This is a genomic window from Eubacterium multiforme (genome assembly GCF_030813415.1).
Taxonomy (GTDB): Bacteria; Bacillota; Clostridia; order Clostridiales; family Clostridiaceae; genus Clostridium; species Clostridium multiforme.
This window is the reverse complement of sequence record NZ_JAUSUF010000001.1, coordinates 115,343-346,028: the sequence shown is the minus strand read 5'-3', so window position 1 is coordinate 346,028 and position 230,686 is coordinate 115,343. Positions and strand designations below refer to the sequence as shown.

General features: G+C 26.4%; 204 protein-coding genes, 1 pseudogene, 2 CRISPR repeat arrays, 1 riboswitch and 1 other annotated feature (1 of these 209 only partly in view). Of the genes and pseudogenes, 162 read left to right on the top strand and 43 right to left on the bottom strand.

Annotated elements, in window-relative coordinates; translation table 11 throughout:
- Nucleotides 1-433: the 5' portion of a 3'-5' exonuclease gene (locus tag J2S18_RS01595; RefSeq protein WP_307482373.1), read on the bottom strand. Its footprint begins 179 nt before the window's first position; 433 of the gene's 612 nt are visible here — the first part of the coding sequence; the start codon lies at nt 431-433; its stop codon lies off the left edge, out of view.
- A 200-nt stretch (nt 434-633) separates the two neighbouring features.
- Here J2S18_RS01595 and J2S18_RS01590 point away from each other — a divergent pair, with 200 nt between their 5' ends.
- Complete coding sequence (locus J2S18_RS01590) at nt 634-1,584, top strand: L-lactate dehydrogenase (protein WP_307482370.1); 951 nt, start codon at nt 634-636, stop codon at nt 1,582-1,584.
- 94 nt (nt 1,585-1,678) lie between these two features.
- Nucleotides 1,679-2,692 (top strand): aspartate--ammonia ligase, encoded by a 1,014-nt coding sequence (asnA, locus tag J2S18_RS01585; protein WP_307482368.1) that lies wholly within the window; start codon nt 1,679-1,681, stop codon nt 2,690-2,692.
- A gap of 51 nt (nt 2,693-2,743) precedes the next feature.
- Here the strand turns inward: asnA and J2S18_RS01580 are convergent, their stop codons facing one another.
- A complete protein-coding gene (locus J2S18_RS01580; protein WP_307482365.1) occupies nt 2,744-3,706 on the bottom strand; it encodes a biotin--[acetyl-CoA-carboxylase] ligase in 963 nt (320 codons plus the stop codon).
- 256 nt (nt 3,707-3,962) lie between these two features.
- Between J2S18_RS01580 and J2S18_RS01575 the strand changes: the two genes are divergently transcribed.
- Together J2S18_RS01575 and J2S18_RS01570 are read left to right on the top strand one after the other, a co-directional pair.
- Nucleotides 3,963-5,312 carry an LCP family protein gene (locus tag J2S18_RS01575; RefSeq protein ID WP_307482362.1) on the top strand — a complete coding sequence of 450 codons (1,350 nt, stop codon included), beginning with the start codon at nt 3,963-3,965 and terminating at the stop codon, nt 5,310-5,312.
- Between the two features lie 79 nt (nt 5,313-5,391).
- Entirely contained in the window at nt 5,392-6,036 is a 645-nt protein-coding gene (locus tag J2S18_RS01570) for a site-2 protease family protein (protein ID WP_307482361.1), read from the top strand.
- Between the two features lie 43 nt (nt 6,037-6,079).
- Here the strand turns inward: J2S18_RS01570 and J2S18_RS01565 are convergent, their stop codons facing one another.
- On the bottom strand, nt 6,080-7,591 hold the full coding sequence (locus tag J2S18_RS01565; RefSeq protein WP_307482359.1) for a Ppx/GppA phosphatase family protein: 1,512 nt from the start codon (nt 7,589-7,591) through the stop codon (nt 6,080-6,082).
- A gap of 149 nt (nt 7,592-7,740) precedes the next feature.
- Nucleotides 7,741-7,967 (top strand) — a binding site (T-box leader).
- Nucleotides 7,968-8,025: 58 nt separating this feature from the next.
- Here J2S18_RS01565 and argS point away from each other — a divergent pair.
- Nucleotides 8,026-9,720, top strand: coding sequence for an arginine--tRNA ligase (gene argS / locus J2S18_RS01560; protein ID WP_307482357.1), 1,695 nt, complete (start codon nt 8,026-8,028; stop codon nt 9,718-9,720).
- 110 nt (nt 9,721-9,830) lie between these two features.
- A complete protein-coding gene (locus J2S18_RS01555; protein WP_370873733.1) occupies nt 9,831-10,952 on the top strand; it encodes an AI-2E family transporter in 1,122 nt (373 codons plus the stop codon).
- A gap of 44 nt (nt 10,953-10,996) precedes the next feature.
- On the opposite strand, the gene J2S18_RS01550 is transcribed toward J2S18_RS01555, so the two are convergent.
- The 3 genes from J2S18_RS01550 to J2S18_RS01540 are packed head-to-tail and all read right to left on the bottom strand — an operon-like array spanning nt 10,997 to nt 13,148.
- Nucleotides 10,997-11,140: a FeoB-associated Cys-rich membrane protein gene (locus J2S18_RS01550; RefSeq protein WP_307482352.1), complete on the bottom strand. Its 144-nt coding sequence runs from the start codon at nt 11,138-11,140 to the stop codon at nt 10,997-10,999.
- A gap of 16 nt (nt 11,141-11,156) precedes the next feature.
- Nucleotides 11,157-12,917, bottom strand: coding sequence for a ferrous iron transport protein B (gene feoB / locus J2S18_RS01545; RefSeq protein WP_307482350.1), 1,761 nt, complete (start codon nt 12,915-12,917; stop codon nt 11,157-11,159).
- Between the two features lie 12 nt (nt 12,918-12,929).
- Nucleotides 12,930-13,148 (bottom strand): FeoA family protein, encoded by a 219-nt coding sequence (locus tag J2S18_RS01540; protein WP_307482347.1) that lies wholly within the window; start codon nt 13,146-13,148, stop codon nt 12,930-12,932.
- Between the two features lie 232 nt (nt 13,149-13,380).
- Between J2S18_RS01540 and J2S18_RS01535 the strand changes: the two genes are divergently transcribed.
- Entirely contained in the window at nt 13,381-14,112 is a 732-nt protein-coding gene (locus J2S18_RS01535) for an HAD-IB family hydrolase (RefSeq protein WP_307482344.1), read from the top strand.
- A 14-nt stretch (nt 14,113-14,126) separates the two neighbouring features.
- Complete coding sequence (locus J2S18_RS01530; protein ID WP_307482342.1) at nt 14,127-14,861, top strand: ribonuclease H-like domain-containing protein; 735 nt, start codon at nt 14,127-14,129, stop codon at nt 14,859-14,861.
- Between the two features lie 21 nt (nt 14,862-14,882).
- On the opposite strand, the gene J2S18_RS01525 is transcribed toward J2S18_RS01530, so the two are convergent.
- Entirely contained in the window at nt 14,883-15,797 is a 915-nt protein-coding gene (locus J2S18_RS01525) for a ComEC/Rec2 family competence protein (protein WP_442345767.1), read from the bottom strand.
- A gap of 76 nt (nt 15,798-15,873) precedes the next feature.
- Here J2S18_RS01525 and J2S18_RS01520 point away from each other — a divergent pair, with 76 nt between their 5' ends.
- The 6 genes from J2S18_RS01520 (at nt 15,874) to feoB (J2S18_RS01495) (ending at nt 21,541) form a co-directional block, all read left to right on the top strand.
- A complete protein-coding gene (locus J2S18_RS01520; protein ID WP_307482339.1) occupies nt 15,874-16,587 on the top strand; it encodes a lysophospholipid acyltransferase family protein in 714 nt (237 codons plus the stop codon).
- A gap of 204 nt (nt 16,588-16,791) precedes the next feature.
- Nucleotides 16,792-18,543 (top strand): phosphoenolpyruvate carboxykinase, encoded by a 1,752-nt coding sequence (locus J2S18_RS01515; RefSeq protein WP_307482336.1) that lies wholly within the window; start codon nt 16,792-16,794, stop codon nt 18,541-18,543.
- 227 nt (nt 18,544-18,770) lie between these two features.
- Complete coding sequence (locus tag J2S18_RS01510) at nt 18,771-19,028, top strand: FeoC-like transcriptional regulator (protein ID WP_307482333.1); 258 nt, start codon at nt 18,771-18,773, stop codon at nt 19,026-19,028.
- A gap of 34 nt (nt 19,029-19,062) precedes the next feature.
- Nucleotides 19,063-19,281, top strand: coding sequence for a FeoA family protein (locus J2S18_RS01505; RefSeq protein WP_307482330.1), 219 nt, complete (start codon nt 19,063-19,065; stop codon nt 19,279-19,281).
- 12 nt (nt 19,282-19,293) lie between these two features.
- Nucleotides 19,294-19,509: a FeoA family protein gene (locus tag J2S18_RS01500; protein ID WP_307482327.1), complete on the top strand. Its 216-nt coding sequence runs from the start codon at nt 19,294-19,296 to the stop codon at nt 19,507-19,509.
- A gap of 28 nt (nt 19,510-19,537) precedes the next feature.
- Entirely contained in the window at nt 19,538-21,541 is a 2,004-nt protein-coding gene (gene feoB / locus J2S18_RS01495) for a ferrous iron transport protein B (RefSeq protein ID WP_307482324.1), read from the top strand.
- A gap of 134 nt (nt 21,542-21,675) precedes the next feature.
- Here the strand turns inward: feoB (J2S18_RS01495) and J2S18_RS01490 are convergent, their stop codons facing one another.
- Both J2S18_RS01490 and J2S18_RS01485 read right to left on the bottom strand, forming a co-directional pair.
- Nucleotides 21,676-21,879 (bottom strand): DUF378 domain-containing protein, encoded by a 204-nt coding sequence (locus J2S18_RS01490; RefSeq protein ID WP_307482321.1) that lies wholly within the window; start codon nt 21,877-21,879, stop codon nt 21,676-21,678.
- A 73-nt stretch (nt 21,880-21,952) separates the two neighbouring features.
- Entirely contained in the window at nt 21,953-22,420 is a 468-nt protein-coding gene (locus J2S18_RS01485) for an Lrp/AsnC ligand binding domain-containing protein (protein WP_307482318.1), read from the bottom strand.
- Nucleotides 22,421-22,672: 252 nt separating this feature from the next.
- Here J2S18_RS01485 and J2S18_RS01480 point away from each other — a divergent pair, with 252 nt between their 5' ends.
- Complete coding sequence (locus J2S18_RS01480; protein WP_307482315.1) at nt 22,673-23,008, top strand: hypothetical protein; 336 nt, start codon at nt 22,673-22,675, stop codon at nt 23,006-23,008.
- 15 nt (nt 23,009-23,023) lie between these two features.
- On the opposite strand, the gene J2S18_RS01475 is transcribed toward J2S18_RS01480, so the two are convergent.
- Entirely contained in the window at nt 23,024-24,031 is a 1,008-nt protein-coding gene (locus J2S18_RS01475; RefSeq protein WP_307482313.1) for a CehA/McbA family metallohydrolase domain-containing protein, read from the bottom strand.
- A gap of 117 nt (nt 24,032-24,148) precedes the next feature.
- Between J2S18_RS01475 and J2S18_RS01470 the strand changes: the two genes are divergently transcribed.
- Both J2S18_RS01470 and J2S18_RS01465 read left to right on the top strand, forming a co-directional pair.
- Nucleotides 24,149-24,649 (top strand): gamma carbonic anhydrase family protein, encoded by a 501-nt coding sequence (locus J2S18_RS01470; RefSeq protein ID WP_307482310.1) that lies wholly within the window; start codon nt 24,149-24,151, stop codon nt 24,647-24,649.
- A gap of 13 nt (nt 24,650-24,662) precedes the next feature.
- Nucleotides 24,663-25,493 carry a CvfB family protein gene (locus J2S18_RS01465; RefSeq protein ID WP_307482308.1) on the top strand — a complete coding sequence of 277 codons (831 nt, stop codon included), beginning with the start codon at nt 24,663-24,665 and terminating at the stop codon, nt 25,491-25,493.
- A gap of 98 nt (nt 25,494-25,591) precedes the next feature.
- Here the strand turns inward: J2S18_RS01465 and J2S18_RS01460 are convergent, their stop codons facing one another.
- A complete protein-coding gene (locus J2S18_RS01460; RefSeq protein ID WP_307482306.1) occupies nt 25,592-28,213 on the bottom strand; it encodes a cation-translocating P-type ATPase in 2,622 nt (873 codons plus the stop codon).
- 223 nt (nt 28,214-28,436) lie between these two features.
- Between J2S18_RS01460 and J2S18_RS01455 the strand changes: the two genes are divergently transcribed.
- The 9 genes from J2S18_RS01455 to J2S18_RS01415 all read left to right on the top strand — a co-directional run bounded on the left by J2S18_RS01455 (nt 28,437) and on the right by J2S18_RS01415 (nt 38,400).
- Nucleotides 28,437-29,429 carry an ABC transporter substrate-binding protein gene (locus tag J2S18_RS01455; RefSeq protein ID WP_307482304.1) on the top strand — a complete coding sequence of 331 codons (993 nt, stop codon included), beginning with the start codon at nt 28,437-28,439 and terminating at the stop codon, nt 29,427-29,429.
- The gene (locus J2S18_RS01450; protein ID WP_307482301.1) at nt 29,404-30,165 is read left to right on the top strand and encodes an ABC transporter permease; all 762 of its coding nucleotides are present in this window, start codon (nt 29,404-29,406) and stop codon (nt 30,163-30,165) included. Before J2S18_RS01455 ends, J2S18_RS01450 begins: the two co-directional genes overlap by 26 nt.
- Nucleotides 30,158-30,829, top strand: coding sequence for an ABC transporter ATP-binding protein (locus J2S18_RS01445; RefSeq protein ID WP_307482299.1), 672 nt, complete (start codon nt 30,158-30,160; stop codon nt 30,827-30,829). The genes J2S18_RS01450 and J2S18_RS01445 overlap by 8 nt, the downstream gene beginning before the upstream one ends.
- 9 nt (nt 30,830-30,838) lie before the next feature.
- Nucleotides 30,839-32,551, top strand: coding sequence for an ABC transporter ATP-binding protein (locus tag J2S18_RS01440; RefSeq protein ID WP_307482296.1), 1,713 nt, complete (start codon nt 30,839-30,841; stop codon nt 32,549-32,551).
- A gap of 455 nt (nt 32,552-33,006) precedes the next feature.
- Nucleotides 33,007-35,496 carry a sialidase domain-containing protein gene (locus J2S18_RS01435; RefSeq protein ID WP_307482293.1) on the top strand — a complete coding sequence of 830 codons (2,490 nt, stop codon included), beginning with the start codon at nt 33,007-33,009 and terminating at the stop codon, nt 35,494-35,496.
- 20 nt (nt 35,497-35,516) lie between these two features.
- Nucleotides 35,517-36,677, top strand: a complete 1,161-nt coding sequence (locus J2S18_RS01430; RefSeq protein ID WP_307482290.1) for a cyclically-permuted mutarotase family protein — start codon at nt 35,517-35,519, stop codon at nt 36,675-36,677.
- Nucleotides 36,678-36,974: 297 nt separating this feature from the next.
- Entirely contained in the window at nt 36,975-37,289 is a 315-nt protein-coding gene (gene trxA, locus J2S18_RS01425) for a thioredoxin (protein ID WP_307482287.1), read from the top strand.
- A 12-nt stretch (nt 37,290-37,301) separates the two neighbouring features.
- Entirely contained in the window at nt 37,302-38,156 is an 855-nt protein-coding gene (locus J2S18_RS01420; RefSeq protein ID WP_307482284.1) for an NAD(P)/FAD-dependent oxidoreductase, read from the top strand.
- A 112-nt stretch (nt 38,157-38,268) separates the two neighbouring features.
- The gene (locus J2S18_RS01415; RefSeq protein ID WP_307482282.1) at nt 38,269-38,400 is read left to right on the top strand and encodes a hypothetical protein; all 132 of its coding nucleotides are present in this window, start codon (nt 38,269-38,271) and stop codon (nt 38,398-38,400) included.
- Nucleotides 38,401-38,576: 176 nt separating this feature from the next.
- On the opposite strand, the gene J2S18_RS01410 is transcribed toward J2S18_RS01415, so the two are convergent.
- Nucleotides 38,577-40,148, bottom strand: a complete 1,572-nt coding sequence (locus tag J2S18_RS01410; protein WP_307482279.1) for a DEAD/DEAH box helicase — start codon at nt 40,146-40,148, stop codon at nt 38,577-38,579.
- A gap of 302 nt (nt 40,149-40,450) precedes the next feature.
- On the opposite strand from J2S18_RS01410, the gene J2S18_RS01405 reads away from it, so the two are divergent.
- Nucleotides 40,451-41,104: a deoxynucleoside kinase gene (locus J2S18_RS01405; protein WP_307482277.1), complete on the top strand. Its 654-nt coding sequence runs from the start codon at nt 40,451-40,453 to the stop codon at nt 41,102-41,104.
- A gap of 64 nt (nt 41,105-41,168) precedes the next feature.
- Here the strand turns inward: J2S18_RS01405 and J2S18_RS01400 are convergent, their stop codons facing one another.
- Nucleotides 41,169-43,076, bottom strand: a complete 1,908-nt coding sequence (locus tag J2S18_RS01400) for an NAD(+) synthase (protein ID WP_307482274.1) — start codon at nt 43,074-43,076, stop codon at nt 41,169-41,171.
- 285 nt (nt 43,077-43,361) lie between these two features.
- Here J2S18_RS01400 and J2S18_RS01395 point away from each other — a divergent pair, with 285 nt between their 5' ends.
- From J2S18_RS01395 to J2S18_RS01330, 14 genes are all read left to right on the top strand, one after another.
- Nucleotides 43,362-43,790 (top strand): NfeD family protein, encoded by a 429-nt coding sequence (locus J2S18_RS01395; RefSeq protein ID WP_307482271.1) that lies wholly within the window; start codon nt 43,362-43,364, stop codon nt 43,788-43,790.
- An 11-nt stretch (nt 43,791-43,801) separates the two neighbouring features.
- Nucleotides 43,802-44,743 carry an SPFH domain-containing protein gene (locus tag J2S18_RS01390; RefSeq protein ID WP_307482269.1) on the top strand — a complete coding sequence of 314 codons (942 nt, stop codon included), beginning with the start codon at nt 43,802-43,804 and terminating at the stop codon, nt 44,741-44,743.
- 143 nt (nt 44,744-44,886) lie between these two features.
- Nucleotides 44,887-45,228, top strand: a complete 342-nt coding sequence (locus J2S18_RS01385; protein ID WP_307482266.1) for a hypothetical protein — start codon at nt 44,887-44,889, stop codon at nt 45,226-45,228.
- Between the two features lie 94 nt (nt 45,229-45,322).
- A complete protein-coding gene (locus J2S18_RS01380) occupies nt 45,323-46,135 on the top strand; it encodes an amino acid ABC transporter substrate-binding protein (RefSeq protein WP_307482263.1) in 813 nt (270 codons plus the stop codon).
- On the top strand, nt 46,135-46,773 hold the full coding sequence (locus tag J2S18_RS01375) for an amino acid ABC transporter permease (protein WP_307483507.1): 639 nt from the start codon (nt 46,135-46,137) through the stop codon (nt 46,771-46,773). The genes J2S18_RS01380 and J2S18_RS01375 overlap by 1 nt, the downstream gene beginning before the upstream one ends.
- A gap of 11 nt (nt 46,774-46,784) precedes the next feature.
- Nucleotides 46,785-47,447: an amino acid ABC transporter ATP-binding protein gene (locus J2S18_RS01370; RefSeq protein ID WP_307482259.1), complete on the top strand. Its 663-nt coding sequence runs from the start codon at nt 46,785-46,787 to the stop codon at nt 47,445-47,447.
- A gap of 138 nt (nt 47,448-47,585) precedes the next feature.
- A complete protein-coding gene (locus J2S18_RS01365) occupies nt 47,586-48,011 on the top strand; it encodes a flavodoxin (protein ID WP_307483505.1) in 426 nt (141 codons plus the stop codon).
- Nucleotides 48,012-48,197: 186 nt separating this feature from the next.
- Nucleotides 48,198-48,623 (top strand): flavodoxin, encoded by a 426-nt coding sequence (locus J2S18_RS01360; protein WP_307482256.1) that lies wholly within the window; start codon nt 48,198-48,200, stop codon nt 48,621-48,623.
- Between the two features lie 22 nt (nt 48,624-48,645).
- Nucleotides 48,646-49,287: a DUF3793 family protein gene (locus J2S18_RS01355; RefSeq protein ID WP_307482253.1), complete on the top strand. Its 642-nt coding sequence runs from the start codon at nt 48,646-48,648 to the stop codon at nt 49,285-49,287.
- Between the two features lie 255 nt (nt 49,288-49,542).
- Nucleotides 49,543-51,147, top strand: coding sequence for a ClC family H(+)/Cl(-) exchange transporter (locus tag J2S18_RS01350; protein ID WP_307482249.1), 1,605 nt, complete (start codon nt 49,543-49,545; stop codon nt 51,145-51,147).
- Between the two features lie 82 nt (nt 51,148-51,229).
- Entirely contained in the window at nt 51,230-52,003 is a 774-nt protein-coding gene (locus J2S18_RS01345) for a nuclease-related domain-containing protein (RefSeq protein WP_307482246.1), read from the top strand.
- Between the two features lie 417 nt (nt 52,004-52,420).
- On the top strand, nt 52,421-53,818 hold the full coding sequence (locus J2S18_RS01340) for a peptide MFS transporter (RefSeq protein ID WP_370873748.1): 1,398 nt from the start codon (nt 52,421-52,423) through the stop codon (nt 53,816-53,818).
- 217 nt (nt 53,819-54,035) lie between these two features.
- Nucleotides 54,036-54,563, top strand: a complete 528-nt coding sequence (locus J2S18_RS01335; protein ID WP_307482241.1) for an ECF transporter S component — start codon at nt 54,036-54,038, stop codon at nt 54,561-54,563.
- A 16-nt stretch (nt 54,564-54,579) separates the two neighbouring features.
- Complete coding sequence (locus J2S18_RS01330) at nt 54,580-55,413, top strand: pyridoxamine kinase (protein WP_307482238.1); 834 nt, start codon at nt 54,580-54,582, stop codon at nt 55,411-55,413.
- A 28-nt stretch (nt 55,414-55,441) separates the two neighbouring features.
- Here the strand turns inward: J2S18_RS01330 and J2S18_RS01325 are convergent, their stop codons facing one another.
- From J2S18_RS01325 to J2S18_RS01315, 3 genes are read right to left on the bottom strand one after another with little or no spacing between them, the layout of a single operon-like run.
- Complete coding sequence (locus J2S18_RS01325; RefSeq protein WP_307482234.1) at nt 55,442-55,942, bottom strand: hypothetical protein; 501 nt, start codon at nt 55,940-55,942, stop codon at nt 55,442-55,444.
- Nucleotides 55,943-55,968: 26 nt separating this feature from the next.
- Nucleotides 55,969-56,589, bottom strand: a complete 621-nt coding sequence (locus J2S18_RS01320; RefSeq protein ID WP_307482231.1) for a J domain-containing protein — start codon at nt 56,587-56,589, stop codon at nt 55,969-55,971.
- A complete protein-coding gene (locus J2S18_RS01315; protein WP_307482229.1) occupies nt 56,590-57,492 on the bottom strand; it encodes a DUF5685 family protein in 903 nt (300 codons plus the stop codon). It abuts the gene before it with no gap.
- A 204-nt stretch (nt 57,493-57,696) separates the two neighbouring features.
- Between J2S18_RS01315 and J2S18_RS01310 the strand changes: the two genes are divergently transcribed.
- From J2S18_RS01310 to purD, 10 genes are all read left to right on the top strand, one after another.
- Nucleotides 57,697-59,787 carry an efflux RND transporter permease subunit gene (locus J2S18_RS01310; RefSeq protein WP_307482226.1) on the top strand — a complete coding sequence of 697 codons (2,091 nt, stop codon included), beginning with the start codon at nt 57,697-57,699 and terminating at the stop codon, nt 59,785-59,787.
- A 17-nt stretch (nt 59,788-59,804) separates the two neighbouring features.
- Nucleotides 59,805-62,435 (top strand): hypothetical protein, encoded by a 2,631-nt coding sequence (locus J2S18_RS01305; protein ID WP_307482224.1) that lies wholly within the window; start codon nt 59,805-59,807, stop codon nt 62,433-62,435.
- 392 nt (nt 62,436-62,827) lie between these two features.
- Complete coding sequence (locus tag J2S18_RS01300; RefSeq protein ID WP_307482221.1) at nt 62,828-66,580, top strand: phosphoribosylformylglycinamidine synthase; 3,753 nt, start codon at nt 62,828-62,830, stop codon at nt 66,578-66,580.
- Between the two features lie 16 nt (nt 66,581-66,596).
- The gene (purE, locus tag J2S18_RS01295; RefSeq protein ID WP_307482217.1) at nt 66,597-67,076 is read left to right on the top strand and encodes a 5-(carboxyamino)imidazole ribonucleotide mutase; all 480 of its coding nucleotides are present in this window, start codon (nt 66,597-66,599) and stop codon (nt 67,074-67,076) included.
- On the top strand, nt 67,076-67,786 hold the full coding sequence (purC, locus tag J2S18_RS01290; protein ID WP_209795533.1) for a phosphoribosylaminoimidazolesuccinocarboxamide synthase: 711 nt from the start codon (nt 67,076-67,078) through the stop codon (nt 67,784-67,786). Before purE ends, purC begins: the two co-directional genes overlap by 1 nt.
- Nucleotides 67,787-67,813: 27 nt before the next feature.
- Nucleotides 67,814-69,250: an amidophosphoribosyltransferase gene (purF, locus tag J2S18_RS01285; RefSeq protein WP_307482211.1), complete on the top strand. Its 1,437-nt coding sequence runs from the start codon at nt 67,814-67,816 to the stop codon at nt 69,248-69,250.
- Nucleotides 69,251-69,260: 10 nt separating this feature from the next.
- The gene (gene purM / locus J2S18_RS01280; protein ID WP_307482209.1) at nt 69,261-70,262 is read left to right on the top strand and encodes a phosphoribosylformylglycinamidine cyclo-ligase; all 1,002 of its coding nucleotides are present in this window, start codon (nt 69,261-69,263) and stop codon (nt 70,260-70,262) included.
- Nucleotides 70,250-70,864 (top strand): phosphoribosylglycinamide formyltransferase, encoded by a 615-nt coding sequence (gene purN / locus J2S18_RS01275; RefSeq protein ID WP_307482206.1) that lies wholly within the window; start codon nt 70,250-70,252, stop codon nt 70,862-70,864. The genes purM and purN overlap by 13 nt, the downstream gene beginning before the upstream one ends.
- 12 nt (nt 70,865-70,876) lie before the next feature.
- Entirely contained in the window at nt 70,877-72,376 is a 1,500-nt protein-coding gene (gene purH, locus J2S18_RS01270) for a bifunctional phosphoribosylaminoimidazolecarboxamide formyltransferase/IMP cyclohydrolase (protein ID WP_307482204.1), read from the top strand.
- A gap of 88 nt (nt 72,377-72,464) precedes the next feature.
- Complete coding sequence (purD, locus tag J2S18_RS01265) at nt 72,465-73,715, top strand: phosphoribosylamine--glycine ligase (RefSeq protein WP_307482200.1); 1,251 nt, start codon at nt 72,465-72,467, stop codon at nt 73,713-73,715.
- Nucleotides 73,716-73,776: 61 nt separating this feature from the next.
- Here purD and J2S18_RS01260 read toward each other — a convergent pair whose 3' ends face one another.
- Complete coding sequence (locus J2S18_RS01260; protein WP_307482197.1) at nt 73,777-74,340, bottom strand: TetR/AcrR family transcriptional regulator C-terminal domain-containing protein; 564 nt, start codon at nt 74,338-74,340, stop codon at nt 73,777-73,779.
- 158 nt (nt 74,341-74,498) lie between these two features.
- Here J2S18_RS01260 and J2S18_RS01255 point away from each other — a divergent pair, with 158 nt between their 5' ends.
- The 4 genes from J2S18_RS01255 (at nt 74,499) to J2S18_RS01240 (ending at nt 80,918) form a co-directional block, all read left to right on the top strand.
- Entirely contained in the window at nt 74,499-76,196 is a 1,698-nt protein-coding gene (locus J2S18_RS01255; protein WP_307482194.1) for an oleate hydratase, read from the top strand.
- 590 nt (nt 76,197-76,786) lie between these two features.
- Entirely contained in the window at nt 76,787-77,272 is a 486-nt protein-coding gene (locus J2S18_RS01250) for an NADH-quinone oxidoreductase subunit NuoE family protein (protein WP_370873747.1), read from the top strand.
- Nucleotides 77,273-77,281: 9 nt separating this feature from the next.
- Nucleotides 77,282-79,171, top strand: a complete 1,890-nt coding sequence (locus J2S18_RS01245; RefSeq protein ID WP_307482188.1) for an NADH-ubiquinone oxidoreductase-F iron-sulfur binding region domain-containing protein — start codon at nt 77,282-77,284, stop codon at nt 79,169-79,171.
- A 13-nt stretch (nt 79,172-79,184) separates the two neighbouring features.
- Nucleotides 79,185-80,918, top strand: coding sequence for an NADH-dependent [FeFe] hydrogenase, group A6 (locus J2S18_RS01240; protein ID WP_307482186.1), 1,734 nt, complete (start codon nt 79,185-79,187; stop codon nt 80,916-80,918).
- Nucleotides 80,919-81,248: 330 nt separating this feature from the next.
- Here J2S18_RS01240 and J2S18_RS01235 read toward each other — a convergent pair whose 3' ends face one another.
- Nucleotides 81,249-82,385, bottom strand: a complete 1,137-nt coding sequence (locus J2S18_RS01235) for an NAD/NADP octopine/nopaline dehydrogenase family protein (protein ID WP_307482182.1) — start codon at nt 82,383-82,385, stop codon at nt 81,249-81,251.
- 387 nt (nt 82,386-82,772) lie between these two features.
- Between J2S18_RS01235 and J2S18_RS01230 the strand changes: the two genes are divergently transcribed.
- The 12 genes and pseudogenes from J2S18_RS01230 to tlp all read left to right on the top strand — a co-directional run bounded on the left by J2S18_RS01230 (nt 82,773) and on the right by tlp (nt 100,203).
- Complete coding sequence (locus tag J2S18_RS01230; protein ID WP_307482180.1) at nt 82,773-83,396, top strand: Rv1352/Rv1906c domain-containing protein; 624 nt, start codon at nt 82,773-82,775, stop codon at nt 83,394-83,396.
- A gap of 273 nt (nt 83,397-83,669) precedes the next feature.
- Nucleotides 83,670-85,673: a CRISPR direct-repeat array (repeat unit 30 nt; unit sequence GATTAACTTCAACAAGAGTTGTATTTAAAT).
- A gap of 320 nt (nt 85,674-85,993) precedes the next feature.
- The gene (locus J2S18_RS01225; RefSeq protein WP_307482177.1) at nt 85,994-86,206 is read left to right on the top strand and encodes a hypothetical protein; all 213 of its coding nucleotides are present in this window, start codon (nt 85,994-85,996) and stop codon (nt 86,204-86,206) included.
- A 33-nt stretch (nt 86,207-86,239) separates the two neighbouring features.
- The gene (gene cas6 / locus J2S18_RS01220) at nt 86,240-86,932 is read left to right on the top strand and encodes a CRISPR-associated endoribonuclease Cas6 (protein WP_307482175.1); all 693 of its coding nucleotides are present in this window, start codon (nt 86,240-86,242) and stop codon (nt 86,930-86,932) included.
- Between the two features lie 15 nt (nt 86,933-86,947).
- On the top strand, nt 86,948-88,708 hold the full coding sequence (locus J2S18_RS01215; protein ID WP_307482173.1) for a type I-B CRISPR-associated protein Cas8b/Csh1: 1,761 nt from the start codon (nt 86,948-86,950) through the stop codon (nt 88,706-88,708).
- Between the two features lie 6 nt (nt 88,709-88,714).
- Nucleotides 88,715-89,677, top strand: coding sequence for a type I CRISPR-associated protein Cas7 (locus J2S18_RS01210; protein WP_307482171.1), 963 nt, complete (start codon nt 88,715-88,717; stop codon nt 89,675-89,677).
- 4 nt (nt 89,678-89,681) lie between these two features.
- Entirely contained in the window at nt 89,682-90,470 is a 789-nt protein-coding gene (gene cas5b, locus J2S18_RS01205; RefSeq protein WP_307482169.1) for a type I-B CRISPR-associated protein Cas5b, read from the top strand.
- A 64-nt stretch (nt 90,471-90,534) separates the two neighbouring features.
- Nucleotides 90,535-93,168: a CRISPR-associated helicase Cas3' gene (gene cas3 / locus J2S18_RS01200; RefSeq protein WP_307482164.1), complete on the top strand. Its 2,634-nt coding sequence runs from the start codon at nt 90,535-90,537 to the stop codon at nt 93,166-93,168.
- A gap of 24 nt (nt 93,169-93,192) precedes the next feature.
- A pseudogene (locus J2S18_RS01195) lies at nt 93,193-93,564 on the top strand (CRISPR-associated protein Cas4); the annotation flags it as partial.
- Between the two features lie 14 nt (nt 93,565-93,578).
- On the top strand, nt 93,579-94,550 hold the full coding sequence (gene cas1b / locus J2S18_RS01190) for a type I-B CRISPR-associated endonuclease Cas1b (protein ID WP_307482161.1): 972 nt from the start codon (nt 93,579-93,581) through the stop codon (nt 94,548-94,550).
- Entirely contained in the window at nt 94,550-94,843 is a 294-nt protein-coding gene (gene cas2, locus J2S18_RS01185; RefSeq protein ID WP_307482157.1) for a CRISPR-associated endonuclease Cas2, read from the top strand. Before cas1b ends, cas2 begins: the two co-directional genes overlap by 1 nt.
- A 193-nt stretch (nt 94,844-95,036) precedes the next feature.
- A CRISPR array of direct repeats spans nt 95,037-97,831; the repeat unit is 30 nt; unit sequence GATTAACTTTAACAAGAGTTGTATTTAAAT.
- A 543-nt stretch (nt 97,832-98,374) separates the two neighbouring features.
- Complete coding sequence (locus tag J2S18_RS01180) at nt 98,375-99,712, top strand: MFS transporter (protein ID WP_307482154.1); 1,338 nt, start codon at nt 98,375-98,377, stop codon at nt 99,710-99,712.
- 263 nt (nt 99,713-99,975) lie between these two features.
- Complete coding sequence (gene tlp, locus J2S18_RS01175; RefSeq protein ID WP_307482153.1) at nt 99,976-100,203, top strand: small acid-soluble spore protein Tlp; 228 nt, start codon at nt 99,976-99,978, stop codon at nt 100,201-100,203.
- Nucleotides 100,204-100,296: 93 nt separating this feature from the next.
- On the opposite strand, the gene J2S18_RS01170 is transcribed toward tlp, so the two are convergent.
- Nucleotides 100,297-101,628, bottom strand: a complete 1,332-nt coding sequence (locus tag J2S18_RS01170) for an MATE family efflux transporter (protein ID WP_307482150.1) — start codon at nt 101,626-101,628, stop codon at nt 100,297-100,299.
- Nucleotides 101,629-101,760: 132 nt separating this feature from the next.
- Between J2S18_RS01170 and J2S18_RS01165 the strand changes: the two genes are divergently transcribed.
- The 5 genes from J2S18_RS01165 (at nt 101,761) to J2S18_RS01145 (ending at nt 107,503) form a co-directional block, all read left to right on the top strand.
- Nucleotides 101,761-102,570, top strand: coding sequence for a MerR family transcriptional regulator (locus J2S18_RS01165; RefSeq protein WP_307482147.1), 810 nt, complete (start codon nt 101,761-101,763; stop codon nt 102,568-102,570).
- 139 nt (nt 102,571-102,709) lie between these two features.
- Entirely contained in the window at nt 102,710-103,873 is a 1,164-nt protein-coding gene (locus tag J2S18_RS01160) for a class I SAM-dependent methyltransferase (RefSeq protein ID WP_307482144.1), read from the top strand.
- 116 nt (nt 103,874-103,989) lie between these two features.
- On the top strand, nt 103,990-104,562 hold the full coding sequence (locus J2S18_RS01155; protein ID WP_307482142.1) for a hypothetical protein: 573 nt from the start codon (nt 103,990-103,992) through the stop codon (nt 104,560-104,562).
- Between the two features lie 158 nt (nt 104,563-104,720).
- Nucleotides 104,721-105,251 carry a DUF5662 family protein gene (locus tag J2S18_RS01150; protein WP_307482139.1) on the top strand — a complete coding sequence of 177 codons (531 nt, stop codon included), beginning with the start codon at nt 104,721-104,723 and terminating at the stop codon, nt 105,249-105,251.
- A gap of 83 nt (nt 105,252-105,334) precedes the next feature.
- The gene (locus tag J2S18_RS01145; RefSeq protein WP_307482136.1) at nt 105,335-107,503 is read left to right on the top strand and encodes a HelD family protein; all 2,169 of its coding nucleotides are present in this window, start codon (nt 105,335-105,337) and stop codon (nt 107,501-107,503) included.
- A gap of 137 nt (nt 107,504-107,640) precedes the next feature.
- Here J2S18_RS01145 and J2S18_RS01140 read toward each other — a convergent pair whose 3' ends face one another.
- Both J2S18_RS01140 and J2S18_RS01135 read right to left on the bottom strand, forming a co-directional pair.
- Complete coding sequence (locus J2S18_RS01140; protein WP_307482132.1) at nt 107,641-108,756, bottom strand: amidase domain-containing protein; 1,116 nt, start codon at nt 108,754-108,756, stop codon at nt 107,641-107,643.
- Nucleotides 108,757-108,786: 30 nt separating this feature from the next.
- Nucleotides 108,787-109,689 carry a M15 family metallopeptidase gene (locus J2S18_RS01135; protein WP_307482129.1) on the bottom strand — a complete coding sequence of 301 codons (903 nt, stop codon included), beginning with the start codon at nt 109,687-109,689 and terminating at the stop codon, nt 108,787-108,789.
- 186 nt (nt 109,690-109,875) lie between these two features.
- Here J2S18_RS01135 and J2S18_RS01130 point away from each other — a divergent pair, with 186 nt between their 5' ends.
- Nucleotides 109,876-110,220, top strand: coding sequence for a hypothetical protein (locus J2S18_RS01130; RefSeq protein ID WP_307482126.1), 345 nt, complete (start codon nt 109,876-109,878; stop codon nt 110,218-110,220).
- A 106-nt stretch (nt 110,221-110,326) separates the two neighbouring features.
- Here the strand turns inward: J2S18_RS01130 and J2S18_RS01125 are convergent, their stop codons facing one another.
- Nucleotides 110,327-111,778, bottom strand: a complete 1,452-nt coding sequence (locus J2S18_RS01125) for a cation:proton antiporter (RefSeq protein ID WP_307482123.1) — start codon at nt 111,776-111,778, stop codon at nt 110,327-110,329.
- A 300-nt stretch (nt 111,779-112,078) separates the two neighbouring features.
- Between J2S18_RS01125 and J2S18_RS01120 the strand changes: the two genes are divergently transcribed.
- From J2S18_RS01120 to J2S18_RS01105, 4 genes are all read left to right on the top strand, one after another.
- On the top strand, nt 112,079-113,827 hold the full coding sequence (locus tag J2S18_RS01120; RefSeq protein ID WP_380081352.1) for an oleate hydratase: 1,749 nt from the start codon (nt 112,079-112,081) through the stop codon (nt 113,825-113,827).
- A gap of 115 nt (nt 113,828-113,942) precedes the next feature.
- Nucleotides 113,943-114,092 carry a hypothetical protein gene (locus J2S18_RS01115; RefSeq protein ID WP_307482119.1) on the top strand — a complete coding sequence of 50 codons (150 nt, stop codon included), beginning with the start codon at nt 113,943-113,945 and terminating at the stop codon, nt 114,090-114,092.
- A 111-nt stretch (nt 114,093-114,203) separates the two neighbouring features.
- Nucleotides 114,204-115,265, top strand: a complete 1,062-nt coding sequence (locus J2S18_RS01110) for an endonuclease/exonuclease/phosphatase family protein (RefSeq protein ID WP_307482116.1) — start codon at nt 114,204-114,206, stop codon at nt 115,263-115,265.
- Between the two features lie 149 nt (nt 115,266-115,414).
- Complete coding sequence (locus J2S18_RS01105) at nt 115,415-115,873, top strand: peroxiredoxin (RefSeq protein WP_307482113.1); 459 nt, start codon at nt 115,415-115,417, stop codon at nt 115,871-115,873.
- 64 nt (nt 115,874-115,937) lie between these two features.
- On the opposite strand, the gene J2S18_RS01100 is transcribed toward J2S18_RS01105, so the two are convergent.
- The gene (locus tag J2S18_RS01100; protein ID WP_307482110.1) at nt 115,938-116,360 is read right to left on the bottom strand and encodes a zinc ribbon domain-containing protein; all 423 of its coding nucleotides are present in this window, start codon (nt 116,358-116,360) and stop codon (nt 115,938-115,940) included.
- 169 nt (nt 116,361-116,529) lie between these two features.
- Here J2S18_RS01100 and J2S18_RS01095 point away from each other — a divergent pair, with 169 nt between their 5' ends.
- Nucleotides 116,530-117,081: a 2'-5' RNA ligase family protein gene (locus tag J2S18_RS01095; protein ID WP_307482106.1), complete on the top strand. Its 552-nt coding sequence runs from the start codon at nt 116,530-116,532 to the stop codon at nt 117,079-117,081.
- Nucleotides 117,082-117,176: 95 nt separating this feature from the next.
- On the opposite strand, the gene J2S18_RS01090 is transcribed toward J2S18_RS01095, so the two are convergent.
- Nucleotides 117,177-117,383 carry a heavy-metal-associated domain-containing protein gene (locus J2S18_RS01090; protein WP_307482103.1) on the bottom strand — a complete coding sequence of 69 codons (207 nt, stop codon included), beginning with the start codon at nt 117,381-117,383 and terminating at the stop codon, nt 117,177-117,179.
- 320 nt (nt 117,384-117,703) lie between these two features.
- Between J2S18_RS01090 and J2S18_RS01085 the strand changes: the two genes are divergently transcribed.
- The 10 genes from J2S18_RS01085 (at nt 117,704) to J2S18_RS01040 (ending at nt 127,784) form a co-directional block, all read left to right on the top strand.
- Nucleotides 117,704-118,483, top strand: coding sequence for a histidinol-phosphatase (locus J2S18_RS01085; RefSeq protein WP_307482101.1), 780 nt, complete (start codon nt 117,704-117,706; stop codon nt 118,481-118,483).
- 136 nt (nt 118,484-118,619) lie between these two features.
- A complete protein-coding gene (locus J2S18_RS01080) occupies nt 118,620-119,153 on the top strand; it encodes a 2'-5' RNA ligase family protein (protein ID WP_307482098.1) in 534 nt (177 codons plus the stop codon).
- Nucleotides 119,154-119,435: 282 nt separating this feature from the next.
- On the top strand, nt 119,436-120,752 hold the full coding sequence (locus J2S18_RS01075; RefSeq protein WP_307482096.1) for an ABC transporter substrate-binding protein: 1,317 nt from the start codon (nt 119,436-119,438) through the stop codon (nt 120,750-120,752).
- Nucleotides 120,753-120,833: 81 nt separating this feature from the next.
- Entirely contained in the window at nt 120,834-121,751 is a 918-nt protein-coding gene (locus tag J2S18_RS01070; protein ID WP_307482093.1) for a carbohydrate ABC transporter permease, read from the top strand.
- An 18-nt stretch (nt 121,752-121,769) separates the two neighbouring features.
- Nucleotides 121,770-122,636, top strand: coding sequence for a carbohydrate ABC transporter permease (locus J2S18_RS01065; protein WP_307482091.1), 867 nt, complete (start codon nt 121,770-121,772; stop codon nt 122,634-122,636).
- Between the two features lie 19 nt (nt 122,637-122,655).
- On the top strand, nt 122,656-123,765 hold the full coding sequence (locus tag J2S18_RS01060; protein WP_307482088.1) for an ABC transporter ATP-binding protein: 1,110 nt from the start codon (nt 122,656-122,658) through the stop codon (nt 123,763-123,765).
- A gap of 121 nt (nt 123,766-123,886) precedes the next feature.
- Nucleotides 123,887-125,326 carry an FAD-dependent oxidoreductase gene (locus J2S18_RS01055; protein ID WP_307482085.1) on the top strand — a complete coding sequence of 480 codons (1,440 nt, stop codon included), beginning with the start codon at nt 123,887-123,889 and terminating at the stop codon, nt 125,324-125,326.
- Nucleotides 125,319-126,212: a tocopherol cyclase family protein gene (locus tag J2S18_RS01050; RefSeq protein WP_307482082.1), complete on the top strand. Its 894-nt coding sequence runs from the start codon at nt 125,319-125,321 to the stop codon at nt 126,210-126,212. Before J2S18_RS01055 ends, J2S18_RS01050 begins: the two co-directional genes overlap by 8 nt.
- 153 nt (nt 126,213-126,365) lie before the next feature.
- Entirely contained in the window at nt 126,366-126,758 is a 393-nt protein-coding gene (locus J2S18_RS01045; RefSeq protein ID WP_307482079.1) for a hypothetical protein, read from the top strand.
- A 150-nt stretch (nt 126,759-126,908) separates the two neighbouring features.
- Nucleotides 126,909-127,784 carry a radical SAM/SPASM domain-containing protein gene (locus J2S18_RS01040; RefSeq protein WP_307482076.1) on the top strand — a complete coding sequence of 292 codons (876 nt, stop codon included), beginning with the start codon at nt 126,909-126,911 and terminating at the stop codon, nt 127,782-127,784.
- Between the two features lie 158 nt (nt 127,785-127,942).
- Here the strand turns inward: J2S18_RS01040 and J2S18_RS01035 are convergent, their stop codons facing one another.
- A complete protein-coding gene (locus J2S18_RS01035; RefSeq protein WP_307482073.1) occupies nt 127,943-128,098 on the bottom strand; it encodes a hypothetical protein in 156 nt (51 codons plus the stop codon).
- 216 nt (nt 128,099-128,314) lie between these two features.
- Between J2S18_RS01035 and J2S18_RS01030 the strand changes: the two genes are divergently transcribed.
- From J2S18_RS01030 to pepT, 29 genes are all read left to right on the top strand, one after another.
- Nucleotides 128,315-128,461, top strand: coding sequence for a hypothetical protein (locus J2S18_RS01030; RefSeq protein ID WP_307482070.1), 147 nt, complete (start codon nt 128,315-128,317; stop codon nt 128,459-128,461).
- A 308-nt stretch (nt 128,462-128,769) separates the two neighbouring features.
- Entirely contained in the window at nt 128,770-129,639 is an 870-nt protein-coding gene (locus J2S18_RS01025; RefSeq protein WP_307482068.1) for a methionyl aminopeptidase, read from the top strand.
- Between the two features lie 168 nt (nt 129,640-129,807).
- On the top strand, nt 129,808-131,484 hold the full coding sequence (locus J2S18_RS01020) for a GspE/PulE family protein (RefSeq protein ID WP_307482065.1): 1,677 nt from the start codon (nt 129,808-129,810) through the stop codon (nt 131,482-131,484).
- Nucleotides 131,485-131,501: 17 nt separating this feature from the next.
- Nucleotides 131,502-132,707, top strand: coding sequence for a type II secretion system F family protein (locus J2S18_RS01015; RefSeq protein ID WP_307482062.1), 1,206 nt, complete (start codon nt 131,502-131,504; stop codon nt 132,705-132,707).
- Between the two features lie 44 nt (nt 132,708-132,751).
- Nucleotides 132,752-133,183 (top strand): prepilin-type N-terminal cleavage/methylation domain-containing protein, encoded by a 432-nt coding sequence (locus tag J2S18_RS01010; protein ID WP_307482059.1) that lies wholly within the window; start codon nt 132,752-132,754, stop codon nt 133,181-133,183.
- An 80-nt stretch (nt 133,184-133,263) separates the two neighbouring features.
- Complete coding sequence (locus J2S18_RS01005; RefSeq protein ID WP_307482056.1) at nt 133,264-133,731, top strand: prepilin-type N-terminal cleavage/methylation domain-containing protein; 468 nt, start codon at nt 133,264-133,266, stop codon at nt 133,729-133,731.
- A 65-nt stretch (nt 133,732-133,796) separates the two neighbouring features.
- Nucleotides 133,797-134,549: a prepilin peptidase gene (locus tag J2S18_RS01000; protein ID WP_307482053.1), complete on the top strand. Its 753-nt coding sequence runs from the start codon at nt 133,797-133,799 to the stop codon at nt 134,547-134,549.
- An 11-nt stretch (nt 134,550-134,560) separates the two neighbouring features.
- A complete protein-coding gene (gene pilM / locus J2S18_RS00995) occupies nt 134,561-135,601 on the top strand; it encodes a pilus assembly protein PilM (protein WP_307482050.1) in 1,041 nt (346 codons plus the stop codon).
- A 1-nt stretch (nt 135,602) separates the two neighbouring features.
- Complete coding sequence (locus J2S18_RS00990; protein ID WP_307482047.1) at nt 135,603-136,238, top strand: PilN domain-containing protein; 636 nt, start codon at nt 135,603-135,605, stop codon at nt 136,236-136,238.
- Nucleotides 136,231-136,974, top strand: coding sequence for a hypothetical protein (locus J2S18_RS00985; protein ID WP_307482044.1), 744 nt, complete (start codon nt 136,231-136,233; stop codon nt 136,972-136,974). The genes J2S18_RS00990 and J2S18_RS00985 overlap by 8 nt, the downstream gene beginning before the upstream one ends.
- A complete protein-coding gene (locus tag J2S18_RS00980) occupies nt 136,928-137,527 on the top strand; it encodes a type IV pilus modification PilV family protein (RefSeq protein WP_307482040.1) in 600 nt (199 codons plus the stop codon). Before J2S18_RS00985 ends, J2S18_RS00980 begins: the two co-directional genes overlap by 47 nt.
- A gap of 92 nt (nt 137,528-137,619) precedes the next feature.
- A complete protein-coding gene (locus tag J2S18_RS00975; RefSeq protein WP_307482039.1) occupies nt 137,620-139,026 on the top strand; it encodes a type II secretion system protein in 1,407 nt (468 codons plus the stop codon).
- A 24-nt stretch (nt 139,027-139,050) separates the two neighbouring features.
- Complete coding sequence (locus J2S18_RS00970; RefSeq protein ID WP_307482037.1) at nt 139,051-140,181, top strand: hypothetical protein; 1,131 nt, start codon at nt 139,051-139,053, stop codon at nt 140,179-140,181.
- Nucleotides 140,182-140,372: 191 nt separating this feature from the next.
- On the top strand, nt 140,373-141,218 hold the full coding sequence (locus tag J2S18_RS00965; RefSeq protein WP_307482034.1) for a DegV family protein: 846 nt from the start codon (nt 140,373-140,375) through the stop codon (nt 141,216-141,218).
- 276 nt (nt 141,219-141,494) lie between these two features.
- Nucleotides 141,495-142,292 (top strand): putative ABC transporter permease, encoded by a 798-nt coding sequence (locus J2S18_RS00960; protein WP_307482033.1) that lies wholly within the window; start codon nt 141,495-141,497, stop codon nt 142,290-142,292.
- A gap of 108 nt (nt 142,293-142,400) precedes the next feature.
- Complete coding sequence (locus J2S18_RS00955) at nt 142,401-143,174, top strand: putative ABC transporter permease (RefSeq protein ID WP_307482030.1); 774 nt, start codon at nt 142,401-142,403, stop codon at nt 143,172-143,174.
- 77 nt (nt 143,175-143,251) lie between these two features.
- A complete protein-coding gene (gene trmB / locus J2S18_RS00950; protein WP_307482028.1) occupies nt 143,252-143,905 on the top strand; it encodes a tRNA (guanosine(46)-N7)-methyltransferase TrmB in 654 nt (217 codons plus the stop codon).
- 195 nt (nt 143,906-144,100) lie between these two features.
- The gene (locus tag J2S18_RS00945; protein WP_307483502.1) at nt 144,101-145,822 is read left to right on the top strand and encodes a sensor domain-containing diguanylate cyclase/phosphohydrolase; all 1,722 of its coding nucleotides are present in this window, start codon (nt 144,101-144,103) and stop codon (nt 145,820-145,822) included.
- Nucleotides 145,823-145,918: 96 nt separating this feature from the next.
- Nucleotides 145,919-146,091, top strand: a riboswitch (Lysine riboswitch).
- Nucleotides 146,092-146,200: 109 nt separating this feature from the next.
- Nucleotides 146,201-147,685, top strand: a complete 1,485-nt coding sequence (locus tag J2S18_RS00940; protein ID WP_307482025.1) for an amino acid permease — start codon at nt 146,201-146,203, stop codon at nt 147,683-147,685.
- Between the two features lie 167 nt (nt 147,686-147,852).
- Nucleotides 147,853-148,569 carry a purine-nucleoside phosphorylase gene (deoD, locus tag J2S18_RS00935; protein WP_307482022.1) on the top strand — a complete coding sequence of 239 codons (717 nt, stop codon included), beginning with the start codon at nt 147,853-147,855 and terminating at the stop codon, nt 148,567-148,569.
- Between the two features lie 153 nt (nt 148,570-148,722).
- Nucleotides 148,723-149,202, top strand: a complete 480-nt coding sequence (locus J2S18_RS00930; RefSeq protein WP_307482019.1) for a thioredoxin family protein — start codon at nt 148,723-148,725, stop codon at nt 149,200-149,202.
- Between the two features lie 78 nt (nt 149,203-149,280).
- Entirely contained in the window at nt 149,281-149,709 is a 429-nt protein-coding gene (locus J2S18_RS00925; RefSeq protein ID WP_307482018.1) for an RNA-binding protein, read from the top strand.
- A gap of 284 nt (nt 149,710-149,993) precedes the next feature.
- Nucleotides 149,994-151,109 (top strand): BMP family lipoprotein, encoded by a 1,116-nt coding sequence (locus J2S18_RS00920; RefSeq protein ID WP_307482016.1) that lies wholly within the window; start codon nt 149,994-149,996, stop codon nt 151,107-151,109.
- A 62-nt stretch (nt 151,110-151,171) separates the two neighbouring features.
- Entirely contained in the window at nt 151,172-152,701 is a 1,530-nt protein-coding gene (locus J2S18_RS00915; RefSeq protein WP_307482013.1) for an ABC transporter ATP-binding protein, read from the top strand.
- Nucleotides 152,691-153,782: an ABC transporter permease gene (locus J2S18_RS00910; protein WP_307482011.1), complete on the top strand. Its 1,092-nt coding sequence runs from the start codon at nt 152,691-152,693 to the stop codon at nt 153,780-153,782. Before J2S18_RS00915 ends, J2S18_RS00910 begins: the two co-directional genes overlap by 11 nt.
- A 1-nt stretch (nt 153,783) precedes the next feature.
- Complete coding sequence (locus J2S18_RS00905; RefSeq protein WP_307482008.1) at nt 153,784-154,734, top strand: ABC transporter permease; 951 nt, start codon at nt 153,784-153,786, stop codon at nt 154,732-154,734.
- Nucleotides 154,731-154,898 (top strand): LPXTG cell wall anchor domain-containing protein, encoded by a 168-nt coding sequence (locus J2S18_RS16390; RefSeq protein ID WP_370873746.1) that lies wholly within the window; start codon nt 154,731-154,733, stop codon nt 154,896-154,898. The genes J2S18_RS00905 and J2S18_RS16390 overlap by 4 nt, the downstream gene beginning before the upstream one ends.
- Before the next feature lie 141 nt (nt 154,899-155,039).
- Nucleotides 155,040-156,986, top strand: a complete 1,947-nt coding sequence (locus J2S18_RS00900; protein WP_307482005.1) for a GTP-binding protein — start codon at nt 155,040-155,042, stop codon at nt 156,984-156,986.
- A gap of 116 nt (nt 156,987-157,102) precedes the next feature.
- A complete protein-coding gene (pepT, locus tag J2S18_RS00895) occupies nt 157,103-158,332 on the top strand; it encodes a peptidase T (RefSeq protein ID WP_307482003.1) in 1,230 nt (409 codons plus the stop codon).
- Nucleotides 158,333-158,390: 58 nt separating this feature from the next.
- Here the strand turns inward: pepT and J2S18_RS00890 are convergent, their stop codons facing one another.
- Nucleotides 158,391-158,588, bottom strand: a complete 198-nt coding sequence (locus J2S18_RS00890) for a hypothetical protein (RefSeq protein WP_307482002.1) — start codon at nt 158,586-158,588, stop codon at nt 158,391-158,393.
- A gap of 186 nt (nt 158,589-158,774) precedes the next feature.
- Here J2S18_RS00890 and J2S18_RS00885 point away from each other — a divergent pair, with 186 nt between their 5' ends.
- On the top strand, nt 158,775-158,939 hold the full coding sequence (locus J2S18_RS00885) for a hypothetical protein (RefSeq protein ID WP_307482000.1): 165 nt from the start codon (nt 158,775-158,777) through the stop codon (nt 158,937-158,939).
- Nucleotides 158,940-159,037: 98 nt separating this feature from the next.
- Here the strand turns inward: J2S18_RS00885 and J2S18_RS00880 are convergent, their stop codons facing one another.
- Together J2S18_RS00880 and J2S18_RS00875 are read right to left on the bottom strand one after the other, a co-directional pair.
- Nucleotides 159,038-159,805, bottom strand: a complete 768-nt coding sequence (locus J2S18_RS00880; RefSeq protein ID WP_307481998.1) for a DUF7852 domain-containing protein — start codon at nt 159,803-159,805, stop codon at nt 159,038-159,040.
- Between the two features lie 108 nt (nt 159,806-159,913).
- The gene (locus J2S18_RS00875; RefSeq protein WP_307481996.1) at nt 159,914-160,846 is read right to left on the bottom strand and encodes a hypothetical protein; all 933 of its coding nucleotides are present in this window, start codon (nt 160,844-160,846) and stop codon (nt 159,914-159,916) included.
- A 105-nt stretch (nt 160,847-160,951) separates the two neighbouring features.
- Here J2S18_RS00875 and J2S18_RS00870 point away from each other — a divergent pair, with 105 nt between their 5' ends.
- The 4 genes from J2S18_RS00870 to J2S18_RS00855 all read left to right on the top strand — a co-directional run bounded on the left by J2S18_RS00870 (nt 160,952) and on the right by J2S18_RS00855 (nt 169,014).
- Nucleotides 160,952-161,764, top strand: coding sequence for a RelA/SpoT domain-containing protein (locus tag J2S18_RS00870; protein WP_307481993.1), 813 nt, complete (start codon nt 160,952-160,954; stop codon nt 161,762-161,764).
- Between the two features lie 195 nt (nt 161,765-161,959).
- Nucleotides 161,960-163,972 carry a penicillin-binding transpeptidase domain-containing protein gene (locus tag J2S18_RS00865; RefSeq protein ID WP_307481990.1) on the top strand — a complete coding sequence of 671 codons (2,013 nt, stop codon included), beginning with the start codon at nt 161,960-161,962 and terminating at the stop codon, nt 163,970-163,972.
- A 228-nt stretch (nt 163,973-164,200) separates the two neighbouring features.
- Nucleotides 164,201-168,268 (top strand): tandem-95 repeat protein, encoded by a 4,068-nt coding sequence (locus J2S18_RS00860; protein ID WP_307481986.1) that lies wholly within the window; start codon nt 164,201-164,203, stop codon nt 168,266-168,268.
- Between the two features lie 203 nt (nt 168,269-168,471).
- Complete coding sequence (locus J2S18_RS00855) at nt 168,472-169,014, top strand: ECF transporter S component (protein WP_307481985.1); 543 nt, start codon at nt 168,472-168,474, stop codon at nt 169,012-169,014.
- Between the two features lie 92 nt (nt 169,015-169,106).
- Here J2S18_RS00855 and nagZ read toward each other — a convergent pair whose 3' ends face one another.
- Nucleotides 169,107-170,318 (bottom strand): beta-N-acetylhexosaminidase, encoded by a 1,212-nt coding sequence (gene nagZ / locus J2S18_RS00850; RefSeq protein ID WP_307481983.1) that lies wholly within the window; start codon nt 170,316-170,318, stop codon nt 169,107-169,109.
- Between the two features lie 235 nt (nt 170,319-170,553).
- Between nagZ and J2S18_RS00845 the strand changes: the two genes are divergently transcribed.
- The 3 genes from J2S18_RS00845 to asrC are packed head-to-tail and all read left to right on the top strand — an operon-like array spanning nt 170,554 to nt 174,364.
- Nucleotides 170,554-172,278 (top strand): ferredoxin hydrogenase, encoded by a 1,725-nt coding sequence (locus J2S18_RS00845; RefSeq protein WP_307481979.1) that lies wholly within the window; start codon nt 170,554-170,556, stop codon nt 172,276-172,278.
- 20 nt (nt 172,279-172,298) lie between these two features.
- Entirely contained in the window at nt 172,299-173,336 is a 1,038-nt protein-coding gene (locus tag J2S18_RS00840; protein WP_307481976.1) for a 4Fe-4S dicluster domain-containing protein, read from the top strand.
- A gap of 17 nt (nt 173,337-173,353) precedes the next feature.
- Nucleotides 173,354-174,364, top strand: a complete 1,011-nt coding sequence (asrC, locus tag J2S18_RS00835; RefSeq protein ID WP_307481973.1) for a sulfite reductase subunit C — start codon at nt 173,354-173,356, stop codon at nt 174,362-174,364.
- Nucleotides 174,365-174,495: 131 nt separating this feature from the next.
- On the opposite strand, the gene J2S18_RS00830 is transcribed toward asrC, so the two are convergent.
- Nucleotides 174,496-174,705, bottom strand: a complete 210-nt coding sequence (locus J2S18_RS00830) for a cold-shock protein (protein ID WP_307481970.1) — start codon at nt 174,703-174,705, stop codon at nt 174,496-174,498.
- 291 nt (nt 174,706-174,996) lie between these two features.
- Here J2S18_RS00830 and J2S18_RS00825 point away from each other — a divergent pair, with 291 nt between their 5' ends.
- Complete coding sequence (locus J2S18_RS00825; RefSeq protein WP_307481967.1) at nt 174,997-176,883, top strand: sensor histidine kinase; 1,887 nt, start codon at nt 174,997-174,999, stop codon at nt 176,881-176,883.
- Nucleotides 176,884-177,023: 140 nt separating this feature from the next.
- Nucleotides 177,024-177,470 carry a peptide-methionine (R)-S-oxide reductase MsrB gene (msrB, locus tag J2S18_RS00820; RefSeq protein ID WP_307481965.1) on the top strand — a complete coding sequence of 149 codons (447 nt, stop codon included), beginning with the start codon at nt 177,024-177,026 and terminating at the stop codon, nt 177,468-177,470.
- A gap of 145 nt (nt 177,471-177,615) precedes the next feature.
- Here msrB and J2S18_RS00815 read toward each other — a convergent pair whose 3' ends face one another.
- Nucleotides 177,616-178,458, bottom strand: a complete 843-nt coding sequence (locus tag J2S18_RS00815; RefSeq protein WP_307481963.1) for a patatin-like phospholipase family protein — start codon at nt 178,456-178,458, stop codon at nt 177,616-177,618.
- A gap of 468 nt (nt 178,459-178,926) precedes the next feature.
- Between J2S18_RS00815 and J2S18_RS00810 the strand changes: the two genes are divergently transcribed.
- The 6 genes from J2S18_RS00810 (at nt 178,927) to nifJ (ending at nt 187,708) form a co-directional block, all read left to right on the top strand.
- Nucleotides 178,927-180,354 (top strand): NAD(P)/FAD-dependent oxidoreductase, encoded by a 1,428-nt coding sequence (locus J2S18_RS00810; RefSeq protein ID WP_307481962.1) that lies wholly within the window; start codon nt 178,927-178,929, stop codon nt 180,352-180,354.
- 4 nt (nt 180,355-180,358) lie between these two features.
- Nucleotides 180,359-181,261: an FAD-dependent oxidoreductase gene (locus J2S18_RS00805; RefSeq protein WP_307481959.1), complete on the top strand. Its 903-nt coding sequence runs from the start codon at nt 180,359-180,361 to the stop codon at nt 181,259-181,261.
- 131 nt (nt 181,262-181,392) lie between these two features.
- Complete coding sequence (locus J2S18_RS00800) at nt 181,393-181,827, top strand: GNAT family N-acetyltransferase (RefSeq protein WP_307481957.1); 435 nt, start codon at nt 181,393-181,395, stop codon at nt 181,825-181,827.
- A gap of 282 nt (nt 181,828-182,109) precedes the next feature.
- Nucleotides 182,110-182,730, top strand: coding sequence for a DUF975 family protein (locus J2S18_RS00795; RefSeq protein ID WP_307481954.1), 621 nt, complete (start codon nt 182,110-182,112; stop codon nt 182,728-182,730).
- Between the two features lie 89 nt (nt 182,731-182,819).
- Complete coding sequence (locus tag J2S18_RS00790; protein WP_307481953.1) at nt 182,820-183,800, top strand: GH25 family lysozyme; 981 nt, start codon at nt 182,820-182,822, stop codon at nt 183,798-183,800.
- A gap of 395 nt (nt 183,801-184,195) precedes the next feature.
- Nucleotides 184,196-187,708 carry a pyruvate:ferredoxin (flavodoxin) oxidoreductase gene (gene nifJ, locus J2S18_RS00785; protein ID WP_307481950.1) on the top strand — a complete coding sequence of 1,171 codons (3,513 nt, stop codon included), beginning with the start codon at nt 184,196-184,198 and terminating at the stop codon, nt 187,706-187,708.
- A gap of 91 nt (nt 187,709-187,799) precedes the next feature.
- On the opposite strand, the gene J2S18_RS00780 is transcribed toward nifJ, so the two are convergent.
- Nucleotides 187,800-188,810 carry a PLP-dependent cysteine synthase family protein gene (locus J2S18_RS00780; protein ID WP_307481947.1) on the bottom strand — a complete coding sequence of 337 codons (1,011 nt, stop codon included), beginning with the start codon at nt 188,808-188,810 and terminating at the stop codon, nt 187,800-187,802.
- A 319-nt stretch (nt 188,811-189,129) separates the two neighbouring features.
- On the opposite strand from J2S18_RS00780, the gene J2S18_RS00775 reads away from it, so the two are divergent.
- The 10 genes from J2S18_RS00775 to J2S18_RS00730 all read left to right on the top strand — a co-directional run bounded on the left by J2S18_RS00775 (nt 189,130) and on the right by J2S18_RS00730 (nt 199,890).
- Entirely contained in the window at nt 189,130-190,161 is a 1,032-nt protein-coding gene (locus J2S18_RS00775; RefSeq protein WP_307481945.1) for an aldose epimerase family protein, read from the top strand.
- Between the two features lie 134 nt (nt 190,162-190,295).
- Nucleotides 190,296-191,459 carry a galactokinase gene (locus tag J2S18_RS00770; protein ID WP_307481943.1) on the top strand — a complete coding sequence of 388 codons (1,164 nt, stop codon included), beginning with the start codon at nt 190,296-190,298 and terminating at the stop codon, nt 191,457-191,459.
- Nucleotides 191,460-191,468: 9 nt separating this feature from the next.
- Complete coding sequence (gene galT, locus J2S18_RS00765; protein WP_307481941.1) at nt 191,469-192,986, top strand: UDP-glucose--hexose-1-phosphate uridylyltransferase; 1,518 nt, start codon at nt 191,469-191,471, stop codon at nt 192,984-192,986.
- 140 nt (nt 192,987-193,126) lie between these two features.
- On the top strand, nt 193,127-194,140 hold the full coding sequence (locus tag J2S18_RS00760; RefSeq protein ID WP_307481938.1) for a LacI family DNA-binding transcriptional regulator: 1,014 nt from the start codon (nt 193,127-193,129) through the stop codon (nt 194,138-194,140).
- A gap of 220 nt (nt 194,141-194,360) precedes the next feature.
- Nucleotides 194,361-194,915, top strand: a complete 555-nt coding sequence (locus J2S18_RS00755) for a DUF5317 family protein (RefSeq protein ID WP_307481935.1) — start codon at nt 194,361-194,363, stop codon at nt 194,913-194,915.
- Between the two features lie 31 nt (nt 194,916-194,946).
- Nucleotides 194,947-195,384 (top strand): hypothetical protein, encoded by a 438-nt coding sequence (locus J2S18_RS00750; RefSeq protein ID WP_307481934.1) that lies wholly within the window; start codon nt 194,947-194,949, stop codon nt 195,382-195,384.
- Nucleotides 195,385-195,386: 2 nt separating this feature from the next.
- Nucleotides 195,387-196,031 carry an accessory gene regulator ArgB-like protein gene (locus J2S18_RS00745; protein ID WP_307481931.1) on the top strand — a complete coding sequence of 215 codons (645 nt, stop codon included), beginning with the start codon at nt 195,387-195,389 and terminating at the stop codon, nt 196,029-196,031.
- Nucleotides 196,032-196,044: 13 nt separating this feature from the next.
- Complete coding sequence (locus J2S18_RS00740) at nt 196,045-196,179, top strand: cyclic lactone autoinducer peptide (protein ID WP_307481929.1); 135 nt, start codon at nt 196,045-196,047, stop codon at nt 196,177-196,179.
- Between the two features lie 58 nt (nt 196,180-196,237).
- Nucleotides 196,238-197,935: a bifunctional diguanylate cyclase/phosphohydrolase gene (locus J2S18_RS00735; protein ID WP_307481926.1), complete on the top strand. Its 1,698-nt coding sequence runs from the start codon at nt 196,238-196,240 to the stop codon at nt 197,933-197,935.
- A gap of 143 nt (nt 197,936-198,078) precedes the next feature.
- The gene (locus J2S18_RS00730; RefSeq protein WP_307481924.1) at nt 198,079-199,890 is read left to right on the top strand and encodes an AAA family ATPase; all 1,812 of its coding nucleotides are present in this window, start codon (nt 198,079-198,081) and stop codon (nt 199,888-199,890) included.
- Between the two features lie 40 nt (nt 199,891-199,930).
- On the opposite strand, the gene J2S18_RS00725 is transcribed toward J2S18_RS00730, so the two are convergent.
- Nucleotides 199,931-200,470, bottom strand: coding sequence for a 50S ribosomal protein L25 (locus J2S18_RS00725; RefSeq protein WP_307481922.1), 540 nt, complete (start codon nt 200,468-200,470; stop codon nt 199,931-199,933).
- A gap of 325 nt (nt 200,471-200,795) precedes the next feature.
- Here J2S18_RS00725 and J2S18_RS00720 point away from each other — a divergent pair, with 325 nt between their 5' ends.
- Nucleotides 200,796-201,083 (top strand): hypothetical protein, encoded by a 288-nt coding sequence (locus tag J2S18_RS00720; RefSeq protein ID WP_307481919.1) that lies wholly within the window; start codon nt 200,796-200,798, stop codon nt 201,081-201,083.
- A gap of 59 nt (nt 201,084-201,142) precedes the next feature.
- Here J2S18_RS00720 and J2S18_RS00715 read toward each other — a convergent pair whose 3' ends face one another.
- Nucleotides 201,143-201,820, bottom strand: a complete 678-nt coding sequence (locus J2S18_RS00715; protein ID WP_307481917.1) for a YczE/YyaS/YitT family protein — start codon at nt 201,818-201,820, stop codon at nt 201,143-201,145.
- A gap of 389 nt (nt 201,821-202,209) precedes the next feature.
- Here J2S18_RS00715 and J2S18_RS00710 point away from each other — a divergent pair, with 389 nt between their 5' ends.
- The 3 genes from J2S18_RS00710 to J2S18_RS00700 all read left to right on the top strand — a co-directional run bounded on the left by J2S18_RS00710 (nt 202,210) and on the right by J2S18_RS00700 (nt 204,491).
- Nucleotides 202,210-202,854: a TIGR01906 family membrane protein gene (locus J2S18_RS00710; protein WP_307481914.1), complete on the top strand. Its 645-nt coding sequence runs from the start codon at nt 202,210-202,212 to the stop codon at nt 202,852-202,854.
- Between the two features lie 90 nt (nt 202,855-202,944).
- On the top strand, nt 202,945-203,595 hold the full coding sequence (locus J2S18_RS00705; RefSeq protein ID WP_307481911.1) for a hypothetical protein: 651 nt from the start codon (nt 202,945-202,947) through the stop codon (nt 203,593-203,595).
- A gap of 80 nt (nt 203,596-203,675) precedes the next feature.
- A complete protein-coding gene (locus J2S18_RS00700; protein ID WP_307481909.1) occupies nt 203,676-204,491 on the top strand; it encodes a hypothetical protein in 816 nt (271 codons plus the stop codon).
- Here the strand turns inward: J2S18_RS00700 and J2S18_RS00695 are convergent.
- The 3 genes from J2S18_RS00695 to J2S18_RS00685 all read right to left on the bottom strand — a co-directional run bounded on the left by J2S18_RS00695 (nt 204,472) and on the right by J2S18_RS00685 (nt 208,638).
- Nucleotides 204,472-205,347, bottom strand: coding sequence for a LysR family transcriptional regulator (locus tag J2S18_RS00695; protein WP_307481907.1), 876 nt, complete (start codon nt 205,345-205,347; stop codon nt 204,472-204,474). The genes J2S18_RS00700 and J2S18_RS00695 overlap by 20 nt on opposite strands.
- A gap of 209 nt (nt 205,348-205,556) precedes the next feature.
- Nucleotides 205,557-207,185 (bottom strand): NAD-dependent malic enzyme, encoded by a 1,629-nt coding sequence (locus J2S18_RS00690; protein WP_307481904.1) that lies wholly within the window; start codon nt 207,183-207,185, stop codon nt 205,557-205,559.
- Between the two features lie 22 nt (nt 207,186-207,207).
- Nucleotides 207,208-208,638, bottom strand: a complete 1,431-nt coding sequence (locus J2S18_RS00685; protein ID WP_307481902.1) for an anion permease — start codon at nt 208,636-208,638, stop codon at nt 207,208-207,210.
- Between the two features lie 247 nt (nt 208,639-208,885).
- Here J2S18_RS00685 and J2S18_RS00680 point away from each other — a divergent pair, with 247 nt between their 5' ends.
- From J2S18_RS00680 to J2S18_RS00650, 7 genes are all read left to right on the top strand, one after another.
- Nucleotides 208,886-210,163 carry a 2-hydroxyacyl-CoA dehydratase subunit D gene (locus tag J2S18_RS00680; RefSeq protein ID WP_307481899.1) on the top strand — a complete coding sequence of 426 codons (1,278 nt, stop codon included), beginning with the start codon at nt 208,886-208,888 and terminating at the stop codon, nt 210,161-210,163.
- A gap of 1 nt (nt 210,164) precedes the next feature.
- On the top strand, nt 210,165-211,826 hold the full coding sequence (locus J2S18_RS00675; RefSeq protein WP_307481897.1) for an acyl-CoA dehydratase activase: 1,662 nt from the start codon (nt 210,165-210,167) through the stop codon (nt 211,824-211,826).
- 135 nt (nt 211,827-211,961) lie between these two features.
- Entirely contained in the window at nt 211,962-212,384 is a 423-nt protein-coding gene (locus J2S18_RS00670) for a MarR family winged helix-turn-helix transcriptional regulator (protein WP_307481894.1), read from the top strand.
- A gap of 126 nt (nt 212,385-212,510) precedes the next feature.
- Entirely contained in the window at nt 212,511-212,864 is a 354-nt protein-coding gene (locus J2S18_RS00665) for a carboxymuconolactone decarboxylase family protein (RefSeq protein ID WP_307481892.1), read from the top strand.
- Nucleotides 212,865-213,037: 173 nt separating this feature from the next.
- Nucleotides 213,038-214,732: a dihydrolipoyl dehydrogenase gene (lpdA, locus tag J2S18_RS00660; protein ID WP_307481889.1), complete on the top strand. Its 1,695-nt coding sequence runs from the start codon at nt 213,038-213,040 to the stop codon at nt 214,730-214,732.
- Complete coding sequence (lplA, locus tag J2S18_RS00655) at nt 214,725-215,645, top strand: lipoate--protein ligase (protein WP_307481887.1); 921 nt, start codon at nt 214,725-214,727, stop codon at nt 215,643-215,645. The genes lpdA and lplA overlap by 8 nt, the downstream gene beginning before the upstream one ends.
- Nucleotides 215,646-215,936: 291 nt before the next feature.
- The gene (locus J2S18_RS00650) at nt 215,937-217,973 is read left to right on the top strand and encodes a YgiQ family radical SAM protein (protein WP_307481884.1); all 2,037 of its coding nucleotides are present in this window, start codon (nt 215,937-215,939) and stop codon (nt 217,971-217,973) included.
- A 62-nt stretch (nt 217,974-218,035) separates the two neighbouring features.
- Here J2S18_RS00650 and J2S18_RS00645 read toward each other — a convergent pair whose 3' ends face one another.
- Complete coding sequence (locus J2S18_RS00645; protein WP_307481883.1) at nt 218,036-218,338, bottom strand: hypothetical protein; 303 nt, start codon at nt 218,336-218,338, stop codon at nt 218,036-218,038.
- Between the two features lie 198 nt (nt 218,339-218,536).
- On the opposite strand from J2S18_RS00645, the gene J2S18_RS00640 reads away from it, so the two are divergent.
- The 6 genes from J2S18_RS00640 (at nt 218,537) to bioD (J2S18_RS00615) (ending at nt 223,910) form a co-directional block, all read left to right on the top strand.
- On the top strand, nt 218,537-218,989 hold the full coding sequence (locus J2S18_RS00640) for a hypothetical protein (protein ID WP_307481880.1): 453 nt from the start codon (nt 218,537-218,539) through the stop codon (nt 218,987-218,989).
- Between the two features lie 254 nt (nt 218,990-219,243).
- The gene (locus J2S18_RS00635; RefSeq protein ID WP_307481878.1) at nt 219,244-219,801 is read left to right on the top strand and encodes a biotin transporter BioY; all 558 of its coding nucleotides are present in this window, start codon (nt 219,244-219,246) and stop codon (nt 219,799-219,801) included.
- A gap of 86 nt (nt 219,802-219,887) precedes the next feature.
- Nucleotides 219,888-221,237, top strand: a complete 1,350-nt coding sequence (gene bioA, locus J2S18_RS00630; RefSeq protein ID WP_307481876.1) for an adenosylmethionine--8-amino-7-oxononanoate transaminase — start codon at nt 219,888-219,890, stop codon at nt 221,235-221,237.
- Between the two features lie 48 nt (nt 221,238-221,285).
- Nucleotides 221,286-221,984, top strand: a complete 699-nt coding sequence (gene bioD / locus J2S18_RS00625; protein ID WP_307481873.1) for a dethiobiotin synthase — start codon at nt 221,286-221,288, stop codon at nt 221,982-221,984.
- A gap of 5 nt (nt 221,985-221,989) precedes the next feature.
- The gene (gene bioB / locus J2S18_RS00620) at nt 221,990-222,952 is read left to right on the top strand and encodes a biotin synthase BioB (protein WP_307481871.1); all 963 of its coding nucleotides are present in this window, start codon (nt 221,990-221,992) and stop codon (nt 222,950-222,952) included.
- Nucleotides 222,953-223,205: 253 nt separating this feature from the next.
- Nucleotides 223,206-223,910 (top strand): dethiobiotin synthase, encoded by a 705-nt coding sequence (bioD, locus tag J2S18_RS00615; protein WP_307481869.1) that lies wholly within the window; start codon nt 223,206-223,208, stop codon nt 223,908-223,910.
- Nucleotides 223,911-223,989: 79 nt separating this feature from the next.
- On the opposite strand, the gene J2S18_RS00610 is transcribed toward bioD (J2S18_RS00615), so the two are convergent.
- The 3 genes from J2S18_RS00610 to J2S18_RS00600 form a co-directional block, all read right to left on the bottom strand.
- Nucleotides 223,990-224,253 (bottom strand): hypothetical protein, encoded by a 264-nt coding sequence (locus J2S18_RS00610; protein WP_307481867.1) that lies wholly within the window; start codon nt 224,251-224,253, stop codon nt 223,990-223,992.
- Nucleotides 224,254-224,388: 135 nt separating this feature from the next.
- On the bottom strand, nt 224,389-224,559 hold the full coding sequence (locus tag J2S18_RS00605) for a hypothetical protein (RefSeq protein ID WP_307481864.1): 171 nt from the start codon (nt 224,557-224,559) through the stop codon (nt 224,389-224,391).
- Between the two features lie 166 nt (nt 224,560-224,725).
- Nucleotides 224,726-225,910 carry a class I SAM-dependent methyltransferase gene (locus tag J2S18_RS00600; protein ID WP_307481862.1) on the bottom strand — a complete coding sequence of 395 codons (1,185 nt, stop codon included), beginning with the start codon at nt 225,908-225,910 and terminating at the stop codon, nt 224,726-224,728.
- 622 nt (nt 225,911-226,532) lie between these two features.
- Here J2S18_RS00600 and alr point away from each other — a divergent pair.
- Complete coding sequence (gene alr / locus J2S18_RS00595; protein WP_307481859.1) at nt 226,533-227,693, top strand: alanine racemase; 1,161 nt, start codon at nt 226,533-226,535, stop codon at nt 227,691-227,693.
- Between the two features lie 73 nt (nt 227,694-227,766).
- Nucleotides 227,767-229,212 carry a MocR-like pyridoxine biosynthesis transcription factor PdxR gene (pdxR, locus tag J2S18_RS00590; RefSeq protein ID WP_307481857.1) on the top strand — a complete coding sequence of 482 codons (1,446 nt, stop codon included), beginning with the start codon at nt 227,767-227,769 and terminating at the stop codon, nt 229,210-229,212.
- A gap of 123 nt (nt 229,213-229,335) precedes the next feature.
- Here the strand turns inward: pdxR and J2S18_RS00585 are convergent, their stop codons facing one another.
- Both J2S18_RS00585 and J2S18_RS00580 read right to left on the bottom strand, forming a co-directional pair.
- Complete coding sequence (locus J2S18_RS00585; protein ID WP_307481855.1) at nt 229,336-229,983, bottom strand: PspA/IM30 family protein; 648 nt, start codon at nt 229,981-229,983, stop codon at nt 229,336-229,338.
- An 83-nt stretch (nt 229,984-230,066) separates the two neighbouring features.
- Nucleotides 230,067-230,588, bottom strand: coding sequence for a hypothetical protein (locus J2S18_RS00580; RefSeq protein WP_307481853.1), 522 nt, complete (start codon nt 230,586-230,588; stop codon nt 230,067-230,069).
- Between the last annotated feature and the right edge of the window lie 98 nt (nt 230,589-230,686).

Here is a 230,686-nt window from a genome sequence, read left to right as displayed (position 1 = left end):
CAACTTCCTCAAGCTTAGGGTTTTTATAAGTACCATTAGGTTTTAGTATCTTGCATACGTCTCTATAATAATCCATAGTGCAGAAAGTTCTCTTAGGTTCATAATTAGCACCTAAAAATAAAAGTTCACTATGCATAAACTTAACATCAAAGTTAACATTATGTCCTATTACAAAGTCTGCATCTAAAAAGTCATCAACAAATTCAGAAACAGAATCTTCAAAATACATTCCATTTGATAATTCATATAATTTTTCTAATGAAAATCCATGAACTGCTTCAGCATTAGGATCCATTTCATCAACGGCAAAAAAGAAGTTTTTCCCAGTAGTTCTTTGAGGTTTAGTAGATGTATCAACAGTTATATAACTTAACTGGCATATGTGGCCAGGTCTTATACTTGTTGTTTCTGTATCGAAAAATAATAGTTTCATTAAGACATCCTCCTAAGTAATTTAAGTATACTAATAATTATATACTAAATTTATTCATAATAAAATAACAAAATATCCGATTATTTTACTAGGAATTAATTGAAATCAATTATCGATTATAGTATAATAATTTCCATAATAAAATTTTAAAAATATGGGTAAACTTAAATTAAATATTTAAGTGGGGAGGCACAGTATATATGTTAGTTGAAGGAAAAAGAAAAGTATCAATAATTGGAGCAGGGTTTGTAGGAGCAACAACAGCTTATGCTTTAATGAATAGTGGAATAGCAACAGAGATTTGTGTATATGATATAAATATGGATAAGGCTATGGGAGAAGTTATGGATTTAGTTCATGGAACATCCTTTGTAAAACCTGTAAATATATATGCAGGATCATTAGAAGAAACTAAAAATTCTGATATAGTAATAATTACAGCTGGAGTTGGACCTAAAGAAGGGGAAACTAGATTAGATGTAATAGGTAAAAATTATGAAATATTTAAAGGGTTTATTCCTGAAATAGCTAAATTAAGTCCAAAGGCAATACTATTGGTTGTTTCAAACCCAGTTGATGTATTAACTTATATAACTTATAAGTTATCTGGATTTCCTAAGGAAAAGGTTATTGGTTCAGGTACAGTTTTAGATACTTCAAGATTAAAATATGTTCTTGGAAAGTATTTTAATGTAAATAACAATAATATTCATTCATATGTTATTGGAGAACATGGAGATAGTGAAGTTGTTACTTGGAGTAATGGAAGAATAGGTGGAGAAAGTTTTGATCTTTATGCAGAGCAAACAGACCTTGCCTGGGATGGAGAAATAAAAAAGGTAATTGAAGAAGATGTAAAAAATGCTGCATATGAAATAATAAACAGAAAAAAAGCAACATATTTTGCAGTGGCACTTGCAGTTAATAGAATTGTAGAGGCTATATTTAGAGATGAAAATAGTATATTAACAGTAGGTTCTTTATTTGAAGGACAATATGGTATAGATGATATGTATTTAGCAATACCAACTATAGTTAATAGAACAGGTGCAAAAGAAATAATAGAAATACCATTATCAGAAGATGAAGAAACTAGATTGAAAAAATCAGCTGAAATATTGAAATTACATTTAAATCAGTGTCACATTTAAAAAATGACAAAAAAGTATTCTTTATTTTAAAAGAATACTTTATTTTTTTTGATTTTTTGTATATAATAATAATTAAATTTAAGGAGGGCTATTTATGAAATTAGACGGTATTATTATTCCAGAAGGATATAAAAGCAAATCAACATTAATTGAAACAGAAATTTATATTAAAGCTATAAAGGATTATTTTGAAAAGAATTTAGCTGAAAAATTAAATTTAGTAAGAGTATCAGCACCACTTTTTGTAGATTCTAAGTCAGGATTAAATGATAATTTAAATGGTGTTGAAAGACCAGTTAAGTTTGATGTTTTAGCATCTAAAGAAAATGTAGAGATTGTTCATTCTCTTGCAAAATGGAAAAGAATGAGTTTACATAGATATAAATTTCCAGTAGGAAAGGGTTTATATGCAGATATGAATGCAATTAGAAGGGATGAAGAACTTGATAATTTACATTCTATTTATGTTGACCAATGGGATTGGGAACTTATAATAAATAAAGCAGATAGAAACTTAGAATTCTTAAAAGGTATAGTTTCAAAAATATATAGTGTATTTAAAGATACAGAAAAATATGTTAAAGAAAATCTAATAAATATAGAAGAAGAATTACCAGAGGAAATATTCTTTATAACATCTCAAGAACTTGAGGATATGTATAAGGATTTAACTCCAAAGGAAAGAGAAAATGCAATATGTAAAGACAAAGGGGCAGTTTTCATAATGCAAATAGGAAAGACTTTAGCTTCTGGAGAAAAGCATGATGGAAGAGCACCAGATTATGATGATTGGGAATTAAATGGAGATATTTTATTCTGGAATCCAGTTTTAGATAGCGCAATAGAATTATCATCAATGGGTATAAGAGTTGATGAAGAATCTTTAGCAAAACAATTAGAAGAAGCTAATTGTGTAGAAAGAAAAGAATTAAAATTCCATAGTGAATTATTAAATGGAAAACTTCCATATACAGTTGGAGGAGGAATTGGACAATCAAGAATATGTATGTATTTCTTAAGAAAAGCTCATGTTGGAGAAGTTCAAGCATCTGTTTGGGATGAAAAGAATGAAAAAATCTGTGAAGAATATGGAATAGAATTATTATAAAAAAATACCCAGTAGCCTATAGGCTATTGGGTATTTTGTATTATTTATATATTAATTTTTAAAGGTTAATTCTCCACTTAAAACCTTTTTTATTTCTCCATTGGTATCTTCAATTATAAGTTCACCTTCATCATCTATACCAAGGCATATTACATCTTCTTCTCCCATTGGTGTTATTAGTTTTGCTTTTGTGTTTTTTAATAGAGAATTATCTCTACATATATTTATAACTTCTAATAAATTATTAGTTTGTAAAAAGTCATCATAAAGTTTTTCAAAGTGGTTTAAAAATAAAGCTAAGATTTCTCCACGATTATAGTTTTTCCCACTTTCTATTAATAGGGAAGTAGCATTATTTAAATCACTTGCAAATTCTTCTTTAGGAATATTTATATTCATACCAATTCCAACTATAATATAATTTATAGTATCCATATCACAATTCATAAGTGTTAGTATTCCACAAAGTTTTTTGTTATTAACGTAAATGTCATTTGGCCACTTGATTTTACTTTCTATGTTTAAATCCTTTAAAGTTTTAAATACTGAAGCTGCTGCAATTAATGTAATTTTATTTGCATAGTTTGGAGAAAGATTTGGCTTTAGTATTAAGGAAGTCCATATACCTCCCTTTGGAGAGTGCCAGATACGTTTAAATCTTCCAGTACCATTAGTTTGAACTTCTGCTGTTATAATGGCGCCATTTGAATTTTCTTCTTTAGCTATTTCTTTAGCTAATGTATTTGTTGAATTAATTTCTTTAAAGTAATAAAATTTTCTACCTAAAACTTTTGTTTTTAAAAATTCATTTACAGAAGGATAGTCTAGAAGGTCAGGACTTTTTATTAATTTATATCCTTTATTTCTAACTGCATCAATAATGTAGCCTTCCTCTTTTAACTTATTAATATGTTTCCAAATAGAATTTCTAGAAACTCCTAAATATTCACTTATGTCTTCTCCGGAGATATAACCAGTATTATTTTTTAATAGGGTTAATATCTTATTTTTCATGATTTTCCTCCAAAAAATAATATTTTATATAATTATATCATATACATAAAAAGATAAAAAATAACACAAAATAAAGAAATTTATTGAATAATATTAATAAAGTTTAATTAAAATGTAAGAATTTTAAGGCTAAATATACTGGTATAACTTTAAATTATTTATTATAATAGAATTGTTATACTAAAATTTACGTTAATTTATTTTGGAAGAGGGTGTTATTAGGGTTAGTTTCTTAATAACATTAGGGAGGTAAAAAATGCAAAATAAGGGAAATGATAAAAAGGGAAGAGAAATTAAAAAAAGAAAAATGTCAAAAAAGAAAAAAGCTTTAATTTCTGTGTTAACTTTACTCCTTCTTATTATAGTAGGAGCTGGGGGCACTTATATGTATATAAGAGGAAAAGTTTATAAGGATAGTCCAAGTACACAGAATGTAGATTATAAAGAACAACCGGGTATTACGAATATATTATTAATAGGAACAGATGCACGTAAAGTTGATGAAGCAGCTAGAGCAGATGCTATAATTATTGCTACAATAGATAGTAATCATAAAAAGCTAAAATTAACTTCAATAATGAGAGATACTTTAGTTAACATACCAGGTCATGGAGAGCAAAAGATTAATGCAGCTCTTGCTTTTGGTGGACCAGATTTATTAATGCAAACTATTAAAGATAATTTTGATTTAACATTAAATAAATATGTAATGGTTAATTTTAAGGGATTCCAGTCAATAATAGACCAAGTTGGTGGTATTGATGTTGATATTCATCAATATGAAATAAAAGAACTAAATAAATTTATTGGAGAGTATGAAAAAGATAAATCTCCAAAGATAACTAAACCAGGAATGCAACATTTAGATGGTCAACAAGCTTTAGCTTATGCAAGAATAAGAAAAACTGGTGATGGAGACTACGAAAGAACTGAAAGACAAAGAAGAGTTATAGATTTAGTTACACAAAAATTTAAAGATTTAAGTGTTCTTAAATATCCATCTGTTATGTCAGATTTATTACCATATGTAAAAACTAATATAGAACCAGCTATGATTTTAAATTATGCTTATACTGTTTCTAAATTTCCAAGTTTAAAATTTGAACAATTAAGAATTCCAGTAAGTGAGGATATTTCTTGGGGAGGTCTTTATAAGACTAAAGGATGGGTTCTTATTGTAGATAAAGAACAAAATTCTAAAATGATGAAAGATTTTATATTTGATGATATAAAACCTACAGCAAAGAGTTATAGCATTGCTAAGTGGAAAGATAAACTTGCAGGCTATATGAATCAAAATGAAGAGCATATTAAGGATAATGGTCCATTAAAGGCTGATAAAGATGATGAAGGTTATATTCCACCAGTTAGAAAGAAGAAAACTAATACTGGTGCAGGTGTAAATAAAACTGAATCAAATAGTTCAAATGGAGGAAATACCTCACATAGTTCAGGTAAAGAAAATACTAGTACAGGTTCAAATGATGATAAAGTAAATAAACCAAAACCTGTTAAACCAAAACCAGAAGTAAAACCTGAAAATCCAAAACCAGAGAATCCAAAGGAAGAAACTTCAAAAGAAGAAAATAATAAAGAAAATAAATAATATAATAAAACACAGTTTGTTTTTTCAAACTGTGTTTTGTGTTATAATACTTTAAAATAAATAAAAGGAGAATTTATAGATGAATTTTATACTTGGGAAATTACTTATGCTTCCTGCCATATTAATTGGATTTACTTTCCATGAATTTGCTCATGCAAAAATGGCAGACAAGTTAGGGGATAAAACACCAAGGTTTCAAGGTAGATTAAATTTAAATCCTATTAATCACTTAGACCCAATTGGAACCTTATTAATATTATTTTGTGGAATAGGATGGGCAAAGCCAGTACAGGTAAATCCAAGAGCTTTTAAAAACTATTATAAAGATGATTTAAAGGTAAGTCTTGCAGGACCATTAGCAAACTTAATTGTTGCCTTTGTAGGGATGATATTATATGTTGCTGTATATTTGTTAGGTGGATATGAAATTTTAAATGGAGCATTATTTTCAGTACTTTTAGTAATATCAAAATGGATAGTAATATTAAATATAAATTTATTTGTATTTAATTTATTACCACTTCCAGGATTAGATGGGTTTAGTATACTTAAAGATTTAAGTCCTAAACATTTTTATAAAATATCTGATTCAATTTATAAGTATCAATTTTTAATTTTTATTTTAATAATAGTAGTTGGTGGACCAATAATACAAATACCATCAAACTTTATATTTAGATTTTTCTTTAAAATAGTAGGATCATTTTTTGGAATGATATTTTAAAAAAAGCAGTTAGTTTTTTATTTAAACTAACTGCTTTAATATATCAATCTATTTTTTCTATAATTAAATTTTTATTAAAGGTTTCTTTAAAGGAGCAAGCACTTCTCATTGCTTGGCGTATTTCAAGTTCTAAAGTTAATGGAGATTTAAGATATATTCTAACATTATCTTCATCTATAACAGTCTCTATCTCTTTAACTGCACCTTCTAAACTTCTATCAAGTCCTTCTGCTATTTTTAGAATAGATCCAAGGTATTCTATTGACTTAGCATCAATTCTATTTAATATTGAACTATATTGAGGAAGAGGTATGTGATATCTATTATTTCTATGACAAGCTGCTACAGCTGCACTCAATATTAATTCTTTATGAGTTAATCCATTTATACATGAATTTAATATTACATAAAAACTATGTTTATGATGATTATAATAATCTATACTTATACCACAATCATGAAGTAGTGATGATGTTCTTATAATTCTTTTATAAGAATCATTTAACTTATGGAGAGGCTTTAAGTCTTCAAAAAGTATTTTTGAAATTTCATAAACATGTTTAGCATGTCCTTTATTAATGTTAAGTTTATTCATTATACCTTTAATACTAAAAATTAGCATATCTTTTTCATAATCATAATTTTCCTTAATATATTCATACATAATTCCATCTCTTAAACCACTTGAAGATGTAATTATATTTCTTATATTTGTAGTTTTAAGTAAGTTTTGAAAAATACAAAGGCCAGCTACAATTATATCTGCACGTTCATAAGGAAGTCCCCTAATTTGATGACGTTGCTTTAAGCTTTTACATTTTAATAAATTATATATCTCATGAACATCCATATCATTTAATGTATAATTATGTTCTATATCGAAGGGATAACGTTTTTTGATTCTATCAATTCTTCCAAGAGCTTTTATTGTTCCACCTACTCCTATAATTGAATCAAAATCTCCCTCTAAAAGCCAACTACATTCTGCTATTGCATTATTTATTTCAATGTTAGCATTTTCAATATCTTCTCTTAATATTCTATCTTGTAGATTAAATTCAGAAGTTAAATTTAATGTTCCTACAGGAAGAGAGTGAAGGGCTTTTATTTCTCCATCTTTAATCCAGGCTAAATTAGTTACAGTTCCTTCTATATCAACCATTAAAGAATTATCAAAATATAGTGTGTTTGATATACCTAGAAAATTATAATATATTTCCTTATCTACAGTTAATATATTAACATCTATACCTAATTCTTCTTTTATTAAATTTAAAAGGTATTGACTATTTGAAGCCCTCCTAAAAGTTTCTGTAGCAATTGCTATAATTTTTTTAGCACCAGATACTTGACACATTGATTTAAAAACTCTTAAAGTTGATAGTGCTATATTAAGTTTTTCACTTGATATTTCAGTTCCATCCACTAAATCTTGGCAAAGTCTTATAGATGTATTTAGTTCATCAATTGGCCTAAAATATCCATCTTCCTCTACTTCATTTAAGGTTAGAGTAACTGAGTTAGCACCTATTTCAATAACACCAATTCTTTTCATAACAAACTCCTTAAATAATAAATTAAATTTATATATGTATTGTTATTATTATACAACATTTTTAAGGCTTGTGTTAGAAATAAGAATATTTAACTATTTGTTGACATTCATGCAAAAAACTATGTATAATGTATGAAAGAAAGTAAAATATAAATTCTATGAAAAGGAGAGTAGAATAATTGATTCTTAGAGAGAGCAGGGGATTTTGGTGGAAGCCTTGTAGATAGATTATTTGAAGAGAACCTTGGAGAAGCACCTGAAATGAGTAGGGATCGCCGCAAATTTTAATCATTTGCGTTACCAAAAAAGAGTGGCATTTCTTTATGCAAGTAGAGTGGTACCGCGGAAAACTAATTGATAGTATTCCGTCTCTTATTTTTAAATAAGAGGCGGTTTTTTTATATTTTACGGAGAAAATTAAGGAGGAATAATTAATGGATTATAAACAAATCATTGCAGAATTAATAAAACAAAATGTTGATTTAAATGTAGAAGATATTAAAAAACTTATAGAAATACCACCAAAATCAGAAATGGGTGATTACGCTTTTCCTTGCTTTCAATTAGCAAAAGTTTTAAGAAAAGCTCCAAATATGATAGCTGAAGAGTTAGCATCAAAATTAAACAAAGATGGATTTGAAAAGATAACAAACTTAGGACCATATGTAAATTTCTTTGTAGATAAGACTACTTTTACAAAAAACACTATAGAAGATGTTCTTAAAGAAGGAGATAAATATGGTTCATCAAATATTGGTGAAGGTAAAACTGTATGTGTTGAGTATTCATCACCAAATATAGCTAAGCCTTTCCACGTTGGTCACCTTTGTACAACAGCTATAGGTAATTCTCTTTATAAACTATTCAAAGAGGAAGGATATAATGTAGTTGGTATAAATCACTTAGGAGACTGGGGTACTCAATTTGGTAAGCTTATAGCAGCTTATGATAGATGGGTAGATGAAGAAGCTTTAGAAAAGGATCCAATAGGAGAATTATTAAGAATATACGTTAAATTCCATGAGGAAGCTGAAAAAGATCCATCATTAATAGATGAAGGAAGATTACACTTTAAGAGACTTGAAGATGGTGAACCAGAAGAAACAGCATTATGGAAGAGATTTAGAGATTTAAGCTTAAAGGAATTTAATAGAGTTTATGATCTTTTAGGAATTAAATTTGATTCACTAGCTGGAGAAGCATTCTATAATGATAAAATGCAAGTTATTATTGATGAATTAAGAGATAAAAACTTACTTACAGAAAGTAATGGAGCTCAAGTTGTTATGCTTGATGAATATAATATGCCACCTTGTATTATATTAAAAGGTGATGGAGCTACTATATATGCAACAAGAGATTTAGCAGCTGCAAATTACAGAAAGAACACATATGATTTTGATAAGTCAATATATGTAGTTGGAACACCTCAAGCTCTACACTTTAAACAATTCTTTAAAGTATTAGAACTTGCAGGAAAAGATTGGGCAAAGAACTGTGTTCATGTAGGCTTTGGATTAGTTAAGTTCCCAGATGGTGGAATGTCAACAAGAAAAGGTAAAGTTATATTATTAGATGATTTATTACATGAAGCTATTGCTAAAACATTAGAAATTATAAATGAGAAGAATCCAGATTTAGAAAACAAAGAAGAAGTAGCTAAGAAGATTGGTATTGGTGCAGTAGTATTTACTTACCTTAAGAATTCAAGGGAAAAAGATATTATCTTTGATTGGAAGGAAATACTTTCATTTGAAGGAGAAACTGGACCATATGTTCAATATTCATATGCAAGAGGAAATAGTATATTAGAAAAAGCTAAGGATATTGAACTTACAAATATAGATTACAGTAAGTTAGATTCAAAGGAAGAATTTGAATTAATTAAAGCTATAGAAGGTTTTAGAAAGAGTATTCATTTAGCAACTGAAAAATATGAGCCATCAGTTGTAACTAGATATGTTGTAGAAGTTGCTAAGTTATTTAATAAGTTCTATAATGCACATTCAGTATTAAACTTAGAGGATGAAGAACTTAAGAAAGCAAGACTTAGCTTAGTTAAATCAAGCTTACAAGTAATTAAAAATGGCTTAGGCTTATTAGGAATAGATGTTGTAGAAAAAATGTAAAAATAATTATGAAAAATACTAGAAAGTTAACTTTCTAGTATTTTTTTGTGTCATCATAGAATATTGAAAAAATTAATGTATAATATAACTAAAAGTAAAATTTGAGGGTGGTGAAAAAATTGAAATTTGATAAGAATATAAAATATAAAGATATTTTAATTTGGGCTTTAATAGTTTTTATTGTTTATAAAGTTGTTGATAATTATCCAGTATATTTATCCATAATAAAGAAGTTTATGAATGTTCTTACACCATTTATATATGCTTTTGTTTTTGCTTACGTTTTAAATCCTATAATGAAATTATTTGAAAAAAGACTTAAATTAAAGCGTGGATTAGCAGTTGCTGCAACATATATAATTTTTCTTGGAATATTAGTTGTTATAGGTATATATGTGATTCCAAGTGTAATAGATAGTATAATATCAATTGCAAAGGAAATTCCAAATTATATTAGTACAGCACAAGGTTGGATTAACTCTGCACTACAAAATGATAAATTCTATGAAATAATGAAAGAAGCTGGTGTACTGCATACATTAACATCAGTATCAACAAAAGTAGGTGCTATTGCTGTAACATTATTAGAAGGGGCAGCAGGCTCTTTATTAACAATAACAACAGATATAATAATGACTGGTTTTGGTTTTTTAATATCAATATATATATTAGCTGATAAAGAAAGATTTATAAAACAAGTAAAGTTATTAATAGCTATGATAATAGGTGAGAAAAAAGGAAAATGGTTATTAAATTTAGGTAGAACATATAACCATATGATAGGAGCTTATATAGGTATTAAAGCCTTAGATTCATTGATAATTGGGCTTATAGCATTAGTTGGACTAATAATACTAAAGGTTCCTTATGCAGTATTACTTGCAATAGTAGTAGGCTTTACAAATATGATACCTTATTTTGGACCATTTGTTGGAGATGTTGTTTGTTGTACCGTTGCAATATTTGTATCTCCATGGAAAGCACTTGGAGTATTTATTTTCTTACTATTACTTCAACAATTTGATGCTTGGTACTTAGAACCTAAACTTGTAAGTGGAAAGGTTGGTATAGGACCATTTTGGGTTGTACTTGGAGTAACAATTGGAGGAGGATTCTTTGGAGCAATAGGAATGCTTCTTGCATCACCAACAATGGCAACAATAAAGATCTATTATGATAAGATTGTAGATAGATTTAAAGAAAACCATGAAGATATAGTAGATAAATTATAAAGCAAAATAAAAAATACCAGTAGATTTTAATCTACTGGTATTTTTTATTTTTTTATATTTAATTTTCTAGAAGGACAATTCTTGTTACAAGAACCACAATTGCATTGTCCACTAGAGGATTTCTTAACATTTTTATATATTATAAATGCAGCTAATACTACAATACCTGCTGTTATTATAATTTCCATATTATCACCTTCGTCTTTAAAATAATGAAGCCAAGTTATAGAATATAAAAGCAACAACCCAAGCAAGTACAAGTTGATAACAAACTGAAAAAACTGTTAATTTAGTTCCATATTCTTTCTTCATAGTACCTACAGCTGAAATACAAGGAACATAAAGTAAAGTAAATATTAAAAATGAATATGCTGAAATTGATGTAAAGAAGTGAGGTAAAATAACTTTTAAATCACCGCTAAATATTACTTCCATTGTAGAAACAACAGTTTCCTTTGCAAGTAAGCCACTTAATAAAGATACTGATGATTGCCAGTTACCAAAACCAAGTGGAGCAAAAATTGGAGCAATAAATGAACCAATTGAAGCTAATAAACTTTCATCAATATTTTCAACCATTCCTTGTAAATTAAAGTTTGATAAAAACCAAATTAGAACGCTCATAGCAAAAATAATTGTACCAGCTTTCTTTAAAAAGCCTTTACCTTTATCAAAAGTTTGTTTTAAAAGTGATTTTACTTGAGGTAATTTATAATTTGGAAGTTCTATTATAAAAGGTTCTTCATCCTTTTTGAAAATAGTATTCTTAAATAAAATACCAAGTAAAAATGCTACTACAACACCTAATAAATAAAGTGAAGCAACAACTAACCCTCTATGCTTAGTAAAAAATACTGAAGCAAATAATGCATAAACAGGAAGCCTAGCATTACAAGACATTAAAGGAACAAGTAGAGCCGTTAGCTTTCTGTCCTTTTCACTTTCAAGTGTTCTTGCAGACATAATTGCAGGAACTGTACATCCAAATCCTACAATCATTGGAATAAATGCTTTTCCTGAAAGTCCCATTTTTCTCATAAGTTTGTCCATTAAAAATGCAACTCTTGCCATATATCCACTATCTTCTAAGAAAGTTATGCAAATAAACAATGCAAGTATTACAGGTAAAAGAACTAATATACCACCTACACCACTTATGATACCGTCAATTAATAATGACTGGAACCAAGGTGAAGCACTACTTAAAACTGTGTGCATCCAAGGAATAAAATTATCATTTAATAAGCCATCTAGCAAATCTGATATAGGTTGTCCAACCCATGAAAATGTAAACTGAAACATAAATGCCATTATTAAAATAAATAATGGATAAGCTAAAAATGGATTTAAGAAAATTTTATCTAATTTTTCCGTTAAATTCTTCTTATTTGCATCTTTTATTTGCATACATTCATGAACTACTTTTTCAATATAAGTATAAGCTTCTTTTTCATCTTTAAAATCAAATTCTGAATTATCTTTAGTATTAGTAAAGTTTTTATTTTCTAATACATCTTTTATTAAATCAATACCCTTGCCCTTTGAAGCCATAATAGGAATAACAGTAACTCCAAATTCTTCTGAAAGCTTTTTATAATCAATTTCATAGCCTTTGCTATGAACAACATCAATCATATTAATAGCAAGAATTATTGGTTTATTAAAGTGTTTAAGTTGAGTAGTTAAATATAAATTTCTATCTAAATTAGAACCATCAACAATATTAAGTATAATGTCCACATCGCCATTTTCTAAGAAATTTTTTGCAACTTTTTCTTCATGAGAAAAAGTATCCATTGCATAAATTCCAGGTAAATCTACTATTTTTATATCTTTGTAGTAACCTTCTTTTTTTTCAACAGTAACACCAGGCCAATTACCAACATATTGTTTTGAACCAGTTAATGCATTAAAAAGAGTTGTTTTACCAACGTTTGGATTACCAAGTAAAGCAATTGTTGTCATTTATATTTCCTCCTAAGTTAGTAAAATATTTTTCGCATCTTTTTTTCTTATTGCTAAATCAAAGCCTCTAAAATTTACTATTAAGGGATCCCCTAGAGGAGCTACTCTTTTTAGTGTTATTTCAGTACCTTCAATGCAACCTAAAGCTAATAATCTTTTAGCTAATTTAGCATCACCGCAAATGGTATTTATAACACCATGTTCGCCAGGTTTTAATTTTACTAATTCCATTTATTTAACACCTCACAATGAAAATCATTATCATATTTATACAATTATAATAGCACTATATGAATTTAGAAGTCAATGTTTAATGTGAAAATAATATATATAAAATTTTTTAGAGTATATAAAGGAAGAATTAAATTTGAAGTAGAGAATTGTAGAATTGTTTTGCAAAAAAAATTTTTATGGTTATAATATAAAGAAAAGTTAATTACAAAAGAAGGTAGGGTGAATTTTTATGGAGAAAAATATTGCAGCATTTTTTGATATTGATGGAACTTTATATAGAGAAGGGTTAATTACTGAAGTTTTCAAAAAAATGATTAAATATGAAATAATTGAACCAGAAAAATGGTACAATGATGTTAGAAAAGATTTTGAAAAATGGGATAGACGACAAGGTGATTATGATACATATTTATTAAAAATGATTGATATATATATGGAGGCTATAAAAGGATTAAAGAACGATCAAATAGAATTTATAGCTAAGAGAGTCATAGAGCAAAAAGGTGATAGAGTATATACCTTTACAAGAGACAGAATAAAATGGCACAAAGAACAAGGTCATATTTTAATTACAGTTTCAGGTTCTCCAATAGAATTAGTAAAAGAGATGTCATCAAAATATGGATTTAATGATTTTAGAGGTGCAAAATATACTTTAGATGAAAATAATAAATATACTGGTGATGTAATACCTATGTGGGATAGTGAAAGCAAGGAAAAGGCAATTAAAGAATTACAAGAAAAGTATAATTTAGATTTAGAAGAAAGTTATGCATATGGAGATACTGCAGGAGATTATACAATGCTTAGTAAAGTAGGGAATCCATATTGTATGAATCCAACAAAGGAGCTTTTAAAACAAATAATAGCTGATAAAGAGTTGTCAGAAAGAATAAATGTTATTGTAGAAAGAAAAGATGTAACGTATAATCTTAATGTAGGTGATATACAATTTGAGTAAGAAAGAGTGATACTGTGATTATAAAAGAAAACATTATACCTGTAGATAGTTTAGAAGAAGAAGAATTTTTAGAAAATGAATATAAAGTTTTACCAGAAGATATAATATTTTTTGATTTAGAACATTATGTGTACAAAAAACCTAAGTGCATAGGTGTATTTGGGGCATGTATATATAATAAGGAAAGAAAAATACTTCATGTAACTCAATATATGATAGAAAACAAAAAAGAAAGTAAAGATATTTTAACTTTAGCTCTAAATTATTTTATAGATATGAAAAAACAAGGTAAAAAAGCTATATCAACATTTTCAGGTAATAATGATTTTACAGTAATAAACTACTTATTCAATAAAAATAATATAGTATATGACTTTAAAGAGGAATTTTTTTCAATAGATATTCAAAAGTCATATGAAAAGGAAATGAAAACTTCTATAGGTCTTAAAAAATTAGAAAAGATTTTTGATATTGATAGGCAAGGGGAGGTTATTAGCGGATCTAATTTGGCTAAAACTTTTCATAAGGTTATGAAGGATAATGATTATATAAAAAGAATGCCAAAGGAAAAGATAGAGAAAATCCTTCTTTATAATGAGCAAGATGTTGTTAACCTATATTATATATATACTAATTGGAAGAAATATATTAAATTAGAAGAAAAAGAAGAAGAGATAGATTCTAAAAATAATATAGAAGAAAATAATATAAATGATATATTAGAAGAAAAACACTTAGAAATGAAATAATCTTTCTAAGTGTTTTAATTTTTATTTTTTAGTAATATCAGTACCGTTACTTGAAAGAACTATAGTACCATCTTTATCTGTTCTATATATTTTAATGTTATATTTTTTTAGTTTCTTTAATGTTTCTTTATGAGGATGACCATATTTGTTATCTATTCCGCAGGAAATAATTCCAATGGAAGGATTCACTTCCTTTAAGAATTTATCAGTTGTAGAAGTAGAAGAACCATGGTGACCTAATTTTAAAACATCTGCTTTAAGGTTATAATTTTTACCTAATACATAACTTTCCTCAAGTTTTTCTGCATCTCCTGTAAATAAGAAAGAATTTTTACCATAAGTTATTTTCATTATTGGAGAGTAATTATTTAAATCACCTTTATCACCATAACCATTAGCTTTAGGAGAATATACTGTAACTTTAGTATTTTTACCTAAGTCAATAGAATCAGTTCCTTCCTTAATAACATTGATTTTTAAATTCTTCTTTTTAAGAGCTTTAATCATATTTTCAAAAGTTCTTGTATTATGTTCTATTTTAGGAGCATAAAATTTTCCTATTTCATATTTGTTAATTATTTCAGCCATATTACCTATATGATCCTCATGAGGATGAGTAGCAATAACATAATCTAATTTTTTAATTTTAAGTTTATTTAAATATGAGATTATATCTTTTTCATTTGATCTAGGTCCAGCATCAATAAGCATATTTTCCCCATTTACTTGTATTAGTTCTGCATCTCCTTGTCCAACATTTATATAATGAACTAGCATGTTAGATGAAGATGAAGAATTTAAGTTAGTTTTATCAGATGAATTAGTACATCCAAATAAAACAGTTGACAATAATAGCATTAAAATACATAATAAATTTCTAAACTTTTTATTCAAAGAATCCCTCCTTATATAATATATACTGTAATAGTTTATCATCATATTGTATAATAATAAAGATAAAGAAAAGTTTATTATATTAAGGACTTAAGAAAAATGCTAGGAGGCTAATAAAATGCAAATATTTAAGATGATTAAATATGGAATATATATGATTTTTGTAAGATTAAAAGGAATTAAATTTAATTATATATATAAAACTAAAGGACAAAAGGAAGCATTTAAGTATGGACAAGATGTTTTTGGTAAATGGAGTGAAGTTACAATAAAAACAGTTGGAATGGATATTGAAATAAAGGGCTATGAAAATATACCTAATGAAACATGTACATTTATAGGAAACCATATGAGTATATTAGATATTCCAGTATTAAGATATGCTTCAAAAAGAGGAATAGGATTTATAGCAAAAAAGGAAGTGCTTAAAGTTCCAGTATTAGGATTTTGGGTTAAACATATGAACTGTGTAGCTTTAGATAGAGATAATGTAAGAGAAGCAATTAAAGTTATTGCAAAGGGTGTAGAATTTTTAAAAAGTGGATATGATATGGCAATATTTCCAGAAGGAACTAGAGCTAAAGATGGAAAGGTTCATGAATTTAAAAAAGGTAGTATTAAACTTGCAACAAAAGCTAAAGTACCAATAGTTCCATTTTCAATAGATGGAACATCAAAATGTTTTGAAGACAATAGAAAATTTTCTAAAGGAAAAGTTACAATAGTTTTTGGAAAACCTATTTATACTGATAATTTAACTAAAGAGGAAGAAAAAACATTAACTGAAAGAGTACAAAAAGAGGTTATAAATAATATGATTTGGGTAAAATAAAAGTTGCTACATAGCAACTTTTTTTTAATACAAAAGTTTTCAAAAAAATTTAAGGAATAATTTGTATGTAAACGAATATATTCTAAAAATGAAAAATTTTTGTTCACAAAATTTCAAAAAGTGTGATATAATTGGTTTAAATTAATAAAATAATGATAAAAATGCAATTTTCGAAGTGTAAAAAATTCATGAGGGGGCAAAATTATGCAAAAAGAATTTTCAATGAGCAATGATAAAGTAATAATTAACTTCACAGCAAAGTACTGTGCAACATTTGAATCTTTACTAGAAAGTGATGGTCTTAGAAGAGTATTAGATTCATTTTTAAAAAATGCAAAGAAAAAGAATTCATTAAATTATAGATATTTACAAGAATCATTAAATTGTGATGATGTTATAAAATTAAGAAAAGAATTAATAAGAATTTTTAAGTTTTTAACAGTAATGAATGTAGAAGAAATAATTGAATTTAATGAACATTATAGAGGGCTATTAGAAAATAAAGAAGATTTTATAAGATTAATAGAAGGACTTTATTTATTCTGGAGAAGACTTGAAAGATATACATTAGTACATGGAGGTAAAGTTGATGGTGGATTAGCTCAAATGAGTTTTACAGAAGCTAATGATGGATTATCAAAATTAATTTTACGTCTTTATAGAAAAATTGAAAAAAATGTATTGGGAGTTCAACCAAAGGTATTTAGACAAATACCTGCTGGAGGAAATTCATGTCTTATGTTAAATAAAATAATATGGCCTGTTCCAGATGGATATGAAATATTAGAAAAGATACCGTTTATAGATAGTATACTTTTAGAAACTCCATTTATTACTTACCCAAAGAGAAATACAAGAACAGGAATGTTTAGTGAAATAAAGGAAAATCCATTAAAATATGCAAGTATGAATAAGGATCATTGGTTCTGTTATCCTGCAAAAGTTGGTGAACTTTTAGCATATATTTATTTCCATAGAGATTTTATGGAACATGGAATAACTTTATGTAACCTTTTTGAAATGGCTAGAAAAGAAGAGTGTAGAGGAAGAAAGCCAGATATGATTTTCATGTTTGGTGTTAGAGATGAAGAAAAGGATAGTGAATTAAAAACAGTATTCTATGAAGATAAGAAAAACGACATAATGGTTGGATATATAAATCATTCTGAAGAAATAGATTATTTTGGTTATATGAAAAAGATGACACTAACACTTCATAACTTAATAATGATAAAAAGAGGAAATCTTCCAATACATGGAGCTATGGTAAATATAGTTCTTAAGGACGGTAAAACTGCAAATGTAGCAATTATGGGAGATAGTGGAGCTGGAAAGTCAGAAAGCTTAGAAGCATTTAGAACATTAAGTGAAGAATATATTTCAGATATGACAATAATATTTGACGATATGGGTACATTTAAATTAAAGGATGGAAAAATATTTGGTTATGGTACAGAGATAGGTGCCTTTGTAAGATTAGATGATTTAGATCAAGGATATGCTTTTAAAGAAATGGATAGAAGTATATTTATGAATCCAGACAAAATTAATGCAAGACTTGTTATGCCAGTTGCACCATATAATGCAATTGTAAAAGGATATGAAGTAGATTTATTCTATTATGCAAACAATTATGATGAAGTTTTAGAAGGACAAAATTCAATAAGTTATTTTGATAATGCAAAGGATGCTATTAAAGTATTTAGATCAGGTGCTAGAATGGCAAAGGGAACTACATCAGAAACAGGACTTGTTGAATCATATTTTGCAAATCCATTTGGACCTGCACAAAAACAAGAGGAAACTGATATATTATTAGATAAATATTTTAATGCAATGTTTAAGGGTAGTGTTAAAGTTGGTCAGTTAAGAACTTGTCTTGGTGTTAAGGGAGAAGAAAAGAAAGGTCCAAGAGATGCTGCACTAGAATTATTTGAAGAAATTAAAAAGTTATAAAATATAAAAAATTAAGGAGCTAAGTTAACATTTTTGTTATCTTAGCTCCTTTTATTCAATGGAATAAATGAAAAATAATATCAATTGACAACGATAATTAAAGCTAGACTTATTAATAAAAAGAATCAATGAGTTAATTAATTTATACAAACATTGAAAAAGTTGACAAATAAGTGGAAAATGAATAGTATAGCAGTAGTGATAATCAATATCAATGAGGTGATTAGATGTTAAAACAAATTATAAGTTATATGTATAAAAGTCATGACTTTTCTGTAAAGGGAATAGCAAAGGCATTAGATATAAGTGAAGATATAGTAGCTCAATATAAAGAAAAATTAGAGCTTAGTGGATACATAAAAAGGGAGAGTTGCAGTACAACAAAATGTGAAAAATGCAGTTGTGGATGTAGTAGTAAATCATTAAATCCCATAGTTAAATGGGAATTTACAGATAAAGGCTTAGCTTTAGCTAAAAGAGATTAAAGTTAGCTAGAAAAATATTAAAAGAGGTGTTTTTATGAAAAAGATAGGTAATTATAATGTTGGAGACAAGCTGGTAGTTAAAGGTCTTAACAAGGAAAGTTTAGTAAAGAGGAAACTTATGGATATGGGAATAACTCCAGGAGTTTCAATAGAAATAACAGGTAAAGCTCCTTTAGGAGATCCAATTGAAGTTTTTGTTAGAGGGTACAAATTAACATTAAGAAAAGAAGAGGCTGATGCAATTTTAATATAAGGAGTGTTTTTTATGATACCAATATCATTTGTTTCAGAAGGAAAATCAGTAATGATTAAAGATATTCAAATGAATGAGAGAATGGGCAAAAAAATTAAAGAAATGGGCGTTAATAGAGGGACAAAAATTGAAATAATAAAAAATGATGGTTCTTCATTAATAATAGGGATAAGCGGTTCAAGGCTTGCAATTAGCAAAGGAATGGCACAGAAAATTTTAGCAGAATAAAAATGAAGTTTAAGGGGGAATCAAGAAGATGAAAATAGCTTTAGCAGGGAATCCAAACTGTGGAAAAAGTAGTATTTTTAATATTTTAACAAAATCAAGACAACATATAGGAAACTGGCCTGGAGTTACAGTAGAAAAAAAAGAAGGTATATTAAAGCATAAGAATAAGGAATACAGCATAATTGATTTACCAGGAACATATAGTTTAGGTGCATATTCAGAAGATGAAATTGTTGCAAGAGATTATATAATCAAAGACAAGCCTGATGTAGTTATAAATGTTATTGATGCAGCTAACTTAGAAAGAAATTTATATTTAACTGCTCAATTACTTGAACTTGGTGTAAATGTAGTTTTAGCTCTTAATATGATGGATAATGCAAAAAGTAAGGGAATAAATATAAATTCTGATGAGTTATCTAAAAGATTAGGAATTCCAGTTGTTGAAACTGTAGCAACAAAAAAAGATGGAATAGAGGATCTTATAGAAAAAGCAATTAATATTAGTGGTAAAAGTAATAAAAACTTTAATATTAATGATAAGCTAATGAAAAAAGTAGATATATTAAAAAGAGAACTTGAACTTAATAGTCAAAATTTAGATTATTCATCAGAATGGATAGCCTTAAAATTATTAGAAAATGATAGTTACATAAGAGGTTACATAAAGGAAAAAGGTTACGATAATATTATAAAAAATACAGATGAACTTATAGATGAATACATAGAGTCAGAAGGATTAGATCCAGAAATGGCAATAGTAGATGATAGATATAATTATATTAGTAATATAACTAAAGGAATACTTAAAAAACCTAAAAATTCTGTTAAAACAGTATCAGATAAAATAGATGCAGTTGTTACAAATAAATTTTTTGGAATACCAATATTTGCAATTATAATGTACGTATTATATGATATAACTTTTAAAATTGGTGGATCTGTACAAGAATGGGTTGGAGATTTAATAGGAGATGCTGGAGGATTTGTAGTTGATAAATTACAAGGAATGGGAGCGCCAGATTTCTTAACTGGATTTGTAGGAGATGGAATTTTTGCAGGTGTTGGAGCTGTACTTAGCTTCTTACCTTTAATTATGGTTATGTATTTCTTAATGGGATTATTAGAAGATAGTGGATACATGGCAAGAGCTGCTTATATTATGGATAGAATTATGAGAGCTTTAGGATTACATGGTAAAACATTTGTGTCAATGATAATCGGATTTGGTTGTAATGTTCCAGGTATTATGGCAACTAGAACTTTGGAAAGTAAAAAGGATAGAATGATAGCTATACTTATAAATCCTTTTGTATCTTGTGGAGCAAGACTTCCAATATACTTAGTATTTATTGATGCATTCTTCCAAACACATGCTTCACTTATTTTAGTAAGCCTTTATGCATTAGGAATTATAATAGCATTACTTTGTGGAAAACTTTTAAGTAAGACATTATTTAAAGGAGATACATCATATTTTGTAATGGAGCTTCCAAGTTATAGAGTTCCATCAATTAAAAATGTGTTAACTTTAACTTGGGAAAAGGGTGGAGCTTTCGTTAAAAAGGCTGGAGTTATAATCTTCCCAGCTGTTATAGTAATATGGCTATTATCAGTTTTACCATTTGGAGTAGAACAATATGGAGAAAACTCAATTCTTGGAATGGTTGGAAACTTTATAGCACCATTATATGCTTTAGCTGGATTTGCTACATGGCAAGCTTCGGTAGCACTATTCTCAGGAATAATTGCTAAAGAAACTGTTGTAGCTACTTTAGGTATGTTATATGCTGGAGTATCAGAAGGAGCTCAGCTTACTAGTGCAATAGCTGCTCATTTCACTCCTTTATCAGCTATGTCATATATGGTTATGACACTTTTATTCACTCCATGTCTTGCGGCACTTGGAGCAATTAAGAGAGAAACAAACTCAACTAAGTGGACAATATTTACAGCTGTTGGAACATTTGTTGTTGCGTTAATAGTTTCAACGATAGTATATCAAGTAGGATTACTTTTAGGTTTTAAATAGAATACAAATATTAAGTAAAAAAGGTTGAATTAAAAAATTCAACCTTTTTTTTATAATTTTAAATTATATTTATATAAAATATTTTATATAAATTCATTGGGATGAAAGTATATTCACCCCAAATTTAAAATTAATTAATCATTTACATATTTGCTTTTAGCAAAAAATGAAATTGAATAAAGACCCGCTATGCCAATAATTGAATATATAATTCTGCTTAAAGTTGACATATCGCCAAATAGGTTTTTAACTAAATCAAATTGGAAAAATCCAATAAGTCCCCAGTTTATTGCACCTATTATTACTAATAAAAGTGCTAAAGTATCAAGAAATTTCATAAAAAAACACTTCCTTAAAATATTTTTTTCATACTATAGTATTAACATTTTAAGAAAGTATTATTCATTTAGTTTATAAAGTTATATTTCTGTCTATTGATTGAGAAAGAGATATAAATGTATCTGTTCTTTGAATTCCAGAAATATTGTTTATTTTATTCATTAGTACATCTTGTAAGTCAGCAATATTTCTGCATATCAATTTTGCAAACATTGAGTAATCTCCTGTAGTTAAATGTAACTCTACAACTTCAGTAATGTTTTGTATTTCTTTAATTACATAATCAAATGAAGAAGTCTTATCTACGTAGATACCAACAAAGCAACAAACATCATAGCCTAATTTTGGAAGGTTAAGAATGATACGTGTTCCTTTGATTATACCCATATCTTCCATTTTTTTCATTCTAACATGAATAGTACCGCCACTTACATGACATATTCTAGCTATTTCTAAATATGGTGTTCTACAATCCTTTATTAATAAATCTAATATTTGAAGATCTAATTCATCTAATTGTAAATGTGTATTTATAGCCATTAAATCACCTCTTGGAATTAATAAATTTATAAATCAACATATATTTTATCAAAAAATCATCATTTCAGGAAGGTAAAATTGAAAAATGTTTAAAAAATTTAAGAAATATTATTATTTTAATAAAAACAACATAAAGTTTACTAAATGGTAATAAAATTTAAATAAAGTTAATTTTATAATTATTATACTTGAAAAGATTAGAAAATTAACTTATATTAATTATATAAAATAATTAGGAGGTAGGGTTAATTTATGGTTGGAATATTATTTACAATTTTACAATTTGTAGTAATGCTAGCAATTATATTTGGATTATATATGCTTTGTAAAAAATATGTATTTCCTAAAATACGTATAAATAAGTTTATACCACTTGCAATAGCTATCATATTACTTGTTATGCAAATGGTAGGACTAGTTAAAATACAATGGGTTTCTTTAGTTATGACACCTATTATTGTTGTTCTTTTCTTATGGTTTATGGATATACAACAAACTGGTGGACCAAAGGCAGAAAAGAAAATTGTTATAAAGTCAAAGGCTAAACCAAATAGAGCTAAACATATGAAAGATAAAAATCCAAAGTAAGAACTTTGGATTTTTTTATTGGACAAATATTGGAGAACTTATGGCAATTCTATCTTCCTTTTGATAGACTTTTATTAAAAACCAGCTTTCATCAGGTTCTAATGTATGTTCGTATAAATATTTTATTTTGTATAGGTTTATATTTTTTACAGTATGAATTATTTTTCCACCATTTTTTATTAGTTCTATTTTTTCTATTGGATAATTTTTATCTTCTAAAAGGATAGAAAATTTTATTTTTTCACAAGGAGAAGGTAGAATTCCTCCCATAAAAGTATCATTACCTAAAAAATAAAAGATTAGACTTTTTGATTCAGAAGAGAAGGTTCTACGTTTTCTAAAGGCTTCTATTAGATTGTATTTTGTAAGTTTTGGAAGGACTACCCCTGTAAGATTGTCGTAATCACCAAAATCTAATTTTTTATTATTTTGACTATTTACTGCTCCAAGTTTCCAACCTGCATCTAAAAGATTAAAATAATATTTTTCCCTTCTGCTGTAACGCATTCCAAATGCGCCATAGCATACCTCTATTGATGTAATCATACTATTTAGTATTTTACTATAAGGAAGGGATAAAGTTGCTTTAAGAGGCCTTTTTATGATTATAAAGGCATTTGGATTATTAAGCATCCAAAAAATTAATAAATTAATATCTGTAATTTCTCCAGTAAAAAATGTATTTGAATTTATTATATCAATATTGCCATAAGAAGCAGTTTTTCCTTCAAAACCTAGTAAGTAAATAAAATTATCTCTCTTTTTTAAAAATTTTTTTCCTATACTTTGAGATGATATCCACTTGGATTTATTATTTTTATCATGAGATGAATTTTGAGCTAAAAGATTATTTTGGTCTGTAGTTATTAAAAAATCTAAATTATTATGATATCCATAATTTAGAGCTTCATAAGGATTAGCTAACCCTAAAGAATAGGAGGTATAGCAGTTTGGTATACCATAAAATACATTAAATTCTTTTGAATTAAAAATGCTCATATCAGTTTTAGAATGTTTACTCATAAATAATATCCTTAAAATTGTTTATAATTATATATAGTTATATAACATATAAAATAATGACAATGATTTGTTTAGATGATAAAATAGTATAAGAATTTTACATGGAGATGAATTAAGATGATTAAAGATTTTAGAGGTAGAAAACCACAGATTAGTGAAAGTGCATATATATCAGAAAGTGTAGATATAATTGGAGATGTTGTAGTAGAAGAAAATTGCAGCATTTGGTTTGGAAGTAGATTAAGAGGAGATGTCAATAGAATATATATTGGACGAGGAACTAACATTCAGGAAAATTCAATTGTCCATGTAGAGGATAATTTTGAAGTAAATCTTGGAGAAAATGTAACGGTAGGGCATGGAGCTATTGTTCATGGATGTATTATTGGAGAAAATACATTAATAGGAATGGGTTCAATAATATTAAATGGTGTAAGGATAGGTAAAAATTCAATTGTGGGAGCTGGTTCATTAGTTCCTCAAAATAAAGAATTTGGGGAAGGCCTTTTAATACTTGGAAATCCTGCAAGAGTAGTTAGAAGATTAACAGAAGAAGAGATAGAAGGAATAAGAAATTCTGCAAAACATTATATTGAATTAAGCAGAGAATATGCTTAAATTAGGAGGAAAAATGATAAAAATAGGTGAATATAATAAACTAGAAGTTGTTAAAGAAAGAGATTTTGGGTTCTTTTTAGGTGATGATAAAAATAATGAAATATTATTACCTAAATCATTATTAGATGGACATAAATTAGAAGTTGGAGATGAAGTGGAAGTATTTGCATATACAGATTCTCAAGGAAGACCAGTTGCAACTATGAAAAAGTCATTAATTGAAGTTGGAAAGGTTGCATATTTAGAAGTTGTTGACGAAAACAAATTTGGAGCTTTTTGTAATATAGGATTAGAAAAAGATTTATTTGTACCATTTAAAGAGCAAAGATTTAAGCTTTTAGTAGGCAAAAAATATCTGTTTTATGCTTATTTAGATAAAACAGGAAGACTTGCAGCAACTACAGATGTTGATGATTATTTAGATCAAGGAGAAGACTTTAAAGTTGATGATATAGTTAAGGCGATATCTTATGGAAAAGGAACTTCAACAACAATTAAAGTTGCAATAGATGGTAAATATAGAGGTATAATACTTGGAAATGAGCATATTGAAACTATATATCCAGGAGAAGAAGTAGAAGCTAGAGTTAAAAGGATATATGAAGATGGAACTATTGGTTTATCAACAAGAAAGAAAAGATTAGATGCTAGATCAGAAGTTAAAGAAAGAATACTTAAGTATTTAAGAGAAAATGGCGGAGCAATGGCATATAATGATAAATCTAATCCAGAAGAAATCAGAGAAGTTTTTGAAACAAGTAAAAATTATTTTAAGATGGCTTTAGGTGGCTTAATGAAAGAAGGCCTAATTGAACAAAGTGAAGAAGGAACAAAATTAAAATAGTAATATATTAAAACTCTTTAACTAAAAACTAAACCTATATATAGTAGAAAATCTGAAAAGATAGTCTAACATATATAGGTTCTTTTTATATAATAAATTTAATATTTAATTTTCTTTGTAAATAGTTTACTTATCTCATTAAGGATAAGAGGAACTAATGATATTAAAAATACAAATCCAAAGTCTCCAAAGGAAAGTGGATATACTTTAAATATTGATGCTAAAAAAGGAACTGATATTATTATTAATTGAAGTGCTATTCCTCCTAAAATTGAAAAGATTAAATATTTATTTTTAAATAATCCAATTTTAAAAATAGATTTTTTAGCATTTCTTATAGAAAGGGATAGGAAAAGTTGAGAAACACTAAGAACTACAAAAGCCATAGTTTGAGCATGAGTAATTGAATTTGGATAGTATTTTAATCCAGTTAAAAATGCAATTAGCGTAACTATTCCAATTGTCAGTCCATTTAGTATTAAAGTAATAAGTGTTCCTTTAGTAAATAATCCCTCTGCATTAGTCCTTGGAGGTTCATTCATAACATCATCATCTAAAGGGTCAACACCTAAAGATAGGGCTGGAAAGCTATCTGTTATAAGATTTACCCACAAAATATGAATTGGCTTAAGAGGAGCTGCCCAGTTTAAAATTATAGCAATAAATAAGGCAATTATTTCTCCAAAATTACAGGAGAGTAAGAAGGTTATTGATTTTTTTATATTTGAATATATATTTCTGCCTTCCTCAACTGCATCAACAATAGTAGTAAAGTTATCATCAGTAAGTATCATATCAGCAGCACCCTTTGCAACATCAGTGCCTGTTATTCCCATGGCAACACCAATATCAGCAGATTTTAAAGAAGGTGCATCATTAACACCATCACCAGTCATAGAAACAATATTTCCGTGAGATTTAAAGGCTTTAACTATTTTTACTTTATGCTCTGGAGAAACACGAGCAAAAATTCTATATTTATTTATATTATTTTTAAGTTCATCCATAGAAAGTCTATCTAATTCATTTCCTTCTATACATTCACTAAAGTCATTACATATTCCAAGTTCTTTTCCAATTGCATAAGCAGTATTTTTATGATCACCAGTTATCATTATTGTTTTAATACCTGCTCTATCACAAAGTTTAATTGAATCTTTCACTTCCTTTCTTGGAGGGTCAATCATACCCATTAAACCAACAAATATTAAATCTTTTTCTATATCTGAAATTTTAATATCTTTAGAATCCAAATCTTTATAGGCTGCCCCAAGTACTCTTAAGGCTTCATCTGACATTGAGTTTGATTTTGATAGTAAATCTTTTTTTATATCATCAGTTAATGGTTTAATCTCACCATTAATTAAAATTTTAGTACAAATTTTAAAAAGAGAATCTATTGCACCTTTAGTGTGAATCCTAAATTTATTATCATATTTATTTAATGTACTCATAAGTTTTCTATCAGAATCAAAGGGGATTTCATCTAATCTTTCATATTTTTGATCTAAATCTTCTTTAAAATAATTAAAGGAAGTTCCAATATCTAATAGAGCAACTTCAGTTGGATCACCTGTACCACCTTTATCAGAAGAGGTTGCATCATTACAGAGAATCATTGTTTCTAATAATATATTTGTATTTTCATTAATATCTTTAATAGATGAAGTATCCATTAAATTAGTATTATCATAAATTTTTCTAACAGTCATTTTATTTAAAGTTAATGTACCAGTTTTATCTGAACATATTATATTTACAGAGCCTAAAGTTTCAACAGCAGGAAGTTTTTTTATAATTGCATTTTTGCTAATCATTCTTTGAACTCCAAGGGCTAAAACTATAGCAACTATAGCAGGAAGACCTTCAGGAATTGCAGCAACTGCTAAGCTTATAGAAGTTAATGCCATTTCAAATAAATCTCTTCCTTGAAACATTCCAATAATAAATATAAGAATACATATACAAAGGGCAGCTATACCTAAAATTTTTCCAAGGGAGGATAACTTTTTTTGAAGAGGAGTCATATCTTCCTTTTCTTCTTGAAGCATTTTTGCAATCTTTCCAATTTCAGTATCCATTCCTGTAGATATACATACTCCAATTCCACGACCATAGGTTGAAAGAGTAGACATATATGCCATATTAATTCTATCTCCAATTGGAGGTGCTTTTTCTTCTGATTTAAAAATTTTATTTGCATCTTTAGTTACAGGAAGGGATTCACCTGTAAAGGCAGATTCTTCTATTTGTAAATTAGCTGTTTCAATTAAACGAAGATCACAGGGGATATATCTTCCAGCATCAATAACAACAATATCTCCAAGGACAACTTCCTCTGAAGGAATTTCAATAATTTCTGAATCTCTTTTAACTAATGCTTTAGGAGTGGATAATTGTTTTAATGCAGCTAAAGCTTTTTCAGCCTTAGATTCTTGAACTACACCTATTACTGCATTTATTAAAATAACTATAAGTATTATTATTGCATCACTATATTCACCCATAATACTTGATATTATAGCGGCAGCAATTAATATATAAATCATTGCATCCTTTAATTGATCAAAAAATATACTAATAATAGTTTTTGGCTTTTTAGATTCTAATTTATTTAAGCCATTTTTTTCTAACCTTAATTTTGCTTCTTCCTTTGTTAAACCTGTTATCTTATCTGAAGAAAATTCCGTTAATACCTCATTTATACTTTTATTGTACATAGTAATTATCACCTCTTTATAAAATATGATGAAGGTTAAAAATATTTACTAAATATAGGGTAATCATATTGGGTAAAATAAATACATGGTAATTTTATAGAGAATTTTGCATTTTTTTGGTATAATTTAAGTTAAAGCAAAAATTACTTTATGAAATATGCTATAAAGGCATACTGATTATAGCTTAAAAATACAACTTAATAATATAAGGGGGATATAAGTTATGAAAAAAAAGATAGCAAGTATTTTGTTGATGATGGTAGCAGTCTTTACGTTAGTAGGCTGTGGTGAAGGTAATAAAAGTACTTCAGATGCTTCAAAACAAGCAAAGGAAATAAAGGTAATGGTACCAGATGGACTGCCAGCTATAAGTGCAGCTAAATTAATAAAAGACAATCCAAAGATTGAAGATGGATTTAATGTTAAATATACAATAGAAAAGACTCCAGATGCATTAGTAACTTCTGTAATGAAGGGCGAAGCTGACATTGCAATAGTTCCATCAAATGTAGCTGCAATACAATATAACAAAAAGATAGGTTATAAAATAGCAGCAACAACAGGCTGGGGATCATTTTATTTAGTATCAACAGAAAAAATAAAAAATATAAAAGATTTAAAAGGAAAAGAAATTTATAATATAGGTAAAGGTCTTACTCCAGATATAGTTACAAAAGATGTTTTAAGTAACTTAGGCTTAAATGTAAATAAGGATATTAAGTTTAGTTATTTAAATGGAATTACAGAACTTGCACCAACAATAATTTCAGGAAAAGCAAAATTTGCAGTTGTTCCAGAACCAGCTTTAAGTCAAGTATTAGCTAAGAAGCCAAATTTAAATGTAATAATGAATTTAAATGATGAGTGGAAAAAAGAAAATAATTCAAAATACGGTTTCCCTCAAGCTACTGTAATAGTTAAGGAAGACTTAATTAAAAATGATAATAAATTTGTTGAAAAGTTCTTAGATAAATTAGATGACAGTGTAAAATATGCAGTAGAAGATAAAAAGGACCTTGGAGATATTTGTGAAAGCATAGGCGTTTCAGCAAATAAAAACATAATAGGAAAAGCTATTAAAAAATCAAATCTTAAATATGTTCCAATAAAGGATTCAAAGACAGAATATAATACTTACTTTAAAAAATTAGATAAATTTGATAGTAAGTCAATAGGCGGAAAGGTTCCAAATGAAGGAATCTACATGGAAAAGTAAATTTGAAATATTAATAGGAGGATTTATATTATTATTACTTTGGCAGGTAATTGCATTAAAAATTAATAATGATATATATCTTCCAAAGCTTCAAGAGGTGTTAGCTTCAATAGCTCAAATAGTAAAAGAAAAGGATTTTTTGCTAATTGTATTTTCAAGCTTTTATAGAACAATAATCAGCTTTGTAGTGGCACTTGTATTTGCAATAATAATGGGGGTACTATCAAGTTTGTACCCTCTTATAAATAATCTATTAAAACCTTTGAATTCTATAGGAAAAACAATCCCAACTCTTGTATTAGTAGTTCTTGCCCTTATATGGGTTGATAAAGATAATGCTCCATTTATAGTGGGAATAGCAATTGTATTTCCAATTCTTTATGATGGCATTTTAAATACTTTAACTAAAAATGATAAAAAATTAGAAGAAATGATGAAAATATATGAAGTACCAACTTTAGAAAAAGTTAAAAAGGTATATGTGCCAAATATAATCTTTTATATACTAAAAATATTAGTTCCTACTATATCATTAGCCTTTAAGGTAGTAATTGCTGGAGAAGTCCACGGACAGCCTAAATATGGTATAGGGGCATCAGTACAGCTTGCAAAGATGAACTTTGATACTCCAACTATTTTTGCTTGGATAGTAATTATTGCTATAATATCTTTGCTTTTTGAATTAGTAAATAAAATTTTAACTAAAAAATATTATAGGTGGCAAAAAGATGAGTAAATTAATACTTAAAAATGTATGTAAAAGTTTTGGAGAAAAGAAAGTATTAGATAATTTTAATTTAGTGTTAGATAATAGCAAAATTAATTGTTTAATAGGAGAATCGGGAAAAGGGAAAAGTACAATATTAAATTTAATTTCAGGGCTACTTAAATTAGATTCTGGAACAATAGAAGGATGTAATTTAAATAATGTTAGTTACATTTTTCAAGAAGATAGATTAATACCATGGCTTACAGTGTCACAAAACCTAAAATTAGCTTTAAAAAATTATTATAAAGGGATAGACCTTGACAATAAGGTTTTAGAGGTATTAAAAAAGGTTTCAGGAGAAGACTGGGTAAATACTTATCCAGATAAGCTAAGTGGTGGAATGAAGCAAAGAATTAATATTGCAAGGGCTTTAGGTAAACCTTCAAAGGTAATACTTATGGATGAGCCATTTAAGTCTTTAGATTATAAAACAAAATATTCTATTATGGATGAATTTAAGAAGATTTTTAATGAAGATAAGAGAATAGTTATTTTTGTTACACATGATGTGGATGAATGTATATATTTCCAAGGGAAGGTAATTGTTGTTGGAGAATCACCTTTAAAGGTTAAAGGAGTTTTCATAGAAGAACTTCAAAAACACAAAGGAGATATTATAAATTTACTATAAGGAGAGAAAATGTTAAAAAAATTTATTACTTATTATAAACCATATAAAAAGTTGTTTTTATTAGATTTACTTGCCGCATTAATTGCAGCAGGTTGTGATTTAGTATATCCATATATGACAAAAGAACTTATAAACATATCTATACCAGATAAAGATTTAAGAATGATAAGTTACTTTGGAATAACACTTATTTTAATATTTATTGTTAAAGCTATTTGTGGTTACTTTATGCAGTATTGGGGACATGTGGTTGGAGTTAGAATGCAAGGAGATATGAGAAGAGATTTATATACTCACCTTCAAAGACTTCCTAATACATACTTTGATAATAATAAAACTGGAGATATAATGTCTAGAATAGTAAATGATTTAAATGATATTTCAGAACTTGCCCATCATGGACCGGAAGATTTATTCATTTCAATTATAATGCTATTTGGTTCATTTATTATACTTGTAAATATAAACTTAATATTAACTCTTATTATATTTGCTTTTATTCCTATAATAGTTATTTTCACTTTAATTCAAAGAAAGAGAATGCATAGAGCCTTTCTTAAAACAAGGGAAGAAACAGGTTTTGTAAATGCTACACTTCAAAATAGTATTTCTGGAATTAAAGTTTCAAAGGCTTTTGTAAGTGAAAAGTATGAAATAGAAAAGTTTGAAGTTGGTAATACAAGATTTAAAAGAGCAAGAGAAAGGGCATATAAAGTTATGGCCCAGTATTTTGCAGGAGCTAATTTTTATGTTGATTTATTAAATTATGTAGTATTAATTTTAGGTGGAATTTTTACTTTATATGATAAGATTAATATTGGTGATTTTATGGCTTATGTTCTTTATATAAAGTTATTTACAGATCCAATTAAAAAATTAATAAACTTTATGGAACAATATCAAAATGGAATGAGCGGATTTAATAGATTTACTGATATTTTAAAGTTACCTAAAGAAAAGGATAAAGAAAATGCTAAGGATTTAAAGAATATTAAAGGGGATATAAAGTTTGACAATGTTCACTTTAGTTATGAAGATAAAAAAATATTAGAAGGAATTTCACTAAATATTGAGGCTGGGAAGATGGTAGCATTAGTTGGACCTTCAGGTGGAGGAAAGACAACTTTTTGTAATTTGATTCCTAGATTTTATGAAATAGATAGTGGAGATATTTTAATTGATGGAGAAAGTATTTATAATATTAAAGCTGATTCTTTAAGGAAAAATATTGGTATGGTTCAACAAGAAGTATTTTTATTTACAGGTACAATAAAAGAAAATATTCTCTATGGTAATATGGAAGCTACCGATGAAGAGATAATAAAAGCTTGTAAAATGGCAAATATTCATGACTTTATAATGGAACAAAAGGATGGATATGAAACTTATATTGGAGAGCGTGGAGTAAAGCTATCTGGTGGTCAAAAACAAAGAATATCAATAGCTAGAGTATTTTTAAAGAATCCTAAAATTTTAATATTAGATGAAGCAACATCAGCACTTGATAATACAACTGAGGCTATGATACAAAAATCATTAGATAAACTTTGTTTTGGAAGAACAACAATAGTTGTTGCCCATAGATTATCAACTATAAGAAATGCAGATGAAATAGTTGTTTTAACTGATGATGGCATTGAAGAAAAGGGTAGTCATAAGGAACTTATGGATAAAAAGGGAATTTATTATGATCTTTATACTTCAGCAATGAGAATGGATTAAAAATAATTAAATTATAGGAAAATAGACTAATTAAACTTAGTCTATTTTTTTTTTGTAAAAGAAATTTATATTATGGATAATAGATTTTATAAAATAATTATTATATTTATTTAATAATATTAGATTAATATGAAAATAATTTTCTAAATTTAAAAAATATTAAGAAAATTTAAAAAAATATGTTGAAAAATGGAAAGAAAATGTTTACAATAAAACATATAAGAAAAAGATTTTCATGAAAAATGTTAATGTACAATTTATTTTCATAAATTCTTTAGCTAGATGTATTGTATTTCATTAACTATATAATTCAAAAATGTTCTATAAATAAATCAAAAGATAATATGATTTTTAACTTAATTAAATATGTTAAAAATTATAGTTAAAAAATTCTATAAATAAAAAGTTAAATAAAAAAATATTAAATAATTTATATTTTATAGGAGGAGATAAAAATGATTTATAAAGGTGCAACATTATTAATAGCCACGTCTATGGCTATTAATGGAGGTAATTATTTTTTAACCCAAGGAAATTCTTTAAATTTAAATGACAAGGCTAGTTATAAGGAAAGTGTAGGTAGGACTGAAAAATTAAATTCTTTAGGAAATTATAAAAATGTAAATTTAGATGGTGTTAATCCTCTAAATATTACAAATGATCTAGGTAAATATAAGGATTTAGAGGAAGGTACAATTGTCGTAAGATTTAATTTAAAGGACTCGAAAATTCAAACTTTACTTGGAATAAGTAATAGTAAAACAAGAAATGGATATTTTAATTTTTACGTTACAAATTCAAAAGTTGGATTTGAAGTTAGAAATCAAAAAAATGAAGGAAATACACAAGTTGGTACAGAAAATTTAGCTCATATTTATAAAGATGCTATTTTAAATCCAGAAGAAAATACAGTTGCTTTAAAGGTTGAAAAAAATAAAGGATATAAACTTTACCTTAACGGAAAAATTATAAATGATGTTAAAGATAATAATACTAAGTTTATAAAAAATATAGCAAACTTAGATAGTGCATTTATTGGAAAAACTAAAAGGTATGGACAAGCTAATGAATATAATTTAAAAGGTAATATAGAGTTTTTAAATATTTATAAAGAGCCATTAAGTGATGAATATTTAATAAATAAAACAGGAGAAACAAAAGAAAAGGAAGAGGAACTTGTAGATGGGGCAGTTAAAACAAAGGCTGTAGATTTATTTTATAAAGGATATTTAAATTCAAATAATTATAGAATACCAGCATTATTTACTACAAAAAAAGGTACACTATTAGCTTCAATTGATGCAAGAATATCTAATGGAGCAGACTCACCTAACAATATAGATACGGCAATAAGAAGAAGTGAAGATGGAGGTAAAACTTGGAATACAGGAAAAATAATTATAGATTATCCTGATAAAGCATCTACTATAGATACAAGCTTAATTCAAGATGATGAAACAGGAAGAATATTTTTATTAGTAACTCATTTTCCTTCAGGATATGGTTTTGGAAATTCTAAAAAAGGAAATGGATTTAAAGATATTAATGGAAAGAAATATTTATGTCTTTATAATAGTTTAGGTAATGAATTTACTGTAAGGGATAATGTAGTATATGACAAAGATGGAAAGAAAACAGAGTATACAATAGATTCTAATAGTAATTTATATAAAAATAATAAAAAAATAAGTAATATAACAGCAAGTAATTCACCTTTAAAAATTTATGGAACAAGTTATATAGATATTATATATAGTGATGATGACGGAAAGACTTGGAGCTCACCTAAAAATATAAATTATGAAGTTAAGGAAAACTGGATGAAGTTTATGGGAGTAGCCCCTGGTAGAGGAATACAAATGAAGAAGGGAAAACATAAAGGAAGAATTGTATATCCTATTTACTATACTAATGAAAATAACAAACAATCTAGTGCTGTAATATATAGTGATGACCATGGAAAGACTTGGACTAGAGGAGAATCTCCAAATGATAATAGAAAAGTTAGTGGTGGAAGAGTTATAAATTCTAAAACATTAAATGATAATTCATACCAATTAACTGAGTGTCAAGCTGTTGAAATGCCAGATGGACAATTAAAATTATTTATGAGAAATTTAACTGGATATTTAAATGTTGCAACAAGTTTTGATGGAGGTGCAACTTGGGATGAAAATGTAGAAAAGGATACGGATGTTTTAGAACCATATTGTCAATTAACAGCTATAAATTATAGTGAAAAAATTGATGGAAAAGATGCTATAATTTTTGCCAATCCTGATGCCAGAGATAGATCAAATGGTACTGTTAGAATAGGGTTAATTGATAAAGTAGGAACTTATAATAATGGAGAACCTAAATATAAAATTAATTGGAAATATAAAAAACTAGTAAAGAGAGGTTATTATGCTTATTCTTGTTTATCAGAATTAAATAATGGTAATATAGGATTATTTTATGAAGGTACCCCTAATGAAGAAATGTCTTATATAGAAATGAATTTAAAATATTTAGATAGTAATTTAAATAATGTAAATAAAGAAACATTATCTAAATTATTAAGTGAAAATAAAGATACAACTGGAATGACACCAGAAAGTGTAACAAAATATAGAGAAGCAATTAATCATGGAGAAGAAATATTAAATAATGGAAGTGTTAGCAAAGAAACAATAACTAATGTAATTAAGGAAATTGAAAAGGCTAAGAATGGGTTAGAATACAGCAAATCTATATTATCAGCCAGTCCTCGAAATAATATTAAAAAAAAACTAGAAAATAAAAAAGAAATCCAGCCATTAAATTCAAAAGAATCAATAGATAAAAATGATAATGGAGATAAATTACCTAAAACAGGTATGGGAGGTAATTTATCATATTTAGGAGGTGTTTTAATTTCATTAGGTGCTTTTTTTAATATCAAAAGAAAATATACTAAGAAATAAACTTTGGAGGAATAGATAATATGAAAAAAATATTAAAATATAGTATTTTCTTAGCATTACCCCTTATTTTAGTTGGATGTGGGAATAAAGAAAAGAAAGATCAAGTTGAAAATAACAATAGTAAAATAGAGAAAATTCTTTGGACAAGTGATGGGCAGCTTTCACCTCAGAAAGGATCTGACAAAAATATAGGTACAGCTGGAATGCTTTTTGGTAAAACAAAAGATTTTATTGTTGTAGGTGGAGGAGCAAACTTCCCAGAAAAACCAGCATCAAAGGGTGGAAAGAAAAAATATTATCCTGATATATATGTATTAAAAGATGAAAATGGAAGTTTGAAGGAAGTAAACCATTCAACATTAGATTATGAAATTGGATATGGAAGTTCTATAACTGCTGACGAAGGTATATATTACATAGGAGGAAGTCCAAATAAAAAAGAAGGAGATAATGTATCTTTAATTACAACAGATAAAAATGGGAAGGTTAATTTAAAACATATTGGAGATTTACCATTTACTTTTAGTGATGGATTTGCAGTTAAAAAAGATAAGGATATTTATTTAGGACTTGGAAAGCAAAATGGAAAGGCAAGTAATAAAGTATATAAATTTAACATAGATACAAAGAAAACAGAGGAAGTAAAATCAATTCCAGGAGAAACTACTAGGAATCAACCAGTAGCTCAAATTTTAGGAGATAATATATACATATTTAGTGGTGGAGATAAAGTTGCATATACTGATGGGTATAAATATAGTATTAAGGATAATTTATGGAGTAAGGTAGCTGATGTTAAAGTTTCTAATGAAAAAATTTCTCTTTTAGGAGCAAATTCAGTAAAACTTAATAATGATGAAATTCTTGTAATTGGAGGTTTTAACAAAGAAGTATACGATAATGCAGTAAAAAATTTAACTTCATTAAAAGGCAAAAAATTATCAGATTTTAAAGAAAGTTATTTTGGAAAGGATCCTTACGAATTTAAATGGAACAATAAAATACTAATTTATAATTCAAAGGATAATACATGGAAATCAATAGGTGAAGTACCATTTAATGCTCCATGTGGAGAGGCTTTAATTTTAAATGGAAAGCATTTATATTCAATAAATGGTGAAATAAAACCTGGAACTAGAACAAATAAAATTTATTCTGGAACATTAATATACGATAAATAGATATTTAGATTAATATAATCTAAAGCTCAAATTTAAAAATGAGTATATGTTAAAAATAGTAGGAATGAAGATCTTATGAATAAAAAGAAAAATTATTATGACCTATATATATAAATAACTATAATTAATTATTAATACTATACTTAAATCCTTATTTTAACTAGAGTTTATAGAAGTTTTTTTATAAGAATAATTAAAAAATAATAGTTTAAAATAGTATTGACTAATAATATAAAAAGGTATATTATAAATAAAAAAGACATACCCCTTAGGGGTATAAAACAGGAGGAAGAAATTATGCCAAGACATATAGGAGATAATAGTTTTAATAAAGAAGTTATAGATGAAAAGGGAGTAGTTCTTGTTGACTTTTTTGCGACTTGGTGTGGACCATGTAAGATGATAGCTCCAGTTTTAGAACAATTAGAAACAGAAATGGAAGATATTAAGTTTGTAAAAATAGATGTTGATGAAAGCCCAAATGTAGCAAATAAGTATCAAATACAAAGTATACCAACATTAAAGATATTTAAAGATGGAAAAGAAGTTGATACTGTTGTAGGATTTTTACCAAAGGATCAAATAAAAGCATTAATTGAAAAGAATAAGTAAGAGGTTACTTTTATGGAAAAAAGATATGATATTGCAATAGTTGGAAGTGGACCTGCAGGTTTATCAGCAGCACTAAATGCAAAAATCAGAAATAAATCTTTTATAATTTTTGGAAGCAAAAATCTTAGTGATAAGTTAGAAAAAGCTCCAAAAGTTAATAATTACCTTGGTTTTACTTCAGGTACAGGTAAAGATCTTTTAAATGATTTTCAAAGCCATTTAGATAAAATGGGAATTGAAATTGTAAGTGAAAGAATAAATAACATATATTCTATGGGAGATTATTTCGCTTTAATGGTTAACCAAAAGATGTATGAAGCTAAATCAGTTATACTGGCAACAGGTACAGAGTACACTAAACCATTAAAGGGAGAGGAAGAATTCCTTGGAAGAGGGGTTGGATATTGTGCAACCTGTGATGCTCCACTTTATAAGGGCAAGAAAGTAACAATAATAAGTTATACAGAAGAAGGGGAAGAAGAAGCAAATTTTGTTAATGAATTAGCAGAAGAAGTTTTCTTTGTTCCAATGTATAAAGGTAATTATAAATTAGACAAAGGAATAAATATTATAGATGATAGACCTTTAGAGATTTTAGGGGATTCAAAAGTTTCTAAAATAATATTTAAAGGTGGAAAAGAGTTAGAAACAGATGGAGTATTTTTATTAAAAAATGCTGTTCCACCAACTCAATTAGTTCCAGGTCTTGAAATAGAAGATGGACACATTAAAGTAGATAGATTAATGCGTACAAATATTAAGGGATGTTTTGCAGCAGGAGATTGTGTAGGTAAGCCTTATCAATATATAAAATCTGCTGGAGAAGGCAATATTGCTGCACTTAGTGCAGTTTCATATTTGGGATAACAAGAGTGCCAGTGTATATATGTATATATCTGGCATTTTTGTAATTTATATTTGACAACTATAATATAAATAATTATAATAATAGATAAAATTAAAAAAAGGGGGGAGTTAAATGAATTATAGAGAAGTATTTATATCAAGAATAAGAAACAACTCATCTAAAAATAAATATACTAGAAAAAGTCTTTCATCATTAAATCTTAAAGATTTAAAAAGATTATCAGAAAAATTATCTTCAAAATAGAAAGGATATAAATTTTTATGTTTATAGAGGATAGGTAGGAAAGAGTAGTAATTAATTAAAAACTACTCTTTCCTTTTTTATTTTTAAATAAAATATTTATTTTAATTAAAAATAAAGAGCTGTTTTAAAGTAAATAAAATAAAAAAAGCAAGGTTTTGGTAAACCCTGCTTAAAATTTATCTTCTTTTTGTTGCTACTTCAACATTAACTCTTCTTCCGTTAAGTTTTAATCCTGAACATTTTTCAATAATTTTCTTTTGTATATCTGGTTCTACAGAAACAAAAGAGAAGTTTTCAAGTATGTCAATTTTATTTATTTTAGAACCATTTACTCTAGCTCTATCTACAATAAATTTAACAAAAGTCTTAGGTGAAAGTTTATCTCTCTTACCTATTGAGAAGAATAGTCTAACTTCTTCTGACTTTGGAGCTGTTAATGCATTTTCTTTGTAATCAAAAGACATTTCATTGTCAAATTGCATTTTTAATAATGCAGCAATGGCATCAACAGGATCAAAGTTTTCAGCTATGCTTTCAGCAAGTGGTAAATACTTTTTGTAAGCTTTCTTTTCAAGAGCACCTTCTATACTTGAATACTTATTTTGAAGTTTCTTTTCAAGTATTTCATCAACTGTAGGTATAGTTCCTTTTTCTATAATACCTTTAGTTACTTTTTTAATTTCTCTCATCATTCCATTTTCTCTTGGAGTAATGAATGAATAAGCAGTACCTTCTTTATTAGCTCTTCCTGTTCTTCCAATTCTATGAACATAACTTTCTACATCTTGAGTTAAGTCGTAGTTTATAACGTGTGTAACGCCTTCAACGTCTATTCCTCTTGCAGCAACATCAGTTGCAACTAAGAAGTTTAAAGAACCTTCTTTAAATCTTTTTAAAGTTTTCATTCTATGAACTTGAGACATATCTCCGTGCATTCCCTCAACAACATAGTTTTTGCTTTGCATTTCTTGAACTAATTCATCAACGCCTTTTTTAGTCTTACAGAATATTATAGCAATTTCTGGAGCATCAAAATCTAAAACTCTACATAATGCTTCAAATTTATTTTTATGATTAACTTCAAAATACTTTTGTTCTATCTTAGATACTGTCATAGCAACTCTTTTAATTTCTATATGCTTAGCATCTTTCTTCATGTATTTGTTAGCTAATTTCTTTATTTGAGGTGGCATTGTAGCAGAGAATAAAAGTGTTTGACGATCATCTGGAAGTTCTTCTATAACACTTTCAATATCATCTATAAATCCCATATTAAGCATTTCGTCAGCTTCATCTAATATTAGGTATTTAGCTTTGTTTAAAATAAGTTTCTTTCTTCTTATTAAATCAAGAACTCTACCAGGTGTTCCAACAACTATATCAACATGTTGGTTTAATGCCTTTATTTGCTTAGTTATTGAATCTCCACCATATACAGGTAGTACTTGTAACTTTTCATATTTAGTAAGTTTCTTAAACTCTTCATAAACTTGGATTGCAAGTTCTCTTGTAGGCGTAAGAATTAGTGCACCAACATTATTTGTTTTCTCAAAAGTATTAAGTATTGAGCAACCAAAAGCAGCAGTTTTTCCAGTTCCTGTTTGAGCTTGCCCGATTAGATCGTATCCTTCTGTAGCTAGAGGTATACTTTGAGCTTGTATTGGTGATGGTGCCTCATATCCTAAGTCAGTTATTGCCTTTAAGATACTTGGTCTTAAGTTTAAATCTTCAAATTTTATATTATTCATTAAAATTTCCCTTCATTTATATATATTTGTACCGTACATTCTATAATTAATTATTATCAACTTACTAAGTATATCTTATAGAATGGGTAATTGTAAAGGAGGATTGACATATTTAATTAAGTAATCTATTACATAATAAGTATATTTATAAATTTGAAAGAAATTTTTTCAAATAAAGAAAAATTTAATAAAAACTAAAAGTCTATTGACTAAAAAACATAAAATTTGTATTCTTATAAATAGGAAATTTTATAGAAATAGGTAAATAATCTGGAAATTTAATTTTTAAGGACAGGTGAGATATGTTGATAGTTGTTGGTGGAATGATAGGACTTGGAAAAAGTTCTGTAGCTAAAATTCTAGGAGAACATTTTAATTCAGAGGTTTTTTATGAAAGTGTAGATGACAATCCAATATTACCTCTATTTTATAGTGAATCTGAAGAAGAGATAAATAAGAAAAGGTATCCTTTTCTTTTACAATTATATTTTTTAAATACTAGATTTAAGAGCATAAAAGAAGCATTAGTGAAAAATGATAATATTTTAGATAGATCTATTTATGAAGATTGGTATTTTGCTAAAAAGAATATGGAACTTGGAAGAATTTCAGAATTAGAGATGTCAATATACGAAAATCTTTTAAATAATATGATGGAAGAATTAAAAGAATTACCAAAGAAGGCTCCAGATATAATGGTTTATTTAAAGGGATCCTTTGAAACAGTTTTAGATAGAATAAGACTAAGAGGAAGAGAATTTGAAATAGATGATGATTTAAAAGATTATTATAAGTTTTTATGGGAAGGTTATGATGAATGGGTAGAAAATTGTTATAATGCTTCTGAGGTATTAATAATAGATATGGATAAGATGGATGTAGTAAAAAATAAAGATGATAGAGAAGAGTTAGTTAAATTAGTACAAGCTAAGGTTAAAGAGGTTAGAGAAAAATAAATAAAAATTCAATAATCAAAAAAGGAGTAACTTATTTTTTAAGTTACTCCTTTTTTATTTAAATTTATTTAAAAGAATTTACTGATGCATCAGATGGCATTCTAAAGTCACCACGAGGGCTTAAAGAAATACTTCCAACTTTAGGACCATCAGGTAAGGCACTTCTCTTAAATTGTTGAGAGAAGAATCTCCAAAGGAATTTATCAAGCCATTTTTCTATTGTTTCCTTTGAGTAGTAACCTTTAAATGCATGTTCTGCTAAGAAAAGTATTCTTTCCTTTGATGAGCCATGCTTTATAAAATGATATAGGAAAAAGTCATGTAATTCATATGGCCCTACAATGTCTTCTGTTTTTTGAACTATTTCTCCAGTAGTTTTATCCTTTGGAAGAAGTTCTGGACTTACTGGAGTATCTAATATATCTAATAAAGTTTCGCATACTTTTTCAGTAGATTCATTTTCTGCAACATATTTTACTAAATATCTAACTAATGTTTTTGGAATTGATGGATTAACTGAGTACATAGACATATGGTCTCCATTATATGTACACCATCCAAGAGCTAATTCAGAAAGATCACCAGTACCAACTAATATTCCCCCTTCTTTATTAGCTATATCCATAAGAATTTGAGTTCTTTCTCTTGCTTGAACATTTTCATAAGTAACATCATGAATTTCTTTATCATGACCAATATCTTCAAAATGTCTAAGACAAGCTTTAACAATATTTATTTCTCTTAAATCACAGCCAAGTTCTTTACATAAAGTTAAAGCATTATTGTAAGTTCTATCAGTAGTTCCAAAGCCAGGCATTGTAATTGTAATTATATTTTTATTATCAATATTAAGTAATTTAAATGTTTTAACAATTACAAGAAGAGCTAAAGTTGAATCAAGACCTCCAGATATTCCAACAACAGCTTTTTTTAGATTAACATGTTCCAATCTCTTAGCTAAAGCAGAGGATTGAATGTTGAATATTTCTTTACATCTTTGTTCCATCTCTTCTTTTTTAGAAGGAACAAAGGGATGTTTGTCTATATATCTATCAAATTTATTTAAATTTACTGATTCAAAATTGAAGTTTATTATTCTTGGCATAAAAGGAGTTATTTTTGAAGAATCTCTAAAACTTACATTTTTAAGTCTTTCAGCTTTTAATCTAAATACATCAATATCTGCATATATAATTTCATTTTCCCTTTGGAATCTTTCATTTTCTTTTAATATTGTTCCATTTTCTCCTATTAATAAATGACCACTAAATAAAAGGTCTGTAGAGGATTCAAAAACACCAGCAGAAGAATATATATAAGCACAAATTGAACGAGCACTCTGATTAGCAATTAAATCTTTTCTATAATCTGCTTTAGAGACAAGCTCATTTGATGCTGACAAGTTAAAAATAATATTTGCTCCTAGTAGTGAAAGATAAGAACTTGGTGGAATTGTTACCCATAAATCTTCACATATTTCTACACCAAAATTAAAGGAATCTGATGAGAAAATTAAATCAGTTCCAAAAGGAATATTTTTTTGGAAAGGAAGATCAACTTTTTCATTAATTATTCCAATACCTTCAGAAAACCATCTTTTTTCATAAAACTCACTATAATTTGGAACAAAGGATTTTGGAACTATTCCAAGAATTTTTCCTTTAAATAAAATGTAGGCACAGTTATAAAGGGTATACCCCTTTAAAAGAGGAGCACCAACAGCTATTAACATATCTAATTTTGATGTTTCAACCATGATTTTAACTAAACCATTTAATGATTCTTTTATTAATGTATCTTGAAGGAAAAGGTCACTACAAGAATATGAAGTTATAGATAGTTCTGGAAAGACAATTGCCTTTACACCCTTTTCCTTTGCAGAATTTATACAATTTAAAATTTCAGTTACATTATATTCAATATCAGCAACTTTAGTTTTTGGACATGCTGATGCAATTTTTATAAAATCCATAAATTTATCATCTCCAATTTATATTTAGTAGTACTAATAGTCTTTACTATACATATAACAATAATAAGATGAAAATATTAGAAAATCAATGAAAACAAGAGAGAAGTTTATTAAGTCGTCTTTAAATAGTATCAAATACCTTTTAAAAGGTTAAAATAAAATTTGTAAAGGGATAATAAAGAATATATAATTAAATTACAAAATTCAATTACTGAAATTGTAAAATTCAAGGATAATTATACATTTAAATGATATAATTGAAATATCTAAAAAGGAGGGGGAAAAATGCATTTAATTTTAGTGTGGATTGGAATTGCTATTGCAATGGTTATCATTGATTTAGCTACTAGTGCTTTTCTATTTTCTTGGATTGGACTTGGAGCTATAGCTGCTGTTCTTTGTGATCTATTAAACTTTAGTCTTTTAGTACAAATTATAGTATTTACTGTAGTTAGTTTAATAGCTATAGGTATTGGTTATCCTTGGGCAAAGAAAAAATTTAAAACTGATATAAAAACAACTCCATTAATGGAGGAAACTTATATTGGTTTGATTTTGGACTCAGAGAAAATCATTAAAGAAACAGGATTAGTTAAGGTAGGAGGTGTATATTGGACTGTAATAAATGAAGGAGAGGAAATTAAAAAGGGGGATCAATTTATTATTACAGGTATTGAAGGAACAAAGTTAATGATTAAAAAATATAAAAAATAGGAGGAATAATAATGGCAGGACTAATTGTTTTAATAGTTATTATTGCATTAGTATTAATAACTATTTTATCATCAATAAAAATTGTAAATACAGGATATCTTTATGTAGTAGAGAGGTTTGGACAATTCCATAGAGTTTTAGAACCAGGATGGCATGTAACAATTCCTTTTGCTGATTTTGTAAGAAAGAAGGTTTCAACAAAACAACAAATAATAGACGTACCACCACAAACAGTTATTACAAAGGATAATGTTAATATATCAGTAGACAATGTTATATTCTATAAACTTTTAAATGCAAAGGATGCAGTATATAATATTGAAGATTATAGAGCAGGTATAGTGTATTCAGCAACAACGAACATAAGAAATATAATTGGTAATATGACTTTAGATGAAGTTTTATCAGGAAGAGATAAAATAAATCAAGAATTATTAATTATAATTGATGAAATTACAGATGCATATGGAATAAAAATATTATCAGTAGAAATAAAAAATATTATTCCACCAGCTGAAATACAAAATGCAATGGAAAAGCAAATGAAGGCAGAAAGAGATAAGAGAGCTATGATTCTTCAAGCAGAAGGAGGAAGACAATCTCAAATCGAAAAGGCAGAAGGAGAAAAGCAAGCTAGAATACTAGATGCAGAAGCTCAAAAAGAAGCTCAAATAAGAAAAGCTGAAGGATTAAAGGAATCTCAACTTTTAGAGGCAGAAGGTAAAGCAAAAGCTATAGAAGAAATAGCAAAGGCAGAGGCTGAAGCTGTAAGAATGGTAAATGCAGCAATTTTAGAGTCAGGAACTGATGAAAGAGTTATTGCATTAAAACAAATTGAAGCTTTAAAAGAAATGGCTGTAAATCCTGCGAATAAACTTATATTACCAAATGAAACATTATCTTCTTTAGGTAGTATAGCGGCAATTGCAGAAATGTTAAAAGATAATAAATAAATATAATAATTAATAAAAACTTCTAGAAGAATTTTCTTCTAGAAGTTTTTTATATTAACAATGTGTAAAAGTTTTGAAAAAACAGTTGAAAATTTGAATGAAAAAATCATAATATAAGTATATCTTGATAAAAGGAGGAGTGTATGAAGAAGAAATCATTTATAAGTTTATTCGTTGTAGTATTATTAGCAATAGCCTTAAGTGGTTGTACAAAAGATAACAAAGTTGAAGTAGATAACACTTCTAATCATGAGAGTAACGTAAAAGATCAAGATAAAAACATTTCATTAAATATTGATTTGTCTGATAGTGATATTCATAAAGATAAAAGTAATGTGGATAATTTAATTGGTGAATATAAACAAATAAAAAAAGGTTTAGATAAAAGTAAAAATAATATACAAAATGAATTAAAAGGTAATAATACAGTTACTGGACATGAAGATAAGGTAACAGGTACCTTAAAAGAGTTACTTAATAAGTAAAAAAAACTTCAAGAAGATTTCTTGAGGTTTTTTATTTAAATTATTGACTTTATTGATTTAGCGTGATAAAGTAATAAAGCAAGGAGGGGGAGTAATGAAGAAAACAGGAATTAATTTAATTGTATGGGTTTTAGTTGTACTAATAGGAGCAGCACTTATACATATTTTAAATAAAAATAATTATAAAAGAGATGAAAATACAATTGTAATAGGATATGATGATACTTTTGTTCCTATGGGTTTTATAAATAACAATGGGAAAGTAGTTGGCTTTGATATAGATTTAGCTAAAGAAGTAGGAAAAAAGATAAATAAAAAAATAGTATTCCAGCCAATTGATTGGACAATGAAAGAAACAGAACTTAGAAACAAAGAAATAGATTTAATATGGAATGGATATTCCATTACAAAAGACAGGGAAAAAGAAGTAGATTTTTCAACCCCTTATATAGCAGATAGACAAGTTATAATAGTTAGAGCAAATTCAAAGATAAAAGATAAAAAAGATTTTAAAAATAAAAAACTTGGAGTACAAGCAGCATCAAGTGCATCAGATGCTGTTATGAAGGATAAGAATTTTGTAAATAATCTAAGTGGAGGAAATTTTGTATCATACCAATCAAATAATGATGCATTAATGGATTTAGATGCAGGAAGAATAGATGGAGTTGTGGCAGATGAAGTTCTTGCAAGATATTATATGAATGCACGTGGAAATGAAAAATATAAAGTTTTAAAAGATGATTTTGGAAAGGAATATTTTGCTGTTGGTATGAGAAAGGGAGATACTTCTATGCAAAAGGAAATAAATAAAGGATTAAGAGCTGTAATAGAAGATAAGAGTGCAGAAAAAATATCAATTAAGTGGTTTGGAAAAGATATAGTGCTTAAGGAGGGACAAAAATGATAAATTTTGAAGTATTACTTCCTCAAATATTAGGAGGATTAAAAATTACTCTTGGGGTATTTGTTTTAACATTAATTATATCAATACCTTTAGGAATGATAACAGCAATAGGAAGAGTTAAAGGTAATAAATTATCTAAAACAATTATTGATTTATATATTTTAATTATGAGGGGAACACCATTACTTTTACAAATAATATTTATTTTCTTTGGACTTCCTTTAATAGGAATAAGATTTGGTAGATTTAATGCAGCTGTAATTGCTTTTGTATTAAATTATGGGGCATACTTTGCAGAAATATTTAGAGCTGGTATTGAGTCAATAGATAAGGGCCAATTTGAAGCTTGTGAGATGCTTGGATTATCAGAGTGGGATATTTATACTAGAATAGTTATTCCACAGGCATTTAAGGTTGTAATTCCTCCAATAGGTAATGAGGTAATAAACCTAATTAAAGATACAGCCCTTGTTTATATAGTTGGACTTCAAGATATTTTAATGGTTGGAAAAATAGCAACAAATAGAGAAGCTTCACTTTTTCCATTAGTAATTGTAGGAGCAATATATTTAATATTAGTAATTATATTAACTAATATATTTAAAAGTCTTGAGAAAAGAAATAATTATTATAGATAGGAGGTAATATTATGTTAGATATTAAAGGAATCAAAAAAAGTTTTGGAAATAATAATGTTTTTGAAAATTTAAATTTAAATATAGAAAAGGGGAAGACTGTTGTTGTAGTTGGAAGGTCAGGAGAAGGGAAAACAACTCTTTTAAGATGTATTACAGGCCTTGAAAAATGTGATGATGGAGAAATAAAAATAAATAATAAAGTATTTTGTAAAAATGGGGAATATGTTCAAGGAAAAGAATTAAAAGAAGTTAGAAAGGATATAGGAGTTGTATTTCAAAACTTTAATCTCTTTCCACATATGACAGTACTTGAAAATATTATTGAAGCTCCAATTAAAGTATTAAAGAAAAATAAAGAAGAGGCAATTATAATTGGAAAGTCTATATTAAAAAGCTTATCAATGGATGGAAAAGAAGATAGCTATCCTTGTGAACTTTCAGGTGGACAAATGCAAAGAGTTGCTATTGCAAGAGCTTTAGCTATGGAACCTAAAGTACTATGCTTTGATGAACCAACCTCAGCCTTAGACCCTAAAACTACTCTAGAAGTTAGTGAAATTATAAAAGATTTAAATAAAAAAGGAATAACAATAATGATTATTACCCATGATATTGCCTTTGCAAATATAGTTGCAAATAAGGTTTTAAAAATGGAAAATGGAGTACTTCAATAAAATTCTTATTGGAGTACTTTTTTTATAAAAATAATTCTGAGTAAAATGATAAGAATTTTTCGAAAAAGTATTGACTTAAAAAATAAAATGATATATATTATTAACAAATAACAATTATCATTTACAAAGAGGAGAGAAATTATGAAAATTAATATTATATATCATTCAAGTACAGGAAATACAGAAGAAATGGCAAACTTAATTGCAAGTGGAGCTAAAGAAAATGGAGCAGAAGTAAATTTAATTACAATGGATGGAGCATCAATTGATGATGTTAAAAATTGTGATATAGTTCTTTTAGGATCACCAGCAATGGGAGCTGAAAATTTAGAAGAAATGGAAGTTGAGCCATTTGTTGAGTCAATAGAAGGAGAAGTTTCAGGAAAGAAAATGATTTTATTTGGATCATTTGGATGGGGCGGTGGAGCCTTCATGACAGAATGGGAAGATAGAATGTTAGATGCAGGAGCTGATCTTTTAGAAAGAGAAGTTGTTGTAAAGGAACTTCCAGAAGGAGAAGATGCTGAAAAGTTAGTTGAACTTGGAAGAAGAATAGCAAAATAGAAATTATTAAACTTATAAATACTCTTACATATAATGTGTAAGAGTATTTTTATTTTTGCCTATTTTTTTATGATGGTTTTAAAATATACTCTTATTTTTAGATAATTTATTGACAAAATAAATAAAAGATAATATACTATCAATAAATAATGATAATCAATATCAATTAAGAAAGAAGATGATAGTATGAAAATTAATATTATTTATTGGACTGGTAGTGGAAATACAGAAGAGATGGCAAACTTAATTGCAAGTGGAGCAAAAGAAGAGGGAGCAGAAGTAAATTTAAAGCATGTAAGTGAAGCAACAGTGGATGATGTTGAAAATTGCGATATAGTTCTTTTAGGATCACCAGCAATGGGAGATGAAGTAATAGAAGAATGTGAAATGGAACCTTTTATTCAATCTATAGAAGGTAATGTTTCAGGAAAGAAAATGATTTTATTTGGATCTTATGGCTGGGGAAGCGGAGAATGGATGACAGCATGGGAAGATAGAATGTTAGATGCAGGAGCTGATCTTTTAGAGAGGGAAGTAATAGCAAATGAATTTCCAGAAGGTGAAGATAAGAATAAATTAATAGAACTTGGTAAAAATATAGTAAATAGATAATAAGTACATAGGAGTGTTGAGGATGGAAATAAAAATTAAGCAGTTTATGAATAAATTAAAATATATGGATGACATAGAACATTTTGACAAATATATGTTGTTTTTATTAGCCCCCGTTGTAAGTGGTCTTAAGCCATCTTCAACAATTACTCTAAGTAAAGAAAGTATTGAATATAATACTTGGAACTATTACAAAGATGACTTTTTAAAAAAATTTAGCTTAAAACATATATTACTTAGAGAGGATAACAAAGCAATAATATTATTAATATACGAAGAAAATAGATTAAAAGACTTTATAAATAATGAAAGCACTGTAAATTTTTTATCAAAGTTAGGATATAATCTTAAATTAGACTTAGATATTACATTACATAAATTAGTTGAGAGATATAACAAATTCCATTGTCCCCATGAACTTGGAGTATTTTTAGGTATTCCACTGGAAGATGTTATAGATTTTATGGAATGTACAACTAAGAAATGCTTGTTATGTGGATATTGGAAAGTATTTAACAACTCTAAAAATGCTGAAGAAATTTTTGAAAGTTATGATAGGTCAAAAGGTATTGTCTTAGACTATGTAATTACAGATAGTAAAGTAGAAGATATAATTTTACTATTAAAAAACCAATTTAAAAATGAATTTAAAATGGTATGTTAAAGGAGCCTTAAAGGCTCTTTTATAATATATAATTAAATATTATATTATAAGATTTTTTTATTATATCTTTGAACTTAAAATAGAATATATAGAAGGAATATGTAGTATTATGTACAAATTTAAGAGAATTTTAGAAGTAATAGGGTTAAATTGCAGTTAATAGTTAATATTTAGATGTTTTAGAAGATATAATTATTTTATAAAGAGGTTAATAAGTTATATAATAATAAGTAGACTGTAATTTAAGGGGGAAGTATGATGAAAAAGATAAAAGAAGGAGTCAGCGATATTTTTCCCAATAGGAATAATTTGAAAATTAGATTAATATGGGAATCAGCGCTTATAGGAATAATTACAGGGTTAATTATTGTTGCAAATAGATTGTTAGTTGAAAAACTATCTCCTGTATTAATTAAATTTTATACATATTCTAAGGGGCATCCATTGACGATAATATTAGCCTTTTTAATTTTAGGGGCTATGGGATTTTTTGTTGGATGTTTGGTAAAAAGAGATTCTATGATTTCAGGAAGTGGTATACCACAAGTTGAAGGCATACTTATGAAAAGACTTAAAGTTAACTGGCTTAGAGTTCTAGTTTATAAATTTATAGGTGGAACAATGGCATTAGTTGCAGGTTTATCTGTTGGACGTGAAGGACCATCAGTACAAATGGGTGCTTCTGTAGGTCAAGGTTTTTCAGAGGTATGTAAAAGGGTAAATATAGAAGATAAATTTTTAATTACAAGTGGTGCAAGTGCAGGTCTTGCAGGAGCATTTAATGCACCTTTATCAGGTGTTATTTTTGCCCTAGAAGAAGTTCATAAAAACTTTTCACCATTAGTATTATTATCAGCAATGTCAGCATCTATTGCTGCTGATTTTATGTGCAAAAACTTTTTAGGACTTAAACCATCACTTGGTTTTTCAAATGTAAGTGTATTTCCATTAAAATATTACTGGGCACTTATAATATTAGGAATAGTTGTTGGTTTTACTGGAGTGGCTTTTAGTAAGGGAATACTTAAAACTCAAGATATTTATGCATCATTTAAAAAGGTTCCTGTTCAAGTAAAGGTTATGGTACCATTTTTATGTGCAGGATTAATAGGTCTTACAGCACCAATTCTTTTAGGTGGTGGACATAAACTTATAATGAGTTTAGTTAATGGGGGATTCTCAATACAAATTCTACTTTTATTTTTATTAGTTAAATATTTATTTACATTTATAAGTTTTGGATCTAATGCTCCAGGAGGAATCTTCTTTCCTTTATTAGTATTAGGGGCAATAGTTGGAAATATTTTTGGAATAATTATTTGCAAATCTACTAGTATACCAGCAATGTACATAATAAATTTTATAATACTTGCAATGGCAGGTCATTTTGCCTCAATAGTAAAGGCGCCAATTACAGGAATAATATTAATTACAGAAATGTCAGGTTCCTTTGAGCATTTATTAGCACTTACTATTGTTGTAATAGTTTCATATGTAACATCAGATATATTAAAGTCAGAACCTATATATGAAAGTCTTTTAGAAAAAAGGCTTAAAAAGATGGATAATAATAAAGGGGAAGATAGTGAAACTACAGCCTATATTAAGAAAACATTACTTGAATTATCAGTATTTATGGGAAGTAAGGTTGAAGGCGAGCTTATAAAAAGTATAGAATGGCCAGAGGATTGCCTTTTAGTTGCTATAAAAAGAGGTGGAAAAGAAATTATACCAAATGGTAGTACAAGGATACTATCAGGAGATTTCTTAGTTGTTCTTGTAGATGAAGATAAATCAGCAGATGCATTAGAAAAGTTACAGGAACTTTCTTCTAAAGTACAAATTGAAGAATGGTTATAATATAATATTTTGGTAATACTAAGAAAGGGTTAGATTAAATTCTAACCCTTTAGTTGTAATTTAAGATAAAAGGTGTGATTAAATGGCCATTCTAGTTAAGATGAATGAAATTAAAAATAAACAAATAGGAAAATTTGAATTAAATAAATTTTCAACAGTAGTTACTTTTTTAATTAGTATGATTATTGTTAAATTTATTTTTGAATTAATAAATAAGGTATTTACTATTTATAATTTATTAGGAGATTTTGAAGATTTAGTTATTATAGTATTAGCATTAATTTTAACCTATTTTTACTCTAAAAAAAGATACTTAAAAAAGCATCATAATGATAATGGATTTATTAAGCTAAAAAGAGAAGAAGCTTCATATGAAAATGTTATTCCAAAGGTATTAACTAATTTAAATGATGATAACTACATATTAAAGAATTTAAGTTTTAAAGGAAAAAAAGGAATAAATAACATAGATACAGTTATAATAAACAAAATGGGAGCATTTATTATATACATTAAAAATGATAAAGGAATAATTTCAGGAAAGTTAGAGGAGAATAAATGGCAGTCAAATTTAAATGGAAAGATTAAAAAGATAAATAATCCCATATTATCAGTAATAAAGCAAAAGAATAGATTTGAAGAGTATCTAAAGGACAATGGATATGATATAGATGTTATACCTATAATATATTATGATAATAAAGAGGTTGAAATTAATGTAAAGTTTAATGTTGATGAAGTAGCTATTTTTAATGAATCTGGAGATGAAAATTTAATTGAGTATATAAATAGTTATAAATCAAAAATTAATATAAATTTTGAAGATGTATTAGAAATGATTTTAAACATAAAATAGAAATTTAAGTAACTAGTAATAAAAAATATTGCTAGTTATTTTCATATAAAAATAATTAAAAAATAAAAGCAATTAGAAAGGTGAGTGGAACTTAATGGCATTTAAGTAAAATAAATATTTTTAAATTAAATCTTGCAATTGTATCTTATAAAAAGCCATTTGTACTATAGAGGAATACAGCAAAAAAGCAATACATAAATAATTAAAAAAATAATATAATACCAATAATATTTTAAAATTAATAAAAAAGTAGCATTTATAATAATAAAATATTATTGAAAAGTGGAGAAAAAATTTAAAGGAATAATAAATAACTTGAATTTTAAGTGCTGAAATGATACAATTTCATAGTAACCAAAAAGAACAAAAAGAATTTTGGGATATCATTAATTGCAAAATAAGCAAAGACATAAACAAATGAAAAGGGGAATTTTTATGACAACATTAGACGTATCTGTTAAAAAGAGTAGGTTAAAACACCCACCAGGTCTTTATCTATTGTTCTTAACAGAAATGTGGGAGAGATTCAGTTATTATGGTTTAAGATCACTTTTAATGCTTTACTTAACAGTAAGCTTTGTACAAGGTGGTTTAGGATACAGTGTAAGTTCAGGTGCCTTTATATATGCAGTTTATACAGGCTTTACATATTTTACTCCTATAATTGGAGGATGGCTTGCAGATAATTTCTTGGGACAAAAAAAGGCTATAATAATTGGAGCAATTATTATGGCAATTGGAAATTTTGCTTTATTCGTAGATGGAAGTAGAATTGGTCTTTACATAGGATTAGCACTATTAATTGCAGGTAACGGATTCTTTAAACCTAACATATCAACAGTAGTAGGTCAGCTTTACGATAAAGAAGATAAGCGTAAAGATTCAGCCTTTACAATATTTTATATGGGAATTAACTTAGGATCATTAATAGCACCTTTAATATGCGGATTATTAGCAGAAGATATTTTTGCAAAAACTGCAAATGGTGCAATTATACATTACGGATTTAAATATGGATTCTTAGCAGCAGCTATAGGAATGGTACTTGGAGCAATTATATTTGTTACATTTGCACCTAAGTATTTAGCTCATGTTGGAGGACTTAATAAAGAAGTTAATAAGACAAATGAATGTAAAGAAGCTAATGCTAATAAACCTTTAACTAAACAAGAAAAGAGAAGAATTGGAGCTATATTAGTTCTTGCAGCATTTGTTATTTTCTTCTGGACAGGTTTTGAACAAGCAGGTAGCTCATTAACAATATTTACTCAAAAGTTAACTAATAGAGAACTATTTGGAATGACAATACCAGTTGCATGGTTCCAATCATGTAATCCAGTATTTGTTTTAATTCTTTCACCAATATTAGCTAAATTATGGATTAGATTAGCTAATAGAGATAAGGGAGATTTACCAGTACCAGTTAAGATGGCAATGGGTATGATCATATTAGGAATAGGATTCTTATTTATGGTTGGAGCTGTTCTTTCAATTGGAGGAGCTGAAAACCCAGTAGCAAAGGCAAGTATGTGGTGGATTGTATTAACATATTTCTGTAATACAGTTGGAGAATTATGTTTATCACCAATAGGTTTATCAATGGTATCAAAACTTGCTCCTATTAAATATGCATCATTATTAATGGGAATATGGATGGCTGCATCAGGTATAGCTAATCTTTCAGCTGGTCTTATAGCATCAAGATTAGAAACTTTTGGACCTTTAGAAATATTCGGAGGAATATCAGCTGTTTGTATAACTCTTGGATTAGTATTATTATTACTTAGCAAAAAAATTGCAAAATTAATGGAATAAGATATATATTAATAGAGCTATTTTCTAAAATTAGAAGATAGCTCTTTTTTTATGTAAAAGAATAAAAAATTAAGTTTTTGGAAAAGAGTAAAAATTTAAGCTTTTAAAGTAAGCTTTTCTTTTAAATGTAAAAAGTGTATGGGTACATTTGACAATGGAATAGGGCAAGAATAATATAAAGTAAGAAATAGTAATTGATAATTTGGAGGAGATAAAAATGAAAAAGATGGGAACGAACAAACTTGTAATGATGGCTATGTTTGCCGCATTAATTTTTTTAGGGACTTATATTCATATAGAAATTCCAATAGGTGGAGGAGTTTCTATGATTCATTTAGGAACAACTGTTATATTTATAGTTGCAGTATTAATTGGAGAGAAGGCGGCTCTTCCAGCAGCAATAGGAAGTGCACTTATGGATGCCTTAACTCCAGCTTTTGCATTATGGGTTATACCAACTTTTATAATTAAAGGAGCAACAGGGTATGTGGCAGGAAAAGTTGCATTTATGAATGGAAAAGAAGGAAGAAGTACAATACAAAATATAATTGGATTTATATTAGGTGGAATAGTATCTTTACTTGGATATTTTATTGTAAATTGGGCAATATTTAAGGGCTGGCAAGGTGCAGTAACTTCACTTTTAACTTCAATAACAACAACAGCAATAGGAGTTTTTATAGCAATTCCATTATCAATGGCTTTAAAGTCAGCAACTAAAGGTTTTGTAGAAAAATTAAACTAAGAAGGGAAGAAAAATTTTGAAGAAACCTATAAAAAGAGCTTTAGTAATACACAGTTTATGTAGCGTTGGAAAAGCATCCCTTACCAATATTATTCCTATAATGAGTATAAAGGGAATAGAAGTATGTCCTATACCTTCTGTTATATTATCAACTCATACAGGGGGATTTAGTAATATAGCCAAATTAGATAGCAAGGATTTTATTGAAAGAGGTATTAATAGTCTATTTTCTAATGAAATCAATTTTGATTTGTTTTTTATTGGATACTTAGGAGAAGTTAAGAAGATAGAAGAAGTTATTAACTTTTTAAAGGAAAGAAAAAATGGATTAGTTATATTAGATACTATATTTGGAGATAACGGAAATTTATATAATGGTTTTACTTTTGAATATGTAAAAAAGATAAGAGAACTTTTAAAGTTTAGTTATGTTATTACTCCAAACTTTACTGAAGCATTATATTTAACTGGTAGAGAAGGGCAATATAATAATAGTTTTAGTTATGATGATATAAAGGATATAGCCTATGATTTAAGAAAACTTGGAGCTAAGAATATAGTAATTACATCTGTTCCTTGTAAGGATAACTTAATTGGAATAGCAGTTTTTGATGAGAATGGATTTAATATTATTAAACATAAGAAATTAGAGAAATCTTATCCTGGTACAGGAGATATTTTTACAGCAGTTATGTCAGCAGAAATTCTTAATGGAAATTCAATAGAGGATAGTGTTAAGAAAGGATCAGATTTTGTAAAAGGTTGTATAGAGTATAGTATGAAATATGATTATAGTACAAAAGAAGGAGTACTATTAGAAAAGCAATTGTATAAATTAATTGAAAAATAATTAAAGGTGGTAAAAAATTACCACCTTTTTATTTTTTATGAAATTTTGATATATAGAAAGTTATTATTAATGTTAATGCATAATCAAAAATAATAAAAGCAAATTGTGCTGCAATTAAAAGTGCCCATAAAGGAAATTTAAAGTTAATATTTCCTACAAAAGATGTAAAAACATAATAACCTATAAATAACATAATATTTGAAAATACTAATTTTAATATTATTTCTAAGGGCAACTTATTAAGCTTTTCTATATAGTATTTAATAAGACCATATATTCCAAAGTAAAGTATAAAAGGAATCATTATTTTTAATGGAATAAAGAAAAAACCTATAATAGAGGAAGCTACATAAACAAAAATACCAGTTTTTATGTTACTTCTCATTATTGCAATAGGTACATAACAGGCTGAAATAGTAAGTATTGCAAATGTATTTATTGGTATTATTAAGTTTATATATAAGGTTATAACAGTTAGTGCAATAAGTATTCCACCAACACTTAAATCTTTAGCCTTTAAATCCTTCATATAAATTAGTACCTCCTAAAGTTTTACTAACAACAGCCTATTAAATCTCCTCCAAAGCATTCGCAAAGAGAATCTAAGCACCATAAGTTTAAGCAACAATTACAAGTATCCATACCATTTGTTCCAGCTGTTCTATATGGATTTCCATAATTTACAGTTCTTTGATTTACTTGATTAAGTGCTTGTCTGTACTCAAAATTATTAGGATCCATATTTACTGCTGTTTGAAGATTTTGAACTCCTGAGTCATACCATCCTTTTTGGATTTTACATATTCCCATTAAAAAGTTCCACTCAGCATTTTGGTTGGATATTGAATTTAATTTAGCCTCAGCAGCATTTATATTTCTCATTTGAATAAGTCTTCTTATTTCTTGAAAAGCATAAGCATCTCCTGAAGTTGAATTATTATAACTACTATTATTGTAGCTATTATTTGTATTATATGAATTATTTGAAGAGTTATTACCCTTTGTTAGGGTATCATAAGCTTGATTTATCTCAGCAAGTTTTTCCTGTGCTAGCTCCTTAAGAGGATTATCACCATATTGGTCTGGATGATATTTTTTTACTAATTTTCTATATGCACTTTTGATTTCTTCTTGGGAAGCTCCTTCTTTTACTCCAAGTATTTCGTATGGATTCATTTATATTTCCCTACCTTTCTTTTTTGTACAATCACATTTATTTGTTATTTTCATATATTTATCCATCATTCCAAGATTGATTATATTTTCTAAAATTTCTTTATTTCTTGTGATTGGAAGTATTTCTAATATTTCTTTGCAAGTATATGCACAATTAAAAATACTAAATTCTATTCTTTGTTTAATATTTTCTAAAAGTTCCTTATAACATAAATTATCCTTATTATATAAGAAATTAATAGGATTAAACTTATTATCTATAATATCCTCTTCTAAATCATCTAATGCATCTATTAGATATATCCATTTTCCAAGGGAATATCCAAAGTTATAAAGATTATTTCTAAGTTCATCAGAATCTTTATTAATTGAATAAGGATATTTTGATAATATTTCTCCAACTATTTTACTAAAGGGATCACATATTTCATCAATTGATGAAAAGTTCTTTTCTTTTTCAAATTTAGTTAAGAGATTTAAATTCTCTTTTATTATATCATTTATATTTAGTATTTCATTTTTAAATTTCTTTTTGTAGGGTGATAAAAAGAAAGCTTCTATTTTGCTTTTTACATTATTATCATCTTCTATATCATCTAATAATTTATAGTAAAAAAGAGATACATTCATACTAGCTGCATAAAAAAGAGCTTCATTATTTAAAACTATAGGTTTTTCTTTTATTGGATGAACTATACATTTTTTCATCTTAACTTCAAGTTCATTAGGATTTAATCCATCTAATAATAGAGCTAAAAAAGTCATATCATAATTTAATGTAATTCTAGGTATATTTCCAAAATATTTTTTTATATGAAAACAAACTCCACAATAATAACTTCTAAATTGATTAAATTCCCTAATTTTTAATTCTGGTTTTAATGGAGTAACATATCCAAACAATTATAAACAACACTCCTTATTTTAGTATAAAAACATTATACAATAGTTCCTTATAAATAAAAACACATTAAAAAACTAAAAAGTTAAGTTATAGGATATTTTCAAAATATTATAAAAAGTGGAATATATAATTGACTAATGGTCATAGAGTGATATAATAAAAATATAATAAATGACCAATAGTCATATGAGGAGGGGAGAACAGTGAAGAAAATTGGTGAATGGATTGCAAATCATACTAAATTGGTATTATTGATAACAGTTATATTAATAGTTCCAGCGGTATTTGGAATGATAAGCACAAGGATTAATTATGATATTTTAAGTTATTTACCACAAAATTTAGATTCTACAAAAGGACAGAAGATTTTAGATGATGTATATTCAGATGCCGCAACTTCAATGCTAATAATTGAAGGTATGCCAGAAAAAGATGTGGTAAACCTTAAAGATAAAATAAAGGAAGTTAAAGGGGTTCAAAATGCACTTTGGATTGATGATGCAGTAGACATATCTGTTCCAAAGGAGATATTACCAGATAAGGTTAAAAGTAAAGTCTTTAGTGGAGATGCCACAATGGTAATTATAAAGTATAAAGGATCAGCAGCATCAGAAAGTACATTAAATGCAATTGGTGAAATAAAAACTATGATGAACAAGCAATGTTTCTTAAGTGGAATGTCAGCTATTATTAAAGATACAAAAGATTTAGCTGATAAAGAAACTCCATTTTATGTAATATTAGCTGTAGTTATTTCATTAGGGGTTTTATTAATTTCAATGGAATCTACTTTTGTACCTATAATATTTTTAGTTTCTATTGGAATTGGAATATTATATAATCTTGGATCTAATATTATATTTGGAGAGATATCCTATATAACAAAAGCACTGGCGGCAGTACTGCAATTAGGAGTTACAATGGACTATTCCATATTCCTAATGCACAGATATGAAGAGGAACTTTTAAGGTTTGATGATAAAAAGGAAGCTATGGCAGAGGCTATATCAACCACAATGTTATCAATTTCAGGTTCATCTTTAACAACAATTGCAGGTTTCTTAGCTTTATGTGCAATGGATTTAACACTTGGAAAAGATATTGGAATTGTAATGGCAAAGGGAGTTGTCCTTGGAGTTATATGTTCTGTAACCGTATTACCAGCACTTATACTTACTTTTGATAAGTTAATACACAGATTTAAACATAAAACAATAATTCCTGAATTTAATAAACTTTCAAAAGTAGTAACTACACATTACAAAGTATTTATTGGAATATTTTTAGTTATGTTATTACCAGCAATTTGGGGTTCAGAACATACAAAGGTTTATTATAACTTAGATGAAACATTACCAAAGGATATGCCATCTATAGTTGCAACTAATAAACTAAAAGATAAGTTTAATATGATGACAACACATTTTGTTCTTGTAAAAGATAACATTAAACCATATAAGATGAAGGAAATGACAAGTAAAATAGAAAAGATAGATGGAATAACTTCAGTACTTTCCTATGATAAGTTAATAGGACCAGCTATGCCGGAGACTTTTATTCCAAAGGATGTAAGGGAAACATTTAAAAAAGGTGGTTATAATCTTATATTAGTAAATTCAGAATATAAGGCAGCAAAAGATGAAGAGAATAAGCAAATTGATGAACTTACAACTATTGCTAAAGAGTATGATAAAGAAGCATTAGTTGCAGGAGAAGGACCTCTTACAAAGGATCTTATAACAACTTCAGATAGAGACTTTAAGATGGTTTCAATATATTCAATAATTGCAATATTTGCAATTATATTAATAGTATTTAAGTCTATATCTGTACCAGTTCTACTAGTTGCAGCTATAGAGTTTGCAATATTTATAAATATGGGAATACCTTATTATACAGGAACTACAATACCATTTGTTGCAAGTATAGTAATAGGAACAATACAACTTGGTGCAACAGTTGACTATGCAATACTTATGACATCTAGATTTAGAGAGGAACTTAGAAAAGGCTATAAAAAACAAGAAGCAATATTAATTGCAGTTAAAGGTTCAGCAAAATCTATAGTAACTTCTGGATTAACATTCTTTGGAGCAACAGGTGCTGTTGCAATAGTTTCTGATATGGCATTAATTAAAAGCCTTTGTTTCTTAATTTCAAGAGGAGCAATAATTAGTATGTTAGTAATTTTATTTATACTTCCATCATTATTATTAGTTTCAGAAGGCTTAATTAATAAAACATCAATTAAATGGCGTACAGAACCTGAAAATTTAAAAGAAGAAACAGTATAAAGGTAGGGTGATAGTATATGTATAAATCAATGTCTAAAAAAGTAATAGCATTAGTTATAATAGGAAGTATGTGTGCAACTACAGTTGCAAGTGCATCAGAAGTAAAAAAGGATGAAAGTGTTTATGTAAATTTAAAAGCTAGTGGTCAAGTTGAAAAGACAACAGTAACTGACTGGCTACATTCAGATAAAGGAAATATAGATGTAACTGATAAATCAAACCTTGAAAATATACAAAATATAAAGGGAGAGGAAGCTCCAATTAAGGATGGAGATACTCTTAAATGGAAAATAAATAGTAGTGACCTTTATTATAAAGGAGATACAAAAGCTTCACTACCTCTTGATGTAAGTATTAAGTATTACTTAAATGATGAGAAGGTAGATGAAAAAGATTTAGCAGGTAAATCAGGAAAGATAAAAATTGAAATAGAACTTAAAAATAATAGTTATAAAAATGTTAAGATTGGAGGAAAGGATAGGAAACTTTATACTCCACTTTTAGCAGCTACAGTAGTTACTCTTCCAGTAGATAAATTTAAAGATGTAACTATAAATGAAGGAACAATGGTATCAGAAGGAAATAATAATGTTGTAGCATTTCCAGCATGTCCAGGACTAAAGGAAAGTTTGGATTTAAATGATAAAGATTTAGATATAAATCTTGATAATAAACTTGTTATAGAAGGATATACAGATAATTTTGAACTTGGACCAATAATGATAACTGCAACTACAGAATTACCTAACTTAGATAAGATAGAAAAGGCAGATTCAATAGATGAGTTAAAGGATTCTTTAAATAAATTAAAGGATGCATCAGATAAATTATTAGAGGGTACTGGAGCTTTAAGTGATGGTATTATGACAGCTAAGAAAAAGTTAGATGAAGGTAAAGGCAAATTAAATGATAATACTTTAAAAGAAGCTATGGGTATATTACAATCTGATGAAAAGATAAATAAAGCTAATAAATTAATTGATGATGCTTATTTTGCAAAAAATATTAACACTGATAAAGGTAAACAAGCTTTAGGATTATTAACTGAAAATAATATAAATAATCTTAATACTTTAGCTTCTGATGGACAAGCAATCCTAGTTCATAAGGGACAAATAGAGGCAGCAGTTAATACATTTAAAGGACTTTCAAGAGATGATGGTTTTAATAAACTTTTAAATGATACTATGAAGGCTAAAAAAGCTTATGAAAACGTAAATCCAAATACTATTAAAAAGTTAAATAAAATGAGTGAATTAGCTACAAGTGGTAATTTAAATAAGAGCCAAAATTTATTAAAAGAAACAATAGGAATTCAAAAGGAATTAGCTGGAGTTCAAGGTCCATTAAATTCACTAATAAATAATGCACCAGGAAATAATACAGAAGAAAAGGCTAATAATTTTTTAAATGGTGTCAATGGACAAATTAAGAAAACAACATCAATGATAAATGGAATTGATCCTAGTAAAATGCAAGCTATGTCAAAGGATGTATCTAGTTATGGTGAAGGTTATTTAATCTTTAAAGGAATACTTGCAGGTGATGTTGCTACTGCTGCTAAACAAGGGGTAGATCCTTCAAAGGCTTTAGCAATGTCAAAGGCTAAGTTATGTAAGTATATAGATGGAGTTTATGGAGGCAATGGTGCTAAACTTAAAGTCTTAGTAAATAGTATGACATTAAAAGATATATCTAAAGAAGGTATAGGAAATGACTATACTAAAATGAACGCATATGGTAAAACAATGACTGGATTAATGAAAGATGTACAAGTAGTTAAAGGATTAACACCAGTTTTAGATAAAACAAGTGATTTTCTATCAAAGCCTGGACAAACAAAGAAATTTGCTAAATTCTATTCAGATATAAATAATAAAGAAAATCAAAAGCTTATGAATGCAGCAACAGAAGGTTTCTTAAGTTTAAATGAGGAAGATTTAAAGGCTATAAACTCACTTAAAGATAACCTAATGACAGTTTCAAAAGATGTGGAAGAAAATAAACAAAATATTGAAACTATAAATAAAATGGTTAAAGGCTTAAAGGATGATAAGAAGTTAGTATCTAAAATAGATAAATTCTCAAATGACTTAGATAAATCACAAGGAACAATAAAACAAATAGAAAATGTTTTAGGAAATGGAAGTAGTTATGATATTAAAGAAGCTAAAAAAATGGGAGAAAAGCTTTTAAGTATGCAACAAGACTTAAAAGATAGTAGTGATATTTTAAGAATAACTAAAACTTCATTAGATAAAAATAATGTTAATAGAGCTAGAGAGTTATTAAATAGCTTACCATCATTAGAAGATGGAGTTAATAAACTAGCAGATGGAAGTCAAAAACTTAATGAAGGAATGGAAAAATTCAATAAAGAAGGAATAGAAAAAATTTATGACAAAGGAAATGAGGGTGTAGAAAATATTGATAATGTCATTGAAGTTAAAGATGAATTAGTTAAGATGTCAAAGGATTATAATACATTTTCAGGAAAAGATAAAGATATGGATGGCTCTGTAAAATTTATTATGAAAACAAATGAAATAAAAGCACCAGAAAAGGAAAAGGCTCCTGTTGCTACAGAAGAGGATAAGGGTGGATTTATTAATTGGTTAAAAGGAATATTTGAAAAAATATTTGGATAGTATACAAAGAAAATGTTAATAATAATAGTGACCTTTCAAGGGTAGAAGGGTTACGTAGGTTTAAACAGAGAGGGCTGGTGATTTATTCACCAGCTTTTTTGTATTATTTTAAAGTTTGTTAAACATAAATAATTATATAATTAGACTAAAAATTGTATTTAAAATTGGAAATTGAAAATAAATAGCATTATCCAATAAAAGTAAAAAATATTCTAATAAAACGTAATAAATTAAAATGTTGAATAATAATATTCGTATATATACGAATATTAAAACATATATTATAAATAATATTGACATTATTTATATGCGGTGGTATGCTGAAATTACCAAAACGATTATTGAAAAATAAGTAATAATGTTAGTATTTTTAAATTGGTGGAGGGGAAGATATGGTTAATATAAGAACAATTTTTGTTGAGAAAAAAGATGGATTTAATGTAGAAGGAAAACTTTTATTAAAAGATTTTAAAGAGAATTTAGGAACTAATAATTTAGAAAAAGTAAGAGTTTTAAATAAGTATATAATTGGAGAACTTAATGAAGAGGATTATAATAAAGCAATACATAGAATTTTTATGGAACCACCAGTAGATAACATATATGAAGAAAGTATTGAACTAGGTAAGGATGAAACAGTTTTTGCAGTAGAGTATTTACCAGGTCAATACGATCAAAGGGCAGATTGGGCAAAAAAATGTATAATGTTATTAACAAAGGATAACAATGAAACAGAAGTAAAATCATCAAAGGTTATTATTTTAAAAGGTAACCTATCTAAAGAAGAAATAGCTAAAATAAAAAGCTATTATATCAATCCAGTAGATTCAAAGGAAGTTAATCTATATTCTAAAGAACTATCACAAGATTTCACAGTACCTAAAGATGTAAAAATATTAAATGGTTTTAGAGAAAAAAGCAGGGAAGAACTTAAAAATTTTCATAAAGAACAAGGTCTTGCAATGAGTATTGAAGATTTAATAATGATAAGGGATTACTTTAAAGAAGAAAAAAGAGACCCAACTATTACAGAAATAAAAGTAATAGATACTTATTGGTCAGATCATTGTAGGCATACTACCTTTGAAACATCAATTAAAAAGGTTGAAATAGAAGAAAATAAATATACAACTCCAATAAAAAAAGCTTATGAGGCTTATATAAAATCTAGAGATTTTGTATATGGAAAAGATACAAATAGAAAAATATCATTAATGGATATAGCTGTTATAACTATGAAGGAAATGAAAAAGAAAGGTCTTTTAGAAGATTTAGATCTTTCAGATGAAATAAATGCTTGTTCAATAAAAGTAAATTTAGAAACAACTAATGGAACAGAAGAATATCTTTTAATGTTTAAAAATGAAACTCATAACCATCCAACAGAAATAGAACCTTTTGGTGGTGCAGCTACTTGTTTAGGTGGTGCAATAAGAGATCCACTATCAGGAAGAACTTATGTATATCAAGCAATGAGAGTAACAGGGGCAGCAGATCCAACAGTTAATATTAATGAAACATTAAAGGGCAAACTTCCACAAAGAACAATTACTTTAGGAGCAGCAAGTGGTTATAGTTCTTATGGAAATCAGATAGGACTTGCAACTGGACAAGTTGATGAAGTTTATCATCCAAATTATGTAGCAAAGAGAATGGAAATTGGAGCAGTTTTAGGGGCAGCACCTAAAGAAAATGTAGTAAGGGAAGAACCAAAATTAGGTGATGTTGTAATTTTGCTTGGAGGAAGAACTGGAAGAGATGGAGTTGGTGGGGCAACAGGTTCATCTAAAGAACATACTGAAGATTCAATAAATGAATGTGGTGCAGAAGTTCAAAAGGGAAATCCAGTAACAGAGAGAAAGATTCAAAGATTATTTAGAAATAAAGATGTATCAACTATGATAAAGAGATGTAATGACTTTGGGGCAGGTGGTGTATCTGTAGCAATTGGTGAATTATGTAGGGGGCTTAATATAAATTTAGATAAGGTTTTAAAAAAGTATGAAGGTCTAGATGGAACTGAACTTGCAGTTTCAGAATCACAGGAGAGAATGGCAGTAGCTTTAGCTAAAGAAAATGCAGAAAAGTTTATTAAATTTGCAGAGGGAGAAAACTTAGAAGCAGTAATTGTGGCAGAAGTTACAGATGATGATAGATTAAAAATGACTTGGAGAGGAAAGACAATTGTTGATGTAAGTAGAAGTTTCTTAGATACAAATGGAGCTACAGCAGTTACTGATATAAAGGTTAAGGCACCTAAAGAATATCCATATGAAATTAAAGATGTAGATGTTAAAGAAAAATGGATAAATACATTAAAAGAATTAAATGTTTGTAGCAAGAAAGGTTTAATAGAAAGATTTGATTCAACAATAGGAGGAAACACAGTTTTATTACCTCTTGGAGGAAAGTATCAAAAGACACCAGCAGAAGGAATGGCTGCAAAAATTCCAGTATTAAATGGGGAAAGTAAGGATGCATCCCTTATGGCTTATGGATTTAATCCATACCTTGGAATGTGGAGTCCTTTCCATATGGCTTTTTATTCAGTTATAGAGTCAGTTACAAAAATAACTGCAATGGGGGGAGATTATAAAAAGGCTAGGTTAACCTTCCAAGAGTATTTTGAAAAACTTGGTGAAAATAAAGAGAGATGGGGAAAGCCATTTAGTGCATTACTTGGAGCATATAAGGCACAGGAAGATCTTAAAATTCCAGCAATAGGAGGAAAAGATTCAATGTCTGGAAGTTTTGGAGATATAGACGTACCACCAAGTCTTATATCCTTTGCAGTTACAGTGGAAAAGGCAGATAAAATTATTTCACCAGAATTTAAAAAGATAAATTCTAATATTGTTCTTATTAAAGCTGAAAAACTTGAAGATGGAACAATTGAAATGGAAAGCTTTAAGAAAAATTTAAATAAAGTTTATAAACTTATTTCAGAAGGAAAAATAATTTCAGCTTATTCCCTTAAATTTGGAGGAGTTGCTGAAGGAATTACAAAAATGGCAATAGGAAATAGAATAGGGGCTATATTAGATAAGCTTTCAAAGGATGAATTATTTGGATTTAATTATGGAAGCTTAATATTAGAAGTTAATGAAGAAGTTTATATAAAGGAATCTTTTGAAGGAACAAACTATAAATTAATAGGAAAAACATTAGAAGAGGAATATATTAAATGTCCAGAATATAATGTGGAATTTAATTTAGAAGAGTTAGAAAAGGCATATGAAGAAAAGCTAGAACCTGTATTTAAGTCAAAGATAAATGAAAATTGTAATAAAGTAGAGGCAGTTTTAAAAAGTGAAAAAGGAATTATTTCACCAAAGATAAAGGTAACTAAACCTAAAGTAGTTATTCCAGTATTTCCAGGTACAAACTGTGAATATGACTGTAAAAAAGCATTTTTAAAAGAGGGAGCAGAGGTATCAGAAGTTCTTTTAAGAAATCTAAATAGGGAAAGTCTTTTAGATTCTATAGAAAACTTGAAAAAAGAAATTGATAAATCACAAATTATAATGCTTCCAGGAGGTTTCTCAGCTGGAGATGAACCAGATGGTTCAGCTAAATTTATAGCAACAATATTTAGAAATGAAAAAATAAAAGAGTCAGTAATGGAATTACTAAACAATAGAGATGGACTTATTCTTGGAATTTGTAACGGCTTCCAAGGACTTATAAAACTTGGACTTTTACCATATGGAGAAATTTTAGATATAAAGGAAGATATGCCAACATTAACTTACAATAATATAAATAGGCATATGTCAACAATGGTTAGAACAAAGGTAGTTTCTAAAAAATCACCTTGGTTTAATGAGGTAGACCTTGGAAAAATTCATACAGTTCCAATATCCCATGGAGAGGGAAGATTTGTGGCATCAGAAAAGGTATTAAAGGAACTTTTAGAAAATGGTCAAATAGCAAAACAATATGTAGATTTAAATGGAGAAGTTGCTATGGATATGCCATATAATCCAAATGGTTCAATGCTTGGAATTGAAGGAATAACAAGTGCTGATGGAAGAATACTTGGAAAGATGGCTCACAGTGAAAGAATTGGAGACAATCTTTATAAAAATATAGAAGGAAATTTTGATGAAAAAATATTTAAATCAGGAGTAAATTATTTTAAATAATAAAGGAGTGTTTTAAATGAAAGTAGCAATATTTTTTGGAAGTAAATCGGATATTGAAATTATGAAGGGAGCTTCTAATGCTTTAAAAGAATTTAATATTGAGTATAAGGCATATGTACTTTCAGCCCATAGAGTTCCAGAAAAACTTGTGGAAACTATAAAGGAAGTTGAAAATGAAGGTTGTGAAGTAATTATTGCAGGAGCTGGACTTGCAGCACATCTTCCTGGAGTAATAGCAAGTCATACAACTATGCCAGTTATTGGAGTTCCTATAAGAGCAGCAGTTGAAGGTGTGGATGCATTACTTTCAATAGTGCAAATGCCAAAATCAATACCAGTTGCAACTGTTGGAATAAATAATAGTTATAATGCAGGAATTCTTGCAATTGAGATGCTTTCATTAAAATATCCAGAAATAAAGAAGGATTTAATTGATTTTAGAGAAAGAATGAAAAAAAGATTTATAGAAGAAAATAAAGAAGGAGTGGAATTATAATGACTAAAAAACTTGAAATGTTATATGAAGGAAAGGCAAAGCAAGTATTTGCTACAGATAATAAAAATGAGGTAATAGTTCATTATAAAGATGATGCAACAGCTTTTAATGGAGAAAAGAAGGCTCAAATAGATAATAAAGGAGTTTTAAATAACGCTATAACATCTATGATTTTTGAAATGCTAAACAAAGAAGGAATAAAAACACATTTTATTAAAAAGTTAAATGATAGAGATCAGCTTTGTAAAAAAGTTTCAATAGTTCCCCTTGAAGTTATAGTTAGAAATGTTGCAGCAGGAAGTATGGCAAAGAGACTTGGACTTAAAGAAGGAACAAAGTTAAATACTACAGTTTTTGAATTATCTTATAAAGATGATGAACTTGGAGATCCACTTATAAATGATTATCATGCAGTAGCAATTGGAGCTACAACTTTTGAAGAATTAAAAGAAATTTATTCTATGACAGATAAAATAAATAATTTACTAAAAGAATTTTTTAAGAAGCAAAACATTAATTTAATTGATTTTAAAATAGAGTTTGGAAAAGATGAAAATGGAGAAATATTACTTGCAGATGAAATATCTCCAGATACATGTAGATTTTGGGATGCCAAAACAGGAGAAAAGCTTGATAAAGATAGATTTAGAAGAGATATGGGAAATGTAGAAGAAGCTTATGAAGAAATATTAAAGAGAATTAAAGGGTAAAAGTAATTTTAAAGAGAGGTATGGCGTATGATTAATTCAAAAATTAATATTATAGATCCAGAAAATGATAAGTTTAAAGATGAATGTGGAGTATTTGGAGTATATTCAAAGAAAGAAATAAATGTTGCAGAGCTTACTTATTATGGATTATATGCTCTTCAACATAGAGGACAAGAAAGTACAGGTATTGCAGTAGCAAATGGAGAAGAAATAAAAGTTCATAAAGGTCTTGGAATTATAACTGAAGCATTTACAAAGGAAGACTTAAAGGCTTTGGAAAAAGCTAATGGTCATATTTCAATTGGACATGTTAGATATTCCACTGCTGGTTCTAAAACAATTGAAAATGCACAGCCTCTTTTAAGTAGAACAAAATTTGGTCCTATAGCAACAGCTCATAATGGCAATTTAGTAAATGGAGATGTTATAAGGGATTTATTAGAGGAAGGTGGGCATGTTTTCCACACAACTGTAGATTCAGAAGTTATAACTAGTCTTATTGCAAGGGGAGCAAAAAGAGGAATTGAAAGAGCAGTAATAGATGCTATATCAGCAGTTAGAGGTTCTTTTGCAATGGTAATAATGACAAATAATAAACTTATAGGAGTTAGAGATCCTCATGGAATAAGACCTCTTTGTATTGGAAAGTTTGAAGATGGTTATGTACTTTCTTCTGAAAGTTGTGCATTAGATACTATTGGAGTTGAACTTGTAAGGGACGTAAAGCCAGGAGAAATAGTTGTAATTGATGAAGAAGGAATTAAAAGCTATAGATATTCAGAAAATACAGTATGCCAAACCTGTTCCTTTGAGTATATATACTTTGCAAGACCAGATTCAGTAATTGATGGTTTAGATGTTCATAATACTAGAGTAAAGCAAGGAGAAGAATTATTTAAAGAACATCCTCTTAAAGCAGATGTAGTAATTGCAGTACCAGACTCTGGAATACCAGCAGCTATGGGATATGCAAGGGCATCTAAAATACCTTATGATACTGGATTTATAAAAAATAGATATGTTGGAAGAACTTTTATAACACCTTCTCAAGAAATGAGAGAAAGAGCAGTTGCTGTAAAACTTAATCCTTTAAAGAAAAATATAGAAGGTAAGAAAGTTATATTAATAGATGATTCAATAGTTAGAGGAACAACATCAAAACATTTAGTTGAATCTTTAAGAAGGGCTGGAGCATCAGAAGTTTACTTTTTAGTTGCATCACCTATGGTTAAATATCCATGTTACTTTGGAATAGATACACCTTATAGAAAAGATTTAATTGCTGCAAATAATACTTTAGAAGAAATAAAAGATATTATAGGATGTGATTACTTAGGTTACTTAACACTAGATGGTGTATATAAAAGTTGTAGCGGAAGAAAAAAATTATGTGTTGGATGCTTTAATGGAATATATCCAGTTTCAGCTCCAATGGAATCTTTAGATGATAATCTTGAAAGGTAGGGTTTTATAAATGATAACTTACAAAGATAGTGGAGTAAATATTGAAGAAGGATATAAATCAGTTAAGCTTATTAAAGAATATGCAAAAAAAACAATGGGAGAATATGTTTTAAACGGACTTGGATCCTTTGCTGGAATGGTTGAACTTCCATCAGGATATAAAACTCCAGTATTAGTATCTGGAACAGATGGAGTTGGAACAAAAATTGATATAGCTTGCAAAAAGAAAAAATATGATACAGTAGGAATTGATTGTGTTGCTATGTGTGTAAATGATATTTTATGTCATGGTGCAAAGCCTTTATTTTTTCTAGATTATATAGCTTGTGGTAAGTTAGAATCTAACGTTTCAGCAAATTTAGTTAAAGGTGTAGCAGATGGATGTATCCAGTCAAATTGTTCATTAATTGGTGGAGAAACAGCTGAAATGCCAGGGTTTTATAAAGAAGGAGACTATGACATAGCAGGATTTGCAGTAGGAATAGTTGATAAAGATAAAATTATAAATGGAAAAGATATAATGCCAGGAGATAAATTAATTGGAATTAAATCCTCAGGAATACACTCAAATGGATATTCTTTAGTTAGAAAATTATTTAAAGATTTAGATGAAGAATATTTTGGTAAACCTATATGGGAAACATTATTAATCCCAACAAAAATATATGTAAAACCTGTACTTAATTTATTAGAGAAATATGAGATAAAGGGTATGTCTCATATAACAGGTGGAGGATTTATAGAAAATGTTCCAAGAATGTTTAATAAAGAAGGTTTAACAGCAGTTATAAATAAAGATAGTTATCCACTTCCAGAAATATTTGAAAAAATGATAGAACTTGGAGTAGATAAAGATCATATGTATAACACTTTCAACATGGGAATAGGGTTTGTATTATGTGTTAAAGAAGAGGATGTAGAAAATATTTTAAGGGAACTCCTAGAAATGGGAGAGGTAGCATATGAAATAGGTTTTGTTACTTCTGGAGGTGAAGGAGTTTGTTTAAGATAGCAGTACTTGCATCAGGTGGTGGAAGTAATCTTCAATCAATAATAGATAATATAGAAAATAGATTTTTAAATTGCACTATAGAGATGATAATTGGAAGTAAAGAGGGAATTTATGCATTAGAGAGAGGCAAAGAAAAGGGGATAGAAACTTTTGTAGTTTCAAGAAAAGACTATGGAAATGATACCTCAAACAAAATTTTAAAACTTGCAAAAGAAAGAAATATAGATTTAATAGTTCTTGCTGGATATCTTTCTATATTAGAAGGAAAAATTTTAAAAGAATATAAAAATAGAATCATAAATATCCATCCATCTTTAATACCATCCTTTTGTGGAGAAAAAATGTATGGACTTAATGTACATAAGGCTGCAATAAAAAAAGGGGTTAAAGTATCAGGGTGTACAGTTCACTTTGTAAATGATGAAGTAGATGGTGGAGAAATAATTATTCAAAAAGCTGTTCCAGTATATTTTGAGGATACAGCAGAAGTTCTTCAAAAGAGAATATTAAAAGAAGAACATAAAATTCTTCCTCTTGCTATTAAATATATAAGCGAAGGAAAAATTGAAATTAAAAGTGGTAGAGTGAATATTTTAAAATAGGGAGGTACTTTTATGAAAAAGAGAGCTTTAATTAGTGTATTTGATAAAGAAGGAGTACTAGAATTTGCAAAATTTCTAAGTGATAGAGATGTTGAAATTATATCAACAGGAGGAACATATAGACATTTAAAAGAAAATGGAATACCTGTAATTGAAGTAAATGATGTAACTGATTTTCCTGAAATGTTAGATGGAAGAGTTAAAACTCTTCACCCAGCTATTCATGCTGGAATATTAGCAATTAGAGATAATGCAGAACATATGAGTACATTACAAGAAAGAAAAATTAATACAATTGATTATGTTGTAGTTAATTTATACCCATTCTTTCAAAAGGTTCATGAAGATATAAGTTTTGATGAAAAGATAGAATTTATTGATATAGGTGGACCTACAATGCTAAGAGCTGCAGCTAAAAACTTTAAGGATGTTGTAGTTATTTCAGATAAGGAAGATTATAAAACTGTAATGAAAGAAATAGAAGAAAATAATGAAGTTTCTTATAAATCTAGAAAAACATTAGCAAGAAAAGTATTTAATTTAATGAGTTCTTATGATGCTGCAATTTCAAACTTCTTATTAAATGAAGAATATCCAGAATATCTTTCATTATCTTATAGTAAGGTGCAGGATTTAAGATATGGAGAAAATCCAACTCAAAGTGCAGCTTATTATAGTTCAAATGAATTTAAAGGTGCAATGAATAGTTTTAAAATATTAAATGGAAAAGCTTTATCTTATAACAACATAAAAGATGTAGATATTGCATGGAAGGTTTGTAATGAATTTGAAGAAATAGCTTGCTGTGCATTAAAACACAATACTCCATGTGGAGTTGCAGTTGGAGAATCTGTTTTTGAAGTTTATAAAAAAGCCCATGATGCAGATCCAGTATCAATATTTGGAGGAATAGTTGCAATTAATAGAAAAATAGATAAAGAAACAGCAGAGGAAATGAAGAAAATCTTCTTAGAAGTTATAATTGCACCAGAATATGATGAAGATGCACTAGAAGTTTTAAAAACTAAAAAGAATTTAAGAGTATTAGAGTGTAAAGTAGCTCCAAAGGGAAAAATGTGCATGGTTTCAGTTGATGGAGGAATATTAGTTCAAGAAGAGGATAGAAAACTTCTAAAAGAAACTAAAGTTGTAACAGAAAAATCCCCAACTAATAAAGAAATGGAAGATTTAATATTTGCAATGAAGGTTTGTAAGTATGTAAAATCTAATGCAATAGTAGTTGCTAAAGATGGTGTTGCTCTTGGAATAGGTGGAGGACAAGTCAATAGAATATGGGCAACAACTGAAGCTTTAGAAAGAGGAAAAGGGGCAACAGTTCTAGCATCAGATGCCTTCTTCCCATTTAGAGACTGTGTTGATGAAGCTGCAAAATATGGTATAAAAGCTATAATACAGCCAGGTGGTTCCATAAGAGATGAAGAATCAATAGAAGCTTGTAATGAGCATGGAATAAGTATGGTATTTACAGGAGTTAGACATTTTAAACACTAATAAAAATTATAAATTCTAATTAATAATGGACAATTTATAGAGTATATTCTTAAATTGTCCATTGTAGGTTAAGGGAGATGGATAGTTTATGAAAATACTTTTAATAGGTTCAGGTGGAAGAGAACATGCTTTAGCATGGAAAATAGGAAAAAGTAATAAAGTTGATAAGATATATGTAGCTCCAGGAAATGGAGGAACTGCAACTTGTATTAAATGTGAAAATATAAACATTACTGATATAGAAGAATTAGTAAAGTTTTCAAAAGAGAAAGATATAGATTTAACAATAGTTGGACCAGAGGAACCTTTAATAAAAGGAATTGTAAATAGATTTCAAGAAGAAGGACTTAAAATATTTGGACCTTCAAAGGAAGGGGCAAAGTTAGAGGGAAGTAAAAGTTTTTCTAAAGACTTTATGAAAAAGTATGGAGTGAAAACTGCTGAATATGAAGTTTTTTATAATGAAAAAGAGGCTAAAGAATATTTAAAGGATTGTAAATATCCAATAGTTATAAAGGCAGATGGACTTGCAGCAGGTAAAGGTGTAGTAATATGTGAAAATAAAGAAGAAGCCTTTAAAGCAGTGGATTCCTTTATGGTAGAAGATATATTTAATGGTGCTGGTAAAAAGATTGTAATTGAAGAATTTTTAAAAGGTATTGAAGCTTCAATACTTTCAATTACAGATGGAAATACAATAATTCCATTTCTTTCAGCAAAGGATCATAAACAAATATTTGATGATAATAAAGGACCAAATACAGGTGGCATGGGAGTTGTATCTCCTAATCCTTATGTTACAGAGGAAGTTTTAGAGGATTTTAAAAATAATATAATGGATAAAACATTAGCTGGAATTAAAGAAGAAGGCTTTGATTTTAAAGGGATAATTTTCTTTGGAATAATGATAACTGAAGAAGGAACTAAACTTCTTGAATATAATGTAAGAATGGGGGACCCTGAAACTCAATCAGTATTATCCCTTATGAATAGTGATTTGTTAGAGCTTATATGTGGAGCTTTAAATGGAAATTTAAAGGATATGAAAGTAGAATTTGAAGATGGATTTTGCATAAATGTTGTAATGGCATCAAAGGGATATCCAAGTAGCTATGAAAAAGGATATAAGATAAATATTGAGGATGATATAAAGGATAATATATTTATAGCTGGTGCAACTTTAAAAGATGGAGAACTTATAACTAGTGGTGGAAGAGTTTTATCAGTTATAGGAAAGGGAAAAACTTTAGAAGAAGCTAGAGAGAAGGCTTATAAAAATATTTCTAAAGTTAACTTTGAAGGAGCTTATTATAGAAAAGATATTGGAATAGCTAAATAAAAGTATAAAAAATCTCAATAAATTTTGTTGGGATTTTTTATTTTATTTAAAAAACAAATATTTAATTTTGTTTAGTAATTCGACTTATGCTGCCTTTTAAAATAAGTGAAATATTTTCAACTATATCATTAGGATTTTCGTTCATTCCATTTTCTATCCATTGAATAAGTGTAGCAGTAAAACTAAGAGCATAAAAGTTGCATAAAAACTTTTTTTTAGATTCAGTCAAAGAAAATAGAGAACCCTCTTGATCTATAACAGGAATGATCATTTTATATATTTCATTATAGAGAAAAACATTAAGATATTGTTTGTTGGAAAATTTAATAATAGAATGACTAATTTCTTTATTTGTATAAAAATAGTCAAAAAGATCTAAAAGTCCCATACTCCAATGGGGAAAATCTATATATGTATTAATTTTATTTTCTATTTCAGTTTGATAGCTCCATTCTAAAAGATCATAAATATCTTTAAAATGTCTATAAAAAGTACGACGGTTAAGACCACATTCATTTGAAATTTCTTGAATTGTAATTTTATTTATAGGTTTTTTTCTCATATATTTTTTTAAAGCTGATGCAAATAGTTCTTTAGTCATTTTTGAAAGAACTGAATTTTTCATAATAAAATCACCATCCTATTGATGAATATATTCACATATTTAAAATAGTGTGACAATATGCCTCAAAATAAAATAATTGGTTATTTAAATGGTAGCATTTGAGATTTATAATGTCAATAAAGTAAGAACTTTAAACAATTTAGAGAGGATGATGAATTATGGGTAACTATCAAAGAAATAAAACTAATGTACCAAAAAATATTGATGATCGTAAAGCATATTTAGTAGGAGGAGGAATTGCCTCATTAGCAGCAGCCTTTTATTTAATTAGGGATGGACATATGCAAGGTGAAAATATTACTATTTTTGAAAAGTTAAACATTGAAGGTGGTTCAATGGATGGTAGTGGAGATTCAGAAAATGGATATGTAGTTCGTGGAGGAAGAGAAATGGAAGCCCATTATGAATGTACATGGGATCTTTTTGGAGATATTCCAGCACTAGAAAAAAAGGGTTACTCTGTGTTAGATGAATTTAAAGAACTTAATGAAAATGATCCAAATATATCTAAATGTAGACTTATAAATAATTGTGGAGAAAAGATTGATATTGAGAATTTTGGACTTAGTCCATTAAATGTTAAGGAAATTACAAAACTGTTTTTAGCAACTGAAGAGGAACTTGGTAACATAACAGTTGAACAATTTTTTGATCCTACTTTCTTAGAAACAAAATTCTGGTTTTTATGGAGATCTATGTTTGCCTTTGAAAACTGGCACAGTGTTGTGGAAATGAAACGTTATATGCATCGTTTTATTCATTTACTTCCAGGGTTTAGTGAAATGAAAGGACTTATATTCCCAAAATATAATCAATATGATTCATTTATTTTGCCACTTGCTAATTATTTGAAAGATAAAGGAGTAAAATTTGATTATAATACTAAAATAACAGATTTAGATATTGAAATTAGTGGAATAGAAAAAACTGTAACAGGCATTCATATGATAGAAGATAATAAGGAGAAAGTTATTAATATAAAACCAATAGATTTGGTTATGGTTACAAATGGTTCTATGACAGAGTGTTCTGAGTATGGAGATGGAGAATCTATACCTAAACTTAGGAGAGATTTAGGTGATGTGTGGAAATTATGGAGTAATATATCAAAGAAAGATTCTTCTTTTGGGAATCCTGAAGTTTTTTGTGGAAATGTTGATAAATCTAAATGGGAATCTTTTACTATAACTTGTAAAGATTCAAAACTTGTTGATAAAATACATGAATTAAGTGGAAATGATCCTCATTCAGGTAAAACTGTAACAGGTGGAATTATTACTATGACAGATTCTAACTGGTTACTTAGTGTTACATGTAATAGACAACCACATTTTCCAAAACAACCAGATGATGTTATAGTTTTATGGGCATATGGTTTATTATTAGACAAAGAAGGTAATTATATTAAAAAGCCAATGACAGAATGTACAGGAAATGAACTTCTTGAAGAACTACTTTATCATTTAGGACTTGAAGAAGATATTCCAGAAATACTTAAGACTGTTATAGTAATTCCTGTTATGATGCCATATATTACTGCTCAATTTATGCCAAGACATAAAGGAGATCGTCCATATGTTGTACCAGAGGGATCAAAAAATTTAGCTTTCTTAGGACAATTTGCAGAAATTGAAGGAGATTGTGTATTTACAGTTGAATATTCTGTTCGTTCAGCTATGATGGCAACATATAAATTACTTAACCTTAATAAAACAGTTCCAAATGTATATCCTTCACAATATGATATTAGGGTTATGGCAAGAGCTATAAAAGCTTTAAATAGTGGAAGACCATTACCAGGTGAAGATATTATTAAAAAATTACTTAAAGATACAACAATGGATGGGCTTGTATAGTTTAAATATGTATTATAAAAAATAATAAAAAGATTAAAGTTATTTTAATTAAAAAATTTAATAACTTTAATCTTTTTATTTTATTTAAATTTTAGAAAAATATATTTTATATAGTATAAAAATATTAAAATTTATATTTTAAATTGTAAAATTTCAGTTAACAAAAATATGACAAAAAAAACACAATGATTTATAGGAGATTAATTAAAATATCACAAATTAAATGAAATTTTATTAAAATAATATTTCATTATCAATATGATAATATATGTAAAATATTGATTGAAACAGCTTTGAAAAAAATAATTATCATTATTATAAACTTTGAATATACTAATATATGTTAAAAAAATAACGTATTTTAGTACTATGGTGTAATAAATAGAATATTTTGAAAAATGATAGATAACAAAAGTAAATCATGCAAATTAACAAAAATTCAAAAAGTGATATAATTTATTTATAGAAGTTAAAATTTAGTTTTCTTAGGGGGAATATTTATTACAAATTAATAAAATTTAAAAAAGATTTAAATTAATATTTACTTTAAAAGTTTGATTAAAAAATAATTAAGAAGGAAGGGAATGTATGTGTGTACAAACTGTAGTGATTGTGTAAAGTTTAAGGAATTAAATGAATTTATAGAAGCTCAAAATGAAGAATTTAAAGAATCATTATTAATTTCAGTTTTACATAAAGCTCAACAAATTTATGGATATTTAAGTGAAGATGTACAAAAATTTATTGCAAAAAAACTAGAAATACCCGAATCTAAAGTATATGGAGTTGTAACTTTTTATTCCTATTTTACAACAGAGCCAAAAGGAAAATATGTAATTAGTGTTTGTACAGGAACAGCATGTTTCGTAAGAGGATCTGGAGAAATTCTTGAAGAATTCAAAAATAAATTAGGAATAAAAGAAGGGGAAACAACTAAAGATAACCTTTATACCTTAGATATTTTAAGATGTGTAGGAGCTTGTTCAATAGCACCAGTAGTTTTAGTTAATGATAAAGTTTATGGTTATTTTAAAAAATCTCAAGTTGATGAAATCTTAAATGAATTTAAGGAGTGATAATTAGAGATGAATAAAATAAAGAATTATGAGGAATTATTAGAAATTAATAAAAAATATAAAGATATTATAGATTTAAGATATAGTGATGAAGATATTAAAGATTTAAATACAATAAAAGAAAGACAAATATTAATTTGTGGAGGACCAGGTTGTAAATCTGCTGATTCTTATGGAATAAAAGATGCATTAGAAGAAGAACTTAGAAAGAATCAAATAGCAGATAAAGTAAAGATTGTAATGACAGGATGTTTTGGATTTTGTTCAGAAGGTCCAGTTATTGAAATAGTGCCAGATAATGTATTTTATGTAAAGGTATCCAAAGATGATGCCAAAGAAATTGTAGATAAACATTTATTAAATGGAACAATTGTAGAAAGACTTTTATATGAAAATCCAAAAACAAATGAAAGAATTCAAAAGAAAAATGAAATTCCATTTTATAAAAAACAAGTAAAAATTGCTTTGAAAAACTGTGGAATTATTGATCCAGAAGATTTTACTGAAACATTAGGAGCTGGCGGATATAAAGCCATTGGAAAAGTATTAACAGAAATGACAAGAGAAGAAGTTGTAGAAGAAATTACAAAATCAGGACTAAGAGGAAGAGGCGGTGGAGGATTTCCAACAGGAAGAAAGTGGAATACAGCACTTCGAGCTAAAGGGGATATTAAATATGTTATATGTAATGCTGATGAAGGAGACCCTGGAGCTTTTATGGATAGAGCTATATTAGAAGGAGATCCACATAGCGTATTAGAGGCTATGGCAATTTGTGGTTATGCAACTGGTTCAAATCAAGGTTTTATTTATATAAGAGCTGAATATCCACTAGCAGTTAAAAGATTAAAAATAGCAATTGATCAAGCTAAAGAGGTTGGATTATTAGGTAAAAATATATTAAATACAGGTTTTGATTTTGATATAGAAATAAAATATGGAGCAGGAGCCTTTGTATGTGGTGAAGCAACAGCCCTTATTCATTCAATTGAAGGATTAAGGGGAGAGCCAACTATGAAACCACCACGTACTTCAGAAAAAGGATTATGGAAAAGACCAACTTGTGTAAATAATGTTGAAACCTTTGCTAATATTCCTTCAATTATTAATAATGGTGCTTCATGGTATAGTTCTATTGGAACAGAAAAATCTTCAGGTACTAAAGTATTTGCACTTGCAGGAAAAATTAATAATGTTGGATTAGTTGAAGTTCCTATGGGAATACCACTAACAGATATTATTTATGATGTAGGTGGAGGAATAAAGGATGATAAAAAATTAAAGGCTGTTCAAACAGGAGGACCATCTGGAGGATGTATACCAGAATCTCTTATAGATATTCCTATTGAATATGATACTTTAACAGAAATTGGTTCTATGATGGGTTCAGGAGGTATGATTGTACTAGATGAAAATAACTGTATGGTTGATGTTGCTAAGTTTTATTTAGGTTTTACAGTAGATGAATCCTGTGGAAAATGCACTCCTTGTAGAATAGGTAATAAAAGACTTTTAGAGTTATTAAATAAAATAACTGAAGGAAAAGCAAAGGAAGAAGACCTAATAAATATGGAAGAACTTTGTAATGTAATTAGAGATACATCTCTTTGTGGACTTGGAGTTTCAGCACCAAATCCTGTTTTAAGTACAATTCAATATTTTAGAGATGAATATGAAGCACATATAAAAGATAAAAAGTGTCCAGCAGGGGTTTGTAAGAATCTTTTAACTTACAAAATAACTGATAAATGTATAGGATGTACAAAATGTGCTAGAAATTGTCCAGTTAGTTGTATTACAGGAAAAGTTAAGGAAAAGCATGTTATAGATTTAGATAAGTGTATAAAATGTGGTACTTGCTATAACTCATGTCCAGTAAAAGCAATAGTAATTGAATAAAGAGGTGAGAGATATGAATACAATTAATTTAACTATAGATGGACAAATGGTTGAAGTAGAAAAAGGGACTTCTATATTAGATGCAGCTAAAAAAATAAATATAGAAATACCAACTTTATGTAATATGTATATGGGAACTGACAATACAAGAAATTGTAAGGGAACATGTAGAGTATGCTTAGTTGAACAGGAAGGAAAAGGCAAACTAATTCCATCTTGTGCAGTTAAGGCAAATGATGGAATGGTTATAAATACACATACAAGAAGAGTTATTGAAGCTAGAAGAACAATAGTTCAGCTTTTATTATCAGATCATCCAAAGGATTGCTTAAAATGTGATAGAAATGGTAATTGTGAACTTCAAGATTTAGCAGAACAGTTAGGAATTATAAGTAATAAATATGAAGGTGAAATGTCAGAATATGAAATTGATAATTCCTCAAATGTAATTGTAAGAGAAATGGATAAATGTATTTTATGTAGAAGATGCGTTACTATGTGTAATGAAGTTCAAAAGGTTAATGTATTAACACCTATTGATAGAGGTTTTAATACTGTAATATCTACATTTTTTAATAAACCTTTAGTAGAAACAGATTGTACTTACTGTGGACAGTGTGTAGCAGTTTGTCCAACAGGTGCTTTAAGAGAAGCTAGAAGTTATGATAAGTTATGGAGTATTTTAGAAGATAAAAATAAATATGTTATAGTCCAAACAGCTCCAGCAGTAAGAGTTGCATTAGGAGAAGCCTTTGGTTTTGAAGTTGGAGAAAGTATTACTAAAAAGATGGTAGCAGCTTTAAGATTATTAGGATTTGATGCTATTTACGATACAAATTTTGGGGCAGACTTAACTATTATGGAAGAAACTAATGAGTTTATAGAAAGACTTAAAGAAAAGAAAAATCTACCTATGTTAACAAGTTGTTGTGCAGCTTGGGTAAATTTTGTAGAAAGTAAATATCCAGAATTAATAAATCATTTATCTTCTTGTAAATCTCCACAGCAAATGTTTGGAAGTATAGCTAAAAGATATTTAAGTAAAAAATTAAATATTAAAGAAGAAGACATAGTTGTAGTTTCTATAATGCCATGCATTGCAAAAAAATATGAAGCAAACAGAGAAGAAATGACTAATGATGGAGTTAAAAATGTTGATGTAGTTATTACAACTAGAGAGTTTATAAAAATGATAAAAGAGGCTGGAATTAATATAAGAAATTTAAAAGATGATGAATTTGATAATCCTCTTGGAGAATCAAGTGGTGCTGGAGTTATATTTGGAGCTACAGGGGGAGTTATGGAAGCAGCCCTTAGAACAGCTTCTGAAATAATTACAGGTGAAACTTTAGAAAAGGTGGATTTTAAAGATGTAAGAGGCTTTAAAGGAATTAAGGAAAGTTCTATAAAAATAGATGGACAAGAAATAAATATTGCAACAGTTAGTTCCCTTGGAAATGCTAAAAAAATAATGGATGAAATAAAATCTGGGGAATCTAAATATGATTTTGTAGAAGTTATGGCATGTCCTGGGGGATGTATAAATGGTGGTGGTCAACCATTTAATAAGGCAAATGTTAATATGATTAAAAAAAGAATGGAGGGACTATATGCAGAAGATGAGAATAAAACTATTAGAAAATCCCATGAAAATCCTTCTATAAAAAAGGTTTATGAAGAATTATTAATAGAGCCAAATAGTGATATAGCCCATGAATTATTACACACTTATTATAAAGAAAAATAATGTATATGAGGTGTATTTATGGAAAAGAAACAATATATTTGTCCAAAGTGTGTATTGGACTTCTTATTAGGATAATATATTTAATTAATATTAATGCAGATTTTTTTAATATAAAATTTTAACAGAGAGAATTAATGAAAAATTTTCTTAGACTAGAAAAATAGTATAGATTTTAAGACCCTAAATAGATATTCGTTTTAAAGGAATTTATTTAGGGTCTTTTATTATATTATGGTAAATAATAAATATAATACTCTAGGCTTAAATTTATAGAAAAATATATATTGTTATATAGAGTTAAAATATTATATAGATATTTTAAATACTCTACTAAATTAAGCTTTTATAGTATTTAATAAGAGATTCTTTTGTGTTAATTCCTTTAGTTTGAGGTATTACAAGCTCAATTACATCTTTACCTTTTAATTTACCATTAATTAAATATTCTTTATTTAGTAAATTTTGTGCCCAGTATATTACTTTATCTACAGTTTTCGTTGGTATATTACAAATTTCTGCAAAAGCTTTTATTATACATAAGCCAAACTGAATGTCTTCTATAAAATATCTTGATTTTAAATCTGGAATATAAGAATCATTAATTTTTATCATTGGAGTTCTAATATCTTTAAAACCAGGTGCAGTTCTAATTTTGTTAGTTAGTTCATTAGGAGTTTCAATTTTGTATCTAGTTTTAATTTTCTCAAAATCCTCTGCTTCAAAATCATTAAATTCATTTAAAGATAAGAATATTTCCTTTAACTCTTCATCTAAATCTAATAAAGTTTTAGAGGCAAAATCTCCCCATTCCTCATAAAATAACGGGTTTTTATCATAAGTAATACCATCTTTATAATCTTTAAAAAGTTCGTATAGCCTTGATGGATGCATTGTAGGATTTGATGGTGACAATGTTATTGATAAATAGTTATCCAAAGGATAGCAATTAATATCTATTAAAGAAGTCATTGTATCACAAACAGTTTTTGAATATTTTTTTGGAATTACACTAAGTTTCATAAACTCATTTCTTTGCTTTAGTACAACACATTCACCATAAGATTCTAATCTTGTTATTGAAGGTACTCTTTGACTACCAAAGAATATACAATTTTTATTTAATAATTCATCAATGAAAAATTCCTTTCCACCAAAACCAGGAATAGCACCAATTATTGTATTACTATTTACATATTTTAAAATTTCATTTAAAGTTTTTTCCATCATAAAAGAAGGATGAGTTATTAAAATAAGTTCTGAATTTTTAACAACCTCTTCAATACTAGATGTAACACAATTTAATTTTACAGTGTGTTTTAAATTTTTTTCTTCTTCTATTAGTAATAAATTTTCCTTAAAAGATTGTGGCTTAGATGTGTGAATCCATACTTTATGATTACTTTTTGTTGATATATAGGTAGCTAAATAAGTTCCTATATTACCTGCTCCAATTATCCCAATGTTCATTTTCCCATTCCCCCAAATTTCAAATTTTATTAAATTAGAAAGATCATTTAAAAATATTTTATTCACATTTAATTCATCAAACATTAAAAGAATGTTCAAAATTAAAGGAATATAATTACGTATTATATCATAATTATTTAAAGTTTATAACCTTTTTATTTTAGAAATATAAACTTTATTGTAAAAATATAACTATTAATAAATAGTAAAGTATAATAATAAAATATTTCTTTTAAAGAATAATAATAAAGAATTAGGGAAAAAATTTATAACAAAATATAATATAAATTGAAAAAGTTTTTTCTAAGAGTATACTTGATAATTAAAGAGAACTTTCATTTAAATAGATTTAAATATTAAAATTAATATTTACTAGGAGGTAATTTGATGAAAAAGAAAGCTATATTAATAGTACTTAGTGTATTAATGGGAGCATCATTATTAGTTGGTTGCGGATCAAAGGATAATAAAGCTGCATCTAATACAGAGCAAACTGAACAAAAACAAGAAAATACTCAAAAAGAAGAATATAAAAGTGGATTTTATGAAGTTGGAAAAGATTTACCAGCTGGAGAATATGTAATAATTTCAGATAAGAACAATAAGCAAGCTGAAACTTCTATTGAAGTAACAAAAGATAGTAAAAAAGAGAATGAAATTTTTGATGAAAGTGTTTCAGGAAATATATATGTGACTTTATCAAAGGGTGAATACATAGATGTTAAGCATGGTGATATTTTTCCAATAGATAAAGCTCCATCAACAACACCTAAAGATAAGATTTATAAAGATGGTATGTTTAAAGTTGGAAGAGATATAAAGGCTGGAATTTATGAAGTAAAATCTACAGAAAAGGATAAAAATGATGATGCATATATAGAAATTTTTAAGGATAGTACTCATAGAAATGGTAGTGTAATTTCAAAGAAGGAATTTAAAAAGAGTACAAATGTAACATTAAAAGATGGTGAATATATTAAATTAGATGATGCTGAAATTGTTGTTAAGTAGTATAAATATAAAATAGAAAAGTTTAGATCCATTTGCAATTACTAATCATAAAGGTTTAACTAAGTTGATTAGTAATTGTTTTTTTATTAAATTATGTTTTACCAACCTAAGATTTTGTTGAAATGGATGTAACCCCTTGAAAATACTATGTTTATAAGGGATTTATTTTTATATTTTAAAAATTAGGGCGAGGTTGGTATAAAACTAGAGGATATATTGAATTTAGTGGGATTTGGATGTATTATAAAATATATGAATGGCTTAAATGCTATGGATTAACTTCAACAAGAGTTGTATTTAAATTCACATGGGACAATGGAATAGAGATTATAAAACAAAGATTAACTTCAACAAGAGTTGTATTTAAATTTTAGTGCTGTTTTATTTATAGTTACATATGGATTTGATTAACTTCAACAAGAGTTGTATTTAAATCAAATATAGTTTATAGCTTTATTTACAAATTGACTGATTAACTTCAACAAGAGTTGTATTTAAATGTCCTAGTGCCCCTGCCAAACAAACATAAAGGAAGATTAACTTCAACAAGAGTTGTATTTAAATAATGGAAAAGAAATGAAATTTGATAAATATAAACTAAGATTAACTTCAACAAGAGTTGTATTTAAATTAAGAACTTGATACAAATAAAATATACCTATTGCAAGATTAACTTCAACAAGAGTTGTATTTAAATTATTTTTAAATACTTCTTTTGTTGCAGATACTCCTAGATTAACTTCAACAAGAGTTGTATTTAAATTTTAAAATGACACAAAGCAACATATAATAAGAATTAGATTAACTTCAACAAGAGTTGTATTTAAATTTAAACACTTCATTTTCAGCTATTATTAATCTTTCATGATTAACTTCAACAAGAGTTGTATTTAAATAAATATAATTAGTGATATAGAAGATAGTGGATTAACTGATTAACTTCAACAAGAGTTGTATTTAAATAAATGTTTTACCAGTTTTAACAGGAGCTTTTGAAGATTAACTTCAACAAGAGTTGTATTTAAATAGTGAGGCTTATTGCAAAAGGTTTATATGATTTTATGATTAACTTCAACAAGAGTTGTATTTAAATTCTTTGTAATACAGTTAGCAAAGTGGCTAGCTGGGGATTAACTTCAACAAGAGTTGTATTTAAATAGCAGTTAAAGATTTAAGAGGGCCACAAGGACCTCAGATTAACTTCAACAAGAGTTGTATTTAAATAGGCTAAACAGAGGTGGAAACTTAGGACTATGGCAAGATTAACTTCAACAAGAGTTGTATTTAAATGATTGTTTTTTCTGGAACTTTGTTTAATTGTAAGGAGATTAACTTCAACAAGAGTTGTATTTAAATTTTGTATTAAATCCAGCACTTGCTAGATTTTCCATACCGATTAACTTCAACAAGAGTTGTATTTAAATTATCCTTCTTGATAATTGTAATAGAGTATATTATTAGATTAACTTCAACAAGAGTTGTATTTAAATACGGTGAAACGTCCCAACTTAACGTGCTGTGAAAAGATTAACTTCAACAAGAGTTGTATTTAAATCCAAACAAATTATAAGATGTAAACTGAATATAAACAGATTAACTTCAACAAGAGTTGTATTTAAATAATCTTAAAACGATATTAGCCAACTCCACAGTATCGATTAACTTCAACAAGAGTTGTATTTAAATTAGGCTGGATTTACAACTATACTACAATCGCTTATGATTAACTTCAACAAGAGTTGTATTTAAATCTAATTAAAGTTCCATCAACCTTATTACTTTCTTCTGATTAACTTCAACAAGAGTTGTATTTAAATTAGTTAGGTTCAACTCCACTGCTAGGGCACTTAACAGATTAACTTCAACAAGAGTTGTATTTAAATTTTTAAACACTCCTTAAAATTATTTTACTTGCTAAGGATTAACTTCAACAAGAGTTGTATTTAAATTTTAATCACCTTCTTAATTTTAGGCATAATAAAAGCGATTAACTTCAACAAGAGTTGTATTTAAATTTATTATAAGGACTATAAAAATTATTTGATAAAATAAGATTAACTTTAACAAGAGTTGTATTTAAATTCTGTTAGGTCTGTTATATTTATAGTTATATCTAGATTAACTTTAACAAGAGTTGTATTTAAATAAGAATATTAGTTTTAGCAAATGAGTATGCAAGGCAAGATTAACTTTAACAAGAGTTGTATTTAAATTTTTGTGCTGGATCCACTATGTCTGCTACATTAAGATTAACTTTAACAAGAGTTATGTTTAAATTTCTATAGTATAATATTAAAGCATTTAATTTATTAGTTAACAAATAATTAAAAAAATTAATCTAAAAAGCAATAACTTAATAAATAAAAGACAATGTTAAATAATAGTTTAAAATTAAAACGATTATTTAACTAAATATGTATTTACATTAAAATAAATTAGATTTACCATAAAAATGTAAACATTAACATAATTATGTTTTTAAATTTATTAATAAAAGAATGGTTTATTAATTAACAGTAACATGAGATGTTATTTATTTTATTATATATTATTACATAATCATTATTAATAAAAGAATAAGAATATGGAGGAATTATATGAAAAATAAATATAGTTTAAATCTAAAAAATTGTATAAAAAATGAATATAAAGATGGAAAAATGATAACTGAAATAAGTAATGAATACAACATACCAACATCAACCATAAATAATTGGGTTAAAAAAATAGAATTAGAAGAAGTTATTAACATTAAAAAAGAAAATGAAATATTAAAAAACTTATTACTAGTAATATTATTAAAAAATTAATTATAAATAGAATATTATAAAGGAGCTGGATTTATGCAAGTTTTTGAGTTGTCGGTAAAAGTTTATTTATTAAAAAATATATTAGAAAATGAAATATTATCTCAAGAAGGTTTTTTAATAGACTTGGTTTTAGGTAAAAGTGAAAACTTTTTAGAATTACACAAAAAAAATTGCTTTAAAAATTATTGCTTTAATGGATTTTATCCTTTAGAAAAGGACAAGGTTTATAAAGAAGATAATATTTATACATTTCAAATAAGAACCGTTAGTAAGGAATTAGCTATATATTTAGCAGAAGAACTTCCTAAAAATTATACAAAGTATTTAAAAGTTTTAAAGGTTGATGAAAAAATAATAAAGAAAAAGAATATATCTAAAATATATTCTATAACTCCATTAATTTTAAAGAATGAAGTAGGTTATTGGAAGGGTAATTATTCTTTAGAATACTTTGAAAATAGAGTTAAATCTAATTTAATTAAAAAATATAATAACTATACAGGAGAAAAAATAGAAGAAGACTTTCCATTATTTATAGCTATGGAATTTAAGAATAGAAAACCAGCAGCTATAAACTATAAAGGTAGAAAATTATTAGGAGATAAAGTTTCATATAATATAGCAGATGATGAGAAATCTCAAAATTTAGCTTATTTTGCATTAGGGGTTGGAGTTGGAGAATTTAATCCTAGAGGAGCAGGTTATATGAACTTTAGATACCTATAGAAAGGAGGGCAAAATATGATAAGTAAAGTTATGGACTCTATAAAATCTATTAAAAAAGATCATTTAGATGATGTAATATTAGATGGGTATGTACCAGCAGATGGAACATATATAATTATAGAGCCAGATGAAGCTGGTAATTTACATGAAACCTTTAGAACAGATATTTTAATAGATAAAAAGACAAAAACATTAGATAGAACAATAGATAAGTTTAGTCTTTTATGTAAATTAGATTATAATAGTAAGCTTATAGATATGAATAAACCAATAGATGGTAAAAAAATAATTCATAGTAATAATTATCTAAGTTTCTTCCTTAAAAAAGAAAGCTTAATTGAAGATAGTAAAACTAAGAAAAGAAAACTTACAGAAGAGATAATTGATAACTATTATAAAACATTAGAAAACCCATTAATTAAATATGAAAAGAAACCTAAAGCTAAAGCTTTATATTTAAATATAGAGGAAGAACTTGGAGAAGTTGATAAAGAAAAAATATTGCAAATAAAAAATTGGATTAAAGAAAATATATTTAATTTAAATATAGATTCAAGCAAAAATTATCTTAAGATATTTTTTCTTTATGATGAGGATAGTTTTGAAAATGAAAGTAAACGTTATCTAATACCTAATGTATATAATAATAATGATTTTAATATAGAAACTGAAGAGGGGATAATTGGACTTCCTAATGATAATATGGGATTAAATTCAAAAAAGCCTTATCTTGAAAATAAAACAAGAAAAGTTAAAGTACCTTATTTAATAAATCAAGAGGAAGTTTTATTACAAAAGAAGATTTTTGATTATTTATTTAATTTAGCATCTGAAGGTAAATATAACATTTATATAGGAGAGGACGATATAAAGGCTTTAAAGGATGGAGAAGCTTTAGAAAGAAACTTTAGTGGAATGTATTTAAGAATTAAAAAAGGTAAAGAAACTGAAATAATTGATTCTGATGTAATAGCAAATTATAGTCCATATTTAAAAACCTCCTTTGAATTTAAAAATGTTTTAGATATAGATACGGATACTTTATATAAGAACAAAAAAGAGGATGTTGAAGAATATGATAAGAAAATTAAATTAAGAGATATTGAAAGTCTTATTAATATATTTTTCTTTAATAGATTTTTAATTAAGAATTATTTTTCAGAGGATATTCCAATAAAGGAAGAGGCAATAAAAAGAGCATTACTAATGTCTAGAAATAAATTAGGTGAATGGTTTTATAAAGGAAACAATAATAATCTTTGGAATGTATTAAATAAATCAGCAGATTTAGTTATAAAATCAAATTTAGAAAATGGATATTTTATAAAAGCAATGAATGAATTTAATTTAAAGTATTCATTAAAAGAATACTTAGTGAAAGGTGATGAAAATATGGCAGATATTTTAAGTTCTATAAAGGATAATTTAAGAATTAAGATATTTGAAAAGGGTGATTCAAAAATAGATAATGACAATGAGTACTTTTTTGCAGTAGGTCAATTAACAGGATTTTTATTAGGTAAAAGTAAGGGTAAAAATAAACCTTTATCATTAGCCAATCCAATAATAAATGCTAAAAATAATGAACTTATAAAAAGAAAACTTCAACAATTATATATGAAATATAATTATGATTTAGAATTAGATAAAGACGTTAGATTTAAAAATTTATATTCAATGATTATTGGGTATGAAATTGAAGGAAACATTAATAAGGATTTAATTATTGCAGGATATTTAAGTAACAATATAATTTATGAAAAGAAGGAGAGTTAGGTAATTATGAATAAGAGAGTTTATGGAATAATTGGAATTTCATCAATAATGGCAAACTGGAATGCTGATTTTACAGGATATCCAAAGACTACTTCTGACGGGAATATATTTGGAAGTGATAAAGCACTAAAATATCCTATGAAAAAATCTTGGGATAATGCTGGAGAAAAGGTTCTTTATATAAAATCAATGAGATTTTCAGAAAATAAAAATGGAGAGGTTTCCTTAGTTCCAAGATCATTAAAAGAAAGATATGAGCAAATTTTTGAAGTGGAAAACTTGAAAGATGAAAAAGATGGAACAAAGGTTTTAAAAAATCTTTTTAATGCAATAGATGTTAAAAACTTTGGTGCAACATTTGCAGAGGAAGGAAATAATATTTCTATAACAGGTGCAGTGCAAATAGGACAAGGATATAACATATATGAAGATGCTGAAGCTGAAGAACAAAAAATTCTTTCACCTTTTAGAGATGCAAGTGAAAAACTTGATAAAAAGATTAAAAAAGAAGATAAAGAAGATGCAAAAAATTCAACTTTAGGTAGTAAAATTGTAACACCAGAAGCTCACTATTGCTATCCATTTGTTATAAATCCTTTAGCATATAAGGAATTTGTAGCTTTAGATTTAACTGATGGATACACAGAAGAGGATTATGAGAAATTTAAAGATGCAGCAATTTCATCAGCAACAGCTTTTGCAACAAATTCTAAGGTTGGTTGTGAAAATGAAATATCTATATTTATTGAAACTGATGAAACATTATATTTACCAAACTTAGATAAATACATTGAATTTATAAAGGGTGAAAATAAAAATATTTTTAAACTTAATTTTAAAGAAGTATTAGATGGTGTAGAAGATAGAATTAAAAGTATAGAAATTTATTATAATCCATTAACAGTAGAGGTTGAAGCTGATTTTGAAGGAGCTAAATACTACAATATTTTTAGCAAAAAAGAGGTGTAGTTAAATGCAGGCTTTAAAATTTACATTAAGGGGAAGTACAGCATTTTTCAAAAAGCCTGATGTTAATAGTTACCTTTATTTTACTTATGGGCATATTCATAAGGTTGCCCTTACAGGACTTTTTGGAGCAATACTTGGATATAAAGGTTATAACAGTATGAACTCATATTGTAAAAGGGGTAAAAAAGATAAAAAGGATAAAAACAATATAGATTTTCCAGAGTTTTATGAGAAACTTAAAGATTTAAAAATATCTATTGTCCCAAATAATGAAAATGGAATAGTAGATAAAAAAGTTAATATCTTTAATAACTCTGTTGGATATGCTTCAAAGGAGCAGGGTGGAAATCTTATTATAAAAGAACAATGGCTTGAAAACCCATCTTGGGATATATATGTGCTTTTAGATAATGAAGAAGCTATAAATGTTTCAGAATCTATATTAAATAACAATTATATATATATACCTTATTTAGGGAAAAATGATCATATGGCAGAAATAATACATCCAAGTTTAGAAGAATGCGAAAAGATAACTCATGCTAATTATATTCATAGTTTTTTTATAAAGGGAACGTATAAATTAGCAATAAATGATGAAGATGACGAAGAAGATGATGATGAGAAGAATATAAGGAATGTATTTAAATATGAAGAGAGGCTTCCTTTAAAACTTGATGCTGAAACTAATAAATATATATTAGAAGATTTAATATATACAAATAATTATTTAGAAGAGATAGATGGTAGTTTAAGCTATAAAGTTTTAAATAAAAATATTCAATTTATATAATTAATTTAAAGGAGGGTGAATATCCCTCCTTTAAATTTAAGTAAATATAAAAAAGGAGAAGGATATGTATATAGATTTAATTGATAAATTTAATATAGAAGATTTAATAAAAGAAGATTATAAAATTTTGGCACATATAAATGAAGAAAAAAATGATGAAACTTTAAGTTGTCATATTAATTTATGTAAAAAATATTTTAAAAAGATATTTGGGGATAAAGATCTAAAAAATATTTTTTCTAATTTTGAAGATATATTTTTAAAAGAATGTAGTAATGTTGAAAAAGATTTTTTTAAAGAAATGCTAATTTCAATAATAACAATGCATGATATAGGCAAAATAAATCCTATATTCCAAAAGAAAAAAATGAATAATAAATTGGATGTTGAAATTTCAAAAAATATTGATGATTCAAAGCATTCTATTTATTCTTCAATAATTTATATAGACCATTATTTTAAAAGAGCCTTAGAACTTAAAAAAGAAGGTTTAATTAAGAAAGAAAATTATTATAAGTTTTTAGCATTAATACTTTTAAATTCTTATATTATATCAAGACATCATTCAGGATTAGATTCTATGAAAGAATTTATTAATAAACTTTTAGAGAATTTTAATAAAGATAAAATTGATAAAATTAATTCTATAATAAATCCAGTTTATTTTGAAAATTTAAATCTAAGTGAAGTAAAAATAGATAAATTATATAGAAGATATAATAAATTTAAAAATACTTTAAGTGAAAATGATAGTAAATTTATAGCTGAAATAACTATATATACTTATGTAAGATTTATGCTTTCAATACTTATAGCCTGTGATTATTATGGAACAAGTGAATATATGAGTGGAACTAAAATAAAGAATATAGGGAAAATAGATAATATAAATACCTTTTATGATGATTTTAAAAATGGTGAAATATACAAATCAATAAGAAAATATGAAAAAGAAGAATATTCAAAAGATAAAGATTTATCAAATGTAAGTAACATAAATATTCTTAGAACAGAAATGTTTTTAGATGCAGAAAAAGAATTAGAAAAAAATTTAGATAAAAATATTTTTTACTTAGAAGCACCAACAGGAAGTGGTAAAAGTAATGTAGCAAATAATTTAGCTTTTAAACTTCTTGAAAAAGATAAAAAGTTAAACAAAATATATTATGTATATCCCTTTAATACATTAGTTGAACAAAATATAAGTATTTTAGAAGAAATTTATAAAAATAATGAGGAAGTGCTTAATAATATATCAGTTATAAACTCATTATTTCCTATTAAAATTCAAAACAATAAAAAGGTAAAAGAGAATGAAGAACAATCCTTTGAAAGTTTTGAAAAAGCTCTTTTAAATAGAGAATTCTTAAATTATCCAATGATTTTAACAACCCATGTATCTTTATTTTCTTATATGTTTGGAAGGAGAAAAGAAGATATATTCCCATTTCATCAACTTGCAAATAGTGTAATTATTCTAGACGAAATTCAAAGTTATAAAAATAAAATTTGGAGAGAAATTATAGAGTTTTTAAATGGATTTTCTAAAATATTAAATATAAAAATAATAATAATGTCTGCAACTCTTCCAAATTTAAATGATCTTATTATGGGAGAGAGTATATCACATTCATTAATAAATAATAGAGAAAAATATTTCAATAATAAGTTATTTAAAGATAGGGTAAAAATTAATTATGACTTAATAAGAGATAAGGAAGATATTAATGAAGAAAATGTATTTAATGATTTAGTAGAAAAAATAAAAGAGTATAAAGGTAAAAGAATATTAGTTGAATTTATTAAAAAATCTAGTGCTTATAAATTTTTTGATAGACTTAAAGAAGAAAAAGAATTTGGTGAAATTAATAGTGAAGTTAGACTTTTAACAGGAGATGATAATTCTGTTGAAAGAGAAAAAATAATAAATGAAATAAAGGGAAATAAAAAAAGGAAAGTAGATGGACTAAAAGATGTTATATTAGTGGCAACTCAAGTTATTGAAGCTGGAGTGGACATTGATATGGATATAGGATTTAAAGATTATTCTATATTTGATAGTGAAGAGCAATTTTTAGGAAGAATAAATAGATCCTGTCTAAAAGAAGATTCAATTGTATATTTCTTTAATTTAGATGTAGCAACTGCTATTTATAAAGAAGATGTTAGAAATAATGATGATGTAACACTTAAAAATAAGGAAATAAGAGAAATATTAGTAACTAAGGATTTTCCTAAATATTTTAAAAAAATAAATGTAAAGTTACTTAATAATACATCAAGGTATAACGAATTAAATACAGAAAGTTTTTTTAAAGAAGAGGTAGGAAATTTAAATTTTAAAAAAATTGAAGAGAAAATGAAACTAATAGATGATGATAAAAATGATATTCAAGTATTTTTAAATTATAAATTAGAAAAAGAAAGTAATGATGAAATAATAGGTAAAGAGGTTTGGGACGAATATAAAGATTTACTTATGAATAATTCAATAGGTTTTGCAGAGAAAAAGGTTAAGCTATCAGAAGTTAAAGCAAAAATGAATTATTTTATATACAGAATAAGAACAAAGGAATCATTTAATTATAATGATAGAATTGGAGAACTTCTTTATATAGAAGATGGAAATGAATATTTTGATGAGGATGGAAAGCTTAATAAAGAAAAATTTGAAAGTAAAATAGGAGAATTTATTTAATATTAAAGCAAAGGGTGAAAAAATATGAAGGTTAATGGTACATTAATAAATTATTATTTCCATTGTAAAAGGCAATGTTATCTTCATGGAAATAGACTTAACTTAGAGGATAATAGTGAAATAGTTAGTATTGGAAGAGCATTACATGAAGAGAGGCAAAATAATAAAAATACAGAAATTGAAATAGACAATGTTAAGATAGATAAACTTACAAAAGAATACTTAACAGAGGTGAAAAAATCTGATGCTGATGTAGAGGCTGCAAAGTGGCAATTACTATTTTATCTTAAGGTACTTAAGGGGAAGGGTATTATTAGAAAGGGAAAACTTGAGTTTATAGAAAAAAATAAAACAAAGAAAAAAACGGTAATAATAGAATTAAATGAGGAAGAAGAAAATATATAACTTCAATGGGAGAGCTTACAAGAAAAGATAATTCTTTATGTTTTAGAAAAAATGGAAAAAATGTTTATATTCCAGTTGAGGGAACTAAAGAAATTTACTGCTTAAATGAAATTAGTATAAATACAAAACTTTTAGATTTTATATCAAGAAATAATATAATAATACATTTCTTTAACTATTATGAGGGGTATAGTGGAACCTTTTATCCTAAAAATAAATACAATAGTGGGAAACTTATTGTAAAACAAGTAAAAGCTTTTGAAAATAATAGGCTCACAATAGCTAAAAAAATAGTAAATGGAATTGGAGAAAATATTTATGAAGTTTTATACCATTACTATAAACATAATAAAAAAGAAGTAAAGGGAACTTTGGATTTTATAAAACTTGAGTTTTATAAACGAGTTACAGAAGCAACTGATATAAATAGCTTAATGTCTATAGAAGGAGAGGTTTGGCAAAGATTTTACTCTGAGTTTAAAGTTATACTTCCAGAAGATTTTGTTATGAATAAAAGGTGTAAAAGACCACCAGATAATCCTATAAATGCATTAATATCCTTTGGTAATTCATTATTATATACAAAGACCATATCATCAATATATAGAACTCATTTAGATCAAAGAATAAGTTTTTTGCATGAACCATCTGAAGGAAGATTTTCATTAAGTTTAGATATAAGCGAAGTTTTTAAACCAGTTATTGTTTATAGAACTATTTTTGATTTAGTAAATAGGAAGATGCTTAAGGTGGATAAGCATTTTGATAGAAAAGTTAATTATTGTCTGCTTAATGAAGAGGGGAGAAATATTTTTATAAAAGCTTTTGAAGAAAGACTAGAATCAGTATTTTCTCATCCTAAATTAAAAAGAAAAATTAGTTATAAAACAGCTATAAAATTAGATTGTTATAAACTTATTAAATTTATAATGGAGGACAAAGAATTTAAACCTTTTAGTCTTAAGGAGGGATATTAATGGCTAATAAGAAAATTAATTATAATTATGCCTTTGTTTTTTATGATGTAAATGAGAAACGAGTAAATAAAGTTTTTAAGGTTTGCAAAAAATATCTTTCTCATTTTCAAAAATCTGTTTTTAGAGGAGAAATAACTCCATCAAAATTAATATCTTTAAGAAAAGATTTAAATAAGGTTATAGATAAAAATGAAGATTTTATATGTATAGTTAAGTTATTAAATGGAGATGTTTTTGGGGAAGAAGTACTTGGAATAGAAGAAATTGTTAATGGGGAAAGCTTGATAATTTAGTTAAAGTTAATATGAAATTTTACCAACCTATAATTTGTTAAGTTATATTCGAATCGTTGGTATTGCTATAATTACAAGTAAATTTGAAAAATAATTTTAAATTTATACTTAGGTTGGTAAATTTATATTGTAGGTATTGAAAGTAAAGAGATTTAGGATTATTCTTATTTTAAGGAATGGCTTGATTTCAATGGATTAACTTTAACAAGAGTTGTATTTAAATTATAAGCCAGTAAAAGGATTATATTGCTCTCCCAAAGATTAACTTTAACAAGAGTTGTATTTAAATATTTCAATTATTAACCATATTTCCCACATAGTTAATGATTAACTTTAACAAGAGTTGTATTTAAATATTGTTTTTCCAATTATTAAAGTATCATTTGGATATGATTAACTTTAACAAGAGTTGTATTTAAATAATAACTTTAACCTTTCTTGCGCTTTTATAAATAAGGATTAACTTTAACAAGAGTTGTATTTAAATAAAATATTTTTTTGGAAATCATTTAATAATATTTTGATTAACTTTAACAAGAGTTGTATTTAAATATTACCAGAAATACCTGATGAATATAAAGGAATTAAGATTAACTTTAACAAGAGTTGTATTTAAATTTCGTGAAGCCTCCTTATGTTTTTTTAGATTTAGCGATTAACTTTAACAAGAGTTGTATTTAAATCTATAGCTCTTTGCAATTCTGCAAGTTCCTCTATTGGATTAACTTTAACAAGAGTTGTATTTAAATCAGTAACCTCTATCTCCTGGTACTCCGTTAACTCTTGATTAACTTTAACAAGAGTTGTATTTAAATATATTTCTCTTTTCGGAAAGTTACTTGCAGTTCCTAGATTAACTTTAACAAGAGTTGTATTTAAATAAAGGATAAGCAAGACGGATATTACTTTAACTTTAAGATTAACTTTAACAAGAGTTGTATTTAAATTTAACCCATCCTTCTTTAGCACTTCTATCCAATAAAGATTAACTTTAACAAGAGTTGTATTTAAATCTTAGTATTTTGGCAAATTCAGATACTTTTATACAGGATTAACTTTAACAAGAGTTGTATTTAAATAGGGTGATGGAGATACAAGAGCTTATATTGATTTTGGATTAACTTTAACAAGAGTTGTATTTAAATCCTGTTAAACCAGTAAAACCAATGCTCTACATTTCTGATTAACTTTAACAAGAGTTGTATTTAAATAAAACCAACAATAATTAACGAAAGTGGACTTTATAGGATTAACTTTAACAAGAGTTGTATTTAAATTAAGTTTTTCCATTACCACCATGAAAATTATTATTTGATTAACTTTAACAAGAGTTGTATTTAAATTGCAGCAACAACCGCAGCAAGTAAAACAATAGAATGATTAACTTTAACAAGAGTTGTATTTAAATTCTTCTTGCTCTTTTTCTAATATTAAAGCTCTTGATGATTAACTTTAACAAGAGTTGTATTTAAATATATATGGAATCTCTGGATTATTAGCATGCAGGAAAGATTAACTTTAACAAGAGTTGTATTTAAATTTGAAAATGTAGATAAAGTAAAAGAAATATTAAATTAGATTAACTTTAACAAGAGTTGTATTTAAATCGCAAAGCCTTATAGTTATATTGGTTTTTGTTGTGTGATTAACTTTAACAAGAGTTGTATTTAAATAAAAATAAAATTAAAGTAGAAGAACAAAGTATTAAAGATTAACTTTAACAAGAGTTGTATTTAAATCATTCTTCTATACTATTAAAGTATTTAGGTATTAGATTAACTTTAACAAGAGTTGTATTTAAATAAGAATATTTTGCAGAATGTTATGCAATGTTCTTAAGATTAACTTTAACAAGAGTTGTATTTAAATATGGAAGATATTTGGTGCGGTTATAATTCCAGGAGCGATTAACTTTAACAAGAGTTGTATTTAAATTCTAATCCTATGCTAGATACATTTTCAGAACCAACTAGATTAACTTTAACAAGAGTTGTATTTAAATTAAAAAATCTATAAGCATTTTCTCCTAATAAGTTAGATTAACTTTAACAAGAGTTGTATTTAAATTCATTCGTCCTGCTGGTGTTCGAGGATCATAGTTATGATTAACTTTAACAAGAGTTGTATTTAAATCAAAGTAAAATGCATAGAATTACAAAAATGAATATCGATTAACTTTAACAAGAGTTGTATTTAAATAAAATCTGGTATGCAAAAGATACAATAGAAAGAAGAGATTAACTTTAACAAGAGTTGTATTTAAATATTATTTGAGGGGGTTAATTTCGATGTTGATAAATGATTAACTTTAACAAGAGTTGTATTTAAATCAACGGCAATAGTAATAGGTCCTATTGTTTTCTCTTTGATTAACTTTAACAAGAGTTGTATTTAAATTTAGCTAAGTCTTTAGCTAAAATTTTTTTATTCTTGATTAACTTTAACAAGAGTTGTATTTAAATAATTGATGAAGTTAGATACGATAGCAAGCGTTTTGGGATTAACTTTAACAAGAGTTGTATTTAAATTCTAGTGCAGTTTTGGGGACTTCCGTATAAATAAAAAGATTAACTTTAACAAGAGTTGTATTTAAATATGATAAAATCTTTAGAAAATAAAATACAAGATATGATTAACTTTAACAAGAGTTGTATTTAAATTATAGTCAATTAACTTACTTACAGCTTCTGTTGAACTGATTAACTTTAACAAGAGTTGTATTTAAATTTTCTATAAATTCAAATTCATTTGCAATATTTTTTTGATTAACTTTAACAAAAGTTGTATTTAAATCCAAATGACAAAAACTACTTTAAAGGTCTATAAAAGATTAACTTTAACAAGAGTTGTATTTAAATTATTTACAAAGAAGGAGACATTGAAATTGAAGGAGGATTAACTTTAACAAGAGTTGTATTTAAATGCACAAAATGTTGTAGATATGACTGCTCCACAGATGATTAACTTTAACAAGAGTTGTATCTAAATTACACAGTACAGGAAATACAGGTGATACGGCTAAAAGATTAACTTTAAGTAGAGTATATTTTTATATTTAACATTTTTTCTTAATTAATTTAAATAAAAATTTATACAATAAATTAAAAAAATTTACAAAGTTTACATGTATGATATTTACAATAAAAAGGCATAGTAGTATGTTATAAATGTACCAAAGATTTAGAAAATTCAACAAATTAAATGGGAATTTTAATGTGAAAATATTGTTAATATTTAAAATAAAAAACCATTAAACTATAGTCAAAAATAAAATGTAAAAAGATATATCAAAGTAATTTCATTATATATTAAAAGCATAGTTTGATATATTTTTTATTGCATTTAATTAATATAAATTTAAAAGGAGGGATAAATTTAAATAATATATATTTTTATTTATTTTTGTAACTTAAGGGAAATAAATTTTTTTGTATGTCATTGTAATGGTTTTCATAAAGTGAAAAATAAATTTAAAATATATATTTAGGTTAGTAATAATTAATTTAACAAAAGATGATTGGAGGCAGTATAATGGATTTTGAAAAAAGAGCTAAGCTTAATAGTTGGATGTTTATTATTGCATACATATTTATGGGTGTTTTAGGTGGAGTTGCCATGGATACAATGGTTACTTTCCTTGATGCTTCAACAGCAACTAAAGGAATAGCAGCTAGTATGTCAATTATAATGGGAGTTGGATTTTATGGTGGCGCACTTATATTATTAGTAATTCCTAAAATAGGATATAAAAAGACTCTTATTACTTCACCAATAGCTTTTATAATAGGAATGGTACTTATAACTAAATTTAAATCAGTTCCTGTAGTTGCTATATCAGCTTCAATTGTTATGATTGGAGTTTGTATGTTTGATGCTATTTTATCACCATTTTTAACATGTTTTACTACAGAGGAAAACAGAGAAAAGGTTTTCTCAACTACATTATGGACTAATACAGCAGGTATGATTGTTGGAACATGGACAGGAGGAAAATTAATAGCTTATAGATTTGCCCAAAGATTAGGAATTAGCTATGATCAAGCAAGAGTATTAACAGAAAAAATAAAAAGTTTTGATCCAGTTCAATTACAAGCATATATAGCAGCACATAGAGATGCGTTACTTATGTATATTGTAGTAGCTGTTTTATGTTTAATACCAATTTTATTTATTAAAGAAATACCAACAGATTATAGAAGTGCTAAAACTAAGAAGAAGAAAGAAAAACTTAATTGGAATGCTTTCTTAAATAAATATATAGTTTTATTTGTAGTTTTTGCTTTCTTAATAAGATTAGGAGCATCACTAATAACTCCATATTTCTCAGTATTCTTAAGTAGAATGGGAATTGATAGAGCAACAACCTCATCACTTATTTCTTATCAATATTTTGCTATGGTTATATTTATGATTATATCTCCTTGGATTGTTAAGAAGATAGGAAGAGTTACATCTCTAGGTGGACTAGCTCTAGTATCTATACCATTTATGTTAATAATTGCAAATGGTGCAGCTTTTGGAGCTCATATGGTATTAGCTGTTGGTCTTGGATTATTCTTTAGATCAGGATTTATGAATGCAGCTTTACCAGTACAACAATCACTTCCAATGGAATTTGTAACAAAGGATGCAAGACCAGCTTATAATGCAGTAATATATATAGTTCAAGGATTTGCTCAAGTTATAGCTGGAATTATAGGAGAAAGATTTATATTTGGTTTACCAAATGGATATGGAAAAGCTTATTATATTACAGCAGTTATATATACAATAGCTTCAGTAATGTTGTTAATTGTTTATACTAAGAAATATAATAGAGTTCCTAAAGCTCAAGAAAATCAAGTTGCTGTAGAAGCTGACTTAGAATAATTTTATAAAAATAAATTAGAAAAAAATGTTTTAAAACAATAATATATTATGAAAAGCACAATAATAAACTTAAAAGAAATTATGAAATTTCTAGTTGTTTATTACTGTGCTTTTTTTATAATATATTAAAACTTTGACATAATATAAAAAGTATAAGAGAAAGCTTTTTAGACAAACTATTATAGAAGGTATTTGATTATGAAATTTATATTTTTTAATAAAATATCTTGAATTTCTAAATAGTATAAGGGAGGAATAAGATTATGAAAAGTAAACCAGATGATAGAAGAGATAATGTAGATAGAATTCAGTGTAACATAAGTAATACTATAGAAAATATTCATCTTGCAAATGAGATGATTGAAAAAACAGATGATGAAAATATGAAAGAAGAATTAAGTGAAAAAAATGAAAGAAGAGAAAGAGCACTTAAGGGAATGAGAGAAGAAATTAAAGATGAAGCAACAGCTAAAAGAAATGATTATAATTAAAAATTAAATATATAATATAAAAGTAATTTAAATTAAAATAATCCCTACTAAGTTATAGTGTTTTTTTACTTAGTGGGGATTTTTCTTTTAGATTTAATCTTCCATATAGGAGGAAACTCGTCCATTTTTCATATAAAAATAAATTGTAATAAATATTGTAAGGAGTTCAGCAACTGGAATAGCAAGCCAAATTCCATCTACTCCTATAAATTTTGGAAGAATCATTATTGTAGCTGCTACGAAAATAAGTGAACGTGAAATGGAAATAATGGCAGATATTTTTCCATTACCAATAGCTGTAAAATAACCAGATACAAATATATTTATTCCTATTATTAAGAAGGCAAAGGAGAATAATTTAATTCCATAGGTTGCAATATTATAAACAGCTATATCAGTTGTAAATATTCCAATTATATATTTTCCAAAAAACATTGAAAGTAAAAATATTAATATTGAACTCCAAGCTATAGTTAGAAAACTATGCTTTAAGCTTTCTATTATTTTATTTTTATTTTTTGCACCATAATTAAAACTAATAATAGGAGATATTCCAACAGATACTCCAAAGTAAATTGCTATAAAGAAATAATATATATAAATTATTATAGACATTGCAGAAATACCATTTTCACCATGGAAGGCTAAAATACTTATATTGAAAAGATAGGTACTTATTCCAGTGGATAATTCTGTAAACATTTCTGAACTTCCGTTATAACAAGAATCCCATAGTAATTTTCCATAAAATTTTGTTTTGCAAAAATTTAAAAGGGAGCCTTTACCAAGGAAATAAAAAAATCCAAGTAGTGCTGAAATTGTTATAGAAAAGAATGTTCCTAAAGCAGCACCTAATATTCCCATTTTAAATACAACTATAAATAAGAAATCTAAAATTATATTTAAAATTAATCCTAACGTGGACATTAGAAGGGAAAGCTTAGGGGCACCATCTACACGAGCATAGTATTCAAAATATAATTTAAACATCATAGGAACAGTCATTAGTACAGTAATAAATCCATAAGACATAGTATAAGGAAGTAACCTTTCAGTTGCTCCTAAAAAAATAAGAATAGGTTTTAAAAATATTAATCCTAGTATTGTAAGTATTATAGCAATAACCCCTAAAGTAATAGTAATAAAAGAGAAAAGTTTATCTGCCTCTTTTTTATTACCTTCTCCAAGTTTCATTCCAACTAATGCACCAGATCCCGTGGCTAGCATTACAGATATTCCAAAGACTATACAAGTTATAGGAATTACTATATTTATAGCTGCTAATGCATCTGAATTAACATATCTTGAAACAAAGAATCCATCTATTGTAGTATAAAAAGATAAAAATACCATTGTAACAATAGAAGGAGCTACATATTTTAAAAATTCACCATAGTTTTGTTTTTTTGTAAAAGCTTTTTTCATTTTATCGACCTCATTCCTTTTATTGACAATATCTATTTTAAAGGATATAGTAACTATATTGTCAATGATAAATTAAAAATTAAATATAAAGTTGAAAATTATATTAATATTAAATTTAAAGTAGGTGATTAAATGGATATTAAGTTTACAGTTGGTGAATTTGCTAAGCTACACAATATGAAAAAGCAAACATTAATTTTTTACGATAAAATTGATTTGTTTAAGCCAGAAATTATAGATGAGCATAATGGATATAGATACTATACACCTAGGCAATTGGAGATATTAGATAGTATTCTTATATTAAAGGAAATAGGAGTTCCTTTAAAAGAAATAAAACAATTTTTAGAAGATAGAGATGATGAAAAAGCATTAAAACTTATGAAACAACAAAAGGAAGAATTAGATAAGCAAGTTGAAAAGCTTAGTATTATAAGTGAGAGGCTAGAAGAAAAAATTAAAACCTTTGAGCAATTAAAATTTTTAGGGAAAAGAGTTTCTTTTAAGGAAGTTAATGAGGATTATTTGGCAATAAGAAAGGTTAATAAACCTTATAATCTTATACAGACAGATATTGCATTAAAAAATTTATTAAAGGATGTAACAGATAAAAATTATCCATATAATTATCAATTAGGAGTAATGATACCAGTTGATAATATTGAAAATAAGTTATATACATCAGCAGATTTTGTTTTTACTCCAGTAGATAAAAGATTAAAAAAGGATGATATAATAATAAAACCTAAGGGAATGTATGCAATATCTTATCATAAAGGTGGCTATGATAAAGTAGGAGAAACTTATGAGGAGATATTAGAGGAAATAGAAAAGAGTAATTTAACTCCTTATGGACATTCTTATGAATATTGTATTTTAGATAGTTTAACCTGTCGTACACCTAAGGAGTATATAACTAGAATTGAAATACCAATTAGATAGTTTTTATATTATAAAAGCTTTAGGTGTAAAGAGTTTTTTGGTAATATGAATATATGTATAATTTAATATAAATAATATATTTATTATATTATTATGTATAAAATTAATTTTAAATAAATGATAAGGTGAGTATGAATATATGGAAGATTTAAATAAGGTAATTAATGAAATTATTAGTGAAGATATTATAAAGTTAGTTATTAGTAATAAAGTAAATAAGGATGTTAAATATAATAAAATAACATTTGCATTAAAGGGAGATAGTAAAAAAGAATATTATCAAATAGAAAAATATACTGATAAGCAAGTTTTTCATGAAAATATTAATAAAGAAATTTTAGAAGAAAAAGTTTTAGAGTATTTATTAGAAAATTACAAGCAACTTTCAGCTTGGTCAAAGGATTCTATTTTTGATTTGAAAATATCTAAAAAGGGGAAAATATTTTTAAGTAAGAAAAAAAGTGATAATAAAAATATTATAAAAAAGAGTCATAACAAAGAGAAGAATTATATACTTAAAGAAGGTATGATTATAGAACCGCTGATAGACTTAGGGGTTTTTACAAAGGAAGGTAAGGTTGTTAATTCAAAATATGATAAATACAAACAAATAAATAGATTTGTAGAAATTATTGATGACGAAATCAAAAAAAATGATTATAAAGATCTTACTATTTTAGATTTTGGTTGTGGAAAATCTTATTTAACTTTTGTACTATACTATTATTTTGTAAAAATTAAAAAAATTAATGTAAAAATGATAGGACTAGATCTTAAAGAAGATGTTATTAAAAAGTGTAATGATATAGCTAAAAGATATAATTATGAAAATTTACATTTTGAACTTGGAGATATTAATGGATTTAAATATAACAATAAAGTTGATATGGTAATTACACTACATGCTTGTGATACAGCTACTGATTATGCCTTATATAATGCAATAAAGTGGAATACTAAAATGATTTTTTCAGTTCCTTGCTGTCAACATGAATTAAATCATCAAATGAAGGCAGAATCTTTAAATATACTTACAAGATATGGAATAATACAAGAGAGAGTTGCAGCTCTTATGACAGATTCAGTTAGAGCAAATCTTTTAGAATGTGTTGGATATAAAACTCAACTTCTAGAATTTATAGATATAGCTCACTCTCCTAAAAATATATTAATTAGAGGAGCAAAGGGTAAGGTATCTAAGGAAAAAAGAGAAAAGTCTTTAAAGGAAGTAAAAGATTTAATGAAGGAATTTAATTTTAAACCAACATTATATAATTTATTAAAGGAAGATAATTTAATTTAAAACATAAAGCAAATTGTATTATTATAAAGCAAATTGTATTATTATTTTAATGTTGTAGAATGATGAAATTAATTATGATATAATAATCATTATTAGTTAGAAAAGAGGTAAGAGTTATGGGTGATAAAGTAACTTTAGTATATGAAAATGGTGAATATACAGTATCTATAAATGATAAAGTAGTAAATGTAAATAAATATATGGATAATGCAATTGAAAGATTTACTCAAGTAATAACTGATAATGCAGTTGTTAAGGGGATATCTTGGGATAATATATTAAAAGATTTAGAAGATATTAAAGATGATAGATTAGAAATAAATAATGATTATAATACATTAACTTTTGGAGCTATAAAATATTTTTATAGAACAGATAAAGTTTTTGATACTAGAAATGGAGAAATGTATCAGTTACTTGGAGGATATCATTTATTTTCATTTATAGTTAAGATGACTTGTGCAGGTTTTATAAAAAACTATGAGGAAGTATTAGATTTCCTAAAGGAAGTATTAGAGAAAAAGGTAGTTTATAGAACTTCAGAAACAAGTATTATAGTAACAAGTCCTGCATTTAATTATGGATCAGCAGAATATAATTTTATAAGCGGAAAAATTAATAGAGGTGCAACTATAGAAAAGATGAGTTTTGACCTTTATAAAAAATATGTTTTAAATACAATAAAATAATTAAATTATAGTTATATTTGTAACTATTAAAAAATGATACTTATAATTTTTATGTTCTATCACTTAGGTGGTAGAACATTTTTTATGCATTAAGTAACCAAAAATGATAATATAGAGTGTAGAATTACTAAAGACAAAAATTTAGGGGGAATAAAGGAATGAATGCAATTAATCACTTTAAAACAATTACTAATCATAAACTTCTTGTAATGAAATATTGCTTTAAGGTAGGTTTATATAAACAAGGACTGCTGCATGATTTATCAAAGTATTCCTTTGAGGAATTTAAGGCTGGAATAAAGTATTATAGAGGAAATAAAAGTCCAAATGGAGTCCAAAAGGAAGTTGAGGGACTATCAACTGCATGGTTACATCACAAAGGCAGAAACAAACATCATTTTGAATATTGGATTGATTATGGAGTTAATCCTAAGGATGGATTAAAGGGAATGAAAATGCCAGTTAATTATGTTGTTGAAATGTTTATAGATAGAATGTCAGCATCAAAAAATTATGAAAAAGAAAAATATAAAGATAAAAGTCCTTTAGAATATTATAATGCAAGGCGTGAGTATTGTATTTTACATGAGGAAACAAGGAGTCTTTTAGAGCTTTTACTTAATATGCTTGCAAGGGATGGAGAAGAGAAAACTTTAAAGTATATTAAAAAGGAAATTTTAAATAAATAGAAATATAATAAAGTATTGTAACTTGACATATTTTCTTATACAATTTAAAATTTAATGACGTTTATATAAGGAGAAATTTAAATATGCTAATAGGTAGAGAACATTTAGATGAAGAAAATTATTTGAAATTAACACAGAATACAATAAAAGAATTACTAAGTAAATATATTGACTTAAGGGATATACAAGATAAGGAAATAGTAAAACATAGAAAATTTCTTTGGGACAATAGAAGTGAATTAGATGAGATTGAAATAAATGAAAATTGTAGTCAAGTGGCATTACAAGAAAAGATGCATTCAAGAAAGGTAAATAGAATTAGAACTCTTGAAAGGCAGCTTAACTCACCATATTTTGCAAGAATTGATTTTAAAGAAAATGGGGAAGAGGCTGAAAGTTTTTATATAGGTTTATCTACTGTTGAAGATGAAGAAAATTTTGAATTTCTAGTTTTTGATTGGCGTTCACCAGTTGCAACAATGTTTTATGACTTTGAAATAGGAGATGCCTTTTATGAAGCACCAAATAGAATGGTAACTGGAACAATTGAATTTAATAGACAGTTTAACATAAAAAATGGTGAAATAGTTTTTATGCATAACTCAAATGAATCTTTATGTGATGAGGCTTTAGGGCAAATGCTTGGAGGAAATGCTACAGATAAAATGAAAAATATAGTAGCAACTATTCAAAAAGAGCAAAATGACATTATTAGAAATGATGATAGTAAAGTATTATTTATTCAAGGTGCAGCAGGTTCTGGAAAAACATCAATAGCTCTTCATAGAGCAGCTTATATTTTGTATAAACATAGAAAGGATCTTAAGGCTGATAATATTTTAATATTTAGTCCAAATGAAGTTTTTGCAGAATATATTTCAGATGTATTACCTGAACTTGGAGAAACTAATATACTTCAAACTACTTTTGAGCTATATTCAAAGCCATTTTTACCAGCTAATTATTTATATGAAAATAAAAATGATCATTTAGATTATATTTATTCAAAACACCATAATGAAAAAGAGTTTAAATTAAGAACTAAGGGTATGGAATATAAAAATACTACTGAATTTATGGAAATATTAAATAAGTTTACTAGGGATATTCCAAATCTTTTAACTAAAGTTAAGCCAATTATAATTGATGATAAGCAAATATTAAGTAAAAAGGCTGTTGAAAATACTTTTTTAAAGAGATTTAACAATATACCATTTTTAAATAGAATAAAGGTAATTAAAGAAAGTTTATTTTCTCAGGTAGAAACTAAATATTTATCAAATAATGATGATTTTGAATATGTGGAAGATAAAAAACAGTTTTATGATTACTGCAAAGAGCAAGTTGATATACAAGTAGATGAAATGATTAAAACTTTAAATAATGTAGAAATTTATAAAATGTTATGGGAAAACATAAAAAAATATACAAATAAAGATTTAGAAGATATAAAAGAGCTTACATTAAATCATTTAAATTATGGTGAAGTTAACTATGAAGATATAACTCCTATAATTTATATAAGAGCTTCTATGGAGGGTTTTAGAAATTATACTAGAGTTAAGCATATTCTTATTGATGAAGCTCAAGATTATAGTCCATTATTTTATGAAATAATAAAGAGATCTTTTAAGGATGCTTCAATTACAATTATGGGAGATCTTAACCAAAGAATTGATAAACATTCAAATGTTAAAGATAAGGATAGTATAATAAATATTTTCCAAAATGTAAGGAAGGCTGTATTAACTAAGAGTTATCGTTCAACCTTTAATATAACTAGTTTCACTAAGGAAATATTAGATACTCATGAACCTATAGAAGCAGTTGAGAGAAGAGGAAATAATCCAGAAATTCATATAGTAAATAATGACTTAGAAGAAAAAATAGCTAAAATTATTTCTAGTATGGAGGAAAAAGAATACAAATCAATAGCTGTAATTTGTAAAAATAAAAGTATTTCTGAAATGGTTTATGAAAAGTTAAAAGGATTAATTCCTAATATAAATTTAATTGATAATGATAAGGCAGAATTTAAAGTTGGAGTTAATGTTATACCTTCTTATTTAGCTAAGGGCCTAGAATTTGATGGAGTAATTATAGCTGATGGAGAAAATTACTTAGGAGAAAATGATAAGAATTTATTCTATACAGTTTGTACAAGAGCATTACATGAACTTTATATATTATCAAATAGGGATATAAGTGAAATATTACCTAAGGATAGTAGTTTATATAAAATAGTAAAATAATTTATTAGAAAATAGAAATAGGCAAAATAATAATGTTGTAAGTTTATTATTTTGCCTTTTATATATAGAATAATGTTTTATATTTTGTAAATAGAAGTATTAATTAAAAGATATATTAATAAGATTTTATAGCTTAATTAATAATTTACTCTAACTAACCAAAATTTTATATTTTTATTACTCCATCCTAAATCCCAAGGAACATCATTTCTATCTGTATTATGGCAAGTTACTAAAGGATATCCCTTTGAATCAGCACCAGTAACAACAGAAATATGAGTTATATCGCCTTTTTTTTCGTAGGCTATAAAATCTCCAGGAAGAAGTTTAAAGGAGGTTTTATACACCTTTTCATAGTTTCCTCTAGAAAGAACATAAGCTCTACCACTATAAATCATATAATTATTAAATTTATCAGCATTTATCCAAGGAGCTGTTGCACTTCCTTTTGAGTAATTCCATGTAATATTTTTTCTAAAGCCTCCACCTTCATGAAGTATTTGTGAGGCAAAATTTGCACAATCTCCACCTTCACAATTAAAATTTTTATATTTTTTATTATATTTAAAATCATTTTTATTATTACTTGCAGAGCCACAATATTCCTTTGCATATTCTATAGCTTTTTTTCTTTTGTCACTAATATTAGAAAAGTCTCTAGTAGGCTGTGCTTTAATATACTCTTTAATAGCATCTACTTTTATATTTTCAAGTTTTAAAGAGTCAGCAAAGGGGTCAGTGTACCATTCCTTTGTTATTATCCATTCATCATTATTTTTTGTTAACTGAAGGGAATGATAAGTGCCAATTATTGAAGTATTAATTTTTTTAGGTTCATCCTCATATATATATTTGTATTCTGTATTGCATAATACATAAAAGGAGGATACTTTATCTGAAATTTTTGAACTTTTAATTACTGTCTTTGGAGTAATATCTATAAATTTAACTCCCTGCTTTTTTGCCCAATTATTAATATATTTTACTTTTCTTTCTTCATATTCATAAGCCCACTGACCATATTTACTATTAGTATTATATAGGGAATGAATAGAATCTAAATCTTCTGTTAATATAGATTTACTTTTTTTAATGAATATATTTTCCACAAAGGTTTTTAATTTAGTATCATCTTTATTATCATAAGAAAAAGCCTTTAATGGAAAGAGATTATTAATACATAAAAATATTAATGAAATTACAGTGATTTTAAAATAAATTGAAGAATTTTTTTTAGGTTTAGATATTAACATAGTGTGTTATCATCCCCTTTTTATAAAATGTTATTTTAAACTATTTTCTATTATATCTATATATTTTTTTGTATCTTCATTTAAAGGAGCACCTTCATACCATTTTTTGCTTTGATTCCAAGTAGAAAAATACTTAGCCTTTAATATTATTTCAGGTCTATATTCAAAATGGAGTATATCAAAGTGTTCCCATTTACCTCCCCAGATAAAATTATTTTTTTCAAAGGCAGAAACTAGCTCCTCTGGATATTTAGAAAGTCTTTCTTCTCCTTTTTCCTTTGAGGACCACTTCCAGTAATCATTTGGATTACTTCTTAAGTCTATTGCTATTCCATAGGAATGGGGACTTAGTCTTCCAGTGCCTGATATTACTCTATAATTATAAGTTCCACTAGCTGGATATAGTATATTTCCTATATCAGGTCTATTTTTTGATAGAGGAATAAGTTCCCTTAAAGTATTTTCTAAAGAAATGTTAGCATTATTTTTACTATTAAATTGATAGTTTGTATAACCATATTTTAAGGGCTTTAAATTTTTCTCAATAATATTTCTAGAATTTCCATATACCTCATTTAAAAGGTCATAATGCCTAGCTCTTCCTGGATCAAAGTCTTTATCCATAATTTTAGTATTTTTATTAAGAGGATAGGGCTGCTTTAGCATATCTTGTATATCTGGATTTATTAGTTTTTCATTATGACTTTTCTCTTTTTTATCATCGTAAATAATTTTTTTATTAGATTTCATAATTAAATAAACTTTATCATCAATTTGTTCTATACTTGATATGTAATTAGGATATGCTATCATTATAGTTAGAATATCTTGTTTCATTTCTGATATATAATCTTTAGTTTCCATTGATTTTACTTTAATAGGTATATTAATTAATAAAAGAGACACTATAAAAATGTTAAAAAATTTTTTCATAATATTCACTACCTTTTAAAAGCTATATTAAGAATAGTTTATCCTAGAAATTATTCTAATATGTACTTTTAAAGTCTAGTTACTAATTAGATATTTTAGTAAATAAATGAAAATAGTATATTAGCTTTTTTTGATAGGATTAAAATGTTAATATAAAAGTATAAACTAAAAAAGGAGATGTTGTATATGAGTTTACTTTTGATATATGAGGAATATAATAACTTAAATAAACAATATTTAGATTTTATAAATAATATAATTAATGAAAATTTAGAAGAATATAGTGATTCTATATTAAAAGCTCTCAAAGAATATAAGGTTAAATTTGAAGAAATACTTGGTAAGACTACCTTAGAAGATGAAACATCAGAAAATGAAGATAACTTAAATGATTTAAAATATTTAGTTTTAGATAGCTTATTTCTTGCAGCAGACCTTGCTAACTTTTATAGTTATAAAGAGAAGGAAAGGTTTAAAATGAGAGTAGTAAACTATATTAATAAGAAAAGAAGAGCAGAATTTGGATTTTAAAAATATTAAAATGAAAATTTATTATAGTACATATTTTAATAAAAAGAGCAGAATAGAAAAACTTTTATAAGTTTGATATTCTGCTCTTTTTAATATATTTTTTTATTTAACTTGGTAGGGATAAATCACAAACTGTTAGCATGTTAATTGTATCCTCAACTTCTTGTGGAATTCCAGCTAATATTATTAAATCATTTTCTTTAAGAACTGTATCTGCAGTTGGCATTATTTCCTCATCATTTCTAATTATTAAGAAAATTTTACAGCCTTTAGGGAAATGACATTCTTTTAATGACTTCCCAATATAAAATGTATTTGAAATTAAAAATTCTCGTATAATTATCTTTTCTTTTTCATCTACTTCTTTAATAGTATTTTTATCTATAACAAGTAGTTTTTCAAACAATAGTGGAAAAACAACACAAGATATTATTGCTGTTACTACAAAAGCTGAATAATCTGCTATATTTATGTATTTTAAATTTAAAGCCATTTGAGCACCTACAATTAGTAAACTTAATTGAGTAGTTAATATCATAGATGAGGCTAAAGCATTTTTTATTCCATATTTTTTCTTTAATAATAAAGATGGTATTAGTTTTATTAAGAAAAACATAATTAAAAAAACTGGTATTTTAGCAATAGAGCTAGGATTTTTAACTATAGAAGTTAAATCTATATTTACTCCAATCATTATAAAAAATATTGGGATTAAAAATCCATATCCTATAACATCAAGTTGATGGGATATTTCTTCTTTTGCTCGTCCAACCACTAATGAAAATATTATTCCAGCTAAAAATGAGCCTAAAACTATTTCAGAGCCTACTTTTTCTGTTATTGCAACTAATATTAAAACTAAAACGAAAGCACCTCTAACGCTTAAATGAAGATTTTTAAAGGCTAATGTAGAAAAATCCTCTTTTTTAAATATAATCTTAGATAAGAAATATATAATTATAGCTGCAAAAAATATTATTAAAAATGTAAAACTTTTAAGTGAGAACCCATATTGTGTTACAGATGAAATAAATGTTATACCAATTAAACTTACTAATTCACATATAAGTCCAAATATTAATACAGTTTGCCCAAAGTCACTATTTAATATATTCTTTCCCTTTAATATAGGAACAAGTAGTGCTGGAGTAGTAGCAGTAAAAAGCATAACAAAAAATAATCTACCATTAGTTATACCAATTCCTTTTAAAGCAAAGGATAAAATAAATGAAACAAACAATGAAATCAAAAACATTTTTATACTAAGAAATATTTTTGAATTTAGTATAGACTCTCCTTTTTTTAGTTTTAAATCTTCAAAGTTTATTTCAAGTCCGCTTAAGAACATTAAATAAGCAAGACCTAAGTTTGAAAGGAAAATAATCCATATATCTGGTTTTAGTATGTTTAAAAAACTTTTTCCAATTATTATTCCAATAAATATTTCTCCAACTTGATAGGGGATTCTTAATTTTTTTAATTTTGCTACTAAAAATGGAGTAAAAAAAGCAACAATAGATAAAAGCAATAAAGAATCATAATTTAAACTTTCTTCCATTTAAGATTTCCTCTTTTCTTAAGTTATTAAGATACATTTTAAAACAAATTTCTCTAAATTAGCAATAGCAAATAGTAATAAAAATAAAATTTATCATTAAAAGTTTAATTTTATTACTATTTTTGTAAATGTAATTTGTTAAATTTTTTAATAAAATATTCTAAAAATGTATTAGATGTAAATTTTAACTTATTTAAATAAAACTTAAGTAATGAGTAAATACAAATATGATATATTAAATTATAATAAGACTAAAGATAATAAAATAAAAAAAGAAGTGGAGTGAGTTTTATGAGAAATATGAGAAAAAAATTAAATAGGAAATGTAATAAAAAAAGTAATGATAATAAAAACCTATTAATTACATTAGGTGCAATAGCAGGAGCTGCAACTGTTGCAACTATAGCTGCAAAAAAGATTAAAAATAAATGTGAAGCAGAAAAAACACAGCTACCACAAATAAATAATGATGAAAGAGAAGTTTATTTTATTGGTGGTGGATTAGCTTCTTTAGCAGGAGCAGCTTATCTTGTAAGAGACTTAAACTTTAAGGGCGAAAATATTCACATTTTTGAAGGAATGAAAATTCTTGGAGGTAGTAATGATGGAATAGGAGATCCAGTTAATGGATTTGTATGCCGTGGTGGTAGAATGCTTAATGAAGAAACTTATGAAAACTTCTGGGAATTATTCTCTAGCATACCTTCTTTAGAAATGCCTAATATGAGTGTTACAGAAGAAATTCTTAATTTTGATCATTTACATCCAACTCATGCACAAGCACGTTTAGTTAATAAAGATGGTGTTATTCAAAATGTAAAGAGTATGGGATTTGATAATGCTGAACGTATGGCTCTTGGTAAATTATTAATTACTCCAGAGGACAAGTTAGATGATATGACTATTGAAGAATGGTTTAAAGATAATCCACACTTTTTTGAAACTAATTTCTGGTATATGTGGCAAACTACCTTTGCTTTCCAAAAGTGGTCTAGTTTATTTGAATTTAGACGTTATATGCAACGTATGATTTTAGAATTTTCTCGTATTGATACTTTAGAAGGAGTTACACGTACTCAATATAATCAATATGATTCAATTATACGTCCAATAAAATCATATTTATGTAAAGCTGGAGTTGATTTTAATATTAATTCTACAGTAACAGATTTAGATTTTAAGCCAGGAGATGGAATTACAGTAACTGAAATACATTTAAATCAAAATGGTGAAGAAAAAGTAATTACATTAGATTCAAAGGATGTATGTATAATGACAGCTGGTTGTATGACTGATTGTGCAACTCTTGGAGATATGAATACTGCACCAGTTTATGATCCAAGTAATCCAATTTCAGCAGATCTTTGGAGAAAGATAACAGATAAAAAACCTGGACTTGGAAATCCAGAACCATTTTTTGGACATCCAGAACAAACTAATTGGGAAAGTTTCACTGTAACTTGTAAAGGAAATAAGTTATTAAAATTAATAGAAGAATTTTCTGGAAACATTCCAGGAAGTGGAGCATTAATGACTTTTAAGGATTCTAATTGGTTAATGAGCATAGTTGTTGCAGCACAACCACACTTTAAGAACCAACCTCTTGATGAAACTATTTTCTGGGGATATGGATTACACACAGATAGATTAGGTGATTATGTAAAGAAACCAATGCGTGAATGTACAGGAAAAGAATTATTAACAGAATTCTTATATCAATTACATTTAGAAAAAGATATGGATGAAATTATGGAAACAGTAGTAAATGTTATACCATGTATGATGCCTTATATAGATTCACAATTTGAACCACGTAAAATGAGTGATCGTCCAAAAGTTGTTCCAGATGGTTCAACAAACTTTGCTATGTTAGGTCAATTTGTTGAAATACCTGAGGATATGGTATTTACTGAAGAATATTCAGTTCGTTCAGCTAGAATTGCTATATATACTTTATTTGGAGTAAAGGATAAAAAGATTTGCCCAGTAACTCCTTATAGAAAAAATCCTAAAGTTTTAAAGAAAGCTTTAAAAACTTCTTTTAGATAAAATATAGATATATAGGTGGCTTGAGTTTTTTTCAAGTCACCTTTTGTATTTATAAAATTTTATATTATTTGAATATATAGTTATCTTAAGGGGAAAATATTTTTGAGGTGATTATATGTCAAAAAATAATTTTAAAAATAAAATAAGTCCTAAGGCTATGGGAAACTATACAAAGGGAGCAGTAAAGGATTTTGAAGAAAATATAGTAAGCCAAACAGATTATTTAGAGAAGGTTGATAGGGAACTTAAAAATAATAAAAAATAAAGATAGAATTGTAAGTAAAAAAACATCCAAGAGAAGGGATGTTTTTTATTTTTCATAGATTCAAAGTATTTAATTATGTATAATATAATAATCAAACTTAGGAGGACAGATATGAAATTATTTTTAAAATCATTAGCAGGAATAATAGGAGTTATAATAGTTGTAGTATTAGGTTATGTTGGATTTATGATTATATCAGATTATAAACCAGCTAAAGAGGAAACAGTTCAAATTGAAAATAATCAAAAGAAAAAAATAGAATTAAATAAAGAATATACAATTACTTCATTTAATGTTGGATATGCTGGTATGGATAAAAATGTAGATTTCTTCATGGATGGAGGAACTATGTCAAGGGCTATAAGTAAAGAGGCCGTTTTAGAAAATTTAAAAGGTATAGAAAACATAATTAAAAATTTAAATTCAGATTTTTATTATGTACAGGAATTAGATAAAAAATCAACAAGAAGTTATAAGGTAAATGAATATGAAAGTATAAAAAATAATTTTAATAATTATAGTACATCCTTTGCAAAGAACTTTGATGTTCCTTGGGTGCCTATACCACTTACGCATCCTCATGGACAAGTTTTAAGTGGAATAATGACAATGTCTAAATATAATTTAAATTCAGGTATAAGATATGATTTACCAGGGAAAGAGGACTTTTTTAGACAATTAGGAGACCTTGATAGATGTATGCTAGTTAATAGAGTTAAACTTTCTAATAATAAAGAATTAATTTTAATAAATGTTCACCTTTCAGCCTATGATGAAGGTGGAAAGGTTAGAAAAGTCCAACTTGGATTTATTGAAAATTTTCTTCAAAATGAGTATAAAAAAGGAAATTATATATTACTTGGAGGAGATTGGAATCATGAACTTCCAGGTACTGGTTCATCTAATTTTAAAACAATAGAAACACATCCTAATTGGTTACAAAGAATACCAGATGATTTTGCAAAAAAAGGATTTAAAATATATGCAGATAAAAGTGTACCAAGTAATAGAACTGTTATGAAACCATATGTTGAAGGAGAAAATTTAAGATGTGTAATAGATGGTTTTATGGTATCAGATAATATAAAGGTTAAAAAAATTCATGGGAGTGAATATAATTTTAGATATAGTGATCATAATCCAACAACTCTTACTTTTAGTTTGAAAGAATAAAAATAAATTGAAAAATATATTTAAATAGGGATGTATTTTAGATAACCTTAAATAAAGATATTAGTAAATTTCCTAAATAAGTTGAAAAGTTTTAAAAATTATTATATAATAATTATTATTAATAAAATGAAAGCTTGGAAGGTGATATAATGGAAAACAAAAGTTTAGAAAAAGGTATGATGGCTCCAGATTTTACTTTAATGGGATCAGATAATAAAGAACATAAATTAAGTGATTATAGAGGAAAGAGAGTAGTACTATATTTTTATCCAAAGGATAATACTCCAGGATGTTCTCTAGAAGCTCAAGATTTTAAAAATTATAATCAAAAGTTTATAGATAATAATACAGTAATTTTAGGAGTAAGTAGAGATTCATTAAAATCTCATGATAAGTTTATTACAAAATATGATTTACCATTTATTTTATTATCAGATGAAAATGAAGAAGTTTGTAAGTTATATGGTGTATTAAAAGAAAAGAACATGTTTGGTAAAAAAGTATTTGGCATAGAGAGAAGTACTTTTGTTATAGACAAAGATGGAAAAATAGAAGATGTTTATAGAAAAGTAAAAGTAAAAGGTCATGTGGAAAGCTTAATAAAATAAATTTAACATAGTAAAATAGTATAACAAGAATAAAACGGTACTTAATTTAAGTACCGTTTTATTTTTAAGTTTTTATACGAAATTCATGAGAACATCTTCTGCAAGTTACAATTATATGTTTTTTACCTCTAGGTAATCTTAATTTTTGTCCACAATTTGGACATTTAACTATTTTAAATTTAATTTTTTGATCTATTTTATATTTTAGCCTATTAAATAACATTGGTATGCTATCTAAACCTATTCTAGGAAGGTTATAAGGCATTCTTTTTCCAAATTTACTTAAAAGCTTGTTTATAATATCAATAAATTTATTTAGTTCAGCTGTTCTTTTATAAATATTTTTAGAGAAAGTTCTATAAATAACTAATATTAATAAAACCATTCCTAAAATTCTAGTATAACTATTAAATCCTAAAAGACTAATTATTAACAGCATAAAAATTGATAGTATATCAAAGCCGTAAGCACCATAAAATATGTTCATATATTCACCTCTCAAAAATCTATAAAGATATTTTAACATAATATAGTACAATTAGTAAGATTAATGTTACTAATGGAAATTAAAGATATAGTATTATAATAATTAAAGATAATGTATATAATAAAATTTATAGATTTAAAGGGATTATTTTTATATAAGGAGAAAAAATATGAGGTATGTAATAGTTTCTGTAGTAAAGGGTAGTGCTGGAGAATTCAATAATAATTTAAGAAAAGATGTATTTTCTAAATTTAATCTAAAATCTTCTAAGCTTCCAGCTCATTTTACAATTAAAGGACCTTTTGAATATGATAAAGATATTAAAGAATTAGAAAAGATAATTGAAAATGTCTGTAAAAATGAAAAGGCACATTCTTTTAAAATAGATGGATATAATCATTTTGACAATAGAGTAATTTACATGGAAGTAAAAATGTCTAAAGAAGGAAAGTCTGTCCACGATAAATTAATAGACGAAATGGATAAGTTATCTTATATAAATTTTGATAAAAAAGATGGTAAAGATAAGATTTTTCATGTAACTATAGCATCAAAAAAGTTAAAACCTTTATATAATGAAGTGTGGTCTTATGTTAATAAATTTCCTTGTAAGTTTCATTGCTTATTTGATAATATTAGCATTTATAAATGGGAAGAAAATACTTGGAAGTTATATAAAGAATTTAGATTTAATGAATGTATTAAAGGGTTAGACAAATAAAAAGGCAAAATAAAAATTTAATATTTTGCCTTTTAGAGTTTGCAATTTAAAATTATATAGTGTAAGAGTTTAAATGAATTATAGAATTTACAAATTTAATACTCAATGTGATGTCCTGTATTTTCAATACATTCCTCAATTTGTGATTGGTTTGCAGGTTCATTATAAATTACTTCAACACTGCCTCTTCCTAGGTCAATACAAACTTGATTTACTCCGTCAATTTTTTCAAGAGAATTTTTAACTTGAGTTTTAATAGTTTCGCTAGATAATCCATTAACAATATAATGTTCCCTTTTCATATAGCCATCTCCTTTTATAAAAAGTTATAATCATAGTATGTACAAAAGTATAAAAATATATATTTAAATAACCTTGGATATTTAATCATAATTATGTAAAATTATATATGTATTAAAAATAGATTTTAAACTTATAATATGCTTATTTAAAAGGATATGTTTTATGGGAGTATTGATTTTAGATAGCCATTAAAAAAGTAATAATATATATTATATTTAATTCATATTAAATTTATAAAAGTAGGAGAGAGTATACATCTATTTTTATAAGTTTTACTATGGTTTATTGATTAATATATTTTTACATAGGAGGAATAGAAATGAAAAGTAATTATCATACACATAATTATAGGTGTAAACATGCAAAAGGAAAGATTGAAGATTATGTAAAAATGGCAATAGAAGAGGGATTTGATGAAATTGGTATTTCAGATCATCTTCCTCATCCAGGAATGGATATTGATAATGGAAGTAGAATGAATTATGAGGACTTACCAGGATATTTTAAGGAGATAGATGAAGTTATTAAAAAATATGGTGATAAAATATCAATTAAAAAATCTATGGAATGTGAGTATTTCCCTCATTTTGAATGGTTATATAAAGAACTTATAGAAGAGTATAAAGTAGATTATCTTTTATTAGGAGCACATTTTTTTCCTTATAATGGAGAGTGGCTTTATGTAGGAAGAGCCAATTTAACTCCAGAAAAGTTAGATTGCTATGTAGATTTTGTAGTAAAATCTATGAAGACAGGATTATTTAAATGCCTTGCTCATCCTGATCTTTTTGGACTTGATTACATAAATTGGGATGAACATGCAATTAAATCATCTAGAAAAATACTTAAGGCAGCAGAAGAGTTAGACATGCCTATAGAAATAAATGTTAATGGATTTAGAAAACCTAAAGTTAAATATAATAATGGAGAAAGATACAGCTATCCAATAAAGGATTTTTGGCAGCTTGCAAAGGAGTATAATGTAAAGATAATTGTTGGAATTGATGCACATAACCCTTGTGAAATGGCAGATTTAGATATGGGTCTAAACTTTGCAAAGGAACTTGGCTTAAAGGTAATAGATAGATTATACATATAGTAATAAAAGGTAATTAAGTAAATTTTATATTATAAAAAAAGAAATTTAAAATCTAAAGGTAAAAATGTGGTAAAATATATCAAGAAGAAGTTTATAATTTTAGGTATATAAAAGAGGATTACTTTGGAGGAATAATATGTATGTAGTAGATATATTTCTGGATAGAAAGGCATCGAGATATGTTGAATCTATTTGGAAAGCTTTAAGTGATAATGGAATTGATTCAAGTTTAAGCAATATGGAGGGACTTTCTCCACATATTACTTTAGCAATTTATGATGATATAGATAAAGATAAATTTATAGCCAAAATGAAAGAATTTAAATCAAAGATTAATGTTATAGATACAAAATTTGATGTTTTAGGTGTTTTTCCAACTACAGGAGCTTGCATAACAACACCAGTAGTTACTGAGGAACTACTTGCTCTTCATAGAAAATATTATGATTATTTCAAAGAGTTTAATAGTAATGCAAGAGCTTATTATTTACCAGATAATTGGAATCCGCATTGTAGTTTAGCAATGGGATTAGATAAGGAAAAGCTTATGGATGCTTTTAAGTTTATTTTAAATATGTATGAACCTTTTGAGGCAAGTTTAGAGGGAATTGCTTTATATGAAATAGAAATGGAAAATGGTAAGTTTACAGATAGTATAAGATTATTTTAAATATATAAAAAAGAGTTATTTTACTTATTAATTTATGAGTAAAGTAACTCTTTTTTTGTTTAATAAATTAAAAAAGTAACCTTTAATTTTAAAACAGAAAAAATTATTTGAAATTAATTTATATACAAGTAATAACATAAGTAAACTTTGAATAAAATTAGATATCAAAGGAAGTTACAATAAAAAAATAAAGTAGAGGAAAATTTAATTGAATGGTATTTAAATGGAGTTTTAATATGCAAAACATATTTAAAATAAAAATTATATAGGGGGAATTATTTTATGAGAAAAATAAAATTATTATCAACTATACTTGCAGCTACTTTGAGTATATCATTGTTAGCTGGGTGTGGTGGAAAAAAGGCAGAGGAGAAGGTTTCATCTAATCAAGTAGAAATAACTTGGTGGGCTTTTCCAAACTTTGAAACTAAAGATGGGGTAGTTGGTAAGTACGAAGAAGAGATAGCAGAAGATTTTATGAAAAAGAATCCAGATATAAAAGTTAATGTAGAAATGTTATCTTTTAATGGCGGTGGTGAAAAAATAAATTCAGCAATAGCTTCAAAATCTGCACCAGATGTTTTATATGATGCACCAGGAAGAATAATTGATTATGCAAGAATTGGGGCATTAGCACCAGTAGATGATATGATAAAGGATTTAAAAGGTGATGTATCAGAATCCATTCTTCAAGGTTGTAAATTAGATGACAAGTACTATATGTATCCATTTAATACAACTAATTTTATGATGTCTGCAAATAAGCAAATGTTTGAAGAAGCTGGATTATTAGATATGCTTCCTTTAGATAAAAAAGATAGACAATGGACAGTAGAAGAATTTGAAAAAGTATTAAAAGCTATTAAGAAAGCAAAACCAGAAGTAATGCCATTAACATTCTTTAGTAAAAGTACAGCAGGGGATCAAGGTACAAGAGCATTTGTTGCAAACCTTTACGGAGGAAGTGTAATGAATAAAGACCAAACAGCTTATACTTTTGATAAACCTGAAGCTATAAAATCAATGGAATGGGTTAAAAAAGCAATTGATGAGGGACTTATTGGAAAGGGAACTGAAGCTTTAGCTTCAAATGATGCAATTGATTTATACTTACAACAAAAAGCTGCTATAAGCATATTATCTTCAACTGGTTTAATAAAGAGCAATCAATCAAAAAAATCAACTCAATTTGATGATATTTTATTACCAATACCTGCACCAAAGGGAAAACTTGCTTTAGAATCTCTTATTGGTGGATTATGTGTATTTGATAATGGTGATGAAGGAAAAATAGAGGCTTCAAAAAAATTCATAGATTTCTTATGTAATGATGAAGCATGGCAAAAGAAAAATTTAAAAGCTACTGGAACATTTTCAGTTAGAGATTCTGTAAAAGGATTATATGATGATAAAGAAATGAAATTTGCAGAAGGTATGGGAGCTTATACTGCTAAATATTATAATACAGTAAATGGATTTGCTGAAATGAGAACTCATTGGTTCCCAGCACTTCAAGAAATTACTTTAGGAAAAACTTCTCCTAAAGAAGCTTTAAAAACTTTTAATGACAAGGCAAATGAAACTCTTAATAAAAAATAATAGAAAATAGTTTATGAAGGGGAGTATAAAAAATACTCCCTTCATAGTAACAGAGAGAGAATAAAGAGAGGATGGTTTCATATGAGCACTGTATTAAAAGATAATAAAAAAAGTAAAAAGCGTCATAATAAATTGGCAAGAAAAGAATGGATAGCAGCCTATTTATTTTTATTACCAGCAGCTATATTTTTCTTTGGATTTGTAATACTACCAATGATTGGTGGAGCTGTTATGAGCTTTTTCGATTACAATCCAAAAACTTCAGAATTTATAGGTTTGCAAAATTACATTAATATATTTCAAGATGAAGTATTTAGAAAATCCTTATGGAATACTTTGTTTTTAGTTATTGGAAATGTTCCTGTAGTAGTAGTTTTTTCTATGTTTGTTGCTTTAACTATCTTTAAAAAATCTTCAAAGGTTAGATCATTTTTTAGATCAATTTTCTATCTTCCAGCAATAGCATCTGTAGTAAGTATTACAGTTGTATGGGGCTGGATATTCCACCCTAATTATGGAATATTAAATTATGTTCTAAGTTTTTTTGGAGTAGACCCACAGGTATGGCTTGGAGATCCTAGTATTGCAAAATGGGCAATATTAATGGTTCTTGTTACATTATCTGTTGGACAACCAATAGTTCTTTATATGGCATCCCTTGGAAATATACCAAAGGATTATTTAGAGGCAGCAGAAATAGATGGAGCTAACTCAAGGCAAGTATTTAGACATATAACATGGCCATTATTAAAGCCAACTACATTATATATAGTTATTATAACTACAATAAATTCTTTCCAATGTTTTTCACTTATTCAATTATTAACAGCAGGTGGACCAAACTATGCAACTACTACAATTATGTATCAAGTTTATGAAAGATCCTTTACTTTAGGACAATATGGACTTGCTTCATCTATGGGAGTTGTTCTTGCAATTATAGTTATGGCAATATCAGTAATTCAATATAAGTATTTAGGTACTGATGTGGAATATTAAAGAAAGGAGAAAAAAGAAATGTTATTTAAAAAGAAAAAAGAAAAAGAAGAATTATATGATTGGAGAAATCAATGGACTCCAAAACATATTATGTCCTTTATGGTATTATGCTTATTTACTGTAATATTTATTTTTCCTTTCTATTGGATTATAACAGGTGCCTTTAAAGATCAAGGAGCAGCAATAGCTATGCCACCACAGTGGTTTCCAGCAGAACCTATAATGCAAAATTGGTTAAGCTTAGCTAAGCAGCCTTTAGCAAGATGGACATTTAATAGTTTCTTTATAGCAATTTCTACAACTTTTTTAGTTTGCTTAACATCAGCTTTAGCAGGATATGTTTTAGCTAAAAAAAGATTCCCAGGAAGGAAGATAGCTTTTTGGTTACTTATAGTAGCAATGGCACTTCCAAAGCAAGTAATAATGGTTCCATTATTTAATATATTAACTAGTTTAAATTGGATAGATACTTATAAATCATTAATACTACCAGCTGTAGGATGGCCTTTTGGAATATTTTTAATGAAACAATTTAGTGAAACAATACCAACTGAATTAATAGAAGCTGCTAAAATTGATGGCTGTTCAGAACTTAGTATATTTAAAAATATAGTAATTCCTATAGTTAAACCAGGTATAGCAGCCCTTGGAATATTTACTTTCATAAGTTCTTGGAACGACTATTTTATGCAATTAATATTAATAAGAAGTAAAACAATGCAAACTCTTCCTTTAGGAATAGCTACAATGCAATTAGAGTTTGCAACAGATTATGGACTTATGATGGCAGGTGCTGCTTTAGCATCAATACCTATGATAATAATATTTTTAATGTTCCAAAAATCCTTTACTCAAGGAATAACAATTGGAGCTGTAAAGGGTTAATAAATTAGGAGGTAATATTATGTCAGGAGTAGTATTAAAAAATATTGAAAAAGTTTATGAAAATGGATTTAAAGCGGTAAAAGATTTTAATTTAGAAATTAAAGATAGAGAATTTATTGTTTTTGTTGGACCTTCAGGTTGTGGAAAATCAACAACTCTTAGAATGATTGCAGGACTTGAAGAAATATCAGAGGGAGAATTATATATAGATGGCAATATTGTAAATGATGTAGCACCTAAAGATAGGGACATTGCAATGGTTTTTCAAAATTATGCACTTTATCCTCACATGACAGTAGAGGAAAATATGGCATTTTCCTTAAAGCTTAAAAAAATACCTAAAGAAGAAATAAAAAGAAAAGTAAGGGAAGCAGCTAAGGTTTTAGATATAGTACACTTACTTGACAGAAAACCTAAAGCATTATCTGGAGGTCAAAGACAGAGAGTTGCTATGGGAAGAGCTATAGTTAGAAATCCTAAAGTTTTCTTAATGGATGAGCCTCTTTCAAATTTAGATGCAAAATTAAGAGTTCAAATGAGAACAGAAATAGCAAAATTATATAACGAATTAAATACCACATTTATATATGTTACTCATGATCAAACGGAAGCTATGACTCTTGGCACAAGAATTGTAGTTATGAAAGATGGAGTAGTTCAACAAATTGCTGCGCCAAAGGAAATATATGAAAAACCTAAAAATTTATTTGTAGCAGGATTTATAGGAAGTCCTCAAATGAATATATTAAATGGGGAGTCATATGAAAAGGAAGGTAAAGTATATTTAAAACTTTTAAATACAGAAATAGAATTACCAAAGGAAAAGGGAGAAATTCTTAAGAAAACAAATAATTTAAATGCAAATTTATTTGTTGGAATAAGACCAGAAAATATTAGCTGCAAAAAAGAAGATATAGAAAATAAAGAAAACTCTGTATTTAAACTTAATATAGAAGTATCAGAAAATTTAGGGGCAGAAACTTACCTTCACCTTAAGAGCGAAGATAAAACAATAATAATAAAAACTGCAACAGCTGATAATATAAATACAAAGGGTTTAGTAGAATTTGTAATGGATTTAAATAAACTTCACATATTTGATAAAAATAGTGAAGAAACAATATTTTAATAAACTAAATAATATATTATGAAAAGTAACATCATTTGTTAAATTTACAGGTGATGTTATTTTTATGGAATAAATTGAATTTAAATAATAAAAAATGGAATACTAACTAAGAGGTGATTTTATGAAATCAGTATGGAGTGAAAGTTTAAAGTTAAGAAAGAGAGAAACTTTAAGTAAGGATATAGAAAGAGATGTAGTAGTAATAGGTGGAGGTATTGCAGGATTATTAATAGCATATTTTTTAAAGAAAAAAGGAAAAGATGTAGTAGTTATTGAAGCTAAAGAAATTTTAAGTGGTAATACAAAAAATACTACTGCTAAAATAACATCACAGCATGACATAATTTATAGTAAATTAATAAAAGATTTTGGTAAAGATAAAGCAAAAGAGTATGCATATGCAAATGAACTAGCAATAAAAAAATATAAAGAAATAATTAAAGAAGAAAATATTAATTGTGATTTTGAAGAGATGCCAGCTTATTTATATTCATTAGATAATATTGATTTACTTAAAGAGGAGTTAGAGGCAGCGAAAGCTTTAGGAATAGATGCTGAATTAGTATATGATTTAAAACTTCCTTTAAAGATTAAAGGAGCATTAAAGTTTAACAATCAAGGACAGTTTAATCCCCTTAAGTTTTTAAATGAAATAGCGAAAGAGTTAGTTATTTATGAAAATACAATGGCAGTAAATATTGAAGAAAATTTAGTTGTAACAAATAAGGGAAAAATAAAAGCAAATAATATAGTAGTTGCTACCCATTTCCCATTTTTAAATGTTCCTGGTTATTATTTTATGAGAATGCATCAAGAAAGATCCTATGTAATAGCTTTAGAAAATGCAGATGACGTTTGTGGAATGCATATTGATGTTAATAAAAATGGATATTCCTTTAGAAATTATAAGGATTTATTGTTATTAGGTGGAATTCCAAAAAGAACTGGTCAAAATGAAAAGGGTGGAAGTTATGATGCTTTAAGGAAAATAGCGAAGGAACTTTATCCAAAATCCAAGGAAAAATATTGTTGGTCTGCTCAGGATTGTATGCCTTTAGATGGGATACCATATATTGGACAGTATTCAGAGAAAACACCTAATTTATATGTAGCCACTGGATTTAATAAGTGGGGAATGACTAGTGCTATGGTATCTGCAATGATATTAAGTGATATGATAACTGGAAAAGAAAATAATTTTTCAGAAATTTTTTCTCCAAAAAGATTTGACATGTCCTTATCAATTAATAATTTAATAGAAGATGGATTAGAAACAGCAAAAAATTATATAGCACAAAAGATATATATTCCAGATAGTGAATTAAAGGATATTAAAAATGGTCATGGAGGAGTTATTGAATATAAAGGAGATAAAGTTGGTGTATATAAGGATAAGGAAGGAAAAGGATTTTTTGTAACAACTAAGTGTCCTCATTTAGGCTGTGAACTTCACTGGAATAGTGATGAATTAAGTTGGGATTGTCCATGTCATGGTTCAAGATTTGATTATAAAGGAAATTGGTTAGGGGGACCAGCAACTAAAGGTCTTAAGGATGATTAATTTTCATGGGAATCATAAAAAAAAGAAATTTTTTGAAGGATGGTATTTTAAGCATCAAAGAAAAGATAATACAATAGCCTTTATTCCAGGAATAAATATAGATAGTAGGGGTTACAAATATGCTTTTATTCAAGTTATAACAAGTAAGCTATCTTATAATATTAAATATTCATTTTTAGATTTTAAGGTAAGTAAAAATGAATTTAAAATAAAAATAGGAAATAATATTTTTTCAAAAGATGGTATTTATATAGATATAAAGGATGAAAATTTAATAATAAAGGGAGAGGTAAAATATGGAGAATTAACACCGATAAAATATGATATTATGGGACCTTTTAAATATGTACCATTTATGGAATGTAACCATGGAGTTTTAAGTATGTATCATAAATTAAAGGGAAAATTTATTATTAATAATGAAGAAATAAATTTAAATAATGGAATAGGATATATTGAAAAAGATTTTGGAACTTCCTTTCCAAAGGAATATTTATGGGCTCAATGTAACTTATTTGAAAATACCACAGAAGATTATAAATGTTCAATAATGGCATCCGTTGCAAATATACCTTTTATGGGAGGAAATTTTAGAGGTTGTATATGTATTGTTTATTATAAAGATAAGGAATATAGATTAGCTACATATAATGGAGTTAGAGTTTTAAAATATAGTAATGATTCATTAGTATTAAAAAGAGGAAAATATAAATTAGAAATTAAAGTAATGAGCCAAAAACCACAAAAACTTTTAGCACCTTTAAAGGGGAATATGGAAAAAATAATACATGAAAATTCAGCCTGTAGGGCAACTTTTAAGTTTTATATAAATAAGAAATTAGTTTTTAATCTTTATAGTAATAATTGTAGTTTTGAATATGTCTAATAATGTATAATTATAATACAATAAATAGATATTTAGGAGATGAAATTCACTTAAACCTATTATTTTGAATACACTAATATTAAGTAGGGATATCTTAAAATTTTTTAAGATAGCCCTTTAAATGCTTATAAGGAAGTAGGTGTATTTTAAAATATGGAAAGATTAGAAAGAATTTTTAAAGAAGCTTCCCTTAGAGCCGTAATTTTCTCAAAAAATAATTTGGGAATAAAATTAGATTTTTCAGAGGAAAGTTTAAATTTCCTTGATGATATATTAGAGGTATTTCATAAAGAAATTGAAATGGATACTATTGATAATGATAAAGTAATAGATTTATCAATGGCATTTGGAGGATACCTTGGAGAAGTAATAAGTAAAAATATTGGAGGCGTATGGGAAGAAAACAATGGAAAAACAATATTTTTAGAAGTTTATGATAATAAAGTATTACCCCTTAATATAGTTTATAAAAGAATAAATATTGGAGAAAGAGCCTCTGTAAAAAGATGGTATACTAAGTTTAAGGAAAAGGTATGTTATATTTGAAAAGAGTGAAAAAACTAAGCTAGTAATTTTTGATATTACTAGCTTAGTTTAATTATTTTATTAATATATGATTTTATTTAAATTATTAACTAATAAAGTTATAAAATAGGTTATAATAAAAGAATTAATAAAAATTATAGGAGAATGAAAATGAAAAGATTTAAAAAGGTATATATTGAGACAACTAACATATGTAATTTAAGTTGTAATTTTTGTCCAAAAACAAAAAGAAAATTACAATTTATGAATAGGGAGTCTTTTGAAAAAGTAATAGAAAGTATAAAACCTTATACTGATTATGTCTATTTTCATTTAATGGGGGAACCATTTTTAAATAAAAATTTAGAAAGTTTTTTAGATATAAGCAATAGATATGGATTAAAAGTAAATATAACTACAAATGGAACTTTAATAAATAATGTCAAGGATATTTTATTAAAAGCTAAGTCATTAAGACAAGTAAATATATCCCTTCATAGCTTTGAGGCAAATGATAATAATATATCTTTAGAAGAATATTTAGATAATGTTACAAAATTTATGTTAGAAGCAAATGAAAATACTAATATAATCACATCTATAAGACTTTGGAATATGGATAGTGAGGAAATAAAGGGAAGTAATAAATATAATGAATATATTATTAGTTCCATAGAAAAGAAATTAAACCTTTCAATAAATTTAAAAGAAGCCATTTCAAAAAGTAGAGGCATAAAATTAAAAGATAGAATGTATTTAAATATGGCAGAAAAATTTGAGTGGCCAGATATTAATAAATTTGATATTGATGATGAGGTATTTTGTTATGGGTTAAGAGATCAAATGGGTGTGTTAGTTGATGGAACTGTAGTGCCTTGTTGTTTAGATAGTGAAGGAAATATTCCGCTTGGAAATATATTTAAGGAAGACTTAAAGGATATTCTAGAATCAGAGAGAGCAAAAAACTTATATGATGGATTTTCAAAAAGATGTGCAGTGGAAGATTTATGTAAAAAATGTGGTTATGCAAAAAGATATAAGAAATAGTTGCAAATATTATTAAAAGATGATATATTTAATGAGCAGTTGGTACGTAAAGTGCTAATTTTGGAGCTTAGTGGACTTTCGCCGGTGACTAAGCTCCATTTATTTTACAATAATTCACAATAAAGCTTTAGATTCTATAATCTATGGCTTTTTTTATTTTAAAATCCTTCTCTTTTAGCTTCAATTCCGCTTTCATTTATTCCAGGTTCCTTTGTTGTTGTAGTAAATGTATTCTTTGACCAATGCTGCTTATGCTTAAAACCATTAGCATTATAGTTTTCTTTAGAATAAACCCTTTTATGTTTGCTTTTCATAATATCACTCCTTTAAAAATTTTATTCATTTATAGTATGGTGAGTAACTGCAGTTTTTATATTATATTAATAATTCATTTTTTAATAAAAAAAGGTTATTTAAATATAATTTATATTAAGTAAATTTATTGGAATAAAAATGACATAAGAAGAATATAAATTTATTATAAGGAAATAATAATGGTCAGTATTAAATAAAAGGAGGAATATAAAATTATGGATATTAATTCTATACCAAATATAGATAGTTATGTAGCAAAATACATGGATGAGAATGGATGTAGCTTTGAAGATGCTTGTAATGATCTAGGATTAGACAAGGAACTTGTATTCAATCAAAAATATAATAAGGAATTTGAATAAGAAAGGGCTACTATAAAATTAATATATTTAATAAAATAAGCAAAATAGTAAATTAATAAGAATAATACAATTTTAATTATATTATTTCTTAAGGGTTTATTATTTTGCTTTTTTATTTATAATTATATTTTAGGTAAAGTATTTTTAATAAAAAATATAATATTATTTTTTCATAATTATAGTGATTGTAAGGTTAAGGAAATTTATTGGATTTTTAATTAAATATTATTATTTTTGAAAAAAGTTTAGGTAATGGATATAATATAAATTAAGATATTATTTTGAAATGAAGGAAAGAGGTAAAAAATATGAAAATAAATAGAAATGACAGCTGTTGGTGCGGTAGTGGAAAAAAGTATAAAAAGTGCCATGCTGATTTTGATGAAAAATACGAAGCATTAAAAAGACAAGGGTTTCTTATGCCTTCAAGAGAAATTATAAAAAATGAAGAACAAATAGAAGGAATAAGAAGAAGTGCTAAAATAAATAATGAAATTCTTGATTTAGTTGGAGAAAAAATAAAGGAAGGAATGAGTACTGAAGAAATTAATAAGATAGTATATGATTATACAATTAAAAATGGTGCTATACCTGCCCCTTTAAATTATGGAGGTTTTCCTAAGAGCGTTTGTACTTCAATAAATGAAGAAGTTTGTCATGGTATACCAGATGAAAATATTATTTTAAAAGAAGGAGATATAATAAACGTAGATGTTTCAACAATAAAAGATGGATATTATTCAGATGCTTCAAGAATGTATATGATTGGTAATGTTTCAGAAGAAGCTAAAAGATTAGTTGAAGTTTCAAGAGAATGTCTTAGAAGAGGAATTGAAGCAGTTAAACCTTGGGGATTCTTAGGTGATGTTGGAGCTGCAATTCAAGAATATGCTGAAGAAAATGGATATTCTGTTGTAAGAGATTTTGGAGGACATGGAGTTGGAATTAAGTTCCACGAAGATCCTTTTGTTGCCCATGTAGGAACTAGAGGAGAAGGAATGGTCCTTGCACCTGGTATGATATTTACAATAGAGCCTATGATAAATCAAGGTGAATATGAAGTTTTTGTTGATGAAGATAATGATTGGACAGCAATAACAGAAGATGGTTCTCTTTCATCTCAATGGGAACATACAATTTTAGTAACAGAAGATGGTATAGAAATAATAGCTCATTAGATGTATGCAAAAATGTAGGAAAGTTTATTTTCTACATTTTTTTCTTATAATTATTTAAATATTTAATTTAAATTGTAAATTAAATAATAAAATATGGAAAATAAATGGAGTTGTATTAGAAGTACATATGAAAATATTGTATAATTATTATAAAGTTAAGGTGATTATATGAATACTAAAAAAAGATTAGGAGATCTTTTAGTTGAGCTTGGATATATAACAGAAGATCAAGTAAAGGATGCAATAAAGATTCAAAAATCTACAGGGAAAAGACTTGGAAGAATTTTTGTAGAACAAGGACTTATAACAGAGGAGAGTTTATTAAACTTATTAGAACTTCAACTTGGAATTCCTAGAATAGATTTAGAGTTAATTGATGTTGATATGAAGGCAGTTTCAACAATATCAGAGGCTCTAGCAAAAAAATATAATTTAATACCAGTAAAATTTAGAGAAGGGCATCTTGTTGTTGCAATGTCTGACCCTTTAAATATATTTGCAGAGGAAGATGTTACATTATCTTCTGGATATAAAATAGAAGTTGGAATTGCTATGGAAAAAGAAATTAATGAAGCAATTGCAAAATATTATTCTAAAAATTATATGGAAAAGACAGAGGCTAAGCTTAATGAAAGGGAAGAGTTAGAGGAAAAGGAAGAAGATTTAATAAGTAATGATAAAAATGAATCTCCAGCAGTAAAGCTTATAGATAGGATTATAGAAAATGCTATTAGAAATAAAGCAAGTGATATACATATTGAACCACAAAAGGATAAAGTAATAATAAGATATAGAATAGATGGAAAACTTAGAAAACAATTTGAAGCACCAAAGGAACCATTAAATTCAATGGTAACTAGAATAAAATTGTTAAGTGGTATGGATATTTCAGAGAGAAGAGCTCCTCAAGATGGTAAAATTTTAGTTAATATAGATAATAGAGAAATTGATTTAAGAGTATCTATTTTGCCTTCTATAAATGGAGAAAATTTAGTTATAAGAATATTAGATAAATCTTCCTTTGAATTTACAAAGGAAAATTTAGGTTTTACAAAAAAAGATATAGAGCTTTTAAATAAAATAATAGATAAGCCCTATGGAATGCTTCTTGTTACAGGACCAACTGGAAGTGGTAAAACTTCAACACTTTATTCAGTACTTAAAGATTTAAAAACAGAGGAGAATAATGTAATAACATTAGAGGATCCAGTTGAATACAGTATGGAAGGAATAGTACAGGTAAATGTTAATACAAAGGCTGGATTAACATTTAAATCAGGACTTAAATCTATGCTAAGACAAGATCCGGATGTAATAATGATAGGTGAAATAAGAGATGAAGAAACAGCATCTATGGCAATAAGAGCTGCTATAACAGGACATAATGTTTTAAGCACATTACATACAAATGATGCACCTTCAGCCATAATAAGATTAATGGATATGGAAATTCCACCTTATTTAATTTCTACATCAATTGTTGGGATAGTAGCACAAAGATTAATTAGAAAACTTTGTAATAATTGTAAAGAAGCATACTCTGCAACTGAATATGAAAAAAAATTATTAGGAGTAGACACTAATAAAGAACTTACTTTATATAAACCTGTTGGTTGTCCTAAGTGTTCTGGGACAGGCTATAAAGGAAGAACTGGAATATTTGAAATTATGGAAATAAATCATAATATTAGAGAGCTTATTTTAAATAGGGAGTCCTTTGATAAAATAAAGAATGAAGCAATTAAAAATGGTATGAAAACATTATTTGAAGGTGGAAGTGAAGTTGTAAAAGGTGGAGTAAGTAGTATTAATGAACTTATGAGAATAACCTTAATAAGTGAATAAAGGAGATATAGAAAAATATGCCTTTATATAAGTATGAAGCAAAAAATCTTAATGGAAAAGTGCTTAAAGGAAAAATAGATATAGATGATTGTAATGAACTTAGAAAGTTATTACGAGAAAAGGGATTTTTTTTAATAAATTATGAGGAATTTGGAACATCCCTTAATTTAGATTTAGGAATGTTTAGAAAAATACCTAAAAAGGATATATCAATATTTTGTAGAGAAATGTACTTTTCATTAAGTTCAGGAATTAGTATTATTAAAAGCTTAGAAATTGTAAAAGAGCAGGTTGAAAATAAAAAACTTAAAAGTATTTTATACAATGTTTTTGATGACATAGAAAAGGGAAAAATGATATCAGATGCATTTAAAAAATATGATGATCTTCCAAACCTTTTTATATACATGCTTCAAGTAGGAGAAGAAACTGGAAGATTAGATGAAATAATGGGAAGTTTAGCTGATTATTATGACAATCAATATAAGCAAGAAAAAAAGATAAAAAATGCTTTGATTTATCCTAAATTTTTATTGGGATTTTCATTAATTGTTGTAAGTATATTGGTTGCTTTTGTAGTGCCAATATTTGTTCAAAATTTATTATCAGCAAATCAAGTGTTACCAATTCCAACTCAAATTGTAATTTGGATAAGTAACTTTATAAAAAGTAAATGGGCTTACATAATAATATTTTTAATAATAATTAGTATATTAAAAATATTTGTTTTAAATAAAAATAAAAAATATATTTATTTTAAAGATAAATTTATAGTAAACACTAAATTTATTAGAACAATTTCAATGCAAATATTTACTGCTAGATTTGCAAGAACTTTTTCAATTTTATTTGGAGGAGGAGTAAGTGTTATAAGATGCATTGAAATATCAGCAGATGTTATAGGAAATGAATTTATAAAAGATAGACTTTTACAAAGTAAAGAATTTATAAATAATGGTTCAAGTATTTCGGAAGGGTTAGAAATGGAAAGTACTTTTCCAAAAATGCTTATACAATCAATAAAGGTTGGAGAGGAATCAGGAACTGTAGAAGAAATTTTAAAAAAAGCATCAGATTTTTATGATTCTGAAGCTAATTTTGCATTGGAAAAGTTAGCTAATTTAGTTGAGCCAATAATGATTATATTATTAGCATTTTTAGTTGGATTTGTTGTAATATCTTTAGTTTTACCAATATTTTCAATGTATGACGCTGTTAAATAGGCCAAAAGCTTATATATAAATAAAAACTCAAGGAGGAAAATAATATGAATAAACTTATGAAGAAGAAAAAGAAAGGTTTTACTTTAATAGAACTTATAGCAGTAATAGCAATACTTGCAATATTAGCTGCAATTGCAGTTCCAAGAGTAATACAATATGTGGATAAATCAAAGAGAGTTGCAGTTCAAACTGAAGCAACAACAATATATAATGCTGCAGAAGCTGCCTATAATGATGGAAGATTAACAGGAGTAACTAGTGAAACTCAATTTAATGCTATGACAGCAAAAGATGCAGTTACTGCACTTACAACAGGTGGAAATAATTTATTAAGTAATGCTGATTATACAAAAGTTGGAGGAGGCACTACATTAGCTAAGTTAAAGGACATAATGAATACTAATGAAACAAATATAGTATTAGATGATAGTGGAAACTTTTCATCTTTAAAAACTACTAATTCAGGTAGTCACTAAAATATGTTATTAATATAAATTTAAAAGGTTGTCCTAGGGCAGCCTTTTAATGAATTATATCCTAAGGGGGAGAGGATTTAATGAAGAAAAAAGGGTTTACGTTAATAGAGCTTATAGCAGTAATAGCAATACTTGCAATATTGGCTGCAATTGCAGTTCCAAGAGTAATACAATATGTGGATAAGTCAAAAAAAGTAGCTATTCAATCAGAAGCAAAGGTAATATATAATGCAGCAGAAGCTGCTTACAATGATGGATTATTAGTTCCTAATAGCAACAATGTATATGTTAAGAGAAATGAAGATGGGAAACCTGTATCAAATGAAACTGTTAAATTTGATAATATGGTTCTTTTTTCAAGTCTATGTCAAGATGGAAAAGGTGGAGTAGTGGAGATTTTAATTAAGAATAATCGTTTAAATGCTAATGAAGTTAAAGATGATAAAATGTTTGGACCGGCTTATACATTAGGAATGTTAAAAAATATAATTAATACAGATCCTTCTAAATTAGTGTTAGATAGTGATGGAAGTTTAAAAAATTGGTAATAGGATAATAATTAAACTTATAAGATTAAAAAGTTTATTATAAAGAACTTTTAGAGGAGTAATAAATGATAGGATTAATATTTTTTATATTTGGATTGGTATTTGGAAGCTTTTTTAATGTATGTATTTATAGAATACCAAGGAAAGAAAATATAGCATTTCCTCCATCACATTGTGCAAATTGTGGGAGAGAACTTAAAGCATATGAACTAATACCTGTAATAAGCTGGATTATATTAAGGGGAAGATGCAGAAGCTGCAAGGAGAAAATAAGTTTTATTTACCCTTTAGTAGAATTAATAACAGCATTTATATTTTTAGTTACGTATATTAAATTTGGTATTTCAATAGAAACATTTAAATATATAGTTTTATTTTCAATACTTATAATAACAACATTTATAGATATTAAAACAAAGGAAGTTTATTTTAGTGTATCTTTAGTTGGATTTATATTTGGAATAATATTTGGAACAATAGAGATATTTAATGGGAAACCTATAAAAGAAGGGATACTTAGTATATTAATACCTCTTATTATTGTTGGAATAATTTATTTAATAGCAAAAAAAATTAATGGGTTTGGTGGAGGAGATTTAGAAGTATATCTTTTTATAGCATTATATTTAACTCCTAAATTAATGGGACTTACAATATTTTTTTCAATAGTACTTGGAGGAATTTTTTCAATAGTACTTTTATGTATGGGAAAAAGAAAAGTTCAAATAGCATTTGTCCCTTTTATTTTCTTAGGAGCAATAATTTCAGTATTATGGGGAAGCAATATACTTAATGTATATTTATCCTTATTTTTATAAGGAGGAAATTGATGTTTGGATTAAAAGAAAAAAACAGTATAGTTTTAGAAGTTAAAGATGATTTTGTTGATATATTAGTTGGAAATATAAAGAAAATTAAAATGTATGATTCAATTCCTATTCCAAAAGGTTTATGTAAAGAAGGATTTATTAAAGATACAAGAACTTTATCTGAAATTCTTTTAAAATATTTTTTGGAAAATAATATAGAGGAAGATAAAATTTCTTTTGTTATATTTGGAAGTGATGTTATAACAAGATATATTCAAGTTCCTTATATGAAAAAAGAAAATTTAAGGGAAACTGTTCAATTTGAAATAAAAGAACTTATACCAAATGGAGAAGATTATTATTTAGATTATGAAGTAGTCAATAAAGATAATAATAAAAATAATCCTAAACTAGACGTTTTAGTTGCAGCATGTATAAAGAAAAAAATAGATGCTTATGTTGATTTAAGCAAGGCATTAAATAAAAAATTAGATGTTATTGATGTTTTAACAAATACTATAAATAAAATTTTAGTAAATAGTTCTTTAATATATGAAGGTAAAACTATTGCTATGTTTTATTTAGGATATAGTTTTAGTAATATATCTATTTCAACAAATGGAATTATGAAGCTTGAAAGAAATATACCTTTTGGTTTTCAAAATTTAATTAATGAATATCAAAAAGAAGTTCAAGATGATAAGGATAAAAATTTATCATTAGAAAAAATTTTAAGGGATATAAGTTTAGAAGGATATGATATAAAAGAAATAATTAATAAGCACCCTAAAATAAAAGAATTAATGGACAATCTTTTGGCTATTGTAGAAAAAACAATAAAATTTTATGAATCAGGAAAGAGAGAAACTTCAGTTGATAAAATAGAAATATTATCAACATTAACTATTAATAAAGCTATAAGAAATTATATAGAAGATTATTTTACAATAAAAAGTAATATTATAAGAAATACAGAAGAATTAGGTCTAGAAATTAAAAATAGCAATAAGGAGTTTATACGATTTCTACCCCTTTATGGCTTGTTTTTAAGGAGAAATTAATATGAAAAAATATTTAAATCTTAATCCAAGTAGTATTGAAAAAAATAAAAAGAAAGACATAGGGAAAAGTTTAATAATTATATATATATTGCTTACTTTATTATTATTTATAAATTGTGGTGTTATATATTTAAATAATAAATCTTTAGAAAAAGGAAATGGAACTTTAAAAGAACAAATAAAAAATTATAAATTTATTGCTTCTGATTATAAGAACATAAAAACAGATATAAAAAACAAAGAGAAGTTTATAAATAAATTAAAACAAATAAATAGAGATGTATCAGCTTATGATTATTTAGATACATTAAAAAAATATTTTCCAAATAATGTGGCATTAGAGGAAATTAAATTTACAACTAAAGGAATATCTATGGAAGGAACAGCAGATAATGAAAAAGATGTTGCGGTATTTTTAGCAAATCTTCAAATGAGCAAATTGTATAAAAATGCAAGAGTTATATCAATGAAGGATGTTAAGATAAACTTAGATAATACTTTAGGAAATGAAGATAATACAAGTGATAATAAAGTGGACAAGGAAAATTTAGAAAAACAACCTGATAATAAAGAACAAAAAGCAATAAATAAAGTTGAATTTACTATTTCAGTAGAGGGAGTAAAAGACAATGGGTAAAGTTAAAAAAGAAAGTAAATTTTTAAAATATTTAAAAGAGTTAAAGAGAAAAGAAAAATTACTTTTATTTATAAGTATATTGATTTTTACATTTATTGCTATAGAGTTATTTATAGTAAAGCCTCTGAAAAATAAGGGGAATTTATTGCAAGAAGAATCTAATACATTAAATGGAGAAAAAATAGATCTTTTAAATGAGATTAATAGAGAAGATGAATTAGAAACAAAATTAAATACTATTACATATGATTATAATAAAATTTTAAGTACACTTCCAAAAACTGAAAGACAAGCTGATGTGATAAAAAATTTAGTGGAAATTTCAAAGAATTCAAATATAAAACTAATGGATATAACCTTTGAAAATAAAAGTCAAGTTTTAGGTGATAAGGTAGCTAATGAAAGTTTAAATAATAATACAAAAAATACAAACATAACTGAAGAAAATAAAAATTTAAATAAAAATTCTGTAATGGCAAATAATGCCTTAGTTGTAGTAAATGGAAAATTTAAAGATATAATTAACTTTGTAAAAAAGATAGAAAATCAAAAAAGAAAAATAAATATAAATGAGATAAAAATAGAAAAAAATAATATGGATCTAAGTGGAAATAATGATATGAATAACATACTCCAAGCTAGTATTAAAATAGAGTATTATAATTTAAACTACAAGGAGAATGAGAAGTATGATTTTAACAAAGGAACTTATGGTAAGGAAAATTACTTCAAATAAAAAAGGGATATCTTTAGTAGAAGTTGTTGCTGCAATGGCTATCTTTTTAGTACTTTTTGTTAGTGTAAGTAGTCTTATAATGAGTGGAATTAAAAGTGAAAATATAACAAACAATGCAATAAAAGAAGTAAGTGTAAGCCAAAGTATAAGAGATATACTATATAATGAAGATAATGAAATCTTTAAAAATTACTTAAACAACAAAAGCATTAGATGTGAAATTAGTAACATATATGAATTTCAGAATATGCTCATATTAAATATAAAAAATGATTCTATAAAAAATAATAAATATATATCAAAAAATGATAAAAATAATCCTATAAAATATATAGTATACATTACTACAACATCTAAAAAAGAAGGACTATATAATGTGGTTTTATCAGTAATAGTATTAAACAAATCACAATATTATTACTATGTAAATGGAATACAAACTCCAAATATTGGAGAAATAAATTTAAATACTAAAAATATAAATATTCTAAATGAAGAAATGGTTATAAGACCAATAGAAAATAAGTTTAAAGAGAGTGAAAATACAAATTAGGATAAAAGCTAGGGTTATAAGTATCTTCTTAAATTCTAGCTTTTATTAAGGTTCTTTATAAAGGTTAGATTTTTTAGAAAAGGAGGGATAATTTGAAGAAGAAAGGATTTACCTTAATTGAGCTAATAGCAGTTTTATCAATTTTATCTATTATTTTAGTTGCTATAGGTGGTATATATTTAGCTGGAGTTAAGAGGATTAATAACACTAAGATTAAAGCTGATATTGAAAATAATTATAGAAATTTTTATCAAATAGTTAAGACTGATATAGATAAAAATAAGGGAGATATTCAGCTGTTTTATAATAGTCAGTTTGATAGATGGTGGAATGTTTATTTCCAAAATGAATCAAATAACAATATTATAAATGAAAATAAAGGAAAAGATTTTTCTATAAAAAAAGCTTATTTAGCAATAAAAGGACTTTCAAAGGATACAGATAAAATATTAATTTCCTTTGGAAATGGAGAAAATAGAAGTTTTTATATGATAGAAGTAAACAAAAAAGATATTGAATATAATGCTGGTTCAAATAGTGAAGAAGAAGGTAAAGTTGATATTAAAGGGCCTATTATATCTTATAGAAAACTATGTGATAATGTAAAAAAATTCAAAGTATATAATAAAAATAATGTTTATTATTTTTATCTACAATTTGCTGAAGGTGATGTAAACAGGGAATATAATTTTTCTATAGATAATGGAGGAGAAAGAATAGTTATTGGAGAAGGAGATAGTAATTCTAATAATGAACCACCAAAAGAGGATAATGAAGAAGAAAATATTTTAAATGACTTTTATAATTCTATTTCTGGAATTACTCTTTTAAATGATGGTTCTAATAGCATAAAAGTAGAAGGGTCTCTTACAATTCATAATTCTTCTTATTATTTAAATGGACATAAATCTAACAATAATGATATAAGGGTTTTTAAAAATTTTATTTTAAAAAATGATGATTTTCATGGAATTGTAGACTGCTATAATATAAAAAATAATAACGAAAAAAACATAAAGGTAAAAAATTTAGATTTAAAGTTTAATAATAGAGGCTTTAAAATATATAAATTTAATGTAGGAGTAAATGTTAATGGAAGATTATATTATGATAATTTAAATGCAATAATAAGCAGATTAAATAAAAATGATATTGCCTTATTAAAAAGTAATAATAATTGGGATACTATATCAAGTTTAGATCAGCTAAAAAGAATAGATTTATCTAGATATTGTGGAGCTATAGTTAAAGAAAGTAATGGAAGAGCAATGCTTTTAACAAATGGAAATATAACAATAGATGATGGTGGGCATTCTTTTGATAAAATATTATTTTATACAAATAATAATATAATTATAAAAAGAGTTGGACTTTCTTTTTATAATTCAAGTATAGTTTCATGTAATGATATTGATATAGATGGTGGTTCTATTTATATTAGTGGACAATATGATAAATCTTTAGATATTAAAAAAGTATTTAGTTATTTTATAAAATAATATATTAAGAAAAGGGTGGAGACTGTGAAAAAGAAGGGTTCTGCTTTAGTAATAGTTTTAGTAATATTAACGGCGTTATTAGTAACTGGAACAGCTGTTTACTCATATATAGTTAGTACAAGCAAAACAAACAATATGGAAATGCAAAAAGAAGCTGTTAAAACAGCTTCAATGTCAGCTCTTAACATTGGAGAGTATTATCTTATAAATGATAAAAACTATAAAAATATAATGGATTCTAGCAGTGTAACTGTTCCAAAGGAGTATGTAAAAGAAATTGTTAATAGTACAAATTTTAACAACAACGTGAAGAATGGATATGAATTAGATGACTATAACTATGATATAGTTATAAAAAATAAAGGAAATGGAAATTATGATATAGTTGCAACTGCATATAAAGGAAAAAATAAATCAGAAAATAAAAGTACTGTAAAAATAGATAGTATTAAAAATAAAGGGGAAGACTTTTTTAAAGCATTAGGAAATAATGAAATTGGTATGTTTAATATTTTAAATAATAGTGATTTTTCTATTTCAAATTCAGTTAAAGATCTAAGTGGAATATCTTATAATTTTTATAATTTTAAAGGAGAAGTTCCAGAGGTTTTAGAAGATGGATATAATTTGAATTTAGATAATAAAAAAATAGCTTCTTTAAACTTAAATTTAAAAAAAGAAGATATAGCATTAAATAATCTAGATGATTTAATAAATGATTTAGAGTATTTTTCAAATGGATATAAAGTTATACTTTTTGATAATAACAATAATTATAAATATTTAAATAGTTATGATATAGATAGCAATATTTTAAATAATTACTCAGGTGCATTAGTTAAACTTAATGATGATTGGTTAAATGCTAGCTGGAATGATTCATATTTATTAATATATAATGGAAATTTAAATATAGAGGATAATATATTTGATTTAGAAGGAGACGAGTTATTTATATATGGAAATGGTAAGGTAAATTTAAATAGAGTATATTTAGGTGATGAAGCTTCTTCTATTATAAGAAATAATAGAACTTATATAAGTATTGTTTCCTCTGATGGAATTAATATAAAGAATTCTGTTATGCATATAAATGGAAGTTTTAAAGACAAAAATAATAATCTTAGTAGTATTTTAAAAAAGTTCGTAAAGTAAATTTTATATTATAAAAATAAAAACAAAATTAAAAAATGTTAAAAAAATTTGCAAAATAGATTTAATTTTACTAATTAAATCTATTTTTTTATTGTTTTTTAAGACAAATTACAACAAATATATGCAGAAATTATTGCTAAATTGTAAACTTTATGATAATATTTTAAATAAAAGAAGAGGAGGAATGTTTTTTGAAAAAAATTGCATTAATAACTGATAGTAGTTGTGATTTAAAATTAGAAACAATGAAAGAATATAATATAGAAATGCTACCACTTAGAATTATATATAAGGATAAAGAATTTCTAGATAAAATTACATTAACTCCAAAAGAAATGTATGCTAATTTAGAAGAGGAAGTACCAACTACATCCCTTCCAGATTTAAAATATACTGAAGACGTAATAGAAAAAATTAAAAGTGAAGGTTTTACTGATGTAATAGTAATGACTGTTTCAAGTAAATTATCAGGAACATACAATAGTGTAAGATTAGTTTGTGAAGCTCATAATGAATTGAATTTTCATTTTTTTGATACAAAAACATTAGGATATCCACAAGGTGCAATTGTTTTAGAAACTGCTAGAATGATAAAAGAAGACAAGTCTCTTGAAGAGATATTAGATAAATTAGAAGATATTAGGAAGAGAACACATGGTTATATAACTTTTAAAACTTTAGAATATCTAAAAAGAGGCGGCAGAATAGGAAAAGTTGCAGGAACTATTGGAGACATGTTACATTTAAAACCAATAGTGTCATCTAATGATGAAGGTGTACTATATAATTATGCTAAAGCTAGAGGAAGAAAAAAAGCTATATCAAAGATGAAAGACATATTAAACGAATATTTAAATAAATGTAAATGTAAAGTTTGGGTTCTTTCAGGAGATTGTGATGATGAAGCAAAGGAATTTTTCGATTTAGTAAAAAATCATCCTAATATAAGCGAAATATCATTACAAGAAATTGGAGCAGCTATGGGGATTCATACAGGACCTGGAGCACTTGGACTAGCTATATTAGAAGAAGTATAAAATATTAAGCTGGAGTTTTTTTACTTACATTAATTTTAATAAATAAATTTAATTATAGATAATATAATTTAAATTTTAGTTTTAAGAATATATTATTGTAAGAAGGGAAAAATAGTAAAAAGGAGTATGAAATTACTCCTTTTTTAATTGGTTTAAATGGTTAAATTTGAAATTAAGGCTTAAAAAGTGTATTATTAATTATAATTACATATTAAAAGAAAGTTAACAAAATTTATAATGATACAAAGAAAATAAAGGAGGACTTTAAAAATAGGTATGGAGTATTGGATTTTATATTTTACTATCTATAGTATATTAGGATGGATATGTGAATGTATATATTGTGCTGCCATAGATAAAGTATGGGTAAATAGAGGATTTTTAAATGGACCAGTATGCCCTGTCTATGGATTTGGATCAATGCTAGTAATAGGGTTATTAAATGGATTTAAAGATAATATAGTATTGCTATTTATAATGGCAGTAATTATAACTACTTTTATAGAATATTTAACAGCAGTTATATTAGAAAGGGCTTTTAATTTAAAATGGTGGGATTATTCAAATTATAAGTTAAATTATAAGGGACGTATATGCGTATTAAATTCAGTGATATTTGGAGTTTTATCATTATTTTTAATAGAAATTTTAAATCCTTATATTATATCAAAGGTTAGTCTTATACCATCAAAGTATGTGCTTATATTAGTTATAATTATAATAATTATATTTATTGTAGATATTATTGAAACAGTAACATCATTAGTTGATATGAATGAAATGCTTAAAAAGATTACTCAAGCTAATTTAGAATTAAAAAGTATAGGTGTTTCAATGGAAAAATTTAATGATATTGAATTTAATAAGGTCTTTAATATTATTAAAAAGAAAGGTGATATTAAAGGAGTAAAAGAAAAAATAGAAGATACTTATAATTATTTTAAGAGAATACAAATAAAATCTAGTATTCAAAATAGACTTATGAAGGCATTCCCAGATATGAAATCTAAAATATATGGAGATCAATTTAAAAAATTTAAAGACAGTATTTCAGATTATTGGAATAAGAAGTAAAAATATTAATACTAAAAATGGTATATAAAAGATAAATTTAACAGTTAATTAAATATATGGACACCTCTATAGGTATATAATATATATACAAATGGAGGTGTTTTAATTTTGAGGGAATTAATTATATATTTTACTATATATAGTTTTTTAGGATGGCTTAGTGAAACAATCTATTGTTTCATAATAGATAAGAAATTCACATATAGAGGTTTCTTATATGGGCCAGTTTGTCCAATTTATGGTTTTGGAGGCGTATTAGTAACTATATTATTAAAAGGCTCAGGGTCAAATCCAATTAAAGTATTTTTTGAGGGAATGATTTTAGCAAGTATCTTAGAATACATAACATCATATGTACTTGAAAAGTTATTTCATATGAAATGGTGGGATTATTCAACATATAAATTCAATATAAATGGAAGAGTATGTCTTTTAAATTCAGTATTATTTGGAGTTTTGGCTGTTGTAATAGTTGAAGTAATAGAGCCAATGCTTGGAGGATTAGTAAGGTCAATACCAAATAAAATAATATATCCACTTTCAGCAATAATAACTACTATTTTTATAGTAGATTTTGTCTTTACAGTTGCTCATTTACTTCATTTAAAAGATCATTTAGCAAGAATTAAAAATATTAAGAATGACTTAAGAAAAGTAGGTATAGAATTAGAAGAGTTTACTGAAAATGAGTTAGAAAAATTAAGAATGGAAAATAATAATGAAGCAAATAAAGATAGGATAGGAATGTTAATAGAAAAGTTAAATTTACTTAAGAAAGAAGCAATGGAAAATAAGAGAATTTTAAATGCATTCCCAAATGCAAAGCATATAGAAGAGCATAAACATTTAAATGATCTTAAAAAGCTTATAAAGAGTAAGTAATAATAAATTTTATTGTTAATAACATTTAAAATATGTATAATAATAATGAAACTTATGAAGACGGAGTGAACAAAAATATGAGAATGAGAAGAAAGCCTTGGGCTAGACCTGAACTAGAGGCATGTGATTTTTTTGTAGTTAATCCAAAGGAATTAAAGGGTAAGTGGAATAAATCATATGAGAATAATGGACCTGTTTATTTAGAATTAGGGTGTGGAAAAGGTACATTTATGGCAGTACATGCATCAGAAAACAAAAATATTAATTATATTGCCATAGATATTAAAGATGAAGTTTTAGTTCTTGCAAAAAGAAATATAGAAAAGGCTTTTAATGAAAAAGGTGAAACTATAAATAATGTTAAACTTATGGCTCAAGAAATTGCTTTAATTGATGAAATTCTTGGAGAAGATGATAAAATAGAGAGAATTTACATTAACTTTTGTAATCCATGGCCTAAAGAAAGGCATAAAAAAAGAAGACTTACTCATCCTAGACAATTAGAAAACTATAAAAAGTTTTTAAATGAGAATGGAGAAATATGGTTTAAGACTGATGATGATGAGTTGTTTGAAGAATCATTAGAGTATTTTAAAGAATGTAATTTTAATATAAAATATATAACCTATGATTTACACAATAGTGGATTTGAAGGAAATGTTACTACAGAACATGAAGAAATGTTTACAGCTAAAGGTATTAAAACTAAATTTTTAATAGCAACAATATAAATTAAAGGCCTACCTTATTATAAGAGGGAGGCCATTTTACTCTATTTATATACTCTTTATGTAGAAATTGTTAAAAAAGTAAAGTATTGATTAAAAATACAATATTTTAGAAAAAAACAAATAATATTATAGTATATTAAATTAAGAATATAAACAAAAGAAAAGGAAACAAATGGAGGTAAGTTTGTGGATTTTATGAGGATTCTTTTAGAGCATATACCTTTTGCTATTTGGGAAACAGATAGTAGAGGTAAGTTGGTAGTAGTTAACAATAAATTTTGCAGTATATTTAATGTTAATGAGAAAGAGGTTATAAATAAGTCTTTAATTGATGTTTTAAAAAAACAAAAAATAAAAATTGGTTCAGAAATAAATTTAACTAAGGAAAGTGTATTTAAATATACTTTTAAAGATAAGATTTTTGATGTACATATAGTTCCTATTAAAGAAGGTAATAATAGTATAGCCACAATTGGAGTAATTATTGATATAACTAAAAAATTAGAATCGGATAGAAAAATTTTAAATGAAAGAAACATGTTAAAGCTAATTATTGATTCCATACCAGAAGCTATATCCTACAAAGATAAAAATGGTAATTTTTTAGGGTGTAATAAAACCTTTGAAAACATTTTAGAAATAGGCTGTGAAAATATTATTGGAAAAGGTCCAGAAGTATTACCATATACAGAAGTAAAGAAAGATAATATTCGACAGAGAGATAGGTTGTTAATGGAGTTTGGTAAAATTGATATAGTAGAAAATGAGTATATAAATAAAATAGGAGACAAAAAGATATTAGAAGATATGAAGGCTCCAGTAAGAGATGAAAATAATGAGATAATAGGTTTAGTTTCAGTTTCTAGGGAAATAACAGAAAGAAAAAGTTTTGAGGAAGAACTTAAACATTTAAGTTATATAGATAAATTAACAGGTCTTTATAATAGAGCTTTTCTTGATAAGAAAGTTAATGAATTAAAGAAAGAAGGCTGTAATTGTATTAGTATAATTATGGGGGACTTAAATGGACTAAAAATAATAAATGATTCATTAGGTCATTTTGAGGGAGACAGATTTTTAGTAGGAATATCTAATATTATTAAGACTGTGGTTAAAGAAAAAGGTTTTTCTGTAAGATGGGGCGGAGATGAAATTGTCATAATATTACCAAATGTAGATAAAAAAGAAGCTATAAGAATGACAAATTTAATTTACAAAAAATGTGAAGAAGCAGATTATAAACCGGTTCCACTCAGTATTTCTCTTGGAGTTTCCACTACATATAAAAATAATGAAACAATTGATGATTTAATATTAATAGCTGAAAAACAATTATATAAAAGAAAGTTATTAGGTAATTCAAAAATTAGAGAGGCTATATTATCTTCAATAAAAAAGAATCTAGATGATAAGGAAAGCGGAATAAAAGAACAAAATAAAAGAATTATTAAATTAGCAAAAAAATTAGGCAAAAGAATAAAATTATCACAAAGTGAAATGGAAGATTTAATTTTAGTTGTAATGTTTCATGATGTAGGTAAAATTGGCGTACCAGGTAAATTGCTTTCTAAAGAAGATGATTTAACAGAAGAAGAAATTGAATTAATTAATGATCATACAGAAAAAGGCTATAGAATTGCATTATCAGACCCTACTATTTCTCATATTGCAAATAGTATATTATCCCACCATGAAAGATGGGATGGAAAGGGATATCCTTTAGGACTTAAAAAAGAAAAGATACCACTAGAATCTCGAATAGTATATTTGTTAGATTCTTATGACTATATGCATAATAACAAAGATAAAAAGAAAAGAAGGACAAAAGAAGAGTGTATAGAAGAATTAAAAAGGCAGTCAGGTAAAAAATTTGATCCTTTTTTAACTAAGGAGTTAATTAATATTTTGGAAAAGTAAAATGTAAACAAAATAAAAATAAATTAATAACCCTATTGAATATTTGTATTTTTTATAACATAATAAAAAAAGAAAAAGACATCATAAGAACGAAATAATTGAGGTAGAGGAGCAAGTTTAAATAGTACTATTAATGAGGTAAGCACTGTGAGTTAATAGGAAAGGTAAATTTGCCGAAGTATATAGCTGATGCTTTAAGGTTATATTGCTGGTTTTATATAGAATATATATAAGATTGTCACAAGTATTTGTGGAGGGCTATCATTCATAGGACTAATTAGTTTAATTGTATTACATATAATAGAAGTAGCTTATTACCCTGAGTGATATTTTCCTCAGGGTTTTGTTTTTTATGCGTTTAAACTAAGGAGGAAGAAAATGAGTGAGACAGAAAGTAGAAGTAATGAGTTAAAGAGGGGACTTAAAGCAAGACATTTAAATATGATTGCATTAGGTGGTTCTATAGGAACTGGTATTTTCCTTGCAATGGGAGATAGTATTCATGAGGCAGGAATTGGAGGTTCAATAGTTGCCTATGGTGTAATTGGAATAATGGTTTATTTTCTTATAACAAGTCTTGGGGAAATGGCTACATATATGCCAGTATCAGGTTCCTTTGGGGTTTATGCTACTAAGTTTGTTGATCCAGCATTAGGATTTGCACTTGGATGGAATTATTGGTATAACTGGGCTATAACTATTGCAACAGAAATGGTTGCAGGATCTTTAGTAATGAAATATTGGTTTCCTAATGTTCCAGGATTAGTTTGGAGTAGTATATTTTTAGTATTAATAGTTGGATTAAATCTTTTATCTGCAAAGGCTTATGGAGAATCAGAATTTTGGTTTGCAAGTATTAAGGTTATTACAGTATTAATATTTATAGCAGTAGGTGTACTTATGATTTTAGGAATTATGGGAGGAAATACTATTGGCTTTAAAAATTTACATGCAAATGGTGGACCTTTTGTTGGAGGAATAAAATCAATATTTTCAATATTCTTAATAGCAGGTTTCTCATTTCAAGGAACTGAGCTTATTGGAATTGCAGCAGGAGAATCTGAAAATCCAGAAAAAACAATACCAAAGGCTGTACATACAGTTTTTTGGAGAATATTATTATTTTATATTGGTACAATAATTGTTATTGGATTAATAATACCTTCAACACAAGCCGGAGTAAACACAAGTCCATTTACAATGGTATTTGAAAAGGCAGGTATTGCAGGTGCAGCATCTCTTATGAATGCAGTAATTTTAACATCAGTATTATCAGCTGGTAATTCAGGAATGTATGCATCAAGTAGAATGTTATATTCAATGGCAAAAGATAATATGGCACCAAAAGTTTTTGGAAAGCTAAATAAAAGAGGAGTTCCTGTTAATGCAATAATATTAACAACAGTTGTTGCATCAGCTTGCTTTTTAACTGGAATTTATGCAGAAACATCAGTTTACGTTTGGCTTGTTGCAGCATCAGGACTTGCAGGATTTATAGCTTGGCTTGGAATTGCATTTTGTCATTATAGATTTAGAAAAGCATATGTTTATCAAGGAAGAGATATAAAGGATTTACCATATAAGGCAAAAATGTTTCCAATAGGTCCAATAATAGCATTAGCACTTTGTGCTGTAGTTATTGTAGGTCAAGGATTTTCTTATATTAAACCTGAAGGAATAGAATGGATGGGAATAATTTCATCATATATAGGTATACCACTATTCTTTATTCTATGGATTTTTTATAAAATAAAAAATAAAACTAAACTTGTAAAATTAGAAGATGTTGATTTAGATAGATGTATACAAAATAAAGAAAATTATGAAAAAGAAGTTGAAGATATGGTTCTTGAAGAAAATTAAAATATCAATAAAAAATTCTCACAAAACTTGTGAGAATTTTTTATTTATAAGGAGCTGTTTTAGATGAATGCTTATTTTAAAAATAACAGTTTAAAAGCAAAGAAAAGGTTTTCTAAGGCGAAAATATATGATATAATTATATCATAGCAGTAAAGGAGGAATTATTTATGACACAAAAAGTACCAACACCACATAATAATGCAAAACTAGGAGATATAGCAGAAACTGTGCTTTTACCAGGGGATCCATTAAGAGCTAAATACATAGCAGAAACATTTTTAGAAAACCCTGTTCAATATAATACAGTAAGAGGAATGTATGGATATACAGGAACTTATAAAGGAAAAAGAATATCAGTTCAAGGAAGTGGTATGGGAATACCATCAATTGGAATTTATTCATATGAATTAATACATTTTTATGGAGTTAAAAATCTTATAAGAATTGGTTCAGCAGGAGCAATTCAAGAGGACTTAAAACTTCATGATGTTGTAATAGGAATGGGAGCATGTACAGATTCAAATTTTGCAAGCCAATATGGTTTACCAGGAACTTTTTCACCAATTGCAAATTATGATTTAGTAGAAAAGGCTGTTAATGCTGCAAGAGATTTAAATGTAAATGTAAAAGTAGGAAATATTTTATCAAGTGATATATTCTATCATGAAGATGGATTAGAAGCATTAAGAAAGTGGCAAAAGATGGGAGTACTTGCTGTTGAGATGGAATCAGCAGGACTTTACATGAATGCAGCTAGAGCTGGAGTTAATGCATTATGTATATTAACTATATCAGATTGTCCATTTACTGGAGAACTAACAACTTCAGAAGAAAGACAATTAGCATTTACTAATATGATGAAAATTGCATTAGAATTAGCATAGAAGTTAATTTATTAAGCTTGTATCATTTTTGATACAAGCTTTTTTCATATTAAATAAATTAATTATAATAATATAATAGATTATAATATTTATATAGTTATTTAAAACATAGCTAAAAAAGAAAGGTTAAATTAAAATTTAAGGAGGATATATATGAAAGTTGATAAAGGATTAGATTATAAAGAATTTTTAAAGGATGCAACTTTAGAAGAGATAAATATGATTAAAACTCAAGAAGAAGTTTCAAAATTATGTGATAATAGATTAGAGGATATAAAAAACTTAAATGAAAAAGCTAATATATTAGTTTTTTCTGAAACAAGGTGTGGGGATGCAGCAACAGCAATGCCTATATTGTTAGCTTTAAGAAACCTTAATAAAAATATAAATATTAAATTTTTTAATACAGAAAAATATAAGGAAGTTTTAGAAAAAAATTTTGGAGAAAGTAGAATTCCAACTATAGTTAAAATAGATGATAAAGGAAATATTTTAGGAGAATATATAGAATTTCCTAAATGTATAAAAAATAGACTAGAAAATGAAGAGAGAGAAGTTGTTGTTAAAGATTTTAGAAGTGGCAAATATTCTAGTGAAATTCAAGAAGAGCTTGTAGATTTAATATTAAAGTAATTAAATTTAGAAATTGTAGCAAAATACAAATGGTTAAAATATATTATAGTGAGAATTAATATATAAAGGATAAAATATATGAATGGTATGAATCCATTACTAAATATGTTATTAGGCGGAATGGGTCAACAAAACTTTATGGGAAATAATTCTTTTATGGGGAATCCACTAATGAATATGCTTTTTGGAGGAATGTTTCCAATGGGAAATAGGATGCCGCAACAAATGAATAGAATGAATAATATGCAAGGACAAAATAATCCACTAATGAATATGTTGATGGGTAATATGGGAAACATGAATAATATGGGTAATATGAATAACATGAACAACATGAACAATATGGGTAACCCAGGTGGAAATATGGGCAGAAATATGAATGATAATTTTGAAAATAATAGTGGTATGAATCAAAATGATATGAATAGACTTATGGAAATGCTTATGCAAAATATGAATAATAATGGTTATAATAATTCAAAATCTCATAAAAGGAATAGAAGATAAAATAAGTGGATAAAGCCATTTTAGAATAAAATCTAAAATGGCTTAATTTATTAAGCCTATGTCTTACAGTTCTATCTAAAATCAACATCAGTTTAAAATATAAGCATTATTAAAAATATTATAAAGGATAAATTAAAATATTAAAATTAACAAAAGTTAATTAAAAATTCATTAAAATTTAACAAAAGTCACAAAAAAGATTGAATTTAATAATTTGCTATTGTATAATTGTGGTGTAAATTGCATTATTATTAGATAATGAGAGGATTTTGGGAGGGGAAAAAATGAAAAGAAAGTTTATAGCGTTAGCGCTTACATTAGTTATGGCCACGGGATTAGTTGCTTGTGGAGGTGGAGAAGAAAAAGGTGGAGATGGAACAACATCTGCATCTAAATCAGATTTAAAGGTTGGTATGATAACAGATTCAGGTACAATTGATGATAAATCATTTAACCAAGGTACATGGGAAGGTATTGAACAAGCTGAAAAGGAGCTTGGAATTGCAAAACCTAAATACTTACAACCTAAAGGAGAAAAAGAAGCTGATTATTTAAAAGAAATAAGTAATCAATATGAAGCTGGAAATAAATTTATGGTTACACCAGGATTTAAATTTGAAACAGCTATATATAAAGCACAAGAAAAATATGAGGATGCTAAATTTGTAATATTAGATGGAAATCCACATAGTGGAAACCGTAAACCTGTAGTTGCAAAAAATACTGTATCAATATTTTTTGCAGAACATGAATCAGGATTTTTAGCAGGAGTTGCTTCAGCAGTTGAAATGCAAAAGGGTAATTTTGGATTTATTGGTGGAATGGAAATACCAGCAGTTCAAAAGTTTAACTGGGGATTCCAACAAGGAGTTAAATATGCTAACGAAAAGTTAGGAACTAAGATAACTATTAAAAAGGAAAATGTTATATATGAGGGAACTTTCAATAACACACCAGGTGGACAACAAATAGCAGCTTCAATGTACGATAGAGGTGTAGATGTAATATTTACAGCCGCAGGTGGTACAGGAGTTGGAGCTATAACAGAAGCTAAAGCTAGAGCTAAAAAAGGCAAAAAAGCTTGGGTAGTTGGTGTTGATGTTGATCAATATTCAGAAGGTATATATAAAGATAAAGATGGAAATGAAAAATCTGTTATCTTAACTTCAGCTACAAAAAATATTAAAAAATCTACTTTTGACATGATTAAAGATGAAACTGAAGGAAAGTTCCAAGGTGGAAAAACTTTAATGTATGATGCAAAAAATGATGGTATTGGATTACCAGAGAAAAATCCAAATTTAAGTGAAAAAGCTACAAAAGCAGCAAATGATGCTTTTGAAAAAATGAAATCAGAAGAAATTAAAGTTTCTGATAAAAAGGGAGATTTACTTAAATAATTCAATATATTAGGGGCGATAAACGCCCCTTTTTTATACATCACTTGTGGGGGAGGATTTAAATGGAATATGCAGTAGAAATGCTTAATATTCGAAAGGAATTTCCAGGCATTGTTGCAAATGACAATGTTACTCTTCAGTTAAAAAAAGGTGAGGTTCATGCACTATTAGGAGAAAATGGTGCTGGTAAATCCACTTTAATGGGGATGCTTTTCGGAATGTACCAGCCAGAGAGAGGAACAATTAAGATAAATGGTAAAAAAGTAAAGATTACAAATCCAAATGTTGCAAATGAATTAGGTATAGGGATGGTTCATCAACACTTTAAATTGGTAGAAAATTTTACTGTTACAGAAAATATAATTTTAGGATGTGAGCCTAAAAAAGGGTTAGTAGTAGATATAAAAAGTGCTGCTAAAAAAATAGAAGAATTATCAAAAAAGTATGGGTTAAATGTTGAACCTTATGCAAAGATAGAAGACATTTCAGTTGGTATGCAACAAAGAGTTGAAATACTTAAAATGCTTTATAAAAATGCGGATATTTTAATATTAGATGAACCAACAGCTGTTTTAACACCTCAAGAAATAACTGACTTAATGAAAATAATTAGAAATCTTGTTAAAATTGGAAAATCAATTATACTTATAACTCATAAACTTAAAGAAATTAAGGAAGTTGCAGATGAGTGTACAGTAATTAGAAGAGGAAAATGTATTGGTACTGTTAATGTAAAAGAAACATCAGAAGAAAAAATGGCAAAAATGATGGTTGGAAGAGAAGTAACTTTTAAAGTAAAAAAAGAAGAAAAGCTTCCAGGAGAAACAGTACTAGAAATTAAAAATTTATTTGTAAAAAATAATAAAAAAGTTTTAGGATTAAAAGATTTTACATTAGATGTAAAGTCTGGAGAAATACTTGGAGTTGCAGGAGTTGAAGGAAATGGTCAAAGTGAGCTTGTTGAAGCTATAACTGGACTTAGAAAGGTAGAAAGAGGAAGCATAATTTATAAGGGTGAAGATATAACTAAGGAAAAAATTAAAACTAGAATAAATAAGGGTATAGCCCATATACCAGAGGATAGACATAAGAGAGGTCTAGTATTAGATTATTCTTTAGAAGAAAATATGATAATAGAAGTTTATGATAAGGAACCTTTTTCAAAGAGGGGAATATTAAATAAAGAATCAATTAGAAATTATGCAAAAAAGATAATAAAGGAATTTGATGTAAGGTCAGGAGAAGGGCCAATTTCAAAATCAAGAACATTATCAGGTGGAAATCAACAAAAAGCTATTATCGGAAGAGAAGTTGAATTAAATCCAGAACTTTTAATAGCAGTGCAACCAACTAGAGGTCTTGATGTTGGTTCTATTGAATATATTCATAAAAGACTTGTTGAACAAAGAGATAAAGGGAAGGCTGTACTTCTTATATCTTTAGAACTTGATGAAGTATTAAATGTTTCAGATAGAATTGCAATTGTAAATGGTGGAGAACTTATTGGAATTGTAAATGCTAATGAAACAAATGAAAATGAAATAGGATTAATGATGGCTGGAGTAAAAGGAGGATCAAAAAATGAAAATTAATAAAGGGTTAATATCTGTATTAGCTGTTATCCTAGGATTACTTACAGGGTCATTATTAATGATTGCTATGGGACATAATCCTATAGAAGGCTTTATCTACTTATTTCAAGGCGGATTAAAAAGTGTTGAAAGAATAGGAAATACTATTGCAACAGCAACACCTTTAATTTTAACAGGTCTTTCAGTTACCTTTGCTTTTAGAACAGGATTATTTAATATTGGTGCAGCAGGTCAAATGTTATTTGGAGCTTTTTGTGCAACAGGAGTTGGATTAACAGTTAATGCTCCAAGACCAATCCTTTTAATACTAATGATAGCTGCTGGAATAGCAGGGGGAGCATTAGTTGCAGTAATTCCTGGAATACTTAAGGCAAAATTTAATGTTCATGAGGTTGTATCTACAATAATGATGAATTGGACAGCCTATTGGTTTGTTTATTATATGATACCAACTTATTTTAAGGGGGAATATGATACAGAATCAAAACCTCTTAGTGCCTTTGCAACTTTAAATATGGACTGGCTTACAGATTTATTTAAGGGATCATACATAAATCTTGGAATAATTTTAGCTATTATAGCAATAATTATTGTTGGGTTTATTTTAAATAAGACAACTTTAGGGTATGAGCTTAAGGCTGTAGGATTAAATAGGGATGCAGCAGAGTATGCAGGAATATCTGTAAATAAAAATATTGTACTTTCAATGATGATATCAGGAGCACTTGCAGGACTTGCAGGAGTAGTTGAGTATGCTGGTAATGCTAACATAATGCAAATTGGGGTTTTACCACCTCAAGGATTTGATGGAATAGCAGTATCACTTCTTGGAGCAAATACTCCAATTGGAGTATTATTTGCAGCACTTTTCTTTGGCGTACTTTATACAGGAAGTGGATTTATGAGTGCTATGACAGATATTCCACCGGAGATAGCAGATACAATTATGGCTACAATAATTTATTTTGCAGCAACAAGTATTGTAATTGAAAGAGTTATCAATAAAATAAAACTTAAGAAAAAACAGAAAAAACTTATGATGCCAGTTAATGGTGCGGAAATAGAAAGGGAGGGAAAATAATATGTTAGATACATTACAGCAAATATTTCCTTATGCTATTTCATTTACAATACCATTATTAATTACAGCCTTAGGGGCTCTTTATAGTGAGAGAAGTGGAGTTACAAATATTGGACTTGATGGACTTATGATAGTAGGTTCCTTTGTTGGGGCATTTACTATTGTTGAACTTCAAGATAAATTAGGAGGAAATCTTCCTTTATGGATAGGTTTATTGGTGGCTGTTATTGCAGGAGTTATATTTTCACTCTTACATGCTTTTGCAAGTATTAATTTAAATGCAGATCAAATAATAAGTGGTACTGCAATAAATATGATAGCAGGAGCACTTACTATATTTTTAGCTAGAAATATAACTGGAAGTGGAAATATAAGAATAATGCAAGGTTTTATACCAAAAGATATTCCAATTTTAAGTAGCATACCTATAATAGGAGATCTTTTCTTTAAAAATACTTATGCTTCAACTTGGCTTGCATTAGTAATTTTTCTTATTTTAACATTTGTTCTTTATAAAACACCCTTTGGTATGAGATTAAGAGCTTGTGGTGAACATCCACAAGCAGCAGATGCAGCAGGAATAAATGTTTATAAAATGAGATATATTGGAGTTATGATATCAGGTGGACTTTCAGCACTTGGAGGTGCCATAATGATAGTAACTTATTCAGGTGAATTTAATGGAAATGTTGGAGGACTTGGATTCTTAGCTCTTGCAGCTTTAATATTTGGGCAGTGGAAGCCCCTTGGAATATTAGGAGCAACATTATTCTTTGGATTTGCAAGTACAGTAGCTAATATTTCACAGGTTATACCAGAACTTGCATCCTTTCCACCAATAGTATTAAAAATATTCCCATATGTAATGACATTAATTGCATTAATTATTTTCTCAAAGAGTTCAAGAGCACCAAAGGCTGTTGGAGAACCTTTTGATAAAGGAAAGAGATAGATAAAGTTAGGGAGAAATTATTTGTTTTAAAAAGGAATATTAAAGAAAACATTGAAAATATTCCGGTTACAGGAAAAGTAGAGGGTATATTCTTTTTAGTTTTAGGAACAATAATAACAATTATAGGATTAGTTATATTAAATAAAAAGAGAAAATCAGCTTAGTTAAGTTTATATTTTAATGTTTAATATAATTTAAGTGAAGTGATATTAATTTGTGATATTTTAATAAATATTGTAAATTAATATCCTTCACTTTTTATTTTGATATAATTATAAGTATTAAGAATTTTAAGGAGTAGTAATATGAAGAAGACGGTAGGAATATTTGCTCATGTAGATGCTGGAAAAACAACATTTTCAGAGCAATTACTTTATCATACAAAAAGTATTAGAAATAGGGGAAGAGTTGATCATAAAGATGCTTATTTAGATAGTAATAAAATAGAGAGGGAGAGAGGAATAACAATATTTTCAGATATAGGATTATTTAGATATAAAGAGTCTGAATATTATTTAATTGATACTCCAGGACATGTAGATTTTTCTCAGGAGATGGAAAGAGCATTAAGTATATTAGATTATGGAATTCTTATAATTAGTGCTGATTCTGGTATTCAAGGACATACAGAAACTATATGGAATTTGCTAAGGAAGCATAAGATACCAACATTTATTTTTGTAAATAAAATTGATAGAACAGGAATAGACTTTAATAAAGTTTTTAGGGATTTAAAAAATAATTTAAGTGAAGATATAGTATATTTAGAAAAAGTTAATGATGAATTAAAGGAAGATAATATAGAGTTTATAGCTGAAAGAGATGATGAGCTATTAAATATTTATTTAGAGGAAGGCTATAATAGAGAATTATGGATTGAAAAATTAAAAGAACTTATAAGAGAAAATAAAATATTCCCATTATTTAAAGGTTCAGCATTGTTAGATGAAGGAATAGAGGATTTTTTAGAGAGTTTTAATTTATTAACCTATACAAAATTTAATAGCAATAAAGACTTTAAAGGAAGGGTATTTAAAATAAAATATGATGAAAAAGGAAATAGAATTACTTTTATAAAATGTTTAAGTGGAAGTTTGAAGGTAAAGGATGAAATTAAATTTAATATAAATGGAGAAGAAATAAAAGAAAAGATAAATGGAATACGAATATATAATGGAGCAAAATTTAAAGTTATAGATGAAGTTTATTCTGGAGATGTATTTGGGATAGTTGGAATTGAAAGTTTAAAGTCTGGAATGGGTGTTGGAATAGATGATGAGTTTTTATATGAAATGACTCCTACATTAAAGGCTAAAGTTATTTATAATGAAAAACTTAATCCAAAGGATGTTTTAAAGATTTTTAGAATTTTAGAAAGTGAAGATGGAAGTTTAAATGTTTCATGGAATGAATCTTTAAAAGAGATAAATATAAGTATAATGGGACAGATCCAACTTGAAGTATTAAAAGAAACCATAGAAGATAGATTTAATTTAAAAGTAGAATTTGGCTCGCCAGAAATTTTATATAAAGAAACAATTGAAGGTGAAACTTTATGTGGTGGGCATTTTGAACCATTAGGTCATTATGCAGAAGTTTATTTAAAGTTAGAAGAAAATAATAGAAACTGTGGAATAGAGTTTATTAACAAATGTAGCAAGGATGATTTAACTTCTGGAAATCAAAATCTTATAAAAACACATATTTTTGAAAAAGAGCATAGTGGAATACTTACAGGAAGTCCAGTTACTGACTTAAAAATAACATTAATTACAGGAAGAGCACATAATAAACATACTAGCGGTGGTGATTTTAGAGAAGCTATAAAGAGAGCATTAAGACAGGGATTAGAAAAAGGAAAAAGTAGGCTGCTTGAGCCTTATTATAGATTTAGGATAAATGTTAAAACTGATCTAATTGGAAGGGTTTTATCAGATATACAAAAAATGAATGGAAGTTTTTATGAACCTATAAATAATGGAGATAATGTTGTAATAAAAGGAAGAGGACCAGTATCTGAATTTATGAATTATGGATTAGAGTTTGTTAGTTTTACAAAGGGGAAGGGATCTTTAAGTTTTAGTTTTGATGGCTATGATTTTTGTCATAATGAAGAGGAAGTAATTGAAAGAAAGAAATATAATAAAGATTCTGATATTGAATATACAAGTACTTCTATTTTTTGTTCAAAGGGACAATCCTATTTAGTAAAAGGAAAAGATGTTATGGAATACTTACATTGTTTGAAGTAATAAAAAGTTTACATGTAATTTGACATATAAAGTTACAAAATTAGGATAAAGGCTACTTTATAATTTTAATTGTTGTATAATATAAGTATAAATCAATTTTGAAGGGAGTTTATGTTATGAAAAAAGTTGAAGACAGATTTTTAGAATATGTGAAAGTTGACACAAAGTCAGATGAAACTACAAGAGTTACTCCAAGTACAGAAGGTCAATTAAAATTAGGAAAGATTTTAGAAAGTGAACTTAAAGAAATTGGACTAAAAGATGTTCACGTAGATAAATTTGGATACGTTTATGCTACACTTCCAAGTAACTCAGAAAATAAAGATGTTCCTACAATTGGATTTATATCTCATATGGATACAGCGCCAGATATAAGTGGTAAAGATGTAAAACCTCAAATTGTAAAAAATTATGATGGTAGTGTAATTGTTTTAAATAAAGAATTAGATATAAAATTAGATCCAAAAGAATTACCAGAACTTAAAGATTACATAGGAAAAACACTTATAACTACAGATGGAACTACTCTTTTAGGTGCAGATGATAAGGCTGGAGTTTCAGAAATAATAACAGCTATGGAATATTTAATAAATCATCCTGAAATTAAACATGGAGAAATAAAAATTGGATTTACTCCTGATGAAGAAATTGGAGAAGGTGCAGACCACTTTAATGTAGAAGGATTTGGAGCAAAATTTGCTTATACTGTTGATGGTGGAGCCCTTGGAGAATTAGAATATGAAAACTTTAATGCAGCAGGAGCTACAGTTACAATAACAGGAAAAAATGTTCATCCAGGCAGTGCAAAAGGAAAGATGATTAATTCAATATTAGTAGCTCATGAATTTTTAGAGTTACTTCCATTAGATGAAGTTCCAGAAAAAACAGAAAACTATGAAGGTTTCTCATTCCTTTTAGATATAAATGGAGAAGTTGAAAAGACAGAAATGTCATTTATAATAAGAGATTTCTTTGAAGATGAATTTAATAGAAGAAAAGAAGAGTTCTTAAAGGCAGCAGAAACATTAAATAAAAAATATGGAAAAGAAATTGTTAAAGTAGAAATAAAAGAACAATATAGAAATATGAAGGAAAAAATTGAGCCTGTAATGTTTGTAGTTGATATAGCTAAAAAAGCAATGGAAATGGCAGATGTTACTCCAAAGATTCAACCAATAAGAGGGGGAACTGATGGAGCTAGATTATCATTTATGGGACTACCAACACCAAATATGTTTACAGGTGGAGAAAACTTCCATGGAAGATATGAATATGTAGCAATAGAGTCAATGGAAAAAGCTGTTGAAACTATAATAAATATTGTTAAATTATATAATGAAAAATAAATTATAATAGAAAATACTCTAGGAATAATTTCCTAGAGTATTTTTATATAAATATATGTTAGTCTTGCATACTTCCAATAAATAAACAGAAAGTTCCACTTAATATAGTAGCAATAGCTAATCCACCATGAGTATTTATTACAGACATAAAATCGAAAATAAAGGATGTAATACCACATAATATACAGATAGTTCCTAAATTAATAATTATTGATTTTGGAGAAACAATTGGGTTTTTATTTTTTAATTTAGTCATAAAAAACATCCCCTTTTATAATATATTTATAAGTTTAACTTATATAATATAGAATATTTAATATATTCTATATTAATATTATACTATATTTTCAAATTTATGTAAAGGCTTACTAAGGCTTCTTATAAGGTGATTAAAAGAATAGTGGTATAATTATTTTATAAATTAATAAAGGAGAGATTAGTTATGAAAAAATGTTTGTATTGTAAAAAAGATATAGAAGGAGATGGATATGAAAATAAAATAGGAACATTTTGTTCTGAGGATCATTATGATAAATATTATGCTTCTCTTTCAAAGGAAGAAATAATAGAAATAATGAATTCAATGTGTGTATGTAGTGATGATTAATTATAAATATAGACTTAAGTTATTAAGGAGTTAATTTAAATAAAATTTATTTAAATTAACTCCTCTTTTATATTACAATGAAAAATTAACTAATGAGTTTAACCTGGTATAGTTATAGCTCTGTTTTGAAGTTGGAAAATAGAAATATTTAAATTTAAATTTAATTTTTCAACTATTGTGTCAAATAAATTAGTATCATCTTCATCACAAGTTACTTTAGATATAAATGCTTCATTTATAGAATAACTATTTAATTCACAAGTAAAAGGTTCTTGTAATTGAACATTTTGAGAATAAATTTTTTCACAATCTGATTCACTTATAGTTCCACTATCACATTGTTTATGACAATCTTTAAATATTGCTCTTTGATCAACTGTAGCTGGAGTTGCTAGAATAACTCTTGAAAGTGTTACTGGAACTGCAAAGTCAAATTTAATTTTTGCTGTTAAATCATTATAGTCATTTCTAAATGCTAAACATTCCTCTGCTTCCTCACAACATGGAGGTGTAGGAGTAGGTGTTGTAACTATTGGAGTTGCATATTGAACATTTTTTAAAATATATCCTTCTACATATAGAGTACCAGTAATAGGTGTTGTAACTGGAGTGTTTACAACAACATAACATTGAGTTAATATAGGTCTTCTTGAAACTGCCTTTATACTATAAAATCTTTCTGGAATGCAAATTGAATCTCTTATTGGTTGATTAACAATTGCAGTTGCAACTAATACAGGAACTTTAGCTTGGAAAGTAGCAGGTGCTGCAGTAACTGTATTAACAGCATTAAAAGATTGAGAATTAACAATTATATCTTCTGCACAAGCATTATCTGGAAATCTTTCTTTACATACTGAGCTCATTTTATCACCTCATAATAATCTTTTGTTTAATTAAAACTTATAATATATATTATTAAATAGAAAATAAAAAGTTACAAAATACAACATATATTTACCAAAAATTATATTTTAAATATTCTCTTTGAAAAGTTCCAAATCATAATTTACATTTATAGTTATATGAAATTCTTTGTGTAGATTTATAAGTTCCTCTAGGGGTTTAGTATCTAAATAGATATTTCTCATATTAAAAGATATATTAGAAAGAGAAAAATCTAAATTAGAAAAAGCATTTTTTATATCTGTAATTTTATATTCTAAATTAATGGGTTTTGATATTTTAAAGGGAGTTCGTACTACATAATTACTAATTTTACATTTTAGTGGAACATTAAAGGATAGGGGAATTGAGTAATCAATACTAGTTTCTAAATAACCATCTAAAAATAAAGTTCCTTTATTTTCCTCATTAATATGAAGAAGAAGGAGGTTTTCTGTTAGTATTAATTTATTTTCTATATTAGTTATTTCGTGTATATAATTAGAAAACTTTATAGTTCCTTTAAAGGAATCATTAATATGACATTTAACTAATAATTTTAAAATCTTTATTTTTTGTTTATTCACTGCATTACTTGAAGGTATATTGTTATAGGTATCTAATTCATTATTAGTTATAATTGTAGCATTACTAAGATGATGAATATCATTAATAATGTTTTTAATAAAATGTATACTATTATTAAGATTTGTATTTTTATATGTATCTGAAAATAAGGTAGTCTTATCTTTTATATCATAGTTACTTTTAGTTTCTGATTTTTTAGTTTTGTTTATAAAATTATGATTAAATTGTACTTCTTTTGTTTTTTTTATAGGAGTGCCATTATTTTTTGTTTTGCAATAAATAGTATCAGTATTTAAATTAGATGAAGTATCTTTAAAATTAGCTTTATTTTGATTATTTTTGTAGATTAAAAGTAATAATAAAATAGATAAAATATTATTGTTATAGTTTAATTTATTAAGCCTATAAAGTTTAGATAGGTACATTAAATTCATTAAAACATCCTCTAAAAATTGTTCTTTATATAAAATATTAAAAATTATAAAGATTTATTAGTGATATAATAAAATTAAAATTTAATACAATAGGAGTACAAATATATGAAAAATAAATTTAATAGTGATGAATTTTTAAGTAAATATTCAGATTGTAAGGAACTTATAAAAGAAAATAAAATTAAAATGGAAAACTTAGAAGAAATATACAATGATTATATAAAATATATAGAATCTTATGAAAATCAGGCAAATTTTATAGCTAATATTTTACGTTCTAATGATAGTGTCCATTCTGTTAAATCAAGAATAAAAATGCCTTATAGATTAATTGAAAAAGTTATAAGAAAAACAAAGGATAGAAAAGAAAAGTATGGAGAAGAATTTTCTTTTACAGTTAACAATTATAAAAATGAAATTAATGATTTAATAGGAATAAGGGTTATACATATATTTAAAGAGCAGTGGGAAGAAATCCATGATTTTATAATTAATACATGGAAGGTTATAGAGATAACAGCAAATGTTAGAGATGGGGATAATACAAAAATATTTGATGATTTAGGGATAGAAGTTAGATCAAGACAGTCAGGGTATAGGTCAGTTCATTATTTAGTGGAATTTTATCCAACAAATCAAAAAGTAATTGCAGAGATACAAGTTAGAACTATTTTTGAAGAAGGTTATGGTGAAATAGATCATAGACTAAGATATTCCCATAATGAAATACCTGAATTATTAAAATCAAATTTACTCCTATTTAATAGAATAATTGGAAGTGCAGATGAGATGGCATCTTTAATAAATACTCTTAATAAAGAATGGGATAAAAAAGAAGTTGATTATAAAAATTTAATTGAGTCAAAGGAAGAGGAAATTAAAGAACTTAGACGTCAGTTAGAGATTATAGAAAAATAGTAAATATTACAGTAAAATAATGAATTAATTATAAAAAACCTTTTAATTAATTATAAAAGGTTTTTTGGCTATTTTATATATTAAAATGATTAAAATTCTATAATTAAATAGAAAAGTAACTTAGGTTAATAGTTTTTTTACCTTAGAATAATATGGTATAATTTATACAATTACATAAAACTTAAGGAGGAAAATATGAGAATTTCTAAGAAGTTAATTTTAGCAATATTAATGATTTTTGGAATGTCAGCATTTTTAATAGGATGTACAAGCACTAATAAAGCTAATGAAGCATTCAATACTTATAAGCAAAAGTGGACTGAAAAGGATTTTAAAGGTATGTACCAAATCCTTAGCAGTGATTCTAAAAGTAAAATTACTGAAGAACAATTTGTAAGTAGATATACAAATATTTATGGAGCAATTGGAGCCAGTAATATATCAATAACTCCAGGAGAAGCTAAGAAAAATGATGGGAAAGTAGATATACCATTTACATTAACTATGAATACTGTAGCTGGAAAGGTTGATTTAAAGGACTTTAAAGCTGTTGTAGTAAAAGGTGATGATGGGTATAAAGTTCAGTGGAATGATGATTTAATATTCCCTAAAATGGTTAATGGAGATAAGGTTAAAGTTGAAACTTATAAAGGAACTAGAGGAAAAATATTAGACAGAAATGGAAAAGTATTAGCAGAGGATGGAAAGGTTAGTGTTATAGGAATACATCCAGCTGTATTTAATCAAAAAAATAAAGAAGCAAAAATAAAAGATATGGCAAAAACCCTTGATATAAGTGAAGATACAATAAATAAAAAACTTGAGGCAAATAAAAATCCAGGACAATTTGTAGAAATAGTTAAAATACCTTCATCAGATGATAAAGTTAAAAAGTTTGAAAATCGTGAAGGAGATGGAATTTTAGTTCAAAATACAATTTCTAGAATATATAATGGTGGAGAAGCCTTTGGTAGATTAGTAGGATATATAGGACCAATTACAGCAGAAGAACTTGGAAAAATGAAGGATAAAGGATATACACAAGGTAGCTATATAGGTAAAAGTGGATTAGAACAAGTTTATGAAGATACATTAAGAAAAGAAAATGGTGGAGAAATATATATAGAAAGAGGAAATGAAAAAATATCAGTATTTAAGCAGGATGCAAAAAATGGTAAAGATATAAAACTTTCTATAGATTCAAAACTTCAAAAGAAAGCATATGATGAAATGAATGGACAAAAGGGTGCAGCTACAGCTGTTAACCCAAAGAATGGAGAAATATTAGCAATGGTAAGTGCTCCTTCTTATGATTCAAATATGTTTACAACATACATTACAAAAACTGAAAAGAAGAATTTAGAAGATACAAAATATGCAGCAGAACAAAATAGATTTAGTAAAGCATATTCACCAGGTTCTACATTTAAACTTATAACTGCTGCAACTGGTTTAGAAGACGGAAAGATTAAACCAGATGAAGGAAAAGATATTAAAGGAACTACTTGGCAAAAGGATAGTACATGGGGAGATTATAAAGTTACAAGAGTTGATGATCCAGGAAAACCAGTAAATTTACTTGATGCAGTTAAGTATTCAGATAATATTTATTTTGCTCAAGTTGCCTTAGATATTGGAAGTGAAAATCTTATAAATGGTGCTAAAAAATTTGGAATAGGAGAAAAACTTGATTGTGGATATCCAATGGAAAATTCTCAAATTTCAAATGATGGTAAAATAAAAGATAATATAGCTTTAGCAGATACAGGATATGGACAAGGTCAAGTTTTAGTAACACCTTTAAATATGGCATTAGCTTATAGTGCACTTGGAAATAATGGTGACATTATGAAGGCAAGATTAGTTACAAGTATTGATGGGGAAGCTAAGGTTTGGAAAAAATCTGCAATTGATAAAAAATATTTAGATGAGCTTGTAAAAGTTTTTGAAGCTCCAATAAATGGTGCAGGAGGAACAGCTACAGATGCAAAAATACCAGGAATTAGTTTAGCTGGTAAAACTGGAACTGCTGAAATTAAAAGTAGTCAAAATGATAAAAATGGAAAAGAAAATGGATGGTTTGTAGCAGTTGATACAAAGGATTCAAAAATTGCAATTTCAATGATTTTAGAAGATGTTAAAAATCAAGGTGGATCTCATGCAGTTACGCCAAGAGTAAAAAGAATTTTAGAATCTTATTTAAAATAATAGTTTCAAAGGAGGCAATATATTTGTCTCCTTTTTTTATACAAAAAATATAAAAAGCTAATTAGGTAAAATATAACTTTGAAAATTTATAATAAATTGGTATTATAAAGGTATGTTTATTAAAAAATATTTAATTTAAATGAAAAAATGTATAAAATGTTGTTGATAACGTTTAAATAATAATATATAATTTTTTTTGTAATAAATATTTAAAGGGGGAGAATATTTGTGAAATTAAAAATGAATACATATAAAAGAAAAATTGCTGAGTTGTTATCTTTTGTATTTTTATTTAATTTGTTTATGCCAGGTAAATTAGCATTAGCAGATGTAAATACAAATAACTTAGTAAAAAATCATACATATTTAGATGGAAATTCAGATAGTAAACCGGATTACTGGAATGTTTATGGGAAAGGTAATAATTATGATATTTCAGTATCAAATAAAGATTATAAAAAAGATCCAAACTCCTTAGTTGTTAATTTAAATAATAACAATTCTAACCCTGTAATAGTTTATCAAACAGTTAATTTATCTAAAAATGAATTAAACAAAAAATATAGCTTTACAGAATGGGTAAAAACTGAAAATTTTAAAGGAACTGGAGCACATATTAGATTACAAATAGTAAACAGTAGCAATCAGAAAATTGATATGTTTGAATTGTCTCCTAAAGTTACTGGTACATCAGATTGGAAAGAACTTAAATATGAATTAGATATACCAGAAAAAATAGGTGGAGTAGATGTTTGCGGATTAAAAATAGAAAATTATATTTCAAATAATAGTACAGGAAAAGTATATTTTAATAAGCCAACATTAACTGCTATTAAAAATATGAATGTTTCTAAAAATAATAATATAAATAATATTTTAGAAAATAATAATTTTGAAAAAGCAAAAACTGATGGTACTCCTGATAAATGGGGTAAATGGGAAAGTGGAAGTAGTAAACTTTCAATGACTATTGATAAGGCAGTTTTCAAGGAAGGAAAATCTTCTGTTAAGATTGAAAATGCTGTAAGTGGAAAAACAGGCAGAGGAACACTTAATCAAACAATTAAAGATATTCCAGATGATGTACAAGGAAAATCAATTAAAGTAAGCCAATTTATTAAAACTGAAAACTTTAAAGGAAAAGGACTTACATTAAGACTTCAATATAAAGATACAAAAGGAAATAAAGTAGAACCTATGGGCATGATTCCTATAAAGGTTAAAGAATCAATGGATTGGGAAAACTTTGATTATATTATAGACCTTCCAAAAGAAAAGTTAGGAAGCATTATTTTCGAATATTTATATGATGATGCAGAAGGTAAGGTTTGGATTGATAATATAAATATTGATAAATATATTAAAACAGAGAAGATAGAAGTTAATCCTACTTTAGTTAAAATAAATAAAGGTGAAACTAAAAAATTATCATTAACATATAATCCTAGTGATTCAACAGATAAGGATGTTACTTTTGAAAGTTCAAATACTAATGTTGCAACTGTTGATAAAGATGGAGTTATAAAAGGAATTAATAATGGAACAAGCAATATAGTTGTAAAACATAAAAATAGTAATATTAAAATTGAAGTGCCAACAGTAGTTGGAGAATCAGATAAAATAAAGATAAATGATATAGGAACTTTAAAAGGAAAAGAAAATAAAACTATAGAAGGTAAAATTCAAGGTAAATCATTAATAGGATTAGAATTAAAATATTCAGTGCTAAGTAAGCCTTCTTTTGGAAATGTAGATTTTAAAGAAGATGGAAGTTTTAAATATTATCCTAATAAAGATTATAGTGGAAAAGATAGTTTTACAGTAGTTGTAAAGGATAAAGATGAAAATTTTGCAGTTTATAAGGTTGATTTAGAAATAGAAAAGATAAATAAAGCACCTGAATTTAAAAATTTTAATATTAAATTAAATGAAAATGAATTAGTAAATGATAAAGAATTTAATGCAAAGGATCCAGAGGGAGATAAATTAACTTTTGAAATAGTATCTATGCCTCAAAATGGAACATTTGTAATTAATAAAGATAAATATACATATAAACCAAATAAAGATTTTAATGGATATGATTCTGTTAAGGTTAAAGTTAAAGATAATTATGGAAATGAAACTATAGCAGAGGGAAGAATATTTGTTGCTCCTTCTTTAAATGAAATTAAGTCATTAGTTAAAAATGAACATCCAAGACTTTTAGCATCAAAAGATGATTTTGATTCACTAAAAAATCTTGTTAATACAGATAAAAATGCTAAAGAGTGGTTTAATACTTTAAAGAAAAGAATAGATAATATAGTTACTTCAAAAGTAGTACCATATAATAAACCAGATGGATTAAGATTAGATACTACTGCATCAAAAAATATTGTTGATTTATCTTTTATGTACAGAATAACAGGCGATAAAAAGTATGCAGATAGAGCTATTTTAGAACTTGAAAATGTATGTGTAAAATATCCTGATTGGAGTTATCAGCATTTTCTAGATGCAACTATGACATCTTTTGGTGTATCTATAGGTTTTGATTGGCTTTATGATTATATGAATAATAATCAAAGAGAAATAATTGAAAATGCTTTAGTTAAAAACTCCTTAAGTATAGGACTTCAATATTATAAGAATAATTCACATTTCTTTGTTGAGGACGGATATAATTGGAACTTTGTTTGTAATACTGGTTTAACAGCTGGAGCCCTTGCAATTATGGGTGAAAAACATGACAATATGGCAGAAGAAATTCTTCAAGAGTCATTTAAATCTATTCAAAATGGATTAACTCAATATTATCCAGAGGGAGATTCAATAGAAGGAATTTCTTATTGGGATTATGGAACAAGATATTTAGTGTATTTTCTATCATCTGTAAGTTCTGCAATGAAGGGTGATAATCTATTTATAAATGCACCAGGAATTAAAGAAACACCAGATTATCCAATATTTATGACAGGAAAAGATGGTGAATATAACTATTCAGATAATGATAAAGATTTATTACCAGCTGGATATTTAAGTCTTTGGTTTGCAAAGGAATTAAATAAACCTAGTTTAACATGGTACCACAAATATTATATGTCAAAAAAGGATCCTGTATTAAATGTATATGATTTATTATGGTATAAGCCTTCTTTATATAAAGGAGAAGCCCCTAAAGAATTAGATAAATCATATCCTAGCAGACAAGCTGTTATAACAATGAGAAAAGACTATAAAGATCCTAATTCAAGCTTTGTTGGATTTAAAGGCGGCTTAAATGGAGCACCTCATGGGGATTTAGATATAGGTTCCTTTGTTTATGATTCTTTAGGAGTTAGATGGGCCCTTGATTTAGGAAAAGGAAATTATAATTTACCAGGATATTGGGAAAAAGAAAAAGGCGGAAGACGATGGAATTATTATAGAAAGAGAGCAGAAGGTCATAATACTTTAATAATAAATCCAGGTTCAGGTTATGACCAAGAAGTTGGTGCTTTTTCTCCTATAATTGATAGTAAATTAAATAATACAAATAATCCTTATGGAATAATTGATATGACTAAGGCTTATGAAAAAGAAGCTTTAGATATAAAAAGAGGAGTTAAATTTATAAATAGAAAAGAACTTCTTATAAGAGATGAATATAAATTAAAGCGATCTGGAGAAATTGCTTGGCAAATGCATATTGATAAAGATATTGAATTAGTTGAAGGTGGAAAGGCTGCCATACTAAAAGATGGTAAGAAGAGACTTTATGTAAAACTTTTAACTAAAGGAAATTCAGTTTTTCAAGTACTTGATGCTAAATCTTATAAATTAACTAAAAAGCCTGAAGAAAAATCTAATGCAGGAATAAAGAAGTTAGTAGTAAAGGTTAAAGGAAAAGAAGGTAACATTGATGTATGGATGGCTCCATTTATGGAAGGAGAAAAAATCCCATCTAATGAACCTATGCTATTTGCACTAAAGGACTGGAAGGATATAAAAACTAATGAAGATAATCCTTTAGACAAAGTAGAAAATGGAAATATAATTAATAATAAAAGTGATGTAGATAATAAAAAAGCTAATAAAGATAGTTTAGAAGTAGATAAAGAAAATAAAAGGGAAGAAAATAAAGAAATACAAAATAAAGTTTCTGAAAATTCAAAAGGTGAAAATAAATCAAAAAATGATTTGGAAAATATTAAAAGTGAAAAAGTTTCTGTAAAAAACAAAGAAAAACTATCACAAACAGGAAGTAACCCAATTGAATTTTTAGCATTTGGAATTTTTGCAGCACTATTAGGAGTACTATTTAAGAAAATGTAATAATTTTAAAAATAACCTAGATTTGTCTAGGTTATTTTTTTTATGCCATCATTGTACGGATACATTTAAAATATATTTTTGAATATGTTAAAATTAAAAAAGGAAAACTAAAGAGAATAATTTAATAAAAGATTATAGATTATTTTTTTAGAATTCATATATTATAGATATTATTTATCTTATAATTAAGGAGGAAATAATGTATGGAACATTTACAAGATAATAAAATAAAAAAATTAACTTTAACTGGACTTATGATTGCCATTGTTTTTGTTTCGGGAAGCATAATAAGAATACCTACCTTAAATGGTTTTATGCAGCCAGGAGATTGTATGGTTTTATTATCAGCAGTTTTACTTGGAAAGAAGTATGGAACAGCAGCTGGGGCATTTGGAATGGCTTTAGTTGATATATTAAGTGGTTATTTGATATGGGCACCATTTACTTTTGTAATAAAGGGAGCTATGGCATTTATAACTGCAGTAATTATAGAAAAATATAAAGATGAAAGATTCAAAACCTATTTAATAGCATTTATAGTTGCAGGAATAGTAGATGTTGTTGGATATTTTATAGGAAATGCAATTATGGGTGGATTAATACTTGGTGCATCTAATGGATTTGTAGGAAGCATTATATATGCAGCATTACATGTTCCAGGGGATGCTATGCAGGCTATACTTGGAATAGTATTAGCTCTTATATTAGCACCATTTATTCGTAAAATAAAAAATAGTTTAAATTAAGTATTAAAGTATAAGCAAATAAAATATAAATCTTAAAAATTTAAAGCTCTATTAATTATCTAATTTTAGATAATTAATAGAGCTTTTTGTATTTAGTATTTGTATGAGTTTAATAGATTATCTATAGATTTATTAATACCTTTTATATCTACAGAATCTATTTTATTATTATTTAATTTGTATTTTCTTTTTAGAGAAAGTATTCTATATAAGCTTTCATCTATTCTTTTTTCAGAAATAATATCATTTTTAACTGCGTTTTTAATTGCATTAATAACTATATTTACATTTTCATATTTATGACAAACTAATATTATATCAGAACCTGCATTTATTGCCTTAACAGCAGCATCTCCAATATTATAGTTATTAACTATAGCACCCATTGTCATGTCATCAGTTATAACTACACCATTAAAGTTAAGTTTTTCTCTAAGTAAATTTGTTATTATATTTTTTGAAAGGGTAGCTGGATTATTTTTATCTAGTTTATTTAAAAGTATATGGGAGACCATTATTGCATCAGCACCATTTTTTATAGCATATTTAAATGGTACAAGCTCTAAATTATTAAGTCTATTTAAATCATGGTTTATAATAGGCAAAGCTAAATGAGAATCGACTGAAGTATCTCCATGGCCAGGAAAATGTTTTATAACAGATATTACATTACTAGATTGTATACCTTTCATAGTTTTTACTCCAAGCCTACTTACTATTTCTTTATTATTCCCAAAGGATCTATTACCTATAACTGGATTATTAGGATTGCTATTTATATCAAGAACAGGAGCGTAATCCATATTAAAGCCAAAGGAACCTAATTCTTTGCCTAATATCTTTCCAATATTATAGCTGAAATTTTCATTATTTATTTTACCTATATCATAATTAGAAGGAAGACTTTTTATTTCTTTAGGCATTCTAGTTACTATAGAACCTTCTTCATCAGTTGAAATAAATAGTGGAGATATATTAGTTTTATTTATTTCTTTAAGAGAATTTGTTAGTTCTAATAATTGTTTTGAATCTTTTATATTTCTTTCAAATAAGATTACTCCTCCAAGATTATTATTTTTTATAAGATTTTCAAGACTTTTATCTACTTTATATCCATAAAAACCACTTATTATTAGCTGCCCAATTTTTTCATCTAAATTCATGTTATTTATTAAATTCTTTATACTATCTTCTTTAGTAGTTGTTTTTATATATTGTAATCCATTATTTTTTGATGTAAAGACAATAATACTCAAAAAAATTATTACAAAAATAGATAATAAAAATACATATAATTTTCTCATAATAATCATCCTTAAAATTTTATATTTTTAGTATTGACAATAAAATTATATTTTAAATATTTGTTCATTAAAAGTTTAAAAAATAAAATTAGTTATATAAATACCTGAAAATATCAGGTATATAACTATTTACCTATATAAATTAAAAGATAAAAGTATTTAACATATAAGTAATGGGGTGCTAGTATTTAACAGGTAATTTAAAGAAGAAAACTTAAATAGAAGAGGAGTTATTATGGACTGTGTAATTATTAATGGAAAAAAAGTTCTAGCCGAAAAAGGAGAGACTATATTAAGTGTAGCTAAGAAAAACGGAATAGATATACCAACATTATGTTTTTTAGAAGACTGTAATAATATGGGTAACTGTGGAGTATGTCTTGTTGAAGTTGAAGGTGAAAAAGATTTAGTTAAAGCTTGCTCTTATAAAGTTAAGGAAGGAGATATAATAAATACAGCTAATGAAAGAGTACAAAAAGCTGTAAAAGAAAGAGTTTCTGAAATACTTAATGATCATAATTTAAAATGTGGTAAATGTAAAAGATTAAAAGATTGTGAGTTACTAAAATTAGTAATAAAAGTTAATGGAAAGAAAAGTGAAAATTTTAATATAGATGAAGAAAAATACATAGATGATAGAAGTAAATCTATTGTTATAGATAGATCAAAATGTATAAAATGCGGAAGATGTGTAGCAGCTTGTAGGGAAAAAATAGGAACTAAAATAATGGATTTTAGAACTAATAATAATGAAGTTGTAGTTGGACCTGAAAAATTAGCCTGCTTTGATGATACTAATTGTTTATTATGTGGTCAATGTGTAGCTGCTTGTCCAGTTGGAGCTTTATCTGAAAAATCACATATAGAAATAGTAGAAGATGCATTAAAGGACAAAGATAAACATGTAATTGTTGGAATTGCTCCATCTGTTAGAACAGCAGTGGGAGAAGCCTTCGGAATGGGTTATGGAAAAGATGTAACTGGTAAAATATATGCAGCTCTTAGAGGTTTAGGCTTTAAGAAAGTATTTGATGTAAATTTTGCAGCTGATGTTACTATTATGGAAGAAGGTACTGAATTAATAGGAAGAATTAAAAATAATGGACCATTTCCAATGTTTACTTCATGTTGTCCTGGTTGGATTAGATTAGTTGAAAATTATTATCCACAATTATTAAATAATATTTCATCAGCAAAATCACCACAACAAATATTTGGAGCAGCTAGTAAAAGTTATTATCCACATATTGAAGATATTGATCCAAAGAAAGTATTTACTGTTTCAATAATGCCTTGCACTGCTAAAAAATTTGAGGCTAGTAGAGAAGAAATGGTAAATAAAGATGGTATTAGAGATATTGATGCAGTACTTACAACTAGAGAGTTAGCTCAATTAATAAAGAAAAATAATATAGATTTTATAAATTTAGAAGATGAAGATGCAGATCCAGCTATGGGAGAGTATACAGGAGCTGGAACTATATTTGGTGCAACTGGTGGAGTTATGGAAGCTGCTTTAAGAACTGCCAAAGATTTAATGGAAGGTGCAGCATTAGAAGATGTTGATTATAAAGAAGTAAGAGGATTAGAAGGAATAAAGGATGCTACTATAAAAATTTCTGGAGCTGATTATAAAGTTGCTGTAATTCATGGTGGAGAAAATTTATTTAAATTTATAAATAGTGGAATGATGGATAAAGGAAATTATCATTTTATTGAGGTTATGGCATGTCCAGGTGGTTGTGTAAATGGTGGTGGACAACCTCACGTAAGTTCAATAGATAGAGAAAATATTGACATAAAAAAGATAAGAGCATCTGTTTTATATAATCAAGATGAAAATTTATCTAAGAGAAAGTCTCATAAAAATAAATCTGTATTAAAAATGTATGAAACATATATTGGAGAACCAAATACAGGAAAAGCACATGAGTTATTTCACGTTAAGTATAGAAAATAAATATGGAGGAAATTATTGATATGGATTATAAATTATCAACAATTCAAGGTGATGAATTAATAAAGAGATTACAAAAAGAATATAGAATTTATGCACCAACAAATTTTGAAGGTGAAGGAAGACATAGTTATACAAATAATATTAGATATGGAGAAATTAATTCATTTAGTGAAGTTATTTATAAAGAAAAGTCTCAGTATTCTCCTAAAGAATTATTAATACCTATAAATCATACTTTATCATTAAAATATGGAAATAAAGAAATTGATGCAGTTAATGATGAAGATGAAAGAGGAATGATTATATTACTTCGTTCTTGTGATTTACATGGAATAAAAAGAATAGATAATTCACTTAAAAATGATAAATTTTATAGAAATAGAAGAGATAAGGCAAAGTTTATGATTATGGAATGCCCTAAATCTTTTGACACATGTTTTTGTGTTTCTATGGGAACAAATGAATCAGAAAATTATTCTCTTGGAATAAGATTTAATGAAGATGGAGTTTCTATAAAAGTTAAAGATGATAGTTTTAATAAATATTTTAAGGATTTAGAAGAAACTAATTTTGATATAAGATTTGCAAAGGAAAATGAAATTAAAGTAAGAATACCTAATATTGATACATGGGATAAGATTGTTTTAGATAGAGTTAAAAATTTAGATCTTTGGAATACTTATAAAGATCGTTGTATAGGTTGTGGAAGCTGTAATATGAGCTGTATTACTTGTTCATGTATGCTTAAGCAAGAAGTTACTCACACAGATAATTCAAATTTAAAAGAAGTAAGAAGAACATGGAATGGATGTCAACTTATAAAATCATCTGCTCTTGAGAAAAAGAGTTTAAGTGAAATAGTGCCTATAAGAATAAGACAAAGAGTACTAGATAAATTTTATAGACCTAAACTTGATGTATCAAGGGAACAAATATGTGTAGGTTGTGGTAGATGTACAGACATTTGTCCAAGATATATAAATTTTGCAGTTACAGTAAATAAGCTAAGTGATGAACTAGACAAAATTTATGAAGATTTAGGAAGGACAATAAAATAATAAAGAGGTAGGATAATATGAATAAAGATATTGATATTAATAAATTACGTACGAATTGTTTTCGTGAGTCTAAAGTTCCAGGAGAATTCATGTTCCAAATGAGAGTTCCAGGAGGAACTATTAGTGCTAAACATTTAGGATTAGTTCAAAAGTTAGCAGAAGATTATGGTAATGGAAGCTTTCACTTTGGTACTAGACAAACCTTTAATATACCAGGAATAAAGTATGAATATATTGAGGAAGTAAATAAATTAGTTAAAGATTATATTGATGAAGTTGAAAGAAAAGAATGTGATGTAAATATAGAGGCAGATGAATATGGATATCCAACTTTAGGTGCTAGAAATATATCAGCTTGTATTGGAGCAGACCATTGTATAAAAGCTAATGCTAAAACATCCTCTTTAGCTAAAAATTTAGAAAAAATAATATTTCCAAGTAATTATCATATAAAAATATGTGTAGCAGGATGTCCAAACGACTGTATAAAGGCTCATATGACTGATTTTGGAATAATAGGAGTTACAATTCCACAATATGACTACGATAGATGTGTTGGATGTGGAGCTTGTGCAAGAGCTTGTGCTAGTCATTCTACATCAGCAATAAAAGAAGTAAATGGAAAAATAATAAGAAATGAAGAATTATGTATAGGATGTGGAGAATGTGTTGAAGCATGTCCTACAAGAGCATTTACTCGTTCAAAAGAAACTTATTATAGAGTATTAATTGGAGGAAGAACAAGTAAAAAGACTCCAAGATTAGGAGAAGTTTTCTTAGATTTTATAACAGAGGATGTATTATATGAAGTAATAAAAAATTGGGAAACATTCTCTAAGGAAGTTTTAAATGGATCTCCTAAATATCTTCATGGTGGACACTTAATGGATATGGCAGGATATAATAAATTCAAGGAAATTATGCTTAAAGGTGTAAATTTAAATAAAGAAGCTAAAGTGGCATCAAGACTTAACTGGAAAGAACGTGAATGTAAAGCTAATATAAATGTTAAAGCTGTATGTAAATAAATTAAAATTATTTTATATGAATATAAAAATAAAATAAGGTTAAAATAAATTTGTAGTCAATGAAGAATCTATGGTTCCAATATTTTGACTATGGGACACTACCTAAAATAGGTAGTGTCTTTTTAATTTTGCTATAATTTTTGAACATTTATAGCCATTGGACCTTTTTCTCCTTCACTTATAGAAAATGTTACACTTTCTCCTTCGTGAAGTTCTTTATTGTTTCCTGATTCTTTTATTTGTGAATGATGTACAAATACATCATCTCCATTATTACAAGATATAAATCCATATCCCTTTTCTTGATTAAACCATTTCACAATTCCAGTTATACTAGACATAAATATCTCTCCTTAAAATAATTTTCTATAATAGTATTAACATAGTTTATGAATTTTACCCATGAATTTTATTTCTAAATTTATAACCTGAAAGTTAAAAAAATACAAATTTTTGATATAAAATTTTATTAAATAATATTTATTTTAATAAAGTTATTAAAATTAGTAACAAAATATTAAAAAGTATATAAGCATATTGTGTAAAATGCAAACAAATAATATAATCTAATCATATTATGTAAGAATATTCTAAAATTTGATGGGGAAAATACTATAAAAGGGAGTAATTTAATGGGAAATAAGAGTAGGGAGATATTAGATACAGTATCAATGGCTTATTTTTATTGTAAAGTGATAAGGAATAATGGTAATGAAATTAAAGATTTAATTATTGAAGAAAGTAATTACAATAATTTTAAAATTACTGGATTTAATGAATTAATATATAGTGAGAATGGAATTTTAAAATTTAATATAGACTTTTTTAGTTATTTAATTAATCTTATAAGTGACAAAAAAGAAATTACTTTAGATTGTTTAGAAATAAAAAGTTTAAGTGATGATTATATTATTGTATGGTGTAAGAAAGATTCAATAAATGAAATTAAAAAATTAAAAGATGAACTTACTGAGCAAAGAAAGTTATTAGATTTATTTATAGATTCTATGCCAGATTTTATTTTTTGTAAGGATATAAACGGTAGGTATACAAATTGTAATAGGAAGTTTGCTGAATGCTTAGAAATGAAAAAAGAAGATATTATAGGTAAGTATGATTATGATATATATGATTTAGCTAAGGCTGAAAGATTTAGAAAAATAGATAAGGATGTTATAAGTAATAATTCAAAAAAAACATATATAGATACTATAAAAATGCCAGATGGCACAACCAGTATAGAAAAAACTATGAAAGTACCTTATTTTGATAAAGATAATAATATTGCAGGGGTTATAGGGATTTCAAAGGATATATCCTATGAAAAGGCAGTTGAAAATAGATTAATAAAAAATGAAAATATATTGTTTAATATTCTTAATCATTTAGAAGATGTAGTTATAATCAAAGATAAAAATAAAACTATATTTGTAAATGATGCTTTTGAAAAACTTTATGGAATAAGTGCTAATGAAGTTTATGAATCTAATGAATTTATAGTAGCTTATGATAGTATACATCCAGAGGATAAAAAATTATTTGAAAATATAAATTATGATGAACCATTAGACAAGATTGCGAGAATAGTTAGAAAAGATAATGAAATTAGATGGGGATGGTTTAGAAGTAATCCATTAAAGGATGAAAATAATAATACTTTAAGACGGATTATTATTATAAATGATATTACTAATAAAAAGAATGAAGAAAGACAATTAGATAAGCTTAGAATGGATTTTTTTGCAAATCTGTCTCATGAATTTAAAACACCAATAAATTTAATTTTTACTTCGCTACAACTTTTAAATTTTAAAATAAAAAATTCAAAAATAGAAGATAGATATGATTACCTAACTTATATAGATGCCTGTCAAGAAAATACCTTTAGAATGATAAAATTAATAAATAATTTAATAGATAGTATAGAAATAGAAGAGGGATTTTTCAGATATAATCCCCAAAATTCAGAAATAGTAAGTTTTGTGGAGAAAATATGCACAAAAGCATCAGATATTGCCATTAAAAAGTCCATAGAAATAATATTTGATACAGAAATTGAAGAGAAAATAGTTTTATTTGATTTAGAGCATGTAGAACGGATAATTCTTAATATTTTATCTAATGCTATAAAATTTAGCAAAGATTTAGGGAAAATAGAAGTATATATGTGTTCTAAAAATAGTATGATAGAAATAAAAATTAAAGATAATGGTATTGGAATATCAAAGGATAAGTTAGAAGTTTTATTTGATAGATTTAAAATGATAAACAATAGGATGACTAAGATAAGTGAAGGGTGTGGAATAGGACTTTATATAGCAAAGGAATTAGCAAAACTTCATGGAGGAGATATAGAAATTAATAGTGAACTTGGAGTAGGAACTGAAGTAATTATTAAATTATTAGATAATTTAGGTGAACAGGCTGATTTAGAGTGTGCAGCAACAGCTATTAATAATATAGACTATTCAGGAACAGATAGGATGAAAATAGAATTTTCAGATATATATTTATATTAAACTTTAATATAATTAGAAATAAATCTTTAAATTTTTACAGTTATGAAACTAAAAATATACTAAATTTTAGTTATAACAATATAAATTATAGGGTAAAATAAAACTATAAGATTTAATTAAAAATTTAAAGAGGGATGATTATGAAAAAGTATAAGAAATTAAGTAAAAAACAATTAAAGGAAGAACTCTCAAACTTACAATATAAAATTACACAAGAAAATGGAACAGAGCCTCCTTTTGGTAATGATTATTGGGATAACTTTAAGGAAGGAATTTACGTTGATATAACAAGCGGAGAGCCATTATTTGTGTCTAGTGACAAATTTGATTCTGGATGTGGATGGCCAGCTTTTTCTAAGCCAATTGATAGAAATTTATTAAAGGAAAAGAGAGACACAAGTTTTAATATGGATAGAATAGAGGTAAGAAGTAAAAATTCTGATTCCCATCTTGGACATGTATTTACAGATGGTCCAAAAGAACTTGGAGGATTAAGATATTGTATAAATTCTGCATCTTTAAAATTTATAAGAAAAGAAGATATGGAAAGTGAAGGATATGAAGAGTATATAGATTTAATAAAGTAGAAAGGAAAACTTTCTAAAAAATCTATCTAAAATCAACAGTCACTTAAAATATAGAGAAATATAAAAGCAAAATAATAAACTCAAGGAAATCTTATAATATTTCTTGAATGTGTATTATTTTGCTTTTTATTTATATTTATAAATTTTATTCAAATAAAGATTTTATATCATCTAATTTTTCTACTGCAAGGTCATAACCATTTTTGTAAGCTTCTTTTAATTTAGTTACATCTTTTTCAAAACTATTAATTGCTTGTTCTTCTGAGGGCCTTAAAATAATTGCCTTACCTTCTCTTTCTAGCTCTTCACAGTACCTTACTGTTTTATTATACATTTCATGACGAGTAAGAAATGCATTCTTTAAATTAGAATATTTTCTACCTACTAGTTTTGAGGCTAAAATATTTCCACGACCTAACTTTTTTCTATAACTTTTAGGTCTTGTAAGTATTATTAGATGTTTATCATTACCATCTTCAATAGCCTTTCTTATTGGAATAGGATCACATAATCCTCCATCATAATAAAAATTATTATTTATTTTAATAGGTGGAAAGAAAAGTGGTATAGCACATGTTGCTCTAAGCATAGTATTTTTATTATCAATTTTTTTACCATCTAAATATTCTGTTTTACCATTTTTAGCATTAGTTACACCAACTAAAATTTTACCTTTATAATTACAAAGAGCTTTGTTATCATAAGGGAGTAATTTATTAGGTATCTCATCAAAAACAAAGTCTAATCCAAAAATACTTTTACATTTTAAAAAGTTTCTTAAACTTAAATATCTACTATCATTCCTATAATTTTCTAAAATATTAATATTCCTTCCCTTTTGATTGGAAAAGTAAGAAAAGGCATTTGCAATACCTGCTGAAACACCAATACAATATGGGAACATTATATTATTATCTAATAGAGCATCCATTATACCAGCACTAAATATTGGTCTAAAGGTACCTCCTTCTAATATTAAACTAGGCATAAATCCTCCTTATAAAGTTAGTTATTTTAATATAACAAAAAGTATATAACTAACCTTAAAAAATAGCAAATCATATATTTAAATATTATTTTTTAAGAGGTAATAAAAACTTTCTATAAAATTAAGTAAGTTTTAAGGGATATATATAAATGAACACTTATCTTATAACATAGGCTGAAACTTTAGAAAGTTATATTATTTAAATAAACAATATTAATATTTTTTTAAAAATTACATAATAGAGTGGCTTTTTTTTTATTAAAAGATAATAATTAAATATGAGTAATTTAAAGTTATATATAATTAAATAATTATTATTAACATATAAAAATGATATTTTACTTATAATTATTCAAAGTTTATTATATTAATGTAAAGGAAAATGAATTTTATAGGAATTAATTTATTATGAAAAATTATATTTTAACAATAAAAATAGTTTATATATATTTTTAGGGAGGAACTAAAATGAAAGATGTAATTATTATAGGTGGCGGAGTTATTGGTACTTCAATAGCTAGAGAGTTATCAAAATATGAATTAGATACTATTCTAATTGAAAAAGGAGATGATTTAGCTAGTGGAATATCAAAGGCAAACAGTGGAATTGTACATTCTGGATATAATGAAACTGTAGGTACTTTAAAAGGAAAGCTTAATGTTATTGGAAATAAAATGTTTGATGAATTATCAAAAGATTTAGATTTTCCATTTAAGAGAAACGGAGCACTTATATTAGCATTCAATGATGATGAGATGAGAAAGCTTAGAGAGCTTAAAGAAAATGGACAAAGTCTTGGAATTGAAGGACTTGAAATTTTAAACAAAGAGGAAGCACTATCTTTAGAAGAAAATATTTCAAATAAAATAGTAGGTGCTTTATATGCTAAAACTTCAGGAATTGTAAGTCCATATGAAATGACTGTTGCTTTAGGAGAAAATGCAAATGTTAATGGAGTAGAATTTAAATTTGAAGCAGAAGTTAAAAATATAGAAAAAGTTGAAGATAGCTATAAAGTTGTATTAGATAACGGAGAAGTTATTGAAGGAAAAATAATTATAAATGCGGCTGGTATTAATGGAGATTATATAAATAATATGATTAACGATTACCAATATAAAATAAGAGAAGTTAAAGGTGAATATATTTTATTTGATAAGGTAGCAGGAAAGTTAATTAATAAAACATTATTCCAAGTTCCTAGTGAAATAAGTAAGGGAGTTTTAGTTACTCCTACTGTTGACGGAAACTTATTAATAGGACCTAATGCTCATAAAATAAGTAGTAAGGAAGATTTTAAAACTACAAAAGAAGGCTTAGGAGAAATAATTGATTCAGCTAAGAAAACAGCACCGCAATTACCTTTAAAGAGAGTTATAACAACATTTGTAGGAGTTAGACCAAAACTTAAAGATGATTTTGTTATAGAAGAAGTTAAAAATTCTAAAAACTTTATAAATGTTATTGGAATAGATTCTCCAGGACTAACAGCTGCACCTGCAATTGGAGTATATGTTAAAGAATTAATAGAGAAAAATAATAAGTTAGTTTTAAAAGATAACTTTATTAAAGAAAGAAAAGGAATTATTAAATTTGATAAATTAGGATTAAAAGAAAAAAATGAATTAATTAAGGTTAATCCAAATTACGGAAAAATAGTCTGTAAGTGTGAACTTATTACAGAGGGAGAAATAATAGATGCAATAAATAGACCACTTGGAGCAAAAAGTGTAGATGGTGTTAAGAGAAGAACTAGAGCTACTATGGGTGGATGCCAAGGAGTAGGATGTTTAATTCCAATTTCTAAAATAATAGCAAGAGAGCTTAATATTGACTTAAGTGAAGTTATGAAAAATAAAAAAGGTTCAAATGCAGTAGGTTATAAGGAGGTATAAAATCATGAAATGCTATGATTTAGTTATAATAGGTGGAGGAGTATCTGGAATAAATTGTGCACTATTTGCAAAAGCTTCAGGAATAAAAGACATTCTTCTAATTGAAAAAGATGATATATTAATGGGATCACTAATTGGAAGTGATTATAATATAAGTGAAGGTGGAATGGTAACAGGCGCACAATATAGAGAAAAAAAGATAAATGAATTTAATGGTGCTTGTATTGATACATACTTAAACACAATGGTATTAAAAATTGATTACGATAGAGAAATAGTTTGCACTAGTAAAAAAGGTGGAATAGAGAAAATAAAAGCAGAGGCTATAATAATGGCTACTGGAGGAAAAGAAAAAGGTAGAGATGTTTTAAATGTTACAGGAGATAGATGTTCAGGAATTATTACTGTAGGTATGGCAGAAAAAATATTAAATATGGATGGAATGGTTCCAGGAAAAGATGTTGTGTTATATGGGGTACACAATATTAATAAAATATATAACAAAATAAAAAATAAAAATATAAATGTAAAAGGTGCTGTTTGTAACAAAGTAAGTGATGAAGTTTTAGGACTAACAAAAAATCTTTACTTAGGGTATGAATTACAAGATATAATAGGAAAAGATAGAATAGAAATGATTAAAATAACTAAAAATGGAGAAGAAATGCTTTTAAAATGTGATACTTTAATAATAGCAAAACCTATGGTATCAGATGGAATATTAGCAATGAGAAGTGGATTAGAGTTAAATCCAGATACAACAGGTCCTTTAGTAGATGAAAATTTTATGACTTCAAAAAGAGGTATTTTTGCCTGTGGTGATGGAATATATATACATGCTTCAGTAGAAGAAATTGTAGAAGAAGCAAAAAAAGTTGTAGAAAATATTATTGAATTTTTAAAATAAACTTAATGAAAGTAGTAGAAATAAATATTTAATCTTTAGAAGTTTAATTATTATTTCTACTACTTTTTTTATAATAATTATTGTGTATACTTATATATATAATATTTTATAAATGTTAGGAGCTTAAGGATATGATAAGAAGAGGAAACTTAGAGGATTTTGATATACTTTTTAAATGGATTAATGATGAGGATGTAATAAAATTTTCACGCTATGGCAAAGAAATGAATTTAGAAGAATTTAATAGTTACTTTGATGATAGAATAGATAAATTATTTATTTTAGAAGAAGATTTATTTCCCATTGGTCAGATTTGTTATGATCTTATAGACAATGAAGGTATAATTAATTATTGTGTTGATAAGGAAGAGAGAGGAAAAGGTTATGGTAAAGAATTAGTAAAGTATTTAGTAGCCTTTGTTAAAGAAAACATAGAAGAGATAGATAAATTAAGTGCCTTTGTTCATAAAAATAATATACCATCAATTAAAATATTTGAATCTTTAGGGTTTATTAGAGAAGTAGAAAAGGATGATTATATAAAGTTCGCTATTAATATAAGATAAAAGATAATTTAAAATATAGCTAAATAAAAAATGTTCATTAAAAAATTTATTTTTTTAATGAACATTTTTTTTGCTTTAAAAACTTATACAAAAATTTTAGAACCTACTTTAATTAAATTCTATAAGACTATAAATTCACATAAAATACAATAAAGTTAATTATAATATATTAAAAAATAATTAATATTACTAAAAAGGTTAATTAATACTTTATTATAAGGTTAATATATTGTATAATTAAAACATATTATAAATAAAAAATATTAATTGGAGGAGATAAATATGAGTAGTACAGGGGAATTAAAAAGTCGTGCAAGAATGCAGTTAAGAGGAAAGTGGGGAATATCAATTGTAGCATTTCTAATTTATAGTGTAATAATTGGAATGGGTGCTTCTAAAGAAATTGGAGATTATTTTGATATTAATAAAGTAGTATTTTTTACAAATGCAGTAGGTTTTTTACTTGGCGGACTTATTACAGTTGGAATAAGTAAATTTTCATTAAATCTTGTAAGAGGAAAAGAAATAAGTATAAATGATTTATTTTCTAATTTTGATATTTATTTAAAAACTTTAGGATTAAATATATTATCAGGAATTTGTATATTTATAGGAACATTATTTTTTGTAATTCCTGGAGTTATAATAGCTATTATGTTTTCACAAGCTTATTATATTTTAAGTGAGGATAAAGAAAAATCAATAACTCAATGTTTAAGAGAAAGCAGTGAGTTAATTAGAGGATATAAATGGGATTATTTTGTATTAGAATTAAGTTTTATTGGATGGTGGATAGTATCAATTTTAACTTTAGGAATAGGTTCATTATGGGTAATACCATATCAAGGGATAACAGAAACAAACTTTTATTTAGAATTAAAAGAAAATCAAAATATTTATTAAAAATATTTAAGTGCATATATAATATATGGAAATAGAGTACTGGAACACTTTATTTCTAATAAATATATTATTTATGAGAGGTGTTTTTAATGAAAAGTAGAAATAAAAGAAATATTAAAGGTGTAGACATTAGTAATTGGCAAAAAAATATAGATTTTTCTAAGGTTAAGAAAGATGGTATAGAAGTTGTTATTATAAAAGCTACAGAAGGAATAGATTTTGTAGATAAAAGATTAGAAGAACATTATAATGGTGCAAGAAATGAAAATATAAGTATAGGCTTCTATCATTTTATGAGTGACAAAACAGATCCAAAAGAGCAGGCAAGAGATTTTTGGAATTCAATTAAAAATAAAAAATTTCAGGTTATTCCAGTATTAGATATAGAAAAAGAAAATGGAGGAAGAAGTGCAAAGGAAGTTACAAATAGGTGTATTGAATTTTTAAATGAGTTTAAGAATTTAAGTGGTTATGAATGTATAATTTACACTTATACTAATTTTGCAAAAACTAAACTTGATTATAGACTTAATAAGTATAAACTTTGGATAGCTCATTATGGAGTTAACATTCCAGGAGAAAATGGTATATGGAAGGAATGGGTTGGATTTCAATACACTGATAAGGGAAAGGTAAGTGGAATAGAAGGTTTTTGTGATATGAATGAATTTACTAATAAAATATTTATAAATAGAAGTTCTCATTCTTCTAATAATACAAATACATCTTCAAAAAATGAACTATGGAAAGTTAGTATAAGTGGAGATATTGTTAAAGAGCTACAAAGAGAACTTAACAAACAGTTTATAGCTAATTTAATTGTTGATGGTTATTTTGGAGAAAAAACATTAAATAAATGTGTTAATGTTTCAGTAGGTGCAAGAGGTAATATTACAAAGATAATACAAAAAAGATTAATTAATAAAGGGTTTTTAGTTGGAAAATTTGGATCAGATGGAATCTTTGGAAAAGATACTTTAGAAGGAGTAAAAAGATTTCAAAAAGCAAATAAAATAACTATAGATGGAGTTGTAGGTAAAAATACTTGGAAAAAGTTATTTGAAAAATAATTTTAAAGGATAATAAAAAAATATTTTAAGGGGCTAGAAAGGTTTTAAAAACTTTTCTAGCTTTTTTGTATTTAGAAAATCTCCTGTTAGAGGTTTGGGCTTAAAGGAGTTTATATCTATAGTTTGTAATGAAAATTTATTCTTATATTAATAGGTTTTGTTAACTACATTAATATAAGAATAACATTGAAAGTGAAGGATTTATATAGCTTATCCAATAAAAAATGAAACTATAAATATTAACAAGCTGTTAACTTGTTAACGTTTTCAGAATAATTTTTTAAATAATGTAATAAAAAACAAAAATAAATTTTATTATTCTATAATAGTATATAGAAGGCATTTTTGCTTTTGGCTATAATTTATTTTACTTTTTAGAAAAGAGGGATTGTATTATGAGAAAAATGAAGACTATGGATGGTAATACTGCCGCAGCTCATATATCTTATGAATTCACTGAAGTTGCAGCAATATATCCTATAACACCATCATCACCAATGGCTGAACATGTTGACGAATGGGCTGCTAAAGGAAGAAAAAATATTTTTGGACAACCTGTTAAGATTGTAGAATTACAATCAGAAGGAGGAGCTGCTGGAGCTACTCATGGATCATTACAAGGAGGAGCATTAACAACAACCTATACTGCATCACAAGGTTTATTGTTAATGATTCCTAATATGTACAAAATTGCTGGTGAATTGCTTCCAGGAGTATTTCATGTAGCTGCTAGAGCAATTGCAACATCATCAATTTGTATATTTGGAGATCATCAAGATGTTATGTCAACAAGAAATACTGGATTTGCAATGATTGCAGAAGGATCAGTTCAAGAAGTAATGGACTTATCAGCAGTAGCACACTTAGCATCTATTAAATCAAGAGTTCCTTTCTTAAGTTTCTTTGATGGATTTAGAACTTCTCATGAAGTACAAAAAGTTGAAGTGTTAGAACAAGAGGACTTAAAACCATTATTAGATATGGAAGCTGTTAAAGAATTTAGAGAAAGAGCATTAAGCCCAAATCATCCTGTAACTAGAGGAACAGCACTAAACTCAGATACTTACTTCCAATCAAGAGAAGCTGTAAATAAATTCTATAATGCAGTTCCTGATATTGTTGAAGGATATATGGCTGAAATTACAAAAATAACAGGAAGAGAATATCACTGTTTTGATTATTATGGTGCAAAAGATGCTGATAGAATCGTTGTTACAATGGGTTCAAGTACAGATGTATGTGAAGAAACAGTTGACTATTTAATTAAACATGGAGAAAAGGTTGGAGTTATAAAGGTTAGACTTTATAGACCTTTTGATGTAGAAAAATTAAAGAAAGCTATACCAGCAACTGTTAAGAAGATAGCTGTTTTAGATAAAGTAAAAGAAGTAGGTAGTAATGGAGAACCATTATACTTAGACGTTTTAAGTGCATATGCAAATGAAAAGGATGCACCATTAATTATTGGTGGTAGATATGGATTAGGATCAAAAGATCCAACTCCAAGTCATATAGCTACAATTTTTGATAATTTAGCTAAAGATGAACCAAAGGATAAATTTACAATTGGAATAGTTGATGATGTAACTAATACTTCATTAGAAGTAACTAAAGATATTGATGCAACTAAAGAAGGAACCGTTGCTTGTAAATTCTGGGGACTTGGTTCTGATGGTACTGTTGGTGCAAATAAGAGTGCTATCAAGATTATTGGAGACCATACAGATATGTATGCTCAAGGATATTTCTCATATGATTCTAAGAAATCAGGTGGAGTTACAGTATCTCACTTAAGATTTGGTAAAACTCCAATTAAATCACCTTATTTAATAGATAAAGCTGATTTTGTAGCTTGCCATAATCAAGCATATGTTCATAAATATAATGTTTTAGATGGATTAAAGAAGAATGGAACATTCTTATTAAATACTATTTGGACTCCAGAAGAAATAGAAGAACATTTACCAGCTTCATATAAGAGATATATAGCTAAAAATAATATTAAATTCTACACTTTAAATGCTGTTAAGATAGCACAAGAAATTGGTCTTGGTGGAAGAATTAATATGATAATGCAATCAGCATTCTTTAAATTAGCTAATATTATTCCAATAGACGATGCTGTTAAATATTTAAAAGATGCAGTTGTAACTTCTTATGGTAAGAAGGGACAAAAAGTTGTTGATATGAACAATGCTGCAATTGATAAAGGAATAGAATCAATAGTTAAAATAAATATTCCAGAATCTTGGGCAAATGCTGAAGATAAAGAAACAAAGAAACCAGAAGAAGTAAATGAATTCATTAAGAGAATAGTTGAACCTATTAATAAATTAGAAGGATTCGATTTACCAGTATCAGCATTTAATGGAATGGAAGATGGTACTTTTGAACCAGGAACAGCTGCATATGAAAAGAGAGGAATTGCTATAAATGTTCCAGAATGGGATAAGGATAAATGTATACAATGTAACCAATGTTCATATGTATGTCCACATGCTGCAATTAGACCATTCTTATTAAATGAAAAGGAAAAGGAAAATGCACCAGAAAAGTTTAAATCAGTAGCTGCTAAGGGATTAAAAACAGCTGAACCAATGAACTTTACAATTCAAGTAGATCCACTTGATTGTACTGGTTGCGGAAACTGTGCTCAAGTTTGTCCAGCACCTGAAAAAGCTTTAGTTATGAAACCACTTCATACACAAGAAGTAGAAATAGAAAATTGGGATTATGTTATAAAACATGTTTTACCAAAGGAAAATCCAATGAATAAAACTACTGTAAAGGGTAGTCAATTTGAACAACCTTTAATGGAATTCTCAGGAGCTTGTGCAGGATGTGGAGAAACTCCATATGCTAAACTTATAACTCAATTATTTGGAGATAGAATGATAATAGCTAATGCTACTGGATGTTCATCAATATGGGGAGCATCTGCACCTTCAACTCCATACACAATTAATCATAAAGGATTTGGACCAGCATGGGCAAATTCATTATTTGAAGATAATGCAGAATATGGACTTGGAATGTTCTGTGGAGCAAAAGCTGTAAGAGAAAGATTAGTTGAAGAAGCTAATGCACTTATTATAGAACTTGAAGAAGGGGAAGCTAAGGAAGCTCTTAAGGACTTTGTAGAACATGTAGAAGATGGAGCTGGAACTAGAGAAAGAGCAAATAGAGTTATAAATGCTTTAGAAAAATTAGATAATTGTATGGCAAAGAAAATTTTAGAAGAAAAAGACTTCTTAATAAAACCATCACAATGGATATTTGGTGGAGATGGATGGTCTTACGACATTGGTTATGGTGGAGTAGATCATGTACTTGCATCAGGAGAAAATGTAAATATATTTGTATTTGATACAGAAGTTTACTCAAATACTGGTGGTCAAGCTTCAAAGGCAACACCAACAGCAGCAGTTGCTAAGTTTACTGCATCAGGTAAGAAGACTAAGAAGAAAGACCTTGGAATGATGGCAATGAGTTACGGATATGTATATGTTGCACAAGTTTCAATGGGAGCTGATAAAAATCAAACTCTTAAAGCTATAGCAGAAGCTGAAAATTATGATGGACCATCATTAATTATAGGTTATGCTCCATGTATTAATCATGGAATTAAACTTGGAATGGGTAATAGCCAATTAGAAGCTAAGAGAGCTGTTGATTGTGGATACTGGAGTATGTATAGATACAATCCTGAATTAAAGGGAACTGGAAAGAATCCATTTACTTTAGATTCAAAGGAACCAAAGGGAGATTTTAAGGAATTCTTAATGGGAGAAGTTAGATATGCATCCCTTGCTAAGGCATTCCCAGAAGCTGCAGAAGCATTATTTGAAAAGACATATAATGATGCTATGGAAAGATTAGAAAACTATAAAAAGTTAGCTGCAAAATAATAATTTTATAAAAAAATCGCGTGATCCTAAAAATACAACAATAAAAGAGGTAGAATTTTTAATTTATTCTACCTCTTTTATTATTGTATTTTTATAAAGTTTTTATGGAGAGAAGATTAATATCCTTTGATAAATAAGCATTTTTAATAGGTTCCTTTTTCATAAGATCAGTAGTTAAATATTTTTTATTATCATCTGGGAAGACTGTAACTACAGTAGAATCAGCATCCTTTTTAGATAAAAGAATTTTTAATGCACCTATAAAGTTTGCTCCAGAAGAAATTCCAACTCCAAGGCCAAGTTCCTTTGATAGTTTTTGAGCCATTATTATAGCATCACCATCATTTACATTAACTATATTATCAAGTTCATATAGTTTCAAAATTTCTGGAACAAACTCATCAGATATTCCTTCTATTCTATGAGAAGAACCATCATAACCAAAGGAAAGAGTTTTAGAATTTTCAGGTTCTAATGGATGAACAGTAATTTTCCTATACATTTTCTTTAAATATCTTGAAACTCCCATAATTGTCCCACCAGTGCCAACTCCTGCAATAAAAGCAGATGGGATTAATCCATTATTTACAAGAGTACTCCAAATTTCAGGGCCTGTTGATAAGTAATGAGCCATAATATTGTCAGTATTAGAAAATTGAGATGGTAAAAATACATTGCTATTTTCAGATTTAGCTTTTTTTGCAAGCTCTATGCATTTTAAGAATCCACCATCCTTTTTTGAAACTAAATGAATATCTGCTCCAAAACTTTTTATTAAAGAAATTCTTTCCATGCTCATAAAATCTGGCATATAAATAGATACTGGATGATTTAAGTAACTTCCAATAGAGGCAAAAGAAATTCCAGTGTTTCCACTAGTTGTTTCTATTATTCTATCATTAGGTTTAATTTTATTTTGATTATAAGCATTTTTTAGTATATAAAGAGCCATTCTATCTTTTATACTGCCGCTAAAATTATAATATTCTAATTTAGAATAAATTTTCAGTGCTTGTCCTTTATAAGTAAAAGAAATTTCTAATAAAGGGGTATTTCCAATAAGTTTTTCTAATGATTCAAATTTATTTTTTATAAGATTCATAAAACATCTCCTTTATATAAATAAGCTAAAGGGTCTCTTATAATAATATATTTTATAAGTATAGAAAATGATTAAAAATAATATAAAGTAAAATAGTTAATAAAACATATTTAAACATTAATAATAGATAGTAAAAATATTTGGTAAAAAAGTAGTAAAAAATGTTGAAAAAATTTTCCTAAAGTATTATTATTTAAATATAGACATTAATTTTAAAAAAGATAACTCATCTTACTATTTTTTATTAAATAGTAATTAAATAAATAGCTAAGCGATTATTTGCTTAGCTATTTTTAAAATAAAAGGGGGAAGGGATTGTATGATTAAAATATCAGAACAAAAAGTTTTTGACTATAAAGGAAAAGACATAATTGAATATACATTAAGTAATGGAGATGTTGATATTAAGGTTCTTAATTTAGGTGGAGCTATAACAGGAATTTTTACTAAAGATAAAAATGGTAAAAAGGAAAACATAGTTGTAGCATATGAAGATTTAGAAACTTATATTGAAAGTCCATCATACTATGGAGGAATTATTGGAAGAACAGCTGGTAGAATTAATAAAGGGGAAGTAACCATAAATGGAGAAAAGATAAAATTTAATAAAAATTATGAGGTGTGTCAGTGTCATGGTGGAAATATAGGATTTAATAAAAAGGTTTGGGATGCCAAAACAGAAATAGAAAAAGAAAAAGTAAGCCTTATATTGTCCTATAAATCAGCTGATGGAGAGGAAGGGTATCCAGGAAATTTAGATGTTAATGTAATTTACTCTCTAAATAAAGAAAACGAATTCATAATTGAATTTAAAGGAATAAGTGATAAAGATACCTTAGTAAATATGACAAATCATTCTTATTTTAATTTAAGTGGTGACTATAAAGAATCAGTTTTAGATCATAAATTAATGGTTACATCAAATGAAATTTTAGCTATAGATAATAATAGTGTTCCAACAGGAGAAGTATTAAATACCTTTAACACTGCCTTTGATTTTAGAGAAGAAAAAAGAATAGGAAAAGATATAGATAATAATGAAGAACAAATAGAATTAGGTTCAGGTTATGACCATACATTTTTATTTAATGATAAAAGAAATATTGTTTATAAAGATGATGAAAGTGGAAGAGAAATGCAAATTGAAACAAATAATGAAGGGGTAGTTATTTATTCAATGAACTTTATAGATGGTAAAAAAGTATATGGAAATAAGGATATAAAGAGAAGATATGGAATATGTTTTGAATGTCAAAATCCTCCTATAGGATATGAAGATGCTTTTAAAGAAAGTTCTATTTTAAGAGCAGGAGAGGAATATGATAAGTATATAAAATATAAATTTATATAAAAGTGGTTAATAAGTGAAAATAAGAAAATAGTTAGGAAAAATATTAGTAAAAATTAAGTAAAATTATTGAAAATGTTTTCCTGAAATGATATTATTTAAATATACAATAATTTGAAAGAGGGTAGGGTAATATTATGAAAAATCAAATAAAGGATACTTTTATTAAAATATTTGGAGATAAAGAAGATTTAAAAATATTTTTTTCACCAGGAAGAGTTAATTTAATTGGAGAACATACAGATTATAACGGAGGAAATGTTTTTCCATGTGCACTTAGCTTTGGTACTTATGGAGCAATATCATTAAGAGATGATAAAAAAGTTAGAATGTATTCAAGTAACTTTGAAGATATTGGTGTAATTGAATTTGATTTAGATTATATAAAATATGAAAAAGCACATGATTGGGTAAACTATCCAAAGGGTGTTATAGATGTTATGAAGAAAAATGGATATAACATAGATAAAGGATTTGATGTAGCTATATATGGAAACATTCCAAATGGAGCAGGACTTTCATCATCAGCATCTTTAGAATTGCTTATTGCAGTTATGATGGACAAGTTATTTAATTTTAATATAGATAGAGTAGATTTAGTAAAATTCTCTCAAAAAGCAGAAAATGCTTTTGTTGGAGTAAATTGTGGAATAATGGATCAGTTTGCAATAGGAATGGGAAAGAAAGATAGTGCAATACTTCTTGATTGTAATACTTTGAAATATAGTTATTCAAAAGTTGATTTAAAGGATGAAGTGTTAGTTATTTCAAACACAAATAAAAGAAGAGGTCTTGCAGATTCTAAATATAATGAAAGAAGAAGTGAATGTGAAACTGCATTAGAGGAATTAAAGAGTAAATTAAATATTAATGCATTAGGAGAATTATCTATTGAAGAATTTGAAAATAATAAGGATCTTATAAAGGATGAAGTAAGAAGAAAGAGAGCTAAACATGCTGTTTATGAAAATATAAGAACTTTAAAGGCTAAAGAAGCCCTTGAAAAAAATGATTTAACTACTTTTGGAGAACTTATGAATGCATCTCATATTTCTTTAAGAGATGACTATGAAGTAACAGGAACTGAACTTGATACTTTAGTTGAACTTGCATGGAATGAAGATGGTGTATTAGGAAGTAGAATGACAGGAGCTGGATTTGGAGGATGTACAGTTTCTTTAGTTAAAAAAGATAAAGTTGAAGATTTTATAGAAAATGTAGGTAAAGGATATAAAGAGAAAATAGGATATGATGCTAGTTTTTATATAGCTAATATAGGTGAGGGAACTAAAGAAATATAGGAGGATAATATGAATATTTATAAAAATATTGAAAGGTTAATTCAATATGGAATTAAACAAAACTTAATAAAAGAAGAAGATAGAATATTCATAAGAAATAGTTTGCTTGATGTTTTTAATCTTGATGACTATGAGTATGTTGAAGTTTTAGAGGAAAATCTTGAAACTCCAACTCCTATTTTAAATGATCTTTTAGATTATGCTTATGATAAAGGACTTATTGAACACAATACTCCAATATATAGAGATCTTTTTGATACTAAAATTATGGGGATACTAGTTGGTAGACCATCAGAAATTATTAGAGAGTTTAATATTAATTATAATGAGGATCCTAAAAAGGCAACAACTTATTTTCATAATATGAGCAAGGCCTGTGATTATATAAGAACAGATAGAATAGCTCAAAATCTTGTATGGAAATCAAAAAGTGAATATGGAGAAATGGATGTAACAATTAATTTATCAAAGCCAGAGAAAGATCCAAAAGCAATTGCAGCAGCAAAAAATCTTCCATCTGCAAAGTATCCAAAATGTCTTCTTTGTAAGGAAAATGAAGGGTATAGAGGAAGAATTAATCACCCTGCAAGACAAAATTTAAGAGTTATACCATTAAATTTATGTAATGAAAATTGGTTCCTTCAATATTCACCTTACGCATATTACAATGAACATTGTATAGTGTTTAAAGGTGAGCATGTTCCAATGAGTATAAATAAGAAAACCTTTGATAGAATATTAGAGTTTGTAGAAAAGTTTCCACATTATTTTATAGGTTCAAATGCAGATTTGCCTATAGTTGGAGGATCAATATTAACTCATGACCATTATCAAGGTGGTAATTATACTTTTGCTATGAATAAGGCAAAGGATGTTTATAAATTTAAAATTCCAAACTATGAAAACATAGATTTATCAATAGTTAAATGGCCTTTAACTGTTTTAAGATTAAGGGGGGAAAATAGAGAAGAATTAAGTGCCCTTTCAGAAAAAATACTAAAACATTGGAGAGAATATAGTGATTCTGATGCTGACGTATTAGCTTATAGTGAAGGAATACCTCATAATACAATAACTCCAATTGCAAGATTTGAAGAAAATAAATATGTTTTAGACCTTGTTCTTAGAAATAATAGAACAAGCAATGAACATCCAGATGGAATATTTCATCCTCACAAAGAATTACATCACATAAAGAAAGAAAATATAGGACTTATTGAAGTTTTAGGACTTGCAGTTCTTCCATCTAGATTAAAGGATGAACTTGAAGTTATAAAGGAAAATCTTCTTAAAAAGGATGATAGTTTAATAGATATAGAGAAAATGAAAATCCATTTAGATTGGTTTTATGAAATAAAAAAGAGAAATCCTAATATAAATAAAGAAAATGTACAAATTATAATTGAAAAAGAAGTTTCAGATGTATTTGTAAAAGTTTTAGAGGATTGTGGAGTATTTAAGTGGAATGAACAAGGTAAAAAATCTATGGAAAAATATATTAATACTTTAAAAAATGAAATAAAGTAAAGATTTATTCAGATAGAGTTTTTAACTCTATCTGAATTTTAGTTAAAAGGATTTATTATAAATAATATTTTATAAGTATTAATATTTTAAAAAGTAGTTATATTAATATATAATGTTTTTATAAAAGGAGGTTATTTTAAGTGGTTACAATAAAAGATATAGCAAATGAAGCTGGAGTTTCAATTTCAACAATATCAAGAATACTTAATTTAGATAAAACATTAAATGTATCGGAAGAAACAAGGAAAAGGGTACTAAAAATAGCAGAAGAAATGAACTACGTTACAATGAAAAATAGAAAAAATAAGAAAAAAAATTATAAAATAGGAATTGTAAGTAGTTACGTTGAATTAAAGGAATTAAATGACCCATATTTTTTATCAATAAGAATAGCAATAGAAAAAAAATGTAGTGAAAAAAATATAGATTTTAAATCATTATATATGGCTAATATTATTGATGAAAAATCTTCAAGATACAATGATTTAGATGGAATAATAGCAATAGGCATTTTTAAGGATGAAGAGGTAAAAAAATTAGATGATATAACAAAAAATATTATATTTGTAGATTCTTCACCAGATGAATGGAAATATGATTCTGTAGTTATTGATTTTAAAAATGGAGTTAAAAGTGCATTAAATTATCTTTATGATTTAGGACATAGAGATATAGGATATATAGGTGCAAAAGTTGTTCCTCATAGTGATTCTAACGGAAAAGAATTACTTAATTATAGAGAAAAGACGTATAAAGAATTTATGGATGAAATTAATAATTATAAGGAAGAATGGGTTTATAAAGGAGATTTTACTTTAGAGGATGGATATAACCTTATGAAAAATATGGTATCTTTAAAAAATATTCCATCAGCAGTATTTGTAGCAAGTGATCCAATGGCTATAGGAGCATATAAAGCTATAACAGAAAAAGGATTAAAAATTCCAGAGGATATAAGTATAATTGGATTTGATGACATTATGACAGCAAAATTTTTAACACCAGCCCTTACAACGGTTAAAGTATATACTGATTTTATGGGAGAAACAGCACTTGATACATTAATAGATAGAATAGTTAATAATAGAGAACTTAGTAAAAAAACAGTTCTTCCAGTTAAACTTATAATTAGAGAAAGTTGCAAAAAAATATAAATTTTAAATGTTAATAAAATTAAATAAATAGGTGTTTTTTTATATCTATTTACATAAAAAGTAAAAATTTTTTACAAAATTAATATTAATTTATAAATATTATATAAAAAGTTTCAAAAATGAAAACAATATAGAAAAAATTTGAAAAATATAGTATAATGAAAAAAGAATGATTTGAATTATCACTTAAAATTAAATGCAAAAAAAGAGAGGACAGCCAATGTTAGAAACTATAATAATTGCTTTAATAATTTGCAAAATAAAAGGATATAAGATTATACCATTATTTAAAAATTGGACAATATATCCCGTCGTGATAATGGAGGTTATAAATATAACCTTACAAGCTAATGTGTTTATGAGAAATTATGAATTAATAAGATATGCAGGAATATTAAAAACTGTATATTTATGTTCTTATTTACCATTGGTATTTAAATATAAAGAATATATTAGTGCTATTGTAGGATCAATAGCTATTGTTTTTGGAGGCATTTTAAATGATATTGCAATAAAAGCTAATAATGGATTTATGCCAGTATTCCCTAGTTTATCATATTTAACTGGATATGCAACTACGGAATCTTTTTCTAAAGTAAACGATATACATATTTTAGGGGGAGATCATACAAATTTAAAATTCTTAACAGACATATTTGATTTAGGATATAGCATTTTAAGTGTTGGAGATATATTTATACGGCTGTATGTTTTTCTTATTATATATAATGCAGTGAAAAATATAAATATATTACAATCATATAAAAAAGTGTAAAGGAGAAATCAATATTTTAGCAGTATCATTCTTGGAATTAATTGCAAGGGGAGTTCCAGAGAGCTTTTTATTTGTATATGCAGTTTGTATATTAACCAATACAAAAATTGATAAGAAAAGATTTTTTATGTCTAGTATTCTTTTGGCTTTGATAGGTTTTTTTATTAGATTGTTTCCTATAAGTTATGGAATACATACTATATTAAATATAGTTGTATTAGTTATATTAAGCACATATATAGTTAAAATTAATATATTAGAATCAATAAAAGCTAGCATTATTATATGTATTATAATGTTTGTATGCGAAGGAATAAATATGTTATTGATTCAAGTATTACATGGAAATGATATAGCACAAATACTTACAAATCCAGCCTTAAAAACAATATATGGTATTCCTTCTTTAATAATGACTATGATATTAGTTTTAATTATTAAATTTATAATGAATAAAAAAGAGGAATAATTATGAGCAATATAGAACGAATATCAAATAAAATTGCAGATAAAATTGCAATTGAAATAAAAGTTAATGATGAAAAAAAAGAAGTTATAGCTTATGGAATATTTGGAATAATACAAACATTACTGTCTATTTTGCTTGTTATTATATTTGGAATTATATTTAATGTTCTTATAGAAGCACTTATAGTATCATTTACAACAAGCATTTTAAGGAAGTATTCTGGTGGAGTTCATGCAAGTAGTCCTAATATTTGTATGATGATAGGTACTTTTAATTGTACTGTTATTCCAATAATAATTAAAAATTTAAGATTAACTTGGACTTTAGTCTCTTTAATAGGAATTATGATTTTTATTTTATCATATATCATTATAATTAGGTTAGCACCAGTAGATAGTGCTAATAAACCTATAAAAAATGATAAAAAAAGAAAAATATTAAAGAAGAAATCTATAATAAATTTAACTATTTATTTGTTTATAGTGTTTATGCTTTTAATATTTTATAATATTTTATTTAATAAAAATTTACTTTTATATTGTGTTTGTATATATGCGGGTATTTTATGGCAAGTATTTACACTTACTAATATTGGAGATATTGTTTTGAGAAGTGTAGATTCTTTTTTTAATAAATTTATCAAATAGGAGGAACATACATATGAAAAAATTAAACAGTAAATTATTAATGGGAATTGCAACACTTGCAACTGTGTTTGCAAGTGTATTATCTACTTCAGCTTGTTTTTGGTATCTTTATCAACCTAAAGAACCAAAATGCTTAAGAGAAAAATAGATAATAAAAGAAAAGAGACCGGGTTTCTGCCGGTCTTTTGAGTTATGCGAGGGCAATTATGAATACAGTAGAAAAAAATAAATATAAACAAATAAGTGATATTGTTTCAGTTGTAAAAATATCAACATTACTTTTTATAGGTATGATATTTTTACAATACTTTTTTAAAAAGAATATATTGAAAGGGGACATATTATATACTCAATATGGAATATTTATAATATTTTTTATAACATTTTTACTTTTGTTTGTTTATGCCTTATGGATGTTTTATAAACCTAAAAAAGTTAAAAGAGATGATTCTTTAATGCTTCAATTAATAGAAAATATAATTTTTATAATAATATTTTCAATAGCTATAATTATATCGGGAGCAAATGAAAGTCAATATAAGATTATATTTTTGTTTATAATTATAACAACTACAATTCAGTCAGGAATGAAGCAGGGTATGATAATGGCTTGTATTTCATCAGCTATTATATTGACTATGGATTTAATATGTGTGCCGGGAAGTAGTGTTAATTCATATTTTGAAAATGATTTAGTTTTATCTGGAGTATTTATATTAACAGCATGGCCTCTTGGATTTTATGTTAAAATTGAAGATGAACATATAAATAGATTAATAAGCCTAGCAAATGAAGATGGATTAACAGGAGTGTATAATCATAGGTATTTTTATGAAGCATTAGACAGAAAAATAAAATACGCTAAAGAAAACAATGAAAAAGTATCTATGATATTTTTAGATATAGATTATTTCAAACATTACAATGATTTATATGGTCATCAAGAAGGAGATAAAGTTTTAAAGAAAATAGGTAAAATACTTAAGGACACAACAAGGAGTAAAGATGTTGTAGCTAGGTATGGTGGAGAAGAATTTTCAATAATTTTATCTAATACTGATGAAAAGGGTGCAACTGAAATAGCAGAAAAAATTAGATATAATATAGAAAATACATATTTTTATGGTCAACAAAATCAACCTAATAAGAATTTAACAGTATCTATTGGAATTTCAGTTTATCCAGATAAAGTAAGCAATGAGTTTGAATTAATTAAAAGTGCTGATGATGCTTTATATAGAGCAAAGTTTTTTAATAAAAATAGGGTGGAGGCTTATACATCAATATTAGATGAACTAAAAAATGATATAGATGAAAGCGAAATTGAGTTAGTTACATCTATTAAAACATTAGTTAGTGTAATTAATGCTAAAGATAGATATACATATGGACACTGTGAAAGATTAGTGTTTTATAGTAGACTTTTAGCTGATAAGTTAAATTTAAAAGAAGAGGATAAAATGACTTTAGTTTATGGTGCCTATATGCATGATATAGGTAAAATAAATATAGCTAAAGAGGTTTTAATAAAGAAAATGCCATTAACTAATGAAGAATGGAATATATTAAAGCAACATCCTCAAAATGGAGTTGACATAATAAAACCAGTGTTATCACTTCAAAGAATAACTCCATTAATATTACATCATCATGAGAAATATGATGGTACAGGATATCCTTGTGGATTAAAAGGAAAAGATATACCATATCTTGCAAGGGTTTTAACTGTTGTAGATTGTTTTGATGCAATGACATCAAATAGACCTTACAATAAGAGAAAGACTTATGATGAAGGAATGGAAGAACTTAAAGCTTGTAGTGGAACTCAATTTGATCCTGAAATAGCCAAAGTATTTATTGATTTAATAAATGAGAATAAAGATAAATTAGGTGAATTATATTAATAAGATTATTATATGAAGTCATACATTTTTATAGTGTATGATTTTTTTTATTTATTTAAAAATAGTAAGTTATAAAATATTAAAGGAATAATAAGGTAAATTATAGAAATATATTAAGGAAGTATCATAAAATGGAGGATTGTATGGGAAAAATATATCCAAGTATTGAAATTATTAAAGAATTCATACCATTTACTAATGAAGAGATACATTTAATAAAATATTTAAGGGATAATTTAGATGATAGTTTTAATATATTTTTTAAGCCCAATTTAAATGGAGATATTCCGCAAATTATAATACTAAAAAAAGGGGCAGGTATATTAGTTATAGAAGTTGAAACTTCAAATTTTCATGAGTATGAATATATTCCTAAAAGTAATGTAAGTAAATATGGAGATATTGTTTTAAAAGATAAAAATATTTCTTTTATAACACCATTTGAGAAGGTTAGATATTATAAAAATAATATTTCTATTTATCATGTTGAAGATATTTTAAGGAAGAGTATATTAAATGAAGAATATAATGAGATAATAAAAACCTGTGTTTATTTTTATGGAGAAAAAGAAAAGGATATAAAATTTAAGTTTAGAAATAATTCAAATATAATAAATGATATGGTTATTTTGGGGAGTGATTCTAACATTATAGATAGCATATATGCAATTTTAAAGGATAATAAATTATTTAGTGAAGATTTATATGAAAAATGTTTTAATAAATTTAAATTTAAATATCATGAAAAAGAAAAAGGAAAATTTATAATATTAGAAAAAAAGAAAAGAAATTTAATGAAAAGTAAGGGAAATACAGCTGTTAAGATAAAAGGAATGGCTGGAAGCGGTAAAACTGTATTACTAGCCAATAGAGCAGTTGGAGCTTTTAAAAGAACCAATGGGAAAGGCAAAATTTTAATATTAAGTTATAATAGCACATTAAAAAATTATATAGAAGAAAAGATTAATGATATTAATGAAGATTTTTATTTTAGAAATTTTCATATAACAAATTTTAATATGTTTATTAATGAAAAGGCTATGGAATATGGGAAGAAGATTAAAAATGATTTTCATAATTTTATAAATCATGAAAGCTATAGTTTTTTTAAAGAGATGGTTATAGATGAAAATAAGTATGATGGAATATTTATAGATGAGGTGCAAGATTTTAAAAGAGAGTGGCTTGATTTACTAAAGGATATATTTTTAAAGGAAAATGGAGAATATGTGCTTTTTGGTGATGAAAAGCAAAATGTTTATAATAGAGCTTTAGATAATAAAAAGATGGTTAAGACAAATATAAAGGGAAGATGGAATGAGTTAACAAAATCTTATAGAATATCAACTAACATAGCAAAACTTTTAAGGGAGTTTCAAAAAGAATTTTTCTTAAATAAATATGAACTTGATAATATTTATATTGAAGAGCAAATAGGATTAGAAATAAATGAGGATAAAATAAAATATTGTTATAATCCAAATATAAGCTTTTCTGAAATATTTGATATAAGTGAGAATTATTTTGAAAAAAATAATATAGATTACAATAATACATGTATTGTAGGAGAGAATATAGATGATTTAAGGAATATGGAGTATTATGCAAGAAAATTATATAATATAAAAGTTGAAAGAATGTTTGAGACAAAAGAAGAATATTCTATGCTTTATTCTGACATAGAAAATCAAGAAAAGATAGAGCTTTTAAGAAAATCAAGAAAGTATAATTTCCTTGTTTGTGGAAATGGTATAAAAATGTGTGAAAGTAAATATTTTAAGGGATGGGAAATAGAGAATTTAGTTTTAATATTAGATAGGGAAAGTAATAAAAATAATGAACTTATATATACTTCAATAGCAAGGTGTAAAAGAAATTTATTTATAATAAATAGAGGTAATAGGGAGTTTAATACTTTCTTTAATAATATAAAAGAAAAAATGGGTTGCTTGTAAGGTATATAATATACCTTACGGGCACCCCATTTTTATTATACTAAGCATTAACAACAGCTAAAATTGTGTCAGGATTAGTTATAAGTTCTACTCCTTCAGGAACACAAATATCTTTAGCTAAAACCTTGTCTTCAAATTTCATATCTGAAACATCAACTTCGATTTCTTCAGGTATTTTTTCTACATTTCCATGGAATTCAAGAGTTGGATTACAGATTTCAAAAACTAGATTTCTACTTTCTATATTTGATTCACCTATAAATTTAACTGGGATTTTCATTTTAATAACTTCATTTTGTTTTACAAATTGAAAATCAAGGTGAATAACTTTTCCTAAGTTATCTTTTTGAATTTCTTTAATTACACAATTCATAACCTTTCCATCAACATCTAATGGGATTATTGAACCTGGAGTATTTTCTTTAAATAACTTTAAAAGTTCAGAATTCTCAATCTTTGCTGAAATTGGATCTTCTAAAAATTCTCCATAGATAATACAAGGAGTTTGTCCATCTCTTCTTATCTTGTGTGTATGTTCATCTAAATTTCTTTTACATATCTTAAATGCTTTTTCTGCCATAATAAATTCCTCTTTTCTCTTAAATGATAAGTAGCTTTATCAAGTTCTAAGCAGCTTAAGATTTCTTTAAAATATTTTATATTAATACTTTAGTTAACTGCTATAGCACTTGGTTTCTTAAATCCACCATTTGCATACGCCTCCTTCAATATAATATATTTCCATTATACCACAATAAATAATAAATACTAATGTATATAGTGATACATATTAATAGATTAATAAAAAGTTATTTTTACATATAATATTAATTGTAATAAGTACTATATTAAATTATACTTAATATAGAAAAGGAATACATACTTAAGGTATAAGGGGGATAAATATGAAACTTACAGCAGTTGGCATGAATGACAAAATTGAGTTAGAGGATAATATTTTAAAAATAAAAGGAGCATCAACCTTTAAAGAAAAAGAATATTCACTTGAAAATTCAAAATTTAATATAGTGAAATTTAAAGATGCAAAAAATAGATTCTTAGGTGGATATTTTGTTTTAGAAATAGAAACAGAAGGAAAAGTTAAAGTATTTAATATTAGTTTTAATTATAATGAAAGAAATAATTTTAAAAGAATATTAAATATATTAAAAGATGGATATAAAGAAGATTAATGATATAAATACATAAAAAAAGATGCACTTAAAATTAATAAGTGCATCTCTTTTATATATTATTTAGCTAATTCACTAGTAGCTATTTTTTCTTCTAATTCTTCAATATCGTATATTACTTTATGAACAACTTTTTCTAATCTAGGCATAAAGAATTGTATTAATGGACCTGTAAGTAGGGCAGCTATTATAGTACCTACACCAACTACTCCTCCAAGCAAGAATCCAACAACAACAAAAGTTACATCTAATCCTATACGAACAAAACGATATTCTACCTTTATCTTATCTGATAAAATAAATGGAATAACATCATTTGGAGCAACTCCTAAATCAGTAGCTTTAAGTAATGAGAAACCAATAGCAACTATTACGCAACTAAGAGCTAAAAATAGCATTTTGATTACAATGTTATAGCTATCAAAATGAAAGTTTTCAAAAACTTTAAGCATTAAATCAATAAAAGGTCCAGCAGATATCATTGCAAGAACTGTACCTATATTTATAGATTTTCTTGAGAATATTAATATAATTACTAAGAAAGTAAAAGTGATAATCATATTTCCTATGCCAGGAGTTATATTTATAACCTTAGCTAGTCCTTGAGTAAATACTGTAAAAGGATCTGATCCTATTTTAGTTCCTATAAATATTGCAACACCTATTTGAATTATCCATACACCAAGAAAAAAGAATACAAGCTTCTTAGTTAATTGTTTACAATCGAGCTTCTTCATTAGTTACCTCCAAATATAAAAAAATATAAGTGCTTAAATTTAATTAAACAACGAGGTAAGAATATCATAAAAAAACTTAGAAATGAAATGTTTAAAATTCAAAATGTGCATGTTTACATATAATGTTTACAAAAAATATAATAATATTATAATGTTTTCATATAAATAATTAATAAAAATACATAAAATACATTAGTATATTAATAAAAATTTAATGAAAAATCATCTGTCACAATGTAAAGAAAAAAATAGAATAAATGCATAAAAATACTGTGACAGAAAAATAAAGTGTCACAAAGTATTGAAAGAATATATATTTTTGTATTTAAATGGAAAATGATTAAAAATTATGATATATTAAAATTAATTTTAATTATTGGGGGGAATGTATGGGAAATAAATTTAAAGAAATAGTATTCTCAATATATATTTTTTTATTTTCACTTATAACTGGAGTTATAGTTGTATTAAATACAACTATAATATATAAATTTTGTATACCTAAATATTCTATAGAAAGTGTTAGTGGAGTAAAAGGAGAAATTTTAATTAATGAGTATACTAAAATAATTAAATATTTAAGGAATCCATTTATTAAAGAACTTAATTTTGAAAATTTTCCTATGAGTTATGAAGGAAAATATCATTTCTTTGAGGTTAAAAATATAATATTTACTATTGAAATATTATTTTGTATTTTTTTAACAATTGGAATTATTCTATTTATATTATATAAAAGAAAGAAATTTAAATTTCCAATTAAGAGTTTAAGTTATATGTTTAATTTTGTAATTGTAGGTTTCCTTTCACTTTTGGCTGCTTTTTATTTTGACTTTACCTATGTATTTAATAAATTTCATGAAATTCTTTTTAATAATGATTATTGGATTTTTGATGAAAGGAAAGATCCAATAATTAAAGCATTACCAGAGGAGTTTTTTATGGTTTGTGGAGTAGTTTGTATAGTAATTGTTATAATAATTTCAATAATTTCAAAACTAATATACTTATATTATAAGAAAAAAATAAAGTAGAAATTATAATGAATTAATTATAATAAAATTAATATTATAGCAATAGGAGAATATTTATAAGAACATCTTAAAGTTATTGGAGGAAGGTATATGAATGAAGGAAAGAAACTTATAAGTACTAGTTTCATTGCTTTTATTACAATATTTTTTATAAATGAAATTATATTTATGCATAATATATCAGCATTACAAGTAAATTTCATAGTTTATATTAGCTATTGCTTTTTATGTACAGTATTTATTGGAATTAATGTTATAAAGGTTTCAAGGCATAGAGATAGGAGAGGAAACTTTGGAAAGTTATATGAGTATAAGGAAGAAAAATATAACAAGTGGATTGGAGTTTCAGCATCCATAGCAGCTTTAACAATACTTGAATTAATAATAAATTATGATATAAAAGGTTATTCATATAAATATTTAAATGGTGCAATGTTAAATTTATATATAATAGTAATAATAGTTTCAATAATAACTTTAGTATTTTATTTTACTTTAAGTGTAAAATTTAAAAACAAAATATATAATGACGGAATAGAACTATCAAATGGTGAATTTAAAAGTTTTAATGATGTTTTACAAATAGACTGTGTAGGAATAATGTTTGATACAGCACATACTTATGTAATTAAATTTAATAATAAAAAAAATATAAAAATTAATTTTGATGAATTAGATTTTAAATATATAACTAAAATATTAGAAGAAAATTGTTTAGTTAAAATAAATAATAAATCTTAATATTTTAGAAACAATAAAAGAAAGTTTTGTTCTTATAATAGGTTATAATGATAGTTAGTTTAAAGAGGAGGAATTAAAACATGATTGAAATATTTAAACTAAGTATATTATTTACAGTAGGAACAATTGCTTCTTTAATAGTTTTTGGATTATTAATAGGACATATTGAGGGGAAGAGTAATAGTTTAATATATAGAAGCCTTGGGAAAGGCGGAATAATTTTTACAGGTATTATAGGAACTACAGTTCATGAATTTAGTCATTTTATTATGTGTAAGTTATTTTTACACAAGGTTATAGATGTTAAATGGTTTTCCTTAAATATAGACAATAGTGGAGAACTTGGATATGTTAGACATTCTTATAATTTAAAAAGTATTTATCAAAGAATAGGGAATTTCTTTATAGGAGTTGCACCAGTTTTAATTGGAACTTTTATTTTAATTATTGCTTATAAGTTTTTAATGAAAGATAGTTTTAATGAATTTATGAAAACTATTCATTTTAATAACTATTTGAGCCTTAGTAAAGATTTTAGTATTTTAGACTTTTTAAATTATATTATTTTAGAATTTAAAAATATTCTAGGGTCTTTATTTACGTTATCAAACATTAAAACATTAGGCTTTTGGATATTTATGATTATAGCCATTTCAGTAAGTTCTCATATGTCATTAAGTAAAGCAGATTTAAAAAATTCTTTAGATGGAATAGGTTTTATATTTTTAGTTAGCCTTATAATTGGAATTTTCTTTTTTATATTTAAAGTTTCCTTTAATAAGGCAGTAACTATAGTTTTAATTTTTAATATTATAATTATATCCTTTTTATCTGTTGGATTATTATTTTCACTTATAACATTTTTTATAGCAAAGATTATATCTTTTTTCTTATAATTAAATCACGAATTTCTTTTTCTTTTTTTGTCATGTAATGATCTTTTTTTAATGCTAAAGATATATAAAATGGCACAGGTTCTTTAAGAGGAATTACTTTTATTCCAGGCATTTTTTTTACAGCCATATTAATCATAATTCCAATGCCAAGACCTGAGGCAATTAAAGATTTTGCTGTTTGTATTTCTTCAGTATGATATATATTTTTAGGAATTATATTATTCTTTTTTAAAAGATCATTAAGAACTTTACCATGTATATAAGAGTTTCCTAAGACTATAAATTGTTCATTACTAAGTGATTTAAAATCCACCACTAAATTTTTAGATAAAGGATGATTTTCACTTACACATAGCATAAAGGAATCTTTCTTTAAAATAGTTGAATCTATATTATTATCATTAAGAGGAGTAAGGGAACCTATAAATGATATGTCAACTTTACCTGAATTTAAAAGATTTTTCATTGCAAGGGAACCAGTTTCTACAAATTCAATATATTTTACAAAATCATATTTAACTAAATCATCAATAAATAAAGGAAAAAAATAGGCACCTATAATAGGTGGAATTCCAAGCTTTATTTTATCATTATGTATTTTAGCTATTTCAAGTTTTGCTTCATTCATTTGATATAAAATATTTTTAACACGTTTTTCAAATACAATTCCAGCTTCTGTAAGAGTAAAAAGTTTTTTTGAGTGATCTCTTATTATAAGCTTTGAATTTAATTCTTTTTCAAGTCTACGAAGAGACATGGTAATAGATGGTTGTGATACGTAAAGTTCCTTTGCAGCCCTTGTAAAACTTTTTGTTTTACATAAATGATTAAAATATTCTAAATCTCTTATATTCATACATACAACTCCTTTCATATTAGGATACACTATTATAGTTATAAAATAATGAACAAAAAGTAAAATTTGGGCTATAGCTTAAATGAAAGTTGACTTTATTAGATAAATTTTAAAATAAATATTATTCTAAAAGATAGAAAATTAAAAGGAGATAAGTAATATGAAAATTTTCATATTACTTATCTCCTTTAATAAGATTTATTTAAAAATTAGTATTTTGCTTCCCAAATTTCTTTAATTACTGCTTCTTCTGGATCGTTAATTTCTGCTCTATTTATACCTTCTTTAACAGCTTCACGTACAACTGATGTAGCTACTAATTTTGAAGCTTCCTTAAGATTTGCAACTGGAGGTAAAATTGGTGCTCCAAGTTCTGAAAGATCTTGAAGTGATGCAATTCCATGTGCTGCTTGTGATAACATATCATCTGTAACAGTTTTTGATTTTGCAACAATTATTCCAAGACCAAGTCCAGGATAAAGCAAAGCATTATTAGCTTGACCTATTGTATAAGTAACTCCGTTATATACAACTGGAGCAGAAGGGCTTCCAGTTACAACTAAAGCTTTACCTTTACTCCATGTTATAATATCTGAAGCTTTTGCTTCGCAAAGTTTAGTTGGATTTGAAATAGGCATAATAGCAGGTCTTTCATTAATTTCAGACATTGCTTTAACAACTCCTTCTGTAAAGGCACCAGGTACACCAGAAGTACCTATTATAACAGTTGGTTTAACTTCTCTAACTATTTCTTCAAGATCAGTTAAAGGTTTTTTTATTTCTCCTATTTCTCTTGCATATCTTTTTTGTCCTTCTGTAAGATCCTTCATATCCTTAGTAAGAAGTCCTTGTCTATCTACTAAATAGAAGTCCTTTTTAGCTTCTTCTTCAGTTAATCCACTTATCATCTTTTCAAATAATATTTGATCAGATACCCCAACACCTGCAGTACCACCACCAAATACTAAAATTTTATGATCTTTTACTGGAATTCCTGTAACTTTAGCTACAGCATTTAAAGCAGAAACCATCATAACTCCAGTTCCTTGAATATCATCATTAAATGTACAGATTTTATCTCTGTACTTTTCTAGTATAGTTCTAGCGTTAGAACGTCCAAAATCTTCCCAGTGAATAAGAACTTCAGGGAAAAGTTTTAGTGATATATTAACAAATTTATCTATGAAGTCATAATATTTTTCTCCTGTAATTCTTTTATGTTTATTGCCTAAATAGAAAGGATCATTTAGAAGTTTTTCATTATTAGTACCAGCATCTATAACTATAGGTAATACGCTTTTTGGATTAACTCCAGCAGCTACAGTATAAACTGCAAGTTTACCAATTGAAATATCAACTCCTTGAACACCCCAGTCACCAATACCAAGAACACCTTCACCATCTGTAACAACTATTAATTTTATTTCTTCAAGATCTTTTAGAGCAGATTTTATTGAAGATTCAATAAGTTCAGGATGGTCTACAGATAAAAATACTGCATCTTTAGGTGTATCAAAAGTTTTTGAATAATTTATTACTGCATCTCCTATAGTTGGTGTATATATTATTGGAAGGAATTCTGTTATATGTCTTCCAATAGTATAGTAAAATAATGTTCTATTTGTATTATAAAGATTCATAAGAAATAAATGTTTATCTAAATTATTATCAAAAGTTTTTGTTTTTTCATAAACTAATACTTCTTGTTCCTCTATCATTTGTACAGCACTTGGTAAAAGACCATTTAAATTATATTTTTCTCTTTCTTCTTCTGTAAATGCTGTTCCCTTATTTAAAAATGGGTTTCTTAAAATGTCTTGTTCTTTTAAATTGCTCATAAATAATACACTCCTTTTATAATTAATACATTCCAATTAGTTTCCACCATAATGAACCAATACCTAACCAAATTATAAAATAGAATATTCCTAATATAAAGTTTAGGCCCCACCATTTATTTTGAGGTACATATCCTGAACTATAAAGTATGGTAGCAGGTCCATTTGCATAGTGAGTTGTTGATGCAAAAAGATTTGCAAATAAAGCAAGTGAAATAGCTGCAAGCATTGGAGGAACTCCTTCAGCTAAAGCTATACCAAGAAATGCTGAATACATAGCACTTACATGGGCAGTAGCACTTGCAAATAGATAATGACTGTAGAAAAATACTACAAGTAAAGCTATTAGTATTACAGGCCATGGAAAACCTGTTAAATGTGCTTTAACTATATCCCTAAGGTAAGAGATTAGTCCAAGCTTATTTAATTGATCTGCCATCATAACAAGTATGGAGAACCAAATAAGAACATCCCAAGCACCTTTTTCTGATTTAACATCATCCCAATTTAACACATCAAATATTAAAAGTAATGAAAATCCAATTAAAGCTGTAAGAGTTGTATTTATATGTAAGAATCCTCCGAATATCCATAAAACTAATACAAGAATAAAAATTAAAGCCATTATCTTTTCAGAATTCTTAAGTTTCCCCATTTTTTTAAGAGATTCTTCTGCAAGCTTTGGAGCATCTGGAGTACTCTTAATTTCTGGTGGAAATAATTTATATATTATAAATGGTATAACTATTAATGAAATAACACCTGGAACTAAAGCGGCTAAAAACCAACTAAACCAAGTTATCTGTATACCAAAACTTGCAGCTAAGCTTTTAGCTAATGGATTTGCAGCCATCGCTGTCATAAACATTGCTGAAGTTATAATATTTCCATGGAATTCTGAAAACATAAGGAAAGATCCAATCTTTCTTTCTGTTCCATTTTCAGGGTCAGATCCAAAACTTTTAGCAAGGGAAGTAACAATTGGTGAAATAATTCCACCAGCTCTAGCTGTATTACTAGGAGTTGCAGGTGCTAAAATCAAATCACAAAAAACAATTGAATAGCAAAGACCTAAAGTTTTCTTACCAAAGTGTTCTATGAATTTATACGCGATTCTTGAACCTAAACCAGTTTTTGAAAGCCCTCTTGATATAAAGAATGCCATAACTACAAGCCAAATTATATTTTTACTAAAACCACTAAAGGCAGTTTTCATTGTAATTGTATGTGTTATTATGGCTAAAGTTACACCTATTATTGCAACAGCACCGATTGGAAATGGTCTTAAGATAAATCCAATTATTGTTGCTATAAATATGGCAAGCATATGCCATGCTATAGCTGATACTCCAATTGGATGTGGAATAAGCCAAAGTATGATACCGATTGCAATACATACTGAAAATTTTATATATTTGTTTGAGGGCAGAGAAATAGTATTATTTTTTTCCATAATTTAAGCTCCTTTCATATTGTCTACATAATCATTATAAATCTATAATGAAAATAAATAAAATATTGTTTATTTATTTACTTATAAACAAATTTTATAACTATAAAATTTATTAGGATAAAAGTTTTTAAATTATTAACTTAATGTATACATATTGTAAAAATTATTATTTAGATTTATTGTATAATTAAAAACATTGTTAGTAATAATTTACTAATAAACAAATTTTTTAATTTAAGGAGAGATTATGGACTTTATAAAGATTTATAGTGATATTTTAAAGAAAAATATTGATAATCCAGAAAAAATTAAAAAGATGCTTAAATTAGGGTATAATTTTGAATATTTTAATTTGAAATTTATAGGAGATAAAGAATTACCAAAGTCTTTAAGATATTTATCTAAACTTTGCATGGAATTTACGTTAGCTCCTATGAATAATCCAGATAATTCAGCCTTTGTAAATGTATTTACACCAACTGAATTTTTGCATGCTTTTGATATTAATCCACAGCTTATAGAAGCATTTTCTTCATATATATCAGGAACTCAATGTGAAGATGTTTTAATAGATAAGGCAGAAAGCTTTGGAATATCAGATAGCTTATGCTCTTATCATAAAACCTTTATAGGAGGTGCATTAACTGGAATAATAAATAAACCAAAATTTGCTATTACAACATCTACAGCTTGTGATGGAAATATAAATACATTTAGGTGTTTGTCAGATATATATAATATAGATAAATTCGTAATTGATATTCCTTATGAGTATTCAAAAGATGGAGAAGAATATGTGAAGGCACAATTAAAGGAAATGGTAACTTTTATTGAAGATCATGTACATAAAAAATTAGATGAAAATAAGTTAAAAGAAATTATAAAAAATGAAAATAAATCTATTGACTATTATTTAAAATATTTAGATATTTTAAAAGATAGATATTTTACAAATACATTAACCTGTGAAATGTTTAAAGTCTTTGCAACTCATATGGGAATGGGCAGGAAAGACACTTTAGAATTTTTTAAATTACTTTTAGAAGATGTAAAAAATGCTCCTAAAAATAATTGTGGAAAAAGGCTTCTATGGGTTCATTTACTTCCATTTTATAGTGAATCAATAAAAGGATTTTTAAATAAAAATGAAAAATATCAACTTATAATGTCAGATATGAATGGAGACTATCTTCATAAGTTAGATGTAGATAACCCTTATGAATCAATAGCTAAAAAGCTTATTTTAAACTCTTTTAATGGACCTTATGAAAGGCGTGCTGAAAATATACTAAATCTCTCAAAAAATCTTAATGCAGATGGGGTTATTAACTTTTGCCATTTTGGATGTAAACAATCAAGTGGAGGAGCTTTAATATTGAAGGAACTTCTTAAAGAAAATAATATTCCAGTTCTTAATTTAGATGGAGATGCAGTTGATAGAAGAAATAGTCAAGAGGGACAAAATAAAACAAGGCTAGAAGCCTTTTTTGAAATGATTGATAATGACAATAAGGGGGATAAATAAATTGATAGCTTGTATTTGCAAATATAGTCCATTTGCAGTGTTTGATGGATTTTCAGAAGAGGGAATAATTATAGAAAGTGAAATTGATGGGTTTAAAGATTCAGAAATTTTACTTCATCCTAATATGTGTTCCTATAGCAAAGTCTTATTAGATATTGTAGTTAAAAAGAAAATAGATAAGATTTTTTTAGTAAATTGTTGTGATTCAATAAGAAGACTTAAAGATACTTTAGAAAAAATACCTTCAATAAAATTTGTATATATGATGGATTTACCTAGAAAAAATAATTGCTGTGCAAAAGAAATTTTAAAAAATGAAATACTAAAATTTATAGATGAATATGAAAAATTTTCATTAAAAAAGTTTGATTTAGATAAATTCAATAAAAGTTTATATAAATATTTAGATTCAAATAATTTACCTGAAAATAAATATGTTTCTATACTAGGGGCAAGAGCTTCAAAGGATTTAATTCAAAAGATAGAAGATTCTTTAAGCTATCCATTAGTAAATAATACTTGCTCAAGAAATCATTACTTAACTAATATAGAAAATTTTAACAATAAAGATGAAGCAATAAGTTGGTATGCAAGTGAAATATTAAATTATACTCCTTGTATGAGAATGGAAGATGTTACAAATAGAAGGGCTTTATTAGAAGATCCTAATTTAAAAGGAATTATTTATAATACAATTAAGTTTTGTGATCATTATTCTTATGAATATATGAGTCTTCAAAGAGGCAATTTACCTATACTAAAAATAGAAACAGACCTTACAAATCAAAGTAATGGGCAAATAAAAACACGTATAGAAGCCTTTAATGAGCAATTAGGTGGAGGAAACATAAAAATGAAAGATATAAAAAATAAAGATAAAATATATGTTATGGGAATAGATAGTGGTTCAACATCTACAAATGCTGTTATATTAGATAAAGATAAAAATATATTAAGTAGTATAATAGTAAAAACTGGTGCTAAAAGTATGAATTCAGCAGTTAAAGCTTTTGATTTAGCATTAGAAGAAGCAAATCTTAAAAAAGAAGATATTTCTTTTATAGTTGGTACAGGGTATGGTAGATATAATATTCCTTTTGTAGATGAAAATATAACAGAAATAACTTGTCATGGAAAGGGAGCCCATTTTTTGAATTCTGAAGTTAGAACTATAATAGATATAGGTGGTCAAGATAGCAAAGCAATAGGAATAGATGAAAATGGAAATGTAAAAAGTTTTGTTATGAATGATAAATGTGCAGCAGGAACTGGAAGATTTTTAGAAATGATAGCTAAAACATTAGAAATTGATTTAGAACAAATGTCAGAGGAAGGACTTTCTTATAAAGAAGATTTAACAATAACAAGTGTATGTTCAGTTTTTGCAGAATCAGAAGTTGTTTCTTTAATTGCAGATAATAAAGAAAGAAAAGATATAATTCATGGAATAAATAAATCAATAGCAACAAAAACAGTTGGTCTTGTAGAGAGAGTTTCAAGAAGGGAAAAGTATATGATGACAGGTGGAGTTGCAAAAAATAAAGGTGTTATAAAAGCTTTAGAGGAAAGATTAAATAGCAAAATATTTATAGCAAAGGAGCCACAAATATGTGGAGCCCTTGGAGCTGCTATTATAGGAATTGAAAAAATATTGGAAAACTAGATTAAAATTTAGTATATTATAATTGGGAATAAATTTGATTTATTCCCAATTATAAGTTATAAATAAGTTGAATTTAATTAATTTTAGCAATATAATAGTTAATATTGTGACAAGTATAGAAAAGGAGATGAGGCTATGTTTAATATAGATGATTGCATTGGTTTTATAACGAATAAGGGAGCAAAAAAGTTGGCAGATGAATTTAATAAAAGAGTGCAAGAATACGGTATGACAAGAGTCCAGTGGATAGCCTTATTTTATATAGGAAAATCAGATGGAATTTTTCAAAAGGAACTTTCTGATCTTATGAATGTAAAAGAATCGTCAATGGTTAGATTAATTGACCGTATGGAAAAAGAAGATTTAGTTATAAGAAAGAAGCAGGCTAATGATAGAAGAGTTACAAGTATATTTTTAACCCATAAAGGAAAAGAGCTTAGAGAGAAAGTATTACCGTTAGGACAAGAGTTTCAAGATGATGCTACAAAAGAAATTTCCTCTGAAGAATTGGATAATTTTAAAAAAGTTTTAGAAAAAATGATAAAAAATATTTGTTAATAAGTTGACAATGCCACCAAATGGTGGTATTTTTATATTAAATAATACTTGCAATGCTAAGAATTAATACTGCAAGTGTTAATATTGCAAGTATTTAAATTAAAAATATTTTAGGAGGTTTTTAATATGAAAAAAGATGTAAGATCAATGTTAAACGATTTTATGGGTGGATTAAAGGATTTAGGAGAAACAAATGGTGAAAGTGTTAATGCTTTTATGAATCTTTTAGGTACAAACTATGCAGAAGGTGCTGTAAGTACTAAAACAAAAGAATTAATAAGTGTTGCTATAGCTGTTTATAACAGATGTGAATATTGTATAGTATTCCACACATATAAAGCATTAGAAGCTGGAGCAACTAGAGAAGAAATATTAGAATCAGCAATGGTATCTGTTGCCTTTGGTGGTGGACCAACTATGGCATATTCTGTTACTTTATTAAAGGATTCACTTGATGAATTTGAAAAGGATTTTAAATAAAAATAAATTTATTTAATCCAAAAAAAGTATGGTTGCTCTAAAGGTTATATGTAATTTGATTTTTTTAAGATTTTTAGGGGATTTTAAAAAATTTAAATTTAAATAACTTTTAAAGTAACCTTTTTTCATTGTAAATATTTAAAAATAGAGATTTTAAGAATAGAGGTAGACATATGGATATAAAATTAGAGACTATAAGTGGACACAGTAAAACATCAAAAATTGGAAAAATAAATGTTAAAGTAGGAGATGAAGTTAAACTTAATGATGTATTACTTCAACTTGAAACTAATAAGGGAAACAGTCCTTTTAAAGCAAAAGGTAATTTTAAGATAGAAGAAATCAAAGTTTCAGAAGGTGATGAAGTAAAGGTTAATGATATTTTATTTGTAGTAAGTGGAGATGATAAAATAGATAACAAACCTAAAGTTGATTACTTTGGAAATATGATTAAAGGTAAGAAAGAAGATATAAAGACAGACCTTTTAATTATTGGTGGAGGACCTGGCGGATATGTTGCAGCTATTTATGCAGCAAAGAAAGGTTTAAACACAGTAGTAATAGAAAAGGGAGAACTTGGAGGAACATGCTTAAATGTAGGATGTATTCCAACAAAGGCTTTAGTAAAATCTTCTGAAGTATATAAAGATGCACTTTTAGGTGAAGAGTTTGGTTTTGAAGTTGAAAATATAAAAGTTAAAATGGATAAGGTTATAGATAGAAAAGATAAAATAAAAGGAAATTTAGTTTCAGGAATTGATTATTTATTAAGTAAAAATAATGTAAGAGTAATTAAGGGAAGTGCATCATTTTTAGATGATAAAATAGTAGTTGCAAAAAAGGGAAAAGATGAATATAAAATAGAAGCTAAAAATATTATTGTTGCCACAGGTTCTAAAATTTCTAAAATAAATATTAAAGGTATAGATTTACCATTTGTATTAAATAGTACATCTGCATTAGATAATAAAAATTTACCAAAATCTATTACAATAATTGGTGGAGGAGTTATTGGAATGGAATTTGCGTTTATATATTCAAACTTTGGTGTAAAGGTAAATGTAGTTGAATATATGGATAGACTTCTTACAATGGTTGATGATGATATATCAGAAGAAATTAAAAATATAGCAAAGGATAATGGAATAAATATATATACATCTTCAAAGGTTACTAAAATTGGAGAATCAGAAAATAAAGATGCAATTGTATTTTTTGAAAATGAAGGAAAGGAAAAATATTTAATTTCAGAAAATGTTTTAGTTGCAATTGGAAGAGAACCAAATATGGATGGATTAGATATTGAAAAAACTTCTATAGAATTAAATGATAGGGGAAGAGGTATAAAGGTAGATGATACATTAAAGACTAATGTTCCTAATATTTACGCAATAGGTGATGTTAATAATAAAATGCAACTTGCACATGTTGCCTCTAATCAAGGAATTGTTGCAGTAGACAATATACTTTCAAAGGATAAGAAAATGAAATATGACTGTGTTCCTAATGTAATATTTACAGCACCAGAAATTGCATCTGTTGGATTAACAGAAAGAGAATGTATAGAAAATAAAATTAATACAAAGATAAGTAAATTCCCATTTTCAGCTAATGGTAAAGCACTTACAATGGGTGAAAGTAGAGGCTTTATAAAAATAATTAAAGATATGGACAATAATAAAATAGTAGGGGCTTCATTAATAGGTGTTGATGCATCTTCACTTATAAGTACATTAACAGTAATAATAAAAAATAATATAAAAGATGAGGATATAGTAGATACAATATTTGCCCACCCAACAACTGGTGAAGTAATTCATGAAGCAGCTCTTGGACTTTCAATTGGAGCTATACATTATCATGAATAGACTTGTTATATCAGAGGAAACTAATCCATATTATAATTTAGCATTAGAAGAGGAGCTTTTAAAAACTGTAAGAAATAATGAAACTATATTATATCTTTGGCAAAATGATAAAACTGTAGTTATAGGTAGAAATCAAAATCCATATTTAGAATGTAATATTGATTACATGAATGAAAATAATATATTTTTAGCTAGGAGAATTTCAGGTGGTGGAGCAGTATTTCATGATTTAGCCAATTTAAACTTTACATTTGTAACAAAGGAAGAAAATGTAGATTTAGAAAAACAAATGAAGGTTTTAAAATTAGCAGTAGAAGGTTTTGGGTTAAAGGTTGAATTTTCAGGGAGAAATGACCTTTTAGCAAATGGAAGAAAATTTTCAGGTCATGCCTTTTATAATGAAGATGGAAACTATTTTCATCATGGAACATTAATGGTTAATGTAAATGTTAATATATTAGGAGATGTTCTTAATCCTTCTAAATTAAAACTTAAGTCAAAAGGAATAAAATCTGTAAAGAGCAGAGTTATTAATTTAAATGAATTAAATAATGAAATTACAATTGAAAGTTTAAAAATTTCTTTAGAAAAAGCCTTTGAAAAGATATATGGGAAAATATCAGAAAAAGATATTTACAATGTTAATTTAAAAACCCCTAAATTTTATGATAAATATAAAAATCCATTATGGAACTTTGGAGAAAGCCCTAAATATGATGTTATATTAGAAGAAAAATTACCAATAGGAAATATTCAAGTAAATTTAAATATAGAAAATGGAATAGTAAAAGAAGGAAGAATACATTCAGATACATTAAAAAATATAGATTTTAAAAATATAGAAGAAAAATTAACTGGAAAAATATTTTTAAAAGATAATATTTTAAATATAATAAGAGAAGATTTAATGTAGAAAATTATTAAATTTAGCTATGGTTTAAAGTAGTGTTAATTTTAGATACTCCCTTATGCTTATTTAATTTTTTTAGAGTGGATTTTTACTATCCATTTCATAATAATAAAAGGACAAGTTATCTTGTTCTTTTATTATTTTATGCAAAAATTTATATAAAATAATAAATAAATTAAAAAAATATCTTTTTTTCTTAAATTAAAGTATTATAATAGAGAAATATGCTTTATAATATTAAATTGGACTAAAATTTGAATATAGATGTTAATAATATAGATAGAAGGTGATAATATGACAGAAAATAGATTTTTACCAATATGTAAAAAAGATATGGAAGATAGAGGTTGGGAACAATGTGACTTTATTATTGTTACAGGAGATGCCTATATAGATCATCATAGCTTTGGTACTGCAATTATTTCTAGAGTATTAGAAGATGCAGGATATAAGGTTGGTATAATTCCTCAACCAGATTGGCACAGTACAAAAGATTTTATGAAACTTGGAAAACCAAGACTTGGATTTTTAGTTAATGGTGGAAACATGGACTCTATGGTTAACCATTATACTGTAAGTAAGAGAAGAAGAGACAAAGATCTTTATACTCCAGGTGGAAAGATGGGAGCTAGACCAGATAGAGCTACTATTGTTTATTGTAATAAAATTAGGGAAGCTTATAAGCACGTTAATTTGATTATTGGAGGAATTGAAGCAAGTCTTAGAAGATTTGCTCATTATGATTACTGGGGAGACAATGTAAGAAATTCAATTCTTATAGATAGTGGAGCAGACCTTTTAGTATATGGTATGAGTGAAAGACAAATAGTTGAAGTAGCTAATTGTTTAAATGATGGATTTGAAGCTAAATACATAAGACATGTAAATGGTACTTGCTATGCAGTGGAATCCTTAGATGAAGTTTATAATGATTATATTGAAATTCCATCCTGTGAGGAAGTTTCATCTAACAAAAGAAAATATGCAGAAGCTTTTAAAATTCAATATGAAGAACAGGATCCAGTTAGAGGAAAACAAATTATTCAAAAACATGGAAATAGATATGTTGTTGTAAATAAACCAGAAATGCCATTAACTAGAGAAGAACTTGATAAAGTTTATGCCCTTCCATATGCAAAAAACTATCATCCTATATATGAAAAGGATGGAGGAATTGCAGCAATAGAGGAAGTTAAATTTTCAATAGTAAGTTCAAGAGGTTGCTTTGGTAATTGTAATTTCTGTGCTATAACATTCCATCAAGGAAGAGCAGTTCAAAGTAGAAGTGAAGAATCAATTATTAATGAAGCAGTTGAAATAACAAATCTTAAAGATTTTAAAGGATATATTCATGATGTAGGTGGTCCTACTGCAAACTTTAGAAGACCAGCATGTAAAACTCAGCTTACATTAGGTGCATGTAAACACAAACAATGTTTAACTCCAAAGCCATGTAAAAATATGATTGTAGATCATTCAGAATATTTACATTTACTTAGAAAAATAAGAAAACTTCCAAAGATTAAAAAAGTATTTGTACGTTCAGGACTTAGATATGATTATATAATGGCTGATAAAGATGATACTTTCTTTAGAGAATTAATAGAACATCATGTAAGTGGACAATTAAAGGTTGCACCAGAACATGTAGCTCCTCAAGCTTTAAAATATATGAATAAGCCAGCTGGAAAAACTTATGATAGGTTTAGAGAAAAATTCTTTAAAATAAATAAGCAACTTGGAAAAGAGCAATATTTAATTCCATATTTAATGTCAAGTCATCCAGGATGCGGATTAAAAGAAGCAGTAGAGCTTGCTGAATATTTAAGAGATACAAAGTATCAACCAGAGCAAGTTCAAGATTTCTATCCAACACCAGGAACAATGTCAACAACAATGTTTTATACAGGACTTGATCCTTTAACAATGGAAGAAGTTTATATTCCAAAAACTAGAGAAGAAAAAGCTATGCAAAGAGCACTTCTTCAATTTAAAAATCCTAAAAATTATAATTTAGTTCATAAAGCATTAGAACTTGCAGGAAGAGAAGATTTAATTGGAAATGGACCAAAATGTTTAATTCAATCAAAGGAAACTCGTTATATTGCAAGTATGCATGGTAAGAAGAAATCTTCTTCTGGATACAAAGGAAAGAAAAAAGGTTATGGAGAAAGAGACAATAAATCTTCCCATAATAAAGGTAATAAAGAAAGATATTCAAAGGATAATAATTCTAGAAATAATAAAAATTCTAGAACTGAAGATTCACCAAAATATAAAGGCAAAAAAAGTAGAGGTCCTGTAAGACTTAGAAATAAAAAGAAAAGATAAAAAATAAAAGCATACTTACCCCTAAATACAAGGGATAAGTATGCTTTTAAATATATTAATTATTAAATTGAAAAGGCATCAACAGCTTTGTTCTCATAAGGACAAACTTTTGTAGAGTGTTTAATTAAATTCTTTTTTGAAAGATAAGAACAAATTGAATCAATATACGCCGAAGGGTCATTTGAATCTATACTATTATTTAGCATTAATGTAGCTTTTAAATGGCTATAGGATACTGAATTTAACATTGCATCAATTTCATGGGAAGTAAAGTACTTACCAGGGTTTTTAGCAAGAAATAAATTAACATCATTTGCTAATGAGTATAGTATTTTATCTTGATTGTTATTTGTTGTGGTATTCATTAAAATCACTCCTTAAATTAAAATTTATTTCAATATAATATTAGTAATATGCTATAAAAATAATATTATGTAAATGTTTACTATAATATAAGTATATCAAATTTTAAAAGAAAATCAAAGTGTAATACAAAATAGATTAACAAATTGATATAATATATTTAGGGATAAATAGGGAGTGAATTTTAAGGAGGTTTTTTTATGGAAGTAATAGATTTTAATGAAATACATAAGAAAAAAATTGAGGAAAAAGCCTATGAAAACTTTGATATTATAAAAATTGAAGAGGATAGTTATTTAATAAATGATAATAATGCATTTTCAGATGAAATAGAATATGATTTCATAAAAGATAATAGATTTACAGATGAGCTTGCAAGAAAAATTAAAGAGATGAAATGTAGTGAAGGGGATTGTATTACTGTAACAATACGATACTATGAAAGTGAAGAAAATAATGTATTAGAGATGATTAATTTATCAAATGAAGATATTGTAGAACTTAATACAAATATGAGTTTAGATTATGATACAAGAAGAAAAATTGTTAATTTTATAGTGTATAATCTTGAAGAAGATGATTTAAATGTTTCTTTTTATCTTCACTATAATTTTGAATTATTACGTGATTTAGTAGAGTCTATTTCTGAATAATTTAAGATTTATATAAATATTATGAATAAAAATAAATGTTAAAATAATAGATAATATATTACTTTAGTATTTGTATAAAAGGTTTTTCTAAGTTTTTAGGAAAACCTTTTTGCTGTAGTAAATTAATTGCATTGTCAACTTTGATATAAAATTAAGTTGACAATAGAAAAACAAAAAGGTATTATTTTAATATATTTTGATTATAAAATTAAATGACAATCAAAATAAAATTTTAATTATTTGGAGGAGAAGTTATGAAGTTAAAAACTAGAGACTTAACACTTATTGCAATGTTTGCAGCACTTACAGCTATAGGAGCATTTATTAGGATTCCTATACCAATTGTACCTTTTACACTTCAATATTTCTTTTGTGCTTTAGGAGCAATAATTTTAGGGAGTAAAAAAGGCGCTTTAGCTCAAGTTTTATATGTTGGAATTGGTCTTATTGGAATTCCTGTATTTACACAAGGAGGGGGACCTCAATATATACTTAAACCTACCTTTGGATATTTGATAGGATTTATAGTTGGAGCTTTTATAATTGGAAAGATAACAGAAAAAATTAAAGAGCTAAATATATTTAAAATTTTTATAGCCTGTATTTCAGGATTAGCAGTAATTTATTTATTTGGAATTATTCATATGCTTATAATTTATAATTTTTATTTAGGAGAAGGAATGAGTCTTTGGACTGCTGTTAGTGTTGGAATCATTGCTTGCCTCCCAAGTGATTTATTATTAAGTTTTATAATTTCTATAGTTTCTGTAAGAGTTGTACCACAATTAAGAAAATTAGGTTATGTAAATTAAATTTTATAATTTTAGTTTATATAAATTATAAATTAACACTTAATTAAAAGATCATCAAAGTAAAATATTATAAAGGAAGTAAAAGGATGAATTTAGTTGATAAAGATTTAAAATATATTTGGCATCCATGTTCTCAGATGAAAGATTATGAAACTTTAAAACCAATAGTAATCGAAAGAGGAGAAGGAGTTTACTTATATGATATAAATGGCAAGAAGTATTTAGATGCAATAAGTTCATGGTGGTGTAATCTTTTTGGTCATTCTAATAAGAGAATTAATAAGGCTATAAGTAACCAAATTAATAAAATTGAACATGTTATATTTGCTAATTTTTCCAATATACCAGCTATTGAACTTTCAGAGAGATTAGTAAAGATTACTCCTTATAGGTTAGAAAAAGTATTTTTTGCAGATAGTGGTTCATCGGCAGTTGAAGTTGCACTTAAAATGAGCTTTCATTATCATCAGCAAAGGGGAAATGTTAAAAAGAAAAGATTTGTAGCAATAACAGATGCCTATCATGGAGAAACTTTAGGTGCGTTATCAATGGGGGATTTAGATATATACAGCAAGGTTTATAAACCTATAATGTTAGATACAATTAGAGTTAATGGTCCAGATTGTTTTAGATGTAAATTTAATAAAGAAAGAAACAATTGTAATGCAGAATGTTTTATAGATATGGAAAATACATTAAAGGATAAAAATGAACAAATTTCAGCAGTTATAATTGAACCTATTGTTCAAGGGGCTGCTGGAATGAAAATTTATTCTCCTGTATATTTGAAAAAATTAAGGGAAGTTTGTGATATTTATAATATAAATTTAATTGCAGATGAAATTGCTGTAGGCTATGGACGAACTGGCAAAATGTTTGCCTGTGAGAATGCAAATATTAGTCCAGATATTATGTGTATATCAAAGGGGCTTACAGCTGGATATTTACCAATGGCTATAGTTATGACATCTAAAAAAATATATGATGAGTTTTATGGAGATTACAATGAAAATAAAGCTTTTCTTCATTCACATACTTATTCAGGAAATGCTTTAGGATGTTCTGTTGCTCTTGAAGTATTGAAAATTTTTGAAGAAGAAAATACTTTAGAAACTGTTAATGAAAAAGGGAAATTTTTAAATGAATTATTAGTTAAAGAATTAAAAGATCATCCTTTAGTTGGAGAAATAAGAAATATTGGAATGATAAATGCAATAGAACTTGTTAAGGATAAGGAAACAAAAGAAGGATTCCATAGCAAATTAAGAGTTGGATATGAAATATTTAAAATAGCTTTAAGTAAGGGTGTATTATTAAGACCTCTTGGGAATGTTATATATTTTAATCCACCTTATGTAATAAGGAAAGAAGAGATGATAGAAATGGTAAGAGTATGTAAAGAAAGCCTTAATTTGTGGTGGGAAAATAAAAATTAATTTAGAAGTTTAAAAGGTAATTTAAAATTAAAGATTGAAGGTGGAAAAATGGGAGAAGGTATATTTATAACAGGAACAGATACAGAAGTAGGGAAAACCTTTGTATCTTCATTATTAGTTAGAGGACTTAGAAATTCAAAAATTAATGCTGGATATTTTAAGGGAGTATTAAGTGGAGGGATTAAAGAGAAGGATAGAGTAATTCCAGGTGATGCCAAGGAAGTTTGTGAAATTTCAGGGTTAGATGAAAAGTATGAAAATATGGTATCTTACTCATTAAAAAATACTTATTCACCACATTTAGCAGCCAATGTTGAAAATATTGATATAAATATAAATAAAATTATTAAAGATTATAAAAATATGAAAGAAAAATACGAATTCTTAGTTGTAGAGGGTAGTGGGGGAATAGTTTGTCCAATAAAAATAAATGAAGGTGAAACTATTTTATTAGAAGATATTATAAAAGCTTTAGGATTATCAACTATATTAGTTACTAGAGCTGGTCTTGGAACAATAAATCATACGACACTAACAGTAAGGTATCTAAAAAGTGTTGGAATAGAGGTTAAAGGGATAATTATAAATGGGTTTAATAAAAATGATTTAATGCATAGAGATAATAAAGATATTATAGAAAAATTAACAGGAATAAAAAATATAGCAACTATTTCTAAAATGAAAAAGGGTAAAATTTTAGATGAAGAGGTAATGGATTTAATTAAAGTAATATCTATTAAGGAGTAAAATATATGAGTTTTTGTAGTGATTTAAAATTAAAAGTTTTAAGTGGGTATAAAGTAAAAAAAGAAGAAGGAATAAAATTATATTCAGCATCTTCTGAAGAATTATATAAATGTGCAGATGAAATAAGGAAATTTTTTTGTGGGAATAAAGTAGATTTTTGTTCTATTATTAATGGAAAAAGTGGAAAGTGTAGTGAAGATTGTAAATATTGTGCTCAATCCATACACTTTAAAACAGGAGTAAAGGAATATGAATTACTTTCTTATGAAAAGATAAAAAATGCAGCAATGGAAAATGAAAGATTTTCTGTTGATAGATTTTCTATAGTTACCTCAGGTAAAGGATTAAAAGGTGAAAGTTTTGAAAAAATAGTAGACTATTATAAAAAACTAAGAAAAGAATGTAATATTAAACTTTGTGCATCCCATGGAATATTAAATAAAGAATCTTTATTAAAGCTTAAAAAAGCTGGAGTAACAAGATACCATCATAACATAGAAACATCAAGAAATTATTATGAAAATATATGCACAACCCATAGTTTTCAAGATAGAATAGATACAATAAAATATGCCAAAGATATAGGACTTGAAGTATGTTCAGGAGGGATAATTGGTCTTGGAGAAAATTTAGAAGATAGAATAGATATGGCAATTGAACTTAGAGATTTAAATATACTATCAATTCCAATTAATGTACTTATGCCAATTAAAGGTACACCTTTTGAGAATAATAAAGCCTTAAAAGAAGAGGAAATATTAAAAACAATAGCAATCTTTAGATTTATTAATCCTAAAAGTAATATATGGCTTGCAGCAGGAAGAAATCTTTTGGAAGATTGCGGTAAAAAAGCTTTTATGTCAGGAGCAAACGCTACTATAACAGGCAATTTACTTACTACCTGTGGTAACAATATATCAGATGATAGGAATATGATTAAAAGTTTAGATTTAAAGGTTAAAGAATAAACTTTTTATTAGAATTTATGAGAAATATATTATAAATTTGTAACTATGTGTAAAATAATAATAATATTATGGAAATTTTATTAAAATGATGATAAAATATTTTAAAAGGTAAAATAGGGAATTAATTTTGTAAAATATTAAAATTATAAAGAAAATTAGTAGTATAGAAGTTTTAGTTTTAATATTTTAAGAGAGGCATAAAAATAAAATATTGTGGGCTTAACTAAAAATAGTAGTACGGAAGGTGAAGGTAGTGAGAAGTGGTGTATTCATAACAGGAACAGACACTGAAGTAGGAAAAACATTTATCTCTTCATTATTAGTTAAAGGATTAAGAGATTATGGAGTTGATGCTGGCTATTTTAAAAGTGTATTAAGTGGTGGATTCTATGAAAATGGGAAGTTAGTACCAAAGGATGCAAAAGAGGTTTGTGAGATATCAGGCTTAAAGGAAGATTATGAAAATATGGTTTCATATGTATTAAAAAACCCATATTCTCCACATTTAGCAGCACATGTAGAAGATGTAGACATAAATATTGAAAAAATAATTAACGATTACAGAAATATGATGGATAAGTATGAGTTTTTAATTGTAGAAGGAAGTGGAGGAGTTTTTTGTCCTATAAAGATAGAGGGGGATGAAATACTTTTTTCAGATGATGTTATAAAAAACTTAGGTTTATCAACTATATTAGTTACAAGGGCAGGGATTGGAACATTAAATCATACTGCTTTAACAGTTGAGCATTTAAGAGATATAGGTGTAGACATTAGAGGAATTATTATAAATGGATATAATGAAAATGATATTATGCATAGGAGCAATAAAGAAGTAATAGAAAAACTAACTGGCATAAAAAACATATGTACAGTTCCAGATATGGATAAATCAAATATAAATGATGGCGTTATGATGAATCTTGTAAGCGTATTAAATAAAGCAAGCTTGCAATAAAAATATAGTTTTATAAAAGTAACATAAAATGAGTGCTATAAGTAAGATTAAAAATTACTTATAGCACTTATTTTATTTATTAACTATTTAATATTGTATTTAAATCATCAATTAAAATTTTTAAATCATAGGCATCTTTAGGTATTAGTATTCTATATTTGCCTTTTTCTTTTCCTTCATATTTTGATTTCATTCCAGCAAAGTAATTTTTTATTTCTTGAGATTTAGTTTCACCTAATTCCTTTTCTTTTTCTAAAGTAATTTTATGAAAGGTAGTTGAAGATTTTTCACCATCTTTACCCTCTTGCTTTTCTATTTTTATGTAATCTTTTATATTTTTCATAATTATCACCTCTATTATATTTTATCACTTAAAATTTAACTTATGGTAAAAATTTATATTATTTTACCATAAATTAATAGTATGTATTTATGATAAATTAATATTACATAAATAGAGATTAATAATAAAAATATTTTATTTATTATGTGATAATTTAGAACGTTTAGTATATTTTTTGCCATTACTGTGGCTTCCAAGTTTTATACCATTTTCTATTCCAATTTCTGATCCTTGTTCAGAATACATTTTTCTAAGTTCTGCATTTGATTTTGGGTGATCCTTTAATCTGTTTTTATTATTATCCATTTAAAAATCCTCCTATATAAAAATAATATAGAATTAGTTTTAACTAAATAATAAAAAATTATTTAGTTAAAAATTATATTTCAAAAAATTCCTTTAAAATGTAACTTTAAACTTTTAAGTTTAAGAAAAAAGGATGATAACTAAAAATTAGTTATCATCCTTTAAATTAATCTTCGTATAAATATTTTCTAGTTAATGGAAGATCATTGTTTATGCCCTTTGAATATAATGTTTGATGTATATCTATAGTCCAATAATGGAAAGCAGCAGCACAAGAGCATAAGTATATATGCCACATTCTTAAAAATCTTTCGTCAAACATTTCTCTTTCTTCAGCAATATGTTCTTCAAAGTTTTTAACCCATTCTTGTAATGTTCTCATATAGTGAAGTCTTAAACTTTCTACATCAATAACGTGGAAGTTATGATCAGCAGAAATAGAAATTTCTTCTCTTAAAGTAGGTAAGTATCCACCTGGGAATATATAAGTAGTAATCCACTTATTACCCTCAGTTTCAACTAAATTTGTAATATTGTGAAGTAGGAATAATCCACCTTCCTTTAAAACAGCATCTACATTATCATAAAATAAAGGAATATTTGTATGACCTACATGTTCAACCATACCAACACTTACAACTCTATCAAAGGTTAAGCCAGATTTTTTTAAGTCTCTATAATCCATTAATTTTACAGTAACTAAATCTTCTAAACCTTCTTCTTTAATTCTTTCATTTGCTTTTGCAAACTGCTCTTCACTTAAAGTTATTCCCATAGCTTTAACTTTATAAAGTTTAGCAGCTTCAATAATTAGGTAACCCCATCCACATCCAATATCAAGAAGAGATTGACCTTCCTTTAAATTTAATTTCTTTAAAATATGTTTTATTTTATTCATTTGAGCATCATAAAGGGTATCATCTTCATGCTCAAAATATCCGCAAGAATAACTCATAGTTTTATCTAACCAAAGGCTATAAAAGTCATTTCCTATGTCATAATGATGAGCTATATCTTTTTTTGATTTTAAAAGTGAAGGAGCTTTAATTTTTCCAGCAAGTTTTAATAATGTACTATGATTTAAGAAACTATCTTTATTTCTCATCATACTTTCAAATATTTCTTGTGGATCTCCTTCAAAATCTATGTATCCATCCATGTAAGCTTCGCCTAAAGCCATACTTGCATCAGAAAGCAATTCTTTTTTACTTGGGAATTTATTTATTATTATAGTAAATTTAGAATCTCCTTCTCCAAATTTAACTATTTCGCCATCCCATAATTTTAAATTGAAAGTTTCATCAGATAAATGTTTACCGAATGCTTTAACTATACTTTTATTCATTTCCATATTTTACACCTCATTTATTTAACGGTTCTCCTAGATTATAGCTATTATTAATTTGTTATTTAATTCTTAAAATTATTCGTATAATGATGTTTTATGAAATGTAATATAAATATTTCATAAAATACTAGTAATATCTTAAGAATTCTAATGATTACTAAATTTTTAACAATATTTGAATGAGATGAACCTAAGTATTATAAAGGCTTTACAGGGTTTATGATTTTATTGTTCAAAAAAAATATATATAATAACTTTCAATGAAGTTTATGTTATATTGTTTAAGAATTTTAAAAAAAGTTCATATGTAATTGGTTTAAATTTCAATTGTTAAATAAATAATAAATAAATATGATAATCGGTTAACAAATTTATAGACAGTATAGTTATTTAATATATAAGTAGTAAATAAAATGTAAAACTAACAACAAATTAAGTAGTTCTAAAGGATTATTTAAAATTAATACTAATATAAAATATAATTTATTATTAAAAAAGTAATGATAAAAATAAATATTTAATTATGATAAACCACTATAGATTAAAATTTACTTCTTAGTGGTCCTTTATTTATAATTAAAAAAACTTATAATAAATATTAGGATTAAGGTTTGAGGTGATATTAATGAAAGAACTTATAAGGCCAGTATGGGCTGAAATAGATTTAGATGCACTAGCATATAATATGAGAAATATTAAAAAAATAGTTAAAGAAAAAGAAGTAATAGGAGTAGTAAAGGCAGACGCCTATGGACATGGAGCAGTAGAAGTATCAAAAGTATTAATAGAAAATGGAGCTTCAAGACTTGCAGTTGCAGTTATAACAGAGGCAGTAGAACTTAGAAAAAATGATATTAAAGCGCCAATTATGATATTAGGATATACTCCTTTAGAATTTGGAGAAATATTAATAAATAATGATATAGAACAGACTGTATATGATTTAGAATATGCAAAAAAATTATCAGATACAGCTTTAAATATAGGTAAAAAAGCAAAGATTCATATTGCATTAGACACTGGTATGGGTAGAATTGGATTTTTACCTAATGAAGATAGTTTAAAGGAAGTTTTAGAAATTGCTTCATTAAAAGGTATAGAAATTGTAGGAATATTTACCCATTTTTCTACAGCAGATGAAGAAGATAAAGAGTATACTTATGAACAATTTTCTAAAATAAAAAAATTTAATAATATGCTTTTAGAAAAGGGAGTAGATATACCACTAAAGCATGCATCAAATAGTGGAGCTATTATAGATTTACCTGAAACTTATTTAGATTGTGTAAGAGCTGGAATAATATTATATGGATATTATCCATCTGATGAAGTTAAAAAGGAAAGTCTTCCTTTAAAGCCAGTTTTAACATTAAAAACTAAAATTGTTCATGTTAAAAATTTAGATAAGGATATGTATATAAGTTATGGAAGAACTTTTAAAACAGAAAGAGATAGTATAATTGCAACTATTCCAATAGGTTATGCAGATGGCTATTCAAGACTTTTAAGTGGAAAAGCTAAAGTTATTATAAATGGAAAGTTTGCAAAGGTTGTAGGAAGAATATGCATGGACCAATGTATGATTGATGTTACAGATATTGGAGATGTGAAAGTAGGAGACGAGGTTATTTTACTTGGAGAAGATAATAATTTAAAGTTTAATGCAGATGATATGGCTGAAATTATAGGAACTATAAATTACGATATTCTTTGTATGATAAAGCATAGAATACCTAGAGTATATATTAAAGATAATAAAATATTTAAAATAATAAATTATATTTAAAATAAAATCAAGTTAAAAATAATTATTTAAGATATAATAAAGGAAGACAAAATTAGAAAAGAAGGTGATTTTTTTGATTTTTTCCTCCTTTAAAATAAATGAAGAAGAAAAAATACATGTTCAGATAGAAAATCATATTAAAGAAAATATAGAAAATGGAATACTTCAAAAGGGAAGTAAGCTTCCATCCACTAGAGAAGTAAGTAAATTTCTTTCAATAAGTAGAAATTCAGTTATTACTGCTTACGAAGTACTAGAAAGTGAAGGAATTATTAAAAGTTTAAAAGGTAAAGGAACTTTTGTTGCAGTTGAAAAGAAAAGTAATAAAGGTGATTTAAATATAAATTGGGAAGATATGATAACTGATTATGGAAGAATATGTGAAAATTTAGATATAGTAAAGAATGAATTACCTTGGAAGAAGGGAATGATTTCTTTTAAAAGTATTGCACCTGATGAAAGCCTTTTTGATTTAGAAGAATTTAAGAGAGCTTTTTTAAGTGTATTTTCATTAGAGGGAGATAAACTTTTAAATTATGGATATGCTAAGGGTTATAAACCACTAATTGAATATTTAAAAGGCTATATGAAGAAAAAAGGTGTAAATACAGAAAAAAAAGATATTTTAATTACAAATGGTTTTACAGAAGGTTTTGATATTTTAATAAGTTCTCTTACAAATAAAGGAGACACAATAATTTGTGAAGAGCCAACTCATAATACAACTTTAAAAATTATGAAAGCAAATGGAATTAATATAAAATCTGTAGAAATGGATAAAGATGGAATAAATATTGAACTTTTAGAAAAGGCATTAAAAGAGGAAAAGCCAAAGCTTGTTTATTTGATTCCTTCTTATCATAATCCAACTGGGATAGTTATGAAAGGTGAAAAAAGACAGAAGGTATATAATCTTTGTGAAAAATATAAAGTACCAATATTAGAAGATGGCTTTAATGAAGAACTTTTATATTCTAGTTCTCATGTAGCACCAATAGCTTCTCTTTGTGCTAATGGTAATGGAGTAGTTTATATAGGTAGCTTTTCAAAAATACTTTTTCCAGGTATAAGAATTGGATGGATTTTTGGAGATGAAAAATTAATATCTAAATTAGAAAGTGTAAAAAGGGCAAGAAATATACATTCTTCATTTTTAGATCAAGCAATTTTCTATAAATATATGGAGAGTGGAGCCTTTACAAGATATATGAAAAAAATAAGAAAACATTATAAAGAAAAGTATAACTTTACTCTTCTTCAAGTAAAAAAATATATTCCATATGAATATATTTTAGGAGAGGGAGGATTACATATATTTATAAAGTTAAAGGGGGTTAAAGGAAGAGATGTCCTAGAAGAATGTTATAAAAGAGGGGTAGTATTTATGCCAGGAGATATTTTTTATAATGAGTCTGATGGTTCAGAGAGAATAAGAATTGGATTTTCTAGGGTAAGTGAAGAGGATATAGAAAAAGGAATAAAAATAATTGGAGATGTTGTTTCTAAATTAACTAAATAAAAACTTATTATAACCATTAATTTAACCAAAACTAACTAGAAATAATATTTTCAAAAAACTTTATTACATTAAATTAAAAAAAGGGACTTTTCATTTTGAAAAGTCCTCTTTAAATTCTAAATATTATTTATTTCTATATTTTTCTAATTCTTCATCTAAATTAGTTTTTTCAAGTTCTTTAAATTCATCATCTAAAGAAGGAGTTTTTAAATCTCCTAAACCTTCAGCATAGCTTTCTTCTTTACTAATTTTTCTTTCAATATCATCTAAATTAATTGAATTTTTCTTAGTTTGAACATTTGCCATTATTTCATTAACTTGTTTAGTTGCATTTGCAGTATTAAGTCTAGCAGAAGCTTCATCCCTATAACTTCTTGTTTTATCTATTTCTTCTTGAAGTTTAATTAAGTTTTCTTTTAAAGTTTTTGCTTTAATGCTTAACTCTTCATAAGCTTTCTTTAAAGTTTCATACTTGTTATCTGCATCAAGTTTTAACTTAAGAGCTTTTTTAGCAAGTTCTTCATTTCCTTTGCTCATGGCAAGTCTTACTTTTTCATCATATTCATTAGATAATTCTTTAGTTTTATCCATTTCCTTTTGCGTATCTTTTAAATTACCAAAGATTTGAGCTGAAGATATTTTAGCTTTATTTAAGCTTTCCTCCATATCCCTTATCTTTTGATCTAATAATTCTATTGGATTTTCCATATCATCTAAAGCTGCATTTGTTTTTGCCTTAACCATATTTGATATTCTATTAAATATACCCATAATAAATAAGCCTCCTTTTTTTCTTATAATTATAATACCTAATTTAATTAAAATAATATTTATAATATATAATTCATAAATTATTAATTAAAGAAGAAATAATATATAGCTATTAATATAACAGCAATAATGCAAATTATTACTATTGCCTTAAATATAAAGCCCATTCCCATTGAATGTCCAAATAAAGAAAAGCCTGGAATAATGCTGTGTCTTCTTCCTCCATAATTATAATCATCAGTATACTGTTTAGAATTATTATTTGAATTACTATTATTTTGCTGATTGTTAGTTTTATTATCATTTTTGTTTGTAGAACCATTATTATTGTATTTATCTGATGTTTTGAACTTTGAATTTACTTTATCCTTTGAGTTATTAGAATTTTTGGGATTACTATATTTATCAGAAGTATTAAATCTTGAATTCCATTTGCTACTTGAGGAACTACTTGGACTTTTACTTTGACTATAACTTGAACTATTATAGCTTGATGAACTTTTAAATCCAACTGCATAAACTGGTATAACTGAAGATAAAAGGTTCGTTAAAAATATAGTAAGTATAATAAGAAATTTAATAATAGATTTTTTCTTATTTTTCATTAATATTAAAGCTCCTTCCTAAATATAGTCCTATATTTAATTTACTATAAAAAATATACAATTTTAAAAACAAATCATTAACAATTTGTATTATTTTA

Excerpts from the sequence above, each read along its gene's own strand:
- J2S18_RS01060 (WP_307482088.1), top strand. The coding sequence starts at position 122,656 with ATGTCAGGAGTAGTATTAAAAAATATTGAAAAAGTTTATGAAAATGGA.
- J2S18_RS00720 (WP_307481919.1), top strand. The coding sequence starts at position 200,796 with ATGAAACTTACAGCAGTTGGCATGAATGACAAAATTGAGTTAGAGGAT.
- J2S18_RS01430 (WP_307482290.1), top strand. The coding sequence starts at position 35,517 with ATGAAAAAAATATTAAAATATAGTATTTTCTTAGCATTACCCCTTATT.
- argS (WP_307482357.1), top strand. The coding sequence starts at position 8,026 with ATGGATTATAAACAAATCATTGCAGAATTAATAAAACAAAATGTTGAT.
- J2S18_RS01105 (WP_307482113.1), top strand. The coding sequence starts at position 115,415 with ATGGAAAACAAAAGTTTAGAAAAAGGTATGATGGCTCCAGATTTTACT.
- J2S18_RS00685 (WP_307481902.1), bottom strand. The coding sequence starts at position 208,638 with ATGGAAAAAAATAATACTATTTCTCTGCCCTCAAACAAATATATAAAA.
- J2S18_RS00725 (WP_307481922.1), bottom strand. The coding sequence starts at position 200,470 with ATGGCAGAAAAAGCATTTAAGATATGTAAAAGAAATTTAGATGAACAT.
- J2S18_RS01300 (WP_307482221.1), top strand. The coding sequence starts at position 62,828 with ATGGTTAATATAAGAACAATTTTTGTTGAGAAAAAAGATGGATTTAAT.
- J2S18_RS00905 (WP_307482008.1), top strand. The coding sequence starts at position 153,784 with ATGTTAGATACATTACAGCAAATATTTCCTTATGCTATTTCATTTACA.
- J2S18_RS01050 (WP_307482082.1), top strand. The coding sequence starts at position 125,319 with ATGATTAATTTTCATGGGAATCATAAAAAAAAGAAATTTTTTGAAGGA.
- J2S18_RS01565 (WP_307482359.1), bottom strand. The coding sequence starts at position 7,591 with ATGAAAAGAATTGGTGTTATTGAAATAGGTGCTAACTCAGTTACTCTA.
- J2S18_RS01095 (WP_307482106.1), top strand. The coding sequence starts at position 116,530 with ATGAGGTATGTAATAGTTTCTGTAGTAAAGGGTAGTGCTGGAGAATTC.
- J2S18_RS01575 (WP_307482362.1), top strand. The coding sequence starts at position 3,963 with ATGCAAAATAAGGGAAATGATAAAAAGGGAAGAGAAATTAAAAAAAGA.
- J2S18_RS00640 (WP_307481880.1), top strand. The coding sequence starts at position 218,537 with ATGGAAGTAATAGATTTTAATGAAATACATAAGAAAAAAATTGAGGAA.
- J2S18_RS01325 (WP_307482234.1), bottom strand. The coding sequence starts at position 55,942 with ATGAAGGATTTAAAGGCTAAAGATTTAAGTGTTGGTGGAATACTTATT.
- J2S18_RS01210 (WP_307482171.1), top strand. The coding sequence starts at position 88,715 with ATGAATAAGAGAGTTTATGGAATAATTGGAATTTCATCAATAATGGCA.
- J2S18_RS01410 (WP_307482279.1), bottom strand. The coding sequence starts at position 40,148 with ATGAATAATATAAAATTTGAAGATTTAAACTTAAGACCAAGTATCTTA.
- bioD (WP_307481873.1), top strand. The coding sequence starts at position 221,286 with ATGGGAGAAGGTATATTTATAACAGGAACAGATACAGAAGTAGGGAAA.
- J2S18_RS00740 (WP_307481929.1), top strand. The coding sequence starts at position 196,045 with ATGAAAAAATTAAACAGTAAATTATTAATGGGAATTGCAACACTTGCA.
- J2S18_RS00770 (WP_307481943.1), top strand. The coding sequence starts at position 190,296 with ATGAAAAATCAAATAAAGGATACTTTTATTAAAATATTTGGAGATAAA.
- J2S18_RS00960 (WP_307482033.1), top strand. The coding sequence starts at position 141,495 with ATGGAGTATTGGATTTTATATTTTACTATCTATAGTATATTAGGATGG.
- J2S18_RS01100 (WP_307482110.1), bottom strand. The coding sequence starts at position 116,360 with ATGAACATATTTTATGGTGCTTACGGCTTTGATATACTATCAATTTTT.
- J2S18_RS01145 (WP_307482136.1), top strand. The coding sequence starts at position 105,335 with ATGCTAATAGGTAGAGAACATTTAGATGAAGAAAATTATTTGAAATTA.
- J2S18_RS00885 (WP_307482000.1), top strand. The coding sequence starts at position 158,775 with ATGAAAAAATGTTTGTATTGTAAAAAAGATATAGAAGGAGATGGATAT.
- J2S18_RS00830 (WP_307481970.1), bottom strand. The coding sequence starts at position 174,705 with ATGTCTAGTATAACTGGAATTGTGAAATGGTTTAATCAAGAAAAGGGA.
- J2S18_RS00600 (WP_307481862.1), bottom strand. The coding sequence starts at position 225,910 with ATGGAAATGAATAAAAGTATAGTTAAAGCATTCGGTAAACATTTATCT.
- nifJ (WP_307481950.1), top strand. The coding sequence starts at position 184,196 with ATGAGAAAAATGAAGACTATGGATGGTAATACTGCCGCAGCTCATATA.
- J2S18_RS00925 (WP_307482018.1), top strand. The coding sequence starts at position 149,281 with ATGAATGGTATGAATCCATTACTAAATATGTTATTAGGCGGAATGGGT.
- J2S18_RS01245 (WP_307482188.1), top strand. The coding sequence starts at position 77,282 with ATGAATAAAATAAAGAATTATGAGGAATTATTAGAAATTAATAAAAAA.
- J2S18_RS01305 (WP_307482224.1), top strand. The coding sequence starts at position 59,805 with ATGTATAAATCAATGTCTAAAAAAGTAATAGCATTAGTTATAATAGGA.
- J2S18_RS00805 (WP_307481959.1), top strand. The coding sequence starts at position 180,359 with ATGAAATGCTATGATTTAGTTATAATAGGTGGAGGAGTATCTGGAATA.
- J2S18_RS00825 (WP_307481967.1), top strand. The coding sequence starts at position 174,997 with ATGGGAAATAAGAGTAGGGAGATATTAGATACAGTATCAATGGCTTAT.
- J2S18_RS00580 (WP_307481853.1), bottom strand. The coding sequence starts at position 230,588 with ATGAAAAATAAGAAAAAATCTATTATTAAATTTCTTATTATACTTACT.
- J2S18_RS01355 (WP_307482253.1), top strand. The coding sequence starts at position 48,646 with ATGGAAATAAAAATTAAGCAGTTTATGAATAAATTAAAATATATGGAT.
- J2S18_RS00730 (WP_307481924.1), top strand. The coding sequence starts at position 198,079 with ATGGGAAAAATATATCCAAGTATTGAAATTATTAAAGAATTCATACCA.
- J2S18_RS01160 (WP_307482144.1), top strand. The coding sequence starts at position 102,710 with ATGGAAGATTTAAATAAGGTAATTAATGAAATTATTAGTGAAGATATT.
- J2S18_RS01460 (WP_307482306.1), bottom strand. The coding sequence starts at position 28,213 with ATGTACAATAAAAGTATAAATGAGGTATTAACGGAATTTTCTTCAGAT.
- J2S18_RS01030 (WP_307482070.1), top strand. The coding sequence starts at position 128,315 with ATGGATATTAATTCTATACCAAATATAGATAGTTATGTAGCAAAATAC.
- J2S18_RS00780 (WP_307481947.1), bottom strand. The coding sequence starts at position 188,810 with ATGAATCTTATAAAAAATAAATTTGAATCATTAGAAAAACTTATTGGA.
- J2S18_RS01155 (WP_307482142.1), top strand. The coding sequence starts at position 103,990 with ATGGGTGATAAAGTAACTTTAGTATATGAAAATGGTGAATATACAGTA.
- purF (WP_307482211.1), top strand. The coding sequence starts at position 67,814 with ATGATTAATTCAAAAATTAATATTATAGATCCAGAAAATGATAAGTTT.
- J2S18_RS01055 (WP_307482085.1), top strand. The coding sequence starts at position 123,887 with ATGAAATCAGTATGGAGTGAAAGTTTAAAGTTAAGAAAGAGAGAAACT.
- J2S18_RS01515 (WP_307482336.1), top strand. The coding sequence starts at position 16,792 with ATGCAAAAAGAATTTTCAATGAGCAATGATAAAGTAATAATTAACTTC.
- J2S18_RS01440 (WP_307482296.1), top strand. The coding sequence starts at position 30,839 with ATGTTAAAAAAATTTATTACTTATTATAAACCATATAAAAAGTTGTTT.
- J2S18_RS00840 (WP_307481976.1), top strand. The coding sequence starts at position 172,299 with ATGGATTATAAATTATCAACAATTCAAGGTGATGAATTAATAAAGAGA.
- J2S18_RS00990 (WP_307482047.1), top strand. The coding sequence starts at position 135,603 with ATGAAAAAATATTTAAATCTTAATCCAAGTAGTATTGAAAAAAATAAA.
- nagZ (WP_307481983.1), bottom strand. The coding sequence starts at position 170,318 with ATGAGAAAATTATATGTATTTTTATTATCTATTTTTGTAATAATTTTT.
- J2S18_RS01500 (WP_307482327.1), top strand. The coding sequence starts at position 19,294 with ATGATACCAATATCATTTGTTTCAGAAGGAAAATCAGTAATGATTAAA.
- J2S18_RS01235 (WP_307482182.1), bottom strand. The coding sequence starts at position 82,385 with ATGAACATTGGGATAATTGGAGCAGGTAATATAGGAACTTATTTAGCT.
- J2S18_RS01255 (WP_307482194.1), top strand. The coding sequence starts at position 74,499 with ATGGGTAACTATCAAAGAAATAAAACTAATGTACCAAAAAATATTGAT.
- pepT (WP_307482003.1), top strand. The coding sequence starts at position 157,103 with ATGAAAAAAGTTGAAGACAGATTTTTAGAATATGTGAAAGTTGACACA.
- J2S18_RS00775 (WP_307481945.1), top strand. The coding sequence starts at position 189,130 with ATGATTAAAATATCAGAACAAAAAGTTTTTGACTATAAAGGAAAAGAC.
- J2S18_RS01345 (WP_307482246.1), top strand. The coding sequence starts at position 51,230 with ATGGCCATTCTAGTTAAGATGAATGAAATTAAAAATAAACAAATAGGA.
- J2S18_RS00735 (WP_307481926.1), top strand. The coding sequence starts at position 196,238 with ATGAATACAGTAGAAAAAAATAAATATAAACAAATAAGTGATATTGTT.
- J2S18_RS01370 (WP_307482259.1), top strand. The coding sequence starts at position 46,785 with ATGTTAGATATTAAAGGAATCAAAAAAAGTTTTGGAAATAATAATGTT.
- J2S18_RS01525 (WP_442345767.1), bottom strand. The coding sequence starts at position 15,797 with ATGATAAACTATTACAGTATATATTATATAAGGAGGGATTCTTTGAAT.
- J2S18_RS01035 (WP_307482073.1), bottom strand. The coding sequence starts at position 128,098 with ATGAAAAGCAAACATAAAAGGGTTTATTCTAAAGAAAACTATAATGCT.
- J2S18_RS00890 (WP_307482002.1), bottom strand. The coding sequence starts at position 158,588 with ATGACTAAATTAAAAAATAAAAACCCAATTGTTTCTCCAAAATCAATA.
- bioA (WP_307481876.1), top strand. The coding sequence starts at position 219,888 with ATGAATTTAGTTGATAAAGATTTAAAATATATTTGGCATCCATGTTCT.
- J2S18_RS01110 (WP_307482116.1), top strand. The coding sequence starts at position 114,204 with ATGAAATTATTTTTAAAATCATTAGCAGGAATAATAGGAGTTATAATA.
- J2S18_RS01125 (WP_307482123.1), bottom strand. The coding sequence starts at position 111,778 with ATGGAAGAAAGTTTAAATTATGATTCTTTATTGCTTTTATCTATTGTT.
- purD (WP_307482200.1), top strand. The coding sequence starts at position 72,465 with ATGAAAATACTTTTAATAGGTTCAGGTGGAAGAGAACATGCTTTAGCA.
- J2S18_RS00680 (WP_307481899.1), top strand. The coding sequence starts at position 208,886 with ATGGACTTTATAAAGATTTATAGTGATATTTTAAAGAAAAATATTGAT.
- J2S18_RS01215 (WP_307482173.1), top strand. The coding sequence starts at position 86,948 with ATGATAAGTAAAGTTATGGACTCTATAAAATCTATTAAAAAAGATCAT.
- J2S18_RS00900 (WP_307482005.1), top strand. The coding sequence starts at position 155,040 with ATGAAGAAGACGGTAGGAATATTTGCTCATGTAGATGCTGGAAAAACA.
- J2S18_RS01130 (WP_307482126.1), top strand. The coding sequence starts at position 109,876 with ATGAGTTTACTTTTGATATATGAGGAATATAATAACTTAAATAAACAA.
- J2S18_RS01225 (WP_307482177.1), top strand. The coding sequence starts at position 85,994 with ATGAAAAATAAATATAGTTTAAATCTAAAAAATTGTATAAAAAATGAA.
- J2S18_RS01400 (WP_307482274.1), bottom strand. The coding sequence starts at position 43,076 with ATGGATTTTATAAAAATTGCATCAGCATGTCCAAAAACTAAAGTTGCT.
- J2S18_RS01540 (WP_307482347.1), bottom strand. The coding sequence starts at position 13,148 with ATGGAATTAGTAAAATTAAAACCTGGCGAACATGGTGTTATAAATACC.
- J2S18_RS01135 (WP_307482129.1), bottom strand. The coding sequence starts at position 109,689 with ATGAAAAAATTTTTTAACATTTTTATAGTGTCTCTTTTATTAATTAAT.
- J2S18_RS00745 (WP_307481931.1), top strand. The coding sequence starts at position 195,387 with ATGAGCAATATAGAACGAATATCAAATAAAATTGCAGATAAAATTGCA.
- J2S18_RS00650 (WP_307481884.1), top strand. The coding sequence starts at position 215,937 with ATGACAGAAAATAGATTTTTACCAATATGTAAAAAAGATATGGAAGAT.
- feoB (WP_307482350.1), bottom strand. The coding sequence starts at position 12,917 with ATGACAACAATTGCTTTACTTGGTAATCCAAACGTTGGTAAAACAACT.
- J2S18_RS00875 (WP_307481996.1), bottom strand. The coding sequence starts at position 160,846 with ATGAATTTAATGTACCTATCTAAACTTTATAGGCTTAATAAATTAAAC.
- J2S18_RS00690 (WP_307481904.1), bottom strand. The coding sequence starts at position 207,185 with ATGAGCAATTTAAAAGAACAAGACATTTTAAGAAACCCATTTTTAAAT.
- J2S18_RS01170 (WP_307482150.1), bottom strand. The coding sequence starts at position 101,628 with ATGAAAAAAGCTTTTACAAAAAAACAAAACTATGGTGAATTTTTAAAA.
- J2S18_RS01485 (WP_307482318.1), bottom strand. The coding sequence starts at position 22,420 with ATGGCTATAAATACACATTTACAATTAGATGAATTAGATCTTCAAATA.
- J2S18_RS01120 (WP_380081352.1), top strand. The coding sequence starts at position 112,079 with ATGAGAAAAAAATTAAATAGGAAATGTAATAAAAAAAGTAATGATAAT.
- purM (WP_307482209.1), top strand. The coding sequence starts at position 69,261 with ATGATAACTTACAAAGATAGTGGAGTAAATATTGAAGAAGGATATAAA.
- J2S18_RS01465 (WP_307482308.1), top strand. The coding sequence starts at position 24,663 with ATGATAAAAATAGGTGAATATAATAAACTAGAAGTTGTTAAAGAAAGA.
- galT (WP_307481941.1), top strand. The coding sequence starts at position 191,469 with ATGAATATTTATAAAAATATTGAAAGGTTAATTCAATATGGAATTAAA.
- J2S18_RS00810 (WP_307481962.1), top strand. The coding sequence starts at position 178,927 with ATGAAAGATGTAATTATTATAGGTGGCGGAGTTATTGGTACTTCAATA.
- J2S18_RS00700 (WP_307481909.1), top strand. The coding sequence starts at position 203,676 with ATGATTGAAATATTTAAACTAAGTATATTATTTACAGTAGGAACAATT.
- J2S18_RS01455 (WP_307482304.1), top strand. The coding sequence starts at position 28,437 with ATGAAAAAAAAGATAGCAAGTATTTTGTTGATGATGGTAGCAGTCTTT.
- feoB (WP_307482324.1), top strand. The coding sequence starts at position 19,538 with ATGAAAATAGCTTTAGCAGGGAATCCAAACTGTGGAAAAAGTAGTATT.
- J2S18_RS00865 (WP_307481990.1), top strand. The coding sequence starts at position 161,960 with ATGAGAATTTCTAAGAAGTTAATTTTAGCAATATTAATGATTTTTGGA.
- asnA (WP_307482368.1), top strand. The coding sequence starts at position 1,679 with ATGAAATTAGACGGTATTATTATTCCAGAAGGATATAAAAGCAAATCA.
- J2S18_RS01230 (WP_307482180.1), top strand. The coding sequence starts at position 82,773 with ATGAAAAAGAAAGCTATATTAATAGTACTTAGTGTATTAATGGGAGCA.
- J2S18_RS01420 (WP_307482284.1), top strand. The coding sequence starts at position 37,302 with ATGGAAAAAAGATATGATATTGCAATAGTTGGAAGTGGACCTGCAGGT.
- J2S18_RS01080 (WP_307482098.1), top strand. The coding sequence starts at position 118,620 with ATGTATGTAGTAGATATATTTCTGGATAGAAAGGCATCGAGATATGTT.
- J2S18_RS01000 (WP_307482053.1), top strand. The coding sequence starts at position 133,797 with ATGATAGGATTAATATTTTTTATATTTGGATTGGTATTTGGAAGCTTT.
- J2S18_RS00605 (WP_307481864.1), bottom strand. The coding sequence starts at position 224,559 with ATGGATAATAATAAAAACAGATTAAAGGATCACCCAAAATCAAATGCA.
- J2S18_RS01240 (WP_307482186.1), top strand. The coding sequence starts at position 79,185 with ATGAATACAATTAATTTAACTATAGATGGACAAATGGTTGAAGTAGAA.
- J2S18_RS01480 (WP_307482315.1), top strand. The coding sequence starts at position 22,673 with ATGGTTGGAATATTATTTACAATTTTACAATTTGTAGTAATGCTAGCA.
- J2S18_RS01570 (WP_307482361.1), top strand. The coding sequence starts at position 5,392 with ATGAATTTTATACTTGGGAAATTACTTATGCTTCCTGCCATATTAATT.
- J2S18_RS00800 (WP_307481957.1), top strand. The coding sequence starts at position 181,393 with ATGATAAGAAGAGGAAACTTAGAGGATTTTGATATACTTTTTAAATGG.
- alr (WP_307481859.1), top strand. The coding sequence starts at position 226,533 with ATGAAAGAACTTATAAGGCCAGTATGGGCTGAAATAGATTTAGATGCA.
- msrB (WP_307481965.1), top strand. The coding sequence starts at position 177,024 with ATGAAAAAGTATAAGAAATTAAGTAAAAAACAATTAAAGGAAGAACTC.
- J2S18_RS01005 (WP_307482056.1), top strand. The coding sequence starts at position 133,264 with ATGAAGAAAAAAGGGTTTACGTTAATAGAGCTTATAGCAGTAATAGCA.
- J2S18_RS01340 (WP_370873748.1), top strand. The coding sequence starts at position 52,421 with ATGAAAAGGGGAATTTTTATGACAACATTAGACGTATCTGTTAAAAAG.
- cas2 (WP_307482157.1), top strand. The coding sequence starts at position 94,550 with ATGGCTAATAAGAAAATTAATTATAATTATGCCTTTGTTTTTTATGAT.
- J2S18_RS01470 (WP_307482310.1), top strand. The coding sequence starts at position 24,149 with ATGATTAAAGATTTTAGAGGTAGAAAACCACAGATTAGTGAAAGTGCA.
- J2S18_RS00670 (WP_307481894.1), top strand. The coding sequence starts at position 211,962 with ATGTTTAATATAGATGATTGCATTGGTTTTATAACGAATAAGGGAGCA.
- J2S18_RS01045 (WP_307482079.1), top strand. The coding sequence starts at position 126,366 with ATGGAAAGATTAGAAAGAATTTTTAAAGAAGCTTCCCTTAGAGCCGTA.
- J2S18_RS01445 (WP_307482299.1), top strand. The coding sequence starts at position 30,158 with ATGAGTAAATTAATACTTAAAAATGTATGTAAAAGTTTTGGAGAAAAG.
- J2S18_RS01360 (WP_307482256.1), top strand. The coding sequence starts at position 48,198 with ATGAAAATTAATATTATTTATTGGACTGGTAGTGGAAATACAGAAGAG.
- J2S18_RS00870 (WP_307481993.1), top strand. The coding sequence starts at position 160,952 with ATGAAAAATAAATTTAATAGTGATGAATTTTTAAGTAAATATTCAGAT.
- J2S18_RS01580 (WP_307482365.1), bottom strand. The coding sequence starts at position 3,706 with ATGAAAAATAAGATATTAACCCTATTAAAAAATAATACTGGTTATATC.
- lplA (WP_307481887.1), top strand. The coding sequence starts at position 214,725 with ATGAATAGACTTGTTATATCAGAGGAAACTAATCCATATTATAATTTA.
- J2S18_RS00940 (WP_307482025.1), top strand. The coding sequence starts at position 146,201 with ATGAGTGAGACAGAAAGTAGAAGTAATGAGTTAAAGAGGGGACTTAAA.
- trmB (WP_307482028.1), top strand. The coding sequence starts at position 143,252 with ATGAGAATGAGAAGAAAGCCTTGGGCTAGACCTGAACTAGAGGCATGT.
- asrC (WP_307481973.1), top strand. The coding sequence starts at position 173,354 with ATGAATAAAGATATTGATATTAATAAATTACGTACGAATTGTTTTCGT.
- J2S18_RS01535 (WP_307482344.1), top strand. The coding sequence starts at position 13,381 with ATGGAGAAAAATATTGCAGCATTTTTTGATATTGATGGAACTTTATAT.
- J2S18_RS00920 (WP_307482016.1), top strand. The coding sequence starts at position 149,994 with ATGAAAAGAAAGTTTATAGCGTTAGCGCTTACATTAGTTATGGCCACG.
- cas5b (WP_307482169.1), top strand. The coding sequence starts at position 89,682 with ATGCAGGCTTTAAAATTTACATTAAGGGGAAGTACAGCATTTTTCAAA.
- J2S18_RS00665 (WP_307481892.1), top strand. The coding sequence starts at position 212,511 with ATGAAAAAAGATGTAAGATCAATGTTAAACGATTTTATGGGTGGATTA.
- purC (WP_209795533.1), top strand. The coding sequence starts at position 67,076 with ATGACTAAAAAACTTGAAATGTTATATGAAGGAAAGGCAAAGCAAGTA.
- J2S18_RS00930 (WP_307482019.1), top strand. The coding sequence starts at position 148,723 with ATGAAAGTTGATAAAGGATTAGATTATAAAGAATTTTTAAAGGATGCA.
- J2S18_RS00845 (WP_307481979.1), top strand. The coding sequence starts at position 170,554 with ATGGACTGTGTAATTATTAATGGAAAAAAAGTTCTAGCCGAAAAAGGA.
- J2S18_RS01380 (WP_307482263.1), top strand. The coding sequence starts at position 45,323 with ATGAAGAAAACAGGAATTAATTTAATTGTATGGGTTTTAGTTGTACTA.
- J2S18_RS01405 (WP_307482277.1), top strand. The coding sequence starts at position 40,451 with ATGTTGATAGTTGTTGGTGGAATGATAGGACTTGGAAAAAGTTCTGTA.
- cas1b (WP_307482161.1), top strand. The coding sequence starts at position 93,579 with ATGGGAGAGCTTACAAGAAAAGATAATTCTTTATGTTTTAGAAAAAAT.
- J2S18_RS01020 (WP_307482065.1), top strand. The coding sequence starts at position 129,808 with ATGAATACTAAAAAAAGATTAGGAGATCTTTTAGTTGAGCTTGGATAT.
- J2S18_RS00645 (WP_307481883.1), bottom strand. The coding sequence starts at position 218,338 with ATGAATACCACAACAAATAACAATCAAGATAAAATACTATACTCATTA.
- J2S18_RS01475 (WP_307482313.1), bottom strand. The coding sequence starts at position 24,031 with ATGAGTAAACATTCTAAAACTGATATGAGCATTTTTAATTCAAAAGAA.
- J2S18_RS01590 (WP_307482370.1), top strand. The coding sequence starts at position 634 with ATGTTAGTTGAAGGAAAAAGAAAAGTATCAATAATTGGAGCAGGGTTT.
- J2S18_RS01040 (WP_307482076.1), top strand. The coding sequence starts at position 126,909 with ATGAAAAGATTTAAAAAGGTATATATTGAGACAACTAACATATGTAAT.
- J2S18_RS00585 (WP_307481855.1), bottom strand. The coding sequence starts at position 229,983 with ATGGGTATATTTAATAGAATATCAAATATGGTTAAGGCAAAAACAAAT.
- J2S18_RS00815 (WP_307481963.1), bottom strand. The coding sequence starts at position 178,458 with ATGCCTAGTTTAATATTAGAAGGAGGTACCTTTAGACCAATATTTAGT.
- J2S18_RS01165 (WP_307482147.1), top strand. The coding sequence starts at position 101,761 with ATGGATATTAAGTTTACAGTTGGTGAATTTGCTAAGCTACACAATATG.
- J2S18_RS00635 (WP_307481878.1), top strand. The coding sequence starts at position 219,244 with ATGAAGTTAAAAACTAGAGACTTAACACTTATTGCAATGTTTGCAGCA.
- J2S18_RS00790 (WP_307481953.1), top strand. The coding sequence starts at position 182,820 with ATGAAAAGTAGAAATAAAAGAAATATTAAAGGTGTAGACATTAGTAAT.
- J2S18_RS01520 (WP_307482339.1), top strand. The coding sequence starts at position 15,874 with ATGCAAATATTTAAGATGATTAAATATGGAATATATATGATTTTTGTA.
- J2S18_RS01415 (WP_307482282.1), top strand. The coding sequence starts at position 38,269 with ATGAATTATAGAGAAGTATTTATATCAAGAATAAGAAACAACTCATCT.
- J2S18_RS01065 (WP_307482091.1), top strand. The coding sequence starts at position 121,770 with ATGTTATTTAAAAAGAAAAAAGAAAAAGAAGAATTATATGATTGGAGA.
- J2S18_RS01390 (WP_307482269.1), top strand. The coding sequence starts at position 43,802 with ATGGCAGGACTAATTGTTTTAATAGTTATTATTGCATTAGTATTAATA.
- J2S18_RS01510 (WP_307482333.1), top strand. The coding sequence starts at position 18,771 with ATGTTAAAACAAATTATAAGTTATATGTATAAAAGTCATGACTTTTCT.
- J2S18_RS01085 (WP_307482101.1), top strand. The coding sequence starts at position 117,704 with ATGAAAAGTAATTATCATACACATAATTATAGGTGTAAACATGCAAAA.
- purH (WP_307482204.1), top strand. The coding sequence starts at position 70,877 with ATGAAAAAGAGAGCTTTAATTAGTGTATTTGATAAAGAAGGAGTACTA.
- cas3 (WP_307482164.1), top strand. The coding sequence starts at position 90,535 with ATGTATATAGATTTAATTGATAAATTTAATATAGAAGATTTAATAAAA.
- J2S18_RS01385 (WP_307482266.1), top strand. The coding sequence starts at position 44,887 with ATGAAGAAGAAATCATTTATAAGTTTATTCGTTGTAGTATTATTAGCA.
- J2S18_RS00880 (WP_307481998.1), bottom strand. The coding sequence starts at position 159,805 with ATGAGCTCAGTATGTAAAGAAAGATTTCCAGATAATGCTTGTGCAGAA.
- J2S18_RS00705 (WP_307481911.1), top strand. The coding sequence starts at position 202,945 with ATGAATGAAGGAAAGAAACTTATAAGTACTAGTTTCATTGCTTTTATT.
- J2S18_RS01320 (WP_307482231.1), bottom strand. The coding sequence starts at position 56,589 with ATGAATCCATACGAAATACTTGGAGTAAAAGAAGGAGCTTCCCAAGAA.
- lpdA (WP_307481889.1), top strand. The coding sequence starts at position 213,038 with ATGGATATAAAATTAGAGACTATAAGTGGACACAGTAAAACATCAAAA.
- J2S18_RS01115 (WP_307482119.1), top strand. The coding sequence starts at position 113,943 with ATGTCAAAAAATAATTTTAAAAATAAAATAAGTCCTAAGGCTATGGGA.
- J2S18_RS01350 (WP_307482249.1), top strand. The coding sequence starts at position 49,543 with ATGATGAAAAAGATAAAAGAAGGAGTCAGCGATATTTTTCCCAATAGG.
- J2S18_RS00715 (WP_307481917.1), bottom strand. The coding sequence starts at position 201,820 with ATGAAGAAGCTCGATTGTAAACAATTAACTAAGAAGCTTGTATTCTTT.
- J2S18_RS01395 (WP_307482271.1), top strand. The coding sequence starts at position 43,362 with ATGCATTTAATTTTAGTGTGGATTGGAATTGCTATTGCAATGGTTATC.
- J2S18_RS01490 (WP_307482321.1), bottom strand. The coding sequence starts at position 21,879 with ATGAAATTTCTTGATACTTTAGCACTTTTATTAGTAATAATAGGTGCA.
- pilM (WP_307482050.1), top strand. The coding sequence starts at position 134,561 with ATGTTTGGATTAAAAGAAAAAAACAGTATAGTTTTAGAAGTTAAAGAT.
- J2S18_RS01505 (WP_307482330.1), top strand. The coding sequence starts at position 19,063 with ATGAAAAAGATAGGTAATTATAATGTTGGAGACAAGCTGGTAGTTAAA.
- J2S18_RS00980 (WP_307482040.1), top strand. The coding sequence starts at position 136,928 with ATGATTTTAACAAAGGAACTTATGGTAAGGAAAATTACTTCAAATAAA.
- J2S18_RS01335 (WP_307482241.1), top strand. The coding sequence starts at position 54,036 with ATGAAAAAGATGGGAACGAACAAACTTGTAATGATGGCTATGTTTGCC.
- bioB (WP_307481871.1), top strand. The coding sequence starts at position 221,990 with ATGAGTTTTTGTAGTGATTTAAAATTAAAAGTTTTAAGTGGGTATAAA.
- cas6 (WP_307482175.1), top strand. The coding sequence starts at position 86,240 with ATGCAAGTTTTTGAGTTGTCGGTAAAAGTTTATTTATTAAAAAATATA.
- deoD (WP_307482022.1), top strand. The coding sequence starts at position 147,853 with ATGACACAAAAAGTACCAACACCACATAATAATGCAAAACTAGGAGAT.
- J2S18_RS01075 (WP_307482096.1), top strand. The coding sequence starts at position 119,436 with ATGAGAAAAATAAAATTATTATCAACTATACTTGCAGCTACTTTGAGT.
- J2S18_RS00710 (WP_307481914.1), top strand. The coding sequence starts at position 202,210 with ATGGGAAATAAATTTAAAGAAATAGTATTCTCAATATATATTTTTTTA.
- J2S18_RS01150 (WP_307482139.1), top strand. The coding sequence starts at position 104,721 with ATGAATGCAATTAATCACTTTAAAACAATTACTAATCATAAACTTCTT.
- J2S18_RS00795 (WP_307481954.1), top strand. The coding sequence starts at position 182,110 with ATGAGTAGTACAGGGGAATTAAAAAGTCGTGCAAGAATGCAGTTAAGA.
- J2S18_RS01015 (WP_307482062.1), top strand. The coding sequence starts at position 131,502 with ATGCCTTTATATAAGTATGAAGCAAAAAATCTTAATGGAAAAGTGCTT.
- J2S18_RS00985 (WP_307482044.1), top strand. The coding sequence starts at position 136,231 with ATGGGTAAAGTTAAAAAAGAAAGTAAATTTTTAAAATATTTAAAAGAG.
- J2S18_RS01010 (WP_307482059.1), top strand. The coding sequence starts at position 132,752 with ATGAATAAACTTATGAAGAAGAAAAAGAAAGGTTTTACTTTAATAGAA.
- trxA (WP_307482287.1), top strand. The coding sequence starts at position 36,975 with ATGCCAAGACATATAGGAGATAATAGTTTTAATAAAGAAGTTATAGAT.
- J2S18_RS01180 (WP_307482154.1), top strand. The coding sequence starts at position 98,375 with ATGGATTTTGAAAAAAGAGCTAAGCTTAATAGTTGGATGTTTATTATT.
- J2S18_RS00755 (WP_307481935.1), top strand. The coding sequence starts at position 194,361 with ATGTTAGAAACTATAATAATTGCTTTAATAATTTGCAAAATAAAAGGA.
- J2S18_RS01450 (WP_307482301.1), top strand. The coding sequence starts at position 29,404 with ATGAAGGAATCTACATGGAAAAGTAAATTTGAAATATTAATAGGAGGA.
- J2S18_RS01550 (WP_307482352.1), bottom strand. The coding sequence starts at position 11,140 with ATGGAAATTATAATAACAGCAGGTATTGTAGTATTAGCTGCATTTATA.
- J2S18_RS00915 (WP_307482013.1), top strand. The coding sequence starts at position 151,172 with ATGGAATATGCAGTAGAAATGCTTAATATTCGAAAGGAATTTCCAGGC.
- J2S18_RS00945 (WP_307483502.1), top strand. The coding sequence starts at position 144,101 with ATGAGGATTCTTTTAGAGCATATACCTTTTGCTATTTGGGAAACAGAT.
- J2S18_RS00855 (WP_307481985.1), top strand. The coding sequence starts at position 168,472 with ATGGAACATTTACAAGATAATAAAATAAAAAAATTAACTTTAACTGGA.
- J2S18_RS01260 (WP_307482197.1), bottom strand. The coding sequence starts at position 74,340 with ATGAAAAATTCAGTTCTTTCAAAAATGACTAAAGAACTATTTGCATCA.
- J2S18_RS01140 (WP_307482132.1), bottom strand. The coding sequence starts at position 108,756 with ATGTTAATATCTAAACCTAAAAAAAATTCTTCAATTTATTTTAAAATC.
- tlp (WP_307482153.1), top strand. The coding sequence starts at position 99,976 with ATGAAAAGTAAACCAGATGATAGAAGAGATAATGTAGATAGAATTCAG.
- J2S18_RS00695 (WP_307481907.1), bottom strand. The coding sequence starts at position 205,347 with ATGAATATAAGAGATTTAGAATATTTTAATCATTTATGTAAAACAAAA.
- J2S18_RS00610 (WP_307481867.1), bottom strand. The coding sequence starts at position 224,253 with ATGAAAAATATAAAAGATTACATAAAAATAGAAAAGCAAGAGGGTAAA.
- J2S18_RS01090 (WP_307482103.1), bottom strand. The coding sequence starts at position 117,383 with ATGAAAAGGGAACATTATATTGTTAATGGATTATCTAGCGAAACTATT.
- J2S18_RS01025 (WP_307482068.1), top strand. The coding sequence starts at position 128,770 with ATGAAAATAAATAGAAATGACAGCTGTTGGTGCGGTAGTGGAAAAAAG.
- J2S18_RS00910 (WP_307482011.1), top strand. The coding sequence starts at position 152,691 with ATGAAAATTAATAAAGGGTTAATATCTGTATTAGCTGTTATCCTAGGA.
- J2S18_RS01070 (WP_307482093.1), top strand. The coding sequence starts at position 120,834 with ATGAGCACTGTATTAAAAGATAATAAAAAAAGTAAAAAGCGTCATAAT.
- purE (WP_307482217.1), top strand. The coding sequence starts at position 66,597 with ATGAAAGTAGCAATATTTTTTGGAAGTAAATCGGATATTGAAATTATG.
- J2S18_RS01435 (WP_307482293.1), top strand. The coding sequence starts at position 33,007 with ATGATTTATAAAGGTGCAACATTATTAATAGCCACGTCTATGGCTATT.